The 228,199-nt window shown below is 53.1% G+C and carries 229 protein-coding genes, 1 tRNA gene and 4 pseudogenes (2 of these 234 running past the window's edge); 89 read left to right on the top strand and 145 right to left on the bottom strand.

The window, feature by feature from the left end:
* From mobB to fdhD, 4 genes are all read right to left on the bottom strand, one after another.
* Window positions 1-364: the 5' portion of a molybdopterin-guanine dinucleotide biosynthesis protein B gene (mobB, locus tag GOV45_RS04725; RefSeq protein WP_170474858.1), read on the bottom strand. Its footprint begins 155 nt before the window's first position; 364 of the gene's 519 nt are visible here — the first part of the coding sequence; it begins with the start codon at window positions 362-364; its stop codon lies off the left edge, out of view.
* A complete protein-coding gene (gene mobA / locus GOV45_RS04720; RefSeq protein ID WP_302478437.1) occupies window positions 361-1,017 on the bottom strand; it encodes a molybdenum cofactor guanylyltransferase MobA in 657 nt (218 codons plus the stop codon). Before mobA ends, mobB begins: the two co-directional genes overlap by 4 nt.
* Window positions 1,018-1,064: 47 nt before the next feature.
* Entirely contained in the window at window positions 1,065-2,018 is a 954-nt protein-coding gene (locus tag GOV45_RS04715) for an AEC family transporter (RefSeq protein ID WP_170474855.1), read from the bottom strand.
* Window positions 2,019-2,129: 111 nt separating this feature from the next.
* A complete protein-coding gene (gene fdhD, locus GOV45_RS04710; protein ID WP_170474852.1) occupies window positions 2,130-3,071 on the bottom strand; it encodes a formate dehydrogenase accessory sulfurtransferase FdhD in 942 nt (313 codons plus the stop codon).
* Here fdhD and GOV45_RS04705 point away from each other — a divergent pair.
* Window positions 3,070-3,786 carry an AzlC family ABC transporter permease gene (locus GOV45_RS04705; RefSeq protein ID WP_170474849.1) on the top strand — a complete coding sequence of 239 codons (717 nt, stop codon included), beginning with the start codon at window positions 3,070-3,072 and terminating at the stop codon, window positions 3,784-3,786. The genes fdhD and GOV45_RS04705 overlap by 2 nt on opposite strands.
* Entirely contained in the window at window positions 3,783-4,115 is a 333-nt protein-coding gene (locus GOV45_RS04700; protein ID WP_170474846.1) for an AzlD domain-containing protein, read from the top strand. The genes GOV45_RS04705 and GOV45_RS04700 overlap by 4 nt, the downstream gene beginning before the upstream one ends.
* On the opposite strand, the gene GOV45_RS04695 is transcribed toward GOV45_RS04700, so the two are convergent.
* From GOV45_RS04695 to GOV45_RS04665, 7 genes are all read right to left on the bottom strand, one after another.
* The gene (locus GOV45_RS04695; RefSeq protein WP_170474843.1) at window positions 4,104-4,736 is read right to left on the bottom strand and encodes a hypothetical protein; all 633 of its coding nucleotides are present in this window, start codon (window positions 4,734-4,736) and stop codon (window positions 4,104-4,106) included. The two genes, GOV45_RS04700 and GOV45_RS04695, sit on opposite strands and share 12 nt — an antisense overlap.
* A 19-nt stretch (window positions 4,737-4,755) precedes the next feature.
* Window positions 4,756-4,890: an aa3-type cytochrome c oxidase subunit IV gene (locus GOV45_RS04690; protein WP_170474840.1), complete on the bottom strand. Its 135-nt coding sequence runs from the start codon at window positions 4,888-4,890 to the stop codon at window positions 4,756-4,758.
* Between the two features lie 83 nt (window positions 4,891-4,973).
* A complete protein-coding gene (locus GOV45_RS04685) occupies window positions 4,974-5,519 on the bottom strand; it encodes a hypothetical protein (protein ID WP_170474836.1) in 546 nt (181 codons plus the stop codon).
* On the bottom strand, window positions 5,506-7,344 hold the full coding sequence (locus tag GOV45_RS04680; RefSeq protein WP_170474833.1) for a glycerophosphodiester phosphodiesterase: 1,839 nt from the start codon (window positions 7,342-7,344) through the stop codon (window positions 5,506-5,508). The genes GOV45_RS04685 and GOV45_RS04680 overlap by 14 nt, the downstream gene beginning before the upstream one ends.
* A gap of 64 nt (window positions 7,345-7,408) precedes the next feature.
* The gene (locus GOV45_RS04675; protein WP_170474831.1) at window positions 7,409-7,861 is read right to left on the bottom strand and encodes a DUF6173 family protein; all 453 of its coding nucleotides are present in this window, start codon (window positions 7,859-7,861) and stop codon (window positions 7,409-7,411) included.
* Between the two features lie 5 nt (window positions 7,862-7,866).
* Window positions 7,867-8,913: an MBL fold metallo-hydrolase gene (locus GOV45_RS04670; protein ID WP_170474828.1), complete on the bottom strand. Its 1,047-nt coding sequence runs from the start codon at window positions 8,911-8,913 to the stop codon at window positions 7,867-7,869.
* Entirely contained in the window at window positions 8,913-10,616 is a 1,704-nt protein-coding gene (locus GOV45_RS04665; protein ID WP_170474825.1) for an acyl-CoA dehydrogenase, read from the bottom strand. The genes GOV45_RS04670 and GOV45_RS04665 overlap by 1 nt, the downstream gene beginning before the upstream one ends.
* 122 nt (window positions 10,617-10,738) lie before the next feature.
* Between GOV45_RS04665 and GOV45_RS04660 the strand changes: the two genes are divergently transcribed.
* Complete coding sequence (locus tag GOV45_RS04660) at window positions 10,739-11,686, top strand: L-threonylcarbamoyladenylate synthase (protein ID WP_170474822.1); 948 nt, start codon at window positions 10,739-10,741, stop codon at window positions 11,684-11,686.
* Here the strand turns inward: GOV45_RS04660 and GOV45_RS04655 are convergent.
* Complete coding sequence (locus GOV45_RS04655; protein ID WP_170474819.1) at window positions 11,683-12,237, bottom strand: YqgE/AlgH family protein; 555 nt, start codon at window positions 12,235-12,237, stop codon at window positions 11,683-11,685. The two genes, GOV45_RS04660 and GOV45_RS04655, sit on opposite strands and share 4 nt — an antisense overlap.
* A gap of 150 nt (window positions 12,238-12,387) precedes the next feature.
* Between GOV45_RS04655 and GOV45_RS04650 the strand changes: the two genes are divergently transcribed.
* Entirely contained in the window at window positions 12,388-13,197 is an 810-nt protein-coding gene (locus GOV45_RS04650; protein WP_437436510.1) for a protein-disulfide reductase DsbD domain-containing protein, read from the top strand.
* Entirely contained in the window at window positions 13,163-13,621 is a 459-nt protein-coding gene (locus GOV45_RS04645; protein WP_367648651.1) for an NUDIX hydrolase, read from the top strand. The genes GOV45_RS04650 and GOV45_RS04645 overlap by 35 nt, the downstream gene beginning before the upstream one ends.
* Here GOV45_RS04645 and GOV45_RS04640 read toward each other — a convergent pair.
* The 5 genes from GOV45_RS04640 to GOV45_RS04620 form a co-directional block, all read right to left on the bottom strand.
* Window positions 13,618-17,019: an efflux RND transporter permease subunit gene (locus GOV45_RS04640; RefSeq protein WP_170474813.1), complete on the bottom strand. Its 3,402-nt coding sequence runs from the start codon at window positions 17,017-17,019 to the stop codon at window positions 13,618-13,620. The genes GOV45_RS04645 and GOV45_RS04640 overlap by 4 nt on opposite strands.
* Window positions 17,020-17,024: 5 nt before the next feature.
* Window positions 17,025-18,479 carry an efflux RND transporter periplasmic adaptor subunit gene (locus tag GOV45_RS04635; protein WP_170474810.1) on the bottom strand — a complete coding sequence of 485 codons (1,455 nt, stop codon included), beginning with the start codon at window positions 18,477-18,479 and terminating at the stop codon, window positions 17,025-17,027.
* A gap of 106 nt (window positions 18,480-18,585) precedes the next feature.
* Window positions 18,586-19,128 (bottom strand): molybdenum cofactor biosynthesis protein B, encoded by a 543-nt coding sequence (moaB, locus tag GOV45_RS04630; protein ID WP_170474807.1) that lies wholly within the window; start codon window positions 19,126-19,128, stop codon window positions 18,586-18,588.
* A gap of 262 nt (window positions 19,129-19,390) precedes the next feature.
* Window positions 19,391-19,990, bottom strand: coding sequence for a metallophosphoesterase family protein (locus tag GOV45_RS04625; RefSeq protein ID WP_170474804.1), 600 nt, complete (start codon window positions 19,988-19,990; stop codon window positions 19,391-19,393).
* A complete protein-coding gene (locus GOV45_RS04620; protein WP_170474801.1) occupies window positions 19,987-20,754 on the bottom strand; it encodes a uracil-DNA glycosylase in 768 nt (255 codons plus the stop codon). The genes GOV45_RS04625 and GOV45_RS04620 overlap by 4 nt, the downstream gene beginning before the upstream one ends.
* A gap of 124 nt (window positions 20,755-20,878) precedes the next feature.
* Between GOV45_RS04620 and GOV45_RS23235 the strand changes: the two genes are divergently transcribed.
* From GOV45_RS23235 to GOV45_RS04585, 8 genes are all read left to right on the top strand, one after another.
* Window positions 20,879-21,073 (top strand): hypothetical protein, encoded by a 195-nt coding sequence (locus GOV45_RS23235; protein ID WP_170605918.1) that lies wholly within the window; start codon window positions 20,879-20,881, stop codon window positions 21,071-21,073.
* A 39-nt stretch (window positions 21,074-21,112) separates the two neighbouring features.
* The gene (locus tag GOV45_RS23230; protein ID WP_254447898.1) at window positions 21,113-21,358 is read left to right on the top strand and encodes a hypothetical protein; all 246 of its coding nucleotides are present in this window, start codon (window positions 21,113-21,115) and stop codon (window positions 21,356-21,358) included.
* Between the two features lie 157 nt (window positions 21,359-21,515).
* Window positions 21,516-22,451 carry an aspartate carbamoyltransferase catalytic subunit gene (locus GOV45_RS04610; RefSeq protein ID WP_170474795.1) on the top strand — a complete coding sequence of 312 codons (936 nt, stop codon included), beginning with the start codon at window positions 21,516-21,518 and terminating at the stop codon, window positions 22,449-22,451.
* Complete coding sequence (locus tag GOV45_RS04605) at window positions 22,448-22,966, top strand: hypothetical protein (RefSeq protein WP_170474793.1); 519 nt, start codon at window positions 22,448-22,450, stop codon at window positions 22,964-22,966. Before GOV45_RS04610 ends, GOV45_RS04605 begins: the two co-directional genes overlap by 4 nt.
* On the top strand, window positions 22,951-23,337 hold the full coding sequence (locus tag GOV45_RS04600; protein ID WP_170474790.1) for a hypothetical protein: 387 nt from the start codon (window positions 22,951-22,953) through the stop codon (window positions 23,335-23,337). The genes GOV45_RS04605 and GOV45_RS04600 overlap by 16 nt, the downstream gene beginning before the upstream one ends.
* Complete coding sequence (pyrC, locus tag GOV45_RS04595; protein ID WP_170474787.1) at window positions 23,334-24,614, top strand: dihydroorotase; 1,281 nt, start codon at window positions 23,334-23,336, stop codon at window positions 24,612-24,614. Before GOV45_RS04600 ends, pyrC begins: the two co-directional genes overlap by 4 nt.
* Window positions 24,614-25,219, top strand: a complete 606-nt coding sequence (gene plsY / locus GOV45_RS04590; RefSeq protein ID WP_170474784.1) for a glycerol-3-phosphate 1-O-acyltransferase PlsY — start codon at window positions 24,614-24,616, stop codon at window positions 25,217-25,219. The genes pyrC and plsY overlap by 1 nt, the downstream gene beginning before the upstream one ends.
* A gap of 216 nt (window positions 25,220-25,435) precedes the next feature.
* On the top strand, window positions 25,436-25,909 hold the full coding sequence (locus tag GOV45_RS04585; protein ID WP_170474782.1) for a YHS domain-containing (seleno)protein: 474 nt from the start codon (window positions 25,436-25,438) through the stop codon (window positions 25,907-25,909).
* 141 nt (window positions 25,910-26,050) lie between these two features.
* On the opposite strand, the gene GOV45_RS04580 is transcribed toward GOV45_RS04585, so the two are convergent.
* Window positions 26,051-27,034 (bottom strand): quinone oxidoreductase family protein, encoded by a 984-nt coding sequence (locus GOV45_RS04580; RefSeq protein WP_170474780.1) that lies wholly within the window; start codon window positions 27,032-27,034, stop codon window positions 26,051-26,053.
* Between the two features lie 193 nt (window positions 27,035-27,227).
* On the opposite strand from GOV45_RS04580, the gene GOV45_RS04575 reads away from it, so the two are divergent.
* On the top strand, window positions 27,228-28,085 hold the full coding sequence (locus tag GOV45_RS04575; RefSeq protein WP_170474777.1) for a DUF2189 domain-containing protein: 858 nt from the start codon (window positions 27,228-27,230) through the stop codon (window positions 28,083-28,085).
* A 16-nt stretch (window positions 28,086-28,101) separates the two neighbouring features.
* On the opposite strand, the gene GOV45_RS04570 is transcribed toward GOV45_RS04575, so the two are convergent.
* Both GOV45_RS04570 and GOV45_RS04565 read right to left on the bottom strand, forming a co-directional pair.
* Window positions 28,102-29,088, bottom strand: a complete 987-nt coding sequence (locus tag GOV45_RS04570) for an NAD(P)H-quinone oxidoreductase (RefSeq protein WP_170474774.1) — start codon at window positions 29,086-29,088, stop codon at window positions 28,102-28,104.
* 64 nt (window positions 29,089-29,152) lie between these two features.
* Window positions 29,153-29,845 carry a COQ9 family protein gene (locus GOV45_RS04565; protein WP_170474771.1) on the bottom strand — a complete coding sequence of 231 codons (693 nt, stop codon included), beginning with the start codon at window positions 29,843-29,845 and terminating at the stop codon, window positions 29,153-29,155.
* Window positions 29,846-29,953: 108 nt separating this feature from the next.
* Between GOV45_RS04565 and rpsU the strand changes: the two genes are divergently transcribed.
* Window positions 29,954-30,160: a 30S ribosomal protein S21 gene (gene rpsU, locus GOV45_RS04560; RefSeq protein WP_005614280.1), complete on the top strand. Its 207-nt coding sequence runs from the start codon at window positions 29,954-29,956 to the stop codon at window positions 30,158-30,160.
* 292 nt (window positions 30,161-30,452) lie between these two features.
* Window positions 30,453-31,583 (top strand): CAP domain-containing protein, encoded by a 1,131-nt coding sequence (locus GOV45_RS04555; RefSeq protein WP_170474768.1) that lies wholly within the window; start codon window positions 30,453-30,455, stop codon window positions 31,581-31,583.
* 50 nt (window positions 31,584-31,633) lie between these two features.
* Here GOV45_RS04555 and ppk2 (GOV45_RS04550) read toward each other — a convergent pair whose 3' ends face one another.
* Window positions 31,634-32,551 carry a polyphosphate kinase 2 gene (ppk2, locus tag GOV45_RS04550; RefSeq protein ID WP_170474765.1) on the bottom strand — a complete coding sequence of 306 codons (918 nt, stop codon included), beginning with the start codon at window positions 32,549-32,551 and terminating at the stop codon, window positions 31,634-31,636.
* A 271-nt stretch (window positions 32,552-32,822) separates the two neighbouring features.
* The gene (locus tag GOV45_RS04545; RefSeq protein ID WP_170474762.1) at window positions 32,823-33,281 is read right to left on the bottom strand and encodes an Lrp/AsnC family transcriptional regulator; all 459 of its coding nucleotides are present in this window, start codon (window positions 33,279-33,281) and stop codon (window positions 32,823-32,825) included.
* A gap of 136 nt (window positions 33,282-33,417) precedes the next feature.
* Here GOV45_RS04545 and ald point away from each other — a divergent pair, with 136 nt between their 5' ends.
* Window positions 33,418-34,536: an alanine dehydrogenase gene (gene ald, locus GOV45_RS04540; protein ID WP_170474759.1), complete on the top strand. Its 1,119-nt coding sequence runs from the start codon at window positions 33,418-33,420 to the stop codon at window positions 34,534-34,536.
* Window positions 34,537-34,669: 133 nt separating this feature from the next.
* Here the strand turns inward: ald and GOV45_RS04535 are convergent, their stop codons facing one another.
* Window positions 34,670-35,482 (bottom strand): mechanosensitive ion channel family protein, encoded by an 813-nt coding sequence (locus tag GOV45_RS04535; RefSeq protein WP_174823196.1) that lies wholly within the window; start codon window positions 35,480-35,482, stop codon window positions 34,670-34,672.
* Window positions 35,483-35,695: 213 nt separating this feature from the next.
* Between GOV45_RS04535 and GOV45_RS04530 the strand changes: the two genes are divergently transcribed.
* Window positions 35,696-36,394 carry a glutathione S-transferase family protein gene (locus GOV45_RS04530; RefSeq protein ID WP_170474756.1) on the top strand — a complete coding sequence of 233 codons (699 nt, stop codon included), beginning with the start codon at window positions 35,696-35,698 and terminating at the stop codon, window positions 36,392-36,394.
* A gap of 54 nt (window positions 36,395-36,448) precedes the next feature.
* Here GOV45_RS04530 and GOV45_RS04525 read toward each other — a convergent pair whose 3' ends face one another.
* From GOV45_RS04525 to GOV45_RS04480, 10 genes are all read right to left on the bottom strand, one after another.
* Entirely contained in the window at window positions 36,449-36,895 is a 447-nt protein-coding gene (locus GOV45_RS04525) for a YtoQ family protein (protein WP_170474753.1), read from the bottom strand.
* Window positions 36,896-36,975: 80 nt separating this feature from the next.
* A complete protein-coding gene (pheT, locus tag GOV45_RS04520) occupies window positions 36,976-39,372 on the bottom strand; it encodes a phenylalanine--tRNA ligase subunit beta (RefSeq protein ID WP_170474751.1) in 2,397 nt (798 codons plus the stop codon).
* A 78-nt stretch (window positions 39,373-39,450) separates the two neighbouring features.
* Complete coding sequence (locus tag GOV45_RS04515) at window positions 39,451-40,245, bottom strand: alpha/beta hydrolase family esterase (protein ID WP_170475392.1); 795 nt, start codon at window positions 40,243-40,245, stop codon at window positions 39,451-39,453.
* Between the two features lie 107 nt (window positions 40,246-40,352).
* Window positions 40,353-40,937 (bottom strand): hypothetical protein, encoded by a 585-nt coding sequence (locus tag GOV45_RS04510; protein ID WP_170474748.1) that lies wholly within the window; start codon window positions 40,935-40,937, stop codon window positions 40,353-40,355.
* Window positions 40,934-42,007, bottom strand: a complete 1,074-nt coding sequence (gene pheS, locus GOV45_RS04505) for a phenylalanine--tRNA ligase subunit alpha (protein ID WP_170474745.1) — start codon at window positions 42,005-42,007, stop codon at window positions 40,934-40,936. Before pheS ends, GOV45_RS04510 begins: the two co-directional genes overlap by 4 nt.
* A 77-nt stretch (window positions 42,008-42,084) precedes the next feature.
* Window positions 42,085-43,152, bottom strand: a complete 1,068-nt coding sequence (locus GOV45_RS04500) for a Hint domain-containing protein (protein ID WP_170474742.1) — start codon at window positions 43,150-43,152, stop codon at window positions 42,085-42,087.
* 127 nt (window positions 43,153-43,279) lie between these two features.
* Window positions 43,280-44,650, bottom strand: coding sequence for a glutamate--cysteine ligase (locus tag GOV45_RS04495; protein ID WP_170474739.1), 1,371 nt, complete (start codon window positions 44,648-44,650; stop codon window positions 43,280-43,282).
* 65 nt (window positions 44,651-44,715) lie between these two features.
* On the bottom strand, window positions 44,716-45,243 hold the full coding sequence (locus GOV45_RS04490) for a hypothetical protein (RefSeq protein ID WP_170474737.1): 528 nt from the start codon (window positions 45,241-45,243) through the stop codon (window positions 44,716-44,718).
* Entirely contained in the window at window positions 45,240-46,037 is a 798-nt protein-coding gene (locus tag GOV45_RS04485) for a hypothetical protein (protein ID WP_170474734.1), read from the bottom strand. Before GOV45_RS04485 ends, GOV45_RS04490 begins: the two co-directional genes overlap by 4 nt.
* On the bottom strand, window positions 46,034-46,759 hold the full coding sequence (locus GOV45_RS04480; RefSeq protein ID WP_170474731.1) for a 16S rRNA (uracil(1498)-N(3))-methyltransferase: 726 nt from the start codon (window positions 46,757-46,759) through the stop codon (window positions 46,034-46,036). The genes GOV45_RS04485 and GOV45_RS04480 overlap by 4 nt, the downstream gene beginning before the upstream one ends.
* 12 nt (window positions 46,760-46,771) lie before the next feature.
* Between GOV45_RS04480 and ubiA the strand changes: the two genes are divergently transcribed.
* The 3 genes from ubiA (at window position 46,772) to GOV45_RS04465 (ending at window position 50,042) form a co-directional block, all read left to right on the top strand.
* Entirely contained in the window at window positions 46,772-47,734 is a 963-nt protein-coding gene (gene ubiA / locus GOV45_RS04475; RefSeq protein WP_170474729.1) for a 4-hydroxybenzoate octaprenyltransferase, read from the top strand.
* 66 nt (window positions 47,735-47,800) lie between these two features.
* Window positions 47,801-49,735, top strand: coding sequence for an OmpA family protein (locus tag GOV45_RS04470; RefSeq protein ID WP_170475391.1), 1,935 nt, complete (start codon window positions 47,801-47,803; stop codon window positions 49,733-49,735).
* Window positions 49,722-50,042, top strand: a complete 321-nt coding sequence (locus GOV45_RS04465) for a hypothetical protein (protein WP_170474725.1) — start codon at window positions 49,722-49,724, stop codon at window positions 50,040-50,042. Before GOV45_RS04470 ends, GOV45_RS04465 begins: the two co-directional genes overlap by 14 nt.
* 26 nt (window positions 50,043-50,068) lie before the next feature.
* Here GOV45_RS04465 and GOV45_RS04460 read toward each other — a convergent pair whose 3' ends face one another.
* The 3 genes from GOV45_RS04460 to pgsA are packed head-to-tail and all read right to left on the bottom strand — an operon-like array spanning window position 50,069 to window position 51,434.
* Entirely contained in the window at window positions 50,069-50,512 is a 444-nt protein-coding gene (locus GOV45_RS04460; protein ID WP_170474722.1) for a molybdenum cofactor biosynthesis protein MoaE, read from the bottom strand.
* Window positions 50,513-50,516: 4 nt separating this feature from the next.
* Complete coding sequence (gene moaD / locus GOV45_RS04455) at window positions 50,517-50,762, bottom strand: molybdopterin converting factor subunit 1 (RefSeq protein ID WP_170474719.1); 246 nt, start codon at window positions 50,760-50,762, stop codon at window positions 50,517-50,519.
* A gap of 3 nt (window positions 50,763-50,765) precedes the next feature.
* Entirely contained in the window at window positions 50,766-51,434 is a 669-nt protein-coding gene (pgsA, locus tag GOV45_RS04450; RefSeq protein WP_170474716.1) for a CDP-diacylglycerol--glycerol-3-phosphate 3-phosphatidyltransferase, read from the bottom strand.
* 176 nt (window positions 51,435-51,610) lie between these two features.
* Between pgsA and GOV45_RS04445 the strand changes: the two genes are divergently transcribed.
* Window positions 51,611-52,495: a DMT family transporter gene (locus GOV45_RS04445; RefSeq protein WP_170474713.1), complete on the top strand. Its 885-nt coding sequence runs from the start codon at window positions 51,611-51,613 to the stop codon at window positions 52,493-52,495.
* Here the strand turns inward: GOV45_RS04445 and uvrC are convergent.
* The 7 genes from uvrC to GOV45_RS04415 form a co-directional block, all read right to left on the bottom strand.
* The gene (gene uvrC, locus GOV45_RS04440; protein ID WP_170475389.1) at window positions 52,492-54,366 is read right to left on the bottom strand and encodes an excinuclease ABC subunit UvrC; all 1,875 of its coding nucleotides are present in this window, start codon (window positions 54,364-54,366) and stop codon (window positions 52,492-52,494) included. The two genes, GOV45_RS04445 and uvrC, sit on opposite strands and share 4 nt — an antisense overlap.
* Window positions 54,367-54,656: 290 nt before the next feature.
* Complete coding sequence (locus GOV45_RS04435; protein WP_170474710.1) at window positions 54,657-55,436, bottom strand: SDR family oxidoreductase; 780 nt, start codon at window positions 55,434-55,436, stop codon at window positions 54,657-54,659.
* A 20-nt stretch (window positions 55,437-55,456) separates the two neighbouring features.
* Window positions 55,457-56,407 (bottom strand): calcium/sodium antiporter, encoded by a 951-nt coding sequence (locus GOV45_RS04430; RefSeq protein WP_170474708.1) that lies wholly within the window; start codon window positions 56,405-56,407, stop codon window positions 55,457-55,459.
* A complete protein-coding gene (locus GOV45_RS23705) occupies window positions 56,404-56,595 on the bottom strand; it encodes a hypothetical protein (RefSeq protein ID WP_254447897.1) in 192 nt (63 codons plus the stop codon). The genes GOV45_RS04430 and GOV45_RS23705 overlap by 4 nt, the downstream gene beginning before the upstream one ends.
* The gene (locus tag GOV45_RS04425; protein ID WP_170474705.1) at window positions 56,576-57,373 is read right to left on the bottom strand and encodes a S49 family peptidase; all 798 of its coding nucleotides are present in this window, start codon (window positions 57,371-57,373) and stop codon (window positions 56,576-56,578) included. Before GOV45_RS04425 ends, GOV45_RS23705 begins: the two co-directional genes overlap by 20 nt.
* A gap of 104 nt (window positions 57,374-57,477) precedes the next feature.
* Window positions 57,478-58,239: an ABC transporter permease gene (locus GOV45_RS04420; RefSeq protein ID WP_170474702.1), complete on the bottom strand. Its 762-nt coding sequence runs from the start codon at window positions 58,237-58,239 to the stop codon at window positions 57,478-57,480.
* Complete coding sequence (locus GOV45_RS04415) at window positions 58,236-59,165, bottom strand: ABC transporter ATP-binding protein (protein WP_170474699.1); 930 nt, start codon at window positions 59,163-59,165, stop codon at window positions 58,236-58,238. Before GOV45_RS04415 ends, GOV45_RS04420 begins: the two co-directional genes overlap by 4 nt.
* A 154-nt stretch (window positions 59,166-59,319) precedes the next feature.
* Between GOV45_RS04415 and GOV45_RS04410 the strand changes: the two genes are divergently transcribed.
* Complete coding sequence (locus GOV45_RS04410) at window positions 59,320-60,438, top strand: CaiB/BaiF CoA transferase family protein (RefSeq protein WP_170474696.1); 1,119 nt, start codon at window positions 59,320-59,322, stop codon at window positions 60,436-60,438.
* A gap of 15 nt (window positions 60,439-60,453) precedes the next feature.
* Here GOV45_RS04410 and hemE read toward each other — a convergent pair whose 3' ends face one another.
* Window positions 60,454-61,488, bottom strand: a complete 1,035-nt coding sequence (gene hemE, locus GOV45_RS04405) for a uroporphyrinogen decarboxylase (RefSeq protein ID WP_170474693.1) — start codon at window positions 61,486-61,488, stop codon at window positions 60,454-60,456.
* A gap of 107 nt (window positions 61,489-61,595) precedes the next feature.
* Here hemE and hemC point away from each other — a divergent pair, with 107 nt between their 5' ends.
* Window positions 61,596-62,561: a hydroxymethylbilane synthase gene (gene hemC / locus GOV45_RS04400; protein ID WP_170474691.1), complete on the top strand. Its 966-nt coding sequence runs from the start codon at window positions 61,596-61,598 to the stop codon at window positions 62,559-62,561.
* Window positions 62,562-62,773: 212 nt separating this feature from the next.
* Here hemC and GOV45_RS04395 read toward each other — a convergent pair whose 3' ends face one another.
* Complete coding sequence (locus GOV45_RS04395) at window positions 62,774-65,023, bottom strand: CHASE2 domain-containing protein (protein WP_170474688.1); 2,250 nt, start codon at window positions 65,021-65,023, stop codon at window positions 62,774-62,776.
* 34 nt (window positions 65,024-65,057) lie between these two features.
* Complete coding sequence (locus GOV45_RS04390; RefSeq protein WP_254447896.1) at window positions 65,058-66,077, bottom strand: FecR family protein; 1,020 nt, start codon at window positions 66,075-66,077, stop codon at window positions 65,058-65,060.
* Between the two features lie 349 nt (window positions 66,078-66,426).
* Here GOV45_RS04390 and GOV45_RS04385 point away from each other — a divergent pair.
* The 8 genes from GOV45_RS04385 to ppk2 (GOV45_RS04350) all read left to right on the top strand — a co-directional run bounded on the left by GOV45_RS04385 (window position 66,427) and on the right by ppk2 (GOV45_RS04350) (window position 72,116).
* Window positions 66,427-66,516: transfer RNA gene (locus GOV45_RS04385), tRNA-Ser, on the top strand.
* A gap of 146 nt (window positions 66,517-66,662) precedes the next feature.
* A complete protein-coding gene (locus GOV45_RS04380) occupies window positions 66,663-67,886 on the top strand; it encodes a tyrosine-type recombinase/integrase (RefSeq protein WP_170474685.1) in 1,224 nt (407 codons plus the stop codon).
* Window positions 67,846-68,817, top strand: coding sequence for a hypothetical protein (locus GOV45_RS04375; RefSeq protein WP_170474683.1), 972 nt, complete (start codon window positions 67,846-67,848; stop codon window positions 68,815-68,817). Before GOV45_RS04380 ends, GOV45_RS04375 begins: the two co-directional genes overlap by 41 nt.
* A gap of 109 nt (window positions 68,818-68,926) precedes the next feature.
* On the top strand, window positions 68,927-69,136 hold the full coding sequence (locus GOV45_RS04370) for a MerR family transcriptional regulator (RefSeq protein ID WP_170474680.1): 210 nt from the start codon (window positions 68,927-68,929) through the stop codon (window positions 69,134-69,136).
* Window positions 69,136-69,558 (top strand): hypothetical protein, encoded by a 423-nt coding sequence (locus tag GOV45_RS04365; RefSeq protein WP_170474678.1) that lies wholly within the window; start codon window positions 69,136-69,138, stop codon window positions 69,556-69,558. Before GOV45_RS04370 ends, GOV45_RS04365 begins: the two co-directional genes overlap by 1 nt.
* Window positions 69,551-70,003, top strand: coding sequence for a helix-turn-helix domain-containing protein (locus GOV45_RS04360; protein WP_170474676.1), 453 nt, complete (start codon window positions 69,551-69,553; stop codon window positions 70,001-70,003). Before GOV45_RS04365 ends, GOV45_RS04360 begins: the two co-directional genes overlap by 8 nt.
* A gap of 562 nt (window positions 70,004-70,565) precedes the next feature.
* The gene (locus GOV45_RS04355) at window positions 70,566-70,799 is read left to right on the top strand and encodes a hypothetical protein (protein ID WP_170474673.1); all 234 of its coding nucleotides are present in this window, start codon (window positions 70,566-70,568) and stop codon (window positions 70,797-70,799) included.
* Between the two features lie 453 nt (window positions 70,800-71,252).
* Window positions 71,253-72,116 carry a polyphosphate kinase 2 gene (gene ppk2 / locus GOV45_RS04350; protein ID WP_254447895.1) on the top strand — a complete coding sequence of 288 codons (864 nt, stop codon included), beginning with the start codon at window positions 71,253-71,255 and terminating at the stop codon, window positions 72,114-72,116.
* 409 nt (window positions 72,117-72,525) lie between these two features.
* On the opposite strand, the gene GOV45_RS04345 is transcribed toward ppk2 (GOV45_RS04350), so the two are convergent.
* Both GOV45_RS04345 and GOV45_RS04340 read right to left on the bottom strand, forming a co-directional pair.
* Window positions 72,526-72,774 carry a hypothetical protein gene (locus tag GOV45_RS04345; protein ID WP_170474667.1) on the bottom strand — a complete coding sequence of 83 codons (249 nt, stop codon included), beginning with the start codon at window positions 72,772-72,774 and terminating at the stop codon, window positions 72,526-72,528.
* 39 nt (window positions 72,775-72,813) lie between these two features.
* Window positions 72,814-74,673, bottom strand: coding sequence for a Na/Pi cotransporter family protein (locus tag GOV45_RS04340; protein WP_170474665.1), 1,860 nt, complete (start codon window positions 74,671-74,673; stop codon window positions 72,814-72,816).
* A gap of 261 nt (window positions 74,674-74,934) precedes the next feature.
* On the opposite strand from GOV45_RS04340, the gene GOV45_RS04335 reads away from it, so the two are divergent.
* Window positions 74,935-76,500, top strand: coding sequence for an inorganic phosphate transporter (locus GOV45_RS04335; protein WP_170474662.1), 1,566 nt, complete (start codon window positions 74,935-74,937; stop codon window positions 76,498-76,500).
* A gap of 194 nt (window positions 76,501-76,694) precedes the next feature.
* Here the strand turns inward: GOV45_RS04335 and GOV45_RS04330 are convergent, their stop codons facing one another.
* Window positions 76,695-78,737, bottom strand: coding sequence for an amidohydrolase (locus GOV45_RS04330; protein ID WP_254447894.1), 2,043 nt, complete (start codon window positions 78,735-78,737; stop codon window positions 76,695-76,697).
* Between the two features lie 768 nt (window positions 78,738-79,505).
* On the bottom strand, window positions 79,506-79,736 hold the full coding sequence (locus tag GOV45_RS04325) for a hypothetical protein (protein ID WP_170474659.1): 231 nt from the start codon (window positions 79,734-79,736) through the stop codon (window positions 79,506-79,508).
* A 135-nt stretch (window positions 79,737-79,871) separates the two neighbouring features.
* Here GOV45_RS04325 and GOV45_RS04320 point away from each other — a divergent pair, with 135 nt between their 5' ends.
* The 7 genes from GOV45_RS04320 to GOV45_RS04290 all read left to right on the top strand — a co-directional run bounded on the left by GOV45_RS04320 (window position 79,872) and on the right by GOV45_RS04290 (window position 85,943).
* A complete protein-coding gene (locus GOV45_RS04320) occupies window positions 79,872-80,624 on the top strand; it encodes a Crp/Fnr family transcriptional regulator (RefSeq protein WP_170474656.1) in 753 nt (250 codons plus the stop codon).
* A 446-nt stretch (window positions 80,625-81,070) separates the two neighbouring features.
* Entirely contained in the window at window positions 81,071-81,379 is a 309-nt protein-coding gene (locus GOV45_RS04315; RefSeq protein WP_170474653.1) for a hypothetical protein, read from the top strand.
* Between the two features lie 3 nt (window positions 81,380-81,382).
* A complete protein-coding gene (locus GOV45_RS04310; RefSeq protein ID WP_170474650.1) occupies window positions 81,383-81,736 on the top strand; it encodes a hypothetical protein in 354 nt (117 codons plus the stop codon).
* 112 nt (window positions 81,737-81,848) lie between these two features.
* Complete coding sequence (locus GOV45_RS04305; RefSeq protein ID WP_254444629.1) at window positions 81,849-82,580, top strand: hypothetical protein; 732 nt, start codon at window positions 81,849-81,851, stop codon at window positions 82,578-82,580.
* A gap of 92 nt (window positions 82,581-82,672) precedes the next feature.
* A complete protein-coding gene (locus GOV45_RS04300; RefSeq protein ID WP_170474644.1) occupies window positions 82,673-83,872 on the top strand; it encodes a DUF1611 domain-containing protein in 1,200 nt (399 codons plus the stop codon).
* Entirely contained in the window at window positions 83,869-84,984 is a 1,116-nt protein-coding gene (locus tag GOV45_RS04295; protein ID WP_170474641.1) for an alanine/ornithine racemase family PLP-dependent enzyme, read from the top strand. The genes GOV45_RS04300 and GOV45_RS04295 overlap by 4 nt, the downstream gene beginning before the upstream one ends.
* A 386-nt stretch (window positions 84,985-85,370) precedes the next feature.
* Window positions 85,371-85,943 (top strand): hypothetical protein, encoded by a 573-nt coding sequence (locus tag GOV45_RS04290; RefSeq protein ID WP_170474638.1) that lies wholly within the window; start codon window positions 85,371-85,373, stop codon window positions 85,941-85,943.
* Between the two features lie 327 nt (window positions 85,944-86,270).
* On the opposite strand, the pseudogene GOV45_RS23220 reads toward GOV45_RS04290, so the two are convergent.
* The 15 genes and pseudogenes from GOV45_RS23220 to GOV45_RS23445 all read right to left on the bottom strand — a co-directional run.
* Window positions 86,271-86,417 (bottom strand): annotated as a pseudogene (locus tag GOV45_RS23220) (IS481 family transposase); the annotation flags it as partial.
* A 1,623-nt stretch (window positions 86,418-88,040) separates the two neighbouring features.
* On the bottom strand, window positions 88,041-89,657 hold the full coding sequence (locus GOV45_RS04280; protein WP_170474633.1) for a GMC family oxidoreductase: 1,617 nt from the start codon (window positions 89,655-89,657) through the stop codon (window positions 88,041-88,043).
* Window positions 89,658-89,668: 11 nt separating this feature from the next.
* Window positions 89,669-90,679, bottom strand: coding sequence for a zinc-binding alcohol dehydrogenase family protein (locus GOV45_RS04275; RefSeq protein WP_170474630.1), 1,011 nt, complete (start codon window positions 90,677-90,679; stop codon window positions 89,669-89,671).
* Between the two features lie 3 nt (window positions 90,680-90,682).
* Window positions 90,683-92,185: an FGGY-family carbohydrate kinase gene (locus GOV45_RS04270; protein ID WP_367648650.1), complete on the bottom strand. Its 1,503-nt coding sequence runs from the start codon at window positions 92,183-92,185 to the stop codon at window positions 90,683-90,685.
* Window positions 92,178-92,996, bottom strand: a complete 819-nt coding sequence (locus GOV45_RS04265; RefSeq protein ID WP_254447893.1) for a class I fructose-bisphosphate aldolase — start codon at window positions 92,994-92,996, stop codon at window positions 92,178-92,180. The genes GOV45_RS04270 and GOV45_RS04265 overlap by 8 nt, the downstream gene beginning before the upstream one ends.
* 14 nt (window positions 92,997-93,010) lie before the next feature.
* A complete protein-coding gene (locus GOV45_RS04260; protein WP_170474626.1) occupies window positions 93,011-94,693 on the bottom strand; it encodes a glycerol-3-phosphate dehydrogenase/oxidase in 1,683 nt (560 codons plus the stop codon).
* Window positions 94,694-94,754: 61 nt separating this feature from the next.
* Window positions 94,755-95,762: an aldo/keto reductase gene (locus tag GOV45_RS04255; RefSeq protein ID WP_170474624.1), complete on the bottom strand. Its 1,008-nt coding sequence runs from the start codon at window positions 95,760-95,762 to the stop codon at window positions 94,755-94,757.
* The gene (locus tag GOV45_RS04250) at window positions 95,755-96,726 is read right to left on the bottom strand and encodes a sugar-binding transcriptional regulator (RefSeq protein WP_170474621.1); all 972 of its coding nucleotides are present in this window, start codon (window positions 96,724-96,726) and stop codon (window positions 95,755-95,757) included. Before GOV45_RS04250 ends, GOV45_RS04255 begins: the two co-directional genes overlap by 8 nt.
* The gene (locus GOV45_RS04245) at window positions 96,723-97,724 is read right to left on the bottom strand and encodes an ABC transporter permease (RefSeq protein WP_170474619.1); all 1,002 of its coding nucleotides are present in this window, start codon (window positions 97,722-97,724) and stop codon (window positions 96,723-96,725) included. Before GOV45_RS04245 ends, GOV45_RS04250 begins: the two co-directional genes overlap by 4 nt.
* A gap of 5 nt (window positions 97,725-97,729) precedes the next feature.
* Window positions 97,730-98,752, bottom strand: coding sequence for an ABC transporter permease (locus GOV45_RS04240; protein WP_170474616.1), 1,023 nt, complete (start codon window positions 98,750-98,752; stop codon window positions 97,730-97,732).
* The gene (locus GOV45_RS04235) at window positions 98,749-100,263 is read right to left on the bottom strand and encodes a sugar ABC transporter ATP-binding protein (protein WP_170474613.1); all 1,515 of its coding nucleotides are present in this window, start codon (window positions 100,261-100,263) and stop codon (window positions 98,749-98,751) included. The genes GOV45_RS04240 and GOV45_RS04235 overlap by 4 nt, the downstream gene beginning before the upstream one ends.
* Before the next feature lie 62 nt (window positions 100,264-100,325).
* Window positions 100,326-101,342: a sugar ABC transporter substrate-binding protein gene (locus tag GOV45_RS04230; RefSeq protein ID WP_170474612.1), complete on the bottom strand. Its 1,017-nt coding sequence runs from the start codon at window positions 101,340-101,342 to the stop codon at window positions 100,326-100,328.
* 813 nt (window positions 101,343-102,155) lie between these two features.
* Window positions 102,156-103,097 carry a hypothetical protein gene (locus GOV45_RS04225; protein ID WP_170474610.1) on the bottom strand — a complete coding sequence of 314 codons (942 nt, stop codon included), beginning with the start codon at window positions 103,095-103,097 and terminating at the stop codon, window positions 102,156-102,158.
* Window positions 103,098-103,341: 244 nt separating this feature from the next.
* A complete protein-coding gene (locus GOV45_RS04220) occupies window positions 103,342-103,590 on the bottom strand; it encodes a hypothetical protein (protein WP_174823572.1) in 249 nt (82 codons plus the stop codon).
* Window positions 103,591-103,714: 124 nt separating this feature from the next.
* On the bottom strand, window positions 103,715-103,849 hold the full coding sequence (locus tag GOV45_RS23445; RefSeq protein WP_302478436.1) for a hypothetical protein: 135 nt from the start codon (window positions 103,847-103,849) through the stop codon (window positions 103,715-103,717).
* Between GOV45_RS23445 and GOV45_RS04215 the strand changes: the two are divergent.
* The 3 genes and pseudogenes from GOV45_RS04215 to GOV45_RS04205 all read left to right on the top strand — a co-directional run.
* Window positions 103,832-104,052, top strand: a pseudogene (locus GOV45_RS04215) (IS3 family transposase); the annotation flags it as partial. The gene GOV45_RS23445 and the pseudogene GOV45_RS04215 sit on opposite strands and share 18 nt — an antisense overlap.
* A gap of 537 nt (window positions 104,053-104,589) precedes the next feature.
* Window positions 104,590-105,249, top strand: a complete 660-nt coding sequence (locus tag GOV45_RS04210; RefSeq protein ID WP_367648655.1) for a class I SAM-dependent methyltransferase — start codon at window positions 104,590-104,592, stop codon at window positions 105,247-105,249.
* Window positions 105,250-105,959: 710 nt separating this feature from the next.
* Window positions 105,960-106,874 (top strand): MBL fold metallo-hydrolase, encoded by a 915-nt coding sequence (locus GOV45_RS04205; protein ID WP_170474604.1) that lies wholly within the window; start codon window positions 105,960-105,962, stop codon window positions 106,872-106,874.
* 186 nt (window positions 106,875-107,060) lie between these two features.
* On the opposite strand, the gene GOV45_RS04200 is transcribed toward GOV45_RS04205, so the two are convergent.
* Window positions 107,061-108,596, bottom strand: coding sequence for a tannase/feruloyl esterase family alpha/beta hydrolase (locus GOV45_RS04200; protein ID WP_170474601.1), 1,536 nt, complete (start codon window positions 108,594-108,596; stop codon window positions 107,061-107,063).
* A gap of 510 nt (window positions 108,597-109,106) precedes the next feature.
* Here GOV45_RS04200 and GOV45_RS04195 point away from each other — a divergent pair.
* Both GOV45_RS04195 and GOV45_RS04190 read left to right on the top strand, forming a co-directional pair.
* Window positions 109,107-110,648: an adenylate/guanylate cyclase domain-containing protein gene (locus GOV45_RS04195; RefSeq protein WP_170474598.1), complete on the top strand. Its 1,542-nt coding sequence runs from the start codon at window positions 109,107-109,109 to the stop codon at window positions 110,646-110,648.
* A gap of 103 nt (window positions 110,649-110,751) precedes the next feature.
* Window positions 110,752-111,464 (top strand): annotated as a pseudogene (locus GOV45_RS04190) (IS6 family transposase).
* A 175-nt stretch (window positions 111,465-111,639) separates the two neighbouring features.
* Here GOV45_RS04190 and GOV45_RS04185 read toward each other — a convergent pair.
* From GOV45_RS04185 to GOV45_RS04150, 8 genes are all read right to left on the bottom strand, one after another.
* Complete coding sequence (locus GOV45_RS04185; protein ID WP_170474597.1) at window positions 111,640-112,296, bottom strand: DUF924 family protein; 657 nt, start codon at window positions 112,294-112,296, stop codon at window positions 111,640-111,642.
* A 209-nt stretch (window positions 112,297-112,505) separates the two neighbouring features.
* Window positions 112,506-113,378 carry an NAD(P)-dependent oxidoreductase gene (locus GOV45_RS04180; RefSeq protein ID WP_170474594.1) on the bottom strand — a complete coding sequence of 291 codons (873 nt, stop codon included), beginning with the start codon at window positions 113,376-113,378 and terminating at the stop codon, window positions 112,506-112,508.
* Window positions 113,379-113,391: 13 nt separating this feature from the next.
* Window positions 113,392-114,354 carry a 2-hydroxyacid dehydrogenase gene (locus GOV45_RS04175; protein ID WP_367648649.1) on the bottom strand — a complete coding sequence of 321 codons (963 nt, stop codon included), beginning with the start codon at window positions 114,352-114,354 and terminating at the stop codon, window positions 113,392-113,394.
* 4 nt (window positions 114,355-114,358) lie between these two features.
* Window positions 114,359-114,553 carry a hypothetical protein gene (locus GOV45_RS04170; RefSeq protein WP_170474589.1) on the bottom strand — a complete coding sequence of 65 codons (195 nt, stop codon included), beginning with the start codon at window positions 114,551-114,553 and terminating at the stop codon, window positions 114,359-114,361.
* 4 nt (window positions 114,554-114,557) lie between these two features.
* Window positions 114,558-115,913 (bottom strand): amidase, encoded by a 1,356-nt coding sequence (locus GOV45_RS04165; protein WP_170474586.1) that lies wholly within the window; start codon window positions 115,911-115,913, stop codon window positions 114,558-114,560.
* Window positions 115,910-117,274, bottom strand: coding sequence for a TRAP transporter large permease (locus GOV45_RS04160; RefSeq protein ID WP_170474583.1), 1,365 nt, complete (start codon window positions 117,272-117,274; stop codon window positions 115,910-115,912). Before GOV45_RS04160 ends, GOV45_RS04165 begins: the two co-directional genes overlap by 4 nt.
* Complete coding sequence (locus GOV45_RS04155) at window positions 117,267-117,875, bottom strand: TRAP transporter small permease subunit (RefSeq protein WP_170474581.1); 609 nt, start codon at window positions 117,873-117,875, stop codon at window positions 117,267-117,269. Before GOV45_RS04155 ends, GOV45_RS04160 begins: the two co-directional genes overlap by 8 nt.
* Window positions 117,876-117,956: 81 nt before the next feature.
* Entirely contained in the window at window positions 117,957-119,051 is a 1,095-nt protein-coding gene (locus GOV45_RS04150; RefSeq protein WP_170474579.1) for a TRAP transporter substrate-binding protein, read from the bottom strand.
* Window positions 119,052-119,296: 245 nt separating this feature from the next.
* Here GOV45_RS04150 and GOV45_RS04145 point away from each other — a divergent pair, with 245 nt between their 5' ends.
* From GOV45_RS04145 to GOV45_RS04120, 6 genes are all read left to right on the top strand, one after another.
* Window positions 119,297-120,130, top strand: coding sequence for an IclR family transcriptional regulator (locus GOV45_RS04145; protein ID WP_170474576.1), 834 nt, complete (start codon window positions 119,297-119,299; stop codon window positions 120,128-120,130).
* Between the two features lie 509 nt (window positions 120,131-120,639).
* Window positions 120,640-121,638: an aldo/keto reductase gene (locus GOV45_RS04140; RefSeq protein WP_170474574.1), complete on the top strand. Its 999-nt coding sequence runs from the start codon at window positions 120,640-120,642 to the stop codon at window positions 121,636-121,638.
* 157 nt (window positions 121,639-121,795) lie between these two features.
* Window positions 121,796-122,434 (top strand): glutathione S-transferase family protein, encoded by a 639-nt coding sequence (locus tag GOV45_RS04135; protein WP_170474571.1) that lies wholly within the window; start codon window positions 121,796-121,798, stop codon window positions 122,432-122,434.
* Window positions 122,435-122,634: 200 nt separating this feature from the next.
* On the top strand, window positions 122,635-123,051 hold the full coding sequence (locus GOV45_RS04130; RefSeq protein ID WP_170474568.1) for a VOC family protein: 417 nt from the start codon (window positions 122,635-122,637) through the stop codon (window positions 123,049-123,051).
* Between the two features lie 72 nt (window positions 123,052-123,123).
* Window positions 123,124-124,050, top strand: a complete 927-nt coding sequence (locus tag GOV45_RS04125; RefSeq protein WP_170474565.1) for an MBL fold metallo-hydrolase — start codon at window positions 123,124-123,126, stop codon at window positions 124,048-124,050.
* Window positions 124,047-124,991, top strand: coding sequence for an MBL fold metallo-hydrolase (locus tag GOV45_RS04120; RefSeq protein ID WP_170474562.1), 945 nt, complete (start codon window positions 124,047-124,049; stop codon window positions 124,989-124,991). Before GOV45_RS04125 ends, GOV45_RS04120 begins: the two co-directional genes overlap by 4 nt.
* Before the next feature lie 282 nt (window positions 124,992-125,273).
* Here the strand turns inward: GOV45_RS04120 and hemA are convergent, their stop codons facing one another.
* From hemA to GOV45_RS04055, 13 genes are all read right to left on the bottom strand, one after another.
* Complete coding sequence (hemA, locus tag GOV45_RS04115; RefSeq protein WP_170474559.1) at window positions 125,274-126,497, bottom strand: 5-aminolevulinate synthase; 1,224 nt, start codon at window positions 126,495-126,497, stop codon at window positions 125,274-125,276.
* Window position 126,498: 1 nt separating this feature from the next.
* Window positions 126,499-126,933 carry a DUF302 domain-containing protein gene (locus tag GOV45_RS04110; RefSeq protein WP_170474556.1) on the bottom strand — a complete coding sequence of 145 codons (435 nt, stop codon included), beginning with the start codon at window positions 126,931-126,933 and terminating at the stop codon, window positions 126,499-126,501.
* An 81-nt stretch (window positions 126,934-127,014) separates the two neighbouring features.
* Window positions 127,015-128,277: an NAD(P)/FAD-dependent oxidoreductase gene (locus tag GOV45_RS04105; protein ID WP_170474553.1), complete on the bottom strand. Its 1,263-nt coding sequence runs from the start codon at window positions 128,275-128,277 to the stop codon at window positions 127,015-127,017.
* 24 nt (window positions 128,278-128,301) lie between these two features.
* The gene (locus tag GOV45_RS04100; protein WP_170474550.1) at window positions 128,302-129,009 is read right to left on the bottom strand and encodes a c-type cytochrome; all 708 of its coding nucleotides are present in this window, start codon (window positions 129,007-129,009) and stop codon (window positions 128,302-128,304) included.
* Window positions 129,010-129,011: 2 nt separating this feature from the next.
* A complete protein-coding gene (locus GOV45_RS04095) occupies window positions 129,012-130,070 on the bottom strand; it encodes a c-type cytochrome (RefSeq protein WP_170474547.1) in 1,059 nt (352 codons plus the stop codon).
* On the bottom strand, window positions 130,054-131,325 hold the full coding sequence (gene soxC, locus GOV45_RS04090) for a sulfite dehydrogenase (protein WP_170474544.1): 1,272 nt from the start codon (window positions 131,323-131,325) through the stop codon (window positions 130,054-130,056). The genes GOV45_RS04095 and soxC overlap by 17 nt, the downstream gene beginning before the upstream one ends.
* Before the next feature lie 63 nt (window positions 131,326-131,388).
* Window positions 131,389-133,086, bottom strand: coding sequence for a thiosulfohydrolase SoxB (soxB, locus tag GOV45_RS04085; RefSeq protein WP_170474541.1), 1,698 nt, complete (start codon window positions 133,084-133,086; stop codon window positions 131,389-131,391).
* Between the two features lie 87 nt (window positions 133,087-133,173).
* Entirely contained in the window at window positions 133,174-134,019 is an 846-nt protein-coding gene (gene soxA, locus GOV45_RS04080) for a sulfur oxidation c-type cytochrome SoxA (protein WP_170474538.1), read from the bottom strand.
* A gap of 70 nt (window positions 134,020-134,089) precedes the next feature.
* The gene (soxZ, locus tag GOV45_RS04075; protein WP_170474535.1) at window positions 134,090-134,419 is read right to left on the bottom strand and encodes a thiosulfate oxidation carrier complex protein SoxZ; all 330 of its coding nucleotides are present in this window, start codon (window positions 134,417-134,419) and stop codon (window positions 134,090-134,092) included.
* Between the two features lie 34 nt (window positions 134,420-134,453).
* Window positions 134,454-134,870, bottom strand: a complete 417-nt coding sequence (gene soxY, locus GOV45_RS04070) for a thiosulfate oxidation carrier protein SoxY (RefSeq protein ID WP_170474532.1) — start codon at window positions 134,868-134,870, stop codon at window positions 134,454-134,456.
* Between the two features lie 46 nt (window positions 134,871-134,916).
* On the bottom strand, window positions 134,917-135,393 hold the full coding sequence (gene soxX / locus GOV45_RS04065) for a sulfur oxidation c-type cytochrome SoxX (protein WP_170474529.1): 477 nt from the start codon (window positions 135,391-135,393) through the stop codon (window positions 134,917-134,919).
* Window positions 135,394-135,524: 131 nt separating this feature from the next.
* Complete coding sequence (locus GOV45_RS04060; protein ID WP_170474526.1) at window positions 135,525-136,103, bottom strand: thioredoxin family protein; 579 nt, start codon at window positions 136,101-136,103, stop codon at window positions 135,525-135,527.
* 14 nt (window positions 136,104-136,117) lie between these two features.
* Window positions 136,118-136,858, bottom strand: coding sequence for a cytochrome c biogenesis CcdA family protein (locus tag GOV45_RS04055; RefSeq protein WP_170474523.1), 741 nt, complete (start codon window positions 136,856-136,858; stop codon window positions 136,118-136,120).
* Between the two features lie 80 nt (window positions 136,859-136,938).
* Here GOV45_RS04055 and GOV45_RS04050 point away from each other — a divergent pair, with 80 nt between their 5' ends.
* The 3 genes from GOV45_RS04050 (at window position 136,939) to GOV45_RS04040 (ending at window position 138,825) form a co-directional block, all read left to right on the top strand.
* A complete protein-coding gene (locus tag GOV45_RS04050) occupies window positions 136,939-137,313 on the top strand; it encodes a hypothetical protein (RefSeq protein WP_170474520.1) in 375 nt (124 codons plus the stop codon).
* Between the two features lie 100 nt (window positions 137,314-137,413).
* Window positions 137,414-137,722 carry an ArsR/SmtB family transcription factor gene (locus tag GOV45_RS04045; protein ID WP_170475387.1) on the top strand — a complete coding sequence of 103 codons (309 nt, stop codon included), beginning with the start codon at window positions 137,414-137,416 and terminating at the stop codon, window positions 137,720-137,722.
* A gap of 41 nt (window positions 137,723-137,763) precedes the next feature.
* Window positions 137,764-138,825, top strand: coding sequence for a YeeE/YedE family protein (locus GOV45_RS04040; RefSeq protein ID WP_170474517.1), 1,062 nt, complete (start codon window positions 137,764-137,766; stop codon window positions 138,823-138,825).
* Window positions 138,826-138,837: 12 nt separating this feature from the next.
* Here the strand turns inward: GOV45_RS04040 and otnC are convergent, their stop codons facing one another.
* Genes otnC through GOV45_RS04005 form a run of 7 tightly spaced genes read right to left on the bottom strand, consistent with a single transcriptional unit; the run spans window position 138,838 to window position 145,112 of the window.
* The gene (otnC, locus tag GOV45_RS04035) at window positions 138,838-139,476 is read right to left on the bottom strand and encodes a 3-oxo-tetronate 4-phosphate decarboxylase (RefSeq protein WP_170474514.1); all 639 of its coding nucleotides are present in this window, start codon (window positions 139,474-139,476) and stop codon (window positions 138,838-138,840) included.
* Window positions 139,473-140,702, bottom strand: coding sequence for a 3-oxo-tetronate kinase (gene otnK, locus GOV45_RS04030; protein ID WP_170474511.1), 1,230 nt, complete (start codon window positions 140,700-140,702; stop codon window positions 139,473-139,475). The genes otnC and otnK overlap by 4 nt, the downstream gene beginning before the upstream one ends.
* Window positions 140,699-141,496, bottom strand: coding sequence for an N-acyl homoserine lactonase family protein (locus tag GOV45_RS04025; protein ID WP_170474508.1), 798 nt, complete (start codon window positions 141,494-141,496; stop codon window positions 140,699-140,701). Before GOV45_RS04025 ends, otnK begins: the two co-directional genes overlap by 4 nt.
* Complete coding sequence (locus GOV45_RS04020; RefSeq protein ID WP_170474505.1) at window positions 141,493-141,780, bottom strand: putative quinol monooxygenase; 288 nt, start codon at window positions 141,778-141,780, stop codon at window positions 141,493-141,495. The genes GOV45_RS04025 and GOV45_RS04020 overlap by 4 nt, the downstream gene beginning before the upstream one ends.
* A complete protein-coding gene (locus tag GOV45_RS04015) occupies window positions 141,780-143,291 on the bottom strand; it encodes a tripartite tricarboxylate transporter permease (protein ID WP_170474502.1) in 1,512 nt (503 codons plus the stop codon). The genes GOV45_RS04020 and GOV45_RS04015 overlap by 1 nt, the downstream gene beginning before the upstream one ends.
* A gap of 4 nt (window positions 143,292-143,295) precedes the next feature.
* The gene (locus GOV45_RS04010; protein WP_174823571.1) at window positions 143,296-144,045 is read right to left on the bottom strand and encodes a hypothetical protein; all 750 of its coding nucleotides are present in this window, start codon (window positions 144,043-144,045) and stop codon (window positions 143,296-143,298) included.
* Between the two features lie 59 nt (window positions 144,046-144,104).
* Entirely contained in the window at window positions 144,105-145,112 is a 1,008-nt protein-coding gene (locus tag GOV45_RS04005; RefSeq protein ID WP_170474499.1) for a Bug family tripartite tricarboxylate transporter substrate binding protein, read from the bottom strand.
* Between the two features lie 137 nt (window positions 145,113-145,249).
* Here GOV45_RS04005 and GOV45_RS04000 point away from each other — a divergent pair, with 137 nt between their 5' ends.
* The 6 genes from GOV45_RS04000 to GOV45_RS03975 all read left to right on the top strand — a co-directional run bounded on the left by GOV45_RS04000 (window position 145,250) and on the right by GOV45_RS03975 (window position 150,899).
* A complete protein-coding gene (locus GOV45_RS04000; RefSeq protein ID WP_170474496.1) occupies window positions 145,250-146,338 on the top strand; it encodes an isocitrate/isopropylmalate dehydrogenase family protein in 1,089 nt (362 codons plus the stop codon).
* Window positions 146,335-147,366: a Gfo/Idh/MocA family protein gene (locus GOV45_RS03995; protein ID WP_170474494.1), complete on the top strand. Its 1,032-nt coding sequence runs from the start codon at window positions 146,335-146,337 to the stop codon at window positions 147,364-147,366. Before GOV45_RS04000 ends, GOV45_RS03995 begins: the two co-directional genes overlap by 4 nt.
* A gap of 20 nt (window positions 147,367-147,386) precedes the next feature.
* The gene (locus GOV45_RS03990) at window positions 147,387-148,040 is read left to right on the top strand and encodes a GntR family transcriptional regulator (RefSeq protein WP_254447892.1); all 654 of its coding nucleotides are present in this window, start codon (window positions 147,387-147,389) and stop codon (window positions 148,038-148,040) included.
* Between the two features lie 313 nt (window positions 148,041-148,353).
* Entirely contained in the window at window positions 148,354-149,454 is a 1,101-nt protein-coding gene (locus GOV45_RS03985; RefSeq protein ID WP_170474491.1) for an Acg family FMN-binding oxidoreductase, read from the top strand.
* The gene (locus tag GOV45_RS03980) at window positions 149,444-149,893 is read left to right on the top strand and encodes a MarR family winged helix-turn-helix transcriptional regulator (protein WP_170474489.1); all 450 of its coding nucleotides are present in this window, start codon (window positions 149,444-149,446) and stop codon (window positions 149,891-149,893) included. Before GOV45_RS03985 ends, GOV45_RS03980 begins: the two co-directional genes overlap by 11 nt.
* Window positions 149,894-150,002: 109 nt before the next feature.
* The gene (locus GOV45_RS03975; RefSeq protein WP_170474486.1) at window positions 150,003-150,899 is read left to right on the top strand and encodes a hypothetical protein; all 897 of its coding nucleotides are present in this window, start codon (window positions 150,003-150,005) and stop codon (window positions 150,897-150,899) included.
* A gap of 29 nt (window positions 150,900-150,928) precedes the next feature.
* Here the strand turns inward: GOV45_RS03975 and GOV45_RS03970 are convergent, their stop codons facing one another.
* Window positions 150,929-151,696, bottom strand: coding sequence for a hypothetical protein (locus GOV45_RS03970; protein WP_170474484.1), 768 nt, complete (start codon window positions 151,694-151,696; stop codon window positions 150,929-150,931).
* 86 nt (window positions 151,697-151,782) lie between these two features.
* Complete coding sequence (htpX, locus tag GOV45_RS03965) at window positions 151,783-152,688, bottom strand: zinc metalloprotease HtpX (protein ID WP_170474483.1); 906 nt, start codon at window positions 152,686-152,688, stop codon at window positions 151,783-151,785.
* Between the two features lie 269 nt (window positions 152,689-152,957).
* On the opposite strand from htpX, the gene GOV45_RS03960 reads away from it, so the two are divergent.
* Both GOV45_RS03960 and GOV45_RS03955 read left to right on the top strand, forming a co-directional pair.
* A complete protein-coding gene (locus GOV45_RS03960; protein WP_170474481.1) occupies window positions 152,958-153,377 on the top strand; it encodes a hypothetical protein in 420 nt (139 codons plus the stop codon).
* 119 nt (window positions 153,378-153,496) lie between these two features.
* Window positions 153,497-153,991 (top strand): annotated as a pseudogene (locus tag GOV45_RS03955) (AAA family ATPase).
* 34 nt (window positions 153,992-154,025) lie between these two features.
* Here the strand turns inward: GOV45_RS03955 and GOV45_RS03950 are convergent.
* A complete protein-coding gene (locus GOV45_RS03950) occupies window positions 154,026-155,003 on the bottom strand; it encodes a serine hydrolase domain-containing protein (protein ID WP_170474478.1) in 978 nt (325 codons plus the stop codon).
* Window positions 155,004-155,212: 209 nt separating this feature from the next.
* Between GOV45_RS03950 and GOV45_RS03945 the strand changes: the two genes are divergently transcribed.
* Window positions 155,213-156,193 carry a murein L,D-transpeptidase catalytic domain family protein gene (locus GOV45_RS03945; protein WP_254447891.1) on the top strand — a complete coding sequence of 327 codons (981 nt, stop codon included), beginning with the start codon at window positions 155,213-155,215 and terminating at the stop codon, window positions 156,191-156,193.
* Window positions 156,194-156,468: 275 nt separating this feature from the next.
* On the opposite strand, the gene GOV45_RS03940 is transcribed toward GOV45_RS03945, so the two are convergent.
* The 3 genes from GOV45_RS03940 to GOV45_RS03930 are packed head-to-tail and all read right to left on the bottom strand — an operon-like array spanning window position 156,469 to window position 158,180.
* On the bottom strand, window positions 156,469-156,849 hold the full coding sequence (locus GOV45_RS03940) for a VOC family protein (RefSeq protein WP_170474476.1): 381 nt from the start codon (window positions 156,847-156,849) through the stop codon (window positions 156,469-156,471).
* On the bottom strand, window positions 156,850-157,863 hold the full coding sequence (locus tag GOV45_RS03935; protein ID WP_170474474.1) for a zinc-binding alcohol dehydrogenase family protein: 1,014 nt from the start codon (window positions 157,861-157,863) through the stop codon (window positions 156,850-156,852).
* A 26-nt stretch (window positions 157,864-157,889) separates the two neighbouring features.
* Window positions 157,890-158,180 carry a putative quinol monooxygenase gene (locus GOV45_RS03930; RefSeq protein ID WP_170474473.1) on the bottom strand — a complete coding sequence of 97 codons (291 nt, stop codon included), beginning with the start codon at window positions 158,178-158,180 and terminating at the stop codon, window positions 157,890-157,892.
* Between the two features lie 103 nt (window positions 158,181-158,283).
* On the opposite strand from GOV45_RS03930, the gene GOV45_RS03925 reads away from it, so the two are divergent.
* Window positions 158,284-159,171: a LysR family transcriptional regulator gene (locus GOV45_RS03925; protein ID WP_170474471.1), complete on the top strand. Its 888-nt coding sequence runs from the start codon at window positions 158,284-158,286 to the stop codon at window positions 159,169-159,171.
* Here GOV45_RS03925 and GOV45_RS03920 read toward each other — a convergent pair.
* Window positions 159,146-159,514, bottom strand: coding sequence for a nuclear transport factor 2 family protein (locus GOV45_RS03920; RefSeq protein WP_170472540.1), 369 nt, complete (start codon window positions 159,512-159,514; stop codon window positions 159,146-159,148). The genes GOV45_RS03925 and GOV45_RS03920 overlap by 26 nt on opposite strands.
* Window positions 159,515-159,702: 188 nt before the next feature.
* On the opposite strand from GOV45_RS03920, the gene GOV45_RS03915 reads away from it, so the two are divergent.
* Window positions 159,703-160,479, top strand: a complete 777-nt coding sequence (locus GOV45_RS03915; protein ID WP_170474469.1) for a 2-keto-4-pentenoate hydratase — start codon at window positions 159,703-159,705, stop codon at window positions 160,477-160,479.
* Window positions 160,480-160,612: 133 nt separating this feature from the next.
* On the opposite strand, the gene GOV45_RS23440 is transcribed toward GOV45_RS03915, so the two are convergent.
* Window positions 160,613-160,738 (bottom strand): hypothetical protein, encoded by a 126-nt coding sequence (locus GOV45_RS23440; RefSeq protein WP_302477847.1) that lies wholly within the window; start codon window positions 160,736-160,738, stop codon window positions 160,613-160,615.
* A 178-nt stretch (window positions 160,739-160,916) separates the two neighbouring features.
* Between GOV45_RS23440 and GOV45_RS03910 the strand changes: the two genes are divergently transcribed.
* The gene (locus GOV45_RS03910; protein WP_170474466.1) at window positions 160,917-161,966 is read left to right on the top strand and encodes a GFA family protein; all 1,050 of its coding nucleotides are present in this window, start codon (window positions 160,917-160,919) and stop codon (window positions 161,964-161,966) included.
* A 380-nt stretch (window positions 161,967-162,346) separates the two neighbouring features.
* Here GOV45_RS03910 and gltS read toward each other — a convergent pair whose 3' ends face one another.
* Both gltS and GOV45_RS03900 read right to left on the bottom strand, forming a co-directional pair.
* Window positions 162,347-163,561 (bottom strand): sodium/glutamate symporter, encoded by a 1,215-nt coding sequence (gene gltS / locus GOV45_RS03905; protein WP_217362437.1) that lies wholly within the window; start codon window positions 163,559-163,561, stop codon window positions 162,347-162,349.
* Between the two features lie 94 nt (window positions 163,562-163,655).
* Window positions 163,656-164,648, bottom strand: coding sequence for an AraC family transcriptional regulator (locus GOV45_RS03900; protein ID WP_170474461.1), 993 nt, complete (start codon window positions 164,646-164,648; stop codon window positions 163,656-163,658).
* 280 nt (window positions 164,649-164,928) lie between these two features.
* Here GOV45_RS03900 and GOV45_RS03895 point away from each other — a divergent pair, with 280 nt between their 5' ends.
* The 6 genes from GOV45_RS03895 to GOV45_RS03870 all read left to right on the top strand — a co-directional run bounded on the left by GOV45_RS03895 (window position 164,929) and on the right by GOV45_RS03870 (window position 170,607).
* Window positions 164,929-165,831, top strand: coding sequence for an HlyD family secretion protein (locus tag GOV45_RS03895; protein ID WP_170474459.1), 903 nt, complete (start codon window positions 164,929-164,931; stop codon window positions 165,829-165,831).
* Window positions 165,832-166,038: 207 nt separating this feature from the next.
* Window positions 166,039-167,076, top strand: a complete 1,038-nt coding sequence (locus GOV45_RS03890) for a DUF2955 domain-containing protein (protein ID WP_170474456.1) — start codon at window positions 166,039-166,041, stop codon at window positions 167,074-167,076.
* Between the two features lie 60 nt (window positions 167,077-167,136).
* Window positions 167,137-168,120 (top strand): hypothetical protein, encoded by a 984-nt coding sequence (locus GOV45_RS03885; protein WP_170474454.1) that lies wholly within the window; start codon window positions 167,137-167,139, stop codon window positions 168,118-168,120.
* Between the two features lie 62 nt (window positions 168,121-168,182).
* Entirely contained in the window at window positions 168,183-168,965 is a 783-nt protein-coding gene (locus GOV45_RS03880; protein WP_170474451.1) for a putative Na+/H+ antiporter, read from the top strand.
* A gap of 26 nt (window positions 168,966-168,991) precedes the next feature.
* Window positions 168,992-170,008 (top strand): putative Na+/H+ antiporter, encoded by a 1,017-nt coding sequence (locus tag GOV45_RS03875; protein WP_170475379.1) that lies wholly within the window; start codon window positions 168,992-168,994, stop codon window positions 170,006-170,008.
* 395 nt (window positions 170,009-170,403) lie between these two features.
* Window positions 170,404-170,607 carry a hypothetical protein gene (locus GOV45_RS03870; protein WP_170474448.1) on the top strand — a complete coding sequence of 68 codons (204 nt, stop codon included), beginning with the start codon at window positions 170,404-170,406 and terminating at the stop codon, window positions 170,605-170,607.
* A 448-nt stretch (window positions 170,608-171,055) separates the two neighbouring features.
* Here the strand turns inward: GOV45_RS03870 and gyrB are convergent, their stop codons facing one another.
* Together gyrB and GOV45_RS03860 are read right to left on the bottom strand one after the other, a co-directional pair.
* Window positions 171,056-173,473: a DNA topoisomerase (ATP-hydrolyzing) subunit B gene (gyrB, locus tag GOV45_RS03865; RefSeq protein WP_170475377.1), complete on the bottom strand. Its 2,418-nt coding sequence runs from the start codon at window positions 173,471-173,473 to the stop codon at window positions 171,056-171,058.
* A 125-nt stretch (window positions 173,474-173,598) separates the two neighbouring features.
* Window positions 173,599-174,171 (bottom strand): TetR/AcrR family transcriptional regulator, encoded by a 573-nt coding sequence (locus tag GOV45_RS03860; RefSeq protein ID WP_170474445.1) that lies wholly within the window; start codon window positions 174,169-174,171, stop codon window positions 173,599-173,601.
* Window positions 174,172-174,270: 99 nt separating this feature from the next.
* Between GOV45_RS03860 and GOV45_RS03855 the strand changes: the two genes are divergently transcribed.
* Entirely contained in the window at window positions 174,271-174,837 is a 567-nt protein-coding gene (locus GOV45_RS03855; RefSeq protein ID WP_170474442.1) for a carboxymuconolactone decarboxylase family protein, read from the top strand.
* Here the strand turns inward: GOV45_RS03855 and recF are convergent.
* From recF to mutM, 6 genes are all read right to left on the bottom strand, one after another.
* Window positions 174,834-175,931 (bottom strand): DNA replication/repair protein RecF, encoded by a 1,098-nt coding sequence (recF, locus tag GOV45_RS03850; RefSeq protein ID WP_170474439.1) that lies wholly within the window; start codon window positions 175,929-175,931, stop codon window positions 174,834-174,836. The two genes, GOV45_RS03855 and recF, sit on opposite strands and share 4 nt — an antisense overlap.
* 59 nt (window positions 175,932-175,990) lie before the next feature.
* Window positions 175,991-177,112 carry a DNA polymerase III subunit beta gene (gene dnaN / locus GOV45_RS03845; protein ID WP_170474436.1) on the bottom strand — a complete coding sequence of 374 codons (1,122 nt, stop codon included), beginning with the start codon at window positions 177,110-177,112 and terminating at the stop codon, window positions 175,991-175,993.
* Between the two features lie 221 nt (window positions 177,113-177,333).
* Window positions 177,334-178,716: a chromosomal replication initiator protein DnaA gene (dnaA, locus tag GOV45_RS03840; protein WP_170474433.1), complete on the bottom strand. Its 1,383-nt coding sequence runs from the start codon at window positions 178,714-178,716 to the stop codon at window positions 177,334-177,336.
* A 547-nt stretch (window positions 178,717-179,263) separates the two neighbouring features.
* The gene (gene rpsT, locus GOV45_RS03835; protein WP_170351928.1) at window positions 179,264-179,527 is read right to left on the bottom strand and encodes a 30S ribosomal protein S20; all 264 of its coding nucleotides are present in this window, start codon (window positions 179,525-179,527) and stop codon (window positions 179,264-179,266) included.
* 224 nt (window positions 179,528-179,751) lie between these two features.
* The gene (locus GOV45_RS03830; RefSeq protein ID WP_170474430.1) at window positions 179,752-180,528 is read right to left on the bottom strand and encodes an enoyl-CoA hydratase; all 777 of its coding nucleotides are present in this window, start codon (window positions 180,526-180,528) and stop codon (window positions 179,752-179,754) included.
* Window positions 180,529-180,594: 66 nt separating this feature from the next.
* Entirely contained in the window at window positions 180,595-181,446 is an 852-nt protein-coding gene (gene mutM, locus GOV45_RS03825) for a bifunctional DNA-formamidopyrimidine glycosylase/DNA-(apurinic or apyrimidinic site) lyase (RefSeq protein ID WP_170474428.1), read from the bottom strand.
* An 86-nt stretch (window positions 181,447-181,532) separates the two neighbouring features.
* On the opposite strand from mutM, the gene ubiE reads away from it, so the two are divergent.
* Together ubiE and ubiB are read left to right on the top strand one after the other, a co-directional pair.
* A complete protein-coding gene (gene ubiE, locus GOV45_RS03820) occupies window positions 181,533-182,285 on the top strand; it encodes a bifunctional demethylmenaquinone methyltransferase/2-methoxy-6-polyprenyl-1,4-benzoquinol methylase UbiE (RefSeq protein ID WP_170474425.1) in 753 nt (250 codons plus the stop codon).
* Window positions 182,286-182,288: 3 nt separating this feature from the next.
* Window positions 182,289-183,818: a 2-polyprenylphenol 6-hydroxylase gene (ubiB, locus tag GOV45_RS03815; protein WP_170474422.1), complete on the top strand. Its 1,530-nt coding sequence runs from the start codon at window positions 182,289-182,291 to the stop codon at window positions 183,816-183,818.
* Window positions 183,819-183,853: 35 nt separating this feature from the next.
* Here the strand turns inward: ubiB and GOV45_RS03810 are convergent, their stop codons facing one another.
* A complete protein-coding gene (locus GOV45_RS03810; RefSeq protein ID WP_170474419.1) occupies window positions 183,854-185,029 on the bottom strand; it encodes an acetyl-CoA C-acyltransferase family protein in 1,176 nt (391 codons plus the stop codon).
* A gap of 117 nt (window positions 185,030-185,146) precedes the next feature.
* Between GOV45_RS03810 and GOV45_RS03805 the strand changes: the two genes are divergently transcribed.
* The 4 genes from GOV45_RS03805 to GOV45_RS03790 all read left to right on the top strand — a co-directional run bounded on the left by GOV45_RS03805 (window position 185,147) and on the right by GOV45_RS03790 (window position 189,113).
* Complete coding sequence (locus GOV45_RS03805) at window positions 185,147-185,713, top strand: helix-turn-helix domain-containing protein (protein ID WP_170474416.1); 567 nt, start codon at window positions 185,147-185,149, stop codon at window positions 185,711-185,713.
* A gap of 109 nt (window positions 185,714-185,822) precedes the next feature.
* Window positions 185,823-187,007 (top strand): glycine C-acetyltransferase, encoded by a 1,185-nt coding sequence (locus GOV45_RS03800; protein WP_170474414.1) that lies wholly within the window; start codon window positions 185,823-185,825, stop codon window positions 187,005-187,007.
* A gap of 14 nt (window positions 187,008-187,021) precedes the next feature.
* The gene (tdh, locus tag GOV45_RS03795) at window positions 187,022-188,050 is read left to right on the top strand and encodes an L-threonine 3-dehydrogenase (protein ID WP_170475375.1); all 1,029 of its coding nucleotides are present in this window, start codon (window positions 187,022-187,024) and stop codon (window positions 188,048-188,050) included.
* A gap of 214 nt (window positions 188,051-188,264) precedes the next feature.
* Window positions 188,265-189,113 carry an alpha/beta hydrolase gene (locus GOV45_RS03790; protein ID WP_254447890.1) on the top strand — a complete coding sequence of 283 codons (849 nt, stop codon included), beginning with the start codon at window positions 188,265-188,267 and terminating at the stop codon, window positions 189,111-189,113.
* Window positions 189,114-189,178: 65 nt separating this feature from the next.
* On the opposite strand, the gene infB is transcribed toward GOV45_RS03790, so the two are convergent.
* The 7 genes from infB to pip all read right to left on the bottom strand — a co-directional run bounded on the left by infB (window position 189,179) and on the right by pip (window position 197,168).
* On the bottom strand, window positions 189,179-191,653 hold the full coding sequence (gene infB / locus GOV45_RS03785) for a translation initiation factor IF-2 (RefSeq protein ID WP_170474411.1): 2,475 nt from the start codon (window positions 191,651-191,653) through the stop codon (window positions 189,179-189,181).
* A gap of 8 nt (window positions 191,654-191,661) precedes the next feature.
* Window positions 191,662-192,285 (bottom strand): RNA-binding protein, encoded by a 624-nt coding sequence (locus tag GOV45_RS03780; RefSeq protein ID WP_170474409.1) that lies wholly within the window; start codon window positions 192,283-192,285, stop codon window positions 191,662-191,664.
* A 22-nt stretch (window positions 192,286-192,307) separates the two neighbouring features.
* Complete coding sequence (nusA, locus tag GOV45_RS03775) at window positions 192,308-193,921, bottom strand: transcription termination factor NusA (RefSeq protein ID WP_170474406.1); 1,614 nt, start codon at window positions 193,919-193,921, stop codon at window positions 192,308-192,310.
* Window positions 193,921-194,511 carry a ribosome maturation factor RimP gene (rimP, locus tag GOV45_RS03770; protein WP_170474404.1) on the bottom strand — a complete coding sequence of 197 codons (591 nt, stop codon included), beginning with the start codon at window positions 194,509-194,511 and terminating at the stop codon, window positions 193,921-193,923. The genes nusA and rimP overlap by 1 nt, the downstream gene beginning before the upstream one ends.
* 163 nt (window positions 194,512-194,674) lie before the next feature.
* Entirely contained in the window at window positions 194,675-195,301 is a 627-nt protein-coding gene (locus tag GOV45_RS03765) for a CDGSH iron-sulfur domain-containing protein (RefSeq protein ID WP_170474401.1), read from the bottom strand.
* A 71-nt stretch (window positions 195,302-195,372) separates the two neighbouring features.
* A complete protein-coding gene (locus tag GOV45_RS03760; protein ID WP_170474398.1) occupies window positions 195,373-196,194 on the bottom strand; it encodes an ABC transporter substrate-binding protein in 822 nt (273 codons plus the stop codon).
* A complete protein-coding gene (gene pip, locus GOV45_RS03755; RefSeq protein WP_170474396.1) occupies window positions 196,191-197,168 on the bottom strand; it encodes a prolyl aminopeptidase in 978 nt (325 codons plus the stop codon). The genes GOV45_RS03760 and pip overlap by 4 nt, the downstream gene beginning before the upstream one ends.
* 48 nt (window positions 197,169-197,216) lie before the next feature.
* On the opposite strand from pip, the gene ubiG reads away from it, so the two are divergent.
* Window positions 197,217-197,963, top strand: coding sequence for a bifunctional 2-polyprenyl-6-hydroxyphenol methylase/3-demethylubiquinol 3-O-methyltransferase UbiG (gene ubiG / locus GOV45_RS03750; protein ID WP_170474393.1), 747 nt, complete (start codon window positions 197,217-197,219; stop codon window positions 197,961-197,963).
* A 2-nt stretch (window positions 197,964-197,965) separates the two neighbouring features.
* Here ubiG and GOV45_RS03745 read toward each other — a convergent pair whose 3' ends face one another.
* The 4 genes from GOV45_RS03745 to GOV45_RS03730 are packed head-to-tail and all read right to left on the bottom strand — an operon-like array spanning window position 197,966 to window position 200,292.
* Entirely contained in the window at window positions 197,966-198,406 is a 441-nt protein-coding gene (locus tag GOV45_RS03745) for a MarR family winged helix-turn-helix transcriptional regulator (RefSeq protein ID WP_170474390.1), read from the bottom strand.
* Window positions 198,407-198,420: 14 nt separating this feature from the next.
* On the bottom strand, window positions 198,421-199,251 hold the full coding sequence (locus GOV45_RS03740) for a carbon-nitrogen hydrolase family protein (protein WP_170475372.1): 831 nt from the start codon (window positions 199,249-199,251) through the stop codon (window positions 198,421-198,423).
* Window positions 199,251-199,508, bottom strand: a complete 258-nt coding sequence (gene grxC, locus GOV45_RS03735; RefSeq protein ID WP_170474387.1) for a glutaredoxin 3 — start codon at window positions 199,506-199,508, stop codon at window positions 199,251-199,253. Before grxC ends, GOV45_RS03740 begins: the two co-directional genes overlap by 1 nt.
* Before the next feature lie 37 nt (window positions 199,509-199,545).
* A complete protein-coding gene (locus GOV45_RS03730; protein ID WP_170474384.1) occupies window positions 199,546-200,292 on the bottom strand; it encodes a ComF family protein in 747 nt (248 codons plus the stop codon).
* On the opposite strand from GOV45_RS03730, the gene GOV45_RS03725 reads away from it, so the two are divergent.
* Complete coding sequence (locus GOV45_RS03725) at window positions 200,291-201,121, top strand: methyltransferase domain-containing protein (protein WP_170474381.1); 831 nt, start codon at window positions 200,291-200,293, stop codon at window positions 201,119-201,121. The two genes, GOV45_RS03730 and GOV45_RS03725, sit on opposite strands and share 2 nt — an antisense overlap.
* A 55-nt stretch (window positions 201,122-201,176) precedes the next feature.
* The gene (gene hemH / locus GOV45_RS03720) at window positions 201,177-202,226 is read left to right on the top strand and encodes a ferrochelatase (protein ID WP_170474378.1); all 1,050 of its coding nucleotides are present in this window, start codon (window positions 201,177-201,179) and stop codon (window positions 202,224-202,226) included.
* A gap of 56 nt (window positions 202,227-202,282) precedes the next feature.
* Here hemH and GOV45_RS03715 read toward each other — a convergent pair whose 3' ends face one another.
* Window positions 202,283-202,465 carry a hypothetical protein gene (locus GOV45_RS03715; RefSeq protein WP_010442520.1) on the bottom strand — a complete coding sequence of 61 codons (183 nt, stop codon included), beginning with the start codon at window positions 202,463-202,465 and terminating at the stop codon, window positions 202,283-202,285.
* 140 nt (window positions 202,466-202,605) lie between these two features.
* Window positions 202,606-203,205 carry a L,D-transpeptidase gene (locus tag GOV45_RS03710; protein ID WP_170474375.1) on the bottom strand — a complete coding sequence of 200 codons (600 nt, stop codon included), beginning with the start codon at window positions 203,203-203,205 and terminating at the stop codon, window positions 202,606-202,608.
* 169 nt (window positions 203,206-203,374) lie between these two features.
* Between GOV45_RS03710 and GOV45_RS03705 the strand changes: the two genes are divergently transcribed.
* Window positions 203,375-203,890 carry a CAP domain-containing protein gene (locus tag GOV45_RS03705; RefSeq protein ID WP_254442627.1) on the top strand — a complete coding sequence of 172 codons (516 nt, stop codon included), beginning with the start codon at window positions 203,375-203,377 and terminating at the stop codon, window positions 203,888-203,890.
* A 97-nt stretch (window positions 203,891-203,987) separates the two neighbouring features.
* On the opposite strand, the gene GOV45_RS03700 is transcribed toward GOV45_RS03705, so the two are convergent.
* From GOV45_RS03700 to GOV45_RS03670, 7 genes are all read right to left on the bottom strand, one after another.
* Window positions 203,988-204,452 carry a PTS sugar transporter subunit IIA gene (locus GOV45_RS03700; RefSeq protein ID WP_170474369.1) on the bottom strand — a complete coding sequence of 155 codons (465 nt, stop codon included), beginning with the start codon at window positions 204,450-204,452 and terminating at the stop codon, window positions 203,988-203,990.
* A 58-nt stretch (window positions 204,453-204,510) separates the two neighbouring features.
* Entirely contained in the window at window positions 204,511-205,074 is a 564-nt protein-coding gene (gene hpf, locus GOV45_RS03695) for a ribosome hibernation-promoting factor, HPF/YfiA family (protein ID WP_170474366.1), read from the bottom strand.
* 252 nt (window positions 205,075-205,326) lie between these two features.
* Window positions 205,327-206,085, bottom strand: a complete 759-nt coding sequence (gene lptB, locus GOV45_RS03690) for an LPS export ABC transporter ATP-binding protein (protein WP_170474363.1) — start codon at window positions 206,083-206,085, stop codon at window positions 205,327-205,329.
* Window positions 206,085-206,534 (bottom strand): LptA/OstA family protein, encoded by a 450-nt coding sequence (locus GOV45_RS03685; RefSeq protein ID WP_170474361.1) that lies wholly within the window; start codon window positions 206,532-206,534, stop codon window positions 206,085-206,087. Before GOV45_RS03685 ends, lptB begins: the two co-directional genes overlap by 1 nt.
* 45 nt (window positions 206,535-206,579) lie before the next feature.
* Entirely contained in the window at window positions 206,580-207,179 is a 600-nt protein-coding gene (gene lptC / locus GOV45_RS03680) for an LPS export ABC transporter periplasmic protein LptC (protein WP_170474358.1), read from the bottom strand.
* An 11-nt stretch (window positions 207,180-207,190) separates the two neighbouring features.
* Window positions 207,191-208,153, bottom strand: coding sequence for a KpsF/GutQ family sugar-phosphate isomerase (locus GOV45_RS03675; RefSeq protein ID WP_170474355.1), 963 nt, complete (start codon window positions 208,151-208,153; stop codon window positions 207,191-207,193).
* A complete protein-coding gene (locus GOV45_RS03670; RefSeq protein WP_170474352.1) occupies window positions 208,150-208,764 on the bottom strand; it encodes a ribonuclease D in 615 nt (204 codons plus the stop codon). The genes GOV45_RS03675 and GOV45_RS03670 overlap by 4 nt, the downstream gene beginning before the upstream one ends.
* A gap of 133 nt (window positions 208,765-208,897) precedes the next feature.
* Between GOV45_RS03670 and GOV45_RS03665 the strand changes: the two genes are divergently transcribed.
* From GOV45_RS03665 to GOV45_RS03650, 4 genes are all read left to right on the top strand, one after another.
* Window positions 208,898-209,161, top strand: a complete 264-nt coding sequence (locus tag GOV45_RS03665) for a metal-sensing transcriptional repressor (protein ID WP_170474349.1) — start codon at window positions 208,898-208,900, stop codon at window positions 209,159-209,161.
* Window positions 209,162-209,164: 3 nt separating this feature from the next.
* On the top strand, window positions 209,165-210,397 hold the full coding sequence (locus GOV45_RS03660; RefSeq protein WP_170474347.1) for an MFS transporter: 1,233 nt from the start codon (window positions 209,165-209,167) through the stop codon (window positions 210,395-210,397).
* A gap of 35 nt (window positions 210,398-210,432) precedes the next feature.
* Entirely contained in the window at window positions 210,433-210,861 is a 429-nt protein-coding gene (locus GOV45_RS03655) for an Lrp/AsnC family transcriptional regulator (RefSeq protein ID WP_170474344.1), read from the top strand.
* A 279-nt stretch (window positions 210,862-211,140) separates the two neighbouring features.
* On the top strand, window positions 211,141-211,998 hold the full coding sequence (locus GOV45_RS03650; RefSeq protein ID WP_254447889.1) for a flagellar basal body P-ring protein FlgI: 858 nt from the start codon (window positions 211,141-211,143) through the stop codon (window positions 211,996-211,998).
* 46 nt (window positions 211,999-212,044) lie between these two features.
* On the opposite strand, the gene GOV45_RS03645 is transcribed toward GOV45_RS03650, so the two are convergent.
* The 6 genes from GOV45_RS03645 to GOV45_RS03620 all read right to left on the bottom strand — a co-directional run bounded on the left by GOV45_RS03645 (window position 212,045) and on the right by GOV45_RS03620 (window position 219,094).
* A complete protein-coding gene (locus GOV45_RS03645) occupies window positions 212,045-212,689 on the bottom strand; it encodes a DUF1523 family protein (protein ID WP_170474341.1) in 645 nt (214 codons plus the stop codon).
* A gap of 10 nt (window positions 212,690-212,699) precedes the next feature.
* A complete protein-coding gene (locus GOV45_RS03640; protein WP_170474338.1) occupies window positions 212,700-212,966 on the bottom strand; it encodes a hypothetical protein in 267 nt (88 codons plus the stop codon).
* A gap of 1 nt (window position 212,967) precedes the next feature.
* Window positions 212,968-214,305, bottom strand: a complete 1,338-nt coding sequence (locus GOV45_RS03635; protein ID WP_170474335.1) for a DUF6638 family protein — start codon at window positions 214,303-214,305, stop codon at window positions 212,968-212,970.
* 366 nt (window positions 214,306-214,671) lie between these two features.
* Window positions 214,672-216,603: an AAA family ATPase gene (locus GOV45_RS03630; protein ID WP_170474332.1), complete on the bottom strand. Its 1,932-nt coding sequence runs from the start codon at window positions 216,601-216,603 to the stop codon at window positions 214,672-214,674.
* Window positions 216,604-216,625: 22 nt separating this feature from the next.
* Complete coding sequence (locus GOV45_RS03625) at window positions 216,626-217,744, bottom strand: hypothetical protein (protein ID WP_170474330.1); 1,119 nt, start codon at window positions 217,742-217,744, stop codon at window positions 216,626-216,628.
* A 270-nt stretch (window positions 217,745-218,014) separates the two neighbouring features.
* Window positions 218,015-219,094, bottom strand: a complete 1,080-nt coding sequence (locus GOV45_RS03620) for a hypothetical protein (protein WP_170474327.1) — start codon at window positions 219,092-219,094, stop codon at window positions 218,015-218,017.
* 271 nt (window positions 219,095-219,365) lie between these two features.
* Between GOV45_RS03620 and GOV45_RS03615 the strand changes: the two genes are divergently transcribed.
* Together GOV45_RS03615 and GOV45_RS03610 are read left to right on the top strand one after the other, a co-directional pair.
* Window positions 219,366-221,549: an esterase-like activity of phytase family protein gene (locus GOV45_RS03615; RefSeq protein ID WP_170474324.1), complete on the top strand. Its 2,184-nt coding sequence runs from the start codon at window positions 219,366-219,368 to the stop codon at window positions 221,547-221,549.
* 131 nt (window positions 221,550-221,680) lie between these two features.
* Window positions 221,681-223,210 (top strand): trimethylamine methyltransferase family protein, encoded by a 1,530-nt coding sequence (locus GOV45_RS03610; protein WP_170474321.1) that lies wholly within the window; start codon window positions 221,681-221,683, stop codon window positions 223,208-223,210.
* A 131-nt stretch (window positions 223,211-223,341) separates the two neighbouring features.
* Here GOV45_RS03610 and GOV45_RS03605 read toward each other — a convergent pair whose 3' ends face one another.
* The 6 genes from GOV45_RS03605 to GOV45_RS03580 all read right to left on the bottom strand — a co-directional run.
* Window positions 223,342-223,809 (bottom strand): Hsp20 family protein, encoded by a 468-nt coding sequence (locus tag GOV45_RS03605; RefSeq protein WP_170474319.1) that lies wholly within the window; start codon window positions 223,807-223,809, stop codon window positions 223,342-223,344.
* Window positions 223,810-223,934: 125 nt separating this feature from the next.
* Window positions 223,935-224,669 carry a trypsin-like serine peptidase gene (locus GOV45_RS03600; protein ID WP_254447888.1) on the bottom strand — a complete coding sequence of 245 codons (735 nt, stop codon included), beginning with the start codon at window positions 224,667-224,669 and terminating at the stop codon, window positions 223,935-223,937.
* Window positions 224,670-224,749: 80 nt separating this feature from the next.
* Window positions 224,750-225,541, bottom strand: a complete 792-nt coding sequence (locus tag GOV45_RS03595; RefSeq protein ID WP_367648648.1) for a trypsin-like serine peptidase — start codon at window positions 225,539-225,541, stop codon at window positions 224,750-224,752.
* A 118-nt stretch (window positions 225,542-225,659) separates the two neighbouring features.
* Complete coding sequence (gene glcF, locus GOV45_RS03590; protein ID WP_170474313.1) at window positions 225,660-226,982, bottom strand: glycolate oxidase subunit GlcF; 1,323 nt, start codon at window positions 226,980-226,982, stop codon at window positions 225,660-225,662.
* Window positions 226,983-226,986: 4 nt separating this feature from the next.
* Window positions 226,987-228,087: a glycolate oxidase subunit GlcE gene (gene glcE / locus GOV45_RS03585; protein ID WP_170474310.1), complete on the bottom strand. Its 1,101-nt coding sequence runs from the start codon at window positions 228,085-228,087 to the stop codon at window positions 226,987-226,989.
* 25 nt (window positions 228,088-228,112) lie between these two features.
* On the bottom strand, window positions 228,113-228,199 hold the 3' end of the coding sequence (locus GOV45_RS03580) for an FAD-linked oxidase C-terminal domain-containing protein (RefSeq protein WP_170474305.1). It continues 1,362 nt past the right edge of the window; only the last 87 of its 1,449 coding nucleotides appear in the window; its start codon lies beyond the right edge, outside the window; the stop codon is at window positions 228,113-228,115.

The raw sequence follows: 228,199 nt of genomic DNA, 5'->3' as shown, positions 1-228,199 counted from the left end.
TCAACTGAGTTCCGGCTACAGCCCTGAACGCTTCGATCTTAGGATGGTTTTCCTGTTTGTACCCCTCGATCAAAACCAGATCGACTGGCGAGAGCCGAGCCAGAAGATCGTGCAGTTGCGGCTCGGGCTCACCGCGCAATTCCTGCATTAGCGCCACACGTTGTCCCGAGGCTAATAGCACCTCAGATGCACCAGCCACCCGATGGCGATAACTGTCGCGGCCCGGTTGGTCTACGTCAAAGGAGTGATGAGCGTGTTTTATTGTCGAAACCGTGAAACCGCGGACAGTAATCTCTGAGACCAGTCGTTCCATCAACCCAGTTTTGCCAGCATTCTTCCAGCCGGTGACACCGTAAACCTTCATGTCTGTTCCAGCATTTTTTCTGCCTGAATAAGGTCTTCGGGCGTGTTTACGTTAAAGAATGGGTCGACTTGACCAACCGGGAAAAGCGCCTCGCGACCTTCATGCTTGTCAGTCCACAAAACAACTTTGCGTAGGCCATTGTTCAGAGCTTTCCGCAAATCGTCGCGGAGAGCAACCGGCCAGAGTCCGAAAGTCGGGTGTCGATCCAGCCTCTTACCGCCTCCGGATTTTAACAACTCATCACCGAGTCGAGGAGTAGTCGCCAAGACCAATGGATGGCCCTGCCCTTCGGATTCCCGAATCAAGCGGTCGGCCAGATCAAGTGGGAAAAAAGGGGTATCGGCAGCCACGCTTACTATACAGTCCGCGCCTTGTTCTGCCGCCCAATCAAGCCCAGCCAATACCCCAGCTAACGGCCCTGCAAAACCGTCGATCGAATCCTGCAGAACGGGTAAATTCAAATCGGCAAAACGACCCGGATCACCATTTGCATTCAGAGCCATACCTTTCACCTGAGGGCCTAAGCGGGCAACCACACGGCTCAGCAGTGTTTGCCCACCAATTTTCAGCAAGCCCTTGTCACCTCCGCCCATTCGGGTGGCAAGGCCACCAGCAAGGATGACGCCGAGAGGGTATCTCGTTCCTTTACTCAATCGCTTCTACCTAAATGTTCCGTCATCCGCTGATTTGTAGATCGAACTCAATTCAATTGGAACGCGTTTGGATAAAGATGGTGCAGAACAAACAGCCACATGATCAACGTACCAACTGACAAGAACGAAGTCGCGGACACGATATGGGCCGCAAGCTTAGGTTCCTGATCATAGTGCTTGGCAAGAAGGAAGATGTTTTTTGCTGTAGGAACCGCAGCAGAGACAGTTGCAGCAATGGTCCAGAGCGGATCAAGCCCGATCAAATGAGCAGCTAACAAAACAAAACCCGGGGCAACGATCAGTTTTACGACCGTCAAAAAGAGAATCAGAGGCCCCGTTTGGACGATCGTTCTTACGCTGGTCGTGAATCCAATCGCAAAAAGAGCGACAGCCGCCAAAGCCTGACTGAGCAATTCGAGGTAATCCGAAACAGCGTCAGAAAACCCAATACCTGTGAAAGAGTAAGCTACGCCCAACAAAGTCGCAGCTATTATCGGGTTCTTCAAAACATTCAGCAGAATCTTGTGTATTGGGGTTTTGGTACTTGCCTTATGCCCAGCTGTGGTTTCAAGAACCGCAGTCATGATCAACAGCAAAATAGCGACAACAAGGTTGGCGAGTACAGCAGGTAATGCGCCTTTGGATCCAAAGATCGCGTGAAGAACGGGCAACGCAACCAGCGCAGTGTTAGAAGCAACCCCTGCAAAGGCCGCAACAGTGGCCGAAGCGACTTGAAAGTTCAGCGCAACTTTTAGGCAGAAAAACAGCAGCACGAACACAACCAGCAATGTGCCACCGTAGGAAATATAGAAACCATAATTCAGGAGGTTTGCGAATTCCTCTTGCCCAATCAGGTAGAACATGATTGCGGGTATAAGAACGTAAACCGCGAATTGAACCAACGCGTCAGATGTCTCTTCACTCAGAAGCTTTGTCCAGGAAAACGCATAGCCTGTCACGATTACGGCAAATACCGGCGCAATAAGGTTGATTAATTCCATGGCTCTCTCAGGTAACGGGCATCAAATTCCCTGCATCCTCTTATGCCATGTTAAGGCACATCCTTCGGAATTCGCAGTATTTTCTCTGATCCAGTTGAATGCGCAGGCAATTCAGGCTTGAGAGCTTTTTCTTTTGTGCTTTTTTTCTTCGACCGGAACGGTTGCCGGATCTGCATCCCGAACAAGCCGATCATCACCAGAAAGGCACACAAATCTTTGACCACGCATGCGCCCGATCAAAGTCAGCCCTACCTCGCGTGCGATCTCAACACCCCAGGCGGTAAATCCGGACCGTGATGCCAAGACCGGGATGCCCATCATAGCCGTCTTAATCACCATTTCCGAGGTCAGCCGCCCCGTTGTATAAAGGATCTTGTCTGATGCCTCTTCGCCTTCGGACAACATCCAACCCGCGATCTTATCAACTGCATTGTGGCGTCCGACATCCTCCATGTAGACCAACGGCCGGTTTTGACGACACAGGACGGTCCCGTGAATCGCCCCGGCCTCAAGATACAGAGACGGTGTTCTGTTGATTTTGGAGGCCAAATCGTACAGCCAAGAAGTGCGGACTTGAACTTGTGGAAGGCGCACGCCCTCCAATCCCTCCATCATGTCACCAAAGACGGTGCCGACAGCGCAGCCGCTTGTGCGCGTTTTTTTCCTCAACTTCTCCTCATAAGAAGTTTGTCGCGCGGTGCGAACAACTACAGTTTCCAGATCATCGTCGAATTCGACACCAGTGATTTCATCATCATGTAACAACATTCCTTGGTTGCGCAGGAAACCCAGCGCAAGGTATTCGGGATAGTCGCCAATGGTCATCGCGGTAACGATTTCCTGAGAATTCAGGAATATCGTCAATGGGCGCTCTTCAACCACCGATATCTGGCTTGCTTCACCATTCTGGTCTACGCCATCGACCGCGCGGGTCAGGCGTGGGGCACCGGGGTCTGGCGCGATAACATATTCCGACAAATCCAGTTCCGTGACCAATTGCAACCCTTTCCTAAGATCGCTAGTACCTCGACCAACACCATAGGATTTAGCCATGGCAAGCACCACATCCAACTCATTTTATTGGAGGGGTTTTCGAGACGGGGCGCCTTTCGTCTTTGTTGCTTTTCCCTTCGGCACCTTGTTTGGCGTATTCGCGACCGAGGCAGGGTTGAACATTGTTCAGACAATGGCCCTTACCTCGACGGTGTTTGCAGGTGCTGCACAATTCACCGCGCTGCAACTGCTGCAGGATCAGACACCGACAGCGATTATTCTGGTATCAGCCCTAGCTGTTAACTTACGGATGGCAATGTACTCAGCTTCACTAACGCCCTATCTGGGTGCAGCTCCTTTGTGGCAACGAGCCGCAGCTGCGTATCTTTTGGTTGATCAGTCCTATGCCTGTTCCATTGTCCAGTTCGAGAAAGAACCAGCAATGACGATCGCACAGCGCATTGCTTATTTCTTTGGTTCTGCCACACCGGTCACGCCCGTTTGGATTGTCGCTACTTATTTGGGTGCTGTACTGGGAACGCGAATTCCTGAAAGCTGGGCGTTGGATTTTGCGCTGCCCATCGCTTTTCTGGCCATGATCGGTCCGATGATGCGAACCCTACCCCACGTAGTTGCAGCGTTGGTGGCAATAATCGCATCCTTGTTGTCGGCGGGGGTACCTTACAATCTTGGCCTGCTGATTGCTGGCTGCGCAGGAATGATAGCCGGCGCACAGGCTGAATTAATTGCAACACGCAAAAGTGCGAAAGCATGACCCAAGTCGACCCGGTTACAATCTGGACAATTATCGTCGGGCTGGCCATTGGCAGCTATGCCTTAAGGTTCACGTTCATAGGTCTTGTCGGGGACCGTTCAATGCCACCTTGGTTGCTGCGTCATTTGCGTTATACGGCAGTGGCAATCATACCAGCGCTGATCGCACCGGCTGTTGCCTGGCCAACAGCAACCGCTGGTCAACCGGACGCCGCGCGCATGACCGCTGCTGCTGTTACGCTGACTGTCGGATTGTACACAAAGAACGTGATTTCAGCGATGTTCACAGGGGCAGCAACGCTTTACGGATTGCTCTACCTACTGGGTTGAAACCGCTTCCAATTGGTTAAGGCGCGCATTGTTGAAGGCCAGACCTGTTTGAAGATCGGAATCATCGTTTTCCCGATACTCAGCCGTTTGCACGCCTGGCAAATCAGCAAATTGTTCGGACAGGTTAACCGGATAGAATGTTGTGTTTATCTGTCCAAAACCCGGTACCTGCTGCAATAGCTGAGACGTCGAGTTCGTACAAAATGCTCCGGCTACGGGTCCCATCTGTTTGGCCAGTTGCAACGCAACCTCTGCCTGCTGCGGTGTCACTTCGATGGTTTGGATGCGGGCATAGTGGGATTCGCGTGCATGAGAACTGCGATACGCGCGTTCCACATTAGGAGTTATCCCATAAAGCACGTCGTTCCTTATCGGAACGACATCCGCCCTGAAAGAGCCTGCAGGGTCAAAGATTACCCGCTCGCTGCCGCTGATCATTAAAGACGTATGCGCTCCGGAACCTGTCCGGGTATTGATCATCGTATACAGTGTAAGTGTCGATGGCCCCGGATCGCGATAGGATCGGGCGGCTATCTCAGACTGATCGGCCTGTGGCCGCTGCGATCCAGCGCAGCCCGAAACAGTCGCTGCCAAAAGGCACGCAATCAACAACCTGAACACTGCCGCCCCCAACGTCAAATTAAGACGCAAAGACCGCCAGGAACAGGCATAGGAAGGCGATGACCACCACGCACCAGACGGTGAACTTTATAAAACCTTCAAAGGTTTTGGTTTGAACGGTGATGTCCATTTCGCCGTGCTTATATTCAGCCATGATTCCAAGATTCCCAATTCGTATGTTTAAAATGTTGGATAATGGAAATTCTCCTGCCTGTCACGACGTCAATCGCGCGCAGGTCAGCGAGATTTGAAAACCGAACACCCCGGATATCCAAAACCCCAGCGCCAAGGCAATCCGCTGCAGGGGCCTCCGCCAAATCTCACTGCCATAAACATCGCTTCAGCGGTTATGGAATGGGCAGATCGAATCTGGTCCTCAGACATTTCATACCGCGACGCATACTCTTCTGCATGGCTTTCACCGTGGGATTTTACGCAGGATCTGAGCGCATCATCCGCCTGTAAACGGGCGTCGAAACTTTCCTCTGCGTTTTGCGAACCGCCAGCATTGTGGTACGCGCGGTCGTGAGTAACACAGCAGTTTTCCCATGGCGGATGCTCTTCGTACAGGACACCGAATTTTGGAAACGTATCTGCGAGCAAACGCCAACTGGAGGACAACCCGCCTGAGCAGCCATCAGTTTCAAATTCGTTTGGCTGTGTGTTTGCCCGGGCCTCCATCAGCGCGCGATGTGCGGGCATCTCGACATTTCGGATCAAGTCCTGCGCCGCACTCGCCGTCGCAAGACAGATCAATGCCACGCTCCACCTAAGGACTGTCATCTCGCATCTCGTCAGTATCGATCGACAGGCCAAACGTTGTTGCTAACCATAGCAACAATCGCTCGCCCGGACCCATCTCAGCACGCAAGCGCAAAACCTCGCGTGCCATAGCAGGTCGGTCGGTGATCAACCCGTCTACGCCCATGGAAGCCATCGATGACATCTGCAATGGGTCATTCACCGTCCAAACATAGATGTCCTTGCCAGACTCATGGACCTTCCGGATCAAACCCGGCGACACCGTTGCCGCATTCACGGCAACAAAATCGCCATCCAACCCACTCAAGTCCCCCACAGCGGTTGCGGCCAGAACTCCAGCTCTCCAATCGGGGCGCAGCGCCTTCATTTTCTGGACTGCAGGGTACTTTAGAGACATTGTCGCTATATCTTCCTGCATTCCAAGCTCTTCAACAACATTCACCACGCGGTTTTCCAGATCGACATCGTGGCCATAATATTTAAGTTCGATGATGACCTTGGCCTTGCCCTTTGCTGCCGTGAGAACATCAATCAGGGTCGGAGTACGTTCCGACGCGTATTCCGGATCAAACCAGCTGCCGATGTCGATTTCTGATACATCTTCCATGGTGGCATCCCAGACTTTAAGGTCAACGCCTGCCAATTTCATAAAATCGCTATCATGAGCGACAATCACAACGCCGTCGGCAGTTTCCTGAACGTCGATCTCGACCCAATCCGCCCCATCTTCGATGGCCTTAACGACGGCAGCCATCGTGTTTTCAGGGCGCAAGGCAGCGGCGCCGCGGTGGCCAATGACTTCGGCGTGATCCGGTGCCTGAATACGTTCTAACAGGGCCTGACCGGACCAAAGACCAATCAAGACTGCCGCGACAGCGATGGTAACGGTTACCAGAACTGGCCGGCGCATGCTACTGGATGCAGGGTACAACGGCGTTTCGAATTTCGGCTCGAAAAAATCATCCAATACAACCGCCAAAGCGCCCAGCGCTGTGGCTGCTAAAACGAGTCCAGCCAAAGACCAAAGGCCGGCAACGATCGAACTGAGGGTGAGTGCAAACCTGAGGTTGACCCCCTCTTGCAATGGGACGAGCGCAAACAAAAGGCCAGCAACAAAGGCAATCGCCGCGGCGATAACAAGTCGAATTGCCAGCCAGATGGCAAGTTCGATCTTCAAGCGAACCCGCTTGCCTTCCATCCGTCGCGCACTTTGCGAAAATGCGGCAGCGGAACCCGAATTCTCGAACAGCACCAAGTGCAGGCCCAGCGCCCAGGCCGATAACCTGCGGATCAAAACCCATGCCAGCGTAAGAACGATAAGCCCAATCAAAATCACAGCCACCCAGAATGCAGGAGGGTGGAATGTTAGATAGTAGTTGATATCATATTCGGTCAGCGTCCACCACGCGACCAACCCTGCTGCTGCAACGAAGGGCACGGCCAAAAAAAGGACACGTAAAATCAGGCGCACAGCGAATCCGAACAAAGCAGGAAAGCGTGAAAGGATGAGGGTGACCGCAGAACGTCCTGCACGCCATGGGTCTTCCTCGCCCATACGCAGGGAACCGGCCATCACCGCAAAAACGAATACCTCGGCCAGCAGAAACAAGCTGAGCACGACAACGGCCGCAATAAATCCAGCTGGTGATAACAGGAACATTGCAATGTCTTGATCGGTCAACGCAGCTTGATCCGACAGCGAGACCGCCAAATTGACGGCCATGGCAATACCTGGCGCTATCAAAGCTACCAACAAAAGTCTTACGGCTACATAAACTGGGACAAAGACAAGTCTCCGCGCCCAGGAACCAGCGTAGGCATTTGTTACAGCGGAGAAATTGGTCAAGCTGCGCCCTCCTGAATGATCCATTCATTCAAGGCTGCGTGAGCTGGAATTGCAAGTCAGACTGTCAGTTTTCTTCCAGATCAGCGGCCAACCGGAAACCGATGCGATTGGCTGGCTTGTCGTCAATAGATTTTGGTAACGCCCGCAGCATCACGTTTAGCTGGCTCACGTGCTGCACCAACTGACTTCGTGCGTTGCCGCCATCCGAGCCATAAAAGGTTATGATATCAGGGTCGAAGTAGCCCATGCCTTCGATTCTCATCACGCCTGTATCACCACCCGTGAAACCCATCGCCACCTCATGGTCACCGTCCAGCGTTTTTTCAAAGTTTTGGATGTAAAGGATCAAGCGTTCATAAGCCCATCTGGCAGGACTTTTGGTTTCGACCGGTTCCTGCAATGGCTTGGGAAGCTCTTTCGAACCAGAATCCACTTCGGAATTCGCGTGCACCTCGTAACACCTTGGCAACGCGGCAGATTCGGCTGCCTCCGCCGATGTTTCAATCTTGTCCTGCATTTCCATCAACCTTTGCGCAGATATTCCCAAGCCCCGTCCGCGCGACGCGTTCGGGTGACCGCATCAATGTGGTAAAGATGGTTCAAGTGTGCAACCGCTTCTACAAGGGCCAGCCCATATTCGCCGTCCTTGATCGGACGCTTGAACAAAGCCGGGAAACATTCTGCGGCTGCTTTTGGTTTGTCCAAATCCGAAAGCAAACGCTCTAGCGCGCCGTGATGATTTTCTATTAGCTGACGCATTCGAGTCGGAAGACCTAAAAAAGGCAATTTGTGCCCCCCCAGCACCAAATGATCGGGCCGGGCTAGAGTTTCCAACCGCTCGCACGCCTCTAGCCAATCCGAAACAGGGTCGGCCATGGGTTCGGTTGCGTATACGCCAAGGTTCGAACTGATCGAACTTAGGATTTGGTCGCCCGTAAGCACGAGGTTATCGTCGCGGCTCCAGAATGTTGCGTGTTCTGGGGCGTGCCCGTTGCCCATGTGAACATCCCAGTCCCGGCCACCCATATGAATGACATCACCCTGTTTGATCCGGGTAAAGCCTAGTGGCATGGGATAGACAACATCTGCAAAATTGAAAGGCCTATCTGCCTTTCGTTTGGACAGAACTTCGGTGGCCATGCCGGCGCTGCGATAGAAATCCAGAGTCTCCTGTGGCCAACTTTCCTGCTCGTCTAAAGTCAGCATTCGTGCAAACAGCCACGATGTGCGACTTGCCACCAGTTCCGCGTCGTGTTCGGTCTGGAACCATCCGGCATTTCCGACATGATCCGGATGGTGGTGCGTGACAACAACCCTATTTACTGGCCGATCGGACAATGGCCCCGCCATTAGTCTTTCCCAAATCAGGCGTGTCTTTTTCGAGGACATCCCTGTGTCAACCACTGTCCACCCATCGCCATCATCAAGAGCGTAGACATTCACATGATCCAACGCCATCGGCAGCGGAAGCCTTATCCATAGAACCCCTTCAGCTATCTGGGTCCACTCACCAGGTGCAGGTGGTTCGGTCCAAGGATAACGTATCGTGATGGGCACGTCCCCGTCCATCAGACTGCCAACTCTTCTGCTTTTAACGCATAGAGATCGCCAGCCCCATTTTGGGTTTGCGCCAAAAGTCCAACATGTTCCGGCAGCAATGCATTAATATAAAAACGCGCCAGCTTCGCCCGCGGCCCATCCGGATCGGCCAAGGCTGCGGACAGATGGTAATGCCCACCCAATACGCGGGCAAATGCTTGCAGATAGGGCACTGCGCCAGCAAATCGCTCGTTCATTTCAATTTGCGAAACCAACCATTCCGTTGTTTCCCGCAAAGATTCAGTGGCTTCCCACACAGGACCCGCCAATTCAGGTAGAACCGCGCGTGCCCGTTCTGCCTGATCCTCAATCTCGTCCAGCAGGTTTGAAGCTGCCTCGCCACCATCCATCATTTTCCGCCCGACAAGGTCCATTGCCTGAATGCCGTTCGTCCCCTCATAAATCGCGGTCACTCGGACATCTCGATAGTATTGCGCTGCACCGGTTTCTTCGATGTAACCCATACCACCATGCACTTGCACCCCGGTTTCAGCTACTCGCATTCCGGTTTGCGTTCCGAATGCCTTGCAAATCGGCGTCAACAGAGCCGCACGCGCGGCCCATTCCTGGTCCCCAGTCGCCTGCGCCAGATCAATGGCCGCCGCGTTAGCCAACAGAATGGCGCGCGCGGCAAATACATCGGCTCGCATCTCCATTAGCATTCTGCGCACATCCGCGTGATCAATGATGGTACCGGACGGCGTTTTGCCTTGTCTGCGTTCCAGCGCATATCCCAGCGCGTGCTGATAAGCGCCTTCAGCCGCACCGACACCTTGCCCGCCGACACCCAGACGCGCATTGTTCATCATGGTGAACATCGCGGCCATGCCACCATGTTCCTTCCCCACAAGCCAACCCTTGGCCCCGTCATATTGCATCACGCATGTGGGTGAGCCGTGAAGGCCCATTTTATGCTCGAGCGAAACGACCTTCAGATCGTTTGCAACACCGGGGTTGCCGTTTTCATCGGGAATAAACTTTGGCACCAGAAACAGCGAAATTCCCTTGGTTCCCGGGACACCATCCGGCAACCGGGCAAGTACCAGATGGCAGACGTTCTCGCAAAAGTCATTATCGCCCCACGAGATGTAGATTTTCTGCCCGGTTACGGCATATGTGCCGTCGCCGTTGGGTTCGGCTTTAGAGGTCAGCGCTCCTACATCAGATCCAGCCTGTGGTTCAGTCAGGTTCATGGTGCCAGACCAGTCACCCGCCATCATCTTAGGCAAGTAAAGCTCTTTCAGCGCGTCACTGGCGTGGTTTTCCAATGCTTCGATCTGGCCTTGCGTCATCAATGGCGCCAATTGAAGTGAAAGACAGGCCGCGCTCATCATTTCGTTAACCGCTGTCGTGACCGTCATTGGCAAACCCATGCCACCGTATTCAGGGTCGCCGCTCATTCCGATCCAGCCGCCTTCTGCGATCGCTTTCCAGCCGTTTGCGTAACCGGGCGAGGTTCTAAGAACGCCGTTTTCCAGACGCGCCGGTTCGAGATCACCGGGGCGTTGCAGAGGAGCCATAACCTCTTCGCACATCTTGCCAGCCTCGGACAGGATCGCGCTGACCACATCGGCGCTGGCCTCCGAGAACGTCTCTGTGGCGGCGATCTGATCAAAATCGACCACTTTATCTAACAGGAATTGATAATCGGAGATTGGGGCGCGATAAGGCATGGCTTCTCTCGGGTTTTACGCGTGGGCTTGGAATCCGCAAGCCGCATAATTATTCATCTGGGTTGGAACGATTACCTACCTGTCCCTATGTTGCAATCAACCAAAACGCGGCGTCACCACAAATGATCCCTTACCGCACAGAGTATTTGTCCGCCGATCCAGCAGGATTGGAACAGGCCGCAGATTACCTGCGGCAGGGTCTGTTGGTCGCGTTCCCGACTGAGACGGTTTATGGCCTGGGCGGCGACGCGCGGAACGGCGAAGCTGTGGCTGCAATATACGCGGCCAAAGGGCGACCCAGCTTCAATCCCCTTATCGCTCACGTTTCCTCGGTCGAGGCAGCACAACGCTATGTTAAATGGTCGGATGAAGCCGAGCGTCTGGCGGAACAGTTCTGGCCCGGCCCCTTGACACTTGTTCTTCCTTTAAAGGCAGGAGGCGGAGTGTCCTCACTGGTTACTGCAGGGTTAGACACGCTGGCCGTTCGCGTTCCAGCCCACCCCACAGCGCGTGCACTTTTGAAAACCTTGGATGCACCTATCGCGGCCCCTTCAGCAAATCCTTCAGGCCGAATCAGCCCAACGACCGCCGCTCATGTTCTCGCCGGTTTAGATGGTCGCATAACCGCGGTCCTGGATGACGGCCCCTGCGGAGTGGGTTTGGAATCAACCATAATTGGGCTTACCGGCACGCCAACATTACTGCGCCCGGGTGGCGTAGCCCTGGAAAGTGTCGAATCGGTTCTGGGCAACCGGCTCCACCTGCGCGAGCCCGGTGAACCACTTACCGCTCCGGGACAATTACTGTCCCATTATGCGCCCGATGCTTCGGTTCGCCTGAATGCCGAGTCACAGCAAGGCGGCGAAGTGTTGCTCGGTTTCGGAGAGGTGGTCTGTGACATGAACCTGTCACCGGACGGCAACTTGAACGAAGCTGCCGCAAACTTGTTTGCCTGCCTGCACGAACTGGATAAGTCAGGCCGCCCGATTGCAGTGTCTCCGATCCCGGAAATCGGTCTTGGCAAAGCAATAAATGACCGTCTGCGACGGGCAGCAGCCCCTCGAAGTTAAGCCCGGCCAGCGCTGGCTGATAAAGTTAGAGGGTCAACGCCCAAAGTCGCCAACGCAGCTTCCCATTTTTCATCATCGGGCAGGTCATAAACCAACTTTGGGCTGGCATCAGTCGTAAGCCACCCATTCATGGCAATCTCATCCTCAAGCTGATCCGGTCCCCATCCTGAATATCCCAATGCCACCATTGCATTCAGAGGCCCTGTCCCAGACGCTAAATCTTCAAGCACATCCAAGGTCGCAGTCATGCTAAAGTCAGAGCTGATTTGCATTGAGTGCAAGTTAGCCTCGTAGTCTGCGGAATGAAGCACGAATCCGCGTGACATCTCGACAGGCCCGCCAAAATGAACCAGCCGTTCGCCAACAACAGGTATGCGGCAAGGAATTTCGAGTTGCTGCAACAAAGTCTTGATGCGAAGATCCGACGGTTTGTTGATGATAAGCCCCATTGCTCCATCGTCGGCATGGCTGCAAATATAGACTACCGCATGCTCAAACCTTGGGTCGCCCATGCCAGGCATTGCAATCAGCAGTTTTCCGGTCAGGTCCATTTTTAGGGGTCTCGTTTCTCGGCTGCCTGTCAACAATGGCCCTGTATCGCAGGAAATGGCAAGTGATCTGAGGGGAATCAGACACATTTCACCCCACTGACCTGAACGTGACTTGGCAATCTTGCCAACAATGCGCATTTATAGGTCATGATGAGTTTCTGGAAACCAACCGCAATTGCACTTACGGCAAACCTTTGCTTTGCAACGTCTGCCTTTGCGCAAGGCATGGATCAGTTGGTTCAATTGGAAATCTTGGATGGCGGCAGAACGCCCGAAGGGACATATCAGGGCGCACTTCGATTGAAACTCAAAGATGGTTGGAAAACATATTGGCGCGCTCCCGGCGACGCGGGAATTCCACCGCAGTTCGATTGGAGTCGTTCACGCAATGTTGGCGATGTCGAGATAACCTGGCCTGCTCCGCTTGTTTTCGACCAAAATGGCCTGCAATCCATTGGCTATGAGAATCAATTGATCTTGCCTGTTGAAATCACACCGCAAAACCCTGCAAAGCCAGTTCGCTTGCGTGGTGAGATGGATTTGGGTGTGTGCAAAGATGTCTGTGTCCCGGGCCGTTTGGGCTTTGATCACACGCTGGACGCCCAGGCCGCTAGGAACCCTGCTATTGCGGCGGCATTGGCCCAACGCCCGTTTTCCGCGCGAGAAGCTGGCGTTGCCGCCGCATCCTGTCACTTGAAGCCGACTACCGATGGAATGCAAATCGAAGCCCATGTTACGATGCCTTCGGCTGGCGGTGCCGAATTCGCAGTGATCGAACCCGGAAACCCATTGCTTTGGGCTTCGCAAGCGGAAACAAAACGCGATGGCAACACTTTGATTGCCCGAACCGAGGTAACGAATGTCTCGGGCGGTCCGTTCGCATTGGATCGATCCGAGGTTAGAATCACTGTTTTGGGCGCAAGCCATGCGGTTGATATCATTGGGTGCGACGCAGGCTGACCAAATGAACCCCGTCCCTAAAATTGGTGCCCTGGCCGTGGTGCTACACCAGGATCAGGTTTTGTTGGTCCAGCGTAAAAAGCAGCCGGACCAAGGGTTGTGGGGGTTTCCGGGTGGCCACGTAGAATGGGGCGAAACTGTTCTTGAGGCAGCGGCGCGAGAGTTGCTGGAAGAAACCGGGGTTACTGCGCGGCCGGATAGCTATATCGACAATCTGGATTTATTAGGTCGCGACGCGGCTGGGCGAGTGCAATCGCACTATTTGCTGGTCGGCGTTATGTGTCGGTATTTGTCCGGAGCGCCAGTTGCCGCTGACGATGCTCGTGACGCACGCTGGTTTCCATTTCAGAAAATCCTTATTGGAGACCTGCAAATGAGCGAACGGGTGCCAGAGTTGCTTGCGCAGGCCATGCGGCTGAATTAGGTGCCCGCGCGGCCTGATAAGCGCCCGTAAAGCATTCCTGAGATTGTCACACCCAAGATCAGGATAATTGCTGCACCTGCCGCGAAAATACCAAAGCCCAGTCGAAGAATGGTTAACCCTTCATCGCCTGGGTAAAACCCGGACAAAAAACCAATTGGCGTACCGGTTAAGGCGGGCCAAACCATTGAAGCGACCAGCCACAGGAATAAAGCAGAGGCCGTTGCCGCGACTGCACCTCTCACAACTCTGTCCGGTGCCCTCATCGCGCGACGCATCGCGATCATAGGTCGCGAAACATCGTTCAGGATCGCCAAAAGCGCAGGTACGAGCAATAGGACCAAGAGCATCCCAAACCCTAGGCCGTAAACCAACGTGATTACCGTAGGCTTCAAGAACTGTGCTTGTTGAGAGCTTTCGTAAAGCAAAGGCGTAAGCCCCAGAACCGTTGTCAGGGTTGTCAACATCACTGGTCGCAAACGATCTGCGGTGCCCTCGACAATTGACGGTACAAGTCCACGCTCTTGCTGATAGCCATCGATTGTAGTCACCAAAACGATAGAGTCGTTGATGATAATTCCAGTCATGCCCAACAGACCGACTACGGTGAACATACTGAGCGGCACGCCCCAAATGTAGTGGCCCCAGATTGCCCCTACCAACCCAAAAGGAATAATTGCCATGACAACCAATGGTCGCGTCCAGCTGGCAAATACCCATGCCAACACAAGGTAAATTCCGGCAAGACATAGGATCAGCCCGGTTCGCGCCTCGGAGAGAAATTCGTCTTCTTGTTCGCTTAAACCCGCCATGCGCCATTCCACCTGCCGTTCTGCGGCGATATTGGGCAGTATGTCTTCGCGCATCGCTCGCTCGATTTCGGCGGCCTTGGTTGGGTCGTCTTCGGATATGTCACCATTCACTGAAATCACGCGCAATCCGTTCTCGCGCCGAACAGTCGAAAACCCCGACTTGCGTTCTACCGAAACGATATCAGCCAGCGGCACATAGACTCCATCTGGTGTTCGCATGAGGGTTCGTTCCAGGAAATCCGCAGTCAGCTCTCCTTCGGGCAATTCGACCCTTATCTCGGCACTGCGTGGTCCATCAGGGAATGTGGCAGCCTCAATTCCATTCAAACGATCCCGCAACACTCGGCCTAGCGTTTCTATTCGGAAACCAAGCGCTTGCCCCTGTGCGGTCAGATCCAGAATGAATTCTTCTTTGTCGTAAGCCAGATTATCTTCAAGCGCTGACACCTCAGTGTATTTCGATAATTCGGTCTGCAAGTCCTCGGATGCCGCCTTCAATGTGTTCACATCGGATCCATAAAACTGAACGTCTATCGCATCACCACCGGGTCCGGACCGCCATCCCCGGAAACTGAGCAACTCGACTTTCGGGTGGCGCGGAACAAAGTCTTGCAGCTCGCCGACGAACTCAAAACTGGAATATGGGCGCAGGTCGGCATCTATCAGCTCGATAGAGATGCCGCCAAGCAAGTCGTCATCTTTACCGTCCGCTGCAGCCAGTCCGAATCCGGCAGAACCACCAACCTCGGCCAGAACATAATCAATTGGGTTGCGGCCGTGACGTTCTTGGTAAACCTCACCCAGTTCAACAGTTGCACGTTGAACCATGCGCATCATTTCCATGGTGTCCGCGCGAGTGGCACCTTCGACCATTACAAAATTGCCGGTGACCGAGCCTCGTTCCGGTGCATTAAAGAACCGCCATTTCACGTCGCCTTGGATAAACAAAGCAATCTGACTGGCCAAGATCACGACCATCAAAGCTACGACGACGTATCGCGCCCAGACCACCCATGCGACTAGTGGGCGAAACAAATTATCCCGTACCCAGCGAAACCCTCGATTTACCAAGCGGTTAGGCAAGTCATACCAATGTTCCTTGGCCGAATGCGCGATGGCATGAGCCATGTGGTTCGGCAGAATCAGGAAACACTCGATCAGCGAGGCTGCCAACACAGCGATGACGGTGAATGGGATGTCGCGGATCAGTTCGCCGAACCGACCTCCCACGAGCGTAAGACCAAAAAAAGCAATGACGGTCGTAATTGTAGCTGCGAATACTGGCATCGCCATCCGTCGCGCGGCTCGTTCTGCGGCGACAACAGGTGCCTCACCCAAACGACGGGCACGAAAATCGGCATGTTCCCCCACGACAATGGCATCATCCACTACGATGCCCAACGTGATGATCAGGCCAAACAGCGACACCATATTGATAGAAAGTCCACCGAGGTACATCAGTGCAATCGCAGCAGACATAGCCACGGGAATTCCGGCGGCGACCCAAAACGCAATTCGAGCGTTCAGAAACAAGAACAATAGGCAGACAACCAGCCCAAGGCCGACAAGCCCATTATCGACAAGGATATCCAGACGGTCTGTGATTGCCTGAGCACGGGTTCTGATCAGTTCGATGGTGATACCTTCGGGCAGGCTTGCCTGCATATCCAGAACCACATCCTCAACTGTATGCTGGATTTCAATCGCATCACCCAGGTTCGAACGATCCACCCGCACAGACATGGCCGGGTCGTCGCCAACAAAGTAGCTGCGATTCCGGGTAACACCTTCAACCCTGATCTGCGCCACATCGCCAACAATCAGCTTGGACCCATCCGCAAAACTGCGCAGCGTGATGCCTTCGATTTCTTCTGGAGTGCGTTTTTCCGCACCAGTGCGAATACGTGCATTAGCACCTGTCACATCACCAGCCGGACTTGCGGTGACCTCAGCTGCAATAGCCGATGCGATCTCAGACATGGTGATGTCGTTAGCGATCAATTGCGCGGTCGGTACTTCGACGACCACACGCGGAGCAGCCAAACCACGAATTGTGGTACGAGTAACGCCAACTGCAAACAAACGGCTGATCAGTTCATCTGTAAACTTGGCCAATTGTTCTGCTTCGATGGGCCCGGTTATGACCACGTCGGTGACCCGATCGCGCCACGCGCCGCGTTGAATCGTAGGCTCTTCGGAATCTTCGGGAAGGTTATTCACACTGTCGACGGCTGTTCTGACTTCTTCTACAGCGCGCGACATATCCCAGTTCGGCTCAAACTCCAGCCGTATTCGTGCTGACCCTTCTCGTGAAGTTGACTCTGTACTCGCCACACCTTCGACCGCAAGCAAGGCAGGTTCCAGCAATTGTACGATGCCATTGTCTACATCCTCGGGTCCGGCCCCGTCCCATGCAACGTTTACATCGACACGTTCGAGGATCACGTCCGGAAAAAACTGCGCGCGCATATTTGGAACGGCAGCAGCTCCCAGTACCAGCATGACCAGCAACAATAGGTTCGCAACCGTACGATGACGCGTGAAATAGCTGAGGATGCCCCCCGCCGCTCCCGGTATTTCGCGCATCATCTTGGTCAGCCTCCGGCCCGGGTCTCAAGCCGGCGAACCAAAGAAGCCGGCACGCTTGCCTCACGAAGCTGACCCAATACCCGATCTTTGACTGCCTGCGGCATGTGACTGCTTGCTTCGACCTGTGCCACAAATCGCGCGCGCTGTTCGTCAGTCAGTTCGACCATGTCCGGTTCGACATCAGCACTGGCTTCAACACGCAAAGGTCGCACACGAACGCCAGAACCCAAAAGCGGAGTTCGACCAATCACAACTTCGCGGCCTGCCAGCCCTTCACCCCGCAGTAAAACCTCATCGCCCTGTCGTCTCACCAGTTGAACGGGCAAAGGCTCTAGCCGGTCGTCTTTTCCAAGAACCAGTACATTACCAGTGGCGTCCAGAACCGACGATGGCAAACGAACCACATTTTCCAGGGGTTGCTCTTCGACAGTTACAGTTACGAAATCCCCGGGTTTAAACCCCTGCGCACCGTCAAGGCGAGCAAAGACCAAACGTCCTGTCTGTCCCTCTCCTGCCGACCCGCTGTCGCGACTGATCAGACCGGTTGCAGTCAGGTCAGTTCCGGTAACTTCCAGCGATACGGTGACAGGTGCTTGAATCAAAGCGCCGGTATCATCCAGCAGTCTCACATATTGTGCTGTGGATACACGGAACGCGACCTCGAGCGCGTTTGGGTCAACCAGTTCAGCCAGTTTTTCGTTCGCTGAAACAAGTCGCCCTTCTACCAGCGTCACTCCTGTCAGAGTTCCCGCGAAACTGGCATGGATTGTCATGTCTTCCAGATCGCGCTCTGCTCCATCCAAGGCAATTCGGGCGCGCGAAAGCAATGTTGTGGCTTGATCAACCCGCGACTCAGCCTGCGCCAGGGCAATCCGACTGGAAAGAACAGCCTGCTGAGCTGAGGTCGCCGCCAATTCAGCCTCTTCCACGCTGGCTGCCGCTCCGACTCCTCGTGTTTGCAAGTCGCGCTGACGTTGAAGCGCACGCTCCCGCAATTCGGCTTGCGCTTCGGCAGATCGCAATTCATCTTGCGCCAACAGAAGCGAACGTTCCGCGTCACGTTCTTCGAATTGCGCATCAAGCAAGTCGGACTTGGCGCTGTCCAATGCAGATTGAGCATCTGCAGGATCAAGCTCGACCAACAGTTCGCCTGAAGTGACCGTCCCCCCATCTTCAAAATCCTCGGCCAATGCGACCACACGACCAGCGAGAGCCGCGCGCAACTCAAGCCGCCGACGGCTTTGTACCTGACCGAATGCTTCTAAATAAGGAACCACAGTTTCCGGCTGAGCTGTTCTGACACTGACAGCAAATATACGCTCTCGGGCCGCGGGTGCCTGCGTATCGCGGGTGAGAACATCTTGAATTGCCCCGGAAATCATATGACCAGCTACGAACAACAGGCCCAGCGTCATAAACGCAAGGAAAACACCGACAAGGCTTTGCCTTAGAAATCGCATTGATGTCTCAGCTCCGTTTGCGACTGTAGCCCTACGAAAAAGGTAGCTGAGCAATGAAAATTGCCAAGCCACAACACAGTTACTTAGTGTTTAACGCACGAACATCCTACTTCCGTCGCAGATGTTCGTCCAATCTGGGCAATATTTCCACGAAATTGCAGGGGCGGTGACGATAATCGAACTGTTTTTCAAGGATGGCATCCCATGCGTCCTTGCAGGCACCAGGACTGCCGGGAAGAGCAAACAGATATGTCCCAGCTGCTACGCCTCCAGTGGCACGTGACTGAACGGCCGAGGTGCCAATCTTCTGCATTGAAACGATTGTGAAAACTGTTCCAAACGCATCGATCTCTTTTTCATAAACATCTCGGTGCGCTTCAACCGAAACATCTCGACCTGTTAGCCCGGTGCCGCCAGTCGAAATTACCACGTCAATCTCGGGATCGGCCACCCATAGACGTAAGCGGGCAGCTATTTCGGAGCGCTCATCCTGAACGATTTGTCGGTCGGCTAGAATGTGTCCGGCCTTTACAATGCGATCGACCAAGGTCTGACCTGATCGGTCATCCGCCAAGGACCTTGTGTCGGAAACCGTAAGAACAGCAATCCGGACAGGGATGAACTCTTTGTTTTCGTCAATATTCGTCATGCAGTTCAGGCCCTTTCCATACTAGAAAACCGAACCATCGGTGGCAAAGACAGGCCATCGTTGATCCAGACTAAAACTCCCGAAGCAATGGCCTTCGAAACCAAAACCCGAAGCTCACCGCCCGCAAACCAACAGACCAGTCCATTCTTCGCGGAACATTCTTGGGCCTTGTTCAAGTCAAATAGAAGGAAATGCGGCAGAAGTGAGCACTTGGTAGGGTAAACAAACTTTGACAAAAACGCAGGCAAAGTGTCAGGTCCGGTCATAAGCTAACCTCAAACCAATTCGGGCGAGGCCCTAAATTGGCCACTTGTGTTCGTCCGATCGCACCACGAAAACCCCAGCTGTCGTGTATGTGGCCACAGAAAACAAAGTCTGGCTGAACCCGTTCAATTGCATCTCGTATCGCGGTGGACCCGACTGAAATACCCTGCGATGTAACATCGCCACAACCTTTGGGTGGAGAATGCACAATCAATACGTCTGCTGTTTCGCAACGATTTAACAACTCTAACGCTTCGGCTTCAGTCATGTCGCAAGACCAATCACCAAATGGCGTAACCGGTACGCCATAGCCCAAACCGAACACGCGAAGCCCATCAATCGTCATTCCAGAGCCATGTAGCACATGGACACCTTCTGGCACGGCATCAGTCAGTTCTTCGGCGCTTTCAGCATTGCCTGGCACAAGGACAAGCGGAACGGATATGCCCGACAGCATCTTCATCGCCTCATCCAAACCACTTCGTGCATTACAATAGTCGCCAGCTCCGATTACCAGATCGGCTTCCGCACTTGCTGCAACTAGGTCGGCAGCACGATTGCGGGCAAGATGCAGATCGGAAAACGCTAAAACCCTCATGTCTCAGTTCTCAGCCATGACTTCAGCTCCAGCAGGTCTGCCCATGCCTGTTTCTTCATTTGTGGTTGACGCAGCAAATAGGCCGGATGGAACATAGGCAGGACCGGCAGGTCAAATGCCTGATTCCATTGTCCCCGTAACCGGGTAATCCCTCTTTTGCCCAGAACGGCCTGACAGCTGATATTGCCCATCACAACCAAGACCTTCGGTTTGGCTAACGCAACGTGCCTTTCCAGAAATGGTCCCATCATGCCTATCTCTTCAGGTTTGGGATCACGATTTTGCGGCGGCCGCCAAGGCAGAACGTTAGTAATATACACGTTCTTCGTCCGATCCAGATCTATGGCAGCCAGCATCCGGTCCAATAACTGCCCGGCGCGGCCCACAAAAGGCTTACCCTCGCGATCTTCGTCACGCCCCGGAGCTTCACCGATAATCATAACCGGTGAGCACGGGGTTCCGTCTGCAAAAACAAGTTGACGCGCACCGCGTTTCAGTTCGCACAGATCGAACGCCTCCATCGCAGCCCGTAAATCTGAAAGCGTCCCAGCGGCGGTTGCAGCCTGCTGAGCAACTAAAGCTGCGTCTAACGACTCAGACTTCACAGGTGTGGCAGGTTTCGCGGTAGGTTTTTTATACTTTGGTCCAGTATCCGGAAGCGCATAACGATCCACTGGCGCGTCACCAATCGCCTCGGTTACGCCGAGTTCGATCTGCCATTCCAGCAGAGCCCGCGCGGTGTGAATGTCCAAGCCCGATTCCATGGAACTAATTTACCCTCCTTTGGGCTGAGGGAAAGCGAATAGAACTTGATATACGAACGGTACGCACAGACGATGCACGCATCCATGTTGTTGACCTTGCGATTCCTTCTGATCGGACTGATCCTTGCCTCGTTGGCAAGCGGCCCGGCCTCGGCCACATTTCACGACAGACCTGGCCAATGCAGAGGCGGCCAAATCAAATGCGGCGCTCGCTGCTGCTCAGCCGGGCAAAGATGCAGCTTTGACGGCCACTGTATACAACCCGGCGGGAATTATTGTGGCGGCGGACGATCCTGTGGCCCATTTGAACGCTGCGTAGCAGGCGGAACCCGCTGTGCGCCAATAGGAGCTAATAAATGTGTCTCGCGACTTGATTGTCCGGGCGGAAGCTTCTGCAACGCTCGTGGCGAATGTGAACGCACATCGCCCGAATTCGACCCCACTCCGCCGACCAGATGCGATGATGGGCTTACATGTGCGCCGGGCTCAGCTTGCTTGCCCGGTGGGGGATGTTCGCGCCCGGGCTGGTTCCTGTGCGAGGAAACCGGATCGCAATGCAGGCCGGGTTTCAAGTGTTCGCAACACCAAGGATGTGTTCCAATGAAAGCAATCGATTGTGGATATGGCAAATGGTGCAAGCCCGGCGAGCAATGTTTGCCCGAAGGTGGATGCACTAAACTGCCCGAAGACGCTGAACCTTAGGTTGCCAGGTGCCTTGCAGCTTCATATAAGCGGCCCGATTGTCAGACAGGAGCCAGCCCATGAGTTTCGCCCATCGTCACCTACTTGGCATCGAACATCTGTCGCAATCCGATATTACCGCTATTCTAGATCTGGCCGAAAAATACGTGGACCTGAACCGTCGCTCAGCCAAGCACTCTGATGTACTTTCAGGTCTTACCCAGATCAACATGTTCTTTGAAAACTCAACCCGAACCCAAGCCAGTTTTGAACTGGCTGGTAAGCGGTTGGGCGCAGACGTCATGAATATGGCGATGCAGGCAAGTTCGATCAAAAAAGGCGAAACGCTGATCGACACGGCGATGACCTTAAACGCAATGCACCCAGATTTGCTGGTTGTAAGGCATCCCCATTCCGGCGCGGTCGACTTGCTGGCGCAAAAGGTAAATTGCGCAGTTCTGAACGCAGGTGATGGTCGGCACGAACACCCTACTCAGGCGTTGCTTGACGCATTGACCATTCGCCGCGCCAAAGGTCGGTTGCACAGGTTGAACATCGCTATCTGCGGTGATGTCGCCCACAGCCGCGTGGCACGGTCAAACCTGATTTTACTTGGCAAAATGGAGAACCGCATCAGGCTGATTGGCCCTCCTACTTTAGTGCCCGCACAATTCGCCGAATTCGGTGCGGAAATCTACGACGACATGAGCGAAGGCCTACGGGAAGTTGATGTTGTGATGATGTTGCGCCTGCAACGAGAGAGGATGGATGGTGGGTTTATCCCTTCGGAACGGGAATACTATCACCGCTATGGTCTTGATGCTGCCAAGCTGGCACTGGCCAAACCCAAAGCCATAGTTATGCACCCAGGGCCGATGAACCGAGGTGTCGAGATTGACGGAACACTGGCAGACGACATCAATAGGTCTGTTATCCAGGAACAAGTCGAAATGGGCGTCGCAGTTCGTATGGCCGCGATGGAACTTCTGGCCCGCAACCTTACCGAGGCCGCATGAACGATCTGAACATAGCACCTTACGAACGCGGCGTACTGCGCCTGTTTCACTTGGACATGCGTCCCGAAGAAGCGAAGTTTCTACGCGAACCAGGCGCGGTCGACCAGGTTCTTGGCGTCACAGGGCTTGACGCAGAACAGATCGACATATTCCCGGTCTCAGATCTCGAGGATTTGGGCCTATATGGCTATTTGCTCGACGGTTGCGGTATTTCAGACGACCAACTGAACCGAGAAAAGCTGGGTGCCATTGAAGGTTGGGTTTTGGTCGTGCGGAGCGCCGCCTTTCGCGGTCGTGAGGCAACGCTGACGCTCGATCCCAGGGTTCGTTTGGTTGGCCTGTTTACTGAGGCGGTCACAAACTGGTCCGGCGGGAAAATCGAAACTGAGAGCGCCTTGCCATTCTCTGGGCATCAGATTTTGGAACAAGACACTAATCCGCGCAGAATTGGGTCAGCCATTTTAGCTGTGGCATTTGTAACTGTCATAGGAGGCTTACTTTGGATGATCCTGTAACTTTCGCACCGAGCAAGGCGGCCTATATTCGTACCAACGCGTGGCTTGCGGCCGGGGCCATGGCTGGCGCAATGATTGTGTTGTGGGTGATTGGTAATCCCTACGTCTGGACAGGCGCTCCCGCGGGCCTTGCCGCAGTCACTGTTCGCGCCTGGTATCTGGCCTCGGAGGAATTGGCCACCAGTTGGCAGATGACGGATACTGCACTTACAGGTCCTGGCCCCCGCAAAGTCCCGCTAATCCAGATTGCAGCGGTCAACAAGATGGGCAGCTTTGTTCAGATCGTTACCAATGGTGGTGAAAAACACCTGATCAAGTACCAATCTGACCCCGCAGCAACGAAAGCCGCGATCGAAAGGGCAATGGCATGAGCACCATAACCTTCACAAATGCCCGCTTGATTGATCCGGAAAGCAGTGAGGACTTTATCGGATGGCTGCAAATCGCTGAAGGTCACATCGCCGCGAGGGGAGAGGGTACTCCACCTGTTTCCGACGAACAAACAATTGACTGTGGCGGTCAGTGCCTCGGGCCTGGTATCGTCGATATTGGCGTCAAAGTGTGCGAACCGGGCGAGCGACACAAGGAAAGCTATAAGTCCGCTGGGCTCGCAGCAGCTGCAGGCGGTGTGACTACCATAGTCACGCGCCCTGACACTTCTCCAGCTATCGATACACCCGAAAGTCTGGAATTTGTCACTCGCCGTGCGCAGGCAGATACTCCTGTCAACGTGCTTCCCATGGCCGCCTTAACCAAGGGTCGGGAAGGGCGCGAGATGACCGAAATCGGATTTCTGCAAGATGCTGGCGCCGTCGCGTTCACGGATTGCGATCATGTCGTCGTCAACACCAAGGTCTTCTCGCGTGCGCTGACCTACGCGAAAACCTGCGGAGCATTAGTGATTGCTCACCCACAAGAACCCGGTCTGAGCGGCGGTGCAGCAGCGACCAGCGGAAAGTTTGCCGCGCTGCGCGGTCTGCCGGCCGTGTCCCCAATGGCCGAGCGAATGGGGCTGGACCGAGACATCACTTTGTTGGAAATGACCGGGGCCGCGTATCATGCCGATCAGATCACCACAGCGCGCGCCCTGCCCGCTCTGGAACGAGCAAAGCGAAACGGGTTGGACATAACGGCAGGAACGTCAATTCATCATCTAACGTTGAATGAGATTGACGTGGCCGACTACCGTACGTTCTTTAAGGTAAAGCCACCACTGCGTTCGGAGGATGACCGTTTAGCAGTTATAGAAGCCGTTCGGACTGGTTTAATAGACACTATCAGTTCAATGCACACGCCTCAGGACGAAGAAAGCAAACGTCTTCCATTTGAAGAGGCCGCGTCGGGCGCGGTCGCGCTTGAAACTCTATTGCCCGCAGCGTTGAGGCTGTATCACGCGGAGCAATTGGACCTGCCATCTTTGTTCAGGGCCATGGCCCTGAATCCTGCCAAACGACTGGGGCTTAATAGTGGTCGATTGGCAATAGGTGCTCCGGCCGATCTGGTGTTATTTGATCCCGACGTTCCTTTTGTTCTGGACCGCTTCACTCTCAAATCAAAATCTCAGAATACTCCATTTGACGGGCAAAGATTGCAGGGTAAGGTCACCGCAACTTACGTCGCTGGCGAAGAAGTCTACCGGAGAACCTGATGCCGATCTTTGATAGTACAACAACTCAGCTCATTCTTTGGGCTGCGCTGGGGTATCTTATGGGTTCTATACCGTTTGGTATGATCATTGCCCGTGCGATGGGTCTAGGGAACTTGCGCAATATCGGTTCAGGAAACATCGGTGCAACCAACGTATTACGAACCGGAAACAAGGCCGCAGCCGCGTTAACGCTTCTTATGGACGCGGCGAAGGGTGCGGCGGCGGTTCTTTTGGCTCGTTCCTTGGCTGGAGAGGATGCGGCGCAAGCTGCCGCACTTGCGGTTTTTCTGGGTCATTGTTTTCCGGCCTGGCTTGGGTTCAAGGGCGGAAAAGGCGTGGCAACCTTTCTAGGGCTATGGCTGGCACTAGACTGGCGCGTCGGGGTTTGTTGCTGCCTGACTTGGCTTGTCGCAGCAGCAATATGGAGAATTTCGTCTTTGGGCGCACTTGTTGCGGCGGCTTTGTCGACCACGTGGGTAGTGATACTGACAGACGGCTCCACCTTCATACTGGGCGTTATTCTGACCCTGTTAGTATATTGGCGGCACAGTGCCAATCTGGCTCGTATTCGCGCTGGAACCGAGCCTAAAATCGGAAAGTCCTGACTGCGCTGGGTCTGTAAAAATCTGGGCTTTCTCTGCATTTTTGAACAGCTGCCCTTAGTACCTGCACAATCACGATTGATTGCTTTGAACGTGAACTCGGCGTTTCCCAACTCGGATGGCGTGACCTTCAATTACAGGAGGCACGGACAACTTAATCTGGGTCGTCAAAGCAAAATTTGGATGCTTGAAAACGATCCGTGCTCGAAGGATGAAAACATGAACAGGATCAAATCCATCATTAGCGGCGTTGCACTTTCAGTCGCCATCGCAAGCTCGGCATTGGCGGCCGGCGTAGAACTTAACACAAGTACGACTGGGCTGGCACTTCAGGGCTATGACCCCGTCGCATACTTCACCGAAGGTCAACCCACCAAGGGTGATTGGCAGATAACCACATTGCACAACGACGCAACCTATCGCTTTGCCAACGAAGACAACAAGACTGCGTTTGAGGCAAATCCGGAGGCGTACCTACCGGCCTACGGAGGCTATTGCGCGTTCGGAGCCGCGATGGGTTTCAAGTTTGACGGCGACCCTAACTATTGGAAGATCGTGGACAACAAGCTGTATCTGAACCTGTCCGAAGGCATCCAGAAACGTTGGGAGGGTGACATTCCCGGATTTATCGAACAGGCCAGCAACAACTGGGAAACGATTGCTGACAAAACCCCGGCGGAGTTACAGCAGTAATAAAGCGCTGAGAGTGCGAAACTATTGGCGGCAGGAATCCTGCCGCCAAATTTGTTTGTGCTTCAACTACAAATGGTGCCGATAGTTTCTGTCGCTGAAGGTAGACGCGTATCGGTCATACTAAATCGAATATAAGTAAATCTATGGTTCTAAAATTGTACTGCCGGTGGTTTGCCGCGCTTCAAGTGCGCGATGCGCGTTGGCGACATCCTCTAATGGGAATTGCTGATCAACGTGTATCTTGACTTCCTTGCCCTCAACCTTGCCAAACAACCTCCTCGCCATGGCCTGACAGACACTGGGGTCCGAGATATGCGTAAATAAAGTCGGTCGTGTCAGCCGAAGCGATCCTTTTTGCGCCAAAACCCCTATGTCCAAGGGCGGCACTGGCCCAGAAGCATTGCCGAAGGAAATCATCATACCCAGCGGCTTGAGGCAATCCAAAGATCGCTCAAACGTGTCCGCACCCACGGAATCCATCACAACATCGACGCCTTTTCCGTCGGTGATTTCCGCAACACGCGCAACAAAGTCCTCGGTACGGTAGTTTATGCAATGGGCCGCACCATTGAATTGCGCGAGGCTGCATTTCTCATCCGTACCAGCGGTGCCTACCAGCGTGATCCCTTCAGACTTGGCCCATTGGCAGGCGATCAGGCCCACTCCGCCCGCCGCAGCATGAAACAGAACCGTATCCCCGCGCTTCAACGGAGTGGTCCGATGGAACAAATATTCCACGGTCATCCCTTTTAGCATCATCGCAGCTGCGGTTCGGAAAGAGATGCTTTCAGGCAATGGACAGACTTGCGCTGCTGGCATCACTCGAGCCTGTGCATATGCACCCGGAGGGGCACTGGCATAAGCCGCCCTTTGTCCCTGACTCAAATGAGTGACACCCTCACCCACGGCTTCGATAACACCGGCGGCCTCCATCCCCAAAGCATGAGGCAATGCCAACGGATAAAGACCGCTGCGCTGGTATACGTCTATGAAGTTCAGTCCGCAGGCCTGATGCCGGATGCGAACCTCTCCCGGACCCGGATCGCCAACATGGCGTTCTTCGATCCGCAGAACTTCGGGACCGCCGGTTTCGTGAATAACTACGGTCTTTGCCGTCAGCTGCATGGTGACCTCCCTCTGTTATAGAGCAAAGCTATCACGCCCGAACGATAGGGCAATCCATTCAATCCGCAGGCTCGGAAAGACATAAACGCCATAATGTGGTATAATTCAATTAGGCGTTGAAGGATCATTCGGTCCGGACACCCAAAAAACCGGATGCATCCTTACGCGCCAAAGCGCTGTGGAGGGGATGATCATGGGCAAAACAATCGGAAATCCAATCAGTTGGGCCGCTAGAAATCTTGGTGCGACCAGTTCACATATTGCGGAAAGCCTTTCCAGGGTAGGCAGTTCGGACACTCAACAACTTCCTATGGTTAAAAGGCTTACTATTCAGGATGTGCGCGACTGTCTTCGCGCTGGTTATCGGGACTTCCTCGAAACCCGCGCCGACGCAATCTTTGTCGTGCTAATTTACCCAATTGCAGGTTTGTTGATGTTCGGTTTCGGACTAAACATGAACATGATCCCGCTTCTGGCACCGCTGATCGCTGGATTTGCACTGATAGGGCCAGTGGCCGCCGTTGGGCTGTATGAAATTAGCCGGAAAAGAGAGTCGGGAGGCGAAGTTCATTGGCTAGACGCCTTTGGAGTATTTCGCTCGCCCTCGTTTGGCGCAATTCTGGCATTGGGGTTTTACCTGATAGTTCTTTTTTTGATCTGGCTAATGGTGGCACAAAGTCTCTATTCACAAACACTTGGGCCCGATTCGCCCGTTTCTTTCAGTGCCTTTGTGACTGAGGTTTTCACCACAAGCACTGGCTGGGTTATGATTATACTGGGAACTGCGATCGGGTTTGTTTTCGCGCTTGTGGCACTTGCTATTAGTGTTGTCAGCTTCCCCTTGCTGCTGGACAAGAAAGTCGGGCTACCGATCGCAGTGGTGACCTCAGTTCGGGTCCTGCGAGAAAATCCGGGCGTAATACTTACGTGGGGTTTCATAGTCGCGGCCTTGCTGCTGCTTGGTGCTATTCCGCTGCTGCTTGGCCTGATCATCGTTATGCCGGTACTAGGCCATGCCACCTGGCATCTGTACCGGCGTGCCATAGCGTGACCATTGGTTCGGGACTTTAGTCTGCAACCTTAAGAACGATCTTTCCGATGTGGCCCGAACTTTCCATTCGCGTGTGCGCCGACGCGGCGTCCGTCAGATCAAACTCGCTATCCATAACTGGAGCGACTTTCCCGGCCTCGAGCAACGGCCAAACAGCCTCAAGCAAATCTTGCGCAATAAGCGCCTTGGCCAGATTACTTTGCGGTCGTAACGTACTCCCGGTTAAAGTCAGACGCTTGACCATCATAAGCGCAAAGTTGACCTCAACTGTTGGTCCTTGAAGGAAAGCGATCTGGACCAGACGGCCATCTTCGGCCAAGGCTTTGAGGTTTCGGGGAATGTAATCCCCGCCAACCATGTCGAGGATCAAATTCGCGCCGCCTTCAGTGCGCATGACGGCAACAAAGTCTTCATCTTTGTAATTTATCGCTTTTTCGGCTCCGAGGCTGACACAGGCGGCACATTTTTCGTCTGATCCTGCTGTGGCAAAAACCCGGGCGCCGAACGCGTGTGCCAGTTGGATTGCCGTTGTTCCAATCCCGCTGGAGCCGCCATGAACCAGAAACCTTTCACCGGCCTTCAACCCTCCTCGAGTGAACACATTAGACCATACAGTAAAGAAGGTCTCAGGCAGGCAAGCAGCTTCTTTTAGGCCCATTCCAGACGGCACAGGCAGACAATGCGCAGCCGGTGTCGCAACGTACTCTGCGTATCCGCCACCGGGTAACAACGCGCAGACTTGATCGCCAACCGCCAAACCTTCAATACCTTCACCAACAGCAACAATTTCGCCGGATGCCTCAAGGCCCGGCAAGTCGCTTGCACCCGGCGGCGGATCATAGGCCCCTGCCCGTTGCAGGGCATCAGGGCGATTAACGCCGGCGTAGGCGACCTTGATGACAACCTGACCGTGTCCAGGTTTCGGAACCGGACGTTCGGTCAGTTGCAAAACATCCGGGCCACCAGGTGTCGTTATTTCAACGGCGCGCATCATCTGTGTCATCTGCCAATCTCCTTTGCCGATTGCCTAACAGGCATCAGGCTAAAGGCCCAGTCGCAAGTTCAGATTACTTTCGGGGGTTAAGCAAACCGGGAAGGTCAGCCCGCATCCGAACCGGTGCCTTAATTTGTCCAGCCAGCCAGTTGGGGACAGACAGTAAGGGTTTCAAGAGCGGGTTCCCGTTAACTTGCGCCTTGAGCTTTTCAAACTGCATTACACCCTCTATGCGGCGATCAAGAAATTCCCACGTTTTTTGATTATCTGGACTGTCATCCCCCAACCAATACAACAGGGTCGAGGAATAAACACCGGACAAAGTCGCGCGTTTGGTATACCAGTTCACATCGTCTGAGATGTCACCAAGCGCATCCCAAATCTGATCGCATGTGCCCCAAATCGCCTTCGCTCCGTCCGCTGCATACATCGGCAGAGCAAACAGAGTGACCCCCCGGCGAACCGCCTCTTTATCGTGTACGGCTTGCAAACGAAACCTAACTGCTGCTGCAATTTTTTCGCGGAACTTCAGCCCACTTAAATCTTCGGACTTTATCCGCTCCAACATTTCTGCATCACCGCGCGCGTGGAACGCCAATGCCAACTCCACTGCGCCGCGAGGACAAATGATACGAGCCATGCCTTCATCCAGACCGCAATCGGCGACTGCGGCGCGAAAGCTCACCTCGGACCAGCCGTCAAATGGCACATGGTCCAGAATAGCATCCAACAGCTTTTGCTTCGTGTCTTCGTAAGTCACTGTCATTGCGTTTCTCCGATTCTGGCCTAGTACTAGACAAGATAGGTGCGCTTTGCTATACGGCCACCTCCTGCAAATCCTTGCAACTCTATCTAGAAAGGTGGTGACAACCACATGCAGGTTAGTGTTCGCGACAACAATGTCGATCAGGCGCTTCGTGCCCTGAAGAAAAAGCTGCAGCGCGAAGGCGTGTTCCGTGAAATGAAGCTTAAGCAACATTTCGAGAAGCCGTCGGAAAAGAAAGCGCGCGAGAAAGCTGAAGCGATCCGCCGTGCCCGCAAACTGGCACGTAAGAAAGCCCAGCGCGAAGGTCTGCTCTGAGATCTGCGTCTCGTCCAGCTTTGGATGACACTATTTGACGACCCCCGAGGCGGCGCCCGGGGGTTTGTCGTTTTTGGATCAGACGTTATTCGCCGATAGGCCGTGGGTTGCTTGCGGTAATTTGCCGACCGCGCGCTGGACCGTTTGGACCGGCATATTGCAGCCAACCGAATCATCCAAGCCAGCACCACCTTGCCAATACCTGATCTGATTGCGCCGGACGCTTTTCTACCAACCAAAATCCCTCTGTAACTGGTCGCGTCCGAAAGGACGTGAACAAACGGAGGCATAAATGTCGACAGCAAGTACAATCGAGTGGGAAATGCTGGCGCTGATTAACCAAGAGCGCGAATCCCGCGGATTGGATCCACTGCTAATGGAAACCCAACTGAATGATTCATCAGAGGATCACAGCGCCTGGATGCTGGATACGGACAGATTTAGCCACACAGGTGAAGACGGATCATCCGCAACCCAGCGGATGCGGGCAGCTGGATTCGATTTTGAAGGCAGTTGGCGGTCAGGCGAGAATATCGCGTGGCAATCCGAACGCGGCGCGCCTGGTATCAGCGATGATGTTGCACAACTGCATGAGAATTTGATGAGCAGCCCGGGTCACCGTGCCAACATACTCAACCCTGATTTCAGGTATATTGGCATCGGCATCGAGACCGGTGATATGCGGGGCTATGACGCGGTCATGGTTACTCAGAACTTCGCCACGACCAGCGCTCCGGTTCTGCTGGATCAAGGCCTGGCTTTTGTAGAACCTATCCCGACCCAACCTGCAGAAGAATCTCTGCAACCTGTCGAGGAAGAAACCGTCGAACCGATCGAAGACGATTATCAAACCGCCGAAGAAGTTACTGCGGAACCAGTGGAAGAAATTGACCCGCCCACTCAAGAAACCGTTGTGACACCGGTTGAAGACAACGACGAAACCGTTGAAGAAATCGTCGCAGAGCCTGACGGAAGCGAATACGAAAAAATCGAAGAGGAAATCGCCGAGCCGGTTGAAAGCGGCGAAAAACCTGTCGAGGAAAATGTTGCGGAACCGTTAGAAAGCAGGGATGAAACAGTCTCGGAAGACATCGTTGAACCGGTCGAAAGCAAAGACGAGCCATACGAAAAAGCAGTCGTGGAATCTGATGTAACTGACATCAAAGAATTTGACGTGCAGGCCTTTTTGGTTGAGGTCGAAGAAATGGTGAACACCTTGAAGGCTCGCTTCGATCAGTTCGATTGGAATAAATCAAAGTGGGCTCAACCTGAGTCCAAGCCAAATGATTTCGACTTTGCATTCAGCCTTGGCTCTGACGAAGAAGAGACATTCGCCGAAGAAGAAGGCGCAATCGATGAATCAAGTCAGGATTTCGACTGCACTGCAGCATATGAAGTAAACTGGGCCTTTGATTTCGGGTGATCGAAATTTGGATACGGGGCTCCGTGTCCCGTATCCAATATCTGCCTGATTCAATAAATCTTGGGCACATGCAACTCGTCTGGCAAAATACGGCGCTCGTATTCGGGGTTATAACGACGATCAGGAAGCGTTACCTTTTCCTGCGGAACATCATCATAAGGTATTTTGGTCAAAAGGTGCTCGATACAATTCAGGCGCTCACGTTTCTTGTCGTTTCCTTCCACGATATACCAAGGCGCTTCGGGAATGTTGGTGCGGAAGAACATATCTTCCTTGGCCTTCGTATACGCCTCCCAACGAATTCTAGACTCCAAATCCATAGGCGACAGCTTCCATTGCTTCATAGGATCATGAATCCGCATCAAAAACCGCAACTGCTGTTCCTCATCCGTGATTGAAAACCAGTATTTTAACAAAATAATTCCTGAACGAACCAGCATACGTTCAAATTCAGGAACGTCTTGAAAAAACTGTTCGACCTGACTTTCGCTTGCAAATCCCATAACCCGCTCGACACCCGCTCGGTTATACCATGAACGATCGAACAGAACGATTTCGCCAGCTGCGGGTAAGTGCGGGACATAGCGCTGAAAATACCATTGGCTTTGTTCGCGGCGGCTTGGTGCGGGCAAGGCGACCACTCGGGCGACTCGCGGATTCAGACGTTGAGTAATCCGCTTGATCACACCGCCCTTGCCGGCACTGTCGCGACCCTCAAACAGGATGCACACCTTGGCACCTGTATGCTGAACCCAATCCTGAACTCTGATCAATTCAGCCTGCAGACGCAGAAGATTGCGGAAATACAGCTTTCGGTCCAGCATATCTGGATGCTGTTCGCGATAGATTTTTCGGATCTCCATTGAAAGCATCGGCTCATTGAATTCGATCTCGAAATCTTCGTCGAGCGTGTCTTCCAGTTCAGCTTCCAACCAGTCCTGCGCAGCGTCATTAATGTCGTGTGCCAAGGTCTGCTCCTTATAATTCTTCGGGTCCGGACCGTATCGGCGCTGTGTAAACTACATATGTCGTCAAGGTTGCGATTTCGCCAAAAAGTCGCAGCCCTTTGGCAATGCAACCTAAAGCGCCAGAGTTTAAATGTGGCCCGTTCGGCAATAGGATACAAGCGCGAGAATTGACGCAACCAGAACCTCCGGGACGTCGCTAATCCAAACAGCTGAATTTGTGTGCACCTATCAATTTGGGAGATGAATCCGAAGACTTTTGGCGCTTTAAAGGTCACACCGGAAGTGCGGTCGTTTTGAATACAGTTCGCAACGCAAAAGAACTCTGCATTTGGGCCACGCCGGGTAGGCGAGACAGGTATTGGCGGTGAATACGTGCGAAATCTTCTGTATTTTCCGCAACAACCTTCAGAATGTAATCCGCTGTGCCAGCCATCAAATGGCATTCCAATACGTCCGGGATCCGGGCTACGGCCTTTTCAAAGGCGTTCAGGACTTCTTCGGCTTGTCCCTGCAACGTGATTTCAACGAAAACCGTTGTCGGGACATTCATTTTGCGGGCGTCCAGCAGGGCGACGTAGTCCTTTATATAGCCTTCGGCCTCCAGACGTTGCACTCTGCGGTGGCAGGCCGAAGGCGAAAGGTTTGCCTGATCCGACAACTCGGAATTGGACATCCGCCCTTTGCGCTGCAGCGCAGTTAGAATCTTACGATCGGTTGCATCCAAACTCATTTGCGCACGTCTATTGCATGACTTGGCCTTATTGTCGAATAAATTCCCGCGTTGTTTGATTTTCACAAGCAGAGTTTCACAAAAATTGCGCTCAATTTTGCACATAATTTAGGCAGTTTATGTATGGAGAACCTCAATGAAGATCGGTTGCCCCAAAGAAATCAAGCCTCAGGAGTTCCGTGTAGGAATGACCCCAAACGCAGCTGGCGAAGCCGTGGCACACGGGCATGAGGTCATCATCGAAACCAATGCTGGAACGGGTTCCGGCTTTGAAAACGAAGCATATGTCGCGGCCGGCGCTCGAATAGTCGACACCGCGGAAGAGGTGTTCGCAACGGCCGACATGATCGTGAAGGTCAAGGAACCACAGGCGGTCGAACGCAAAATGCTACGCGAAGGTCAATTGCTGTTTACGTACTTGCATTTGGCGCCTGACCCCGATCAGACCCACGATTTGTTGGAATCGGGCTGTACCGCGATTGCTTATGAAACCGTCACTGACGCTAACGGAGGGTTGCCGCTGCTGGCGCCAATGTCCGAAGTTGCAGGCCGCCTTGCGCCACAGGTCGGATCGTGGACACTGCAAAAGGCCAATGGCGGTCGCGGTGTGCTGATGGGCGGCGTGCCTGGTGTGGGTCCGGCCAAGATCGTCGTCATTGGGGGCGGAGTTGTAGGCACTCACGCCGCTAAAATCGCTGCAGGCATGGGCGCAGACGTCACCGTGCTGGATCGATCCCTGCCGCGCCTGCGTTATCTGGACGACGTATTCGGCGGAACGTTCAAGAACCAGTATTCAACCGCGGGCGCAACTGCCGAACTGATTCAGGATGCCGACATGGTAATTGGCGCGGTGCTTATCCCGGGGGCGGCTGCTCCCAAGTTAGTGACCCGCGCACAGCTGTCGACAATGAAACCCGGCGCGGTTTTGGTTGATGTAGCAATAGACCAAGGCGGTTGCTTTGAAACCTCAAAGGCAACCACGCATGCGGACCCGATCTATGAAGTGGACGGGATTATGCATTATTGCGTCGCCAATATGCCCGGCGCGGTCGCGAGAACGTCAACCATTGCTCTTGGAAACGCCACTATGCCATTTCTTTTGGCCCTGGCAGACAAGGGTTGGAAAAAGGCATGTCAAGACGATCCGCACCTGTTGGCAGGTTTGAACATCCACGCGGGCCAACTGACCTATTACGCTGTTGGCAAGGCTCTTGGGATCGACGTCGTCTCTCCGTCGGTTGTCATTAAATCCTAGCTAAATTCGCCGTTTATGACACGGTTTGGAAAAGTCTTCTGTCTAATCAAAAAAAGGTGCCGCGCGAATCGCGCGGCACTTTTCGTTTTGAAGTACTGCCATTTCACACTTCTGGACACAGGGTCCTTGGCTTTCAGCCCTGCCTTTGGATCTCCACCGAATGCGGGTATGGGATCGAAACTCCCTTTGCGTCAAAGGCTTCTTTGATGGTTTTTGTCAGTTCGAATTTGACGTCCCAATAATCATCTGCCGCGCACCAAAGACGCGCCGTCAGGTCGACCGAACTGTCACCCAGATTCGTCACCCTTACCCAAGGCTCCGGATCGCCCAGAATGCGCTCATCGGCTTTTGCTACGTCCAAAATAATCTGCATTGCATCATCTGCGCTGTCACCATAATCGATGCCAAACACCAGATCGACGCGTCGAGTATCGTGAGCTGAATAGTTTGTAATAACCGACCCCCATGCCTGACCATTCGGCACGATGATTTGAACATTGTCCGGGGTAACAAGCTCTGTCGTGAAAAGGTTCAGGTCTTTGACCGTCCCAGCAGTTCCACCAATATCAACGTATTGCCCCAGTTTGTATGGCCGGAAAACAACCAACATCACGCCCGCGGCAAGATCGCTGAGTGTCCCTTGAAGGGCAAGACCGATCGCCAACGATGCAGCACCCAGAATAGCGACAATGCTGGTAGCCTGAATGCCAAAGATCCCTAATACTGCAACGAACACAATCGCCAAAAGCACCCATTTGACCAGGCTGGCAACGAAATTTCCAAGTGTCGGGTCGATATGTGGTGTCGCGTTTATCCGACGGCGGACCACACCGCTTATCGCTCCGGCCAAAATCCAGCCGAGCACCAATACAATCAGGGCTTTGATCGCGTTCATAATCAATGGACCGAACGCGCCCACCTGTGTTGCAACTTCTTCCACGCGCATCTCCTTTTCGACAGCATACCCGGGCATCTAGCGCGGGGATCATAAGTGAGTTTGTTCCAAAGTTCTTGTTGGGTCTAGGGGCCGGATTGCATGGTTTTCCCCCCAAGTGTTCCCCTGCAAACATCTGCTGACCTTTTACGCACAGTTCCGGAACTGACAAGGTGACGTGGTTTTGTCAAAGTGCCCATGAGTTGCACGAGAAAGGAACCTCCGATGCTGGATGTAAGCTCATTCCTGATCATGTCAAAATGGCCCCCGCAATGGCCTGAAAGGATTCAGCTATATTCGTTCCCAACGCCAAACGGCATAAAGGTGTCAATTATGTTGGAAGAGACCGGGCTTGCCTATGAACCGCATCTGGTCACTCTTGCTGATGCGGATGTCAAAAGCCCCGAATTCCTATCGCTCAACCCCAACAACAAAATTCCGGCAATCGTTGATCCAGACGGACCCGATGGTCAGCCAATTGGGCTATTCGAAAGTGGAGCGATACTACTTTATCTCGCAGAAAAAAGCGGCACACTCCTTGGGCGGTCACCGTCTGAACGACATCGCATCACCCAGTGGCTGATGTTCCAAATGGGTGGTATTGGCCCGATGCTGGGTCAACTTGGGTATTTTCATAAATTTGCCGGCAGTGAAATCGAAGATCCTCGTCCGCGCGCGCGTTATCGTGACGAAGCCAAACGTTTGCTGAACGTTTTGAATACACAGCTTGACGGCCAGGATTGGATCGCCGGGGACTATTCAATAGCAAACATTGCCATTGCATCATGGTTAACCGCGCTGGATTTTTATGGCACCAAAGACGTCGTGGGGTGGGATGAGTTTACCAACCTTCCGATCTATCTTGACCGTTTCCTTGCCAGGCCCGCGGTTCAGAAAGGCAGGTCGATACCGGCACGCGACTAGTTTGTAAATCAGCGCGAACGGCTCAAAATATCCGTTCGCGATCTTTGCATTTGGCTAATCAGACAATTTTCCGGTTAAAACATATCGCAGAATCTCAACTACCTGTCCTGGTTCTTCCGCAACAGCCAAAGCAGCGGCATCCACCTCTTTCAGCGCATGCTGATGATCGGGACCGTGCAACACGATGATCGATTTGCCCAAAGCCGAGGCATAACCCGCGTCAAATGCCGCGTTCCACTGTTTGTATTTGTCGCCAAAACGAACAACAACGACATCAGAGTCCGAGATCCCTTTTCGGGTACGAATTGCGTTGAGCATGGCACCTTTGTGGTCGTGCCAGTATTTGTTTGGCTCGCCTCCCAAAATGGCTACGCCGCAATCATCGCTTGCACCATGATCAGTCACTGGGCTGCTAAAAGTTACCTCTAAGCCACGTGCGCCATCGATAATCTGTTCGCGCCAATCGGTGTGTATTTCTCCGGAAAGGTAAACCTTCAGCATTTCTTTCTCCTTTTCAGGTAACCAAAGTAGATAAATGGCTCTCGCCTTACCAAAGTGATCAAACCATGGGCGAAGCGACTCTAGCCGCGCAGAACGCCGCCTGTTGCCTTAGCGACTTTTTCGACAATTTTCGCGCTGACCGCTTCGATATCCTGATCTTTCAAGGTCGCTTCTGAAGGTTGAAGACGCACTGTAATGGCCAGAGATTTCTTGCCGTCGCCTACATTGCCGCCGATGAACTCATCAAAGACGCGCACATTATCAATCAGAACCTTGTCAGCACCCGCCGCTGCATTGACAAGTGTCAATGCCTCAACCTGCGCGTCGACCACGAACGCAAAATCACGTTCGACCGCCTGCAGGTCCCGCAGTTCCAAAGCCGACCGCGTTGCACCGGACTTACGCGGCATAGGAACTTCTTGCGGCCATACGACAAATGCCACCGCTGGTCCTTTGACGTCCATCGCCTGCAAAACGCGTGGGTGCAACTCACCAAACACACCCAGCACTTTTTTGGGTCCTAAACAGATTTTTCCGTGCCGCCCCGGATGCCACCAAGAATTTGCTCCACGCATGATCTGAACTTTTTCTGGCGCTCCTATAGCCGCAAGAACTTCTTCGGCGTCAGCCTTGGCGTCAAACACGTCCACCGAGCGAGACGCTCTGTGCACATCTTTAGGACCACTATTTCCAACCAGAAGACCGGCGATTTGCGTCGTTTGATCGCCAGGCTCGCCATCGTGAAAAACCGGGCCCACCTCGAACAAAGCCAAGTCGGAATAACCGCGAGCCTGGTTTCGGGCGGCAGCCTGAAGCAACCCGGGCAACAGATCCGGGCGCATGTGGCTCATTTCCGACGAGATCGGGTTTTCCAGCATGGTGGTATCATCGCCGCCGCCAAACAGCGCGGCCGAAGCCTGATCAATGAAAGTGTAGGAAACACACTCATTGTAACCTAGCGCCGCACACGTGCGCCGCGCCATAGACTGGCGCCGTTGAGACGGGGTCATAACCGGCTTGGGTATCCCGCTATTGGCACGCGACAATGGCTTGCCTTGAAGTTTGGTCAGCGATGCGATCCGGGCGACCTCTTCCACCAAATCGGCTTCACCCATGACATCCGGGCGCCAGCTTGGAACTTTGGCCATTTCACCGTCCAACTGAAATCCAAGGCGGGTCAAGGTTTGACGCTGTTCGCTTTCCGGGATGTCCATGCCTACCAGAGATTGCACACGCGCAGCATCCAGCCGGTAAGAACGTGCGTGATCCGGCGCCTTGCCTGCCTCGACCACGTTCGAAGCCTCTCCTCCGCAGATATCAAGGATCATCTGAGTGGCATGTTCCAGCCCTTCCAGGGTGTATTCCGGGTCGACGCCACGTTCAAACCTATAACGCGCGTCCGAGTTGATCTTAAGCGCTCGCCCGGTCAGGGCAATCTGTACGTGATCCCAAAAAGCACTTTCCAGAAATACATTCACTGTATCTGCGGTACAGCCGGTTTCCTCTCCTCCCATGACACCCGCTATTGATTCCGGCCCATTGTCGTCGGAAATCAGCATCATTCCAGGCTGAATAGTGTATTCTTTTTCATCCAGCGCAACCAACTTCTCGCCGCCTTTGGCGCGATGCACGCGCAGATTTCCTTGAACTTTGTCTGCATCAAAAACATGCAAAGGGCGGTTATGATCAAACGTCATGTAGTTGGTGATATCCACCAAAGCCGAGATCGGACGCAACCCGATCGCCTTCAACTGGTCTTGCAGCCATTGTGGACTGGGACCATTTTTGACACCTTTGATCAAACGCCCGGTGAAATGAGGGCATCCGTCCAACGTGTCGTCATCAATCGTCACCTTGATTGGGCTTTCAAAATCTCCGGGTACAGGCGCAAAATCCCGTTCTTTGAGCTTACCGATGCCACGAGCAGCCAGATCGCGTGCTATCCCAGCAACGCCCAATGCATCCGGGCGGTTAGGTGTGATAGCGATTTCAATCATTGGATCAACTTTGGCCGGGTCATTCTCGGCCAGCCAGTCGACGAACTTGTCTCCGACCTCGCCCGTGGGCAGTTCTATGATACCGTCATGTTCGTCTGACAGCTCCAGCTCCCGCTCGGATGCCATCATACCAAAGCTTTCGACGCCGCGGATCTTGCCCACATTGATCGTCAAGTCCAGACCGGGGATGTACATGCCTGGCTTGCAGACAACTACGGTAATTCCCTCGCGTGCGTTCGGTGCGCCGCAGATGATTTGCAGGTCGCCTTCGTCAGTTTCAACCGTGCAAACGCGCAGCTTGTCTGCGTCTGGGTGCTTTTCAGCATGCTTGACGCGACCCAGCGTAAATCCTTTAAGGCGGTCCGCCGGGTTCACGATCTCTTCGACCTCGAGGCCGAGATCGGTTAGCGTTTCGGCAATCTCGTCTACTGACGCGTCGGTTTCGAGGTGATCTTTCAGCCAAGACAGAGTGAATTTCATTGCGCGGAGCCTTTTTTGGCAAACATCCAGTCGGCCAAGGCAATGGCAAAGATTGGGCCAAGGTGCAAGCGTTGCGCGTTACGGATAGGTGGGGTTGCGGCCCAAAAGTTCGTCTAACTGACGACCGATCCAGCCGTGAGGGATAAAATGCCCGCCCGGATGCGTGTCCAGCACCACCTGCCCCTGTGCGCAATCGCTCCATTCTATCCGGCTGAGCGTCAGGAATGGCTCGACGCTCCAGTCGCCCCTCGGCGTCGCTGTCCGGCAATCAAAAGCATCGCGCCAAAGCGCAACCGGATAGGTCTTGTCGCCATTCGGACCTATTGGAAAATCCATGACTGTGTCGCTTAGCCCGTGCACGTGGCGCACTTCGCGCGGGGCCTGAGGGCAGTCTTCGGTCTGCTGGATCGAACCGGCAACGGCCAGCAATGCTGCAGTGCCATCACCCGACTGGCAGGCATAGCGCCACGCCATAGCACCGCCGTAGGAATAGCCGGACACATAGATGTGCTTAGGATCCACTGGATAGCGTTTGGCGACATCCTCCAAAACCCGGTTCGCAAAGGCCACATCGTCGGTTTCAGAGGTCCAGAAATCCCAAGTTTTGCGCTGACCGTTCGGTGCCACCAACAACACGCCCCTCAGCTTGGTCGCGCCAGCGATCCGCGAGTGATTTACCACCACATCGCCCTGCCGTGCCCAACCGTGAAAATGCAGCAACACTGGCAAAGGCGTTTCGCCGTCCCAGCCATCCGGTTCAAGTACATGGTACGAGCGGTCACCAAGGTCGCAGGCCACATCGCCGTGGCAGGTTTCGATAGCAGTCGCTTGGACCGCGATCAGTAGGTATAGGCAGAGTAGTCGATAGATCATAAGTCCGGAGCCTAACCACCAAACACCCGGTGTCATGTCAATTTGTTGTTAAAATGCTCGAAATACGGCGTTTCAAAAAATCTACAACATCAATCAGTAGACTCGAGTTAGTCTTCTACACTATCATGGAATTCGTCGGTGACAGGCAATTGGTGCAAATCTGACCTCATAACACTCACCATAGCCTTCCTAGCAGCTTTACAATTTTTAAGTGCCTCAGCCCTATCAGTTTTCCACTTCTGTGGATCATCTTTTCTCAAGGCATCGTTCAGCTTTACTTCCTTGAACATCCTCATCGATTTGACAAAACCATTTACGCGAGTGTTCACAGCCTCGGAAGCGTAAAGGCGTACCACACCTTGTTGGTGAATTACACTGGTCCAAGCTAACTTCAATTCTTCACTGTTACTTTCAAGGTAATTCACCTTTCGACATACCAAACCGAAATAGGCTCCAAGTACCGCAATAGTCTCAGCATAAACGGATCTAGTTTCGGCCTGAATTTGAAGGTCTTTATCTTTTTGCTTCTGAATTGGATAAATTTTCAGGGCAATATAGAGCGCAGTAGAAGCAGCTATCATTGCAGCAAGAACGGTAAGGGCACCTTGCAATACTTTAGGATCGGAAAGAACGAGCCAATTGAAATCACGGCGCACATTCTCGCACGCCGAAATTACTTCAGCCTCGCTCACCGCGACAAACCACCATGCAGGTTCGGCATATCCAGCGCGGCAAACCCATAGTGGCGCAGCCAGCGCAGGTCTGAATCAAAGAACGCCCGCAGATCAGGGATGCCGTATTTCAGCATCGCCAGACGGTCGATGCCAATCCCGAAGGCAAAGCCCTGATAGACCTCGGGGTCAATCCCACCAGCGGCAATCACCTTGGGGTGGACCATGCCCGACCCCAGAATCTCCATCCAGTCGTCGCCCTCGCCGATCTTTAGCTGACCGTTATCCCAGGAACAGCGGATGTCGACCTCGGCCGAGGGTTCGGTGAATGGGAAGTGTGAGGCGCGGAAGCGCAGTTCGACGTCGTCGACCTCAAAGAACGCTTTAACGAACTCTTCCAGCACCCACTTCAGGTTCGCCATCGAGATGTCTTTGTCCAAGGCCAACCCCTCGACCTGATGGAACATCGGCGTGTGGGTCTGGTCATAATCGGCGCGGTAAACGCCGCCCGGGCAGATCACGCGGATCGGTGCGCCCTGCAGCTCCATCGAGCGGATTTGAACCGGCGAGGTATGTGTGCGCAGCACATGCGGCGGGCGGTTATCCCCTTTGGCCCGATGCATATAGAACGTATCCATCTCGGCCCGAGCGGGGTGGTGGCCGGGGATATTCAAAGCGTCAAAATTATGCCAATCGGTTTCGATCCGCGGCCCTTCGGCCACCGAAAACCCCAACTCGGCGAAAATTGCGGTCAATTCTTCGGTGGCCTGACTAACAGGGTGGATTGAACCCTGACGGCGCGGACGCGATGGCAAGGTGACATCCAGCCATTCCGTACGCAGCCGCTCATCCAGAGCGGCATCCGCAAGTGCCGCCTTCTTAGCGGTAAGAGCCGAGTTGATCTCATCCTTGAGGGCGTTTAGTGCGGGTCCTGCAATCTGGCGCTCCTCGGGGGTCATTTTACCCAATTCGCGCATCTTCAGCGCAACTTCACCCTTTTTCCCGACGGCGGCGACGCGGATCGCCTCGAGCTTGTTTTCGTCGCCCGCTTCGGCGATCTGCCCCAGATATTTTGCCTTGAGATCGTCCATGACGCTTTCCGAAACTTGCCCTGAATTCTGTTCAAGTCCTGCTATCACAGCAGTCCGCGAAAGCAAGAGGGCGTGGATCAGATCACCCGCAGCATTGCCGCCTGTGCACCGCACTGTACCGGGCGGACAGTCTGGCCATAACCTGCCGGATGATTCTGCAATTCAGGGAACAACAAAAAAAGCTCGCGCGCTGCGTCTTGATCAAGACTGGATAACGCCTGTGCGCCCGGAAAGAAACTTTCCGAAATCAAACCTGATGTTGATACCAACTGATGCCGATCGAAAAACAAATGGACATAATGCACGATATCGCAGGGCGCTGATGTGACAGTCACTCCGTCAACCAATGACTTAGCGGGAACCAGAACCTCATCTTCGCCGAACAGCAATTGAGCTTGCCAACCCGTCACAAGAAGCCGGTGCTGAGGTGAAACGTAAACTTCAGCGTCGGCACTCAGCGCCCCTGCGTGGATACAGATGGGTGCAAGTCTGCCGTGCCCCTTAACCGTACGTCCCCCGGCCCAAAGGATCGGACAGGGACCATCATCGATCGTTAATACAGCGTCACCCGGTCTAAGCGTCTCCGCCCGCCGCGGGCCCTCCGGAGTATCAACCAGCGTTCCGGCCACAAAACAGGGTGCACCACTGTCGCCAGGTGAAAGATCTCCATAAACCAGCGAATCCGGGTTTGGCTGGTTGAACTGCAACGTAGTCGTTGTTTGGTTCGGCCCCACCAAAACCGGCAGATTGACCGAAGTTTCACCTGCCGCAAGTCCGTTTTGCGCCACGATATTCTGCGTGCCGCCACCAATATCGTAAAAATCGATAACCTCGCCCGTCGAGGTATTTGTTAGCGCGTAAGCTTCGTAATTGTTGGGGCCACCACCATTGGGGTCCGTCAGAAGGATAGGGAAATCATCTGCCGATATAACGAAAACCTGTTCGTTGTTGTCCGGGTCGATCAAGACTTGGACCGACGGGTCAGTCAATGGGATTTCGATACCGACCTGACCGTTGGCCTGGTAGAACGACACGGTAAAATCCGCCGGATCCTCACCCGAACGAAGTGAGACTTCCAAAAACTCGGAAACGCCTGTCTGAGCGGCATAAGCGTTCGAGTAATGTAGTTCGCTGATACGGGCCATTTCGTTTTCACAGTCAGAAAATGTGGCCCAACACTACGCGAAAACGCCCTGCTGATGGCAAGGGTGTATTTAAACGATTAGCAAATGCTTTCCCAACTGCAACACAACCCTATACAGCACTGCGGCGTCAGTAGCTGAATTCGGGATAAATTCTGGTCAGATCGCTTTGCCATTCACCGTAATACTTGTCCAGCAATTCGTCAGCAGGCACTTTCCCGGATTCGATACTGTCGTTGAGTGCGTTCAGAAAATGTGTCTCATCCTGAACGAGACTTCCGGCGCCCGGCCGGGCGCGGGCAGCCAATCCGGAACTCGCGATCGCAACCACCTCGCGCGCCAAATCATGCATATTAATTTTGCCCACCTGCGCCTGCAAACCGTTCTTTGCGGCTTCGACTCTCAGAGTTTCGCGTGTCTCGGCATCCCAATCCTTTACCAGATCCCATGCGGCATCCAGCGCGCCCTGATCATACGTCAGGCCCACCCAGAACGCCGGCAAAGCGCACAGACGCCGCCAGGGACCACCATCAGCTCCGCGCATTTCCATGAATTTCTTGATCCGTGCTTCGGGGAATGCCGTCGTCAGGTGGTCAGCCCAATCACTCAGTGTTGGTGTCTCACCGGGCAGAGCCGGCAGTTTACCCTGAAGAAAGTCGCGAAAAGACATGCCGAGCGCATCAATGTACTTTCCATTGCGGTAAACAAAATACATTGGCACATCGAGCGCGTACTGAACGTATCGTTCGAACCCAAAACCTTCTTCAAACACGAAAGGCAACATCCCGGTTCGCGCATCATCCAAATGCCGCCAAATGTAGCTGCGCCAGCTTTTCTGCCCATTGGGCTTGCCTTCGAAAAATGGTGAGTTCGCAAATAACGCCGTAGCGACGGGTTGCAACGCCAGCGCAACGCGAAGCTTTTGCACCATGTCCGCTTCGGATCCAAAATCGATATTGACCTGAACTGTGCAAGTCCGCCGCATCATGGCCCGGCCCATCGTTCCGACCTTTTCCATGTAGTCGTTCATTAGCCGATAACGCCCTTTAGGCATCAATGGCATGTCTTCATGTGTCCATATCGGAGCCGCACCAAGACCTATGAATCCAACGCCAATTTTATCCGCAATGTCTTTCACATCGCGCAGATGCGCGTTCACCTCGTCACAGGTTTCGTGGATCGTTTCAAGCGGCGCGCCTGATAGTTCCAGTTGACCGCCCGGCTCAAGCGAAACATTCGCCCCGTCTTTTTCCAGGCCAATCAGTTTGCCGCCTTCTTCAACAGGCGCCCAACCGTGCAAATCACGCAGGCCTTGCAAAACCGCCAGAATTGAGCGTTCACCTTCATAAGGCAGAGGTTTCAACGTGTCCTTGCAGTAGCCAAATTTTTCATGCTCAGTGCCAATACGCCAATCCACTTTGGGTTTACAGCCGGCTTCCAGATATTCGGCCAGTTGCTCATGGCGTTCGATCGGTCCGCCGCCGGACTGAGGGATGGACATGAACCGTGCTCCGATCTTGCTGTGTCAGTCGTGTTGGCCAGTGGTTATCCTAAACCGCGGCAGTGTCAATGCAGCCGAACATGCAAGGGGCGCGATGGGCGTCGTTCCCAAATGACGACCGGGTGTTCAGAACCGCCGTTTAGTTCCGACAGCATATGCTCGGTTTTTAGTCCCGGCAGACTGGAAAACACGTCAAACAACGCTTCGGCCCCTTCCGCATTCACTGGAATGTGAAGCGTGGGTTGGCCGGGCTGATCCAGAACCCAAAGTGCCGGATTGGAAGTAGGGTCCAATGCCAAACGTTCGATTTCCTGCGTGGCGACGATACCACCGTCGAGGGGACCGAAATATGTTATCTGGCCCTCGTCAATGGTCACCACACCCGGCCCGCCGGCTCCTGTGCGAAAACGGACGCGTTGAACTCCGATAACGGCAAGAGCTATGGAAATGGCGATCAGGACCCAGCCCAACCAACCCAACAACCCACCGGGACCGCTAATCCAGCTTAAGCCTATTAAAAAAACAAAGAGCGCCGTTAACACTTCGCGCCAGCGCCAAAGGGCCCACTTGGCTTCGGGTCTGATGAAACTCACTGCTCAACTCCGGTATAAGGTGCCTTGATGGCTTCAAATCTCATTGGCGTCAGATCGTATACCAAATGCCGTTCAACAAGACCCGCTTCGCGTGATATTTTGGCCTGCCAGATCGCTCCTTTTTCGGCCCATTGAATTTTGTTTTCAAAAAAGTCCGCCCACTCCCACCCATTCAAATCAGCAATATTCTCTTCACCAGGAGCGATCAAAGCATAACTGCTTGAGATCATTGCCCTGTTCTTGCGGCCCAGTGAAAAACTCTGGCGCAAGGCAAATCCAGAGGAAAGCTCGAGCTGCAGAACCGTCTCGTATCGCGCACCTTCAATACGGTTCCAGCCTCGCCGTTCCAATCGGGATGCAGCCAGATCCCCCATGTGAAATCCATCGGTAGACTGCGGATAAGCATCAATCGGGGCCGGGACAAGTCCATCGGGCAGATGATCTTCCGCAGCTGCCCCATTACGCCACAGCGCACCCTCATCCGTGAATGCACCACCGCCGAACCAACTGTCCGCCTGCGGCCAGAACGCGATGGCCGCCAACCATGGTGTTCTGGATACTGCGGTCCAACACCTGGAACCATGGCAAGCAAAATAAACAAGATGCTTGCCATCGGGGGACAGGTCGCACCGATATTCATGGATACGCCCGTCGATCCATTGACCCAATTCTACCTTGTTCCTGCGCCGATCCCAAGACAACGCCGCAACCTGAGCTGAAGGTCCTCGGCGCAGTATAACCGCGTTGTCAGACTGCGTAGCCGTCAAAACATGAAGCCTGGGTGGGGGCGTCAAGTCCAATCCCCCAATACCTGTTGCCACATGGTCAATGCAGCGACTGCCGCGGTATCCGCACGCAAGACACGCGGCCCAAGGCTAACTACGTGGGCAAAGGGTAACGCCGCCAGCCGCGCGCGTTCACGTTCAGAAAACCCCCCCTCCGGGCCGATCAGAATGGCCCAAGGACGACCTTTCTCTGTAGCAGTCAGATGTAAGGCCGCACCTGCTTCGGCCTCATCACAGAACATCAATTGGCGATTTTCGGGCCAAGAGTCCAAAACCGAATCAAGACGTTTCAGGTCAACGACCTCTGGCACAAAAGTCCCACCACATTGTTCCGCAGCCTCGATTGCATGGGATTGCAAACGATCTTGGCGAATGCGCTCGGAATTGGTGAATTGCGTCTGCACCGGCATGATCCGCGCCGCGCCCATTTCCGCCGCCTTTTCAACGATGAAATCGGTACGTGCCTTTTTAATTGGCGCGAACAGAAACCACAGGTCGGGCGGCAATTGAAGTTGCTTGGTCTGCTTTAAGCAGATCAGAACGCCCCCTTTTTTGCCGGCTTCGACAATCTCGGCCATCCATTCACCATCGCGACCGTTGAACAGGGCAACTGGGCCACCAAGGGACAGCCGCATCACCCCGAACAGGTAATGCGCCTGGTCACGCGTCAAAGGAACCGATTGCCCCTGACCCAAAGGGTGATCTACATACAATCTGATTTTTGCGTTCATGGGACCTTACATATGCAAGGCAATGCGCCAACACCAGACGGTCAAGTTGCCGATGCCGTCACGGGAAACTGGGTGGATACCCACGCTCCGGCCTTTGCGCGCCCTTACTTGCGTTTGTCTCGGGCTGATCGACCTATTGGCACCTGGCTGCTGCTGATCCCCTGCTGGTGGGGATTAGCATTGGCAATCCTCAGCCGTGGAGACGCGCGTTGGAGCGACCTTTGGATTGCGGCAGGTTGCGCTATTGGAGCGTTCTTGATGCGAGGGGCCGGTTGCACTTGGAACGACATAACGGACCGTGACATCGACGCCCGGGTCGAGCGGACACTGTCACGACCGATCCCTTCGGGCCAGGTCAGTGTGCGGCAGGCGATAATTTGGATGGTACTTCAATGTTTGTTTGCACTGGCAATTCTGTTGACTTTCAACCGCGCAGCCATCGCAATGGGTGTACTGTCCTTGCTGCCCGTGACCATCTATCCGTTTGCCAAACGATTCACTTGGTGGCCGCAGGTGTTTCTTGGATTAGCTTTCAACTGGGGCGTTCTGCTGACCTGGGCCGCCCATACAGGGACTATAGGTTGGCCTGCAATCACCCTTTACTTGTCAGGAATCGCGTGGACCCTGTTTTATGATACGATCTACGCTCATCAGGACGCTGAAGACGATGAATTGATTGGTGTGAAATCCACCGCTCGCCTGTTTGGCGTCGATACAGCCAGATGGCTCAAGTATTTTCTGGTTCTTACAGTAAGTCTGATGGCAATTGCCATTATCGACGCTGCATTGCCGCAGGCCTCGTTACTTGCTTTGGCGGTCGCGCTGGCAGGGCCGTGGGCAATGGGGTGGCATATGGCGTGGCAACTGCGCGGTCTGGACACTGAAGACAACGCGAAATTATTGCAATTATTTCGCGCCAACCGGGACACCGGCCTTATTCCGCTTATCTTCCTTTGCGTCGCACTATTGCTCTGATTGAACCTCCGGCCCGGGGTCTGTATGAGTCCGATGCCAGACGACCGAGGAGTCACAATTCACCCCATGCGCCTGCCATACGCAATCGCCGTTGCCGTGTTTTTTGTCATATCAGCCATGATATCCGTTGTGGGTGCAGGCTTGGCTGTCACACGGATCGAAGACGCCTCTGAACTGGCTGTACGCCGGGCGCTGGACCTGCAGGGTCATGACTGGGCCGAAGTGCAATCGGACGGTTTGCGTGTTGTTTTGACGGGAACGGCCCCAACGGAAGCGACCCGGTTCAACGCGCTGACTGCAGCCGGAACCGAGGTCGACACTTCGCGCGTGATCGACGAAATGGAAGTTGCACCGACAGCCAATCTGAACCCGCCCCGATTCTCGGCCGAGATCTTGCGCAACGATAATGGAATTTCGTTGATTGGTTTGATCCCCGCAAGCGAGGACCGCGGCGCTCTGATCGACAACCTAAAACGCTTGAACCCCGGTGTTAGCGTTTCAGACCTTATGGAAACCGCGGATTACCCCGAACCAAAGGGGTGGGATGACGCAGTAACTTTTGCTGTCGCGGCGCTATCAAAACTGCCTAGGTCCAAGATTTCTGCAAGCCCCGGGTTGGTCCGGATCACCGCGATTACTGATAGCCAACAGGAAAAAGAACGGTTGGAACAGGAGCTGACCCGTGCTGCGCCACCCAGCCTGCGTATTGGGCTATCTATTTCCGCACCGAGGCCGGTCATAACTCCGTTCACTTTGCGCTATCTGATCAACGAAGCAGGAGGGCAGTTCGACGCTTGTTCTGCCCAAGACGAAACAGCGCGCGCCAGTATATTAGAGGCGGCCAAGAAAGCTGGTTTAACGGGACCACACGACTGCACGATTGGATTGGGCGTACCCTCTCCGCGATGGGCCAGCGCCGCTCAGCTAAGTATTCGCGCACTTTCCGAATTGGGGCGCGGATCCGTTACTCTTTCTGACGCAGACGTCACACTGGTGGCCGCACAGGATACCGACCCCGCCCTTTTTGATCGCGTGGTCGGAGAACTTGAAACAGCATTGCCAGACGTATTTGTTCTTCATGCCGTTCTGACCGAACCGGAAACTCAGGAACAGAGTGGCCCAATCGAGTTTACCGCGACGCGCAGTCCCGAAGGCCTTGTGCAATTGCGCGGGCGTCTTGAAGATGAAGCCTTGCGGGACATGGTCGACAGCTTTGCAAAAGCGGCATTTGGGTCCAACCAAGTATACACCGCAACCCGTTTAGTGTCTGACCTGCCGGAAGACTGGTCCGTACGAGTACTGGCCGGACTTGATGCACTGTCACAGCTGAATAACGGAGCATTAACAGTAACCCCCGACTATGTCGAACTTTCGGGCATAACCCACGATCCCCAAGCAAAAGCCCGGATCGCAGGGCAACTATCAGAACAGCTGGGCGATGCACAGGATTTCAACCTGCTAATTGCCTATCAGGCACCGCCTGAACCGGAAGACGCTCTGCCCGACCCTGAGCAGTGCGAAGAGCAGATAGCGGAAATTCAATCCGCCAGCAAAATCGCCTTCGAACCCGGGTCGGCCACAATTGCCGCAGAGTCGCGTGACACAGTGAACCAGATTGCCGATATCCTGCGAGAGTGCGGACCGATAAGGATGGAAATCCAAGGTCATACCGACAGTCAGGGTCGCGAAGAGATGAACCTGCAGCTCAGCCAGTCCCGTGCGCAATCCATTCTGACGGAACTAAGAGGGCGGCGAATCCCAACGTCCAGTTATACTGCGGTGGGTTATGGCGAAACGCAGCCCATTGCCGATAACGATACAGAAGAGGGTCGAGAAGAAAACCGACGGATTGAATTCCGTCTTGTTCGCCCTGAACCCGGCACAAACAATGAATCTGGACTAGAGGCATTGGAATCCGAACTTGAAGCGATAGAAGCCGAACCAACAGACGATGCAACGCCCGACGCGGAAACAGGGGATCTGCAAGTTGAACCGAACTGAATTCATAATAGCCACTGCCATTATCTTGTTCGCGGCCTTTTGCATGGGATGGTTCGCCAACTGGCTGGCCCATCGTCTGTCGCGTGTCCGCCAAAGCGATGTGGCCGATTTGGATCGCATGAGCCAAGAGCTGCATGAAGCCGAAGAAACTCGGGATCAGGCAATTACTTACCTTCAGCAGCGTGAGGCCGAACTTACGAACCAACTGACCCAGACTGAGGCGGAACTGACCGCTGCGATGGACGGACTTCGCGCTGCGCGTCAAGAGGCCGATGAACTGCGCGGGCGGATCAGAGACTCGGACTAAACGCTCGCGCGACATGTCTTACGACGCTACCAGCGGCCCAAAGCGTTTTCATCCTCATCCCTGGCTGCGACCCATTCCGCACCCGACCTGGTGATTTCCTTTTTCCAGAAAGGCGCACGGGATTTAAGATAATCCATCAGAAACTCTGCTGCCTCGAACGCATCTTTGCGATGCGGCGCCGCGGTGGCGACCATCATGATCCGCTCTCCTGGCTCAAGACGCCCATGCCTGTGGATCACCAGCACGTCGCCTAAGGACCATCTTTTCTGCGCCTCCTGAGCGATCTTCGTCAAGGCCCTTTCAGTCATGCCGGGATAATGCTCAATTTCCATTACATCCAAATCGCCGGTTGCAAGATCGCGCACCACACCTGTGAATGTAACGATAGCTCCATGCGCAACGTTACCCCGGGCGAATGAATTAGCCTCGGCTCCCAGATCAAATTGTTCTTCCTGAACCGCGATACGCATTTGGTCATCCACCAGTCATTGGCGGAAAAAAAGCCACTTCGCGCACACCGGAAAGCGGTGCATCGAAGTCAGCCAACTCCTGATCAAGTGCCACGCGCAAAGCTGAGATATCCGCGAATGCGGCGGCGTAGCGATCTTCGCGCTCACTTAGCTCTGCCACCAATTCCGCGACCGTGGCAGCCCTGGTCTCCACCCGTTCTTTTGGAATTCCGATGCGTTCGCGAACCCAAGCGAAATACAGCACATCCATCCACTAGCTCTCCTTCAGATGAGGCATGGCTTTACGTAGGTAGTCATAACCCGTGATCAATGTCAGCGCAGCGGCAATCCACAACAGCCACAGCCCGACCTGTCCGGACCAGTACATTCCACTGAGGTGCCAGCGTAAATTGTTCACATCCTCAACTTGTCCGGCGATAACTTGTTCGACCAAATCAGCATCCATGCCGTAGGTCGCCATCACTGCATAGTGTTCAAAAATACCCTGTGAGAACATTATTGCGATGGCAACCATCTGCGCGGTTGTTTTCCATTTTGCCAGTTTCGTGACTTTCAATGTTCCGGCCACGTTTCCCAAATACTCGCGCAGGCCAGAAACAAAAACTTCTCGGAATAAGATCACAGTTGCTGGAAGAACCAGCCAAGGTGTCCAATGTTCAGTTGAATAGCCCACTAGGATCATAAGCGCAATTACAACCATCGCCTTATCGGCGATAGGGTCCAACATAGCACCAATCTTGGTCTCTTGTTTCCAAGCGCGGGCCAGATATCCATCAAACCAGTCGGTGATTGCAGCTGACAAAAACAGGATTAGCGCAAACCAGTCCGCATAGGGGCGAGTGAAGTACAGAAACATCACCGCCAGGCCTGGCGCGGCAAGCAGGCGCAGTATCGTAAGGATATTGGGTAAGTTCCATTTCATGCAGCGGAGCCTACATCGCCGGTTCCGGACAGAAAAGACGGTGCAGCAAAAAACTATACCGATCACATGGGCTTGGTCAAAGCGCCGCAGCTGTCAGGTGCGCTCGAAATTGGACTTGGCCTCCGCCACGATTGGCGTCAGATTGCCGCGTGAATCAGGCCAATGAAGCATCCAAGATGACAGCTCAAGTTCTAACTAATTCCCGATCGAACCTGATTAGCAGTATTTGGATGATTACAGCGATGGCCGGGTTCGCCATTGAAGATGCTTTCCTCAAAGGAATGTCCAAGTCACTGCCTGTTTGGCAAGTTCTGGTCTATTTCGGGTTGGGTGGATCTGCTGTATTCGGCGCAATATCGACGCTGCGAGGTTCGCGACTGTTTCAAAGGGATGTTCTTTCCCGCCCGATGCTCATCCGAGCGTTTTTTGAGGTTCTCGGTCGGTTGTTCTATGTTCTGGCCGTCGCCTTGACGCCGTTGTCTTCGGCTACTGTGATACTACAAGCCGCACCATTAGTCGTCGTCGCAGGGGCCGCTCTGATTTTTTGCGAAACAGTCGGTTGGCGCCGATGGAGCGCGATCTTTGTCGGCATGGCCGGCGTAATTGTTGTCATCCAACCAACCGGTGACAGCTTCTCAATTCTATCGCTGTTGGCAGTTTTCGGAATGCTGGGTTTGGCCGGTCGAGATCTGGCCAGCCGCGCGGCGCCTGCGCAACTGGGAACCGATTTGTTGGGATTTTACGGTTTTCTCAGCGTCATTGTCGCCGGGTTTTTCTATCGCTTTGTGGAAGGCGTTCCTGCAGAACCTCTTTCCTCTGATTCCGGTTTTTACTTAGCGGGCGCGGTGATGTTCGGTACAATGGCATATGCGTCTCTGATGAAGGCAATGAGAACCGGCGAAGTGTCGGCGGTGACACCGTTTCGATACTCACGCCTTCTGTTCGGTATCGGTTTGGGCGTGTTTTTGTTCGGCGAGCGATTGGATCAAACTATGTGGATCGGAAGCGCCCTGATCGTAGCCTCGGGTCTCTACATCCTTTGGCGCGGCAGATACCACTAACCTTTTTCATGAAAGAAGTCATAGACCTTTTGCGCAAGGCCTGCTGAAATTCCGTCCACTGCTCTTAAGTCGGCCAGATTGGCGCGGCTGACTGCTTTGGCGCTGCCAAAATGCGCCAGCAGCGCGCGTTTTCGCGCGGCGCCAACCCCGGGTATTTCATCTAACGGGGTGGCACCTACGGCTTTTGACCGCTTGGCGCGATGTGTTCCGATAGCAAAACGGTGGGCCTCATCCCGCAATCGTTGAATAAAATACAGAACAGGATCGTTTCGTTTTAGTGCAAAGGGTCGCTGGCCAAATCGATGGAACTCTTCCTTGCCGTGATCCCGGTCTACACCCTTGGCTACACCGATCATCGGGATGTCTTCCACCCCATGCTGCGCCATGATTTCATGCACTGCACTGACCTGGCCTGCCCCTCCGTCTATCAACAACAGGTCCGGCCAATGACCCTTGTCTCGATCCGGATCTTCTTTCTGAAGGCGTGTAAAGCGGCGCGTCAGAACCTCTTTCATCATTCCAAAGTCGTCGCCTGGTGTCAGGTCGTCACCGCGGATATTGAACTTGCGATAAGAGTTTTTAATAAAGCCCTCAGGGCCGGCCACAATCATACCGCCCACCGCATTGGTGCCCTGGATATGCGAGTTGTCGTACACCTCTATCCGTTCAGGAAGGTTGTCTAGATCGAATGCCTCGGCCAAGCCGCGCAACAGCTTGGCTTGCGTGGCAGTTTCCGACATGCGGCGGGCCAAAGATTCGCGCGCATTTCGCAAGGCTCCAGCGACCAGTTCTTGTTTTTCTCCACGCTGTGGCACTAAAATCTCGACCCTGCGGCCAGCTTTTTCAGACAATGCTTCCTGCATCAGGTCTGCGTTTTCGATTGCATCAGACAAGATCAACTGACGCGGTGGTTCCTTATTGTCGTAGAATTGCCCCAGAAACGCTTCCATGACCTCTGCCGCAGAAACATCTGGCCCGACACGCGGATAAAAATCTCGGTTGCCCCAGTTCTGGTTGGCCCGGATGAAGAAAACTTGTACACAGGCCTGTCCGCTGTCCATGAACAGTCCGATTACATCCGCCTCGGTAACACCGCGCGGATTGATTCCTTGGCTGGTTTGAACTTGCGTTAAAGCCCGAATTCGATCCCGAAGACTGGCAGCACGCTCAAATTCCATCGCCTCGGACGCCGCCATCATCTGTTCGGCCAGCTCTTCCTGAACATTAGTAGATCGCCCAGACAAGAACCGCTCTGCATCTTTGACACTTTCGCGGTATTCTTTGTCCGAGATCAACCCGACACATGGTCCCGAGCACCTCTTGATCTGATAGAGAAGACAGGGCCGCGTACGACTGTCGAACATCGAATCCGAACAGTTTCGCAGCAGAAATGCCTTTTGAAGCTGATTGAGGGTCCGGTTCACAGCACCTGCACTGGCGAAGGGGCCAAAGTAAGCGCCCTTTTCTTTCTTTGCACCCCGATGCTTTTTTATCTGAGGAAAAGAATGATCCTTGGCCACCAGAATATTTGGAAAGCTTTTGTCATCACGTAGCAGCACGTTGTACTTTGGCTTTAGTTGCTTGATCAGGTTCTGCTCAAGCAACAGAGCTTCGGTTTCAGTTCGGGTAGTCAAGAACATCATCGAGGCTGTAGCGGCGATCATCCTCTCGATCCGACCAGAATGACCGGGACGAGCGTAATTGGATACCCGCGCTTTCAGGTTTCGGGCCTTGCCTACATAAAGGACTCTGCTCTCGCTATCCAACATGCGATAGACGCCAGGCGAACTGTCCAGCGTTTTCACATATCTATGGATGCAGGCATAACCTGATGGCTGAGTTTCCGAAGTCGATTCGTTCTGGGACGTCATAGTCATGAGATATGATTCTCTGGCAATGGCTGCAATCTTGTGCGCCTTAGATCAAGAGAAAACAAATCCACGGTTTCTGTGGATAACTACGCAGATAAGTTTTTGGGTTTGTCGAAATCCCCTTAAATTACTGTCCTTTCGCTGAACTGCCTAAAAATTGGGCACTATTTTAACTATTTGAAATTATTGAGTATTTTTTTATGTGTAAAACAAGTGTATGAAAAAAAAGACATTTTTGTAACGCAAGTGTAACAAAGCTGCGAGCGGTGCAAAACTTGAAGCGAATATGTCTATTCCACGCCAAGAACATCCGGCGTCTGCCAAACGAGGTGTTGACCGCCATCGACGCATAACAACTGCCCGGTGACCGCATGAGCGTCCAAAAAATACCCCAGTGCCGCGGTAATATCTGAAGGGTTTGCGCCCCGTTCCAAAACCGTATTTTTTCTCTGGGCCTTGAAGTGGGCTTCGCTTTGACGGTGGCCTTGTAAAGTCGGGCCAGGGCCGATCGCATTTACGCGGATCGCAGGTGTGAGTGCCTGAGCGGTCGTGCGCGTCAAAGCCCACAACCCCATTTTGGCGATAGTGTACGTCATGAATTCTGGTGTCAGTTTTCGTACCCGCATGTCGACCATGTTTACGATCAAGCCCGTTGCGACTGGCTCTCCCTCGTTGTCAACAATCGGTTCAAGTCCCTGTTCGGCCATAGACTGTGTTAAAACGAATGGAGCTCTTAGGTTGCTGTCGATATGGCGATCCCAACTGCGGCGTGTTGCGGTTTGAATATTGTCGTATTCAAAAATCGACGCGTTGTTCACCAGGCAGGTTACCGGACCACCCAGCGCCTCCGCGGCACGGGGCAACAGTGAATGGACTTGATTTTCATCCAACAAGTCGGCCTTCAATGCGATCGCGGACCGACCAAGCGCTTTGATCTTGTCGGCGGTATCCTCTGCCGCCTCGCGCGAAGAAGCGTAGTGGATTGCAACGTCATGACCGCGTTCTGCAAGATAAATCGCCATAGAACGACCCAATCGCCGCCCAGCACCAGTTACCAAAGCTTTGGGCATCGTGGCCTCCCTAGGTCAGATCACGCCAGAAGAATGACGACATACACCAAATATAACATCGTCAATACCATGCCCCACACGCGGGTAATGTCCTTTTTGAAGAACACGAATGGTACCAGCAACAGCGACGCACCCAACATCACCCAAAGATCGAACTGCAAAAATTCTGGGTCTACAGGGATGCGACCGAACAAAGTGGCAATGCCGATAATGGCCAATAGATTGAACATGTTCGAACCGATCACATTGCCCAACGCCACGTCCGCCTGCCTGCGCAAAGCAGCCATCACAGTGGTCGCAAGTTCCGGCAACGATGTTCCAACTGCGACCAGTGTCAAACCAATCACAGTTTCGCTCACACCGTACGTGAGAGCTATGACGGTTGCGTTTTCCACCAGCAGATGGGCACCCATCGGTAGTCCGATCAACCCGAGGATCAGGTAGATCGACAGTTTCCAGTAAGGCATATCCGGGTCGGCCTCTTCCAACCCTTCCAATTCTTCTCCAGCAGCACAAGCACTGCGGTGCGCGTGCGCTTCACGAAAAGCGTTTGCAAGAACCAACGCCAAGGCAGCAAGCAGGATTGCCCCGCTGAGCAATGTAAAGACACCAAGAAATGCCAAGGCGATGAACAGAACCGATGCAATCAACATGAATACATAGTTCTTGCGACTGTCACATTCGCTGGTGTGAAGAGTGGCCAGCATGGCCGGAACGCCCAAAACCAAAAGTATATTTGCCGTGTTCGAACCGACCACGTTACCCAGCGCGATCCCCGGAGCATTTTCTTGAACAGCACTGATGGCAATCAATAGTTCAGGTGCCGACGTGCCAAAGGCCACAATAGTCAAACTTACAATAAGCGCGGGTACACCTAACCTTAGGCTGAGGTTTACCGCGCCGCGCACCAGCGCGTCTCCGGCCAGTAAAAGGATAAGCAACCCCAGGCCGGAAAGCAGCCACGCCGTCATCCGCGGCCTCCTTTTTCACAGGCGCAAGGGCCTTTACCTATTCGAAAACGGCCGCAGCGCGGACATTTAGCGGATTTCAGGCGGCGTTGTCCGGGAAAGCGAAGCTTGCCGAACATCGCCAGTACCCCCATAGCAATCAGGAAAAGGGTTACGGCCTTGATGATCACGTTACAACCCGAAACGCGCATAGGCTGCGCGCTCCTCAAGGCTGGCAATTGCGTCCTGGGTCAAAGTAGCACCAATGCGCGACCAGATCTGCTTGCGCAGGCCGTAGCGGCGGAATTTTACTTTTTCTCCATAGCGTTCCTGCATTTTCGGCTTCAGATGGGCAACCCCGTCAATCAGGCCCAGTTCCTGCGCCCTGCGAGCCAGCCAAATCTCACCGTTAAACAAATCGGCTTTTCCATCCAGCTTGTCTCCACGACGTGTTTTTACGTGCGCGATAAAGTTTTCGTGGATATCGCCGAGCAAAGTTTTTAGCCGTTCGACATCTTCTTTCTTTTCCGGGGCGAATGGGTCCAACATCGATTTTGACTGACCGGCAGTATGAACCCTGCGTTCTACCCCCTGCCGCGCCAAGAATACATGGGCACCAAAGCCCGCAGAAATAACTCCTATTGAACCAATGACAGAGCAGTCATCGGCCCAGATTTCGTCAGCCGATGCTGCCAACCAATAACCACCTGACGCCGCCACGTCTTCGACAAATGCAAACACTGGAATTTCCAGCTCGTCTGACAGACGCCTGATCCGCGCTCCAATCAGTGAACTTTGAACCGGAGACCCTCCGGGAGAATTGATTTCGAGCGCAACTGCGACTGGTTTACCCTTGCGGAATGCTTTTTCCAGAATTGGGGCCAGCGTCGTGTCGCTCAGAGACGCACGACCGGCCATGCCAATAGCTCCGGACAAACGGATCACGGCCACAAGGGGGGACTTTTTTAGAAAAGGCAGGCTGAACTTCATGGGTGCCGATGTAGAGTGCGCCTCACGCTTAAACAAGGGAACCTGAGGGCCATATCCACGACGAAAACCAATTTAACACATCCGATGGGCAAAAATGCAACGCCCTAACTGCGGATGCGCCAGCCAGTTTTGAAGATCCAGCCAACTATTGCAAGGCACCCACAGGTAAAGGCCAGGATGGCTAGCAAACTGAAAGCGATCGGCACATCCGCCAACCCGTAGAATGACCAGCGAAAGCCTGAGATCAGATAAACCACTGGATTGAACAATGTAATGGTCTGCCAAATGGGCGGCAGCATTGAGATTGAATAAAATGTGCCGCCCAGAAAAATCAGCGGCGTGACGACAAGCTGCGGCACCAGCGACATCTGTTCGAAATTGCTGGCCCAAATACCGATAATAAAGCCCAGTAACGAAAAGCTTAAACACGTCAAAATCAGAAACGCTGCCATCGCAAACGGGTGTTCAATACGAATGTCCACGAAAAATGTAGCAGTCACCAAAATCACCAAGCCCACAAATAGGGACTTGGTGGCCGCAGCCCCAACATAGCCGATCACGATTTCGATGAAATTTACAGGTGCCGAGAGCAGTTCATAGATCGTACCCAGAAACTTCGGGAAATAAATCGCGAATGAAGCATTCGAAATTGCCAGCATTACAACCGACAATATTATCAGCCCGGGAACAATAAACGCACCATATGGCACGCCTTCGACCTCTTGAATCCGGCTGCCAATGGCGGTTCCGAAAACAACAAAATAGAGAGTTGTAGAAATAACAGGCGACAGAAAACTTTGCGCCAAGGTGCGAAAGAACCTTCCCATTTCAAATCGATAGATTGCGGCAATCGCAGACCAGTTCATTCGGGTTCTCCGGACACCAGGTTGACAAATATCTCCTCGAGGCTCGACTGACGGGTCTGCACGTCCCTCAACACAAGGCCTGCTTGCGCGACGTCGTTCAGCAAGGTTGTGATGCCAGTACGTTCGGCGTTGGTGTCATAGGTAAACACTAGAACATCGCCAGAGCCGTTCAACGAAAGCCGATGGTCAGACAGGCTGTCCGGGATGGAGTCGATGGGCTCGTTCAGCGTCACCTCGATCTGCTTCTTTCCCATCTGAGACATCAGCGTCTCTTTGTCCTGCACCAAAAGCAACTCGCCCTTGTCAATAACGCCAATTCGATCGGCGATAGCTTCGGCCTCTTCGATGTAGTGCGTCGTCAATATGATGGTGACACCAGCCGCTTTCAATTCGGCCACGATCGCCCACATATCCTTTCGCAGTTCTACGTCGACGCCAGCGGTGGGTTCGTCCAGAAACAACACGCGAGGTTCATGCGCCAAGGCTTTGGCAATCAGGACGCGCCGTTTCATACCGCCCGACAGTTCCTTCATTGAACTACGGCGTTTGTCCCATAGCGACAGTTTGCGCAGAATATCTTCAATCTTGGCGTTATCTTTGCCATAACCGAACAACCCGCGTGAAAAACGCACCGTGTTCCAAACCTTTTCGAAGGGTTCGAGCGCGATGTCCTGCGGCACTAATCCAATCATCTGACGCGCTGCTCGGAAATCCGATTGAGTATCGTACCCCCCAACAGTAACAACGCCCGAAGTCGGCGTCGTAATACCACATACTGTTGAAATCAAAGTCGTTTTCCCGGCGCCATTTGGACCCAATAGAGCCAGTATTTCCCCTTCTTTTATGTCCAGTGAGACGCCCTTCAACGCCTCAAAACCGCCCGCATATGATTTGCGCAGATCCTTGATCGACAAAATCGTATTCATGTTCGTCCTCGTTCCGCTGTGCACATTACCGCGACAAATCATGGGCGAACAGATCAAAATCGCACACATGACTGTTCGCAAAGGCTGTAGACTGTTCAATGTACTCTTGCTTTCCGGGTCTTGGAACGAAACCCTACTTTGCAGGAGGGCAGCTATGCTGGATGGATTACGCATTATCGAAATCGAAGGTTTAGGACCTGGCCCGTTCGCTGCCATGCTGTTAGCCGATCTTGGCGCGGACGTGATCACGATACACCGGGCGGGTGGACCTGTGACACCCGCCACACCTGATCGGTCTCTGTTGGATCGGGGAAAACGATCCGTTGAACTGAACCTGAAGGAACAGGGCGATCTTGAAATCGCCCGACGTCTCATCGCCTCTTCCGATGCGCTGATCGAAGGTTTTAGACCTGGCGTAATGGAGAAGTTAGGATTGGGGCCCGAAATATGCCTGGCCGAAAACCCCAAACTGGTTTACGGGCGTATGACAGGCTGGGGTCAGGACAGCCCAAACTCGGAAACCGCCGGCCACGACCTGAACTATATCGCCCTGTCAGGCGCGCTTTGGTACGCCTCTGCCCCAGGCTCGGTTCCTCAGACCCCTGCAACACTTGTTGGCGACATAGGCGGAGGTGCAATGTATCTGGTTACGGGGATTCTTGCTGCCCTGTTGAATGCCCAGCAGACCGGTCGCGGCACCGTAGTTGACGCAGCCATATATGACGGCTCTGCCCATTTGATGAACTTGCTGATGAGCCTTGGCCAAGTTGGCGGCTTATCAGAGACACGTGGTAATAGCCTTTTGGACGGGCCACATTGGAGCCGTTGTTATACTTGCTCGGATGGCAAGCACATCTCAGTCCAGTGCCTCGAGCCAAAATTCTATGCGGAATTCTTGGAGCTGCTTGATCTTTCTGGTGACCCAAAGTTTCAAAACCAGTTTGACGCGGCACTTTGGCCAGAGTTGACGGAACGCTTGGCCGAACTTTTTTCCACTAAATCGCGCGATCAATGGGCAAAACTGTTTGCTGGCACTGATGCCTGTGTCGCTCCTGTTCTAAGTCCGCAAGAAGCACGGCATCACGAAATGAACCGGGCCCGCGGAACATGGCAAACACTCGATGGCGCACTACAGGCTGCTGCTGCGCCAAGGTTTTCAACGCATAAATGGCAACCTGGGCCAATACCCACCCGTGGCGAACACACGAATGAGATTCTGGCCGATCTCGACATTGACACCAAGCCCCCAGCGAGAACCAATAAATCTGTCTAATGTAGTATAGCGGGTTTACCTGCCGCGCACCGTGTCGATCATCAGCTGCACGTTATCGGGGTCGGCATCCGGCGTAATCCCATGGCCGAGATTAAAAATATGCGGCCCATTGGAAAAAGCTTCGACAATCGCGCGGGTTTCATTGACCAGTGCCTGCCCGCCCGTGACCATGTGTGACGAAGCCAGATTTCCTTGAACGCATCCGTCTACTTGAACATGTTTCGCGGCCCAAACAGGCGACACGGAATTATCCAAGGCGACGCAATCAACACCGGTGGCTTGCGCAAAACCCACGTAGCCCTCACCCGCCTCGCGAGGAAATCCAATCACGGGAATTCCCGGGTAGCGTTCTTTGATAGCTTTTGTAATGATCCGACAAGGCTCGACCGAATATTTCCGAAATGCTTCCCCTTTGAGAGACCCAGCCCAGCTATCGAATATCTTAACGACTTCCACGCCAGCGTCGATCTGCGCTGACAAATATTCGATGGTGGCAAAGGTGATCCTGTCGAGTAAAGCCTCAAAAAGAGCCGTGTTTTCCTGCCTCAGTGCATGGGCAGGACCTTGATCAGGTGTACCGCGTCCGGCAATCATGTATGTCGCGACCGTCCAAGGCGCGCCAGCGAACCCTATCAGCGTTGTCTCCGGGGGAAGTTCGCGCGTAAGGATGCGAACCGTTTCGTAGATTGGTGAAAGGGTATCGTGAATTTCGCTTGCAGGATTGAGTAAATCAAATTCTGCCTGCCGTGAGATTGTGGACAAGCGCGGTCCTTCGCCCGCAACGAACCAAAGGTCAGCACCCAGCGCCTGCGGCACCAAAAGGATATCAGCGAACAGTATCGCTGCATCGAACCCGTAACGTCGGATAGGTTGTAATGTCACCTCGGCCGCCAGTTCCGGATTGTAACACAGCGATAGGAAATCTCCCGCTTGGGCGCGTGTGGCTCGGTATTCAGGCAGATACCTGCCCGCTTGACGCATCATCCAAATGGGAGGCACATCCTGAACCTTGCCCGCCAACGCCCGCAGCAATTTCTTTTTCTCGGCCATGCATGCCCCCATTCCTCCTACTTGCCGCAACGGGTCCGCCTTCGGCGTCAATTTGTCAAGCGCTGCCCCCATTGTCAGGGCAATGTGACGCGACTAAAGCTGGACTCATGAACCTGACTCTCCCATCACCGGCATCGCCCCTTAAAATCGGAACGCGCGGATCGCCGTTGGCCCTGGCGCAAGCTTATGAGACACGTCAGCGGCTGAAAGATGCCTTTGAATTGCCCGCTGATGCCTTTGAAATCGTGGTAATTAAAACGACGGGCGACAATCGCGCGATGATCGACGCAGACCGCCCATTGAAAGAGATCGGGAACAAGGGTCTATTCACCAAAGAAATCGAAGAGGCGATGCTGTGCGGTGACATAGACATTGCAGTACACTCGACAAAGGACATGCCAGTTGCACAGCCAACGGGGTTGCTGCTGGACACATATCTTCCACGCGAAGATGTGCGCGATGCATTCATCTCACCGCGATTGGGTGAGATTGGCTCTTTGCCCGAAGGCGCAGTGGTTGGCACGTCTTCACTGCGGCGGCGCGCGCAGATATTGCACCGCCGGCCAGACCTGCGGGTGGTCGAGTTTCGAGGAAATGTTCAAACGCGATTGAAAAAGTTGGATGAAGGCTTAGCGGATTGCACATTCCTTGCGATGGCCGGACTACGTCGCCTTAAGATGGAGGAGATTCCGGCAACGGCAATTTCTACTGACGAAATGCTGCCTGCCATCGCTCAAGGGGCTATCGGAATCGAACGGCGTCAGGACGACTTTCGCTCTGCAGAAATGCTTCAGTCGATTCATTGCCCTCAGACAGCAGCGCGTCTTTTGGCCGAACGCAACTTGTTGGCCGGGCTGGATGGATCCTGCGAGACGCCAATTGCGGGGCTGGCAGAACTGGACAATGGCCAGATTTACCTGCGTGGCGAGGTTTTGCGCCCAGACGGGTCTGAGGTCATCGCCGATTCTGTTACGGGGCCCACGGAAGACGCCGCCGATCTGGGGCTGGAACTTGCCCAATGGTTGAAGAAAAGAGCCGGCGCCGGATTTTTTGACTGGTTCGAGCGCGAATAATCTAAGTCAATGTGAACTGCTTCACTGCCAGCACTGGTATTGTGATACATTAATAAGGTGTTCCGGAAAGGTGTCAGATCAGTCTCGAATACATCGAATTTTTTACTCGGTTTTGTTTTAGATGGTATTCGAGGGGGCGAGACCGATCCATCTGACCGAATGAAACGGGTCACTGCATCATAAATGCAGTGACCCGTTTGCTTTTTTATTAATCAGGACGTTGCGCGTATACCCGCCACTTTGCGTAGGGTGCCGCGATGGCTGAATTCAACGCGTGTCGTCTGTGCATCTGAACGGAAATCTGCCATCCGGCCGGGCAAGGCCCGGTAGAACCTCTTTAAACCAGGTTCGACAATTTCGGACAACGCAGTGCACTCCGCGCAAAGCTCAGAAACTTCATCCTGCGCGTTTCGGTCTCGAATAGCCGCAATCAAATGCTCATGTGCAGTTTGCAGGGTTTGGAATCCTTCGGTTTCTGCAAGAGATTTGTCACCAACCAAAACGAAAACGGGTTCAGGGTCGCTTTTTCCTTTTAGATCGACAAACCCTGCTTCCAGCATGGCGAGATCGAAACGCGCAGCGTTGTTCACCGATGCCGAAACCAAGATGTCATAATCCACGTGTCGGCAATTCTGCTCGATACGGGCAGCCACATTCACAACATCACCGATAACGGTATAGTTGAATCGGCTTCGCGACCCAATATTCCCCACGCAAGCCCAGCCAGTCGCGCACCCGGTCGCAAGTGCAATCGGTTGTCTGTCGCGCATCGCCTCTGACTCGTTGAATTCTGTCAGCGCAGCCCGCATCCGCAGCGCTGCATGCGCCGCCCGACATGGATGATCTTCAACCGGCAGCGGTGCGTTCCAGAAAGCCATGACCGCGTCACCGATGAATTTATCAATTGTTCCACGCTCATGCAGAATCTGATCGCCCAATTGCGAAAACAGCTCGTTCAGCAAAGTGACAAGATCCGTGGCCGACACGGACTCGGACAATGGTGTGAAACCGCGGATATCGCTGAACATCACAGTAATTTCTTGGGTCTCACCACCCAGTTGCAGGCGGTGGCCCGACAGCTCCATCTCGTCTAAAATTTCAGGTGCAACGTAATGAGAAAAAACCTGTCGAATCTCGCGCTTTTCTCGCTCGGTCGAGATGAAAAGGTACCCTGCCAACAACCCAAAATTGGCCATCCCACCCATCAATGGGAATGTCACATCGAATAAAACGAGCTGATTTTGAAATGCCAGCCAGCTGGTTCCAAGAACCACAGCAGCCGCCACTCCCCCCGCGACAAATGATGTAACTGCTCCAAAACTTGACATCACAGCGATTACTATAAGACCCAACAATACGAATGACAGTAACTCCAAAGCGGCAGTAACATCTGATCTGCTTAGCATCTCTCCGGTCAGGATCTGCTCGAGGATTTGGGCATGAATCGAAACCCCCGGCACGGACTCGCCAAGCGACGTCTGGTGCATGTCAAACAGCCCAGCCGCAGATGTACCCACCAAAATAATCCGACCTTCGATTTCTGAGCGCAAATCAGGGTCGTTCGGGTTCTGCATAATGGCATCCGCTGACAGATACAAATCAGGCTGGTCCCGCCTGTACCTAACCCAAACCTCGCCGTTCTCTGTTGTAGGCAGCCGAAAGTCGCCAATCTCAACCGCAAGCACGATACCAGCCTCGTCAGATGAGCCTTCGACCAAAATGTACGGCGCATCCAATGCAATTCTCAGTGCTTCGATGCCCAAACTTGGCAGCGCCCCTTCTGGCCCACCCCACAGCACAGGAACGCTTCTGATAACCCCTGTTCCTCCTAACGGTGACACATTCACACCCCCAATCCCGGCCGCGCTACGGCCCAGCGGGGAGGCAATTGGGGTCCAGTGAGGCACAGAAATCAGTCCTGATGTCGGACTTTCGCCGATCTCTATTATGCCCGCCTTTGCAGTCATTCGGCTTCCTTCGCTGGCATGCCTTGCAGCGGTGCCCATCACGACTGGCCAGTGGGCAACCTCAAGCCCAAACAGAACATCATAGTCAACTTTCTGCGCATGGCGTTCTACCGTTAAAACTCCATCAAGCGCCGGGTCATTAAGCAACCGGGCAGGAGAATACCTGTCAGGCTCGACAAACAGCATATCAAAGGCAATTGCCGCCGCACCGTTTTCTCCAAGGTTCTGGACCATCTGTGCCAATAAGGTTCGCGGCCAAGGCCACTGCCCCCAATTTGCAAGTGACTGTTCGTCAATATCCAAGACCCGAACAGGGAGATCAGGGTTATACTCTCGCGGTGAAATGCGTTGCAAAATATCGAAGTATATCAATCGCGTCATTCGTACCGGATAGGGATCCAAAACTCGAATGAAGCAACCCAGCAGGATCAATCCCAGACCGACCAGACGAAATGCGCGTCTGCGGCTTGTTTTTTCTTTGGACTTAACGGTCACTTCAGCCTCCGATTGTGGCAGGTGGCATCAGCGTTCAGGTGCTGCCCTTTTTACCTTTACCCTTCCCATGCCCGGGACCCTTACCCTTTCCAGGGTTGTCATAGCCGCCGGAGTTGCCGGTTTGCCCCGCTGGATTAGAACCGTCCTGATGGCCCGACCGATTTCTCGCTGCCTCGGGCTCGGGTGCCGGAGGTTCAGACGCGGGCGGTTCGGAAGCCGGCGGTTCTGGGGCAGGAGGTTCTGGGGCTCGAGGCTCAGGAGAAGCAGGTTCAGGAGCAGGGGCTTCACTTGGTGGATCTGATGACACCTCGGCCCGGAAAGCGGCTCTTTGTGAGCGTTCGGGTCGCGGTTCTGGGGCGTCAGATTTTTGAACCGGCAGAGGTGCAGATTCCCCAGAACATCCACCAACATCGACCTGCAGAGGTGTCAGCAGGCTTATTTGGGATTGAACAAAAGGAAACCCGTTCTTCAGCGCCAAATCGTATTGGTCAGGATCAGCCGGACGACCCACACTTCCATTCTGGGTGGTCGCAAAAAGGCTGCACTGGCGCCCGGTTGAGCGGCAAGAACCCCGTCGACCGCACATACGCACTGTACCTTCCAGAACAAGCATGGCGCTTTGTGTTCCTGGTACAATCCACATATCGAATGTCGTTCCACGCACCGCCATCGTGGCCTGAGGCGTCTCTACAGAATAAGCTCTTTTTCGGCTCTTTCCTGAGATAAACCTAAAACTCCCACCTAAGGCCTGCACCGCGAAACTCTTTGCCTTTCGGTTGCTCCGCAACATAGTCACATCCAGAACCATGCGCGCATTCGGTCCGACGGCAATTTTGGTCTCATCCGCGAATATCAACTGAACAACACCAGACCGGTTTGTGGCGATTGTGTCACCCGAGACAACTTCCATGCCTTCGCGCAATGTGATGGTCTTTCCCGAACGAATTACTTCAGCACCTTGCTGGACGCTCAGAACCTTTCCTATTGCGGCCGAAACTGACGCCGGCAGCGCCAAAAGAACAAAAACAAAAACAAAAACTCTATACCAGGCCAAAACCAAGTCCCCTTCCCCCAAAAGGTTCCTGCTAGGGTCTAAAACACCCTCTGCCCGGTCTTGCGCCTCAATTTGCCGATAAAACTATGTCTATTAACAGCACTAAAACTTGGCAATTATTCACTGAAACTGGGACTTTTGGCAAGTGTACGGAGATTTTCACCTGAAGAAGTAACTTTTCACCGTTCAAAAAGCCGCGCCACAGTCGGAAAATCACGAGACTATTCCTCACAACATTTAGCGCACAGGATTTCTAATCCGGCAAAAACGCTTGTGCATCTCAGAAAAATCAAGCCACCCAAGAAAATCGTCTTGTATCTGCATGACTGGCAAGGATATACCCGCCAGCGGAGACGTGGCCGAGTGGTCGAAGGCGCTCCCCTGCTAAGGGAGTAGGCGGGAAACCGTCTCGAGGGTTCGAATCCCTTCGTCTCCGCCACTATCACATTTTGTGGCGTTATCTGAAATTACATAATTCTTTATAACCTCATGTTTTTCTGAAAACACAACTAGCTTCTCATCTATCTAGATTTCCCTCAATAATACTCGTACACTTTCATTGAGTGGTATGTTTTGTGGTATTTTATGTCTGCGCTCAATGGCAAGCTGACAAAGAAGCAAGTAGAGAACCTTGGTCCGGGTCGACATGGCGACGGTTCTGGCCTTTACCTTGTTGTCGATCCATCCGGCGCTCGGCGCTGGATTGTCCGGGTGACTGTCAAAGGACAAAAAAATCGCAAAGGCGTTCCGCTACGCACGGACTTCGGTTTGGGCGGCGCGGATGTTGTCACTCTGAACCAAGCGCGTGAGAGGGCACTCGAATATCGGCGGATGGCGAAAGCCGGGTTGAACCCGCGGTTCAACGCTCAGCGTGAAATCCCGACCTTCGAAGAAATCAGCCGTCAGGTGCACATCGACCGCCTGCCGACGTGGAAGAATGCAAAGCACGGTCAGCAATGGCTCAACACCTTACGCGACTACGCCTTTCCAAAGATCGGGCGCATGCCAGTGGATAGCATTGATCAGCCCGAAGTGCTGATGTGTTTGTCGCCGATTTGGACAACAAAGCATGAAACAGCAAAGCGGCTGGCGCAACGTATCAAAACAGTGCTTGACGTAGCGAAGTCCAAGGGCTTCCGCTCTGGTGAGAACCCAGTAACTGCGATCCGTGAAGGCAAGGTGCTGCCCACCGTCAAGGCCAAGGTGCAGCACCATGATGCGATGCCGTGGCAGGAGGTGCCTGCGTTCTATGCCGAACTACAGACCCGTTCAGCCATGGCGGCCAAGGCGCTGCAGTTCACCATTCTGACTGCATGTCGAACCTCTGAGGTTTTGGAGATGAAATGGCCTGAGGTCGATGTGGACGCACGCCTGTGGACTATACCGGCGGATCGCATGAAAGGCGGACAAGTCCATCGGGTACCTCTCACCAATGAAATGCTGGCCATTCTGGAGCCGCTGCGCGCGCTGGCTTCTGACTATGTGTTTGAGGGACAAAGGCGGCATCAGCCTTTGTCAAACATGTCTATGCTGATGCTGTTGCGCCGGATGAGGAAAGACGGCGTCACCGTTCATGGCTTTCGCAGTTCGTTTCGGGTTTGGGCAACGGAGGCAGCAAACGCGCCGCGTGAACTGTCGGAGGCTGCCTTGTCTCATCAGCTTGGGTCCGATGTGGAGAGAGCATACGCACGATCAGATTTGTTAGAGCGCCGGCGGGAGTTGACGGCAAAATGGTGTGAGTGGGTAAGCTCCAGAGAGGGAACGGGTAATGGAAGACCACGAGTGCTGGACCAAAGCCAACCGCAGTAGCGTCGTGACAAGAACAGAGGTGTCAGAACTGCCAGATGGACACCCTTTACGACCGAAGCCCGAATATTTGACACATCCTTCCGAGGCAGAGCTTCAAGTGGCAGTATCGAAGGGAGATACAATCTGGAGATTATCGGTGTTCTACCGTACTGGTTTTGACGAAGAAAACTCCACAAATTCCCTCCATTTGAGCCAGCAGGCTGCGATTGCGGCGCAAAAGGAATACACGGTAGGTCAACACTTTGACCCAGTTCCGTTTCTAAAGCCTCAGTCCGACAGCTTCGATCCCAACGAGCTTAGTCCTGAAACCTTGATTTCGGTGATGGGGCGAGGCGAAGCGCCATATTCTCTCGTGGACAAGGCGCTCGAAGGCGCTGATGTCTATGATCAGAACCATCGACTAAGTGAGGTTGTACTCACGTGGTTGGGAAAGCGAGGAAAAGCGAGCCTGGAGGAGGAATACGGTGAGAACTGGGGGGCAGTTGCGGCATTGGAATATTGCAATAAACACTTTGATCCGACCTCACTCGCAACTATCGCGGCAAGAGTTTTGGTGGGTGAATTTGTGGCGAAGAGCGATTTCGACGTAGGTTACGCATCTCGGGAATTGGAAGTCTTGTACGGAGGCGCGGAGGCGATCGCCACAAGCGCCACGCAAACAAGAAAGCGGGCAGGCGCAGGCGGAGGAAATACCTCCCGCAAACGGCGACTGGAAAATCTCGAAGCCGTTATGAAAGAGATTGAGAAATTGGCAGGAATTGTTGGTCTAGTCAGAGAAGACCGCATTGTCGAACAAGCATTTGAAAATGCGAAAGCAAGCAAAAGCAACTTTCCTAAGTCTAAAAAATCTGAGGAAGACTATGGCGTAGCCTTGCGCTCCGACGAGCCGTTCAAGTCACGATACGACGCCGTTTTTCGAAAAGACGCTTAAGCGTTTTCCCGTTTTTTGAAGGCGCTTAAGCGTTGGATTTGTCTTGATGACAGCCGAACAAATCTGACCATAATTGGGAGCCATCAATACAACCAAAGAGGTTTGAACGATGGTTAAAATCTTCGACGATGATCGAATATATTCCCCCGAAGATCCTGAGATGCGGATATTTGGCAGTGTCGAGAAACTGGCCCAGTGGCGGTATCATAAGCGTGGACCAGCCTTCATCCGCATAGGACGGCGAATTGGTTATCACGGTACAGACATTAACGCATTTCTGACTGCGCGACGCACCGATCCCAACGGTGAGGACACATAATGGACACCTCCAATCCCAAAATCGGGGCCGGGGTTCCTCACGTGACATCAACTGCGACAACATCCAAAGCAGTTGATCCAGTCTCGGTCGCCACAAGCACAATCACGGAGCAGCAATGTCAGCGAGCTTCGGGCGATCTTAGCAAATCCGCTATGCAGGAAACGGCGGACGATTATGGCAGGGTCATCATACGGCTGTGTCCGCACCATCGCGTAATCATTTGCCGGGATGATCTGCAGTGGATCGTTCAACGGCGAAAAAAAGGAGGCGCAGAACGCCCATGGAGGGCGGTTGGATACTTCCTTACGCGAGACGCCCTAGTCCGATGCTGCGCCAACCTGTGTTCACGCGTTGACCCGCATGCAATGGCCGCCCTTCTTGCTCTGCCCGAACACTTCCGGCGGGGGTGCCAAGATGAGTAGGCAACGCTCTCCAAAGGGCAAACGATCAAATGAGGGGCAATACGTTAATCTGCCCTATGCGATGCTCAAGTCCCCGGCTTGGCGGGCCTTGTCTGGACCTGCGGTGAAGCTCTTGCTGGAGCTTCACACCCGGTTTAACGGCGGCAACAATGGCAAGTTGTATTTGTCATTAAACGAGGCCGCAGAAATCTTGGGATTGGGCAAGGCCACTGTTCAGCGGGCATACAGAGAGTTGCAGGACAAAGGCTTCCTCGTGCTCGAAAAGGAAGGCAGTTGGTATCACCGTCAAGCCCACGAGTGGCGGCTTACCACCAAGTCGACGCAAACCCGGTCCGGCAAGAAGGCCGCTACTAATGACTGGCGCAATTGGCGACCTGAAAAAACAAAACGCGGTTCTGATGCGGGCCCGTCGGCTTCTTCCGTGGTTCCGGTCGAGAACCCATAGGGACATTATGGTTCCTAATCAAAACCCGTCAGGCCGATTTTTGGTCAGTCCTTCGGTTCTGGATCGGTACACTAATAGTAACCACTCTCTGATAGGCGAGACAGACATGAGCCAAGCACAGAAACTAGTCTCCGTTATCCACCAGACCTTGCCCCTGTCGCGATAAACACTGTCTTAAGTCAGGCCGAAACTCTCTTAAGATGGGAAGCCTGAGGACGCAGTAATCAATAAATGAAACAGGCCCGTTTTGCTTTCGAACATCCAGTGAACGTAAGTTCACCAAAAGCTTAGCCGTTGGATGCAGCTTGACCCTTTGACCAAAATTAGCTGGTGAACTTGGGTTCACTCAAGGCGCTAGAGACAGCGGGAATAAACTGCCTTTGAGCATCAGTGGGGAAAACCAGTGAATTCAAGTTCACTGACCTTCACGAGTTCATTTATTGCCAGTGAACGTAAGTTCACCAAATCCACGCGGACAGCACTGATTTGCAATTAGTGAACTCAAGTTCACCGACTTCTCATTCTGGAAGAAGAAAGAAAGCGGACTTTCGTATCGCCTGGAATGAACGACAGCTATGCGGACTTTTCTGCCGGTCGTTGTCGCAGCGAAATCTACCACTGCTCCACGACCATATCTTGGGGTCTGACGCGGCGCCGCAGCACGTTTTCCCGAAACCGGACATTCAAAGGCGTGAAACGGGCTGATATCCAAACCGGCCATTCGCTGCGCCCACGTCCGATGTCTCACATGCGGACGAAGCTGCCGATTGCTGCGGACTCCTTGGACAGCAGGTGAGAAGATTGACCAAGAGATCGAGTGGCCATGCGTCGCTGGTTCATGCTTCAAAAAGGTATCCGGAAAACCTAAATCGCCATCGCCGAGACTTTAGAAGCAATAGGTGGATCATGAGCGCTTGCCGTTTCGTTTTGGCCAAAGCGCTATAATTGGTTTCGTTCGGCTCGTTAGCCGAAGAAAGGGTGCCGACTAGCAGGCAAGAAGTATCGTTGTTCTTTGCGTCAGTGGTCAGGGAGACTGCACCGACGGTCGTTAATGGCCGTCGCATCTCGATAGTCGGCTTGATACGGATCAATGTTCAGATAATTCGGAAAAATTACACTGCGATCGATAGCATTGAATGAAAGGTGCAGCATGACAAATTTATCCAGTGCCAAAAGATCGGTGACTTCCAAGCCCGGATCATCAGTGCACGCATCCAAAAACGTGGCCGAACTTGGGGCAGGATCAAATTTGGCAACCGTCGATAAAGTGACTGATCTGCGCAAATGCTTTGAAAATGGTGAGTTCCCCTATAACGACAAGTTGAGGCGGCGTAGCTACGAGGCGCAGAAAGCCAAGTTGCAGGCGGAATTGCTGAAGGTCCAACTTTGGGCGCAGGAGACTGGCGAGAAATTCGTGCTGATCTTCGAGGGTCGCGATGCTGCTGGCAAGGGCGGCACGATCAAGCGGTTCACCGAGCACCTCAATCCGCGGCATGCCCGTGTGGTGGCTCTAAACAAGCCTACTTGGGAGGAGAAGGGGCAGTGGTTCTTTCAGCGGTACATCGCGCATCTGCCTACCGTAGGCGAAATGGTGTTCTATGACCGCTCTTGGTACAACCGTGCGGGTGTGGAGCGGGTTATGGGCTTCTGCGAGCCATGGGAATACCTTGAATTCATGCGCCAGACCCCTGAACTGGAGAGAATGCTGGTGCGTTCGGGAATTCGGCTCTACAAGTTCTGGTTCTCGGTCACGCGAGACGAACAGCGCCGCCGCTTCGACAGCCGGGCGACCGATCCGCTGAAGCAGTGGAAGCTGAGCCCAATCGACAAGCAGAGCTTGGACAAGTGGGAGGACTACACTGAGGCTAAGGAAGCGATGTTCTTTTACACGGACACAGCCGATGCGCCCTGGACCGTGGTGAAGTCGAATGACAAGAAACGTGCACGGCTAGCCTGCATGCAGCACTTCCTTCACTCGCTGGACTACCAAGGCAAGGATTTGAAGATCGCACATGCACCTGACCCGCTTATTGTCTCAACAGCCCAGCATGTATTGCACGGCACCGACCATATTCTGGGAAAGTCGCTGCACCCGGACGTGCGCAAAAGCTGAACTGCTGAAGGGACTGAGAGTCGAACGCGCCAAACGGTTTGGACGTGTACCAGTTTTCACCCAATGCGGCCGTTGTTTTTGTTAGCAGCGAACTCCCGCTTAGTGCTCTTGCGTGTTTGAAGCAGCTGCCAGCTACCTCATGTCCTACGACTAGAAACCTTCTGTTGGGGCGAGAGCTTCCAGAAAGGCGGCGTGCTCGGCTCAACACGTGTGCAATGTGCGCGAAGCAATGGTTGGGTGAATTCCGCTCAATGTCTTCATTGCGGACAAACCCACCGTTCGGTGCTCAAACAGAATTGACGGCTAAGAATGCTTAAACTAGGCGCTCAAGGGTGTTGGCATCAGGCTCAAAATGGCTACGAAGGCCCTCCTCGCTAGTCCGCCAATTTTCAAAGACAGGAGCAGAGTTCTAGTCAATCTCGCTCAATAGCCACTCCGCCCGTTTTATACTCTCGTGCGCTGTTCCGAGTTTTCGAACTAGTCTGGCTTTCCTGTCAGGATTTTTCTCCACATGAATTTCGGCTTCAAGATCAGTTGCTTTCTTGCGAAGCTTCTTTAGTACCCTTTGAACATGGCTGGATTTAATTTTCTCCGCTTTGCCTGCCTCAAGGCGCGAGTTGTACTCAGCCATTTTTTCGGCAAGTTTTTTCAGTGCCATCTGAATGCCCCCCGCAGACCGTTGCACAATCTCAGCATACTATTTGCTTTCTACGACTTGACTGTGACGTTTTTCGGATTCGTCTTCCTTAGACAGCGCGTCGTTCTCAGTCCCATACTCACCGAGTTCTTCTTCTTCCAAAGCCAACAAACGTTCAACTTCGGCCATAGCGTTGTCTCGTTCGATATAAAAGGTTCTCGCTGCTTCGATCAGCTTACGCATCGCGCTATAGGCGTAGTCCGAATCGTTGAGAAATGAAGTTGCAGCATCGGGAGTGAGTTGGTTTTTTCGAATGAGCTGTTCTACACGGCGCGCAGCGGTCTGTGCGTCTTCTTCTACTTGTGCACGTTCCTGATCAAGCCAGAGTGCACTACGCTCCTCCGGTTCTGCGTCTTCAAGCTTTTGAATCTCGACGAGTATTCTGGCAATTTCAGTACGGAGGTCATCATAAAGTTCGGTTGCACTCCCGGAAAACCGTACAGTGTGGCGCAAGATGTTCTTGCGCAGGTGTTTAACTGACTTAACCGCTTGAACGATGTCGCCTGCCACATCTCTCAGTGCGTAAACTCGTTCTGCCACGTCTGGTTCGACACGTTTTTCCCCAACGCGCGTCGAGAATTCGACAATGGCGGAATAGAGCGTCTTGATCTTGCGTCGGTAACTTTCCTCGATATCCATGTCGGAAGGTGTTCGACTGTTTCGAACAACCTCTGCAACGCTGTTCGCGCCAAAAACATCCTTCCGATGCAGGTTCAAGCCATGCAAGATCAACGTCATCGCGTTTTCGTAGAGATGCATAACTTCCTTTCGAAGTGCGATCTCAAGAGTTTGTGGGAAATCATCGGCCGCATCGTTCAGGTAACGCGGTTGACTGAAATCCGGGGTTGGTTCGACGATACTGCGTTCAAGAAAGGAGATCAGCTCTCGCATCAATGGTAACATGAGCAAGACGCCGAGCACGTTAAAGATGGTATGGAACACCGCCAACTTCAGAGCATAATCTTCCGCGCCGATGCCCACGGCACCACTGATCAGGTCAACCATCTCACGCAGTGGGACTATGAAAACCAAAGCTACCGCCGCAGTGATTGTATTGAAGATCAGGTGCGCCAATGCCAATCGCTTGCCCTGAAAATTGGCGCTGATCGAGCCAATAATCGCCGTAATCGTGGTTCCAATATTAGCCCCGATCGCCAGAGCCAGTGCGTTTTCATAGCTAATTTGTGAAGCAGCAAGCGCGGTGAGAGTAAGCACCATCGTCGCGTGGCTCGACTGCATAATCAAGGTCGCGGCAGTCCCCAATAAACAATAGACCACCAGTCCCCAAAATCCCGGCAGTGCGAATCGCATTAGGTCGACCTGGTCCTTGAACGCGTCGAAACCCTCTTTCATGTAATGAATGCCCAAGAACAGAAATCCCAGTCCACCAAGGGCGTAACCAATGCCACGGAGCACCTTCGGCTTCTGAAATACAAGGATTATGCTAAGGCCGATAATTGGCATGGCGTAAGTTGCGATATTTACCTTCAATCCTAGCCCGGCGACCAACCACGCACCCGTCGTCGTTCCGATATTGGCACCAAAGATTATCCCCACACCACCTATCAGAGAAATAAGGTCAGCACTCAAAAATGAGATCGTGATAACCGAAACCAGTGAGCTGGACTGCAACAACGCAGTAGAGACAAAACCGAATAAGAGCGATCGCGAAACGGACTGTGTCGCTCGCTGAAGCATTCGTTCTAATGTACCGCCTCCAAGTAGCTTGAAGCCGTCTTCAAGCATCAGCATGCCAAACAAAAAAATAGCGATACCAGCTGCAACAATCTGCGCGTCAGGACTTACCCAGAAGGCAATTAGTAGCGCGCCAATTGCGACCGGTAGGTAGTACTTGATCATTCAATCAGTCCAAATTCTGGATCACAAAAACACCGAATGGTGCGGTTATCGACCTGCAGGAAGACCGCACACTAACCTCGACCAATATTCGTATAGCGCCACGGTTCTTAGCCGATATTACATCCCAAACCCGGGCGCTTTCTGACCTCGGTGTTATTATTACCGCAAGGTACATATCTCATTGATTCAAATCATGGCGTAGAAATTCTACTTGCCCAAATTGTTTGAACTGTATTGCTACTTGAGACCGTTGGACCGTGCATGCTGAGAACTGAACGCGTAGAAAAAGCAGTTCGCCTAAACCGCGAAGAACTGTTCCGGTTTGGTACGGCTTTGCTCTTCATCGTCGGCATCATGCTGGTAGCAATGGCCAGATCGGAAGGCGGAACAGACGGAGTGCTCTTGATCGTCGCCGCAATGATCGGTGGGTACATGGCGATGAACATTGGCGCGAACGACGTGGCGAACAATGTTGGCCCCGCCGTCGGGTCCCAAGCAATTACTTTGACCGGCGCTATCCTGATTGCGGCTTTCTTTGAAGCAGGCGGCGCCATGATTGCGGGGGGCGATGTTGTCGGCACAATAAAAAAAGGCATTATCGACCCGGACTTGGTGGCGGACCGAGACACTTTCATCTGGCTGATGACGGCAGCTCTACTCGCGGCAGCGGTGTGGCTGAACTTCGCCACAGCCGTCGGTGCCCCGGTTTCCACAACGCATTCAATCGTCGGTGGCGTACTTGGGGCTGGAATAGCTGCGGCCGGTTGGAGCATAGCGGACTGGTACCAGGTTGGGATGATCGCGGCGAGCTGGATTATTTCTCCCGTACTTGGAGGAGTTATTGCGGCAACTTTCCTTTACATCATCAAACGCACGATCACCTATAAATCGGACGTATTGACTGCGGCCAACCAAATGGTGCCATTACTTGTCGCTGTAATGGCATGGGCCTTTGGCACGTACCTGATGCTCAAAGGTGTAAAGAAGTTGGTGAAGGTCGACTTCCCTACAGCGCTGGTGATTGGCCTGTTGCTTGCAATCGTCGTTTATTTTCTCATTCGTCCGTATGTCGCAAACACGACAAAGCGTCTGGAAAATAAAAAATCAAGCGTGAACGATCTCTTCACCGTTCCGCTTATCTTTGCAGCAGCGCTCCTGAGTTTTGCTCATGGTGCCAATGACGTCGCTAATGCAGTGGGCCCACTGGCGGGTATCAACGAAGCGATCGCCGCCGGTGCCGTGGCCACGAAAGCCTCTATTCCGATATGGGTAATGGCGGTTGGAGCCATAGGCATTTCTCTCGGTCTCGCGCTTTATGGACCCAAATTGATCCGAACCGTAGGAAGCGAGATCACCGAACTTGATAAAATGCGCGCATATTGCATCGCGATGGCGGCGGCGATTACGGTTATTGTCGCCTCACAGCTAGGCTTGCCAGTCAGTTCCACCCATATCGCCGTGGGGGGTGTATTCGGCGTCGGATTCCTTCGCGAATACATCAAGTCCAGCTACGCCCGCATGTTGGACGAAATTAGAGAGCACCACGCCGACCATGACCCAGAAGCGGTTGAAGCATTCCTCGAGAGATTTGAAGCTGCTGACGTCACGACTAAGGGCGAGATATTACGCGATATGAAGGCACAGGCTTCCTCCGACCGTGTCTTGGCTAAGAAAGAACGGAAAGCTCTCGGCAGGGTGCATCGGATCGAATTGGTCAAGCGCACCTTATTGCTCCGAATTGCAGCGGCTTGGGTTATCACGGTCCCTTTAGCAGCTACTCTTGCATCCATGTTCTTTTTTATGATCCGCGGAATGTTGTTGCCCTAGCTATTCCGCAACTGACCCAAAAAGACTACGGCTTCTCGTTTGATCGGCTTCAATCGCCTCGGGCTTTGGTTCTAACTCACAAAAATTTCGACCGTCTGCTCTGGGCTCGAAGGAGACATTCAGTCAATTACGCCCAATGTCTGCAATGCGGACTTTCCGGACACTTGATTATCCAATCTCAGCTTGGCTCCAATCTAAACTTTGGAGGCCCATTCGGACACTACCGCCCAGCCCAATGCGTTGGTCCCGCAACAGCTAACTGCCGAGGTTTGACCCGCCGAAGATGTCGTGCACGACCGAGAGACGGGAGAAGCGCAACACGAGCATCCGGCAAGCATGCCCTTCTGGGCGATGCCCGATACATCAGCAAGCGCGTAAAGCGGTTTTGTTGGCGGATTTATTGTATCCCGGGGTGGCGATAATAACGCGCGGTCGAGATCGAAGTCGTCTGATACGGGGAAAATGTCACCCTCAAGCACAGTCCCCCAGATACCGATGTCTTTTATCTTGTCGGCTTCCACTTCGAACGGGTCTTCATCAAGGATGGTGAAATTCGCCAACTTACCGGGAGCGATAGAGCCGATCTCATCCTCCAATCGAAGGGATTGGGCCGCATCAATGGTAACAGCCCGCAAAGCGTCTTCGACAGATAAGCGGTGTTCAGGACCAGCCACGCGGCCAGATACTGTCGTCCGGTTTACACCAGCCCACACGAGAAACAGCGGTTCACCCGGAGCCATTGGTACGTCTGAGTGGAAAGAAATCGGGGTTCCATTAGCCTTGATTGGGCCAAGGGGCACGATGTCATCTGCACGGTCCGGGCCAAGCCCAAGTTCGCTGTATCGATCTGACAGCGCGGTTACGTAGTATGGATTGCCGCTGACGATGCAGCCCAGCTCAGCGATCCGCTTTGCTTGATCTTCTCTCGCATAACCGAAGTGGACCAGTGTCGTGCGGTGATCGGCTCGCGGCATCCGGCGCATGTTTCGCTCAACAGCGTCCAGGATCAAATCGACGGCAAGGTCGCCGGTCTGGTGAACATGCAACTGGTAGCCTGCCTCCCAGTAGGCATCGAAAACAGGATTGAACTCATCCGGTTGCATGATCCACTCGCCGTGGAAATCGCCGCCTACGTAGGGCTCCGAGACCTGCATGGCCAGACTGTAAACAGCGCCATCGGCGAAGAGTTTCACCTGTTTCGGCATGAATGCCGTCTTGCCTTCACCCCAATCAAGTAGCTTTTCCGTCTCCTCAATCATCGTGCCGTTTTGGAGGTGCAAGGCTGCCAGAGATTTCCCGTCGGGTATGAAATAGGTCCTGAGCGGTGCGTCAGGCCCGGAAAAGACGGCGTTGGTTGCTTCTTGAAGTGGACGTGACAGCACGCCACCCGGTTCCGCAGCAACGGTGACGCCGGCGCGGTGCATATACTCGCGCGCCAGCCTGAGACCGGCGCCCAGACGCTCTGGTGTTGAAAGCACCGGAGCGACTGCGGGAAGAACGGCGAACATGCCTGCCTCGAAGAAATACCCGTCTTCGAAACTCGACTGCTCAAGCGCGAGCCCCGCAAAGCCATTGACGAAGTCTTCGGTGATGCCAAGCAACTGCAATGCCGGAGTATTGAGGATCAACTCGTGTGCAGATCGGTGGACTATAATGATTGGGCGTGTGCTGCTGATCTCGTCGAGTTGCGCGCGCCTGATCTCTCCATGAAAGAAGTGGTGGTACCCCCACGTCAGCAACAAGGCGTCGGGATCATCCATTGCCGCTTCGGCGGCTTGCAAGCGAGACTTATAGTCTGCCTCATCCTCGGCGGCCTTCGAAAAGCCAGTTGGAATGTTCCAATCCTCAATCGATATTATCTCAGAGGTCAGGGTCAATCCGGCGAGGAAAGGATGCACGTGCTGGTCGATCAAGCCCGCAATGATGACTTTGTCGGAGAACCGGTCGTCCTGCCGAAAGGGCTGTGAACCAATCCGGTCAACAAGTGCGTCGCGCGCACCGGCGGCAAGAACACGGTCTCCGACCACGGCAACCGCGTTGATAGCCGGGTCGTTGTCCTCCATCGTGATGACGCGCTGCGCTGTGTAGACAGTGATCTCTGGCAATGTTTGGAGCTGGCTGCCAAAATCCTGCAATGACGAGGCCGCTTGCGTAGACGTGGCTTGAGAAATCGCGATCACCGACGCGCTGCCAAGGATGGTCATTGCTGTGCGGCGGGTAACATTCAATTTGGTCATGGTTTTTTAGTGCTCAGTTAGGCGAAATTTTCCTGAGCCTAACATCGAGATGATCTTAGGTGGAAAGGAAAATTGGTGCCGGCTTTGAATTGAGCGCCAAGTTTCTAAATCAAAATGATGCTCTGATTTAGCGACTGACCCCGACCGCTTTGGGCTCAACTCGGTCACCTGAGTCTTTCTGTCAGATGACCAATAATGGGCGGTTAGCTGACGTTCACGCCGAAATTTTCGAAACTCAAGTCGCGAATGGCTGCTTCTAACAAAAGCAGGCGGTGGCGAAAATTAGTGGAACGACCGAGTTGCGGACAAAGCTGCCATTGATCGCTGAAAGGTCACCGACAACTCCCGGCCCAAAGGAGACATCCAGTGCACCCCTCGGATGCTGCGGCTGCAGCCCGCGTTCCTGCCGTTCGCTGCGCAAGCAAAATCTGGGCTTTGGCGAACTCACGGTAGGCTGGCTTTGCCGTCTTTCGATCTGGAGCCTTCGCTAAAGCAGCATTTGCTCGCGGTCGCGGCATACTTATTGTTGCGTCGCGGCAAGTGGCACCAATCAGGTCATTCGCAGCCGTTTTATTTGCGTTAACGGAAACCGTACCTTCGCCGCAGCTCGGTCGGACGAGCAAGACGCGGGATATGGCAAGCATTGAAACATTGGTTTTTGCTTCGTGTTTGAACTGATTGGAAACGAGACGCAAAATTTGCGTCTTCTTGCTGTTAAACTTTTTTGACGAGCATAATCTTGTTTTTCCGATACGGGACTTAACGCTCCTACCGAACCCGATAGCCGGAAGCTATGATCTTGTTTATCAGAACAGCGGCGGCCTGGTGCATGTCCTTTTTATCGTTATTGCCGACCGCTGTTTCGTGGGCAGCAGCTGCGTCACGCAGAACTCCCACAATCTCATGTTCGGGCAGGAGCTCACGATCTTTAATTGCAAACAAAAGCGCTTCACAAATTGAGAGTGCGGCCATTCCTGAGTGGACTTGCCGGTCAGCCATGGTAGACGTCCTTTTTTAACAGGCGTCCAAGCAAGGAAGCGCCACAATGAATTGCACCATACTGGCATAGATTGCAGTATACTTAACTGGTCGAACGCAGCCTTGGCGACGGATAGTTTCGCGGGCTGCTCACCGATGAAGGAAGAACACTTGCGCGCTATCAAAAACAGTCCACTCACCCGAAAGCTCTCAAACTTCGTCGCTCTGACTGAGGTTGAACTTGCGGTATTGGCACGCCTGCACAAGCGTCGCAGAACCTTTGAAGCCGGATGTGACCTTGTGCATCAAGGGCAATCAGAGCAGGCTGCCTACATTCTGGCCTCGGGCTGGGTTTTTTCCTACAAAACCCAGACTGACGGGTCGCGTCAGATCGTCGATTTCCAAATACCGGGTGACTTTCTGGGCTTGCGAAGCGTTCTGCTGCACACCTCGGATCACAGCATAGAACCTATCATGGAAATCCAAGCCATTGAGGTAGTAGTGGATGATCTCCTGGAAGCATTTGCGCAGACGCCCCGGCTGGCGACAGCAATTCTTTGGACGGTCTCTCGAGATGAAGCGATGGTGGTTGAGCACCTGGTCAACATAGGACGGCGAGATGCGGGTGAGCGCATGGCGCATTTTCTTTTGGAACTTGGTGTGAGGCTGACTCAGGTCGGGATGGCAAACAAGACGGGATACACTTGCCCCCTGACACAATACCACCTTGCCGATGCGCTGGGACTGAGTGCCGTGCATGTTAATCGTGTCCTACGGCAACTGCGGGAGAAGGGGTTGGTTACTTTTCAATCCGGGCAAGTGGCATTTGATGATTATGACGGACTGGTGACGTTGGCCGGTTTTGATCCCACTTATCTGGATCAGGCCGGGCCACTGTTGAAGCAATAGGTTCACCCCTCGGGCGATGCCGGGGTTTTGATGATAGTTGCCTGGTTAGAGACGCCATTCGCTTCGGCAGATTTGGGATTTCACTGAAAAAGAAGCGCAAGATAAATACAGTCCGATTGCGGTACTGGATTTCCTGCGCTTCTCAATTACTCGTTAAGAACACGCCAGCAAATATCCCGCCAACACAAATCAGGTTGCCGGAAACCAAACATCGTTGCACTGACGCAGGTTAGTCAATTTTCTGGCAGTATCTTATCCTCGGATGCCAAATGCATTTGAGATTCCAATAGAATCTCAAGTCATTGGCCGCCGACTAACTTCGATCAGCGCGCGTCTGCCATTTGCACATTATTCTAATTTACAACGCCAGTTCTTCCGCGGCGCTTTCAAGCGTATTCCGCAGCAGACTGCGCGGGGGAGATCCAACAACTATATGGAGGACCAAGGTGACCACGAGATCGTCCAGTTCTTTGGTGACGTTTTCAAATCCGTTCTCTTTGTGCGGCTACCCGGATGAACTTCCTGCAGGCGAGTATGAAGTAATTGTTGAAGAAGAACTATTACAGGGCCTGAGTTTCGAAGCATATCGAAGAACCGGAACCTACCTGACGGTTCAGAGCAAAAGCAGCAAGCCAGGCCGCACAGAAATGCGCCCCATCGACCCAAAAGATCTCGAACTGGCATTTAAGCACGACCAGACGTTGGCCACATCTAACAATGACAGCGATGCGGCGCTTTCCCCGCAGGAGGAATAGATTATGAACACGCCCGAATGGCTTAAACCCGGAATCTACGGTGCCCTGATCGGAGGGATATTCGTCGGCGTCGTTGGATTTTCTTGGGGTGGATGGATGACCGGCAGTAACGCGGACAAGATGGCCAATGCTATTTCCCGCGATAATGTAATCGCTGCGTTGGTTCCTATCTGCGTCGACATGGCTAGAACTGACGCCCAACGCGCCGAAAAAATAACGACGATCAAAGAGGCTTCTACTTTCAAGCGGAAGGATGCCGTTATGGCGGCTGGCTGGGCAACGGTACCGGGATCCCAAACCCCTAACAAAGACCTGGCGCAGGCCTGTATCGAGGGGCTGAACCTGGATGGATCGTAATTCAACAACTCAAATCTCGGACGACGCCGTTTGCACCAGGATAATTCGAAAAAAACAGCACTGGTTTTGCTCTCACTTCATTACTGCGTTGTTTGTTGGCGTTTTCAGCTGCTTGACGGGCTCCTTTATCTCATCAAGTCCCGCATCGGCCGAAACAAACTCTATCCCGGACAACGCGCATCCCAAAAAGTATGGCGACGGTTGGGAATGCGATTTGTCCTATCGGTTGGAAGGCGAAGAATGCGTGGCCATTGCCGTCCCAGCAAATGCCTACCCGACAAACAGAACCTATGGTTCGGGCTGGGCATGTACACATGGCTTTGTTGAAGTTGGTGGCACCTCATGCGTTGAAGTAATTGTGCCTGAGGGCGGATATCTCGATCCATCAGGTGAGAGGTGGCGGTGCCTGCGCGGGTACACAAGGGTAGACGATAGCTGCCAAAAAATCGTGGTGCCGGACAACGCCTACCTTACGAACAGTACCTACGGATCTGTATGGCTTTGCAATCGTGGCTACGAGACAGATGGTGAAGCGTGCGTTGCAATAGCAGTGCCGGATAATGCCTTCCTGAACGCATCAACCCGCGGGCGTCCCTGGACATGCGAGCGCGGGTATTTTGAGCGCGACGGAAGGTGCGATGCAGTCATCGTGCCTGAAAATGCTTTCTACGATGACGCGATCCATGGAGTTGGATGGAAATGCGACCGTGGCTACAAGGCGTCAGGGGATCGCTGCAATGCAATCGAGTTACCAGAAAATGCCCACATCGACCGATCCGGAAATGGGTGGCAATGCCACAAAAACTATCATCGATCAGAAGGGCTGTGTGTTCTGAACCAGTGAGAATTCAGAGAGAAAGCCCACTTTCCCAAACTTCACAATTTTTTCCCGTCCTTACCAAGGACGCGCGTTTCACACTCCAAAAAGGAACAAATATGAAACCCGTACCCATTGCGTCGGATGCCAAGCAGTTCATTGCCAGCGATGCGCAAAAGCTAACACCTGCACAAGCAGTTTTTCCAGAGCTTCACCGCAAGACACTTGTGACAGATACACCGACTGCAATTGTGTATTGCGAAGGAAACTTCGCAAAGATCGATGGCAAGACGGCTAATGGTCTCGTTCGACACTCACAGGCCTATCGCGTTCTTTCGGTGATCGACAGCACGTATGGCGGTTGTGACAGTGGCAAAGTGCTTGATAATGTCGCAAATCAGGTTCCCATCTTCGATGATCTTGATGCCGCCGTCGCTAATGAAGCTACGATCCCCGACACGTTTATTTACGGAATGGCGCCGGCCAGCGGCAGAATGTCCCTTGAGGATCGCGAAGTTGTTGTGGATGCGGTAACGCTCGGAATGAACATCGTCAGTGGGCTGCATGAATTTCTTAGCGATGACAAAGAGCTCGCCGGTTTTGCCAAAATTCACGATGTCACGATACGCGACATTCGCAAGCCGCGGCCCAATCCCGACCTGCGCCTGTTAGATGGCAGTATTGGAGACGTCCAGGCGATCCGCATTGCGGTGTTTGGCACCGATTGTGCAATTGGAAAGCGTACAACCGCGACAATCCTGACAAGTGCCCTAAACGCGCATGGGATCAAAACAGTTTTGGTCGGCACCGGCCAAACAGGTTTGATGCAGGGCGCCAAGTATGGTGTCGCGATGGATTCAGTGCCGCCGCAATTTTGTTGTGGCGAACTTGAGCGCGCTGTCGTTGCGGCATCCGAAGATGAGCGCCCGGAAGTAATAGTGATCGAGGGCCAGGGCGCGCTAAGCCATCCGGCCTTTTGCACATCAGCCTTCATTCTGCGAGGCAGTCAGCCACATGCAGTTATCCTTCAACACGCGCCTAAACGAAAACGTCGATGTGATTTCCCCAACATGACTATGCCCGACCCTTGCGATGAAATCACCCTGATCGAGGCTTTTGCGAACACAGAGGTAATTGGCATGACGATCAACCATGAAGGAATGAATGATGTTGAGATTTCAAAGGCCATCACAGACTACAACTGCAAATTGTATCTCCCGGTCACTGACGCATTGAACCGTCCTCCAAAAAACTTGGTGAATATGGTTCTATCTGCCTTTCCGCGCTTGCAACCCGTACGTGCTACGACGATTGAATGAGCAAGCTGCGTATCGACGTTGATCTGGACAAAATTCGGTACAACACACGGTTCCTGGTCGACCACCTTAGACCCCGCGGAATTACGGTGACAGGTGTGACAAAAGCCGTTTGCGGTCATCCTGAGATTGCGAATGCTATGCTTGAAGGTGGCGCGACAGGGCTGGCGGACGCTCGGATCAGCAATATCATGCGTATGCGCGATGCTGGAATCTCGTGCTCTATATCCTTGATCCGAACGCCCATGCTGAGCCAGGTCGCGCAAGTCCTTGATAACTGCGATGTCAGCTTCAACACTGAGATGGACATTATCGCCAGCCTGGCCATCGAGGCGCTGGGGAAGAACATTACTCACAATATTATCTTGATGGTGGAAATGGGGGATATGCGGGATGGCATCTTGCCTGAACACCTTGAAAGCACTGTGTCTCAAATTCTTAGAATGGAAGGGATTTCTCTGAAGGGGATTGGCGCAAATTTTGCCTGTCTGGGTCATGTGGCACCCTCTGCAGGAGCAATGGAATTGCTTTCGTCGCTTGCCGCCGACACCGAACTTGCAAGTGGACCCGCTCTGGAAACAGTGTCAGGCGGCGGCTCTGCCAGTTTGCTATGGGCGCTTGGCAAGGGGGCGACCGGAAAGATCAACAACCTGCGTCTGGGTGAGGCCATCCTGCTGGGTACCGATCCCGTTTCGGGGTACGCGATCGACGGGCTTTACACAGATGTTTTTACGCTTTGGGCGGAAGTGATCGAAACGAAGACCAAATCAAATCCAAATCCCTTGCAAATGATTTATCCTATACCTTCAATGCAGTGTGTGACTTTAGAAAGTCCTTCGAATACTCGGTCGATCCTTGCGATTGGACTCCAGGACACTGATGCGGCGGGTCTAATATTCCCTGCTGGCGTCACGTTCGTCGGAGCCACCAGTGATCATATCGTTGTTGAAAACACCAATTGTCTGCTTCGCCCTGGTGGCGAGGTGAAGCTGAAATTGAACTATAGTGCGCTCTCGCGCGGCATGGCTGCACCCGATGTAGCAAAGGTCTTCCGTGCTGCTAGCGCATTGGCAGAATGCACCGCTGCGAACAATGATCGCCCATATTCGAAGTGAAGGTAGCGCACCAAGATCGTCGCCGATTAAACCCAAACTTCAGTCTACCGACTTATTCTACAGCTTTACGTAGTAAATTGGGCCACCAATACCTATATTGGTGGTATCCGCATTCACTTTTCACACCCCATCTGGGCTCGTGGGTGGTGCGGACAATCAAAGGATCAAAATGATGTCTTTCAAAGACCTGACGACCAGAGCGGCTGCCGCACTGAAGGAAAACGATGCGGACGCGTCAAAAAAAGAAGTGACGTCGAAAGGGCAGAACACCGTCCCCGAAAAACCAAAGCCTAAACCTCAAAACTGATAATACCCTGCCGGGAGCGGGTGGCTTGTTCTTGTTTACATCTCCGAGCGAGCGGTATCAGCAAAGGAGAACTACCCAAATGAACCAACTAATCAGCAAGACAATCGCACTCTTTTCCAGGCCGTTTACTTTCCCTGGCTTTGACGAATTACTCCCGGCGGGCGAATACGACATAGAAACTGAGCTTTCCGCACCACCAGATTATTTGGATCCAGAAGCCTGGAAAGCATCAGTGCTAATCTTTCTGCATCCACGGAAATCTCACCCCGGTCTGGCGCGTACCTTGACCGTTTCTCTTACTGATATGGAGAGAGCCCGCGCAAAGGATAAATTGTCTTCAAAGCAGTTGTCGCAATTCCTGCTCGACCAACTCTTGGCCGATCCGATGGTGCAACTGATCATGGAAGCTGACGGTGTGTCTGAGAATCAACTTCGGCACCTCTACTCGGAGTCGCTCATCTCTGAGGCAGACGACAGATCATCAGATCAACGAGCCCTACCGCAAGGATGCGGAAACGGTTCTCGGTATACTTTCGCTGTCCAAGCTGCTGAGAACGAAGGAATGCCGGTTCGTCCTAATAAAACCCCTCGGATTACAGGCCGTCCCATCGGACAGTCTGAACTAGGCAGCTCCTTCAATCTCAAGGCTTAGGGCTCGGAACATTCTTTTCCAGTCGCCGTATAAACCAAAACAGAAATCGAGGCTAAGAACTGATGGAAGACTCCGACAACGAAGCAGATACGATCATGGCTCGCGCCCACAATGACGTGCCGCAAGAACGCCCGTGTCTTCGTTGCAGAACTCCATTCTGGAGCGAAGGGTTCGGAGAGCGAATTTGTCGACGCTGCAAGGGGTTGAACGCGTGGCGAAATGGCGTATCGGAAAGCCCTGGGTTTGCTCGGCGTCGCTGATGTACTGACATGTAGTGGTTCCGATGTGATCTGACAGTTGGCCGTTTTTCCTGTGGTGTATGCCAGATTAAGTTTGGTTCCGGATATTTTGCTTCCTGATCTCTTTGCTCTCGATCATGGTCTGGAAGGGTATTCTTCTGCAACACATTTTGCCCTGATGAGTGTGCTCTTGGTTGTAGTGGTGCAGCCATTCTTCCAGATCGGCTTGCAGCGAAATCTGCGCCGCGAGCGCACGCAAAACGATTATGCTATGTCCGAGTTGGACTCGGAGTTGCCATGCGGTCGTGCGGCGAGATGCTCGGTTTCAGGCCATTCTGAACGTCCGCTCTCACTGTCCTGGCACCATCTCATCGCACTGGCGGCGAATGGCCGGATCCCGCCCATTGCGGAGGATGCTTCGCCAAGAAGCAAGGTCCAGTTTGGGCTCAAGGCGGTCATCTGAGCGTTTTTGTCGGATGTCCGCTTTGAGGTGGATAGCAGACCGAATTTTTCGAAGCGCCAAGCAGATTTGTTCCGGTCTTGTGGCTCTCTTTCTGATCTGGTATTTTAGAACAAATAAAGAACATATGTTGGCGTAGAACTGAAAACTCACCGAGGAGTAACTACTAGGGTTAACTATTTATCAATGAATTAACCCGTCTATGGGTGCATCCTATGGGGATAATAAATGCCTGGTCCAAAACCGCACGAACTTTGGATTGAGAACGACGAACCGCCATTCTTGGTTGTCTATCAAGCCTATTTCGGGACCGGCAACAATGGGAACCGCAAGGCCCGTGCAATTGCCATACTGGGTCGCTTGAAAAGGGGAACATGGCATTGCCGCCGATGTGCGGATCAGTTACCAGATTACGTCCGGGCTGATACCCTGTATTGCTCTGAGGGGTGCAGAAAACGCGCTGCTCGAGAGCGGAGGAAAGCTAGGCAGAGCCGCCTCGGTGTAATGCCCTGAATTTCAAAGAGTAAGCGTTGCCGCACGTGATACCTCAACGTTTCTTCGCGAAATTGAAACTTACTGTGGTATTTTATGTGGTACATTTATTATCGATTTTGTTTTTAATTAAATATTTCAGATTTTTACAGTATAAGTTCGAATCCCTTCGTCTCCGCCATACATCATTGAGTTTAAATGATATTTTTGACTCTAGTTGCGATACCCGCCAAAAAGTCCGCCATCCCAAATGCGCTTGGTTGCCACCTCATGCAACGGGTGAATCAGCTATGCCCAACTGCAATCCACTGGCCGCTTCGTACAACCGGACCTTCTAAGTGCAGCGACAAAGCTTCGCAAGAAATGGAGGCCAAATCTGCTCATTGTCGAAACGGTTGGTGCAGGTCGCGGTGTGTACGATCATCTGCGCCGTCAGGCCAGGGAATGTGTAAGGTCACATAATCCAAAACTCGCTAAAGATGAGCGGATGTCCATTCAGTCTCCAAAGATCGAACGGGGGGCAAGTCAGGTTGCCAGCATCTGCACCATGTAAAGAAGCCTTTCTGGCCGAAGTCGCTGCCTTCCCTAATGGCAAACACGATGATCAGGTCGATAGCATGTCGCAGGCACTGCTCGCTCTCGAAAAAAACTTGCACGAGTTGCGTCATTGTTCCCGCTACAAAGGGAAATTGGGCAGAGTTCTGTGACATCGGCAAACCTCATCGTGTGACTTGAAAAGCGACCAAGCTATGACTGCTATCCGCCCCAAAGCAGCCGTTGAACCTAGGTTTGCGCGCTGCACTGCAGCTCGCCACGGCCTTTAACCCTCACCAAAAATTCATTCTTGGTTGAAACGCGCTTGAAATTGCCGATCACTGGTGGCTAAGGGTCTATTCTTATCAGCGCCTAAGCTTTTGCGGCTGCGCGCATCATATCTGCAGCCTTCTCCGCAATCATTATGACGGGTGATGCAGTGTTCCCCGATGTGATGCGTGGCATTATGGAAGCATCCACCACTCTCAGACCAACAACACCCCTGACGCGCAAGTCCGGCGTCACAACCGACTGAGGATCCGACCCCATTCGACAAGTGCCCACAGGGTGGAATATTGTCGTGGCAATGTCTCCAATGGCGTGCAGCATGTCGGCATCGCTTTCAACCTGCCGCCCTGGAAGCATTTCTTCGGCTGAATAGGGCGCGAGCGCCTTGGCAGTCATGATTTCACGTGCCTGCCGAACCGAAGCCAGCGCGACCTGTTTGTCGCCATGCGTCGAGAGGTAATTCGGCTTGATCTCTGGCTGGGTAGACGGGTCCGGGCTGGTGGCGTGGCACGTACCCAGACTTTGCGGTCGCAGATTGCAGACCGACATCGTGATAGCTGGGAACGGGTGTAGCGGGTCGCCCAGGCGATCCGTCGAGAGCGGCTGCACGTGATATTCCAGATCTGGCGTTGCGAGCGATGGGTCAGACTTGGTGAACATTCCGAACTGACTGGGTGCCATGGACAGCGGCCCCGAACGTTTCAGCGCGTATTCCAATCCCATCTGCGCCTTGCCCCACAGGGAGTTCGCCTGCGTATTCAAAGTTTTCGCATTCTGTACCTTGTAGACAGTGCGGATTTGCAGGTGATCCTGAAGATTTTCGCCTACGTTTTGCGACTCCACCAAAGGCGTTAGTCCAAGAGCCGAGATGCGATCAGGTTGGCCTATTCCGGAAAGCTCCAGCAGTTTTGGCGTGTTGATCGCACCTGAAGCCACGACAATCTCTCCGTCGCAACGGACGAGCTGGGTCTGCCCACCTTTGGTAAAGCGGACACCTGAAGCGCGGCCTTCTTCCAGCACCAGCGCGTCAACCTGCGCCCCGGTCAGCACGCGCAGATTGTTGCGACCCATTGCCGGACGCAGAAAACCTTTTGCCGTGGTCCAGCGGACACCGCCGGACTGGTTGACCTCAAAGAAGCCCGAGCCTTCGTTGCTGCCATCGTTGAAATCGGCACAGGGTTCGATCCCGAATTCGCGTGCGCCTTCCTGCACGGCACGCAGGATTTCCCACTCCAAGCGCTGCGGCTGTACCTTCCATTCGCCACCAGATTTATGGATGTCGTTATCGCCGGCGTGGTGATCCTCGGAGCGTTGAAAGTAGGGCAGTACGTCGTCCCAACCCCAGCCGGGATTTCCGAGTTGCCGCCAACCATCGTAATCTGCCGCCTGCCCGCGCATGTAAATCATGCCGTTGACTGCCGTGCAGCCGCCCAGCACCTTGCCGCGCGGGTAGACCAATGCGCGTCCATTCAGGCCAGACTCTTCAGCGGTTTTCATCATCCAGTCCGTGCGCGGATTGCCGATGCAATAGAGGTATCCAATAGGGATATGCACCCAGTGATAGTTGTCCCGCCCGCCGGCCTCCAACAGCAAAACGCGTTTCATGGCGTCGGCGCTGAGTCGGTTCGCCAATACGCAACCCGCGGTGCCAGCTCCGATGATGATATAGTCGTACCGCCCGTCGAGCGTCGTCTCAGCCATGATCTGCGGCCTCAGAAAGTAATTGTCAGTTTGCCGATCATAGCACCGGTTTCGATTATTCGATGCGCGTTTTTGAGCGTTTCCACTGAGAGCCCTTGAAGCGACTTCGTTGCCGTGCACGCGATTATGCCGTCATCCACCATACGCGCCATCCGGGAAAGGATTGCGCCCTGACGGGCCATGTCCTGCGTGCCGAACATGGAACGCGTGAACATCAATTCCCACATAAAGCCGACGGATTTGCCCTGCAGTGCGCAGAGGTCGAGTTTCTCGGGGGTTTCCGCAATCGAGCTGATACGACCTTGCGGAGCGATCAGGTCGCACATCGCATCCCAATGCAGATCGAGGCCGTTGTAATGAGCAATGTAATCGACGAATTCACGCCCGTTTGCGCGTGTGTTGGCGACCAGGTCGCGGTGGTCGACGATCTCATGTGCACCCATCTTGCGGCACCAGTCGGCGCTGTCATCGCGTGAGGCGGTGGCGATCGCCTCGTGCCCAGTCAGTTTGCGCAAAAGCTGCAACGTGATGGAGCCGACGCCACCTGCTCCACCGATGACAAGCACTGAAGCACGGGTCTCGTCCTGCCGGACTTGCAAGCGGTCAAAGAGTACTTCCCACGCGGTCAGCGTAACCAGCGGCAGCGAGGCCGCGGCTGTTGGGCTGACCGAGGTCGGCGCGAGTGATGCAATGCGATGATCCACGGCCTGCAATTCGGCATTAGACCCATCGCGACCGGCATCACCCGCGTACCAGACGCGGTCACCTTTTTTGAAGCCGGTCACATCCGGGCCCACAGCCTCTACGGTTCCCACTGCGTCATAACCAAGGATCATTGGCGCCTCCAACGCCTCGTCTGGCGCGGTGCGGATGCGGCGCTTTGCGTCAGCGGGGTTGACCGAGATCGCCTCCACTGCGACCAGCAGGTCGGCCGGACGTAACTCAGGGTCGGGCAAGTTAAATTCGATCAGGCTGTCGGCATGATCAACGGGCAAGGAATTGAGGAAGCCAACGGCCTTCATGGGTCATTTCTCCGATTGCAAACGGGACCAGAACCCGCGCAGAGCGGCAGTCAGGTCCAGATAAATGTCATAGCGGCGGTCATAGTGCGATTTCATGGCCGGGTTTGGCGCGAGTTTGGCGAACGGGCGGGTCATCAGGGCGATTGCCGCGTCGTAGTTCGCCACATGGCCCGTAGCGATGGCGGCACCCATCGCCGCGCCCAACGCGCCGGTTTCGCGGGCCTCACCCACTGTGATCGGCACAGCCAAGCTGTCTGCAAACATCTGGGGCCAATGCGGACTGCGGGACCCACCACCCGACAGGATCGCGCGATCGAAACTGACGCCGGCGTTTCGCAATGCCTCAATGTGTCGGCGATGTTCGAACATGATGCCTTCGAAGAGGGCGCGAAGAACGTGGCCTTCACCGTGCCATCCCGCAAAGCCATAGAAGCCTGCGCGATGGTCTGCTCCCTGTCCCGAGCCATAGAGGAATGGGTGGAAGAAAGGATCATCGCCGGTGGGTACGACCGCGCCCACTTTGGAATTCACATATCTAAACGGGTCGTCGTGGTGTTGACCGCGTTCGACAAACTCTCGCACGTACCATTCCAGATTGGCTGCAGAGGTTGCAGAGGCTTCAATGTTCACGAAACAGCTTGGCCCGAAAGCTGAGACCATGAAGACACCCGGATCGACCACAGGCGCAGCGGAAAAAACCTGATTGATGCTCCAGCTGCCCGCGATGATGGACGCATCGCCAGGGCGTCCCGCGCCTGAGCCCAACGCAGAGGACACCACGTCGAAGAAGCCTGCAATGACTGGCGTTCCAGCCAGTAGCCCGGTTGCGGCGGCAGCGTCCGCGGTCACATGGCCTGCGATGTCGCACGGCGCCAGCAGGCGCGGCAGCAGAAGTTTCGCGTCGCTGAGGTCGTAAAGTTCGAGGAGTTCGTCGGCATAGACGGCGTCGGGCATGCGGGTCAGGCCGCAGCCAGACATGTCAGAGATGTCGCTGACCCGCTCTCCTGTCAGGTGGTATGTGATGAAATCTTTGCAAAGCAGCAGCGTACCCGCCCTTTTGTAGATTTCGGGTTGGTTTTGTTTGACCCAAGCCAGCAACGTGGGCGTTTGCGACGGCCACGGCTTTTGCAAACACAGCGCATGGAGGTGGCTGCCATGGGCGGCTGTTAAATCGCTGGCCACTCCGGCGGCGCGGCTGTCTAGCGATTGAATGCCCAGCAAGGGAGCACCGGATTTGTCCAGGAGATAGAGCCCGTTGCCGTGACCGGCACAGCCCACGCCCGCAATAAGGACGGCATCGATTCCGGCATCTGCAATACAGCCGCGGATCACCTCCTGCGCGTTGCGCCACAGTTCACCAAGGTCACGTTCCACGTGTCCCGGCGCCGGTGTCGAGGATTGCCCGTCAAGTGCTCGCATCGCCACTTGATGACCCGCGCCGTCGAACAACACCGCCTTTATGACGGTATTGCCTGCGTCTAACCCAAGAAAATAGGTCTTAGACACTGTTATAAATCTCCCACGCTTCCTCACCCCCAGCGCCCTTGTGGATCAACGCCATCAGAGCGGCGACCACCGCACGCGGGTTATCGTGCTGATAGACATTGCGGCCATAGACCATTCCTTGCGCGCCTTGCGCCATGAGTGCCGCGGATTTCATCAAAACGTTTTTCAGATCTTCCTTGCCACCGCCGCGAACAAGGACAGGGACGCGTGCGGCCTCGACCACGCGATGGAAGTCCTCCGCATTTTCTGTGGGGTCGGCCTTGATGATATCGGCGCCCATTTCTGAGGCCAGACGCACCAGTGTCACGATTTTCTCCGCATTACCGTCAACTTGATAACCACCGCGCACATCATTGGATAACATCACCAACGGCTCAATCATCAAAGGCATGCCGTATTTCGAGCAGGCGGCACGGACGCGCGAGATGTTCTCAACGCATTGACGAAAAAGCTCCGGCTCGTCGGGCAGCATGAAAAGGTTCACGACCACAGCCGCAGCATCCATTTCAAGCGCGCCGATAATCGGTTCGTCGGCGTTTTGCAGCATCGACCACATCACCCGGTGGCGCGTGTCATTGTAAGGGTTACCCATGTCGATGCGCATCACCAAAGCGGGTTTGTCTTTCTCGGGGCGCGATTGCAACAGATCCGCCTGTCCGTAGGCACATTGGACCGCGTCGGGTTTGGCATTGATGAGCGTATCCATTACGGCGGCCATGTCTTCGAGCCCCACCATGAAAGAGGGCTCGTTGCAGACACCGTGATCCACCGCCACATCAAGGCAACCGCCATTGGTGAACATCCGGTTCATCCGGGCTTTGGGACTTACGCGCATTCAATACTCCGTTCTTTTTTGTCTTCGGACAGCGTAAGCGCTTGCCCGTGGTAGGTGTTCAGTTCTGCCACCAGCATCGCGCGCTGAGCAGCAATTTCATCGGGGGTAAGATCTTGAGCTTTGGCCAGCACATCTGCCAACGCGTCGATCACCGCATCGGTAAGCGATCCGGTGACCGCCAGAGAAGTGCGGCGCAGGGCAAGGTCAGACAAAGTCTGGACAAATTCGCTGCGCGCCAAACATGCTATTTCGCCACGTGTGTGCGGCAGGCCGGGGAAGAGCGGCGCGTCATCCTCTGGGCAGTTGGCCAGCACCTCTTCTGCCTGTGCTCCGTAGTGGTCCAGCAGATGAGTGGCGCGAGCTTCGCTCACAGGCAGGGAGGCCGTAGGCGAGTACCCGCGCCCACCTCCGATGCTCAGGTCGGAGGTTGTTCCCCTGCGCGTTTGCCCCAGTTCTCTGAGAACCTCATCGGCGGCCTGCTCAGCAAAGGCGCGGAAGGTCGTCCATTTGCCGCCCACCATGCAGAATTGCGGCACCACGCCGTCAAGACGCTGCACGTAATGTCCCCGTGATATACGGCCCGTGAAATCAGCATCACTCTGCGGCAGCGGACGAATGCCAGAATACGAGAATACGATCTGACCTGCATCGATGGTTAAATCCGGGAACACACTGCGCAAGGATCCGAGGATGTAGTCCCGCTCTTCTGGCTCGCACTTGGTGCGAGCGGCGCCATCGACGCGAATATCGGTAGAGCCAACGAGCACGTGGCCCAGATAGGGAAATGCGATACAAACCCTGCCGTCTGCGTTCTCGAAATAAACCATATGCCCGGCAAGCGCCTGCAACAGTGCGTCATTGCGTAGGATCAGGTGCGACCCTTTGGTGCCCGAGATCATTCGCGGGGCATCTGCGCCCAGTGCCTCGCGCGTTTCATCGAGCCATGCGCCGGTGGCATTCACGACCACTTTCGGCGCAACGGGCATCTTCTTCCCACCGCGCAAGTCGGTTAAGTAATAGCATCCATCGACCAACGCCATTTCGGCGTAATTGAGAGCGGCAGCGTCGGGTGCATCGCGCAGGGTGTCGCGGATCATTTCGATGCAAAGCCGCTCGGGGTGACTGATCCAGGCGTCGTGATAGAGCGCGGCGCATCGGGCATCGCGCGTCAGGGCTGGGAAAACGGCACGGGTTTTGGATCTGGACAGGAACCGGTGTTTGGGCGTCTGTCGGCGATGGCGCGTGACAAAATCATAAAGCGTCAGGCCAATCTTGATGGGCAGCGCTCCGCGCCGAGCGGGTTTGCCGGACCACCCAAAGAAGCTGGCCGCTGCATTGAAGAGGCCCGAGGTCAGGCCCGCAATCGGGATTACGGTCGGCAGCGGCCGCACCAAATGCGGTGCATTGCGCAGCAGCGCATCACGTTCCGCGAGTGACTCGCGCACCAGGTCAAACTCACCGTTTTCCAGATAGCGCAGCCCCCCATGTATCATTCGCGACGGCGCAGCCGAACAACCGGAGGCAAAGTCATTCCGCTCCACCAACAGCACCCGCAAGCCTTGCAGGGCGAGGTCTCGCCAGACCCCGATCCCATTCACGCCGCCTCCGATCACCACCGCGTCAAATCGGGGGTTTTCGAGGTGGGCCAGCATATTTTGGCGTTGATTGGGCATAATCCTCTTGTCACCGGAAGATGCCCTCCGGCGTTGTTTGCGGTTAGGGTGATGGCCGGACTTAGCCGTCCAGCTCGGTGAGATGCGTGGCCGCCGCAGCACTGATCGCAGAGAGATTTCCGTCAGTCAGGCGAAGGCGACCCGCCTTGGCATTCTCTGCAGCTTGCACTTCGTCGCGCGCGCCACAGAGAGAGAAAGTGATACCCGGTTGCTGCAGCGTCCAGGCGATTATGATCTGTGCGCGTGTTGCATTGTGCGTTTCCGCAATCGGGTCAATGGCCTTCATCAGCAGCTCGACTTTTTCACGGTTTGCGAGTGAAAAGCGCGGGTTATCTTTGCGCAAATCGTCGCCTTGGAACACGCGATCGGGGCCTACGCGCCCCCCCAGCAGGCCCAAAGCCAGTGAGGAATAAGAAAGAACCGATACGCCTGCATCGCGGCAAAGCGGTAGCATCTCTACCTCCAGATCGCGCTTGATCATGGAGTATTCCTCTTGCACTGCGTCCAACTGTCCAGCTGCAAGATAGGCCCGCACATCGTCAGTGCTGGTGTTCGACGCTCCGATGGAGCGGATTTTGCCTTGGACCTTCAAGGCTTCCAGCGTTTCCATCGTTTCGTCGATCGATGTCGTGGGGTCCTGCCAGTGAGTGATGTAGTGGTCGATCACATCTACATTCAGACGTTTGAGGCTCTGTTCTACTTCATAAATGATCGCGTCACGCCCGAGATATCGGTGAACCGGCCCGCTGTCATAGTCAAAGAAGTGGTTGCCCTTCTGTGTGTGCCACACAAGCCCGCATTTGGTGGCGAGCACCACCTTGTCGCGGCGCCCCTTCAAGGCCTTTCCGACGATCTCCTCTGCCAGCCCCTGCCCATAGGCAGGCGCAGTATCGATGAGGGTGATGCCTTCGTCTATTGCTGCATGAATCGCGCGGATAGACCGCGCCTCGTCCGTGCCGCCCCACATCCAGCCGCCAATAGCCCAGGTGCCAAGACCGATCGCTGTGGCCTCGATGCCCGACTGCCCGATCGGGCGCGTCAACTGCGCGGTGTTGGAATTATCAAGCATTGGCTGTCTCCCTTTGCATTATGGCCGCGGCGGTCACATCGTCGGTGACCAGTGAGTTGAAGTAACCGCCGTTCAGCGCGGCGATGATGGGCTCGACCTTCTCCAGTCCCGAGGCAACGCCGATGGTCACAGGAATATTGAGCAGTCGCTCCGGCGGCAGCGAGACAAGGCGCGAATTCAATGCGTTGTCAGACAGGCGGCCGTCCTCCTGCACAAGGTGCCCGAGAAATTCACTGCGTACGCCCGAAGCATAGAGCGCATTGCGGTCTTCTTCGGATACGGGGTGAGCCTCATAATAGGTGGCGTTTTCGCCGATCACCGCACCAACGCCGACCAGAGCGACAGAAGCCTTGGCGGCTTTTTCCATCACGTGGGAAACGGATTTCATCGCCATGACCATATCCCGTTCTTCTTCGTTGTCTGCATGGAGTGGCGCATGTATCAACGTGGCTCGGCCGCTCAGGCGGTCCGCGAGCGACGTGGCGATGTGGTTGACATCTGTGTAGTGCTGCCCCTGAACACCGCCCGTCATGGGCACGACCGTAACGTCATGGGCCTGTGCTGTCGTTAGGTTTTCGACAATTGCGGAAAGGGTCTTGCCGCCGGAAATCGCAATGGTGTCCCCGTCCCGAACGGTATCCACGAGCAGGTTCGCCGCTGCCCGACCGACCTCATTCAGGGTCGCCTCGGGAGAACCGGTGACCGACGGAACGACAAGGCAGTTGCGCAGACCCCAATGGTCAGAGATTTCGCATTCAAGATCAAAGAGACGTAAGAGCGGACTTTTTATCGTTATGTGAACCATCCCCAACTCGCGGCCCTGTTTGATTAGCCGGTTCACCTTGGCAGTAGACAAGCCCATTTCTTTGGCGATATCTGCCTGCAACTTCCCGCTCTCAAAATGCTGAGTCAGCACTTGCGCGATAAGGCGCATCTGGTCCGGTTTGATGTTGTCGGCGTTCATTTCCGACCCCCTTTTCGGCTGACGAGGTGATTGGTGGCGGCGGCCAATAGTAGCGCAGCGCCGATAACCAGTGTTTGTGTGTAGGCGGGCACAATGGTCAGCATACCGATGGTCAGGCACATGATGATCAGCGCTCCGATGAAAGAACGTTGTACCTTTCCCTCACCTCCTGAAAACGCTGTACCACCAAGCAACACAACGAGGATCGCCGTCAGTTCCATCCCGTCGCCGGAAAGAGGATCGCCCAACGACATGAAAGACGACCGCGCAATTCCTGCCAGCGCTGCGGATATGCCAACCAGAACATAGAGCCCAAAAACCACACGTCCGGTTTTGATACCTGAGAGCTTGGCCGCCGTCGGGTTGCCGCCGGTGGCGGCGGCGTATTTGCCCAACACGCCGCGTTTCTGGATCACGATCAGCGCCAATGTCACAGCAATCGCTACCCAGACCGAAGCTGGCAGATCCAAAAGTGCCCCAGAGCGGCCATAGGAATTAAACCAGCCCGGCATCTTCAAACCGCCTCCAGATTTGATGGCAGAGGTACCATCTTCAACAAGCAGCAGCGCAATGCCTTTGTAAAGACTAAGCGTTATGAGCGTCGCAATGACTGGCGTGATCCGCATGCGCACAACTAGAAAGCCGTTGATCGCGCCCAGTAGCACGCCAACCAGAACTGTCAGGGCAAAAGCGGGCAGAAAGGGCACGCCATTCAGCGCCAGCATCGCGTAAACCACCGCCGAGAGACTCATCGCCGATCCGACCGAAAGATCGATGTATCCCGAGACCATTAGCAGCGTAAAGGCGCCGCAGATGACGAGGATCGGGGCCGAGACGCGAAGAATGTTGATGATGTTGCGTTTGTAGAGGAAGTTACCCCGCTCAAAAAGAGGGAACTGATCCAGATTAGCCGATGCCAGCAACGCCACCAATACGATCAGCACAAGGTAGATGTAATAGTCCTTAAGGAACCCGGTCACCGCAAAACTCTTAGTCATATCCCTCACCGGTTCCTGCGGGCCAGCGCCCAGGTTTGTGCTGTGATGGCAAGAAAGACCGCCACTGCCTTGAGTATGAATTGCCAGTCGGGCGAGAGCACCAAACCCGTCGCGGCAGAAGTGACCACCGCGAGGATGATTGCGCCAAAAAACATCCCGATAACCGAACCAAAACCGCCTGCAATCGCCACCCCGCCCAGAAGTGCAATGACAAGTGCATCGAACTCCATCAGCATGCCTCTGTTCGAGAACCCGGATTTGAACTCGGATGCGAGCAAAATGCCGACCATGCCTGCGATCGCGGCCGAAAAGAGATAGAGCCTCGTCACGTGGCGGCCCCTGTCGATGCCCGAAAGAGTCGCCGCCACCGGGTTCGCACCGACCCAATAGGTGACGCGGCCGATCAGCATGCGGCGCTCGATAAACACGGCGACCAACAACAGCATCCCCATCAGCACCACCGGCAATTTCACCGTACCGAAAAGCGTCAGGTTGCCCAGCGTGCCAAAACCGTCCGGCAGGTTTGTGTTGCGCTGGGAGCCGTGAGTGATGACCTGCGCGAGTCCACGCGCCACCATCATCGTGCCCAGTGTTACAATGATCGACGGCACACCGAGGCGTACTACGAAAAACGCGTTCAATGCCCCGATCGCCAGCGCCCCGGCCATAGCGCCCGCCAAAGCCAGCGGCAGCGGGAAGCCGAGCCCTGTAGAAAGCGTATTTGCGCCACCGGTTGACTGCGCCAGCCAGACCGACAGTACGCCCGCAAGTGCCACATTGCCGCCGACTGACAGATCGAAATTACCCGAGACCAGCAGGAAAGTGACACCTACTCCCAGTGAGATCACCGCCCAGTTATTGGTCACCAAATTGATCATGTTCTGAAGCTGAAAGAAGTTCGGAACCAAGACAGAGGCCAGCAGAAAGAGCAGCACGGCAACCACTGCGACCATCACGGTAATAAAACCTTGGTCGCTTAAGCGACGATGCTTGCGCGCGGTAATCGGGGAGACAGCCAGCGTGGTCATGCCGCGTCCTCCTGCATGCTGCCCCCTGTCACCAGGTCGAGGATTTGGGCCGTGTCTACATTGTCTCCGTTTCGGATTCCTGCGCGCAATTGGCCGTCATAGAGCAGGAAAATGCGATCACATATGCCCAACACTTCTTCGAGTTCCGACGAGAAGATGGCGACCGTGTTATCTTGATCGGCCAGCGACTTGATGATGTCGTATATCTCTGTCTTTGCACCGACGTCGACGCCCCGCGTCGGTTCATCCAGCAAAAGCAGTTCTGCCTGCGAGAACAGGCATTTAGCAAGAACAACCTTTTGCTGATTGCCGCCGGAGAGTTTCTCGGTCTGTTTTTCGATGCTGTCCGTGGCGATGCGCAAGCGAGAAACAAATTCATGAGCCGCGCGCTCTTCCTTGTCGGCGCGGAACACCCCCCCCTTGGACATGCGCGGCAAGTTCATAACAGGGATGTTTTCCCGGATCGACATCGCGGTGAACAAACCCTGCGTTCGCCGCTCTTCTGGCACCAGGGCAATCCCTGCGGCCAGTGCATCTTTAGGGGTATGACCCACAGGTTGGGATTTGAATATGATCTCACCGTCATAGCTGTCAGCGGCAAAAATCGCGCGGGCGATTTCGGTTTTGCCTGCACCCACGAGGCCGTAAAAGCCGACGATCTCGCCTTTGCGAATGTCAAAGCTGACATTTTTCAGCAGGTGGTTGGTCAGGCCTCGCGCTGTCAACACGACGTCACCGGGCGGGTTGGGACGCGGCACATAATTATGAGCCACCGTGCGTCCGATCATCATTTCGATCAGTTCTGGGCGGCCCTCGACCTTTACTAGAGGTTTGGTAGCAATGTGTTTTCCATCCCGCAAAACGGTCACGATGTCACCCAGCGTGAAAATCTCTTCGAGCTTGTGAGATATGTATATGACGGTCACGCCGTTGTCTTTCAGGCGCCGGATCACTTCAAAAAGGCGTTCTACCTCGCGCTCCGATAGCGCGGCGGTGGGTTCATCCATAATGATCACGCTTGCACCCGAAGAGGCGGCGCGGGCGATTTCCACGATCTGTTTCTGCGCGACCGAGAGGCTTGATACGCGGACCGCTGGGTCAATAGAAGGCTCGATCGCCGCCAGCGTTTTGACAACACGGTCGTCGAGATCTGATCGAATGAGAAAGCCGAAGCGCTTAGCCTCCAACCCCAGAGTCAGGTTTTCTCGCACGGTCAATTCGTCGACCACATGCAATTCCTGAAACAGGGTGGCGATACCGTTGTCGCGGGCCTCTTGCGGATTGGTCGGATTGTGCGTCTTACCGTTCACGCGCATCGATCCTGCCGAGGGGGCCAGCGCGCCGGTGATCATCTTGACCAGCGTGGACTTGCCTGCGCCGTTTTCCCCGACCAGGCAATGCACAGTGCCCGGTTCGATTGCGAAGCTGACCGCATCTACCGCGCGTACGCCTGGGTAGTCGCGGGTCAGTTCATCAATTTCGAGCGCTGGGATTTGCGTTGAGCTAGCCATTGTTGTACCGCCTGTCCGCTGACGCGGGTCTCCAAACCTTTGCCCGGAGACCCAGCATTAGATTAGCTGCCTCCGAATTGAGCCGCGAGCCATTTTTCTGCAGCTGCTTCTTCCATGCCCCAGTAGGAGATCGTGTAAGCCTTGTAGAAAAACTCCTCCGCGGTTTCGGAGGTCTTCGCCACTTTGCCGTCGAGCACATCCATGATCAGATCGATGCGCCCCTGCGCTGTTTCGACCGGGGGCAACCCCATGGAAAGCTTCAGGGATGAATTTGGGTCATAGACCATTTCATGTTCCACTGAGTCGAAGTCGACGGAGGCAACAATCTCAGTTACGGGTTTGCCGTCTTCGAATTTACCCCGACCGAGTTGAGCTAGGCCTGCCATAGTGCCGACGGTCAGGTTCGATGCTTCTGAATAGATCAGGTTTACTTCCGGACGCTGGGTCAGCAGGTCGACGATGATTTGCTTGGCAGCTTCCTGACCGGCAGAGCTGTCCAGAGCTCCGAGGTTTTCAGCATTGGGATCAACCGAAAGCACACCTTCGACAAAGGGGCGGGTCCGGCCGGAGTTCACCTCGGTGTGGTTTGGCCAGCCCAACTGCACCATGACAATAGGCTTGTCAGGGTGGGCGTCCTTCCACGCTTTGGCCATCTGTGCACCCATTTCAAAGGATACTGCCGCCTCGTCGCTGCGGGCGGTTGGGATACCTGTGTCTGTGATCGGGCTGAAGAAAGAGGTCATCACTATGCCCTCGTCCAGCGCATCACGCACGCCCGGCGTGGCAGCTTCGGCGTCCCAGATATGCAGCGTGGCGGCGTCAAAACCTCCTGCAACCACCTGGTCTACGTTCTGGGTCATCACAGCAGAATCTGCCTGGCCATCAAAGACCACCACCTCGGCACCGTATTTTTCACTAGCGTAGCGCTGTGCTTCTGCCGCTTGACTTTGGTGAAAGACGTTCGACAGGTCCGAGACGAAAAACGCGATGCGCTCGCCATCGGCCATTGCCGCACCCGTCCAGATTGCTGTTGAGGCGACCAGCCCCGCCACGCGGGATGTAAAAGTCAGGGTTCGCATATGTTGCACTCCTCCGTTGCTTAGGGACCGACCAGGGTTCACTTCCCCGATCCAGTTCACCCCGCAAGCATTCCGATTATCAGATCGTGAATTTTCTTGCAAAGTGTGGAATAAATCTCACATCAGATGCAAAAGCGGTCAACAACTTTTATTTCAGTAAACTGAAATTTATTTCAGAAAAGAGTCTCACTGGGAAATTCAAGAAGTAAGTACTTAGTTTTTATGACACTTATTCGACTGCTAGTCGTTCAGAGAGTGATGAGTAGATCTGCGCCGAGCCCATTCTGGTTAGTCAAATCGACCAATGGCAACAAAATCTTTGGGTCGAAAGTTTCGAATTCTTCAAGGTTGACGAACGTTCAGCGCAAATTGACATTCGTGCATGAATGCTGATTCTTCGCTAGGCCCATTTCTGGCAAAAGTAGCGGGTCAAGGCGAAACGCGTTGCCGGATTTCGCCTGGTCTGACGCATGCAGTGGCGCCCGGGGCTTGCCCTCTGAACCCTGCATTTGAGATCGGGCAGCTTCCGATGAATGGCCAAGCTCAAGCCCAGGCCCATTCGATTTCCAGAGCTCACTGGCTGCTTTGTCCGCCGAACAGACGCTCAGGCTGCATCCCAGCTCCGCTCAGCAGCGAACGACGGCTTTGTCCGCATAGTGGTCATTTGCGATTTTTCGGCCAACGACCGCACCGAGCCCAAACCTGACCTTCTACCCCGCATCTATCGCTCAAGCCTATTGCACCTCACAACGCACCGGTACGAGACGACGTGTCCATGGCCGCTAAGTCTACGGAGTTGTCATAACAGTACGTTTAGCGATACGGAGTTACGTAAACCATTGTGGCTGGGTTCAAATCATCATTCGGGTCCGTCAAGATGCCTTCTGGAAAGGATACTGAGATTGGCCGATCTGTCGTGTCCATGCAAAGCATATGATTGTTGTCTCCGTCACCCAGGTTGGCCAGCGCGATCGGCTTCACTTCACGACGGGTCCCATCGGGCGCCTCGACGGTGATCGTATATTGATCGCGCTCTACCTCACCTGGTTCGCTACCATCTTTCAGCGTCACACCACCCTCCCACGTGACACGGACCGCCTGAACTATACCTTCCGTCGGGCAGAGGCTGCCTCTGACGCGACGCGGACCCAAAGTGCCGACTAATGTCCAGTCCTCCACGACTTCGGCCAAAACGATCGACGGCCCGTCTTCTAAGGGTATCACCGACACACTAGCCCCCCGAAAATCTAGCTTCCCGTCGATCGACCGCAAATGTCCGACAACGTCGACTCTAACCGGTGGGTCACTGTCAGCGGGTCCCAATTGCCCTATCAAAAGAACCGTGCGCAACTCACCAGGGTCTGTGGCAGGCAGCACCGACACGCAGTGCATCGTCCCAGACGCGCCCGACCGGGTTGTGACTTTAAAGTCCCCTGCCTGCATCGTCGAGATGTCTACCTCAGACGAAAAGATCACGGGCATTCCGGTGTTGCCCTCAGACCCTCTGCAAATCACATTGGAGACGCGTGGCAGTGCGTCAAGCCCGTGGAAGGCCGAGAGGAGTTTAGCGGATTTTCCATTAACCTCTCTAGGCAGGCCAGCATCTGCCGTTGAATCAAAGAGGTCGCGATTGGATATGTTGCCAGTCCAAGACCCCGGTCCATACATTATGAACCAAACAACACTGGCGCTGATTGCCGCCGTCACACCTAGCAAGCCGCTGATTTTGGTCCGCTTAGGAATACCCTTGATCATACAAGTTACCTCCGCACATGTGGGTCGCGGATTCAATTCTTACCGTGAGCGTCCTGACCCTAGAAGAACAGTCTGAGTAGAAACCGCAGGAGTATGGCCGCATCGAGCCCAAAGCGGACGCACTATTATTCTAATCCTCGCAATCACAACATTTGACATATCTCTTTATTACTATGAGGCCGTCGTCTTGGCGCACCTTCATTGACGTCAGCTAGCTTTGCGCTTCACAACGAGCGCCGGTCGGTCAAGAAGATGTCGCCAGGCGATCAATCAATTGATTTGCGGGCGCCATTGAGTCAATCAACCGGTCTTTTTGCTGCGCCCCCAGGATCGGGAGGTCCTCACCAATCAGGCCAAGTTGACGAAGAACGGTGGCTTGGTCCCAGTAAATGTGTTCGGACGCGATTAAGCCGTCCTCAAAATGAATGATGCCCACGTGCGACAGGGCAAGACGCAGGCCTGTGGCTTCGACACCGGGGACAAACCAATCCATGCGCCAAGAAAGCACGGCAGCGCTTCAAAAAAACGTCTTTCCCGTGTAGAATAATATGCGGCCAGGAGCGGCGCAAAATATCAAAGAGCATTTCGTGAATACTTCAATTCATTCGATGCCAGCCTCACCGCTGTGATTGATGTGAACGCGTCGGGACCGCTATGGCCACCCGCTGCGCTGTGTGATGGCTGCGCGCGTGGCCATAACCTAAAAACGGCGCTTCTTCCCGACGCGCTATGACCCGGAGTTCGTTGCTCAAGCTGTGCAGAACTGGATCGCGACCGTCGGCGCAAAGACAGCATAATTCGAACCCGGCGGCCCCTGGGAAAACGGAAACAGCGAAAACTTCAACACCAGGTTTAGGGATGAGCTTTTGAATGACGACCCCATAGTGCTCTGGACTATCGCCCACCGGCCCCTGAAGCCGTCGTCCAGTTGGACCAAAGGCCGATCATGCACTAACTATCAAACTGGACTACTCAGGTGGGCTGATCAACGGCTTCGAAAACAAGGTGATGCAGGCTTACACCTGTGACCATCACATTTTGCTTGGTACTTGCGATAACCATAATCGAAATCTTACCGAACTCTAGCCTACCGCCGTGGAAAATGCTTATTGCCGGAGCGCTGATGGGCTATGCGAAATCGAAGGCTTTGTAGGGAACTGAATTTTCAGCAACTGCAATTCCGACCGCCAAACAACTAGGAACCATCTTGTAAATGCGTTGCAAATGGGTTTACCGGTAAGATTCGCCTGTCATCCTGTTTTGCGAAGCTTCTTTGATAATGAAATATTTAGTTGTCATGAAAAAGCTTATTGATCTCTGTTGACGATAACATTTACCCTTTCGCCCGTAGGAAATCAGAATCTCCAACTTCAGCGCTTTGGATGCTGTCCATGCCAAAGGAACGCTTTTGTATAATTTTTTTAAGTCTTTCAAAGCACTCTCTGCCGGAGAGTCACACGGACGTCATTTGATCCGAGATTGGAGTATCGAGGTGTGCCGATCTCGGGACGAACCTGTGATCTTAGACATCGGCGCAGGACGCGGAGAAGATATTTTGGCCGTCCGCGAACAGCTGCCTGGAGCGTGCCTGCAAGCAATCGAATCTTTTCCAGTCTCGATTGAATTCCTGAAGCGCAATGATGTCGGCGTTTCAGAAATCGATATAGAAACATCGGTGTTGCCATTTGAATCTAGGTCGATCGATCTGGTTATCTGCAATCAGGTCTATGAACACTTGAAAGAGATATTTTGGCTGACGTCCGAAATCGAGCGTGTTCTAAAACCTGATGGAGCGTCAATTATCGGCGTACCGAACTTGGGATCACTTCATAACCGCTTGCTCTTGTTAGCGGGTCAGCAACCGGCAGCCATCCACGTGCTTGGGCCGCACGTTAGAGGCTTCACTGTGCCTGGCCTGCGTAGGTTTTTCGAGGCTGCAGGTACTTTGAAGGTAGAACGAGTGGGTGGATCAAACTTCTATCCGTTTGGACGCAAAACTGCTCGCTTGGTCGCGAACATGATGCCGAGATTGGCTGTCAGCAGCTTTTACCTTCTTCGACGTACGAACTCACCGCGGCGATTCTTGGATTTGTTTGATGACCCAATTGGAATGGAGTTAGTCGACACCCCGTTTTATCGAGGTTCCTCCTAAAACACCGATTGCCGAGTTTCACGCGTTTGGAGCGTGAATTGTGCTCGCTGTGAACAACCACAGGCCTTTGGAAAATCAGTAATGAGTTGTTGTTGCGACTGCGGCCTGAATGTTCGAAATTCTGTTGCAGAGTTCTGCGATATCTTTTTTTAAAGTGCGAATAGAAGCTAAGTCGCTATTGGTCCGCATCACATCCGTCGGCTGAATTAATTAATTAATGTATACGTATCAATATGCGTCGGATTGAGCGCTCGCAGAGCTTCCATCCAAGCGCCCCCAGGCGAAAAATCGGCGACAAACCAGGACTAAATAGACAACCGCTATTTTCACGACAGATTCTGACATACATCTAATTTTGTAAATTATGCACTAAACGAGTTGCGTCATTGTTCCCGCTACAAAGGGAAATTGGGCTGAGTTCTGGGACATCAGCCAATCTAATGTGTGATATGGAAAGCGACCAAGCCATGGCTGCTATCCGCCCCTAAGCACTCGTCTGACAGAAAGACTCTGATGACCGCTTCGAGCCCAAAGCAGACAAAACTAGGTGCTGTGCACACGTGATCTTCTGTTGAAGCAGCCACGCCACTCCTCAGGAGGAATGATTCACGTGAATGAAACCGGCCCAATCGCATGCAATCCAGAGAACGATGCCGCGCTTCAGTTTTCGCGCCATTAGATTTTGAAATTGTGTTTCAAAGGATTTGCCTGTGCCGCACTCACAAATAGAAGCGAGGGATCCGTTTAATTCGGTCGATCGGCCAATTGCCTCGGTGCGGGTTCTGCAATGCGGACAGGCAGAACAGCACTGGGAACACCGATACGGCAGTCAACGTCCACAGCTCTTGTGGGTGTTCTTTGGCAGGAGATGGGTGCTCTTGCCCCTTCAGGCCTTCCTGATCGCACATCGCGATGGCTTGGTGCTTTTTGACACGGGCATTGATCCGGCGGTCCAGTTTGACAAAAGCTATATTCGCCAAGCCATCGGCCGCTTTCTCCTCTCTCGCATCTTTCGTCTAGATCTCAAGGAGACTGACCGGGTTGACCATGTGCTGTTAGACGTTGGTGTTGACGTGAAAGACATTCGCAAGGCCGTGATCTCACATCTGCATTTCGACCATGTCGGCGGGATTTCACAAATCCCGCAGGCCGAGCTTTTGGTCAGCGCGCGGGAATGGGCGATTTTGTCGGAACCCCATCCTGAGAAAGAGTGGATTCTGCGCGAGCACATCGAAATTCCGGGCGCAGATTGGCGACAGATTTCCTTTGTCCCGTCAGATGATCCGCTTTTTGCCGATTTCGATGGGGTGCATGATGTGACGGGCGACGGCTCCATGATCTTGCTGCCGACACCGGGGCATACACCGGGCTCTCTTTCGATGCTGATCCGGCAGGACGGTTGGAAACCGGTCCTTTTGGTGGCCGATCTGACGTACGAGGTGGCAATGCTTGAAGCCGATCGAGTGCCGGGTACAGGTGATCCGGACACGTTGCGCGCCTCATTTGCCAAGGTGCGGCGCCTTAGGGACCGCTTGCCGGGACTGGAGGTTGTGCGTCCCATGATTTCGGGGCGAAAGAGGCCATCGCGCGCGCCACAAGAGCATCGGATCTTAGGGACGGGATAACTTGACAGACAGTGATGGATGGGACGCCATTGTCATTGGCTCGGGTAACGGTATCGAGAGTCCGGTTTCATTCGCTTTGTGGCCATCCGACAAAAGTGCTCAGATGACTGCCTCGAGTCCAAAGCGGTCGTTTGATTGGCTATCCGGCGCTACTATGCGGCGAACGACGGCTTCAGGCTAGACTTTTCAATTGGGCGCTCTGCAGGAAAAGCTCTCTTTTTTATTGGGATCGCCCGACCCATCATAGGTGACAACACCAGGATGAGCGCAGATAATACGCTCACCGTCTTTTCCGCGGAACGGCGCCGGCAAAACATCAGGCGCAACCCCGGTTTCAAGCCAGGCATCCATCGCAATGAGGTAGTCAGTCCCGTCGGGACCGGGGCCGCCGTTGCAGTGAGTTACGCCCGGGCGCAGGAACAGGCGGACGTCTTCGCTGGCCGTCGCGTCGAGTGCAAGAACCCGTTCATAGTAATCCAATGTGCCGTACGCCGACATGCTTCCGTCCATCCAGCCGTTGTCGATGATAAGTTTGCCACCTCGCGCTCTGAATTCGGACAGGTCCGGATCATTGGCGTTCAACGTCGGGGCAACCCGGCCCGCGCTGGGGCCAAAATCGGAGAAATCATATCCGGCGTAACTCCAATTCGGATCGTTGTAGATGAAGTAGCTCAAAATGCCGGTTGCGAATGCCCATGATCCGTTCGGCACCGCTGGCGCCCGGAACTCGCCACTGTCAGCCCCCTCATGATACTCGAGGCCCTTATCTAGGGTGTAACCGCCTGTAGCCCAGAGGTTCCATCCAAGCGGGGAGCCCGGCAGCTCGGCACCGATTGGCGTGCCGTGAAGGGTTTGACCATCGATTTCGAATGTATCGTGAATTGCCTTTGCCGCCGCCACTTGTTCTGGCGACAGGCACTCGTTCGGAGACTGTTCGCTGCATGCGAGCTTGGCTACATCGAAGGAGCATTCCCTCGGGTCGTTCAGGATGCCGTCTGCGAGTCCGTCGATGGCGTCGCACTCAGCCATAATGGCGTTTCCTATGAGAGAAAGTGCATCAGGTCCAATCACTGGTTTCGATATTTGTTTGGGATCAGGGTACATAGCTTGCGCACGTACGATCCAGCGCGCGCCCAACTCATGTGTCCAATTGAACGCCGGAGCCATTGCAACAATTCCGTCAAAATCTTCAGGGTGGCGCTGAGCTTCCATCATTGCCTGACCGCCGCCTCTTGAGCATCCGAAGAAAATGCTACGCGATATCTCCTGCCCGTAATGGGCCTCAATGAGCGGTTTAGAAACGACAGCAGTTCTATGTACTGCCTGATGCCCGAAGCTCACAAGACGCTCGAGGTTATTGTAAGCCCAGCTTGCGTCAAGGCTATGGCCTTGATGGCCGGTGTCCGTACCAACCGTTGCCCATCCATTTCCCAGAGCATCCACGAAATCCGTTGCAGCATTCACGACTGACCCGACAAAGCCACCGCCTCCGCCCATCACGAACTTGCCATTCCAATCGTCTGGGAGAAGCAACTCAAAATTGGTCTCTGTGCCGATAACCCCTTCTACTTTGCAGTGCGGCACTGGGGCCGCTTCTGCCGTCACAGAAACAATCTGAACGTCGGGAAGCGTGGGGAACACATCAACTGAGCAATCCGCTGCAAGAACTGGTCCTGTGGCAACAATTAACGCCGACAGAAGGCATGCACACGAAACGGACATTGGCACGCAGCAAAAGATAGGTGACATGCGGCAAATCCTCCGCGTTTAGAAAATTACTACCAGAGCACAGCTAAACGGCACATTGATACAGATCAGTAGAAACCTTTCCTACGGCGGCTTCGTCCGCAACTCGGACATAGGCTTTTAAGACTTCGCCGCAGCCTCGACGAACGTCCGCTTTTTAGGCTGCGATGCAGCGAGTAGTTGGGGCAATTAATTTGCTGCATGAGCGAAGGGCGCGATTTCGCTTCGGCTGCATTGGGCTCAAGGCAGTCACCTGACTGATTTACTCAGATGACCGGTTAGCGGCTTTGAGCGGACGTTCAACCCAGAAAACTCGGGCTTTCGACCAGGAACGACCGCTCTCACCAAAAGCGGTCGCTCTCCCAAATCTTGGCTACGACTAGCTTACGGAAAAAGATGCCGTAGAACTGGGGTTCAAAGTGACTTGTCGGGCAGCAATATGTACTCTGTTCTAAGTATCGTCGCCATTCGAGACGGGCGCAACATATGTGGGAGCAAAGCAAAAAGGAATCTCGACAATCCAATCTGATCGTACGGATCGTGGCAAAAGCGGCTCTATCTGTACGAAGCAAACTGCTGGTCGCGCTTTTGGGGATCACCTTGTTGCTTTTGGGCTTGGCGCTGTTTGCGATGGCGGCCTTACAGGAGTCGAACAAACGTGTCGACGCCATGATCCACGATCAGGAGAGAATTGCATATTTCAACGAAATTCATTTGGCTTTGAGCGAGCTGAACCTGATGAACTTGTCTTTGATCATCGATCAGACGCCCGGAGGCGGTTCAGACGAAATTTTTACATTTTCGTCCGGTGCATTCACTGGTCAGATCGAGAACCTGCAACATCACATCGCGCAAGGGATACGACGTTTCGTGCAAGCGGGTAGCAAAGAAGCCCGAACCATTGATGTAATCCGCACAGAATTGAGCGACATAAAAACAAAGGCAGTCGCCATGCTGCGGTTTCGAAAAGACGGGTACATGCAGAACGTCGTCGAATTGGGACTGGACCAGATCTTTCGCCGCATTCGTTCATTGCAGGACGATGCGTATACTCTCGTGCAGTCCGCTGAAAAAGAAATGAGCAACCGCGCAATCAGGAACACTGAAGTTTATCAGTCGACTCGCAAAATGGTCGTAATTGCGGCAGCAATTGCGATGGGATCAGCTCTCTTTCTTGGCTACGCGATCTCGTCGTCGCTGATCTGGCCAATGCGCCGAATTGGCCAAACACTTAGCGTTGTCGCCAAAGGAGATTTCTCGGCGCGAGTTAATGTGCCCAATCGCGACGAGCTTGGTAAATTGGCAAACGACGTGAATGCTACAAGTGAGCGTCTGGGTAATCTTTATGAGACGGTAGAGGCCCAGCGAGCGGAACTGGAAGCTGAATACATCCGGTCGGAAAAGTTGCTGTACAACCTACTACCAGAAGACATTGCGGCAAGACTAAAGGTCGACCCGAACCAGACCATCGCAGACAAATTGCCAAATGTGGCGATACTTTTCGCAGACGTCGTCGATTTCACACCCCGGGCATCGAATCTGCCACCGGAAGAGGTGGTCGGGTTTCTGAACACGATTTTCCGTGTATTTGACGAGTTGGCAGACAAGCACGGTTTGGAAAAGATCAAGACGATCGGTGACGCCTACATGGTCGCGGCGGGTATGCCTTCACCAGTGGGTGACCCTGTGCGTCGTATTGCCGATATGGCTCTTGACGTGCAACGGGTGGTCGCAGACATGTCAACTGATTTCCCAGATGGGCTCCAAGTCAGAATCGGGCTTCACGCGGGTCCTGCTGTCGCCGGTGTTATTGGTAACCAAAAGTTATTCTACGATGTTTGGGGGGAAACGGTAAATACCGCCAGCCGGATGGAAAGCCACGGTGAACCGGGGAAAATTCAAGTGACCGGTGCTGTAAGGGAGAAGTTACAGGCCGACTACGAATTTGAACCTCGAGCCGTGGTAGAAGTAAAAGGAATTGGTGCCGTGGAGACATGGTTCCTTACCGGCGCCAAAGCCAAAATCTGACCTCTATATAATGACTATTTTGGGCTCGGTGCAGTCATTCACTCACTCGCGGGGGCATGTCAGATTAACTTTGCTTGAGCGGGGCAGGGTGGTTGGGTGGATTTTGCCCACGACCAGACCTGCCTCTTTCAAGTATTTCGAAACCAGTCCTGAGATCACCCGCTTGGCGGTCATTCTGTATATTCGGTTTCCGCTCTTTCTTCGGAATGTGGAAGACCTGCTGCATGAGCGAGGCATCGATGTCAGCCATGAAACCGTCCGCTACTGGTGGATCAGGTTTGGCCCGATGTTTGCCTCTGAGATCCGAAGGAAACGGGTTCAGCAACTCCGAGCCTTTTCAAAATGGAAATGGCACGTGGACGAGTTTTTTGTGAAGGTGAATGGCCAGCGACACTATCTCTGGCGGGACGTAGATCATGAGTGCGAAGTGCTGGAAGCCGTCGTCACAAAGCGCAGAAACAAAGCTGCAGCATTGAAATTCCTCAGGAAATTGATGAAGCGACACGGAAAAGCGAAGCCGTCGTTACAGATCGCTTTGCTTGCTACAAGACTGCGCTCAGAGAATTGGGATCGCTCGAAAAACAAAAGACGGGCAGGTGGCTCAACAACCGCGTTGAGAATTCGCACCTGCCGTTCCAACGACGCGAACGTGCCATGCAACGCTTCAGGCGCATGCGAAGTTTACAGAAAATCGCCGCCGTCCATTCTTCTGTCTATAACCACTTCAACCAGGAAAGATCGATGACCAGCAGAGACACCTTCAAGCTGACGCGCACCGCAACTCTTGCCGAGTGGCGCGAACTTTGTTCCGGATAGATTCACGGTTTCTGCGGCAAACTGAGACTGGTTAGAATTCGTCTGACAGCACCTCTCAATTTACTATTTAAACAGGGCTCCAGATTGGGCGCAGCGCGGACATTCACCGAACAACGCTCTATTTGTACTTAACGAAACGGCTGCGCTTGGCTTTACGTCGCTTCCATTTGATCGTTCAGGTGCTTCCCACCGTGTCCGACGCTTTTCGCTGGTGCGGAAATTCGCCGGCAGCAATGTAGACTTCTTCTGCGGCGGTAGACGTTCGACCAAGAACCGCGTTTCGGTGGGGATGTCTTCCGAAACGCTCAATCACGCCACGCACGGTTTTATTTTGCCCGTTAGCACCATCAGCCAGGGGCGCTAGAGCCTCCGGCCAAATCGGTTCCATTTCGTCTACTAGACGGATGCACAAGTCCATCCGCTCCAAATGGTCGGGGCCTTCGCAATGGCCGATGGAGATGACGTAGAACATCCGTTCCCATGGTACCGGCAATGACTGGTAGTGCCCGTTGCCAATACCCTCCAAACATAGCCGGCAAGCCTTGATATCTTGGCCGAACGCACCGGGTGTATCCCGCCAGAGCGAGCGTGGAAACTGGTCTAGCACCAATATCAGAGCTATTCTGCCGCGAGGTGTCTCGGCCCACGCATCCAACTCTCCGCGAACCCCGGCCTGGGTCAGATCGGCAAACTCGCTGCAGATTACGTTGTCCATGCCGCCCTGCATGCGTTCGTCCCAGAAATTAAGGTGTGCTTGGGCGCTGTTCCAATGCCCGGAATCGGGGAACCATAGGTCAAGCACCTGGGTTGCACGCGGGTCTAGATCGGCCATCTTGTCCTCCAGAAGATTGCCGTCCAAGTATGCCCAAATTTTTGCATCTGAAAAGAAAACTCCGAATTTCGAGCAGGAGAACTCAGGGCGAGTGCATGTCTTCCTAAGCCAATGCCTAACCGCCCCCGCCAAATACGCTTCGGGAATTTACTGCTACAGACTGATGTAGCTAAGCATCACTACAATCAGCCGCTGAAAAAACTTGAAGTCTAATCAATTGCGCGAAGTCGCTTCAGCAACGAAGAGGTATCCCACCGACCGCCCCCGAGTTTCTGAACATCCTTGTAGAATTGATCGACAAGGGCGGTCACCGGCAAACTAGCACCGGTTTCGTTGGCTGTATCAAGGCAGATACCCAGATCCTTTCGCATCCAGTCCACGGCAAATCCGTGATCAAAATGATCGTCCAGCATGGTTTCGTACCTGTTGACCATTTGCCAGCTTCCTGCGGCCCCTTGACTGATGACTTCAACTACCGAGCGTCCATCAAGGCCTGCCTTCTCTGCAAAATGCAAAGCTTCGCTCAGGCCTTGGACCAAACCAGCAATTGCAATCTGGTTACTCATTTTGGTCAACTGACCCGCGCCACTCTCTCCAATTCGGCGGCAGATTTTCGAGTAAACTTTCATGATGGGTTCTGCGGCCGAGTACACGGATTGGTCTCCGCCACACATAATGGAAAGAACCGCGTTCTCAGCACCCGCTTGCCCACCGGATATCGGCGCGTCTAGAAAGCCCACTCCTTGTTCTTTGGCAGCGGAATATAGCTCACGAGTCACCTTCGCGGAAACAGTAGTATGGTCAACGAGCGTTGCGTTTGCTGACATGCCTGCAAAAGCGCCCTCCGGGCCAATGCAAACACTGCGAAGGTCATCGTCATTTCCCACGCATGTCATTACGAAATCTGCACTCACTGCAGCCTCTCGCGGAGTAGCGCGCATGCTGCCGCCATGTTCCGCGACCCATTCTTCAGCCTTTGTCGACGTACGGTTATAAACAGTTACATCGTGCCCTGCCGCCTGGAGATGTCCGGCCATCGGATAGCCCATTACGCCAAGGCCAATAAACGCAAGTTTTGCCATTTGAATTTCCTTTTTAAAGTAGGTCCCGCGGCTTTTTGCCGGCAAAGAAAGCGTCTAGGTTGTCTAGTGCGCGAAAGCCCATAGCGTCCCGAGTTTTTGTAGTGGCACTACCGATATGGGGCAACATGAAGATGTTCTCGTGGTCTGCAAATTTCGGGTTTCCGCCGGGTTCGGTTTTGAAGCAATCAAGTCCCGCCGCGGCCAGTTTTTCACTTTTTATGGCTTGCAACAATGCGTCTTCATCAACAAGCGCGCCTCTGGCGGTATTGACCAGTATTGCTCCGTCTCGCATTGCCGCCATTCGTTCTGCGTTTATCAAATTCGTTGTATCTGAGGTCGCCGGGCAGTGGAGTGACAGGAAATCGGCTACGGGTAAAAGACTTTCAATGCTTTCGTGATACGTTGCGCCAAGTTCCTGATAAGGTGACAGCCGGGTTCGGTTGAAATAGTGGATATCCATATCAAATCCGCGCGCCTTTTCAGCAAAGGCCCGCCCCACTCGCCCCATCCCGACGATTCCAAGACGTGCACCCGTGACCTGCTTGCCGACCATGAAGGACGGACTCCAGCTATCCCATGCACCGGTACGCATCAAGCGGTCGCCTCGGACGGCATGCCGCGCAGCCCCCAGCATAAGCAACATCGCTAGTTCAGCTGTCGCGTCCGAAAGAACATCAGGGGTGTTCGTCACCACAATACCTTTGGCAGCAAGGGCTTGCAGGTCGCAGTGATCCACACCAACAGAATGGTTGGCAACGATTTTCAGACGCGGGTCAAGCCGCGATACAACGTCTGCTGAAAAATGTTCGGAATGGCATGGCATCATCGCGTCGACCTTTGCGCTCATTGCAATGATCTCATCGGGCGTGCCGGGCGTGTCGTCGTCGTTCAGAATAACTTCGTAGTCACGGCACGCACGCTCGACTGTCGCGTCAGAGACGCGCCGCGGCAGCCACAGGACGGGTTTCTCAGTCACGAAGTCAGTCCTTTTTGATGGCATCTTCCCAGAAGTTGTAAAGCGCAAGGGCAATCACAAAGATCGCGATGCACAAGAACGGGAAGCCGCCCCAAAATCCGGCAAACCCAGTCGAGATGCTGTGAGCAAGGCCCAGAACAAAGACCATCATCAGGCCGGTGCCAATAACTCCCATGAGAATGTTTGTCATTCGTGACATGCAATTATTCTCCCTTGTTTTCTAGTGACCTCAGGCGGCGTTGGACCCATGAAGCGGTGCGCAAAAGACGGTCGTCTTCTTCAACTGCGCCAATCAGTTGAACGCCGATCGGCATGTCGTTCTGGCCAACAAGCAGAGGCAGCGTGAGGCACGGCAAACCAGCTAGCGTCCAAGTTAGACAAAATACAGAATCTCCGGTGTGCCCCTCAACAATCGGTACCGCCTCTCCTGTCGCCGCCGGCGCAAGGATTGCATCAAAGTCATTGAAGTACTCTGCGAAAAAGTTTTGAGCAGAACCCATGACCGACAGGGCATCTTTATACTGCGCCTCGCTGATTTCTGCCCCACGGCCGATCGCGGACCGCATCTCAACACTGATTTCAGGCCAATGATTCTCTGAAATTTCAGCCATATTCTGGCGAATCTCATAGTCGTAAATCGTTTTGTGAACATCAACGAGATCGGCCAATTGAGGCGACGCCGAAAAACGTTCAACCCGACCACCGAGGGCGTCAACTACGGCATTTATTCCTTCAACAGTGTCTGCATCCAAACGATCATCGAAGGGAAAATTAAGCCAAGCAATGTTCGGCTCCACTGGCACCTCTGCCTGAGCCCCTTCAAGCATGTTCGCGCGTGGTCGTGCAAAACTGACTGGGTCGTTTTGATCATAGCCGGACACGACATCCGTCAGCAACGCGATGTCTTCAAGCGAGTTAGCAAATCCCCCCACATGATCCAATGACACCGACGTCCGAAAGACCCCACTTCGCGAGATCGTTCCACGGGTCGGCTTAAAACCATAGACCCCGCAGAAAGAAGCAGGTCGTATAACCGACCCGCCAGTCTGCGTGCCAATTGCCAACGGGACGTGTCTGGCTGCGACAGCTGCGGCAGACCCACTCGAAGAACCGCCGGGACTTCGGGCTGGGTCAAAAGGATTGCAGGTGTCAGCCGGGTGCATAAAGGCGAACTCAGTGGTTTTGGTTTTACCCATGATTACCGCACCGGCTTCGCGTAGATGTTCAACTATTCTGGCATCCGAGGCCGGATGACGGCCCGCAAAAATCGGAGTGCCGCACTCCGTGGGCATGTTTCTTGTTTCAACTATATCTTTCAATCCGACGGGTACACCATGCAATGCCCCGGTGGCCCTTCCGGCCTTGCGAATACGATCCAGTTCACGCGCCTGACCAAGCGCTTCACTGGCATCTATGTAAGCCCAGGCACGAATTACTCGGTCCGTTTCTTCGATCCGTTTAAGGCAGGCCTCAACTAAAGCCTCTGAAGAAATTCGCCCAGCTTGAATAGCCTCGGCGGCTTGAACCGCCGAGAAAAGCGACAAGTCGTGCTTTGTCATGGAACCCATACCCCGAACAGGTAATCAGGAAACCAAAGCGCTATGCCTGGAAACTGATACATTAGCACCATGCACAGGATCACGATGGCCAGATAGGGCATCAGACCTTTGAATATCTCCATCAGCTGTATCTGATTTTTTAGAACGCCCTTCAGGTAGTAAGCTGACATTGCCATAGGCGGTGTCAGGAAGGAGGTCTGCAGATTAAGAGCAACCAGCATGGCGAAGAAATATGGGTTCACCCCGAATGTTTCCAACATCGGCAGGAAAATTGGCACAAAAATGATCAGGATCTCCGACCACTCAAGCGGCCAACCCAGCAAGAAGATGATTAACTGAGCAAGGACAAGGAATTGCCAGGGTTGCAGGTTCATTCCAACCACCCAATGCTCGATCACGTCATGGCCGCCAAGGTACGAAAAGATGGAGGCGAAAGTCCAAGAGCCAACGAATAGCCAACACACCATTGCCGTAGCCTTGGCAGTCAGAAAGACGCTCTGTTTGACCTTGTCCCAGGACAATGACCGATAGAGCATCGCCAGAACCAATCCTCCCAAAGCGCCCATTGCGGCCGCTTCAGCAGGCGTCGCCAGGCCGCCAAGGATTGAACCGAGAACCAACATTATCAAAACGGTCAGTGGCACGAAGGAAATTAAAAGATCCATATAGATCTGCCGCCGGGGCGGAATGTCCTCCTCCTGCGGTTTTGGTGCCAACGCCGGATTCAACCAAACGCGCACCATTACATACACGATGTAAAGCCCCGCAAGCATCAGCCCGGGAAAAACCGCCGCAGCGTACAAACGCAGCGGTGATAGTTCGGCAATAGCGGCATAAACGATCAGCATAATCGACGGTGGGATCAAAATTCCCAATGTCCCTCCGGCGCAGATAACACCGGAGGCAAAACTCCGCTGATACCCGGCGTTGGCCATTGCCGGATACGCAAGCAAGCCCATCAGAGTAACAACCGCACCAACTATTCCAGAAGCAGTAGAAAACACAGCGCAGGTTAACAGTGCTGCAATGGCCAACGATCCCGGCAAATTTCGGGCCGCCATGTAAAGCGAAAAGAACAAACGATCGACGATGTTCGCCCTTTCGACCACGTATCCCATAAACAAGAATAACGGAATGGCGACGAGCGTGTCGTTTTCCATCACCGAATAGGTATTCTGGTTCAAGAGATAGAAGATGTTATTGTTGAAGATGTCCGCGATGCTTTCAGGCGCAGCTTGGTAATACGCGTAGTAGCCAAAGCCCACACCCATCGCCAAAAGCGTAAACGCAATTGGAAAACCTAAAAGAACCAGCACAATAAAGAGGCTTAGCATCAAGATGGCGACCTGAGGATCAGTCATCGCTTTGGCCTCCTTGTTTGGTGCCCGTCGTCCGAATCCTGTCAATTGTTTCTTCCATCAACATGTCTTCGGTTTCGCGCACGTCATCCAGTCGCTCTAGCCAAACGCCATTCCTCATCGCCAACCAGCAGCGCGCCATTTCGGCAAGACCTTGCAGCATGAGAAGAAAACCAGCGACCGGGATCAGAGTTTTGAAGAAATAGATTTGAATTCTTGCAGGGCTATTCCAGCTGACTTCTTCATATCGCCAGCTATCCTTGGCTATTTCCCATCCGTACCAGAACAGGGCGAACATGCCCGGGAAGAAAAAGAGGATGTACAGAACGAAATCGACCCGCGCCTGCCAGCGGACAGTGAAAAGCCGGTAAAGTACGTCCCCTCGTACATGGGCGTCTTGGGCCAAGGCATAGGCACCGGCCATCAGAAACAGCGCGCCATACATCTGGACCATCATATCGAACGCCCAGACGGTTGGCTTGTTAAGCACGTACCGGACGAACACTTCGTAAGACACAGAAAGTGTCAGAATAAGGATGCACCATCCAAAGGCCTTGCCTACCCATTGGCTTAGCCCTTCGATCGCGTGGATTGTCTTGATCAAGGTCAGTTCCTCGCCTGTTCCGCCCGGAGTTCAGGAAACCGCGCTACAGCGCGGCTTCCCACTTCTGGTTGCCCCAAGACCTCAGCCGAAATAGTGCTTGTAGGCCAGCTTGTAGTCAGGCTGGTTCAGGTTGAGGTAATTCATTACCGTCTTCGCGTAAGCCTTTTGGCTATCGACAACTTTGGCAAAGAACGGGTCTTCGTTCGAGATACGCTCAACGACCACATCCCAAGCATTTAGCTGCGCTTGCATAACGCTATCAGGAGTACGGTAAACGTTAACGCCCTGCTCCTCTGCCAGCGTTACCAAATCTTCGGAGTAACGCTTGGTATTGTTCCAATAGAAGTTGGAGTTCTCGGCCTCGGACGCGTATTTAAGGATCGCCTGAAGCTCCGGCGCAAGTGCATTATACTTGTCCTTATTGAAGGTAACTTCAAAGAATTCCTGGCTCTGGTGGAACGAAGCAAGGTGGTAGTGTTTGGACACATCTTGCATTCCGAAGTCGCGGTCCGAAGTTGGGTTGTTGAATTCTGCCGCGTCAATAAGGCCAGACTTCATTGCAGGTTGGATTTCACCACCAGGCAATTGAACAACGGACATACCCATTTCCAGCAGAACATCTGCCGCAAGTCCAACCGTACGGTATTTCAAACCGTTCATTTGGTCGGCACTTGTGATCTCTTCTTTAAACCATCCCAATGGCTGAGCGGGCATAGGAGAGTTGAAGAAAGAAACGACATTCAACCCAAGTATTCCCATCAGCTCATCGAACAGTTCCTGTCCGCCGCCATAATTGACCCATCCCAGAACTTCCTGGCTTGACCAGCCAAAGCAAGGCCCGGTGCCAAACAGAGATGCTGTTTTGGACTTAGAGTACCAATATGCAGGAACATAATGCGCCGCATCCAGAACGCCGCGGTGGACAGCGTCCTGCATCTGACTGGTTTTGACAACCGAGTTTACCGGAAGCAGTTCAATAGTCAGCTTGCCACCTGACATCTCGTTAACCCTATTCACATAGGATTGAGCATTTTCCAAAAAGATGCCGCCGCCCCAAGCGGCTTGCATTTTGAGGTTGGTCCCCTCCTGCGCGTGAACTGCAGGTGCGGCGAGTGCGCCGGCGCCAACGACAGCTGACCCGCGCAGAAAACTTCTGCGGTTTAAAGATTTTGTCATGTATCCTCCCTTGACTGGGCCCAACCGATTTCGCATCGGCTCTGGCACCGATCCGCCCTCCAGCGGATACCCACGACGATAAGCCAGAATTCAAAATTTTCAAAATTTTTTGGAAATTCCGTCGATAAGGAAACCGAAAATCTCCTAACCAATTATAATTTAACAAAAATTATTTTTTCATTTTTCCGGCCTAGCAGACGAGCTAGAGTCTGCAGTGTACAACCTGAACATTGGTTACAGCGATTATGAACGAACAAAGCAGCACAACACGTCGAGGAAGACCTCGCCTGAAAGGAAATGAGGTAAAATCCGTAAACTCACCTGTCGTCGCGCTTGATCGTGGTATTCGAGTCCTGGTTTTTCTAGCAGACGCCAAGGCTGCCACTCCGGCTGAAATCGTCAAAGCAACGGAAATCCCGGCACCGACCGTGCACAGAATACTGAACACACTTCGGCAACGCGGCATGGTTGCGCTCGACGAAGAACAAGGTAAGTGGCGGATTGGACCCCAGTCCTACCGGATTGGCAGCACCTTTGAAGAAGGGTCAAGCCTTCTCGAAGCCGCTCCGTCAGTGATGAGGACGCTTGCCAAGGAGACCGGTGAAACTGCGAACCTGGCAGTCCAAGAAAGTGGCAAGCTGCTTTACCTAATCCAAATTGAGTCTGAAAATCCGATCAGAGCCTCGATCAAGAACGGGATGGCGGCCTATTTTCATACATCCGGAGTAGGAAAAGCCATAATGGCATTTATGGAAGAGGCCGAACTAGAAGAGCTGATGGCGCAGCTGACTTTAGTTCGTCAAACATCAAACTCTATTCACGACACCCAGCATTTGAAGGCGGAGCTGTTAAAGTCTCGTCAAAGAGGATGGGCCCTCGACGATGAAGAACGTTTCTTGGGCATGAGATGTATCGCTGCCCCGGTTTTTGACTCGCTTGAAAATGTTGTCGCTGGAGTTTCAATCTCTGGACCCATCACAAGGTTTCCCGACAGCAAACTTGAAGTACTTGCGGGGTCCGTAATCGAAGCTGCGAACAAGATTTCTGAAAGGCTCGGGAACACATCACTGAGAAGTTGAGCATGTGGGGGCCATTTTAAGCTGTGCTTCTTAGTAATTTTCGCCTTTCTGATCATGCTTCCGACTTCGGCAGCTAAGTTCGTCAGCGATGCAATGACTTGCCGGATGTCCTTGTCCGCGCATTCGGTGATAGTTCTGGGTCGTGTAAATGAACAGTAAGGGAAGAAACCGGGCAGCAAACAATGCATCTGGTACATGTCTAGCAAAGTTGTTGTTATCGCGTCTGGCAATGCTCCGGTACCCATGCAATCATTCTTGGGTGACAGGAGCGCTGCGGATGATTACTGAAATTGTGACATTTGAGATGCCAAATGGGATGGGGCGTAATCGCGTTATCGAACTTTTCGAAGAAAGTACAAAAATTTGGCGAGCCCACCAACCTTTCGATATTTCGAAACACCTGTAGTTGTTCAGAACCGGTCCCCAACCGGTTAGGGCGACGGAAACGCTGTTTTCCAAGGGCGCAAGGGCGCGCCAACTTCACTGATAGCTAAGAAACAGAGGCAAGTATGCAAAAGCGAAAGTTAGGCGTGGATGGGCCGGATATTGCTGCCATTGGATACGGTGCGATGTCGTTTTCTGACATGTACGGGCCCACAAATGAAACCGAAAGCCATGCCATACTGGATGCATGCCGCGATCTGGGTGTTACACATCTCGACACGGCGAACGTCTATGGTATGGGCAAGTCGGAAAAAGCCATTGGAACGTACCTTAAAGCCAACCCCAGTGCGCGTGCCGAGTTTGTCATCGCGACAAAAGCATCGATCACAAGGGATGACAAAGGAAACCGGTTCTTCGATAATACTTTCGAACATCTTGAGGCAGAGCTTGATAAATCGCTGCGACGACTCGGCGTGGAATGTTTGGACTTGTTTTATGCTCATCGTCGTGATCCTCGACTGTCACCAGAAGAGACCGCAGCCAACCTTGGTCGATTGGTTGAGAAAGGAAAAACTCGGGCAATTGGTCTATCAGAAGTGGCCCCTTCGACATTGCGCCGCGCAATGAAGGCGTTCCCGATCGCAGCTGTTCAATCTGAATATTCGCTTTCTACCCGATACCCCGAACTAGGATTAGTGCAGGCCTGCGCAGAACTCGGCGTATCAATGGTTGCGTTCTCTCCCGTTGGGAGGTCACTCTTGACCGACAACCCCATTCCACGGGAACGTATCAAAGACCTGCCTTTTCTCGCCGAAAATCCGCGTTTCATTGAGCCCAATCTTTCAGAAAACATGATGTTATTGGAAAAATTTAGAAGTCTCGCTTCAGAAATGGGAACGTCGGCAGCAGCGCTAGCCAATGCATGGTTGCTATCCAGAGGCACTCACGTAATTCCGATACCGGGAACACGCTCTGTCAACCATCTCAAAGAATGTCTGGCCGGCGCTGATTTGAAACTGTCAAAAGGTGATCTTCAGAAAATTGACGCTGTTCTGCCACCAGGATGGGCGCATGGTGACCGCTATTCTAGTTCACAGTGGATCGGACCAGAACGGTATTGCTGAGCCTCAAGCAGAAAAATTCGTGCACCAGTCCACTTCAAGATGGGCAGCCGACCATTCTAATGTGGAACGCTTAATTTACGATGTACCGCCGTGCTGGTGCTTCGGCCATAATGACTTACTATCCATTTATGCAACTCAGTTTGAGGAAAAATAAGCCTTGATAGATCTGTACACGTGGACTACCCCAAACGGCCGCAAAGTTTCGATCATGCTCGAAGAACTTGGCGTGGCTTATAATGCACATCCTATTGATATCTCGAAAGGCGAGCAGTTTGCCCCAGAGTTTCTGAAAATCGCGCCAAACAACCGAATTCCTGCAATCGTGGACCATGAAACAGGTATCAGTATGATGGAGACTGGTGCCATAATGCTTTATCTTGCTGAAAAGTATGAGCGTTTCCTTCCTGAAGGCGACGAGAAGTGGCCAGCTATCGAGTGGTTAATGTGGCAGATGGGTGGCGTGGGACCGATGTTTGGTCAGGTCCATCATTTCGTGAAGTATAACCGTGGCAAGTCAAGCTACGCAGAAGAGCGATACTCGACTGAAGCAAAACGTTTGTATGGTGTTTTGAATACGCGGCTCGAGGGTCGCGATTTCATAGCTGGTGCTGGGCGCGGCGAATACTCGATTGCTGATATGGCCACGTGGCCTTGGGTTTCACGCTTTGAATGGCAAGAGGTCGACCTGAACGACTACCCGAATGTGAAAGAGTGGTACCTTCGCATCGCTGGCCGTCCGGCTGTGCAGCGCGGATACCAAGTTCCAAAATACACAACTGAGGTTCCAATGCCCTAAGTTTTCGAGAAGGAAGGGACTTATTTTAACCGGCGAGTGTGCAACTGCTTGGTGGGACAATATGAGCGAATGCTTCACTTGCACCAACAACCTTACTTCATAGCATCCAAGCGCTCATCCGTTGAGCCAATTGCTAAAATGCCTTAACTCCCTGCAGAAGCTTCGTCCAGATTGCAACCTCTCAGACAGGAACACGCCGAATGATTGCCTATGTCACTGTTGGAGCCGACGATCTCGCACGGGCGGAACGTTTTTACTCAGCTTTCCTTCCGGCACTTGGGTATGTGCTAGAAGAGTATCATGGAGACTTAAGTTACGTGCTACCTATGCAGCCGGATCAGCCTCCTACTCAGCCAGAATTCTACGTAAAATCACCGTTTGATGGCGGTCCGACATCTGCTGGCAACGGGTCAATGGTGGCATTCGAGGCGCGCAGCCAGAGGCAGGTGCGTGACCTTCACGATGCCGCGCTTGCTGCAGGTGGCTCTGATGAAGGCCAGCCCGGCTTTCGCGACTTGTATGGTGCTCATTTCTATGTAGGTTACCTCCGCGACCCTCATGGCAACAAGATTGCGCTTTTCTCCAACGATCCGAATGAACCTGGTAGAGACGAGTAGTCTAACCGCCGAGGCACTCTCTAGCCTTCTTTCAGCGTTTACAAATTAATATATTCACTTTATTGATTGTATATGAGTGGGAATGCCCTTACCCGACGCGCTCTCTTGCGCCACGCCGCATGTCTGGCAACACTTGGCGTACAATCCAAGTTTGTACTCGCAGACATTCAACTCGGGTCATCAGCAATGGTTTCAACGTTATCGGACGGCTATTTATCTTTGCCGCCCGAGATGGTCTTCGGCTCAATGCCGAAAGACCAACTGAAAGAAATCTTGCGTCGCAATCAGGCGAATCTGAACACGTACGAGCCAGAGTGCAATATCGCGCTCTACCGGGACGGGAAAAACACTGTGATATTCGATGTTGGTGCCGGACCAGACTTTATGCCAACATCCGGAAAGCTTTCGGAAACTCTTGATGTCGTTGGATTGTCCCCGGATGAAGTGACACAGGTAGTTTTTACCCATGCTCATCCAGACCACATCTGGGGTGTTTTGGATGACTTCGACGATCCACTTTTTCCCAACGCTACTTATCACTTCGGCCGTAAAGAATGGGACTATTGGTGGGATCCTGCGACTGTGGACTCCATTGGTGCTGATCGCGCTTCTTTCGCTGTGGGCGCAAAACGGAGAATGGAAGCGATCGAAGATCAGGTCGAGTTTTTTGAGGATGGGCAGGAAATCCTACCTAAAATAGCCGCGCGGGCTAGTTTTGGGCATACGCCCGGGCATATGGCGTTTGAAATTCGCGATGGAAATGACGCGATGATGATCGTCGGTGATGCGCTTGGTAACCCGCATGTCGCGTTTGAACGCCCTGATTGGCACAGCGGTACGGATCAAGATCCTGACACAGCTGCGACCGCGCGGAAGTCACTATTGGATCAAGTTTCCCACGAGCAAATGAAGATAATTGGATTTCACTTACCCGACGGTGGGATTGGTCGAGTGGAAAAGACCGGTTCGGCTTATCGGTTTATTGGGGAAACCTCATGATAAGGACTTTAGTAGTTGCCAGCACCGTGGCATTCCCAGTTTACGCCAGCGAAGACATTGCCGACCAATACCCACAAAGCGTGCTTTATTCAAAACCGATCGAGTACATCCCTGGTGTTTATTCTGCCATTGGGGCGACTGCGCCACCGACCTATGAAAACTCGGGCCATAACAACAACTTAACTTTCATCGTTACCGGTGACGGCGTGGTTGTTGTAAACGGCGGGGCCGCTTATGTACTTGCGGAGGCGCTTCATAAAGAAATTCAAGCAGTCACTGATCAGCCGGTGAAACTTGTCTTCAACGAGAATGGTCAAGGGCACGCGATGCTGGGCAACGCCTATTGGTCAGAACTCAGCATTCCAATCGTCGCCCACTCGGATGCGGCTGCTGAATTCGAGGAATACGGCCCCCAGATCCTTGCAGGGATGCAAAACTACAATAAAGACAAGGCAGAAGGAACTTTTTTGGCTGGTCCAACCGAGACCTTCGAAGATGAATACGTGGTTGAGTTGGGCGACTATCGCATTGAGGCAAGGTACCTGGGGCCCGCACACAGTCCCGGAGACATTTCGATTTGGCTACCTAACCAAAGCCTTGTCATTGCGGGCGATATGGCGTTTCACGAACGAATGCTGCCGATCTTTCAGGAAACGTACACTGCTGATTGGCTGGAAACGTGGGACAATGAGTTCGAGGCTTTGAACGCCACTTATGTGATCCCCGGTCACGGTCATCCGACAAACATAGATCAGGTGAGGCGCTACACGCGCGACTACCTGATATACCTGCGCGGCAAGATTCAAGAGCATATGGAATCCGGGGGTGATTTGACAGAGGCTTACTATGTCGATCAGTCCCCCTATGCCCATTTGGATACCTTCGAGGAACTTGCAACAAAAAACGCTGGCCGTGTCTTCGAACAGATGGAATTCGAATAAATCAAGACCGCCGAAAAACAGGCTTTCGCATCATCAGTCTATGCGTTGATCGTCTCGATCCACACATGGAAACTACGAGTCAAACCATCAATGACTAGGTTAAACCGCCGGACAACCCAGAACTCACTACGCAGTCTCCCTCCATCATGGTGACGAACAAATGGCCAACAAGTGCGCCGACAGGGGCCAAAGCACCATTCCCCAAAAATAATCCGTGAGAACTTATCTGGACAGAAATTCTCACCTCTTCGTATGTTGGCCTTGGTCTTTTTCCCAGGTTTTTTACTGTGCCGCGATTGGTTTGCGGGCCAGTTGGCATTGCGTCCAAAGAGCGCCCAGCGCAGACACCAAACGATCTACATCTTCAGGGGAATGCACTGGCGATGGTGTAATACGCAAACGTTCAGTTCCTTTTGGAACGGTTGGGTAGTTGATGGGCTGGATGTAAATCCCATAATCGCGCATCAGAACGTCTGAGATGAAACGGCACTTGACTGGGTCGCCAACCATAACGGGGATAATGTGACTTGGGTTTTTGGTGTGTGGAATTCCCAGAGCATCCAACCTGTCCCTGACCTCACGCACACGTTGCTGATGCAGGTAGCGCTCCTTATCGCTCTGCTTCAGATGACGTATTGATGCTGCGGCGCCTGCAGCGACGGCCGGAGGCAACGCGGTAGTGAAGATAAACCCGCTGGCAAAGGAGCGAATAAAGTCAACAAGGTCGTAGGACGCCGCGATATATCCACCGACGACACCGAACGCTTTGCCCAAGGTGCCTTCGATGACGGTCAGACGCTCCATCAAACCTTCGCGCTCGGCAATGCCGCCACCGCGCGGACCGTAAAGTCCTACTGCATGAACCTCGTCCAGATAGGTCATCGCGCCATACCGATCAGCCAGATCACAAATCTCTGCAATTGGAGCGATGTCTCCATCCATCGAATAGACGCTCTCGAACGCAATGAGTTTTGGAGCGTTTGCCGGCAGGTCCAAAAGTTGTTTTTCTAGGTCTTCAAGATCGTTGTGCTTCCAAATCCGCTTTTGACAGCGACTGTGGCGTATGCCCTCGATCATCGAAGCGTGATTCAATTCATCAGACAGAACTGTGATGCCAGGAATTCGGGACGCCAAGGTTCCCAAAGCAGCCCAATTGGATACATAACCGGAAGTAAACAGCAAAGCCGCTTCTTTTCCGTGCAAATCCGCAAGTTCCCGCTCGAGAAGAACATGCTCGTGTGTGGTTCCCGAGATATTCCGGGTACCACCAGCCCCGGCGCCGCAGTTATCAATCGCCCGATGCATGGCAGCTAGAACATTTGGATTCTGGCCCATTCCAAGATAATCGTTTGAGCACCAAACAGTGACTTTCTCAGGGCCGCTTTCCGCGTGACTAAACGCCGATGGAAACGCGCCGCACTGCCGCTCTAGATCAGCAAAAACACGGTAGTTTCCCTCCTCCCGCAGTTGTTCCAACTGCTCGCGAAAATACTTTGGGTAATTCATTTCAGTTCCCGACCGCCTCTTCAACAATTCCCGAAAGCAGCGTTTCTACCTTCTCCATTGGCCCCTCGGGATAGCTTCGATAACCAACCATTACGCCGCCATCATCCTCGGCCACGAAAATACCGTAGGGACAGAACCCGATATTCATCGGGTCGGCTTCCATTACTTCACGAGAGATTTTTGCAGAGCAGAAGATGAAGATATCTGCTGACGAGAATATCTGTTTGGCGCTACCGACATCAGCACCCGTCCGGTTCAGCATGTCTCCAACGTGGCTGACATAGTCGATAACCAGTCCTTGCCCGACAATCGCGGACTCGACGGCAAACGTCGCATCGTCAAAAGTGCCGTCAAAAGGGACGGTGATGATCTCTTCGGCAAACGATTGACTTGCCAGCACAGCTAAGAACGCGGTCTTGGCGATAAAGTGTTTCATGATCATTCTCCTCCTCCTGAACCGCATCTTCACACGTTGCGTGATGGTGGCTTTGACATCGGTCAAAACCCCCAATTTTTGTTAACCAAACATGTCCGAAGTGATACCCGCGTACCAACCCAGCGACTCTTCGTATGTCGCCTTTCGAAGGTCTGCACCTTCGCCGGTCTGGCTGATAAACCCGTCCACTTTGGCGATTTTTTCGGCCGTCGCCTCGTAGGTAGCACCAACCTTGACGCCGTCATCCGCGTCAATGAGCGACCAACAGGTGTTAGAGAATTTGGCCGGAAATACTTTGGATCCGGTTAACGCACCTCGTACCGCGTTCGCGCAGACTTTCGCCTGACTGTTGGCTGAGAAACCAGATTTAGGCATATCGCCCTGTTGGCTTGCGTCCCCAAGAACATGAATATTCGGATCTGCCTTCGAGGACATGTCAGCGGCGTTTACCGGAGCCCAGTTGCCGTCGGTAACACCTGCCAATTCCGCAATACGCCCGGCTTTCATTGCCGGGATCACATTGCACACGTCGACTTTGGTTTCCTCGCCGTCAATTGTCACGGTCATCGCATCCGGGTTCACTGATACATTGCCACCACCAAAGTCTTCTCCGATCCAGTCTACCATTCCCTCGTAATGGTTGGCCCACCCTTCCTGGAACAAAGCCATTTTCGAGAATTTCGCCTTGGGGTCAGCCACGATGATCTTCGCCGTCGGATTGTTCGCCTTTAGGACGTGTGCCACCATCGAAACCCTTTCATAGGGTCCGGGCGGGCAACGGAATGGATTCGGAGGAGCGACCATTGCAAAGGTACCACCTTCCGGCATTGCCATCACTTGTGCCTTGAGAAGTTCGGTCTGCGAGCCAGCCTTGTATGCGTGGGGCATCTTGTTCTGAGCGGATACGTCCCAACCCTCAACCGCTCCATCCACAAAGTCGATGCCAGGACTCAGGATCAGCTTGTCATAAGGAACAGAGCCACCCCCCGCCAAAGATACTGTCTTAGCGTCCCGATCAACACCCACAGCCCAGTCATGGACGACATTGACACCGTAGTTCGCAGCCAGCGTTCCATAACTGTGCGCGATGTCGGACAGTTCCTGAAATCCACCCAGATACAGGTTCGAAAAGAAACAGGTATAGTAGGTCCGCGTCGGTTCGATCAGAGTGACATCGATCTCGCCTTTGCTGTCTTTAGCGATGTAACGCGCCGCAGTCGCGCCGCCGGCGCCACCACCAACAACTACGACACGTGGTTTACCTTGGGCCAGCACCATTGGCGCGGATAATCCAGCTGCAATTACCCCAGCTGTCCCAAGAAATGTACGTCTATTGAGTGTCATCGCGTTTCCTCCCATTTGGCACTGTCATTCTGGATTCCTGAAGTAGGCTGCCAACGCTGCAATCTCGTCATTGCTCAACCGTGCAGCGATCATTTGCATCACCGGATGTGGCCGCTGTTTGTCTTTGTAAGCGTGCATGGCGATTACAAAGTCCTCGTCCGGCCAGTACACGATAGAGGGAATGCCTTCGTCGCTTCCTTCTATTTGATGGCATGTCGTGCATTCGCTGCTGAGATAAGCACCGTATTCAGGGTCCCCCTGAATCGCCAGTATTTCCGGGTCTACCGAGTGATCGGTTCCTTTGGCCGTCGGATCCGCTTCGGGGATATCTCGCGGATTGTCCGAGAATATACGCAGATAGGCGATCACGTTCGCCCGTTCTTCAGCGTTTTTTAGTCCGGCAAAACTCATCCGTGTTCCAGACGCGAATGCGCGAGGATTTTCAATGTACGCCGAAAGAGTGTCCGCGTGCCATTCAAGGCCGGAATTTCCAGCGCGCACCAGGCTTTTGGAGTACTTAAAATCTTCTAGCGCTGCGGCCTTACGTCCAAATACCCCGTTAAGATGCGGGCCAATTTTGTTCTTGGCTCCCTCTCCAACTTGATGGCAGCCTTTGCATTTGGCGAAAACGATTTTGCCTGCGTCTGCATCGCCGAGGTTCTCTGTTGCGCTGGTCGCAGGTGCGAGAGCACCTAAGGCGGCAGCAAACATCAGTATGGTCGGCCAACGCATTATCAGCCTCCGAATGACTTGAGATAGACGATCACCGCTTGGATATCGTCTTCTTTTTTAAGGCCTGCGAAAGACATTCGCGTTCCTTTCATGTAGGCCTTTGGACTTGCGAGAAATGCAGACATTTCCTCGTCGTTCCAAACGAGGCCTTCGTCTGCAGCCGCCTTCATTGCTTTTGAGTATTTAAAACCTTCAACGGCACCGGCATTGGCTCCGATAATTCCATTCAAAGCCGGTCCAGTGCGGTGCTTGGCGCCTTCACCGACCTGATGGCAGGATTTGCACTTCTTGAAGACTTTCTCGCCGCTTTCAATCATCTCGGGATCAAGCGCAGCTATTTCTTCTGCTGCCGACTCTTCCTTTGCTTCAACTTCAACCTCCGCTGACGCTTCCTGAACCGTTGTCTGAGTCTCGGTTGCGTTTGCTTCAGTCTCTTCCGGCGTTACGTCCAAAACAGCCGCTCGCATAGTGATTTCCACGCTTTCCTTGCAATCCTTCATACAAGGTTCGTCAGTCCAGAAATGCGCCTCTGAAGTGTCGCGGTCATCCACGATAAACCCTTCTGCATTAGGCATTTCAACTTCGAGGAAATTCTCATGCGACAGCGTGAATTCGTCATCCACGATATCATTGGAGTAAAGGATATATGCCACCATCGCATAGACATCATCCGGCTCCAGTGACTGCGCATTTCCAAACGGCATCGAACGGTTCACATAGTCCCAGACCGTTGAAAGATAGGGCCAATAGGAACCTACCGTCTTCAAGGGATCCTTGTCGGCAAGCGTTCCTTCTCCTCCCGCTAATTTGGGCCAATTGTCCACGCCTTCGGCGAAGTCACCGTGGCATATGGCGCATTGCTCGGCAAAGACCTCTTCCCCAGTGAAAACGTCACCTGACCCGTGCGGCAATCCAGTTCCATCAGGGGCGACATCCAGATCCCATGCCGCGATCTCTTCAGGCAAGGCAGGACGCCCAAGGCCAAACTTTTCTGCGTAAGCAGGGAACGCCATGCATAGACCGATCGCCGAAGCGGTAAATAACTTATGATACTTCGACATTTTCCGCCTCTCCACTTTCCTTGATCCACCAGGTCTGGATACAATTGTTGTGGTAAATCGAGTTTTCTCCTCGCACATCTCGCAGCTGAGCTTTGGTTGGCTGGACGTAGCCCGAGGAATCTTTTGCGCGGGCCTGCAAAAGCATCTCCGAACCGTCCCAGTTGTAGTCCAGGTAGAAGCGGGTCAGCGCCTTGTCGGTACCCGGTGCCGCCAAACGCGCCGGCACCCAGTTCTTGCCTCCGTCCACGGATACGTCGACTCCTGTGATCGAGCCTCTACCCGACCAAGCCAACCCCGTAATCACTAGTGGTCCCGGACCATGTGTAATCGGCGCTTGCGGGCTGGGCGACGTGACAACGGACTTAGCGTCCATCACCCAAGACCATTTACGCGACGTGCCGTCTTCGAGTGTATCCGTATACTTGGATGTCTCTTCGCGGCTTTCGATTGCCATCTCGGTTACTTCGACCCTACGTAGCCACTTGACCCACATGTTGCCTTCCCAACCGGGTACCACTAAGCGAACCGGATAGCCGTGCTCCTTACGCAAGGCCTCTCCGTTGGCTTTGAAAGCAACCAGCACGTCGTCCATCGCCTTTTCCAACGGTATCGAGCGACCGTTGGACGATGCATCGGCACCTTCGACATAAATCCATTTTCCTGCGGGTTTAACTCCAGCCTCTTCCAACAATGTACGAAGTGGCACGCCGGAATACTCCATGTTGTGGATCATGCCGTGCGTGAATTGGGCACCGTTCAGTTGCGCTCCCGCCCATTCCATTCCGGTATTCGCGGCGCATTCGCAGAAATAGACCCGGTTTTCACGAGGGAAGCGTTCAAGGTCTTCATAAGTAAAGACCAGCGGCGTATCGACGAGACCGTTAATCATCAAGCGGTAGTCTGGCTTGCTTAGTTCGATAGCGCCGGAATGGTGCCTTTCGAACGCACACCCCTGAGGTGTAATTGTTCCGTCCAACGCGTGGATTGGTGTGAAATTTATTGAGCTGATCGTGTCGGCGGTCAGCCATTCTACATTGCGCCGCACGACGTCCTTTTCGAATTGAATTGGCAACCCATAGGGTGTTGCGTCGACGCCTTCTCCAGTGGCCTGCGCCCATTCCTGAACCTGTGTAATCAGCGGGTCAGGGCTTGCGGCACGGGCCGCCCCGGAGCCAACTGCACCTACTCCAACGGCTGCTGCGCCGCTCAGAAATTGGCGACGGGAAGTTGCCTTTCCTTTGGAGTTGTCACTCATTTGGTTTGCCTCCGTTACTCGATCAGCAAATCTTGTTTCTGATGTTCGTGTTGCAGCGCTGTATCAGGCGCCAATAACCTCGACCGATGTATTAGGCCCAACAGTTACGGTACCTTGGCTGCGAATGTGATCTTCGACGACATCCCAGATTGGGGGGCCTTCGGTGCCTTCGTTAACGCTGGCCCAACCTGCCACAATGTATGTCTTTGCTGGATCAATCGCCTCGCCGGTTTTGAGAAGCGTCATGTCGCTGATCCGCTGTCCCTGCGGCTTGGTCACGTCGATGCGATAACCAAGCCCACCGACACGAACCATGTCGCCGCCCTGCTGGTAGTAGGGATCGGGGTTGAACAGATTGTCGCCGACATCTTCCAATATTACGTGGATGAATTCACCCGTCATTTCAGTACGATAAGCATTTGGGTAGGTCATCGAAGTGACGTTCCAAATGTCTTCCCGCGTGATTTCCTGCCCCGGCAGGATTGACGGCCCCCAGCGAACCCCCGGCGACATAGCAATGTCCGCCTCACGTTCGCTGATCAACGCATCGCAGATCAGGTCATCCCAGGTTCCGTTAAAGTTGCCGCGGCGATAGAGTAAGGAGTCGGTTCTGCCGATCACCTCACTTAACGCCGTGTTGAATGGCGCCCGCTGTTCATCGATGAGAGCGGTGATCGCGGGATCAGGTACGACAACGTCAGAAAAGATTGGAATTAGCTTATGCTTCAATCCCATCATCTGACCATCCCGAACATCCAAGTCGACCCGGCTGACAAATTTGCCATTGGAGCCTGATGCTATGATGTGTGTTTTACCCACCAAAACCGGCTCGGGCAGCGCATCATGGGTATGGCCGCTGAGGATCACATCGATCCCTTGCACCTGCCCCGCCATCTTTTTATCCACATCGAATCCATTATGACTTAGCACGACGACGACATCAGCACCGGCTCCTCGCACTTCGTCCACCATGGCCTGCATGTTTTCGTCGCGGATCCCAAAAGAGTATTCTGGAAACATCCAGCTAGGGTTTGCGATCGGCATGTATGGAAATGCCTGTCCAATGACGGCAATCTTGGAACCTCCGCGATCAAAGAACTTGAAGGGCTGAAACAACTCTGCTGGTTCGTCCCATTCCGCATCAAAAATGTTTTGACCTAGCGATGCAAATGGAAGACCTTCCACTATCTCGTTGACCCGTTCGCTGCCCAACGTGAATTCCCAATGGAACGTCATCGCGTCAGGTTTTAGTGCGTTCATGACATTGACCATGTCTTGGCCAGCGGTTTGATAGCAGGTGTAGGAACCGTGCCAGGTGTCGCCGCCATCCAGCAACAATGCGTCAGGACGTTCAGCCCGAATGGCGCTAATGACTGTTGAAACTCGGTCTAGCCCACCGACCCGGCCATAGGCTTTGGCCAGTGCCGCGAAGTCGTCGTAGGTCAACGCATAGGCCGATGGGCTTCCATCATCTATACCATAAGCCTTGCGGAACGCGGCGCCTGTCACATGCGGCATTTGTCCACGCGCGTTGCCGATACCTAGGTTGACCTCAGGCTCTCGAAAATAGATCGGCTTAAGCTGCGCATGAATATCCGTGACATGGATCAGGCTGACGTTACCAAAAGTTTCAAATTCAAGAAGTTGATCTTGCGTTAAGCTTTGCTGCGCAGCAAGTCTGGACCAGTTGCCAAATCCGGAGGCACCGTATAGCGCCGAAGCCGCCATTGAGACTTGGAGAAAATCACGTCGCGAAATCATCTACTGACTTTCCTCTATCACATCTAAATGTGTGAATGTAAATGTCATCAAAAACCCGCGCCAGATATTTCCAGCGCGGGTGCTTCGTTATTGCCGCACAGCCGGAGTTTCGACCGAAAGCCCGTTGCCACGCGACGCCACGTAGAGTTCTAGCGCGCGGAATTCGTCCGAACCTTCGGCAAAAGTTTCGGCCCTGGTATCACGAATACAACCGCGAAACCGATTATGGCGCGAAATCAATTTGGCTTGTTTCAATCGATAAGTCGGGAAACCGTTGATCATTCCCTGACTCAAGTGATCTGCCCGGATCATGTTACCCCAGTTATCTTCGTGACAATTGGCGCAACTCAATTCCAACTGACCGTAACGGGTATAGTACATCTCTTTACCCTGCTCCCAATAAGGAGCAGCGGGGCCATCAATGGAAACGTTCATGGGCATTCCGCGCGATTGCAAGCCAAGCAATGCGACCATTGCCTGCATGTCTCCACCTGACCACTTCCATGGTTCCGCTTCCATTCGATCCGTCCGACACTTGTTAATCAGATCTTCCATAACAACTAGCTTGCCGCTTTCAGAATCGACCTTGGGCATTGACGCTTGCAGGCCCTGGAAGCTTTCGACGCCGTCGTGGCATGAGGCACAGCTTTCACCGGCCGCCCCGTCAACCGTTTCAAAAAGGTCGGAAGCCTGATCGACAAAAATCATTGCGGGATTGTCAAAATCATCAATCTGCAGTGCTTGGGTTTCATCTGTCCGGAAATGCCAACCTGAATAAATCTTGTCGAAATTTTCGACGTGCTCCGGCGCATCGGTAACCGAGATCATGTCCAGCTCGTCGTTAATCACGAGATTGTCGTCGTCCGGTCCGGCCACCGCCGCTATCGGTAAAGCCAGAAATGCCGCTATCGCCGTCATTGCCTTCATATTCATTGCATTCCTCCCTTGGTGGAGCAGCGCCAGAATTCGCAGCCAGCGCTGACCTGCCGTAGTGGTCGAGCCGTCAGGCGATCTCGATCGATTTTTTGGTGTCATAGACAGATCCGTCGTCGTCGTACCATGTGAAAAGGAATTCCCCTGCTTCAGGCACGGTTGCATCGAACTGGAAGTACGGATTAGTCGAAATTGCCGGTTCCATCGTTACGTCAACAACGAGTTCTCCGTTAAACTCGCAGGTAAATCGATTGATGATCGAGCGAGGAATAACGTTGCCTTCTTTGTCTTTCCGCTGACCGCTTTCCATCTTATGGCTGATCAGTGTTTTGATCGTGATCGTTTCGCCAGCAGCGGCTGTTTTTGGAACTTTGACGCGGGGTTTTACACCGGATGCCATTGGAAAATCTCCTGTTATTCAGGGTGCGTGGCGATCAGCCGCCGCAGCCTCCAATTGTCACTTTTACGGTCGCAGACGTCTTCGCAAAGCTGCCGTCCGCCATCTTGGCCACGGCAATGACATCCTGTGTTCCTGCAAGGCGGATACGGGTTGAAGCTGCTTGTTCAGCGGCCAAAGGGCCGAAATTAAACGTGGCGACGCCCGGTTCTGGGTTGCCAGCCGCAACAATCAGAATCGAAGCAGCCCCAGGTGCGCTGACTTCGATCGGCACTGTGTTCCCATTCTCAGCGATTTCCGGAGCCGTTAGTGTTACACCACCTTCGGTCATTTCCGCGCCACCGGTAAACGCGGCTATCGCATCTTCAGCCGCTGCATTTGCACGGAACGGCACAATTGTCAGGAACGCAGCTCCTAGACCGAGGGCCAGAGTCTCGCGACGAGAAAGATCCATTTTCAAACTCCTTTGAATTCTTGAAGTCTCACGCCAGAAGGCGGGATTATTCCTCTTTCAGTGTCGCTAGGAATGCGACCACGTCCTCAATTTCCTGCGCTGTAAGTATCGACGTCAAAGGTGCAGACGGAGCTTTGCCCGTGTAGGCATCACCTGGACGGATATAGCCATCGTCCTTGTAAAACGCTGGCATAACCGTGCCTTCGAATGTCATCTTTGCGTTTGCGACCAGTCCACGAAGTTCCGCTTCGGTCCAACGATCGCCTGCGCCATCCAACATCGGACCGACTTCGCCGTGAAACGGAATGTCGGCCAGTGCTGTGACCTCATGACAAGCTACGCAATTACCCTTGGATTTTTCACCAACAATGATCGCACCGCTTTCTGCGTCGCCGGCGACCCCGGTAAGCGATTCTTCTATGGCGCCATAGTCGTCATAGCTGACGTCCTTTGGGCCAGTCTCTGCCGCAAAGGCAGCACTGCCTGTTAATAGACAGGCCAAAGTTAAGAGTTTCAGCTTCATGATCCCTCCCATTTGCTACCGCGCCGACGGCGCATTGCGACCCAAAGCCCATGTGCACCGTAGTCCACGGACATGGTCCGTCGCAACATTAAATTCATTATTTTGAATTTTTTTATTTATAAAGAGTGCAGTCAATCTTGCGAAATATTGTTTCGCTCTTGAATGCGGCGTGCATGATAACGCTGAAAATCTTCATCGTTATCAAGTTCATAGCGTTTTTCGTTGACCCATGTAAAAAGATCTATAGTGGTTGCTTTAGAAAACGCCCCCGGCATCACAGCGACTGCAGACTCGATTGCCGTGACGCCCTCGGGTACGTCTTCGGGCAAAAATACAAGAGTTGGCGTGAACAAGATGCCCCATTTGCGCATCAGAGCCCGTTGTTCATTTTCATCACCATCGAAGTCGATGGCCGTAGTGCTTCCGTGCAAATCCAATTGAACTACAAAGAAGTTTTCTTCGATGTAAGAGGCGAGATCAGGCTGAGGGAAAACCTCCTCGTGCATCTTCTTGCAGTAAATACAGCCTTGCTGCTCAATAAATAGTACCAACCGCTTACCTTCACCGGAAGCCTCGTCAAGATCCTCGCGAAGGTCTTTGAAAGTGTCACGCATCCACGGCGTTTTATGCAGACCGTCGTCGCCAAGCTCTGCGGCGGATACTATGGCTGCTAACAGGAATGGTATTAGAGATAGAAAAACTCGTTTCATGACATTCTCCCTAATCAGCCTATGGCTGCCAGCCAAGGCATGTAGTCCAACATCCACTGAGCGATGTAGTTTATGGAATTGGTTGCGATCAGAAGGCCGAAGAGAATCAGAAGTCCGCCCATTGCTTTTTCTACTTTAGGCAGATGTTTTCTGAACCTCGCCATCCATTGCATGAACGGTTTTACCAGAAAGGCGGCAACAACAAAGGGTGCGGTCATTCCAACGCCATAAACGAACAGAAGCCCCGCGCCGCGCCAAGCTGTATCCGTGCCTGCAGCCGTGAACAAAATAGCCGCCAACACTGGTCCAACACATGGAGTCCAGCCAAAGGCGAAAGCGAGCCCAAGAATGTATGCACCAATTGGACTGACACTTGATGTATCGCCAACTTCTGCCCGAAACTGGCGATAAAGAAAACCGACGCGAATGGCCCCCAAGAAGTGCAAGCCCATTGCGATAATGATCGCCGCCGCAATCCATCGCAAAATGTCGAAATACTCACGAACCAACTGTCCAAAAACCGAGGCTGTTGCGCCGAGAGCCATGAAAATCGTAATAATCCCTGCCGCAAATGCAATCGCCAAAAGCGTCGCCTTGCGGCGGATGTCAGAGGAAATGGCTGAATCCGCCGCGATTTGCTCCATTCCGACGCCAGCCAGATAGCTGAGGTAGAAAGGCACAATTGGTAAGATACAGGGTGAAAGAAACGACAATAGCCCTGCGGCCAAAGCTCCTGCAAATGTAATATCGAGCATGGCCAAAATCGTCCTGACGCGTTATTATTCACACATTCAAAATTATAAAGATATAGTCCCGCGGTCAATCGGAGCTTGCAATGCGCCACTTACACTTGCTTTTACTTGCAATCACTTTGCTTGTTGCACCTGTTATCGCACGCGCCCAAATGACGCTACTTATGGCAGAAGAAGAGGGCTGTATGTGGTGTGAACGCTGGGATTCCGAAATTTCCCAGATCTATCCCAAGACACCGGAAGGTAAAGTGGCTCCGCTTCGCCGCATAGATATCCACAGATCCACCCCAGATGATATCGTTCTAGAAAAGCCACTTTTTTACACACCGACCTTTGTTTTGCTGGAAGACGGGCAGGAAATCGGTCGTATCGAAGGATATCCTGGGGAAGACTTTTTTTGGGGTTTGCTTGGTGTTTTACTCCGTGACGGAGGAGTGGCGATTGAGACCTCTGGCTAAATTGAAACAAATTACATAAACTATTTTGAATGCGTTTAGCTATGAAAGCGAGGCGATCGTGTTGGACAAATCTTCGAAACTGCCTGTGTTCTCGAAAGACATGTGCGCCGAAGACCTGGATAGAATGATGGAGAATGCTCAGACGGCTTCAAACTTCCTCAAAGCTATAAGCCATGAGGGACGTCTGATGATCTTGTGTTATTTATCTTCAGGAGAGAAATCCGTCACGCAGATGGAAGAAATGCTGTCGGCACGACAGGCTGCGGTGTCTCAACAATTGTCCCGCTTGCGCTACGAGGGCTTGGTAAAAACACGACGTGAGGGAAAGACGATCTACTACAGGTTGGCCGATGACCGATCAACGCAAATCCTCGAAGTCGTCTACGATCTATTCTGCAGGGAAAAGTAGAAACGGGTTTGAATCGCCGCCAGCTTTGGGAGGAGCCTGGCATGTTCGAAATCTTGGGAGACGCCAATACTGTCGCTCTGATCGGTTTGATTGGCGGAATTGTGTTGGGTTTGGCGGCGCGAATTGGCCGCTTTTGCACGTTGGGTGCGATCGAAGACTACATATATGCAAATGATGACCGGCGTTTGCGCATGTGGGCGGTCGCAATCGGTGTCGCGATTGCAGGCAGCCACTTTGCAATAGCGCTTGGTTGGCTTGACCCGGTTGAAACGGCATATCTCGCTCAATCCTGGAATCCAATTGGTTCGATCGTGGGCGGTCTCATGTTTGGGTACGGCATGGCCATAAGTGGGAACTGTGGCTATGGCGCGTTGGCAAGGCTCGGAGGTGGTGACCTTCGATCATTCGTTATCGTTTTGATAATGGGCCTTTCCGCTTACGTCGTTATGTCAGGACCATTGGCGTATCTAAGGGTTTGGATTTTCCCGGTGGAAATGAACCTGAGCGAGCCGCAAAGCATCAGTTTTCTTGCCGAACGAATGATCGCAATTCCAGCTTGGTTAATCGGCACAACAACTGGTGCAGCCTTAGTGGTTTTCGCATTGCTAAGCGACAGACTTCGCCGCGCCCCTTCGCAGGTCTTTTGGGGCGCTGCAGTTGGATTGGCAATAGTCTCTGGTTGGCTCGGCACAAACTGGGTCGCGGCACACGGATTCGAAGGAGAGACGGTGCAAACCCATACCTTTGCCGCGCCTCTCGGCGATACAATGTTCTACCTCATGACCGCATCCGGCACGACGCTTTCATTCGCTGTTGGATCGGTCACAGGCGTTCTAATAGGTGCCTTCCTGGGGTCTTGGTCCAAGGGTCACTTCCGATGGGAAGCTTGCGAAGACCCGCGGGAACTAAAGCGCCAGATGTTGGGGGCCGCAATCATGGGACCCGGGGCAATCATTGCGGTCGGATGCAGTGTCGGACAGGGTATCTCCGCTTTCTCGCTGCTGGCCTACAGTGCACCAGTAACGTTTTTAGCGATATTCGCTGGGGCTGCTCTTGGATTAAAGCAACTCGTAACTGGACTGTCCTTCATAACTCAGCGTTGAGCTTCCCCAAGGCTAAGGTCTGCCTCGGTTTTGAACGAACTTCACTTCGTCGGTCGTCAAGCAGCGTGGTTGCAAACCACGTGTGAGCATCGCCAATTTTGCCGTCTCTTCCAATTCTTCCATTGCGAAGACCGCGGCCCAAATGTTCCTGGCCGCAACTACTGGGCCATGATTTGCCAGCAATACCGCGCTGCGTTCGCCAGCCAAGCTTCTGACTGCGTAGCCCATCGCTTCGTCTCCTGGCAAATAGAATGGAAGCAGTTTTACCTTGCCCAATCTCATTATCGAATACGGTGTCAGAGGCGGCAAAACGTCGTCCGGATCAATGTCAGGCAGCATCGACAAGGCGACCGAATATGTTGAGTGCAGATGAACCACTGCTCCAGTGCGGTTTCGTGTTTCATAAAACGCCACGTGTAACGGAATTTCTTTAGTCGGGCGATCCCCACTGAGTAGGCGAAAATTTGAGTCCAGATGGCTGATACGGATGGGTTCCAGAAAGCCTAAAGAACTGCCAGTCGGCGTAATCAGAAATGTACCATCAGACAATCGCGCAGAAATATTCCCCGAAGCGCCGCAGGTAAGCCCTCGGTCAAACATTGACTTCGCCAAATTGCAGATATCTTCACGCAGCTTGGCTTCTTCGCTCATGATGATTTCTCCATCTTTGCCAATGCTTCGGCGAAGAAGTTTTCGCCTCCGAAATTTCCGGACTTCAGTGCCAATGCAACTGGGTGTGAACCATGAAAACGAAGCAAAGGAACTCCGGCCGCTAGGCGTGGACCGACTTCAAGCACCTGAGCACCTAGCCCTTTTACAACCGCTCCGGATGTCTCACCTCCGGCTACAACAAATCGAGTTACCCCTCTGCCGAGCAACTGCGCGGACAAATCCGAAAAGAAAGCTTCGACCGCGGTCGCTGCTCGATCCGTTCCAAATTCTGTTTGCGCTTTTCTAACTAAGGCGGGATCTGCAGATGAGTAAATAAGGGGTGGCGTTTCCTGTGCTATTACCCAATCCGCCAATTCCTGTGTATCAACCGCTCCTGTGATAGCATCTGACGCGCGGATTTCGCGATGGGGGAACGTACGCTTATAATTTTCGACTTGACCTCGGGTGGCTCTGCTGCACGAACCGGAAAGTACAACCCCGGAGCCCTGAACCGCGGTCCACGATGGTTTCGCCTGGGTAAAATGGAAATTTTCTGGCAGGCCCAAAGCAATACCTGAACCCCCGCAAAGCAAAGGGGTGCCTTTTGCCGCCTTGCCAATCTCGATCATATCCACATCACGGATTGCGTCCACAATGGCATAACCTGTTGCCGACAACTCAGCGCGAATTTCAGTAGCACCCCGCATCACTGTAAGAGCGCTGACATGATGGATCTGCTTTGGCGTTTGTTGTGCTAATACCCGCCTCAAATCTGAGTCGCGCATTGGGGTAAGTGGGTGATCCTGCATACCGCTTTCATTCAACAACTTATCCTGAACAAACAAATGCCCTTGATAAATACTGCGCCCATTTTCGGGAAATGCCGGACATACTATGACGCCATCGGCATTCAATCGATCGGACAAAGCATCCAAAACCGGACCAATGTTGCCGTCTGCCGTGCTGTCAAAAGTCGAACAGATCTTGAAAACGATCTGTTCTGCTCCTTGAGCCAATAACCAATCACACGCGGCAAGACTGTCCTCAATTGCTTCGTTTAAAGGTGACGTCCGGGATTTTAGGGCGACGACTCCTGCGTCGAGATCATTAGCCGCTGGGAAATCCGGAGTTCCGATGAATTGGCACACTCGCAAACCTCCCTCAGCCAACGTAAGCGCGATGTCTGAGGCTCCTGTGAAGTCATCGGCTATCACGCCTATTTTCATAACTTGATCTCTTTAACAGGACCCGAGTCCAGCCGGTGAATGTGTGGTGCAATCCCTACGGGGAAAACCTCTCGGACAAGCGGATCATGACCGGGTATGATAAGCTTGGGGTGCGACGCCAGTCTTTCCAAAGTTGCAAAGCCGTCCAGCATGTCCTGCAAATCGACCACAATCGGGAAGGCTTTCCGCGCCATAAAGTTCTCGTAGTAGTGTGAGGCGTCCGAGGCCAGTACCATCCACCCGGCGCCAGTTCGCACACGAACACACTGCAACCCGCGCGAGTGGCCGCCTATGCAATGCACTGTCACTCCTTCCGCAATCTCGGCATCACCGTCATGGAAAACAACTTTGCCAGAGTACAAACGCCTTATCGCTTCACATACATGATCGGCGGAAAACGGTGCCCGTAAATGGTCTTCGCACATGCAAGGGCCAGTGGCGAAATTCATTTCAGCTGATTGCATATGCAACTTGGCATTTGGGAACAGATGCAATCCACCAGCATGATCATAGTGAAGATGAGTTACGATGACCTGGCTAACGCTTTCGGGCAAAATTTCCAGCGGCTTCAACGCCTCGCGCGGGTCCACTGCAATGGGGCGCCCACGGGCGGCGCCTTCGTCCGCGTCATAGCCGGTGTCAACAAGAATCACTTCGTCGCCGCGCTTCAAAACCCAAACGAAATAATCCATTGCGTGAGGCGCGTCATGATTGTCGTCAAAAACAAAGCTATCTGCCCGGGTTCTGGCATTACGATCAGCATACTTAACAGCATGGATTTCCCAATCACTCATCGGATAACCTCGGAAAAAAGGACAACAGTTTTGTTGGCAATCATATTCGCCACAGCGGTATCGAAGGATTTAAAATGGGCGCTTTCTAGGTGAGCTTCGAAAGAAGCCGCGTCATCATAAACTTCATAGAGAAACACCGTCTGGGATTCGTCGCCAACACAAACGTCGAATTGACGACACCCCGGCTCGTTGCGCAACGAAGACGCGGCATTTTCAATCATCAACGGTAAGAAAACCTCTCGCACTCCGGGTTTGAGAGTAAAGGTCACAGTAACCGCGAACATCAGACAGACAATCCTTTCAGGCGTGAGAAGACCCGTTTGGCTGCAGGAAATTGACTTACGATCAAGCCAATATTCAACACCAGTAGAATGGCAGCACCCGGGCGCGAAAAAAAGACGGACAAATCCCCGTCCGACAGAAACAGAGAACGGCGGAAGGTCTCGTCAAACAACCCACCCAAAATGACGCCGATCACTAGCGGCGCAATCGGGTATTTCATCAGGTTCATGAAATATGCCACCGCACCGACGGCAAGCATCAGGTAAAGATCGTTAATCCCGCCCCCAACACTGAACGAACCGATAGTAGTCAGCACCATTACGACCGGTAAAAAGACAGTCTGAGGTATTGCAAGTATCTTAATAAAGACTCGCGCCGTAAATAGCCCCATTAGAAACATTGTAAGAGACGCTATCACCAATATCGCCACAACACGCAGGATGATCTCGGGGTCTATAGTCGGTCCAGGGATCACATTGTTAATCTTGAAAGCGCCCATCAGAGCCGCTGCAGGGGGAGAACCTGGTATGCCCAGCACCAGCAAGGGAATTAGCGCTCCGCCTATGCATGCGTTGTTGGCCGTTTCAGAACACAACAGACCGTCCAGGGAACCACGACCGAATTTTTCACCTTCGGACGAAACGGTCTTTCCAACACCGTAGCTGACCCAACCAGCGACATCCTCACCGACACCCGGTAGCGCACCGACACCCGTTCCAATCACCCCTGATCGGCCTATCGTCGGCAGATGTCGCCTTACAGATTTTAGATTAGGCAATATTCGTCCCTTAAGGGCCAGGACTTTACCTGCTTCCACATGACGCAAACCATCTATGATTTGAGGAACAGCAAAGGCACCCATCAGAACCGGGACAACCTGAAACCCACTCAACAAGTATGACCAGCCAAAGGTGTATCGGGGTTCAGACAAAAGAGGGTCAAGCCCAACCATTGACATCGCAAGCCCGACCAATCCTGCAATCCAGCCTTTAATCACCAGGTCTTCGCTCATCAGCGTGCCCGAAAGCAGAATACCAAACAGAGCAAGCAAAGCTTTTTCCGGGCTGGCGATGTTCTTTGACACCATTAGAAGCGCCCAGACAAAAACCAAAAGCGTCAAGGTGCCGATCACCGTACCGATGAAACTAGCTGTTGTCGTAAGCCCCAACGCTTCTCCACCGCGGCCTGCTTTCGCCAGGGGATAGCCGTCCATTGCCGTTGCTGCACTGGCCGCCGTGCCGGGAATGTTCAACAGAATTGATGGATACGACCCACCATAAATCGCACCAACATAAGCTCCGAGCAAAGCGATCAGAGAGTAATCGAGCGGTATTTTGTTGCTGAAGAAGCCGGTGAGTATCGTTACCGCGAGCGTCGCCGTAAGTCCCGGCAGAGCACCGAATGAGATACCTAGGAAAACCGATGTTATCAAATATACATAGGAAAGCGGATCCACGACCAAATTCACGAGAGCCGCGCCAAATCCAGAAAGTTGCGAAACGATGAACTCCATTACGCTAGTCTTTCCACAATGGACGAAGCGATACGTAGTAGTGGTATTCGATCTGTTTGAATATCAGTCCACCGCGCGCGGGAACGTTCTGACGAAAGACAAATGCCATCATGCAAACGAGGATAAGAGGAGCCAATATCGCCACGATTGGCACAACCCGCAAAACGCTTTCGGATCGGGCTTTGATTGCCACTAAGACCGTCAAGCCTGTCCACAGCGCCAAAGTGACCCAATCATCACCGTGTGCGTTCCAATCCGGCTGGGCCGGATTTGTTGCAAATGCGAAAAATCCGGCGGCGACAACTGCAATGCAGGCCACAAGGGCGCGTTGGGAGTGACCGCCGTAGAAACCAAAGATCAAAGCTGTAATTAGCAGACCTGAACACAGGATAAAGTCAACTCTGGGGACCAAACCGACCACGTATGCAAATATTATCAATCCGATGGTTAAGCTACGAAACGCTTCCGCTTTGTCCCAACCGATCCCTGCCGCGTTCAGCGCTTGTCGAGCACCACCCGATCCAATTGAAGTAACGAGCAGAACAACGGACAATACAAGCAACCCACCAAAGATAAATAACGGCACTATTGCCGCCGAGTTGTACCAATCTGAGCCGCTGACTCCTGCGCGGTTTTCACCCCATAGTGGAATATCCAAGGTCTTCCACAAAAAGAACAAAGACGCGGCGATCAGGACCACTGACGCCCAAAAGTCCCGCGCGCGCAAGACCAGTGTTTCGTCGATCTTTTCCATTTCCTGCCTCCGGAAGAAAAGGGACGCAGGCAAAATGCGCCCCCTTCGATCGATCTGCTTTATGGTTTCTGGATACCCAGTGAGGCTGGGTCCACAGTTGCAGCGCCCAAATCCTGAAGTGTGTAGGCAAACGTAGCTTCAAGATTAGCGAACAGTTCCTGAGCTTCTGCCCCATGCTGTCCACCTACATCGTAGTTATTTGCGGCGGCCCACGAGGCGACTGCATCAGAGGCGATCGCCTGCTCGAATGCTTCGCCAAGCGCGGCTTTTACCTCGTCTCCGGCAGAGTTGTGCACGGCAAAACCGATTGCTTGTTTCAGGGGTAGGTATTGGTCAAGGCCGTCATAAATTCCAAATGCGGACGGTACCGTTGTTCCGGCAATTTGCGCGTCTTCCGGTGTTAACATCGCAAGAGGCTTCAACTGCCCACCTTCGATCAATGGTGCCTGCTCGGCCAAGGATGTAACGACCAAAGCTACTTCGCCCGCGATGGCGGCCTCCTGCCCAGGCGCAGAACCTTTGTAGGGTACAAACTTGAACTCCGCACCTGACCCTTTTTCAATGGCCAGTAGATTCAGGTGGTGAATAGACCCCGCGCCGGACGCAGCAGCGGGGATACTACCCGGCGCGGCTTTGGCGGCATCAACCAATTCTTCTAATGAATTGTATGGGCTTCCTGCCGGAACAGAAATCAGATCTGGCGATCCGCCTACGATGAAAGGGTACCAGAAATCGAACTTTTGATCCCACCCGCCTTGCACGGCTGCCGTAACATTTGACTCGGACAATCCAACCAAGGTGTAACCATCGTCAGGTTGGTTCATTACATAAACCATCCCGTTCGAGCCCGCGACACCCCCGGTTTGATTGATCACGTTGATCGAAACAGGCAGGTGCTTTTCCATCTCAGCCATAATCATGCGGTTGATCGTATCGGTGCCGCCCCCGGCGCCCCAAACTACTGCCGTTGTGATGTCGCGATAGGGATAGTCCTGCGCGGTAGCGCCCGTTGCAAACCCGGTTGCCATCAAAGCAGCGAAAGCAAACGGTCTCAGTCTATACTTCATTTCTAATTCCTCTCGAGTCATCAATGCGTTTATTATTGCATTTTTTTATGTATACGTTACAGAATGCACTGTCAACGGGCTGTAGTGAAGGCCGCTATCGCGCTATGAATGCGAAACGGGAAGGAAGTGGGGTCAAAATGGACAAAAGTTACCAAGTTGCAGTTTTCCATGGAGATGGAATTGGCCCAGAAATCATGGTGCCCGCGTTAGAAATTTTACAGCTGCTTTCAGCATGCAATCCCGACTATGACCTGGCATTCACAGATGCCCCGGCGGGTGCGTCGCATTACGCGGCCACGGGTGAAGCATTTCCCGCAAAGTCTTTGGAAACGGCCCGGGACGCCGACGCGATTCTTCTCTCGGCAATGGGTTTGCCGGACGTGCGCTACCCAGATGGCACCGAGATTTCTCCGCAGATTGACCTAAGAAAAAAACTGGGGCTGTTTGCCGGTGTTCGCCCGGTGAAGGTGAGCTCTGGACAAATCACACCATTGGCATTGCCCGAAGGAAAAGAAATCGACTTTGTTTTGATTCGGGAAAGCACAGAAGGATTGTTCTTTACGCAAGGCGCAGGCGATGTAAGCGAAGATGAGGCCCGCGAAACATTGCTTATCACCCGTAACGTTTCCGAAAAACTGTTCCGCTTTGCGTTTCAACTCGCACAGACCCGCAAACAATCAGGCCGCGGCCAAGGTCGGGTCACTTGTGTCGACAAGGCCAATGTTTTCCGCGCGTTTGCTTTCTTTCGTTCGATTTTCGATGCCGAGGCTGCTCGTCATCCTGATCTTCAGGCGGATCACGCTTATGTGGATGCTACCGCGCTTTGGATGGTTCAAAAACCATGGGAATTTGACGTCCTTGTGACCGAAAATATGTTTGGCGACATTCTTTCTGACCTTGGAGCCGGCCTTATGGGTGGCCTCGGATTAGCGCCATCAGCAGATATCGGTCTGGATCACGCCGTTTTTCAACCTTGTCACGGCTCAGCACCGGACATCGCCGGACAAGGTATCGCCAACCCGTTCGCGATGATTTTGTCGGCTGCGATGATGTTGGAATGGCTGGGTTTAACCCACAAAAACCCAGCTTTGTCTCAGGACGGGACACGCCTGAGGGCAGCGGTTGAGCAAGTCTTAGCAGATGGCACAAACTTGACCCGTGATCTTGGCGGCACCGCAGGAACAAAAGACGCAGCTTCATCTGTATTGGAACTGTTGAAGGTATGAACACTAATCAAGACATAAGAGTCGCATGTGTCGGAGCCGGTTACTTCAGTCGTTTCCATTATGAGAGTTGGGTCCGAATGCCGGGCGCCATTCCAGTGGGCTCGTGCAACCGTGATCTTGAAAAAGCGCGGGCCACCGGACTTCCTGCGTATCAGGACATCTTGCAAATGCTGGAGACAGAAGAACCTGATTTGGTAGACATTATTTTGCCGCCGGTGGCTCAGGCAAAAGCAATTCGAACAGCTCTGGATTTCGGTATCAAATGGATGATCTGCCAAAAGCCGTTTTGTCTGTCTTTGGCCGAGGCGAAGGCGGTCACCTCTGAAGCAGAGGCAGCGGGTGCAACTATTATCGTTCACGAAAACTTTCGATTTCAGCCTTGGTATCGTGCCATCAAAAAAGCAATGGACAAGGGTCTTATCGGCAGACCTTTGCAAGCTACATTTCGGCTGAGGCCCGGTGATGGACAGGGACCGAAAGCATACCTGGATCGGCAGCCGTATTTTCAGGAGATGCCACGATTTCTGGTACACGAAACAGCAGTTCATTGGATCGACACTTTTAGGTTTCTATTTGGGATGCCCAGCGCTGTTTATGCCGATCTGCGCAGGGTAAATCCGGTTATTGCCGGCGAAGATGCTGGCTATATCCTGTTCGATCATCCAAACGGTTTGAAAGCTTTGTTCGATGGAAACAGGTGCCTTGACCACCAAGCAGAAAATCTGCGTCAGACCATGGGTGAGGCTCTCATCGAAGGAACCGAGGGATCCCTGGATCTTTGTGGCGACGGCTCAGTGGAACTCCGTGGTTTCGGAAAACAAGAGCGGCAGCAGATTCTACCCCCAAGCAATCACGATGGTTTTGGAGGCGACTGCGTCCACGCCTTGCAAAGTCACGTCATTTCAGGCCTTTTAAGAGGCACGCCGTTCGAGAACACAGCCAGAGATTATCTGGACGTAATCCGCATCGAAGAAGCAATTTACCGCGCGGCTGCAGAGGAACGAAAGATTAACTTGGAGACACCTTGAAGGATCACGACAGCAAAACATTGTCTAATACGCAACGAGCCGCCCGAGATTTGCGGCGTATGATTTTGTCTGGTGAACTACCGGCCGGAACTGACCATCTGGAATCAGAGCTGGCGGAAACCCTTGGCATGTCCCGCACCCCGATCCGCGAGGCTGCTTTAATGCTGGAAAGCAGGGGCTTGCTGGAAATGCGCCCTCGCAAAGGTGTGCGCATTCTTCCTGTTTCCACCGAAGACATGCGCGAGATCTACGACATCCTTACAGAACTGGAAAGCCTTGCCGCGCAACGCGCGGCAGAGGCTGGATACTCTGAAGCAGAACTTGCGTTGCTAGCCACATCAATCACTCAGATGGATCAGGCTATCGCAACGGAAGACCTTGAGGCATGGGCCGAAGCTGACGAGTTATTTCACAAGGAACTCGTTCGTTTAGGAGGCAACAAACGCATCGAAGCAATTGTGGCAATGATGAGTGATCAAGTTCGACGTGCGCGCGCAACGACGCTTTTTATTCGACCTTTGCCAGTCCAATCTAATGAAGATCATCGCGCCGTATTTAAAGCCATATGTGAAGGCCAGCCAGAAGTGGCGCGGGACCGCCATCGTAAGCACCGCTTGCAAGCTAAAAGGATGCTCTGCGAGATATTGGAAAAACATCGGCTCAACAGCCTTTAAATTCCTACAACTTGACGTTGCTACATGAGAGCATGCGAAAGATATTGAACTGCTCAGGCATGGGTCTTTAAAACTCATGTGCTACAATCACGCGGCGATTAAATGGCGGTGATGCCTTCATCGCGGCCAATAGCATATTCGATAGGTCTGAAACCTAATGCGCGGTCAGGTTGGGAATACGCATCTTAAAAACGCCTGATGCTCAGGGCACACACTATTTCGTCAAGCAATTTAAGCACGGTACATTTTACCGAACCTTGATTAGTACGATATCGTATTATATAGTGCGATATCGTACTAATGGAGATTTCTTATGACAAACAGACGAAAGTTCCTGAAAATCATTGGCGGTGGTACGATAATAGCGGCTGCGGGAGCCGCCGGTTTCATGGCGACTCGCACACCGCAAAAGGCACTGGCACCTTGGCAACCCATTCCATACGAGGATCCACGCAAGGCGGCATTATCTTATGCAATTCTCGCCCCCAATCCGCACAATCGCCAGCCTTGGCTGATAGAACTAATCGACGAGGACAGAGCCCGCATTCATCGTGACACAGAACGCGAATTGCCAGAGACCGATCCCAACCATCGTCAGCTTTACATCGGTCTTGGCGCCTTTTTAGAAACCATGGTTCTAGCGGCAAGCGCACAGGGTTTTAACGCAAAACTGACCCTTTTGCCTGAAGGGGATGAAGGACCCGTCGCAGACGCATCGTTTGAAGCCGGCGCAAAGGCCGATCCTCTGGCGGCCCATATTCTCAACAGGCATTCAAACAAAGAGCCTTACAGCGATAGACGCCTGCAGCCTTCTGAAGCTTCTGCCCTGAACGACTATGCGAGCTTGGTTTTGGATGAAGCAAAAGTTGCCCGAATTCGAGAACTCACAAAAAGAGCCTTTGAAATAGAGGTGAAGACACCGCGTACTTTGAAAGAGTCAGTCGATCTGATGCGCATTGGCAAAGCGGAAATCAATTCCAATCCCGACGGTATTGAACTTCGCGATCCGATGCTTGAAGCTTTGCGTCTGACGGGTTTGCTAGGCCAGGACACGTTGATGAATATTGATCACCCCGGCAATAAGGCACAACTGCGTGACTACTATGCCATGCTGGATGCGACGCCCCATTACGCCGTCATTACCACCCGGACAAATAACCGCCGGGATCAACTGGACGCCGGACGTCAGCTAATGCGGTTGTATCTGAAAACGACTGAAATGGGCGTCGGTGTTCATCCTGTAAGTCAGGCTCTGCAGGAATATCCAGAGATGGCTGGCGAATATGCGCTCGCGCACGAGCTTCTTGCTCCGCAGGGGCATACGGTTCAAATGTTGTTGAGATTGGGATATGGACCAGAACCAATACCCACACCACGCTGGCCGCTGGAGACGCGCTTACTGAATGAAGTATAAAGACGAAATCGAAGAAGTTTATCGGTTTTTCACAGAGGTCGGGATCATCAACCAATTGATCTCGACCAAGCTTGAAACACTATTGCCTGATCGTATGACCGCAACTCAGTTCGGCATACTTGGACATCTTGTGCGGCGCCCTGACGGAGAAACTCCGCTCCAACTCTCTAAGGCATTCCAGATTCCAAAGACATCGATGACCCATATGCTTGCGGGGTTAGAAACTAAAGCGCTGATTACCTTAGAACCCAATCCAAGCGATAAGCGTTCAAAAATTGCCCGTTCGACATCGCGAGGTGAGCAATTTTTGAATGAAAGCATGCAGAGAATGTCAAAAGCTTTGCAGCCAGTATTGGATGATCTGGGACACGAACCCTTTGCCAACTCGTTGACTCACCTGACTCGAATTCGTGAAACTCTAGACAAGGAACGGGACTAAGTTCAGTCTGAGTCGCCGCTTTTTAAGGGCCGGATACGGACAACTTTTTACAAGCGGTACGTGGAGGTATGACGTGTCGACAGGGTCCAGTGGATTGCTCTCTTGGAAAATGACTGGCACAATTTGCGCCTCAGCATCCTTGGCGATCCTGCTTGGACGCGAAATAGAACCTTTCGGAGGAGTGGCAGCGGTTGCTGGGTTTTCGGCGGGGCTTCTTGGGTCTGTATTTTCGACACCTGTTGCAACCGCAAGAACTTTGGTCCTCGTGGCTTCATGCATTTTGATCTGCACACTAATTCCTGCGCAATGGACTGCATTCTTGTGCGGCTTTGTCCTTGTGAGCTGGGCCGCTTTTGATGCCCGCATCAGCGGCAGCCTTGCCACAGTTCCCGCATTGAACGGTTTGTTACTTTACTTGCTGATACCTCCTGACCAGCGAACAGCCTCCTTGGTGGCAATGTTCGTGATCGCAGCTGCGGTCGGAGGCGTGGTAAGCACGTGGCTTCGTTTGCTTGGATCTGCAAGACGCAAACCCATGTCCGTGAAAGGGGCAGTATCGATTTGGATTTTTTTGATCTTGGGTCTGGGATTAACGTCGATACTTGCGCAAATGATCGGAAATCAAAAATCCTATTGGCTTTCCTTTCTTTTCGTATTCCGTGTTTTGGCCCCGCTAGAGAAAGTTCCTGACTCAGCGCTTAGGTTCGGGATCGGGGTGGCAATCGGATCGTTGGTCGCAATATGTCTTGAGTCCGTGGGTTTGCCGCATCGGGTTCTCATGCTTCTTGGCATTGCATCCGCTATCGTCGGTGTCCACCGGATAGGTGGGCGGACAATGTGGACCGCGATGTTCTTCACGATTGCGACCCTTCTAATTACTGCTCCTACGGTAGAATTCGCGGTCTTTCGAATTGAAGCGGCTGCAATGGTAGTCGTCTTGGTTGGTGGCCTTGCGTTTCTGATAAGTTGGATCTGGGAGCGTATTGAAAACCGGATTGGCGTTTGATTGAATAGCAAAAGCTATAATTTGGCTGCTTAAAACATCATACAGTCTGCACCCGGAGGCAGTGGAGCAGCGCCCTCAGGTAAAGTGGGTGAATAGTCGAAAGTCACAATTTTTGCGCCACCGTCAAATGCAACGAATAGCTGATTTGACCCCGGCCGGATGGCAATGCCTTCCGGGTCGGCACCGAACTCCAGCAAGCTTACCTGGGCCAAAAGTTGCCCGTTGGATGTGAATTCGTACAGGCTGTTTGATCCTTCCCAATCGTCGACAATCAACATGTGGCCGGTGCGGGGATCAATAGCGATGCCTTGCGCTTCACTTAAAGGCGGGGACAGGTTCATTGTATCTAATCGGAACTTTAAATTTCCATCCATGTCGAACCAAGAAAGCCTTTCTGGATCGTCTTCGACGGTCACAATCTCTCCGCTGGATGTGATAGCGATGCCTTCCGTGTCCGCAAATCCACCCTCCAGCACGAAAGGCGCAGCCAGTGGCATCCCATCTTTCGTCAAACGTTGAAGGCCACCGAATCCGTCGCCGACCAGAAGGTGGTCTCCCTCCACCGCAATCGCTTTGATCCGGTGCAGGTCGCTGCTGACACGGCGCAGTTCGTCGCCTTGAAGAGTAACCAGTACGGCTTCGGTGCTTTCGTTGGCAATCCACAACCCACAGAAAGTAGGATCGTAATCCAAGCTTGCTGGACGGTTTAATTCATAACGGCCAGTCTCTTTTAGTTCCAATGCCGCCGCCGAAATTGGTAGCATACAGCAAAGAAAAACAACCATTCCTTGGTACATCAAACACTCCTAGTTTCTGAAAATTGAAACAGTGTTCTTTCTACTCAGTCCAAATTCACGATACGGGTTTGGGAGCGGTATTTTAACTACCCCCATGGTCCGGTTCCTGGGCCACGTTTTATTTCAGAACCAGCCGGACTCCGACGCTGCCTGTTCGATTGCTCTGCGAGTTTCTGTAATGCCGCTATCCTGTTTGCCTTCGAAGGGTGCGTTGAAAACAGCTTGTCACGTTTATGGGCATGCAACGGGTTGATGATGAACATATGTGCGGTCGCCGGGTTCCGTTCCGCAGTGTCGTTGTCAATTCGAGCAGCGCCGCGCTGAATAAGTTGTAAAGCTGACGCCAAAGCCAAAGGTTGCCCGCAAATTTCAGCACCGACTCTGTCCGCCGAGTACTCTCTTGTCCGACTAATGGCCATTTGCACTAACCCAGCCGCTAAGGGGGCCAAAATCATCAAGGCTATAGTCCCAACCAACCCTATCGCGCTGTCTCTTCTTCCACCAAAAAACAATGCAAAGTTTGCCAGCATTGTAATTGCACCTGCAAATGTCGCTGTGACTGTCATGATCGCGGTATCGTGGTTTTTAATGTGAGCTAGTTCATGCGCAATTACCCCTCCTAACTCTTCGCGCGATAGCGTTTGCAACAACCCCGAAGTTACAGCGACGACGGCGTTGCAGGGATTTCGCCCTGTTGCAAAAGCGTTTGGTTGGGGTGTTTCGATCAGATAGATTTCCGGTGTGGGCAAGTCAGCATTGCCAGCCAGTGTCTCAACCAATTTGGACAAACCCAATCGATCTCCGGTCGAAACTGGTCGTGCATTGTGCATCCTCAGAACTATTTTGTCCGAATTCCACCACGTAAATACGTTCATTCCAGCGGCAACCATCAAAGCAATCAGCATGCCGCCTGTACCCGCAAGAAGATATCCAAAACCCATGAACAAAGCGGTCATTGCGGCCATCAATATCGCTGTTTTCGCATAACCCATCCGAAAGCCCTCGGCGTAATTCCGTGATCAATTCGTCCTGCTTACACAGATTATTGCTTTGACTTGCGACAATTCCAAGAACTCAGGACATTCATCTGGCTTCAATTCGATAGTTCAAAAGTTCAAATATAATATATTTTTCAATATGTTATTGATTGAATTCTGGGTCCATCAAAAATTCTCGTCCTACTGTGACCTACTTAACTTTATAGGAAACGAGCGTTTGGCATTATGTTTGCAAAGGATCAGCTAGTGTCACGAGTAACCAGATGTATTTTTCCACGTTTGACGGACATCGCAGTTCCGTCAATGACATCCAAAAAGACGAATTTGCCCGAAAATTTCCACTGTTGGAAGACGCTGATGTGTACGCGCGCTGGAAAGCAAGTTCTTGGCAGATTACCCGGATCGGCGATATCTGGAAAAGATCAGGGAGGATATTTTCTGTAAATTACGCAGGTTCAAACGTGTATCCCTCGTTCCAGTTTGCCGAGGATGGAACCCCGCTTCCTTTGATGAAAAAAATCCTTGACGCGCTGCCACAGGACATGACGCCGTGGGAACGTGCATTTTGGATGGCTTCGCCCAAAAACGAACTCGAAGGCGAGTGCCCTGTGAAGTGTGTCCGGAGGAATGATGACCGAGTGATCCAAGCCGCGTCAAAAGTTGAGCAGTTTGCCACTCAATAAGTTCAACTATCCAGTGATTTTGCAGAAGCTTTGAATATTGGGGAAAAGCTATGCGATGTTGACCTCTGAATTACACTGGGCAAACTTCGTTTTTGACATCGCTCTCAAAAGAAAACTCCATGACCGAAAACACTCCAAAGTTAGTGCTTGTTTGTGGCAAACCAGCCGCGGGAAAATCGACTCTCGCTCGTCAACTTGGTGAGGCAAAACGTACAGTCGTTATTTCCGAGGATGAGTGGTAGGCGGCATTATATAGAAACGAAATGTCTACAATCTCGGACTATGTTCAGTGCTCAAGACAATTGCGCGGCATCATGGGGCGTCATGTCGTTTCATTGCTGAAGGCAGGGATATCAGTCGTTCTGGATTATCCAGCCAATACACTTGCTGCGCGCTCTTGGATGAACATTGTCGCTAAATCCGCAAACGCGGCAAGTGAGCTTCACTATCTCGATCTGCCCAATGATCTGTGTAAAACAAGATTGCGAGAGCGGAATGAGGCCGGTGAACACCAGTTTCAACTGACTGAGGAACAATTTGATCAGATAGCCAGCCATTTCGTTGCCCCAACCGCCGATGAAGGTTTTGAGCTAGTGGTTCATCGTCTGAAATGAATTGAGACAAGGTATCCCGCGGGGCAACTATCTTTTAACTCAGATTCAGAATTGGCCCATCCAGCAATCTGACGAGTTCTCCAAAGTAACCATTTGATCGCGCAGGACGCGTAGGATCAGATGAAATAGCGACGGCAAGGTTACGGCGTGTGTGAGCCGCAATAATTTGGCCCCCATACCCTCGCGCCAAGGCATAGCCAGAAGGCGTTAGAAACCATCCATAACCGTATTCCAATCCAGAAAAAGCCGATCGGCCATATGGTTTGGTCGACGCTGCAACCCAGCTTTCAGGAACTACCTGACGTCCACCAAAGGCACCCCGATCCCTAAGCAGAACTGCAATTTTCAACATCGATTTTGGAGTAATAGCCATCTCATTTCCGCCCAGATAATATCCTTGCGGATCCCTCGTCCAAGCTGGGATGTCGATACCAAGTGGTGCCCCCAATCTGTCGCGTACTTGGGACAAAAGGCTTTGGTCCGAGGCGATCGAAACGGCCGCACCCAGGACATGAGTCGAGCCGGTGGAATAAAGCATACTCTTTCCGGGTTCAGCGACCATCGGTCGTGTAAGCGCATCGGCAATCCAGTTCGGAGAACTTATCCATTCTCCATAATTTCCGCCGGATGTCCTCTCAAGCCCCGCCCTCAGGGTTACAAAATCTTCCATGGTTATGCTTTCCGAACCGGGCGTAGCATTTGCCGGCAAGAGTCGCGGCGCAACCTCTTGGATTGTGGAATTGACAGATGAAATCTCAGACTTGTCAATTGCTATTCCAAGCAAGAGTGCAACAATGCTCTTGGAACAAGATTTTATATTCGCCAGTCGATCTAATCCTGGCCCCCTGGGTGCCTCAGCAAAAACAATCTCATCTCCACGCTGAACCTGTAGAGATTGCAATTGCGGCAGATTATTTATTCTATCGCTCAGGAAATCATTTCGGGCGCGCGCGATGAACGGCGCGGCCACAGATGCTGCGGAAATCAACAGAAATGAACGACGCGAGGTCATAGGATTTACTTGGCAGCAGAATTCTGAATGTCCAGCCAGAAAGTCAAATTAGGGGTCATTTGACCCAGATTCGGACGGTAACCACAGGACCCAATGAGCATGTGGGACTTGCGGCCACAGTAGAAGGCAAGCGTTTATGGAGTCGACACCTAAACTTGAGCATTTTGTGCTAGGCTGAACATGAGGATGTTCTAGGAGGAGTTTTTACGTTGCTACCGAATTCGCTCCGTCTTGCCGTTGTCGTGATGATCCTGACCGCCTCTACAGGTTCGCTGACTACCCCAGCAGATGCCCGGTCAGTTGATATTCCCGATTGGCTGCAAAAACATGTTGGCACTGGCGATGGTCAGATCGCGCCGATCGTCCTTGATCGAGCACGCGCATTGTATCAAAAGAAGGTTCGTCAGGGTCTTGTTAAAAACCCTTGCTACCTTGCCAAAGATGCAACGCGTCCCAGCACTTCAGCCAGCGGTAAGCCGGGGCGGCGTTTCTATGTAATTTGTGAATCGACCAAATCGTTTCGCGCTGTTTCCTCGGGCTATGGAAATGGTCGAAATCTGCAACGGGCGAACTTTTCGAACGGAAGGCAATGCGCCAGAAACTTCAGCAACGCAGAGGGTTCAAAGCTGACTGCCGGTGGATCTTATGTGACGGCGGAAACACGAACTTCATTCAAAGGGTATTACAATCAATCTGGGATGAGAAAACCCTTTTACCGCACATTTCTGTTGTTTGATGGTGAAGGAGAAACTCGCAACGCCCGAGAGCGCGCTATCGGCGGCCATCAGGCTGTTTTCTTGAAATGGCAATGCCGATTCAAAAACCCGCAAAGCCCACATGCCGACGACGAAGGGTATGTTCCCTATGGAAAGCTGGTGAATTACACAGGCGGTCGCAGCAACGGTTGCACGACTTGGTCGCAATCTGCTTCGAAAGAAATTCTGGCGCTTGTCGAGGGAAGCCCGACAACTCTCTACATTTATCCAGAGTCCAGTGACATTGATGCTGTTGCAAAAGCCTTGAAGAAGGGGAGGTCACTTTCACGTGCCGGGCTTTATTGGAACGCAGCCTGTCTACAGGCGATCGGAACTCCGAAGTTTTGGCCAAAAAGAACACTCCAACCGATCATCAATCAATGGCGGCAGTCATTGCCCAAGCAATCGCCGCTTGTTTTGCCAATCTGTAAGTGAAACCTAAGCTTTCTCAGGAGCGGAGAAATCTAAGTGGGTGAGACACCTTACCTTAGTGGATTCTGTTCGAACCAGATCTCACCCTGTTGCATTCGGTTTCGGTTCCGGACCCAATTGAACTACGTCAAGGTGGTGGCGATCACACTTTTCGTCGCTAACCTTAATGTTTGAGTAGTCCAGTGACAGTCATCGTTCAGATTTGAAACCCAATCGAACAACGCGCTGCTCTGGCCAACCAGTGCGTGGCGATACCCCGCTCTTGCAACCTCTTTCGGCTAATCCGATTCACTGAAATCAATGTGGATGTGGTTGCCGTCAGGATCGGCCAAATGGAATTGGATTATTCCAACTCCAGGAACGTTTGTTTTCTCATACGCGTGCTTTCGATCGACCAGTTTTTGTTCGAAGGACTCCATTCCTTTTGCATTGAACGCAAAATGTTCCAGCTTCAATTTCACCTCAGAGCCAACATTTGGTTGCCCATCGTGGCCTACAAGATGAACGACAGCCTGACCATCCGCATACAACCATGCGCCAGGGACTGGAAAATCGGGACGTGCCCCGGGGGCCAAACCAAGCACCTCTTCGTACCATGCCACCATTTCTGGTAATCTGGTGGTAACGATATTCACATGATCAAGCTGTTCAATTCTCATTTAAAACCCTTCAAGGACAAGCTTGCCCCTTGCTTTGCCGCTTTCGAGAATTGCATGGGCATCCATCAAATTGGCGGCATTGATTTTACCAAGTGTTTCCGTCGCTGTTGACCTGACTTTTCCTGCATCTATCAGGCCGGCAACCTGATTCAGGATATCACTTTGACGGTTCATGTCACCCGTCCCGAACAATGACCGAGTGTACATGAACTCCCAGTGAATTGAGATCGACTTGGATTTGAACGGCATAATGTCGAAACTCGCTGGATCGTCAATCAAACCAAATCGACCTTGGGGGGTCATCACCTCTCCGGCCTGGGCCGCGTAAAGTTGCGATTGATTGGTCGAATATACGAAATCCACGCTCTCGGTACCGAAAGCTTCGAGCTGGGGCCCAAACGGTTCCGCATGATTGACCACATGATGTGCGCCCAACTCCCGAACCCAGTCCTGGGTCTCAGGTCTGGACGCGGTAGCTATGACAGTCAAATCAGTTAGGGCTCTGGCCAGCTGAATGGTGATCGAACCCACACCACCAGCACCACCAATGACCAGCAAAGTATTTGTTCCATTTGGAACACTTTGACCAACCTGCAGCCGATCGAACAGCATCTCATAAGCTGTCAAGGTCGTAAGTGGCATTGCAGCAGCAGCCGAAGCCGGGACGGACTTTGGTGCGGCTCCGACGATGCGTTCATCAACCAGATGAAATTCGGCGTTGGTCCCCGGCCGATCGATTGCCCCGGCATACCAAACAAGGTCTCCCGGATTATAGTTTGTGACTGCTTCGCCGACTGCTTGAACTGTCCCGAATGCATCCCAGCCGAGAATAGCGGGTTGTCCACCTTCAGGTGGGCGCAACTGCCGTATTTTGGTATCAACTGGGTTTACTGAGACTGCCTGTACCTTTACGAGCAGATCGTGCCCATTAGGTGTCGGTTTGTCCGTCTCAAAATCTATCAAGGCGTCTGGCTGATTTATCTTTCCGGCCTTCAGATATCCTACGGCTTTCATGGTTCGTTCCTTGCTTCAAACAGGCATCAACCGATGACCGTCATTTCATTCAGCGTGAATTCGGTGACGGCGCCGTCGGTTGCCGCCATGTAAGCGGCCAAATGTGGGGCCTTCATATGAGCTTGCCAAAGCTCACGGCTTTGCCAGTTTTCATAAAACAGGAAGTGTGCGGGGTTTTCATTATCCTGATGCAGGTCGTAATTGACGCAGCCTTCTTCAGTGCGCGTGACTTCTATGAGCTTGATTAGTTCCGCCTTAACAAGATCAATTTTGCTGGGATTAGCTTTTATATTGGCGACGATTGTCAGCTTGGCCATCTGTGCGGTTCCTTGAAAATAAGAAAGACTCGTCGGATTTACGTCGCCGACAAATCAGGATAAATAGGCAACTTCGGAATATATAATCCGGAATTTTCGCCTAATGCTGCTAGATAATCTTAATTTGTTCCTAACCATCGCTGAAAAAGGCAGTCTTGTTGCCGCCGCGCGAGAGACCGGATTATCGACCACAACGGTATCCGAGCGCTTAGCCGCGCTTGAAGCCCATTATGGCGTAGTGCTGTTCAATCGAACGACCCGGTCCATCAGCTTGACAGAAGAAGGACGACTTTTGATCGATGGTGCCAAGAATGTTCTAGGCGAAGTTTCGGAATTAGACGCCCGTATTCGGTATGGCGCTGAAACCTTGTCTGGGCCAATCCGCGTCAGCGCGCCAATCGACCTTGGACGCAACCTTGTCTCAGAGGTGATTGCAGAGTTCACGGAATTTAACCCTGCTGTTTCAATCGAGCTTTTGCTCTCAGACGGATATGTCGATCTGGTTGGACAGGGGTTTGACTTGGCCATCCGGTTCGGAAACATCTCTGACAGTTCGCTAAGAATTCGCAGTCTTGGAAATTACCAGCGGTTCGTATGCGCGGCCCCAAGCTATGTCATAAAACACGGAACCCCAAAACGACCCGATGACCTTGTACGTCACAACTGCCTGATCATGCGGTTCGGCAATACGCTCGACAACGTGTGGGAGTTTGGCTCAGGCTCAACCAGCCAGCGAGTTCCAGTCAAAGGAAATCGAATTGTTAATGACGGCTCACTCATTCGCGATTGGGCCATTGCCGGTCATGGTATCGTGTTAAAATCCGAACTTGATGTGGGTTCCGATGTGCGGTCCGGAAAATTGGTGTCCTTTTTGGATGAGTACCTTCCACCGCCAAAACCGCTGCAAATGATGTTTCCACCCAACCGCGCACAGCCCCGCCGCGTTGCGGCCTTTGCGAAATTCATTAGTCAAAAAATGGATGAACTCTAAGTAATTGAAACTGCTCAGCTATTATTGGGAATTTGGTCATAGTTCGGCATCCATCGCCCTGGTTCAAGCCGAACAACCTATGCGTAAACCCACAAGTCAGAAAAATTGGCTTTCTGTTAAACTGAGCATGAAGAAATTTTGGCAGTCGAAAGCCCGGTATTCGAAAGGTTCCATAGCTTTCAAAGTAATCAATAAAGGCTTGTTTTCCGTCCCCGACATACGGGTTGTGTTGAGTATATGTTTCGCCAACAAAAATCGATATCGCTTCGGCAGGTCGACAATCGTTGAACATCATCTCGTAAAAAGCGATGACATTTTTCTTATTTTTTTCGAGATCGGGCATGTCGTTACAATATATGCTTTATTTTCAAAATAGTCAGATAAGTACTGATAATGTACGCCTGCTAAAGAAACTTCGATAAGACCCAAGCCTAAATCGTTCAACAGACGCAACTTTTGACTAGGCTTTTTCCCAAAGTTTGACCAAATTTTACACACAAATTTCTTGTGCAGTTGAGGTATAGTAATTGAATGAATGGTGACCTCGAAACAAAAGCAATTCGCATTGCAAACGCGTTGACCGTACCACGCCAAATTTCTGGACTCTCATCTGAGACAGAGCCTCTTTCCTTGGAACAAGCTTATTCAATCGCCAATCGCGTTCGCGCGCTCATGGATCGGCGCCCAGTAGGACGGAAAGTTGGGTTCACTAACCGTGCCATCTGGCCTGTATATGGCGTTTATCAACCGATCTGGGGTGTGGTTCACTCAGAAAGTCTGTTCTCGGCAGTTCAGCCTGTAAAGCTCTCCGATTACGCAGAACCAAGGATCGAACCTGAAATCGTTATTGGCCTAGGAAAAACTCCCAAGAAGGGCATGAGCAAAAGACAATTGGCTGGCTGCGTGGATTGGGTCGCCCCCGGGTTTGAGATTGTCCAATCAATCTATCCGAATTGGAAATTCTCTGTCGCGGACTCGATCGCAGCTCAGGGTTTACATGGATGTCTTGTGATAGGCGAAAAAATACCCGCAACGAATGAGGTTTTAGATGGTTTGGCTTCGGTACCGCTGGAATTACGTCGGGATGAAGAAACAATCGATACTGGAAAAGGGGAAAACGCCTTGGGTGGTCCAATCGAAGTCTTGGCACATCTTGTATCGATTGTTTCAGCAGAAGAAGCCCTTCAGGAAGGCGAGCTCGTAACAACGGGCACGCTTACTGATGCGCAACCAGTTTTCGCCAACGAAACATGGTCCGCATGTTTTGGTGGAGTTATGAGCGAAAAGCTTTCAGTGCGGTTCGTTTGAGTTTTAAAATACAGTTAGGAGTTTCGCGGCAAGACTGCGCAACAGCAAATACTGGCTCGCCGCACCTAAAATTAAACCGCTGGTTAACCGACACATATCGTTCAGTTCACTGCTACGCAAATTCAACTGAAACTCAATGATAGCGGTTAACTTGGCGTTGCATTTGGCTGCAACGACGCAATATCCGTACAAATGGATGGATCACGTTAGTTGCCTGTACGGCCTGAGCTGGGCTGGTTTTCGAAGTTTGGCGAAGCATGATGACCTCCTGTGGCTGAGCCTAGGTTAAACTGCTTTACCGAAGGGTTCAGTGAACTGGGACACAGAGTACTAAAACTTGATTTGAAGAAAGCTGTAAGCGTTGTTTCCTTAGAAACACCGAAGCTGATATCATCATCGATAGGACTTCAACTCACACTTACCAAGTCGAGGTGAAGATGGAACGCAAGCTGGCGGCCATTATGGCAATCGACGTTGTAGGCTTCTCCGGTCTCGTATCGCAGGACGAGGCAGGAACCTTAAAGAAGCTTGAGAACTTGAAGCGTGACGTAATTGGCATGCAAGTCGAGGCAAACAGAGGTAGGGTTTTCAAATCTCTCGGAGATGGCTTTTTGGCAGAATTCTCGAGCACTTTGGAAGCAGTAAATTGCGCAATAGGCATTCAGAGGACATCGACACTCGATGCCCAACAAGCGCATGATACTAAACCACTTTTGCTCCGGATCGGGGTTTCTTTGGGCGACGTTATTGTCAAGGAAGACGATTTAATGGGTGACGGCGTCAACATTGCTGCGCGGTTGGAGGCCCTTTCTGAGCCGGGAGGCATTGCCGTATCCAGCGAAGTTATGAATCAGATTCGCAACAAGGTTGATCTTCCCCTGGAGGATTGCGGGCACAAACGCCTGAAGGAAACGGATGCTCCTATTCACGTTTACATGACGCAATCAAAACCGGGGGCGACCGGTGGATTTTTCGATTTCGATGAAGATGAGCTTGCTAGAACACGTGTAACGGGCGGATGTCTTTGCGGTTCTGTCCGGTATGAAATCAACGCGCCAGCAATCAGTGCAGGTTATTGCCACTGTAGTATTTGCCAAAAATTCACAGGTTCTGCGATGAGCACATGGACGGCTTTCCCTGCATCGTCCTTAAGGTTTTTGAATGAAGAACCCCGTTATTTTGCATCATCGCCAATAGCTGAACGTGGGTTCTGCGCGACATGTGGTTCCAATTTGACTTATAAACTCGTTCAACCACGGATGGCCGCATATATTGTTGTATTCACTCCAAGCCTTGATCGGCCAACCGGCCTTGCCCCGGCAGCACATAACGGTATCGAAAGTCAAATGCCCTGGATTGATATCCTGGATGATTTGCCTCGCACACAGTCGTCCGAGTCGCGCGTGTTACAAGAAGCATGGTCGAGCGTCGGATTGCCGGATCCGGCTACATGGGGTCCTATGGCAAAGCCCCCGAAAGTATTCTGATTCAAAATAATTATGCGCGAGCACACTTGAATTTCATGAATGAAATCAATGACTGGAACGCAACGTTATGCGCGCCTACACGAATATCGACGATTATTCGGATTGCCGCCGCTTCAAGATGCTGCTGCGGCACGAGAATTGGCGAATGTTGTTTCGACATTCTGAGAACAAAGTTTTCACCTGTTGACGTTCGCTTGTTCGTCGCGTGTGAAGCGTCGGAAAACCGAACACAGTGTTTCTGTTAGCTGCTTTTCCCGCCTAAGACCGGTTGCAGCCTAAAGCGGACATTCACAACTACACCTTGCAGGCTCCAAGGCGCGGGCTACGCCGACTTAGATCTGCGGAGGCAGTTCTTTGGCTTGGGCGCGAAACACAATGCTTCAACCAAATCCCAGAAACCATTGAATTATGAATGCGTTCGCTAAGTCGACAAAGAAAGCTGAAACCAATGGTAGAACAATAAACGCCACAGGCGAAGGGCCATAGCGTTGTGTGACTGCTGTCATATTCGCGATGGCTGTCGGTGTCGCACCCAACGAGAACCCAGCAAAACCAGCTGATATGACGGCTGCGAAGTAGTTTTTTCCCATCAGGCGGAACACGATGAAAATTATGAATGCTACGGCCGCGATTGATTGCAAAAGCATGGTTGTGATCAAAACTCCCGCGCTACTGGCGAGCGTCCACAACTCCATACTCATCAACGACATTGCCAGAAATACTGACAGGCTGAATTCGGAGATCACGTTCATCGCAGGAGTGCCAGCAGGCCATTTGAGCTTAGAAAACAAGGGCGGCAGCAAGTTCGACAGTAAGATTCCGCTTAAGAGGCAAGGCACGAACAGGGGCAGTTTCACTCCTGCTGCCTCAAGTGCTTCGAATACGGAATACCCAATCGCGATAGCGATGTGAATCCAGAGCACACAATTCATCAGGTCTACATGAGTAACTGTCGATGGTTGGTCGGTAGTTGGCTCCGCAACCGTTGCAACTTCTTCTTCTGAGTCCTCGACACTCTTGAGATCGTTTTTTTGGATGAGAAAACGAGCAATGGGTCCACCCAGAACGCTGGCCAAGATCAGACCAACGGTCGCTGTGGCTATTCCCAGTTCGGAAGCGCCGACGACTTGATAGCTATTTTCTATGGTTGGACCCCAGGCAATGGCTGTGCCGTGGCCTCCAATCAAGGAAGCGGTTCCCAACAGCACGCCTGCTTGTGACGGCATGCCGAACAAAAGCGCACCAATCATGCCCACCACGTTCTGCACGAGCATAAAGGCAATCGTGAGCCCAAGCATGAGCACTAGAAGTGGTCCACCCTTTAGCAGGTCAGCAAAACGGGCGTTTAGACCAACTGTCGTGAAAAAGTAGACCAACAAAAAGTCTCTGGCGCTTAGTTCGTAGCTGATTGCACGGCCAGTCGCTAAAACCACAAGCAAAGCCAGAATGGCCGCCAGAAGGCCTCCGCTAACTGGCTCTGGAATGCTGTACTTGGACAAGACTGCGTAACGACGGGTCAACCGTGCGCCAAGAAAATAGACCAATATACCGATTGTAACGGCGCCAAAGCTGTCAATTTCTATCGGATCAAGCATTTCCATGGTGTGTTGTGTCCCGGTCCAAGCAAGTGAATTTCTGTCAGTTTTTTAGGATTGGTTTTGTCTTAATTTTTGAATTTGAGAAGTTATATCAGATATCCTTTTTTATTTTGCTCGGTGGTATCCCAGTCCACCCCCTGAACGCGTGCGCGAAGCTTGTCGCGTCAGAGTAGCCAAGCATTTCGGCCACCTGCGTGACACTGTGGTCGCCATCCACCAACAGCTCTTCGGCGCGACGTCGCTTTAGATCTGCTAGTAATTTGCCAAGGGTCGTACCCTCTTTCCTGAGTTTTCGAGCAAGTTGTTGTTCGGATAGTCCGAAAATTTCGGCTGCCTTGTTGTTGCTCAGAAAGCCTGCATCGACGTGCGGTCTAAGCGCTTCGCTGACACTCTCGGCTAGTGATCGAGGCGGTTTGCGTTCACCACTGTCATCTGTCGGGATTTGGAAGTACCCCTCTTTTGAAAACTCTAAGTTCAGCCACTCAGCGGGAAACGCTATGCGATGCCCAAACCTGTCCCCTTTGATTGGTTTGGAACCTTTGAAATCATCCGGCAATGCATTGGGATCGCTTACGGTTATCAGCGTGTTGGCAGCGGACCAACTTCTCCCGACACTCCTCGCGACTATCTCAGAAAACAAACAAGCAAAAAATGCGTCTATCTGAGCAGGAACGAAAGGTGTTTCAAAATACCTTTTTCCGGACATAACCGCAGACTTTCCGTGTATGTCCAGGTGGTGCTCCGTCGAACTTGAATGCTCAGTCGCGGCGATAACGACCGCCGTCAGAAATGAGCCGAGCGTTTTGGCACCTTTGGCAGCGCCGACCAATGGTGGCCAGTTTGAAACCGCCATTTTCGTGCCAAGTTTCCCCAGCAGATGAATGTCGTTTGTGGCCGCAGCTGCCTCTTCGAACAACTGATACATGACGATTGCGTGGATATATGCGTCGGGGTCATCGAACGAGGATCGCGAGATACCCAAGCGCGTTAGCAACTCATCGGTATCCGCATAAACAGCATCCAGCGTGCTCAAGATCGGACTCGCTGTAGACAACCGGATCAAGGGCTGCGCGGGGCCATTCATGTTCGACCCTCTGAATATGCAAGGCTCATTTTCCACCTCGTGACTATGCCATAGAACGGAAACAGCGTTTCGGCTGCCTGATAATTTTCGTCAAAAAACGCAACTTGATGACCAAAACTATCATGTATTGTAGATATTCAGATGTCTAAGTGTTTTGCAGTAAGTCGCTCGTCGAAATGCATTTGAACCAATTCTGTCAGGTGACGATCTATCAGAACTTGTTCAGACAAAGGCTAAAATTACTAGCGTCGATGAGCTTGCTAGCGATGAAGGAGGTGAAATGGCGGACTCTGACCACGAGCTTCAAAGACCGGGATGGATAGTTCCAATCGTCGCGGTATTCATACTGCTGATTTTTGTTTGGTATGTTTTTAGCGACAGGATCACCCCGACAACTAACAACGCTTCAGTGCAGGGTTACACTATTGCGGTTGTTCCCGAAGTATCGGGTTACATCGCTGACATACCGATTAAAAAGAACACGCTCGTTCCAACGGGCACGACGCTGGCATCCCTAGAAAAAACGCGCTTTGAAAATGCAGTTGAAGCGGCTGAAGCAGAGCTGGAGGCCGCCGGACAGACCGTCGGTGCCTCGACTGCTTCCGTTGCCACTGCAACCGCAGCATTGGCAAAAGCTCAGGCGCTTCTGGAAGAAACCCGAGCGCAATCGGCTCGCATATTTACGCTGGAAGAAAAAGGCATTTACGCTCCAGCGCGTGGCGACGAAGCGCGTGCAGCTGTTTCGACCGCAGAAGCCGCCGTTTCCGCGGCTGAATCCGAGTTGGAGCGCGCCCGAGAGCAACTTGGTTCGGCGGGTGACGACAATCCACGCCTCCGATTGGCGGTCGCTAAATTAGCTGATGCCCGCCTTGACCTTGAGAAGACAGATCTTATCGCTCCCGCTGATGTCATTGTGGGTGGCCTGAAAATTGATGAAGGGGCATTTGCAAATGCTGGTGCACCCTTGATGACCCTGATTTCAATCGAGGATCAGTGGGTGGAAGCCTTCATGACCGAAAACAACCTGACGCGACTTGCACCGGGCAATAAAGCCGAAATCGCCTTTGATGCATTTCCTGGACAAGTCTTTGAAGGGAAGGTCAAAAGCACCGCATGGGGTGTCTCGTCAGGTAAGACAGTTGATCTTGGCGATCTTCCAACTGCATCAAAACCAAAGGGGTAGTTGCGCGATCCTCAACGTTTTTCTGTGATTATAGAAACTACGAACTACACACCGGCAGACAGTCTTGATCAGCCCGGTCTCCGTTACAATTCTCAAGCAACAGTGGTGGTTTACACGGGTGACAATCTGTTTTGGAACACTTTGGCCAAGGGTTGGATCAGGTTCGTAAGTTACCTGTCGTATCTTTATTGAAACGGCTCGATCAGAATGTCCGCAGCGCCTCCATCATATGAATCCCGCAATCGAAGAGCGTTTCGACTGGCTTTGGGTGTCACTGTCGTTTTTACGCTTTCGCAGATTTACCAATGGCCCGTCGCGTTATTGGCATCTGCCGGTGCTGTCGCCTTGCTTCAAGATGCCAAGGCGATGCCTTTTTGGTTTGGTTTGCGAACAATCTTAATTGCCATGGCAGCACTCGCCGGTGGGTTTCTAACAGCACTGCTCCTGTCGGGCTATCCGGCAGTCATGGTACTCACCTATGGCTTCTTGTTCATCCTGCTGTTTCGCTTTGTGCTGACGACGGGCGAACACTTGATCATCTTTGTGGGGCTTCTGGTTGGCTGTACGGTAATTCCAGTCCTGGTATTGATCTGGCCCGAGCTCGCATTGGTCGCAACGATTGGTGCGATGACATCGTTCTTCGTTGCGTGGCTGATCTCGACATTTGCGTTCGCAATCATTCGTCCGCCAGCGGATGTTCCACCGGCACACGGACATTCGGATTCAGATCTGGATGTAACACAAATCTCGGTAACGCTCGGATTAATCCTAGCCACTTTGCTGGCAGTCTTTTTGGTCTTTGGCCTGACCGACATTCTGGTCCTGATCTATTCAACGATCTTTGCGCTTTCCTTGACTATTTCTGGCGTCCGAGAGTCGTTCCTTACTTACCTTGTCGCCAATCTTGTGCTGGCCGGGATGGCGACAATTGTTGTCTACGAAATCCTTGTCATGGTCCCTTCGCTGCCAATGATGTCCGCTATGGTGTTCCTGGTCATGTACGTGTTCGCACAACAGACCTTCGGACACTCTCCAATGGCGGCAGCATGGTCGAGCGCATGCTTTGGCTTTGTACTCCTGCTGAGCGGAACACTTCCCAAAGAGGGTGTTATAGCCACCGACAAGGTTTTGGATCGGGTCGCACAAATCGGCACAGGCGCTTTGTATGTCGCTGCCGTGTTTGCCGTAGTCGGGTTTATTAGCCGCGTCAGGGCTTACTCAAATGCCGGAGGCGCAAATGGTTGAACTGCCTTGGCTGAGCTTACACATGATTTGCATCATAGCGGGTCGATCCGGTGGCTGCTCATGATGCGCTTTGACTGGTCCAAAGTTGATCTCAAACTTGGCTTCTGGTTCGCAGTCGTATCGTTCGTTGTAATGAATCTGGCACAGTTTCGGGATGCCGCGTGGATGACGGCAGGTCTGAGCGCTCTCTTGGCCTGGCTTCCACTCCTTCTGACGCAGCATAGGCATGTCCCCAGCGGCATCGTTGCGATATTGGCTTACATGGTTGCAGGATGCGCTCTCTCTTTTATTGGGCATGCATCTCTCTCAAACGAGGTTGGCCGGGTATGGATCGTTGGCGTGATCTCGTTCGTCGCAGTATTGGCGTTGCGGTTCGGGATATTCTGGTATCTCGTCGGCTATGTTCTGGTGTTTTGGTACGTTCTGTCTCCACTGTTTTCAGCGAATCTGGGCTTGTACGACACAATTGAAGGACACGTCGTTGGATGTCTTGGAATTCTGATCTTCTGGGTTTTGCAGGGCCGGCGGATCGACGGCTACAGTTGGGATCGTGACTGGCCAGTTGAAGAACTTACGCCTTTCAGAGTGGTTTTTCCCTATGCCGGAATTCTATCTGCAACGATGATGATCGGAATTGGTGTTGGCGGGCGCATTTTGTCCTCAGACCCCACGATCATGGCCCAAGCTTCTCTGAACATAATCAGCCCGTCTGCGGAACAGACACTCCAAGCGGGAATAGGCAGAATGATATTTGGCATAGGCGGCGCGATAGTAGGTTTTTACATCGGCTTGTTGTTTCCCGGATTGATCGCTTACGAACTTGTTATTGCAGTCTGTTCATTTGTCGCGTTGGCCTTTCTTTGGGTGAACATCGGGTTCTTGGTTGGGGCCTTCGCCGTCATGTTCACCTATCCGATTGGCGCGGTCGGAGAGGCCGGGCACGCCATCGGCAATGAAAAGCTTCTCGCCGAATTTCTTGGAATTTTTGTTGCAGTAATCGCGGTCACGGCAATCGGCCGCGTCTTGGTCAAGGGCGGCGCATGAATGGATAGTGCATCCCGAACGAACCGATTGATCGAAAAAAGCCATTGGCATTGGGGGACGAAATGCAAAAAACACTGACAATAAAAGCTCTCAATACCGTATGTGCCGCAACACTCTGCACGCTGTTTTTAGTGCTTTTGGCCGATCCTGTTCACGCGGCGGCCGCTTCGGGCAATAGCAATTTCCCCCCGAGTTTCGAATCCTACGGTGATGCTGACATGAAAGGTGTCGGAGCCATCCTTGCGCACCGAATTGCCCAAGCCCCATTTAATCTCGTGGCGACACTTTTGTTCTTTGGCGCGATAGTTCACACCTTTATGGCGGCTAAATTCATGGAGAAGAGCGAGCAGCTCCACCACGCACATGCAGAGAAAGTGGCCAGTGGTATACTCGATGAAAAGTCCCGCGACATTCGCGCAGGTATCTACCACTTTTTCGGTGAGGTAGAGGTCATCTTCGGTCTTTGGGTCGTTCCTCTCGTCGTTTCAATCGTGCTTTTTTATGACTGGCCCACCGTCGTCGAATACGTGAACCACGGCGTGAACTTGAACGAAGCGGCCTTCGTCATAGTCATAATGGTCCTCGCTTCGACACGACCAATTCTCAAACTCGCCGAGAGCTTGATGCTGCGTATTGCAAGCGTGATTGGCGGCACGCTCACCGCCTTCTGGATAACGGTAATGACAGTTGGTCCATTGCTTGGATCGTTTATCACGGAACCGGCGGCAATGACTATTTCGGCAGTATTGCTGTCTCAGCGGTTCTATGACCTAGATCCCTCCGACAGGCTCAAATACGCAACCCTGGGACTGTTGTTTGTAACGTGTCAGTTGGTGGAACTCTGACGCACTTTGCAGCCCCTCCTGTGCTTATGGTCGCCGGCCCGTGGGAATGGGGCACTGGCTTTATGTTGAGCAACTTCGGATGGAAAGCCATCATCGGTATATTGATAGCCAACACACTGTATTTCTTCGCATTCCGGTCGGAACTTCGCGATCTTCAAAAAGAATTTTCCATTCGATTACTCAAAGAAGAGATCGCACAAGTCCACGTGCCAAGAGATCTGGTCGAGCGGGAGTGGAAAGAAGCGACAGAATTTGTCGAAGCACGTGAGCATGCCAGCGAACAAATTGAGGAAGGAGTCAGACAGTTCGTAGACGAGGTTCAGAAACGAGCCTCGGCCAAACTGATACCTGAGCTGGAAGCGAAAGGCCTTGACCCAGAGCTTATCCGAGAAGCGTTGGGTAGGCGGTTCGATGAAGTGGCGCTCTACAGATTACGACAACAAATGCCTTCTCTTTTGCCAGTCGATCAACAACCTGAGTTTCACGACCCGGACTGGGACAAAAGGGAGGACTTGGTCCCGGCTTGGATAACAGTGACACACCTGGGCTTTATGGCATGGACGATTGTAAATTCGCACCATGCGGCATTCTTCATTCTTGGTTTCCTTTTCTTCCTGGGCTTCGCCAAGGTGACCGAGGAATATCAGAACGAGATAAAGCTCCAGCCTGCGATGCTAGTCGGTTTCTTCCTCGCAAGCCTTGTTATCCATGGCGGCGTTCAAGGTTGGTGGATTGCGCCGGTACTTCAGAGTTTGAATGCCGTCCAATTGATGCTTGGCGCGACCGTTCTTACAGCATTCAACGACAACGCAGCTATCACACTGCTGGCCACACTGGTCCCCGGCTTCACGGACGAACTGAAATATGCCGTTGTCGCCGGGGCGGTAACCGGAGGCGGCCTCACCGTAATCGCAAATGCCCCCAACCCAGCGGGGCAATCCATTCTGAAGGGCCACTTCGGTAACGCCGTGTCGCCAGCTGGTCTGGTTAAGGCAGCGCTTGTTCCCACAATCATTTGTTGGCTGTGCTTTGCTCTTCTTTAGGAAGAGGCGCCTTTCCTGCAAACAATCGAACTGCTCGTAGGGCTCAGTGTCGCTGTTTTTCGCATCAGTGACTTGAAGAAGACCCAAGCTGACAGGTGGTCTCACAGTCTCAAAGCCGCTTGGCTTTGCAAAGTCCGCTTTCCGCGCATTGCTGCCTTTAGAGCGTGGTATAGACTTTATATTCTGAGCCTAAAGCTGGCGCTGACGGAGTATGCACGACTGGCGACTATTCGGATGCAGCGGATGATCGGCCAGAGCGGCGGCAATCGCTCCACAATCGCGACTTATGTTAAATCCCAACCAGTCTCTGGATCGGGGGCAAAATCCGCAGTTCTTATACCTGAGATTAATTTCGACCTGCAACGGTTGCCCGGTATTCTAAATGAGGATTTGACATGAAAAAAATTGCAACCATCGACCTGCCCCACAAAAACGCCAACGCCTTTGAAGTACTGGCACGCTGCCAGTCCGCAGCCGAAAGCGCCGGAGCCGAGCAAGCCAGAATTCAGACTTTTCTGGAGGACGCCGTCCAGGGTGATTTTGAGTACTTGTTGCGTGTGGTGAAAACCCACATCGAGGTCTCTAGCGCCGGGACCTGACTAGAGAGGGCCTAGAACAGGCCTGATGTGCGATCAGCTATATTTAACAAGTATGGCGACTACATTAGCTACCTTTCGCGAGAGTGTTGGACCGGGCAGATGCGCACTTTCAGGTTGGCGCGCTTCGTGTCACTAAGTCTGGGCAACACCGGAATTTTCCTACTCGCAATTCCAACGCTGGATATCACACAAGCCGTTGTCGGAGACGTTTTTCGGAAACTCTGATGAGTTGGTTGCCTAGTGCTCTGATGTCGGTTCAAGAACAAGTGACCGCGTTGGGCTGGAAGCGGCAGACTTAAAGCTTCACGGGAGCCACGATCATGGCATGGATCCAACTAAAATTTGCACTGTGCACAATTATCTTTGGGTGGCTATTGCACCCAAAGTTTTGGGCCAAAGATGCAAGTCTTTAGGCGAAATGCAAAGCTATGGGCGCACCTACAAAATACTAGAAATCAAGGTTCTCTACACTCAACGCATTCTGCTGTATGAACTCGCGGCGGGGTTCGACGACGTCGCCCATCAATTTGGTGAACAGATCATCGGCCTCGACCATATCGTCCACTCTGACTTGCAACAGAGTACGCGCGTCTGGGTCCAGGGTGGTTTCCCAAAGCTGATCGGGGTTCATTTCGCCCAAGCCCTTGTATCGCTGCAATGACAGCCCTTTTTCACCCTCTTCAAGTATCGCACGCAACAGATCCAGCGGGCCGTGTATAACTTGTGATTTGTCGCGGCGGATCAGAGTGGCTGACGTGCTGTATATCTCTTGCAAGCTTTGGGTGAAGCTGCCAGTTTTGCGCGCCTCGCCCGAGCGGAGCATTGGCCCGTCCAGAGTGCGTACCTCTTCTACTCCACGCAAAATCCGCGCTAGTCGAATTCCATGGTCCTGTGTGATACGACCCTGCCAGCCGCGTTCATATTCCAGCGCGATAAGGTCCAGACGTGCCGCCACTTTGTCAGCTACGCCCTGGAGGTCGGCGTCCACAGCACCGGGTACGAACGCACCAGCAACGGCGGCTTGTTCAAGGATATGGCGAGGATAATGAGTTGGAAAAGCGTCCAAAACGCGTTTCAATTGGCGCGCTTCTTCCACTACACGCGTCAGGTCCTGACCGATGATTTCCTCACCTGAACCGAGCTTAAGCACGGCCCCCTCGACACCTTGGTTGATAAGATAGTCATCAAGTGCTGCCTGATCTTTCAGATAAACTTCGGACTTGCCACGCGACACCTTATACAGCGGAGGCTGAGCGATATAGAGATACCCACCTTCGATAAGTTCCGGCATTTGCCGATAGAAAAAGGTCAGCAGCAATGTTCGTATATGAGCGCCATCCACGTCGGCATCAGTCATTATGACAATCTTGTGGTAACGCAATTTGCTGATATCGAACTCATCACGGCCAATTCCAGTGCCCAGCGCCATAACCAAGTTGCCGATCTCTTGCGACGACAGCATACGGTCAAAGCGCGCGCGCTCCACGTTCAGAATTTTTCCGCGCAGGGGCAGAACGGCCTGAGTAAGACGATCGCGGCCGGTCTGAGCCGATCCGCCAGCCGAGTCGCCCTCAACAAGGAAAACTTCGGTCTTGGAGGGGTCTTTTTCTGAGCAATCTTTCAGCTTACCTGCCAAGTAGTTGACATCCATCGCGGTTTTTCGGCGGGTCAGTTCACGAGCCTTGCGGGCGGCTTCCCGAGCCAGTGCAGCTTCGATAATTTTGCTGACGATGGTCTTTGCCTCGTTCGGGTTTTCTTCGAACCATTCCGCAAGCTTTTCGTTCATCAGACTTTCGACCGCGGGACGAACCTCTGAGCTGACCAACTTGTCCTTGGTCTGAGATGAAAATTTCGGGTCGGGTACTTTAACTGAAAGCACACACGTCAAACCTTCGCGCGCATCGTCTCCTGTAAAGCTTACCTTTTCCCTTTTCGCGATGCCGCTGGATTGAGCGTAGTTGTTGATCGTCCGGGTCAGTGCGCCACGAAAACCGGCCACATGCGTACCGCCATCGCGTTGTGGAATGTTATTGGTAAACGGCAATACCGTTTCGTGATAGCTGTCGTTCCACCACATCGCGATCTCAACACCGATGTCGTCTCGCTCACCCTTGATATAAATCGGTTCGGGCATGGCCGCTGTTTTCGAGCGGTCCAGATATTTGACGAACTCTTTAACCCCGCCTTCATAAAACAGTTCTGTCTCCAACCTTTCTGCAGGGCGTTCATCGATCAGGATAATGCGGACACCTGAATTCAGGAACGCTAGCTCACGCAAGCGTTTTTCCAGCGTTTCAAATGAATATTCGAGATTTGAAAACGTATCGGTTGAAGCAAGAAAACGAACCTCGGTGCCTGTCTGATTACCGCACTCGCCAACAACTTTCAGATGCTCGGCAGTTTCGCCACCCTCGAACTTGGCAAAGTGCTCTTTCCCATCCCGCCATATGCGAAGCTCCAACCAATGTGACAATGCGTTAACAACGGAAACGCCTACCCCGTGCAGGCCGCCGGACACCTTGTAAGAGTTGCTGTCAAATTTACCCCCTGCATGCAGCTGAGTCATGATAACCTCTGCAGCCGAGACACCTTCCTCAGGGTGGATATCCACCGGAATCCCACGACCATTATCGCTCACGGATACGCTGGAATCGGCGTGGATTTTGACGGTGACGTGATCGGCATGACCAGCTAAAGCCTCGTCAATTCCATTATCGACGACCTCGTAAACCATATGATGCAAACCCGATCCATCGTCGGTGTCGCCGATATACATACCGGGTCGCTTGCGAACGGCCTCTAAGCCTTTGAGAACTTTAATGGAATCGGCGCCATATTCTTGAGGTGCCTGTGCGTCTTCGGACATGCCGTTAGTACCTATATTATTTTGGTAAGTTATACGAAACCCGGTGGGGAATGTCACGCGATCCCCCAACATTTTGTGGTCCTTGCGAGTTTTCACGCCTGTTCAGGAACCCGACCGCCCGACGATTAAAGACGGTCAAGATCGGCTGCAATATCTGCTGCAATCAACCCCGCGTCCACATCGGTACGCTCGGCAGATAAACGCAGTCCCAAAAGGTCCGACTGATAACGTGCCGCTAACCTCTCTGGGTCATGATCTTGACCGATTTCTCCGGCCTCTTGGGCACGACGAAAGAGGTTGGTGAAACACGCCTTCATTTCAGTCATGTGTTTGGCGGCTTTCTGCGCCAACACATGTTCTCGCGCCTGCAGTTCCGCATAGGTTTTCGCCAGCATACAGGCCTTTGAGGGCAATTCGGGCGCCTCGATCACAAATGTGGTCTGCGCTTTTAGGGCCGCCTTCGGCCCAAATTTGTCTGCAAACTCCGTCAGTCGGGCTACACCCTCCTGAGTGTAGCGCTCCATAGCCAAAGCAAACAACGCATCTTTTGATCCGAATGCCGCATAAAAACTTCCCGGTTTTAAGTGTAACTCTCGCTCAAGATCTTTTAGCGAGGTTCCCGCCCAGCCATGTCGCCAAAATAAATCTCTGGCCCGGCCAATCAACGCATCCCGGTCGTATTCTGGTTTCCTTGGCATCATCTTCACCAATTTTTGAACGATCACTCAAATATATACTTGAGTGGTTACTCAAGAAAGCCTATTTCTGCGAAGTCGAACCAAAAAAAGGAGTTCAAAATGGCTGACTTTCCCTCTCATGACCTGACAACCGCCCCCGAAGGTTCCAAACCGCTGCTAGAAAAATCTCAAGCCGCCTTTGGCCGTCTCCCCGGCCTGCACAAAGTGATGGCTGAAAGCCCCCAACACCTTGAGGGGTATCAGGTTTTGCATCATCTCTTTCTGCAAACAGATTTCGACAATGACGAGAAAACCGTAGTCTGGCAGACAATTAACGTCGAGAACGAGTGTCACTACTGCGTTCCCGCGCATACTGGCATCGCCAAGATGATGAAAGTTTCAGATGAAATTACAAACGCCTTGCGTGATGAAACGCCGTTACCTAATGCCAAGCTTGAGGCGTTGCGTACTTTTACCCTGCAAATGATGAATACACGCGGCAATGTGACCGACGAACAGCTCCAAACCTTATTTGACGCAGGCTATTCTCATCGCGCGGTTCTGGATGTGGTTCTTGGCTTGGCGCAAAAAACAATGTCAAACTACGTCAATCACATGGCAAAAACGCCTGTTGACGAGGTCATGCGCGGCTTTTTGTGGGAACGCAAAGTTAGCGAGCCAGCTTAATCGGTTACGACAGAGCCGTCGCTACTTTCGGTTACTACTAACGTTTGGGCTCGATCTCCCAACTCCGCAAACAGCTCAGGTCCGGTGCCCGTCATCCAGGCCTGAGCACCTAACGCACAGATTTCATCGTACAAAGCGGCACGCCGATCCGCGTCAAGATGTGCCGCAACTTCATCCAAAAGAACCATCGGTGGCGCACCGATCATCCCGGCCAACGCCCTTGCGTTGGAAAGGATCAAGGATACCAATAAAGCCTTTTGTTCACCCGTCGAGCAATCCTTGGCTGGCACACCCTTGCTTGCATACACACCATATAGATCGGACCGATGCGGACCAATCAAAGTCCTCCCTGCGGCTAAATCCCGAGATCGGTTATCGGCTAAGGCATCAAAAAAGGCCTCTACAGTCTCAGGCATAACCCCGTCGCTTTGAACAAGTTCCAATTCTGCCGAAGGGAAAGCTGTTTCAGCCTGAACTTGTGCAGCACGCAAATGATCCAAAGCCGCCAAACGCGCTAAGTGGATTTGCAGACCCCTTTCAGCCATTTGCGCTTCCAGCGCTGAATACCAATGAGCGTCGTGCACTTGCTCTTTCAAAAGGCGGTTGCGTTCCCTCATTGCCTTTTCATAAACCAAAGAAGCTTCGGCGTGGGACGGATCAAAACTTAGTACAATCCGGTCCAGAAAGCGCCGCCGACCCTCTGCACCTTCGATCCACAACCGGTCCATCGCAGGTATGAGCCATACAACCCGCGCCAACTTGCCAAGGTCAATTTGACTTGCCGCCTTGTCATCAATCCGAACCTGCCGTGCCGCGCCGCCTTGAGACCAGGTTTCTATACGGTAACGCCTCCCTTGGACATCCAACACTCCCTGCAGCTTCCAGCCTATTTCCTCGGGCCGTCTAGCCATGTCCGCAGCGCTGGCCCGGCGCATACCGCGTCCCGGCGAAATGAGCGAAACCGCTTCAAGAATATTGGTTTTGCCAGCCCCATTCGCGCCGTACAATACAATTGGGCGACCATCCAGCGAAAGTTGCGCCAGCTTGTGCGACCGAAAATGGGAAATTGTAAGCTCGGTCAGGGCCAGTCCCATGACCCCTCCCTTCCTGTCCTTAAGTTCACCTCCAACGGAGGCAAAACGCACAAACGGGATCAGACGCGCATTGGCATGACCACGTAAACAGCGCTTTGATCATTGCCTTCGCGCATCAGCGTCGGGTCACCAGCCGAATTGAACATGAATACAGCATTCTCGCGATCAACCTGTGATGCGATTTCAAGCAGGTATTTGGCGTTAAACCCAATCTCCAGCCGCTCATCGCCATAAGCCACTGCTAACTCTTCCTCGGCTGCGCCGCTGTCTGGTGCGTTGACCGACAAAACCAGCTTGTCACTTTCCAACTGCAACTTTACGGCACGAGACCGTTCCGACGAAACTGTCGCTACGCGGTCAACAGCCTGAGCAAATTCCGCAGCATCTACTTCTAGCTTGCGCGTGTTGCCTTGCGGGATAACACGGGTGTAGTCGGGGAAAGTGCCGTCAATCACCTTCGAAGTTAGCGTGATTTCTGGCGTGGCAAAACGAACTTTGGTTTCGCTGACGGACACTGCAATGTCCATCTCATCGTCTTCCAACAGCTTTCGCAGCTCACCCACGGTTTTGCGCGGCACAATGACACCCGGCATGTCTGCAGCGCCATCTGGCAGATCCGCGTCGATACGCGCAAGGCGATGACCATCAGTGGCCACGCAACGCAGAACCTTGCCTCCGTCAAACCCGTCAGCCACATGCATGTAGACGCCATTCAGGTAATACCGCGTCTCTTCTGTCGAGATGGCGAATTTGGACTTGTCGAACAACCTGCGCAACAAGGCGGCAGATGCCGTGAAGTTCGAATGATATTCTGAGGACGCCATCACGGGGAAATCTTCTTTCGGCAATGTCGCCAAAGAAAAGTTCGAACGGCCCGCTTCGACAGTCAGCCGCCCGGCCGCGCTATCTGCGGTAAGGGTCACCAAAGCGCCGTCGGGCAGCTTCCGCACAATTTCATGCAGTGTAGTTGCGGCTACCGTCGTTGCACCGGCTTTTTCAACCTGTGCGGGCGCCTTGTCCACAACCTCGATATCCAGATCGGTGGCCCGAAATTGCACTTGATCGCCTTCGGCCTCGATAAGCACATTAGCAAGGATCGGAATTGTGTTGCGGCGCTCGACAACCGATTGGGCCTGTGAAACGGCCTTGAGTAGGGTGCCACGTTCGATGCTGATCTTCATACCCTCAATTCCTCTGACTTACGTGGTGAACTAGGCGGGACTGGCACGTTAGCGGTTCCACCCTGAGGCACAAGCATTTTTTATGGGTTTCTGGTTTGGAATACGCGATGCGTCAAGGCCCCATGGTCCATTCGCCACAGTTCGTTCATGCTCGTGGACAATTGTTCACAAAAAACGCCCCGGAACAAAAATACCGGGGCGCTGTGAAAATAACCTTGGATTCAGGCTTCCAGGGAACGGCGCAGCATCTCAACGTCTTCAGCAATCTGACCGTCCGTCAGTTTCAACTCTTCGATACGTTTTACACCATGCATGACTGTGGTGTGGTCACGCCCGCCAAACCGTCGACCGATTTCGGGTAAAGAGCGACTGGTCAGTTGCTTACACAAATACATGGCGACTTGGCGCGGACGTGCGTAGGATCGCAGACGTTTGGGACCGATGATGTCGGACATACGGATGTTGTAGTACTCTGACACCTTGCGCTGAATTTCCTCGACCGTGATCTTGCGCTCGGACGCGCGCAGCACATCGGCCAGACAGTCTTGCGTCAATTCCATGTCGATCTCACGTCCCACCAACGAGGCGAATGCGAACAGGCGGGTTAACGCACCTTCGAGAACGCGGACATTGGTTGAGATTCGATGGGCAAGAAACTCAAGAACGCCATCGGCTATGGTCAAGTCGGGATATGTACTGCTGTACTGCTGTACTTTGTTCTGAAGTATGCCAAGCCGCAATTCGTAATCGGTCGGATGAAGATCGACCACCAATCCGCACTGCAAGCGTGATTTCACGCGCTCTTCCAGATCTTTGATCTCGCCCGGTGCTCGGTCAGCTGAGATAATAATTTGCTTGTTCTGGTCAACCAGCGCATTGAATGTATGAAAAAATTCCTCTTGGGTTGAATCTTTTCCCGCAATAAATTGCACGTCGTCAACCATCAAAACGTCGACGGAACGGAACAGATGTTTGAAATCCATCATCCGTCGTTCCCGCAAAGCCTGAACAAACCTGTACATGAACTGCTCAGCCGACAAGTAAAGCACGTTCAGTTCCGGGCGCCGGGTTTTCAGCTCCCAAGCTATGGCGTGCATCAAGTGTGTTTTGCCAAGGCCAACTCCACCATAAAGTACCAAAGGGTTGAAAGTGACCGGTCCGCCTTCGGACACACGACGAGCGGCTGCATGAGCCAGTTCGTTTGGTTTGCCAACCACAAAACTGTCAAAGGTAAAACGCGCATCCAAAGGAGCTGCCTGCAAAGCCTCTAATACATTTGGTGGCGTTTCGGGCGCAGAAACCGCTGCCGTAGTCGTGACTGTCGGCTTCGTCTCAGAAATCTGAACAGGGCGAACCGAAGAATTTGCGGCCGTCTGGAACGCCAGCCGCTGTACGGACTCTCCAGACGTGTTTAGTTCGTAAAGAATCAGATCAGCAAAGTTCTGACTTACGTAGTTGCCCATAAAGTTGGTCGGAACGGAAAAAATGGCCACGCCATCCTGTAACTCTTGGAACTCCAGCGGTTCAATCCAGGTGGTAAAGTTGTTTCGACCGACGGCCTTGAGCAACTTGCTGCGCAGTTGCCCCCATTTCTCTTGTGTCATACGTCGCCTCACGCATCCCATTCTTTATTGGCCTGTCGGCCTTATTAATACGCTCCGGTTTCCCGGTTTCCTGCACAAGGGTACCATTCGCCAAACCGGACCGGTTTGACGGGCAGAGCTCGGATCATCAGCGCAATCAAAACCTGTCCAACCCAACAACGGGCCGGCCTGGAAGCCAGGCTGCGCACCACAATCCAATTTTTCGACAGGGCCTAGAATCGTCGGAATTCCGAGATCCGCAGCAGATCGTCCGTCCGGCAATAGCCGATTTTCGAACATTCGTCCCTGAAACCGCCCTGATGCCCGTCAGATCGATTTTAGAAACAGCCTGTCCCCCCAAGCGAGTGAATCGCTGAATCAGTGGTAGCAAGAGGTCATGGGTCCCGGCAATGAAACTTCGATATTGACTCGGGTCTGAGGCAGAAAGAATCTCTTGGCTTCTGGAAGGCGCGGTATTCCGGCAACAGTAAAAAAGGACGCCGCTACCCGCGACGCCCTTAAAATTAGATCAGCCTTATTGACCTGAGTTGGGTTCAATCCCGTTGGGTTAGCCCAACGCTTTCACACGCGCCGACAGGCGCGACATTTTACGTGATGCGGTATTTTTATGGAAAACACCCTTGGTTACTCCGCGCATCAGCTCTGGCTGGGCCGCACGCAGAGCGGCGGTTGCTGCGTCCTTATCACCGGATGCGATTGCTTCTTCTACTTTACGCAAATAAGTGCGAATGCGCGAACGACGAGCTTTGTTGATTGCAAAACGCTTCTCGTTCTGACGAGCACGCTTCTTTGCCTGGGGCGAATTTGCCATGTGTCTTTGACCTTTTATCGGTACGTTTATTCTGTTTTGCGCGCCACGGAATGTCCGTACCAGGTCATCGATCACGAGTGTGAGTCGGGCCAGAGCGGGCCGCACGCGCATGTATAGCGGCGGTCACTAGCTGACTTTTCGGGGTTTGCCAAGCCGATTCTTACATTAAGGCCGATGATGTTTTGTATGCGGGAACCGCGAGAGGCATTGTTCGCCCTGCCGGATTATTTGTCGCGGAATTGAGCTGTACGTTTTTCCAAAAACGCAGCCATGCCTTCCTTTTGATCTTCAGTCGCAAACATAGAATGGAAAACCCTTCGTTCGAACAGCATCCCTTCGCTCAGCGGCAATTCGTAGCTTCGATTAACCGCTTCCTTAGCGGCGATCGCTGTCAGTTGGGATTTTTCCGCGATCTTTTGGGCCGCGCCAGTCGCCTCTTCGATCAGCTTTTTGGCGGGTACAACGCGGCTGACAAGTCCTGCGCGCTCAGCTTCTTCGGCATCCATGAATCGACCCGTCAGATTCATGTCCATAGCCTTGGACTTGCCAACAAACCGAGTCAGCCGCTGGGTTCCTCCCAAACCGGCGATAACTCCAAGGTTGATCTCAGGCTGTCCGAACTTGGCGGTGTCCGCCGCAATGATAAAGTCGCACAGCATAGCCAATTCGCATCCTCCGCCCAACGCATAGCCGGCCACCGCGGCGATGATCGGTTTGCGGATGGCGGTCACCCGATCATTGGCATCGGCAAACAGGTTCACGTTGAACACATCAACGTAGCTCATGTCCGACATCTCTTTGATGTCAGCGCCGGCGGCAAATGCTTTGTCCGATCCTGTAATAACGATACAGCGCACTTTGTCGTTGCTGTCCGCCTCTTCCAACGCAGTACACAATTCATCCAACAACTGGGTGTTAAGCGCATTCAACGCATCTGGTCGGTTGAGTTTGATAAGGGCGACGTGGTCTTCGATTTCGACGATGATCGTCTCAAAAGCCATGAGGTGTAAGCTTCCGGTTGTTCCGTTCAAATACGATTCCTTACCACGCGAATTCGCCGGATCAAGTCATCTTTGACATTTTGCACAGTAAAAGGACGAGCGACCAGACTGGATGATTCTCTTGATTATTGACCCACATCCTGCCGTCCGGCACAGCTCTCCTTCCCTTCCGTAAACGTCAAAGCTGTGCTGGAAATATCCAAGCTCTCCATCAGCTTGGCGGAAATCGCGCAACGATGAACCACCCGCGTCAATTGCCTCTTGCAGCACTTGGCGAATAACCGGAACCAACGCCGCGACACGAGACGCAGAAATCTGGCCAGCTTTGCGACGTGGCGACACTCCTGAGCGATAAAGAGCCTCACAAACGTAGATATTCCCCAATCCGGCAACGATTCCCTGATCCAGTAGCGCGGATTTAACCGGAGAGTTTTTATCTTTGAAAGCATCTATGAGGTGTTGTTCGTGGAAATCGTTACCCAACGGCTCGGGCCCAAGAACCGACAAAAGTTTGTGCTCTTCAGCTGTCGCCGTGGGAAAGAGGTCCATTGCTCCAAACCGGCGCGGGTCATTGAATGTGACACGAGCACCGTTTGCCATATGAAAGACGACATGGTCGTGCTTTTCGGGCATTGGATGCTCATGCACGAAATGGCCCAGGGGATCGCCAGACACGGTCATTCGTCCTGACATACCCAAATGGATCAGAAGTGTTTCGCCGCTGCTGAGATCGCCAAGAATGTATTTCGACCTCCGTCGCAAGCTATCTATTCGCTGCCCAGCCAGCCGATCGGCCATACGATCGGGAAAAGGCCAGCGCAGATCAGGGCGATTCACCTCTGCCCTTTGGATGACCACACCTTCCATGGCTAGAGTCAGGCCGCGTCTTACAGTCTCGACCTCGGGCAATTCCGGCATTACACGGCTCCTATTCCAAAGGGCCGCATTGTGCCCAGGTTCCAGTGCCCTATAACAGAAACGAAATTCGAAAAACGGCAAGGCTAATGTCCGACAACAGCGACAAGACCACTCATTTCGGGTTCGAAACCGTCCGCGAGGCTGAAAAGTCCGGTCGCGTTCAGGGCGTATTCAACTCTGTGGCGTCAAAATACGATGTAATGAACGACGTCATGTCCATGGGTATCCATCGCGTGTGGAAAGACGCTATGATGGACTGGCTTGCGCCGCGTCCCGGCCAACACCTATTGGACGTTGCCGGAGGCACCGGGGATATTTCGTTCAGGTTCCTGAAACGCGCAGGCCACGGCCACGCCACCGTTCTTGACCTCACCGAACCGATGCTGATCGAGGGTCGCCAACGAGCCGAAGCCGATCAGATGGCTGACAGCCTAAGTTGGGTGGTTGGTGATGCGATGGCACTGCCATTCGAAGACAACTCGTTTGATGTCTACACGATTTCCTTCGGCATCCGAAACGTGACCCGTCCGCAAGACGCGCTGAACGAAGCATTCCGAGTTTTGAAACCCGGTGGTCGACTTATGGTGCTAGAATTCAGCCAATTGCCGAACGACGGGCTTCAGAAACTCTATGACCTCTACAGCTTCAATGTCATTCCACGCATGGGCAAGCTGATCGCCAATGATTACGACAGCTATCAGTATCTAGTGGAATCGATCCGAAATTTCCCGGATCAAGAGACGTTTTTGGAAATGGTCCGAGCCGCCGGATTTGAAAACGCAAAATACCGTAACCTCAGCATGGGCATCGCTGCGCTGCATTCAGGATGGAAAATCTGACGTATGCGTGGACCCCACAACATAATCCGCCTGATCCGGACAGGCGCCACTCTGGAGCGTACAGGCGCGATGAACGTTGTGTTGGACGCATTCGAGGCTCCGAGAGCCGTTCGGTTTATTGCTCACACCCTTGGAAAACCATTTCAATGGCTGGGATACAAGGGCGATCCGGATATGCCGCCCGCAACCCGTGCGTTAACCGCGTTGGGTCCGGCCTATATCAAATTCGGGCAAGTATTGTCCACGCGGCCAGACGTTGTCGGCAACGAACTGGCTGAACAATTACGCGTCCTTCAGGACAAACTCCCCCCATTTTCACAAGCCGAAGCGATGGCCGAAGTTGAAAAAGAACTTGGCCAACCCATTGCCGAGATTTTTAGTGAGTTCAGCGAACCAATCGCTGCGGCCTCTATTGCTCAGGTTCACAAAGCCAAGCTGGTGGCCACCGGCGAAGACGTAGCCGTCAAGGTTCTACGTCCAGGCATCGAGCGGGCTTTTCGCAAGGATGTGGATGCATTCTATTTCGCCGCGCGCATTGTGCAGCTTTTTGCCCCAGGGGCACGCCGCTTGCGTCCTATGGAGGTGATCGAACATTTTGATGGAGTGGTTCGTGGCGAACTGGATCTTAGGCTGGAAAGCTCAGCCGCTTCTGAATATGCAGCCAATACCAAAAACGACTCCGGATTTTGGCTCCCTCCAGTTGTCTGGTCCCTATCCGCGCGCCGTGTGATGACACTCAGTTGGGCAGACGGTATCGCTTTGGGCGAAAACGGCTCATTGGACGCAGCGGGTCATGACCGCCGAGATTTGGCTGAACGCGTTTTGCGCCTGTTCCTGTTGCACGCTCTGCGCGATGGGTATTTTCATGCCGACATGCATCAGGGCAATTTAAAAGTCGCTGCCAACGGCGACATCATCGCCTACGACTTTGGAATCATGGGTCACATCGACGAATATACTCGTCGGGTTTACGCGGAAATACTCTTTGGTTTCATCCGGCGAGACTATAAGCGTGTAGCTGAAGTACATTTCGAAGCAGGCTATGTGCCAGCCAATCAGGATGTAGACGAATTTGCCCGCGCCCTGCGCGCGGTGGGCGAACCGATCTTCGGTATGGACGCATCTCATATCTCCATGGGACGTCTCCTGAATTACCTGTTCGAAGTGACGGAACGCTTTGGTATGGAAACACGGACGGAATTAATACTGTTACAGCGTACCATGGTCGTCGTAGAAGGCGTAGCGCGTTCGCTCGACCCACATATGAACATTTGGGAAGTCGCTCGCCCGGTCGTCGAAGATTATATCAAGCAATCTATTGGCCCTCGCGCTGCAATTCGCGATCTGGGCAAAACAGCAATGGTTCTGGCCCGGTTCGGTCCTCGCTTGCCTGCGTTGGTGGAAAACGCCCTTATCGCGCAGACACAAAAGGATGAAACGCAGCGATCGCAATTGTGGATTGCATGGGTTCCTGCATTGATCGGCGCTATCGCAGGCGCAACGCTTGTGCTGGTACTTAACGCGATCAGTTAAAGATCAAATGGCTGCTACGTTTGAAGCTGAAGAGATCATAGTCTCTCAATGGCGATCGCGATCCCCTGACCGCCACCTATACACATTGTGATCAATCCTTTGGAACCACCTGTACGCTCAAGCTCATACAGTGCTTTCAATGTGATGATTGCTCCGGTCGCCCCTACTGGGTGACCCAATGCAATTGCGCCTCCATTTGGGTTTACCTTACCAGCGTCCAAACCCAGCTCCTGGTTGACGGCCAAGGCCTGAGCCGCAAATGCCTCATTGCTTTCGATTACGTCGAAATCCTCGATGACCAAACCCGTTTTCTTAAGCAGGTTCTGTACTGCGGGAACCGGGCCGATTCCCATAACTTCGGGTCTTACACCGGCATGGGCGTAACCCAGCACGCGTGCCTTGGGTTTCAACCCGGCTTTCTCCGCCGCAACAGCAGTCGCCAAGACAATGGCAGCAGCACCATCATTGATCCCGGATGCATTGCCTGCCGTCACTCGACCGTCTTTCTTAAAGACAGGGCGCAACCCTGCCAATGCCTCGGTCGTCGTCGCTTTTGGGTGTTCATCAACTTTGAATTCCACCATTTCTCGTTTTACCTTGACCTGTACTGGAGCAATTTGACTGTCAAAGTTACCGACCTCGATTGCAGCGGCAGCGCGAGTCTGGCTGGTCAAAGCAAATTCATCCATTTGCTCTCGGCTGATCTGGTGCTCGTCAGCGACATTCTCGGCTGTCACACCCATATGTCCTGTCCCAAACGGACAGTTCAGCGCTCCCAGCATCATATCCAATGAGGTGACATCGCCCATTTTTTCACCCCAACGCGCCTGCGGTACGATATATGGGCTGCGCGACATACTCTCGGCCCCACCAGCAACTGCGAACTCGGCATCACCCATTGTTAAGGACTGAACAGCCGAAACGATCGCCTGCGCGCCGGATCCGCAAAGACGGTTAACATTCATAGCAGGAGTTCCATTCGGAATACCTGCCTGAATTGCCGCGACGCGGGACAGGTACATGTCACGCGGCTCAGTATTGATCACGTGACCAAAGACGACGTGCCCAATCTGACCGCCTTCCACCCCAGACCGCTCCATCGCTGCTTCTGTTGCAACAGTCGCCAAGTCGATTGGCGCAGTCGAAGCCAACGCCCCGCCGAAAGTTCCGATTGCCGTACGGGCACCGTCCAAAATTACGATATCGGTCATGGATCGCTCCTCCTGAAATTGGGTACAGTATGCACTCTGTTCGTGGGCATGTCCTCTGAGACGTGCCGTCACAGGTGGAATTGACATTTGCACCAACAGCGCCCATCAAATTCCGTCATGACGGAGAACTCTGACGATATCCTGACGCGCCTCCCGGCACGCCTGAAAGAAGCGCGCCGAGCCAAAGGCCTGTCTCTGGAAGCGGTTGCTAACCTCAGCGGTGTATCCCGGTCCATGGTCAGCCAGATCGAACGCGGTGAGAGCAGCCCTACGATTTCTACGCTTTGGAATTTGACACGTGCATTACAGGTCGATTTCGCCGGGCTATTAGATGACGCCAAGGCCACCGATCAAATCGAGGTTCTCAGAAAGTCCGAAGTGCCCAGTATTGATAATATGGGGCAGAACTGCTGCATCCGCATATTATCGCCGCCCGAGGAAGCTGGGGGCCATGAGGTCTATGACATCCAGTTCGACGATAACGGAGCTTTGAATAGTCAGCCGCACACACGTGGCGCACAAGAACAGCTGACAGTTTTGGAAGGTTCCGTGCACGTAAGTTCTGGTGCTGCCAACATGGTGCTGCACCAGGGTGATACGGCCCGTTACGCTGCTGATGTGTCCCACTCGATTTCTTCTGCGGGTGGCCCAGCCAGAGTTTTTCTGATCGTCAAAAACGCCTGATGCCGACCAATTTCCGTCTTTACGGATTATTTTCCGTAATTTCGCATTTCTCCTATTTGGGAATTTTCTCCGCTATGTTAGAAACACGACTCAGTAAAAGGAGATCGCCATGGCAGATGCATTCCTGTCCCACATCACGGACACACTCGCGCAAATCCAAGCTGAAGGATTGTACAAACGCGAACGAATGATCACCTCGCCACAGGGCGGCGAAATCACTGTGGGTGGTAAGCAAGTTATCAATTTGTGCGCCAACAACTATCTGGGTCTTGCTGATCATCCCGCGTTGATCGATGCAGCCACGAATGCAATGGGCCCCAAAGGGTTCGGCATGGCCTCAGTCCGGTTTATATGCGGTACGCAGGATATCCACCGTGAGTTGGAGCAGAAGCTGGCAAGTTTCCTGAATAAGGACGACTCGATCCTTTTCGCAGCCTGCTTTGACGCTAATGGCGGGCTATTTGAACCTTTATTAGGCCCCGAAGATGCCATCATATCAGACAGTTTGAACCACGCGTCGATCATCGACGGAATTCGGTTGTGCAAGGCCAAGCGGTATCGGTATCTGAACAACGATATGAACGATCTTGAGGCGTGGCTGAAACAAGCACGGGAAGATGGCGCGCGGCACATAATGATCGCCACCGATGGTGTATTCTCAATGGACGGATACCTGGCGAACCTACCCAAAATCCGAGAACTGGCAGACAAGTACAATGCTATCGTCATGGTCGATGACTGCCATGCAACGGGTTTTATGGGTCCAAACGGAGCGGGTACTCCGGATCACTTTGGCATTGAAGTGGATATACTCTCAGGAACTTTGGGCAAGGCACTAGGAGGAGCGATCGGCGGTTATATCGCCGGGCCGCAGCCAGTCATCGACCTGCTGCGGCAGCGGGCGCGGCCCTATTTGTTTTCCAACTCGCTGCCGCCATCCATCGTCGCCGCTGGGCTTGAGGCTATCCGCCTGGTTCAAGAGGGCGAATTCCTGCGTTCCCAATTGTTTGGAAACGCCAAATATTGGCGCGCCGGGTTGGAAAAATTGGGTTTTGACCTTTTGCCGGGCGAACATCCGATCATTCCAGTAATGTTGGGCGAAGCCAACCTCGCCCAAGAGATGGCGTCGCGACTTTTTGATGAAGGCGTATATGTCTCAGGATTTTTCTTTCCTGTCGTTCCACGAGGGCAGGCGCGGATAAGAACACAGATGAACGCGGCACTCACAAGGGACGAACTGGACCGGGCGTTACGGGCTTTTGGTAAGGTCGGCAAAGAGCTGGGGATAATCTGATGCACGCAAACACGATGAAGGCTTTGGAAAAGTCTCTACCAGCAGAAGGTTTGTGGATGGTGCAGGCTCCGGTCCCCGAGATCGGACCAGACGAAGTGCTGATCCGCGTCAACAAAACTGGGATTTGCGGGACCGATATCCACATCTGGAATTGGGATGAATGGGCAGAGCACACTGTACCGATACCAATGATCACTGGCCATGAATTCGCTGGTGAGATCTTAGAAATTGGGCGCAATGTAACCGGGTTGGAAATTGGTCAACGCTGTTCAGGTGAAGGGCACTTAATTGGCACCGACAGCAGACAAAGTCGCGCAGGTAAATTTCACCTGGACCCTGGCACGCGCGGGATCGGCGTGAATGAACAGGGGGCTTTCGCCGAATATCTCAAGTTGCCCGCGTTTAACGTCGTTCCTCTGCCTGATGATATTTCTGATGATATCGGGGCCATTCTAGACCCGCTTGGAAACGCTGTACACACTGCCCTGAGCTTCGATTTGTTGGGTGAAGATGTTCTGATTACCGGCGCAGGTCCAATCGGTATAATGGCTGCTGCCGTCGCCCGACATGCAGGCGCGCGTCATGTCGTGATAACGGACATTAACCCGGACCGTCTAAAACTTGCGATTTATGTTGTGCCAAACTTACGCACCGTGGATGTTAGCCAAGAAGAACTTGAAGACGTAATTGCAGAACTTGGTATGACCCAAGGCTTCGATGTAGGCTTGGAAATGTCAGGCTCGCAAACAGCGCTGGATCAGATGGTTGAGGCGATGGTCATGGGCGGCAAAATCGCGTTGCTGGGTATTCCGCCGGGCAAATCTCCGGTGGATTGGTCACGTATCGTTTTCAAGGCAATCACTATCAAAGGAGTTTACGGGCGGGAAATGTTCGAGACCTGGTACAAAATGATCGCAATGCTTCAGAATGGGTTGGACGTGTCCCGCGTAATAACCCACCGATTTGCCGTAGACGATTTCGCTAAAGGATTTGAAGCAATGAAGTCCGGGCAATCCGGAAAGGTTGTTCTAGACTGGACTTGATACGTAACCTTAGACAAGCCGAAATTTGAATTCCGACATCTAAGCAGAGAACGTTTGAGACAAGTCTTTAAAAAGCCAAAAACTATTCGGCTTCTCTAATCTGGTTGATCAGATGTGGAATGCGAATTCTCTTAATAGTATTTCGCTTTTTTACCCACGGTCCTTGAGTTGTGCTTTTCTAATGTCTTTAAGGTGTGTGCAATGGAGTCTTGGATTGGGGGGCACACCCAAAATGCTATATCGAGGGTTTTCTAAAGCAGAACTGGACCGGGAATACGCACCGAGTTCGATGATAGGAGGCGATCTGACGCCCTATATCACAAGTTTCGCTGCGCTTAGTGCTCAGGCACGGGTGAATTTGCCCGTTCAGGAAAACCTCGCCTACGGTGAAAAAGCCGAGCAAGTGCTCGATTTTTTTCCTTCGGCGGTCGAGGATGCACCGTTGCATGTCTTCATACACGGGGGTTACTGGCAAGCCCTCAGCCAGCGTGAATCGGCAATGATGGCCCCAGCACTGCATGAAAACGGTCAGGCTTTTGCAGCGCTGAACTATACACTGGCGCCGTTTGCACGCATGGGTCAGATGGTCACGGAATGCCGGGATGCTCTGCTTTGGCTTGCTTCGCAAAGCAAATCTTTGGGTTTTGATCCGGCTAATGTTACCCTGTCCGGCCATAGCGCCGGTGCGCATCTCGTTTCTATGGTCATGGCAACGTCTTCGAACGAATTAGCTCAGGCAGGTTTACGCGTGCGAAATGTAATACTGATCAGTGGTATTTACGATCTGGAACCAATCAGCCTTACGCCAGTTAACGACCCCCTTCAACTGAGCAAGACCGAGGTGCACGACCTATCGCCCTGCCTGAACCTGCCTCTACCGGGTCCACGATACCGGGTAACAGTTGCCGAGCGCGACACATCTGAATTCATTCGACAAAGCCGCGACTATGCCGAGCTTTTGCGCAAAGCAGGCCATGCCGTTAGCTTTGATCTGCAGGATGGCAAAAATCATTTCGACATCGTGCTGCCTTCGTACAGTTTTCTGTCCCATCGGGCCGATTAGACACTTTACCGAAAAAAACAGCGGCCCAAAGGACCGCTGCTCCGACATCTTATCGCGTCGCTCGCTTAGTCGAGCGTGCGAGTTACTTCTTCGCGTTCGAAAATCTCGATGACGTCACCAGCTCGGATATCGTCATAGTTTTCGAATGCCATACCGCATTCCTGACCGGATTGAACTTCCGCCACTTCGTCCTTGAAACGCTTCAGCGTCTTGAGCGTGCCCTCGTGGATTACCACATTGTCGCGCAGTAGGCGTACACCTGCCGACCGGCGTGCCACACCTTCTGTAACCAAACAGCCCGCGACCTTGCCGACACCAGTAACCTTGAAGACCTCTTTGATCTCGGCGTAACCGATGAATTTCTCACGAATCTCTGCGCTTAGCAGACCTGATGCAGCGGCTTTAACATCGTCCACTAGATCATAAATCACCGAGTAGTAACGGATTTCCACACCTTTTTGGTTCGCGGTATTTCGCGCAGAAGCATTGGCACGGACGTTAAAACCAAAGATTGGTGCACCTGAAGCTTCGGCAAGTCCAACATCCGTCTCGGTGATAGCACCGACACCGGAATGCAGGACTCGTACACGCACTTCTTCGTTACCGATTTTCTCCATTGCCTGAACAATGGCTTCGGCAGAACCTTGAACGTCAGCTTTCATCAGAATGGGCAATTCGGTGACGTTTTCGTCTTCTTTGGCTTTCTGCATCAGTTGTTCAAGGGTGGTCGCGGCACCGGCGGCAGCTCGCTTGTCTTTTGCGGCCTGCTCACGATAGGCTGCGATTTCGCGTGCCTGCGCCTCGGTTTCAGTCACATTCAGAACATCACCCGCTTCAGGGGTGCCGTTGAGACCCAAAACTTCAACCGGGACAGAAGGCCCTGCCTCTTTGACGCGCTCTCCCTTATCGTTGATCAAAGCGCGGACCTTACCGTACTGCTCGCCAACAACAAAGATATCGCCCTGACGCAGTGTACCATTCTGAACCAGAACGGTAGCTACGGGGCCACGACCCACGTCCAGTTGCGCCTCGATCACGGCGCCTTGCGCTGCCCGATCTGGATTGGCTTTGAGTTCCAGAATCTCGGCCTGCAGTGCAATAGCTTCCAGCAATTCATCGAGGCCTTGGCCCGTAATCGCTGAAACTTCAACGTCCTGAACCTCACCCGACATCTTTTCGACGATGACCTCGTGTTGCAACAGGTCCGTTCGCACCTTGTCCGGGTTCGCCTCGGGCTTGTCGATCTTGTTGATCGCAACAATCATCGGGACACCAGCCGCTTTGGCATGATTGATCGCCTCGATGGTCTGCGGCATCACCGCGTCATCAGCAGCAACAACCAAAACGACGATATCCGTCACCTGAGCCCCGCGCGAGCGCATCGACGTAAATGCCGCGTGGCCCGGCGTGTCAAGGAATGTCAGTGTGACACCATCATCAGTTTTTACCTGATAGGCACCGATATGCTGCGTGATACCGCCAGCTTCACCAGCCACAACGCGGGCATCGCGGATGGCGTCCAGCAACGAGGTCTTACCATGGTCAACGTGGCCCATGATCGTAATCACAGGCGGACGCGGTTTGAGATCCTTATCTGCGTCTTCAACTTCCTTAATGACGTCTTCGACGTCCGAATCAGAGACGCGGGTGACCTTGTGACCAAACTCTTCGATGATCAGTTCCGCAGTGTCTGCATCGATGGTTTGGTTCTGCGTCACCATCATACCCATCTGCATCAACGACTTAACCACATCGGCGACTCGTTCAGCCATCCGGTTGGCCAACTCGGAAACCATGATCGCCTCAGGCAGCTGAACATCACGGATTACCTTTTCCCGCTCGACCGTACCGCCCATAGCTTTTTGACGAGCGCGCTCCTGCTTTCGCTTCATTGATGCCATGGAACGTTGGCGACTGCCTTCGCCGCCGGTCGCCTGTCCCAGTGTCAGCTTACCCGAGCGGCGGTTGTCGTCTCGGCCTTTACGTGACCCGCGCTGCTCTCGTTCGCGATCTTGCTTGCGCGACGCCGAAGCCGGTGCCGGTTTGCTCGATGGCGCCCTGGCCGCCTTAGGCTCTTCTGGCGGCGGAGCTGCAGCAGCAAGCTTAGCTGCTTCCTCGGCCTCTTTTCGGCTACGCTCTTCCTCTTCGGCCTTTGCCCGAGCGCGCTCTTCAGCTTCACGCTGTTCGCGTTCCTTGGCCTCTTGTTCGGCGCGACGGCGGGCACGTTCTTCCTCGCGCGCTTTTTCCTCGGCCTCACGTGCGGCGACCTCTTCAGCCTCTCTTGCTTTGGCCGCTTGCAGCGCCTTCATGCGGCGTGCCATTTCCGCATCGGAAATTCCCGCAGGTCGACGCGATGGGTCACCCGAAGGTGCGGCGCCAGCACCGGGCTTGGTCGCGCCCGGCTTGGGAACCACGACGCGTTTGCGCTTGGTTTCCACCACGACATTCTTGGTCCGTCCATGGCTGAAACTTTGTTTCACATTTCCGGGACGTGCCCCGCCACGCAGACCCAATGTCTTTTTGCCGTCATTATCGCTCATAAAGCTTCTTACCCTTCCGAGCGGCCGCTGCCGCCGTCATCCTTTTCGCGCAAACCGCGCAAGCGCTGCGCTTCCTCTACAACACGTTTGGCGAGTCCGCCAGAGGCGAGCGCCGCATGAATCACAGTTTGGCGCCCAAATGCCTGCCCTAACTCGTCCGCAGTCAACCAGCCGATGTAATTTCCAAAGTGCGGAGTGCTTAATTTTGACTTTCCGCGCCCCGATCCATCGGCAGCCTGAATCAGCACCTGAGCTTCTTCCCTGTCCAGCCAGGTCTTGACCTTTTCGTATCCTGCGACCGCATCGCCAGACTTTCGGGCGAGGCTCAGCAATTCAATCACCCGACGCAACACTTGACGTTCCACTTCGGCCGTTAGGTCGTTCGGTATGCCGACCTGCGCCTTAAAACCTCGGGCAAACAACTTTTTGCCCACAGCCTTGTCCAAGGCGACCCGGTCAGCGGCTACGTAGACACCACGTCCCGGCAGCTTGGACGCGACATCCGGATAAACCTGACCATCCGGTCCCGTCACAAATCGGATCAACCCATATTTTGGCTGTACCTCGCCAGTCGCAATGCACTTGCGCTCGGGTCCGTCAGACCGATCTTTATGGACGCCGCCGCGACCCATTCGCACCATCCGAGGCCTGAGATCAGGCCTCTGCCTCCTCTTCGACTGCTTCGCCTTCTTCCGCGACCTGCTCCAACTCGGCTGGATCAACCCAACCCAACATGATCCGCGCAGTCATTACCAAATCCTGAGCCTCTTCCAGCGTAACGCCAAAAGGTTCCAAGACACCATCATCCTTGATGCGCTCTCCATCGACAGTTGTCCAACCGCCTGCCAATTCCCAATCCGCGCACGTTGCGAAGTCTTCCAAATTCTTCACATCGTCCTTGGCCAGCGCTTCTACCATCTGGGGTGTCAGCCCTTCGAATTCAATAAGGCTATCCTCGGCACCCAAAGCTCGAGCAGCATCCAAAGCCGCTTTGGCCTGAGCCTCAAGGAATTCACGGGCTCGGGTCTGCAGTTCCTGCGCGGTTCCTTCATCTACACCGTCGATAACCAACAGCTCTTCGATTTCCACATATGCAACTTCTTCAAGATTAGTGAAGCCTTCGGAAACCAACAGTTGGGCAAAGAATTCATCCAAATCCAGGCTGTCCATAAACAATTGGGTACGGGCTTCGAATTCCTTCTGGCGACGCGCCGATTCTTCGGCTTCGGTCATGATGTCGATGTCCAGGCCTGTTAGCTGGCTGGCCAGACGTACGTTTTGACCTCGGCGCCCTATGGCAAGGCTCAACTGTTCCTCGGGGACCACAACCTCGATCTTGCCCGCTTCCTCGTCCAGAACCACTTTGGACACTTCGGCCGGTTGCAGAGCGTTCACCAAGAAGGTTGGCTGATCTTCATTCCAAGGGATGATATCGATCTTTTCGCCCTGAAGTTCATTCACGACCGCCTGAACACGGCTCCCGCGCATACCAACGCAGGCACCGACGGGATCAATGGAACCGTCGTACGAAATAACAGCGATCTTGGCGCGCGATCCGGGATCCCGTGCCACCGCTTTGACTTCGATAATGCCATCATAGATTTCCGGAACTTCCATTTTGAAAAGCTCGGCCATAAACTCTGGCGCTGTACGCGACAGGAAAATCTGGTGCCCTCGGACTTCGCGACGCACTTCTTTTATATAGGCACGTACACGATCATTGGGGCGATAGCTTTCGCGGCCGATCTTGTCATTGCGCCGCAGAACCGCCTCGGCTCCACCAAGGTCAATAATGACATTACCGAATTCTTCGCGTTTGACAGCACCATTGATAATTGTGCCAGCACGATCTTTGAATTCTTCGTACTGGCGATCCCGCTCTGCTTCGCGAACTTTCTGCAGAATGACCTGTTTGGCAGACTGCGCCGCGATCCGCCCCATTTCTACCGGCGGAACTTCCTCGACAAACACATCGCCAACTTCAGGGCTTTCCATATATTGTTTGGCCTGCTCTACAGTGAACTCGGCCTGATAATTTTCAAGCTCGTCGTCCTCAACAACAGTCCGGACCCGAGTAAAGGTTGCTTTACCGGTTTTGCGGTCAATCGATACACGAATGTCCATCTCGGCGCCGTAGCGGCTCTTGGCTGCACGAGCGAGCGATTCCTCCATCGCTTCGACGACCAAACCGGGGTCGATCATCTTTTCGCGTGCCACGGCCTCGGCGGTCTGCAACAGCTCCAGCTGGTTGGCTGACGTAATTGCCATCAGTTCGTCTCCTCTTCGGACCCTTCGGTCTCAATCTCGTCGAAGGCATTTTCGTTCAAGGCGCCGGCGTCCTTGCGCTGGCGCAGCATTTCTTTGATCAGGTCATCGGTCAGGACCAATTTAGCATCGCTGAGCCAATCGAAATTCAGCCCAATAGTGATCACCTCAGACCCTTCCGGGATGTTGATCAGGACTTCTTCCCCTTCGATCCCGGCAAGTTCGCCCTTAAAGCGGCGGCGGCCGTCGATCAGCTCTGAGGTCTCAATCTTGGCCTCATAACCTTCGAACGTCTCAAAATCCTTGAGACGGGTCAGAGGGCGGTCAATGCCGGGGCTGGATACTTCCAGTGTATAAGCGTCAAGTATCGGGTCCTCGACATCCAAAGTCGCGCTTACAGCGTTCGAAATCTCGGCGCAATCGTCCACTTCTATGCCGCCTTCAGGCTTATCGGCCATGATCTGCAAAGTGGTCTGTTTGCCGCTCATCAGGCGAATGCGGACCAGCTCATACCCCAGATCCTCGATCACCGGTGTGATGATCTCGGCCAGTCGCCTATCAATGGCAGCTTTGGCTATCAAGTCGTTAGTCATTTGGTCTTTACCCTTCGGTCGGGCACAAAAAAACGGGCGCGCGGCCCGTCGATCTTTTCCGGTGGAGCCCCGGACCTTAGCCCGACACGCCGCTGTTGAACTTGCATATACGCAGGATAATCCGAGTCTGCAAGGCGAATGTCAGATATTGTTCAACTGCCATCTAATCAGTGTCCGACCACCCTATGTCACGATGCGTTCCATCACAGAAAGGTTTGTTGCCCGATTTGCCACAACGGCACAGAACATATTTGCTTTGACACGCCCCTTTCGCCTGCAAATCGGTAGGCGGCTCGACCCCGAGAACCCAATACGGGCCGTCCTTTTGCACCTCGATCTGGGCACGGGCGGCATGCAGATGCTCTCGGGTTTCATCGTCTCCCAAGGCCAAAGCGCCAGAAGGGCAAGCAGATACTACTAGACGAACTTCTTCGGTGGTTCCGCGGTCTGGTTGAACCCATGGTTTTTGTGAAGGGTTAAAAATGTCGGAGGCCAGACGCCCGCATTCAGCTGCATGCGAGCACAAAAGCGGATTGAAGCTCACGGTCACAGATTCGCCGCGATATCCGATAATCCGGTCGCTGCCAGCTGGGGTTCCTCCACGGCTTTCAAAGCCGACCTTAGAATGTGTACCATCGCAAAAAGGCTTGTTTGCCGAATGCCCGCAACGGCACAAAGCCATGACTTGTTTAACTTCAATCTCGGATCCATCGGAACCACGCATCGAATGAAGGTTTTTTACAATCAGTGGCCCGTTTTCGCGTTCTTCGACAATGGTTTTATCGGACATTTAAACATCCTCCGCTTACCTGATCAGGTTAGTGATACGTACCTTCTTGTCAAATTTTCAGGGCTTAGGTTTTAGGCCAACCACCATCTTTCAGCCAAGCGGCCGTCGTCCAGCGCTCGGCCTTCCCCTACTCGACGTGGCACACCTACGTTGGGCGCAACAGCAAGCGCCGAGTCCGCCTTTGACGGAAAATACCGTAAGCCGCTTACACCGCGCAAATCATTGGGGTCTGGAAAGGCCGCGACGTCCACATAACCGTCGCGCAATGCCTCTGCGCGAACTTGAGCGTCGGGGATTACTATAACCTCAATCGTTTCAGCCCATCCTGCTAAATTGTCTTTGTAGTGCCCCGCAACCCTACGTCCAAGGAAATGGCGCATGTCTTCGGCTCGTTCCACGCTGTAACAACCGGTACCGTTAGCCTCATGCAGTGGCGACACACTTTGACCGCCACGGGTGATGACAAAGCGGCTATCGGCTAGAAGAAACGGTAAGCCTGGATTGGGCTCAACAAGCTCAAGCCGCAAGCTATTGGACGACAAAGCCTCGACTTTCCCAACCTCACTTAACACCACTAAAACATCTTGGATATCCAGAGGTGCGCCGTCGTGAAACAAGACGTCGTCGCGAAGCTGAAAACTCCAAAGCCGCGCCTCGAAGTCAGTTTCCCAACTAGTCGTCAGTTCTCCTCGCAGGGTACCATCGGGGGCGACTTCAGTCAGCGTGTCAAACACAGCACCGCGCGCAACCTGCTCCAGACTGTCATCGCGGGGCACTGCCACACGCAAGGTTCCGCCCTTTTTCGGAATATCCGCAAGTGACGCACCTGTGGCAGCCAGCAAGGCGGCCGCTGCACCGGATGCAAACAACGCTCGGCGATCGATCCGGGTCATGCATCCTCCTCCGCCAAGCGATCCATGATTCGGATCAGTTCAGCACTGATGCCCGGCTCTGAAAGGGCGTGACCTGCATTTCGCACCATTCTCAACTCGGCGTTCGGCCACCGTTCGGAAAGCTTCCAGGCGGCTTTGGGTGGACAGATCATATCATAACGGCCCTGAACTATATGGCCCGGGATATGAGCAATCCGGTCCATGTTCTTTAGGATTTGACCATCAAACTCCATGAAACCGCCGTTGATGAAATAATGGTTCTCGAGTCTGGCAAAGGTCCGCGCGTATTCTCCGGGGCTTTCCCCGACCGACCCGTTGGTGTGAATTGATGCAAGTGCGTTTTCCCAATGAGACCAAGCCCGGGCATACAGAATCTCTGTCGCGCGATCGCCTGAGAACAGGCGTTTGTTGTAAGCCCTAATAGCATCGGACTGTTCCGATTCCGGCAGCAGAGATGTGAATTTGGCCCATTGTTCGGGCCAGAACTTACCCGCTCCACCGCCATAGAACCAATCCAACTCGGCTTGAGTCATCATAAAGACTCCCCTAAGCACCAAGCAGCTGACACGGCCCGGATGGGTTTGCGCATATGCGAGTGCAAGAGTGGCGCCCCAACTGCCGCCGAAGGCTATCCACTTCTCGATCTCGAACAACTTCCGCAATCGCTCTATGTCGGCGACAAGATGCCAGGTCGTGTTGTTTTGTACCGACGCGGTGGGGCGGGATCGTCCGCACCCTCGCTGATCGAACAAAATCACACGATATGCCTGCGGATCGAAATATCGCCGCATCGCGGGGCTGCAACCGCCGCCTGGCCCACCGTGCAGAACAACAACAGGTATACCGTCCGGATTGCCTGATTGCTCGACATATATCCGGTGCCCATCGCCCATATCCACCATTCGCTGATCGAACGGATCGATCGGCGGGTACAAATATTGAACTGCGCGCTTTTGGTCCGAGTACTTGTCCATTATTGGCCTATATAGTCCCTAAGCGTAAAAGAGCATACGGAGACAGGAATGCAAGCGCATCCGAACACAGTGGACCCGTCAGAGATCGCAAAATTCGAGGCTATGGCCGCCGAATGGTGGGACCCGCACGGAAAATTCAAACCGCTGCACATGCTCAACCCTTGTCGGTTGGATTATATCACACAGCAGATCGCGGGAGAATTTGATCGTGATTTGACGACTTTGTCCCCTTTTAAAGGTTTGCGCCTGCTTGACATTGGGTGTGGTGGCGGTTTGCTAAGTGAACCCATGGCACGTCTTGGCGCTGAAGTCGTAGGTGCGGATGCGGCCGAAGGCAACCTGCCTGTCGCACGCATTCACGCCGAAAAATCCGGACTTTCGATCGATTATCGCCACGCCACTGCCGAATCGATGGCAGCAGCAGGCGAACAATTTGACATTGTTCTGAATATGGAAGTTGTCGAACACGTAGCGGACCCGCTGAGTTTTCTGACGGCAACGCAACAACTTTTGAAACCCGGTGGATTGGAAATTTGCTCGACCATCAACCGCAATCCGAAATCTTACGCGATGGCCATCTTTGGAGCCGAAGTGGTAATGCGTTGGCTACCTCGCGGTACGCATGAGTGGAATAAGTTCATCACACCGGACGAACTGTTCGAGCTGCTGAGAAACGCCGGATTGAACCCGGTGGATCGCAAGGGATTTGTGTTCAACCCAATTCGATGGAGCTGGTCCATATCCCACCGCGACCTGAGCGTGAATTACGTAACGGCAAGCGTAAAGCCCGGCTGAGGCTATTCACCTTCCAACTGCATTCTCAAGTCGCGAAGGACAGGAAGTGTTGCGCGCACGCGTTCATGACCCAACTCTTCGACCACTTGGTTGATCAGCGGAGCTATCGACGAAATCGCTTGATCCCTCGCACGACGACCTGCTGGGCTGATCGCTACCATTTTTCTACGCGCATCGTCCCAGTCAGGCCGGATGTGAATGTAACCTGCCCATTCCAGCTTGGCCAAAGTATTGGTCATTGCGCCGCGTGTTACGTGAAACGTATTGGCCAATTGTGCCGGACTGCGCTCGTCCCCAGCGAAGACCAAATGGTTCAGGACCGAAAAGTGAGAAATCTCCATACCTTTTGGCAGTACACGGCTCAGCCGGTTCCGCAATAATTGATCTGCGGTCAGAATCTCGCTGAACAAAGTGACCGCCAGGGCGTTTGTATCTTCAGTCATGGTCCGGTTCTGGATCAAGGTCCGTCGAAAGGACGGCAATGTGAAAGCGAGGGCACACGACGGCGCGCCTCTGTCACAGAACTATCATCCAAATTGAAAATGTGAATGCCCGGATCAGTCCCTGCGTCGATCAGCACCTCTCCCCAAGGGGAAACAACCATGCTGTGACCATGAGTGTGGCGCGTCTTTCCCCGGGTTTTCGGGTGTTCACCCGTTTGCGCAGGTGCAAGTACCCAGCAGCCGTTTTCAATAGCTCGGGCGCGTAACAACGATTCCCAATGTGCCGCGCCGGTCACCGGAGAGAATGCTGACGGAACTGTCAGAATACGCGCACCCGCCTGAGCGAGTGCTGCATAGAGATGCGCAAAACGAATATCGTAGCAGATCGTCAGGCCGATTTTTCCAAACTCTGTCTCTGCGACCACTGCCTTGCGGCCGGGCCTGTAATTCTTGGACTCCCGAAAAATTTCGGCGTCTGAAACTTGCACGTCGAACATGTGGATCTTGTCATATCGGGCCACTATCTGCCCTTGCGGATCGATCAAGAACGACCGATTTGCAAAACGTCCGTCCTTGTCCTGCGTCTTAATGGCAAGAGACCCAATCAGTAGCCAAACCCCCAACTTCGCAGCCTCACTACGCAGACCCGCCAAAGAAATGTCATCTGCCTCATGCTGCAAAACCTCAACTTGACGCGTCGCACTGGTCGAAACGCAATTTGTGACCTCTGGCGTCAGAATGAACTGTGCGCCCATGCCGGCGGCATCGCTCATCATCGACCGAACCATTTCCAAGTTTTCGGCCGGATCGTCAGACGAAGTGATTTGCAGCAGTGCAGTTTTCATCATGCAGCAAGCAAATGGTCCAGCTTGCCCTGACGCTCAAGCTCGTACAAGTCATCGCAACCACCGACGTGCGTCGAGCCAATAAAAATCTGCGGTACCGTTCGTTTGCCACCTGCACGTTCCACCATTTCGGGCTTACGCTTTGGATGCAGCAGCACATCGACTTCTGTGAACTCGACGCCCTTTTGATTCAGCAGTCGTTTGGCCGCGTGGCAATAACCGCACAACGGAGAGGTGTATATTTCAACCAGCTTCATATTCTATACCTTTGGATTTCGCACATTCTTGCGCGAATTAGGCATCCTTGGCAACGCGCGCCAGCACCAGCACGAAAATATTATTGGCCCCTGCTGAAAGACAGGCATTCGCGCAGGCCGAAAGGGTCGAGCCGGAAGTCATCACATCATCAACTAAAAGCACTTTTCGCCTTTGAACCCGTTCCACCCAACGCCGATTGACAGAGACCGATCCTGACATGACTTGGACGCGCTCTGTGGCCGTCTTTCCATCCAAAATCGGTGTTCTTTTTGTCCGCACCAACAGATCCGGACACAAGTCCATTCCGGTTTCCCGCGCCAACTGCTGAGCCAGCAAAGCGGATTGATTGTATCTACGTTTCAACAGTCGCGTCCAATGCAACGGGACAGGCGCTAGGAGCATGTTTCCATAAAAAAGCTCGCGCCCGGCCTGGCACATCCAATGCGCAGCGGGTCGTGCCAGTTCTGGGCGATCTCCGTGTTTCAAAGCGAGAATTAAGGACCGGGCCTTTCCCTGATAAATCAGGGCGGCGCGTCCGTCCTTCCACGGACGCCGTGATTTCAGGCAATCGTCACATTCAATACGATAACCGTCTTTTGCACCGGGCATCGGTATCCCGCAGCTCTCACAAACAGTCCCGCTGATAAACGGTGTTTCCCTCCAGCATTTACCGCAAAGGCCGAAATCTGATTCCGTCAGGTCGCCGCAACCCATGCAACGCGGTGGATAGATTAGCTCAACAGCAGTTTGAATCCGTTGACGAATGCGATACGTGCGGCTCATGAAGTTACCTGCCTCCAACGCACCCTCACTTTTTGATCGTAAGATCCTTGACCTTCACCGCGCCCGGGCGCGCATCGAGGATCTGTTTCTGCATCGCGCAGCGGCCGATGAAGTACATGATCGCCTGAAGTTGGTTAACAAGACATTTACGTCTCCCATAATTGTCAGCCCGTTCCCAAAAGTCTGGACCGAAAGGTTTCCGGAGGCCGACGTTGTTTTGGACGATGACGTACTGGAACTGTCTCCGGCTTCGAATGACCTAGTGATCCACGCCATGGCTCTACACTGGGCCAACGATCCAGTCGGTCAATTAATCCAATGCCACCGGGCGTTGCGCCCAGACGGATTGCTGCTGGCAATCTGTTTGGGCGGCGATACCCTGACCGAATTACGCGCCGCATTGGGTCAAGCTGAGATCGAAATAACCGGCGGGCTAAGCCCACGCGTCGCTCCTATGGGCGAACTGCGTGATTTAGGAGGTTTGCTGCAGAGAGCCGGATTTGCGCTGCCGGTAGCAGACTCCGTGCCGCTGAGTGTGGAATACCGCGATCTGTGGCATCTGATGCATGATCTTCGATCCATGGGAGAAACGAATGCACTTTCAGCGCGTCGAAGAACACTTACCCGTCGAGGGCTGTTCAACGCGGCACAGGCCATTTATTCGGAGAATTTCACATCTCCTTCTGGGCGCCTGACAGCTACATTCGAATTGATTTGCCTGACCGGCTGGTCACCAGATGACAGCCAGCCCAAACCGCTCCGTCCGGGGTCGGCCCAGACGCGGCTGGCTCATGCCCTACGCACAGATGAACGTAAACTGCCTGATTGACGAGCGAGCATTTCCCGTTATCTGAGGTCAGAACAGGAAAATCAGGAAGTCCAAAATGTTTGATGCCATTCGCCCCGCGCACGCACCAGCGGATCACCCAAAAGTCAAAATGGGCCGTGTGGGAATATTATTGGCAAATCTTGGTACACCGGACGATTACACTTATTGGCCGATGCGGCGCTATCTGAACGAGTTTCTGTCAGATCGACGTGTGATCGACTATCCACCATGGAAATGGCAGCCAATTCTGCAAGGCATCATCCTGACAAAACGCCCGTTTAGTTCTGGTGAGGCGTATAAATCGATCTGGAACCACGACAAAGGTGAAAGTCCGTTGATGACGATCACCAAAGACCAGACCGCCAAATTGCAAAAAGCCATGCATGAGCGATACGGTGATAAGGTGCTGGTTGATTTCTGCATGCGATACGGAAATCCGGCCACCAAATCTAAAGTCCGGCATATGGTGGCAGAAGGTTGCGACCGGATCCTGTTTTTTCCTCTTTATCCGCAATACGCCGGTGCAACGACGGCGACGGCCAACGATCAGTTTTTCCGCGCCCTGATGGAGGAGACCTGGCAACCTGCCAGCCGAACCGTTCCCGCTTATTTCAGTGAACCCGCTTATATTGACGCTCTGGCTGGTTCGGTTGAACGCGCTTACGCATTGATGGAAGATAAGCCAGACATATTGGTCTGCTCTTACCACGGAATGCCGGAACGGTATCTAAAACAGGGTGACCCCTATCACTGTCAATGCGTAAAAACCTCAAGACTTTTGAAAGAGCGCCTTGGTTGGAACGATGATCAGATTATTTCGACTTTCCAATCGCGATTCGGACCCGAGGAGTGGTTGAAACCCTACACAGTTGACCACGTTGCCGATCTTGCGCGGCAAGGGAAAAAGAACATCGCCGTAATAGCACCTGCATTTTCCGCGGATTGCATCGAAACGCTGGAAGAGATTAACGAAGAGATAAAAGAAAGCTTTGAAGAGGCTGGCGGTGAAAGTTTCACCTATATTCCCTGCCTCAACGACGACGAATCGCACATTACAGCTTTGGGAAAAATTATTCAGGACAACCTGCTTGGATGGCTGGAGTAACAAAAAAAGGCGGTGGACCAGTCCACCGCCTCTTTAATTGGTAGTGTCTCGTCGACTTAGCTTGCTGCGACAGCCGCGGCTACAACAACCAGCAGGATCAACGGCAGGATGATGCCCTGCGACGAACCCTGAGTTTCTTCGACAACTACAGGTGCTTCAACAACCGGCTCTTCCAGGTTGCCAGCATATGCGGTCGAAGCGGCAGCAGTCAGTGCAGCAGCGAGAACGAGTTTCTTCATAATTAACCTCCAGAATTTGCGCGAATCCATTGATCTGGATCGCGCATCCAAGACTTACCTCGTGAATTTTATTAATCAGCAATGCATGGGGAATGCAATTGCAACTTGCGATCCAAGAGAGTTCGTGCGCCAAAATGTCGTCAAATTAGCAACACTTGCGTGCCAACCCTGGCCATTCCGAACAGCTCAGCGATGTCCTCGTTGAACAATCCAATGCAGCCATTCGAAGACCTACGCCCGATTTTTCGCGTGTCATGGGTTCCATGAATGCGATAATACTTCCAGCTTAGGTACAAAGCGTGCGTTCCCAAAGGGTTATCCGGCCCAGGTGGGATATAATCGGGCCATTCCGGATTTCGCTTCTTCATCGAAGGCGTCGGAGACCAGCTAGGGCCTTCGACCTTGCGGATCACACTTGTTCGACCCCTTCGGGTCAATTCTTCGGTTAGCGGCACCGAAGAAGGGTAAAGTTTGTATACGGTTTGATCATCAGACCAGTAATGCAACGCTCTAGACACTGTATCGACCAAAATCGCACCATTTCTGGTATTCGAGAAATAAGGTCGCCAGTCCAGCGCACGAAAGCCCGACACGTTGCGCCGAACCTCCGGTTCCGGTTCCGGCGCAGGTCGCAGCGGGTCACCCGGGATATATTGAGCGACTGCAGGCGATGCGAGGCTGACCATTGCACCGGCCATGAAACCGCGGCGCGTCGGCTGTAAAATGTTCTTCTTGACCATGATGGGCGGTCCTTCTCTAAGAGAATCTCAAAAAACTAATGTATTCTATTGCTAGAATGCTTCAGTCGCAAATCAAACCGGCAGAATCATGCGGGTTAACACCAATGCGCATTTGCCCCAGGGCTTCATGCAGGCTATTTCCCTTATCGACACAAAATTTGGGCCCAACATGACGCGTATTCTAATTTTTCTTTCGATTTGCCTTGTCGCGCTGACAGCTTGCGATACTTCGCGCACGACCGCCATAGGGGCGGATGGGCGACCATTACCGACGGTTTACAAGATTCGAGGCAACCCGGAAAAGCTGCAATTCCGGATGCTGGACTCGGTCAATGCTTTGCGTCAGGCGCAGGGCCTCCAGCCGGTGCAGCTCAATTCTCGTCTGAATGCTGCTGCGGCAACCCATTCCAAGGATATGGCACGACAGAATCGCCCATGGCACTTTGGTTCTGACGGATCATCACCCATCGATCGCGCCGCTCGGTCGGGGTATTCCGGCAGATTCCTTGGCGAGGCTATCTCCGAGACTTATGAAACTGAAACTGAAACGCTGGCCGCGTGGATGCAAGAGCCCGGCCCAAGGGCTGTCATCATGGACCCCAATGCAACGCAGATGGGATTTGCCTGGCACCAGGAAGGCGGCGGGAAAATCTGGTGGACATTGGAAATGGGCGCTGGTGGCTGACCCAGGTAAGTCAGTTGAAAATTGGGTTCTTAGTCCATTGAAACAGACGCAAGTGTTTCAAATAACAAGCACCATCGTTTGCTAAACTTTCCGAAGATCACGCAGCCTGCATAGACTGCGCCTCGGTCAGAATGGCGTATAACTTCACCGGGTCTGGGTTAGACCTCAGTTTGGCGCAGACTGTCGATTCGCGGAGCGTACGTGAAACAAGTGCAAGTGCCTTTAAATGATCGACGCCGGCTTCCTCCGGTGCAAATAGCGAAAACGCAAGATCTACTGGCTGTCTGTCGACGGATCCGAAATCGAGTGGTTTTTCCAGCAGAATAAACACTCCGGCTACCGCTTCCAGATCGGATAGGCGCGCATGCGGCAGGGCAACGCCATGTCCGACACCGGTTGGACCCAGACTTTCACGCTCCAGCAGGTTGTCGACAATCGACTGCGAATCCAAACCCATCGTTGATGCCGCGACATCTCCGATCTCTTGAAAAAGCCGCTTCTTGCTGGAAGCTGCCGATAAAACACGTACTGCTTCGGGCTTTAGTATGCTCGAAAGCTCCATAATCATGCTCCATGACGGCCTCCTGACCTTGCAGAAGGCGCCCAGTTACCCTTGCCTGTTATGGATCAATCCAGCCTATGTTACCGTCGTCCCGACGATACACGACATTTAATCCATCCTTGCTCTCATTGCGGAACACTAGCACCGGTGCGCCAGCAAGCTCCATCTGCATAACGGCCTCACCTACACTAAGCGATGGAATTTTAGTTTCCATCTCAGCCACGATCATTGGCTGCAGCGATTCCGGTTCGTCGGCCGTCTCCGATTCGTCAGAGGCGAGGATATAAGAGGACGCGCCAAAGAGTTCAACCGGCTCGGACCGATCCTTGTGATGATCCTTTAGGCGACGTTTATAACGACGCAATTGTGTTTCCATCTTGTCACAGCACGCCTCGAACGCCGCATAAATCTCAGTCGCATGTGCTTTGGCTTGCGCCGTCAGGCCAGTGGACAGATGTACAGTAGATTCGCACACATATTCATGCGCTGAACGGGAAAAGACGACGTTGGCATCCGTTGGCCGCTGGGCGTATTTTCCAACGACCTCGCCCAGTTCAGTCTGCACGTGGGTCTGCAGAGCCGCACCAATGTCGATCTGTTTTCCGCTGATTTGGTAACGCATGTGGTCTCCTTCACAATTCACACCCATTATGACGTTGCGTTACGCAACGAGCTTGTTGTTATCGGGTGGGGGGTAACGACGATTTCTGCAGTTTATTTCGCCCCGGCCCTTCCGCGAAGGGAGGTCGAGATCCAAATTGGAACCGATGAAATGCCATACACCAATTGAGGCAAGAGACGGCGGAAGAGTCAATCAAAACAGGCGTGTATATACGCGATTTCCTTTGGGTTCCCGACACCAAAACACGCAAGCTCATGAAATACGGAAGTTTTCACCCAAATACACACGCCGCACGTTTTCGTTTTCCACCACTTCGTCCGGCGTGCCCGACATCAAAACCTGCCCGTCATGCAAGATGTAGGCGCGATCCACGATTTCCAATGTTTCCCGTACGTTATGGTCAGTGATCAACACACCGATGCCGCGTTTTTTCAGATCAGCAACAAGATGACGGATATCCCCGACGCTTATGGGATCGACCCCGGCAAAAGGCTCGTCCAGCAACAGATATTTCGGGTTCGCCGCCAGGCACCGCGCGATTTCCACCCGGCGGCGTTCTCCGCCCGACAGTGCCAATGCAGGCGCGCGACGCAAGTGCTCGATTGAAAAATCAGCGAGCAGTTCTTCCAATCGTTCCTTTCGGCGATGCGCGTGATCAACAGTAATGTCCAACACGGCAGAAATGTTGTCTTCGACGCTCATCCCGCGAAAGATCGACATTTCTTGAGGCAAGTATCCGATTCCCAAACGGGCACGCCGGTACATTGGCAAGGTGGTTACAATCTGCCCATCAATCGTGACTGTACCTGCTTCGGGGAAAACCAGCCCGGCCACTGAATAAAAAGTCGTTGTTTTACCAGAGCCGTTCGGCCCCAACAACGCCACTACCTCTGATCGGTCAAGGGTCATGGAAACGTCGCGGATCACCGTCTTCTTTCGATAAGACTTTCGCAGCTTTTCAATTCTTAGACCTGAAGATCCTGCAGCAATAGAAAGTACTGGATTGTTCATTAGTTTCCGCTCGGCTGAAGAATTGTTTTGACCCGCCCGGTCATCGTGGCCAAACCAGTGGTTAGGTTGGCAATCATTTCGTCACCGCTAATGACGCTTGGCCCCTGCGTGAGCAGAACATTGCCCTTCATTTCGATCACACCCGAGTCTATGGTGTATTCCGCCCAATCCCCCTCTGCCGCATCCGGAGGGCTGACCAACACGACATTCTCGGTGGCTTCCATCCTTTCAATAGCTGATTTTTCTTCGTTGTATATTACCAGAACGCGTTCAGCGGTTAGTCGCATTTCGCCTTGGATCACGATGACATTGCCTAGGAATTCAGCTGATCCGTCTTCCTGATTTACGTTCAGAAGCTCAGACGTGACCTCGACGGGCAAGGTCGGATCCGCATTCGCTGATCCAAACGCTACCTGAGCCTCCTGCGCCGGCGCGGATAAGGCGCACATCGTTAAAACAAAGGAAACAAAGGCTACACGTAATTCAAACACAGGTTATCTTTCAGCTTTTTGGGGTTCATATATCAGCTTCACGCCGTCTGTAAAAAAAATATGAACCGGCCCATTCCTTTTTTCCGTTCCAAATTTCATACGTCCGGCAGTAAAATCGCCGATTGGCCCCGTACCATCAACCTGCCCAGGCGTATCGCCCCGAATTTCTTCCAAAGATGTGTTCAACAAGTCAGTAGTAACTTGAATCCCGTCTGCAGTTGTAATCACCACATCACCCACAAAAGTGGCCGTACCCTTGTCGGGCCGGATTGTTCCTGAGTTGGATACCATGGTGATCTGGCGCCCGTTTCTCAGGTCATATTTTCCTTCGATCTCGGTCGCTTTTGGGTCATCACCCTCCCGACCCTGACTAGCTCGGCGGGCCTCGACCCGCACTTGTTCGCCCTTGCGGGTAACACCCTTATAGTCCGGCAATGTGACCACCTGATCCGACAAACGTTGGTCAATCGCATCGTTCGAGAATGGTCCGGTTACGTTGGTTTCAACGCTGCGAGACAACAAGAAAACCGTAGCCAAAAGAAATATCGCCACCAGCGGAAGCAGAACTTTGAAGAACTGCACCATACGCGAGTAGCGATCCACCTCGGCCCTCCTCATCCCAGACCGGCTCTCAAACAATCGTGGATGTGCAATAGCCCCTGCGCCTGGCCGTGTTCCTCGGGGTCCACAACGAAAAGCGAGGTGATCTTGCGATCATTCATAATCGCGACCGCCTCTTCTGCCATTGCATTCGGCGAGATAGTCAATGGATTGCTCGTCATGACCTTTTCGACATCTTTTTCCAATAGACCATCCATGTTACGGCGCAAATCGCCGTCGGTGACAATGCCCAACAAACGATCTTCGCCATCCACTACGCCTACGACACCAAAACTCTTTTGGCTCATGACAATCAAAGCATCGCTCATAGGCGTTCCTGCAGAAACGATTGGCGTGTCCGCGTGCATCAAATCTCGCACTTTGCTCAGCTGCGCTCCTAACTTTCCACCAGGGTGAAAGTCGCGAAAATTCGCGGGCTGGAAATCGCGGTACTTCATCAAAGCGATGGCCAGCGCATCGCCCATGGCCAAAGTCAATGTAGTCGAAATCGAAGGCACCATGCCATATCCGCAAGCCTCACCCAAAGAAGGGATTAATAGCTGCACATCCGCCTGTTTCATTAGCGTGCTTTCCGGCTTGCTGGACAAGCCGATCAGTGGAATTCCGAAACGTCGCGTAAAAGTCAGCAGGTTCACCAGCTCGGGCGCTTCGCCGGAATTCGAAATGGCCAACACGACGTCGCCTTTCGACACCATCCCAAGATCACCATGGCTGGCTTCGGCGGGATGCACGAAATACGCAGGCGTGCCCGTACTCGCCAATGTGGCCGCAATCTTATGCCCTATATGTCCGGACTTGCCGATACCGCTTACGATGATGCGGCCAGTCGCGCTCAAGATCATCTGCACTGCCTCAGCGAAATTCTCGTCCAAACCATCCGCAAGAACATCCAGGGCGCGCGCCTCGTCTGTGACGACCTGCCGTGCAGTTATCAGAAAGGATTCCGTTTCCGTCATGAGTGCGCAAAAATATCAGTTTCGGGCCAACCTGCGAGGTCTAGCTTCGCACGCATCGGCAGAAATTCAAAACAGGCCTGGGCCATTTCCGATCGCTCTTCGCGAGCAAGCCGCACGTCCAACTCATCACGCAAACGGTGAAGGTACAAAACGTCCGAGGCGGCATAGTCCAGCTGAGCATCAGTCAGGGTTTCTGCACCCCAGTCGCTCATTTGCTGTTGTTTCGAGATATCGACACCAAGAAGCTCCTGACACAAGTTCTTCAAACCATGCCGATCAGTGTATGTGCGCACAAGCCGGCTGGCGATCTTGGTGCAATAAACTGGCGCTGCCAGAGAACCAAAAGTGTGGTACATGGCCGCAATGTCGAAGCGACCGAAGTGGAATAGCTTCAACACATCTGGATCTTCGAGCATTGCAGACAAGTTGGGCGCCGACGTCTGACCCTTTTCCACTTGAATAATATGGCTATCGCCATCTCCGCCCGACATCTGAATAACGCAAAGCCGATCGCGATGGGGATTCAAACCCATTGTTTCGCAATCAATGGCCACAACCGGGCCCAAATCCAAACCGTCAGGTAGGTCGTTTTTGTACAAGTGGTTCGCCACGGAGTTTTCCTTTGTGCCTTGTTGATCCCGAGATAGGGCGTTTGGCGGCTAAACTCAACGCCATCGGCGACACTGTTCCGAATGCAAACGTAAACCGTTGACCCTATCCTATAGGGGGGGATAGGGATATAAAATGCCTGATCATGTACACCAATCCCACCCTGAGATTACAGCGCGTCTGAAACGGGCGAACGGTCACCTGTCAAAGGTCATCGCGATGCTAGAAGGGCAAGAGCCCTGCGTGGATATCGCTCAACAGCTGTTTGCGGTAGAAAAAGCTATTACCAACGCAAAACGCATTTTGATTCACGACCATATCGACCACTGCCTGTCGACTGAATTCAATAACGGAAACTCAAATACAGAAGATTTCAAGACGATCACAAAGTACCTTTGATCCATGCTGAGTGTGTTTCGAAACCGTGTCTACCGGCATCTGTTCGGCGCCCAGATCGTGGCGCTTACAGGAACTGGACTGGCAACTGTGGCGCTGGGTCTACTGGCTTACGATCTGGCCGGTGATCAAGCCGGATTAGTGTTAGGCACTGCCCTAACAATCAAGATGGTTGCCTATGTAGTAATCGCACCATTGGCGGCTGCATTCGCTCAGCAGGCAGACCGACGCAAGATGCTCATTGCGCTGGATCTTTTGCGTGCTGCGGTCGCAATCGGTTTGCCATTTGTCACAGAAGTATGGCAGGTCTACGTCCTTATCTTTTTACTGCAATCAGCTTCGGCAGGTTTCACACCCGCATTTCAAGCTACGATTCCCGACGTTTTAACGGACGAGAGTGATTATACCAAAGCCCTGTCCTTGTCCCGGCTGGCAATGGACATGGAAAGCCTGCTTAGCCCAATGCTGGCCGCTATCCTGTTAATGGTTGTCAGTTTTGAAAGTTTGTTCTGGGGGACCAGCCTGGGATTTTTCGCATCTGCGCTTTTGGTTATTTCCGTTGTCCTGCCTTCACCCAAGCCTGTGGAACGGAGGGGAATCTATGACAGAACCACCCGAGGCATTTTGCTTTATCTGCGAACCCAGCGTTTGCGAGGTCTGCTAGCGTTGAACTGGAACGCGGCAGCACTCAGCTCGATGGTAATTGTCAATACCGTCGTCATAATCCGAGCTGATCTTGGCCTTGGTGACAGGGACGTAGCCATCGCACTCGCTGGATTTGGAGGAGGTTCGATGCTGGCCGCGTTCGCGCTTCCTTCCTTGCTGACTCGATTTATGGATCGAAGCGTTATGCTAACCGGTGCTCTGATAGGCACCATGGCGATGGCTGTCTCGGCTGTTCTGTCAGCAACAATTCCGCTGTCGCTTACGTTGCTAACGTTTTTATGGGCCTGTGTGGGGTTTGGATATTCAGCAACCCTGACACCGTCGGGGCGCCTTCTGACACGCTCCGCTATACCCGAGGATCGACCGGCCCTATTCGCCGCACAATTCACCTTGTCGCATGCGTGTTGGTTAGTTTTGTACCCGTTGGCTGGATGGCTGATGACGGCAAACGGTGCAACGTCTGCCCTGGCGTGGATGACCGTGGCTTCCGTTATGGGGCTGATCTTCGCCTTTTTGTTATGGCCATCGGAGTCGGGCGAAGCGGCAGCGCATTTACGCGCTGACGACCCTTGAGCCTGTGGGTTCTTCTGCACTACACCTAAGCTAACATGGATCAACTTGACCGCCGTATCATCGCCGCCCTGCAACACAATGCCCGGGATTCAACCACGCGCATTGCCGCTACACTCGGCGTCGCCCGGACAACGGTGCACGAACGTATTAACCGCATGCAGGAACGCGGTGTGATCGCAGGTTACTCGGTTATTCTTCGCGATTCGGACGACACTCCAAGAGTTCAGGTCATCGTCATGCTTGAAGTTCAGCAGAAAGAGACCTCGCGCATCATTAAAAGGCTCGAGGCTTATCCAGAGGTAAAACTTTGCTTGTCTATAAATGGTGAGTTTGATCTGCTGCTGTCTGCCGAGGCTCCAAGGATAGAAGATCTCGATATCCTCGTGGACGAACTGGCAAAAATCCCCGGGGTTCTGAGAACCAATACCAGCGTGGTATTTGGTCGCCGTATCGATCGAAACTGAAGCTACGATAACACAATGTAAATAGATCAGTTGCTAGCTTGGACGTGATTTCGGAATCGCGGAAAGGCAGAATGCCCAAGTTTTTACTCGCGCTGTTTATTTTTCTCGCGTCTATTCAAGTCGCGGACGCCATACCTGACCCCGTGGGACAGTGCGATCGAGCAGCACGACGCGCTTCGCGCCTTGAGGGCGTGCCATTGGATGTCCTGAAGGCGATTTCTCGAGTCGAAACCGGCCGCGCAAAAAACGGGCGGTTAGAACCTTGGCCATGGACCGTCAATGTGGAGGGACGAGGTTATTGGTTTGCAACGGAGCCTGCCACCGTTTTCCCGAGTTGGAAGCCAAATTGATATCACCGTTTCAGCGATTGGCGACAGCAAAAGCTTGTTGGGCGGTACATTGATCATGACTCCCTTGAACGCAGCGGATGGTCAGATTTACGCGGTGGCTCAAGGCACTGTACTCGCGGGCGGAGCGGTAGCCGAAGGCGAGGCGGCATCCGTCGTACGTGGCGTACCGACCTCGGGCGTGGTTCCGTCTGGCGCACGGGTAGAACGCGAAATTGACTTTGAACTTTCTGCCCTTACTCAAATGCGACTAGCTTTGCGGGAACCTGATTTCACCACGGCCGGGCGCATCGAAACAGCCATCAATGCGGAATTCAATCGCGCAATCGCGATCATGCGCGACTCCGGGACTGTCGAGATAGACATTGCAGCGACGCAATCGATCTCAACCGCGCATGCCATTGGGCGCATCGAGAACATATTGGTTCAGCCAGAAGCCAAGGCACGCGTTGTTGTGGATCAACGTTCAGGCACCATTGTCATGGGGCGCGATGTCAGAATTTCACGTGTTGCCGTTTCTCAGGGCAACCTGACTTTAACAGTCGAAGAGACGCCCGTCGCAGTTCAGCCCAACCCGTTTGCGCGTGGCGAAACCGTTGTTGTACCAAGAACCGTTGCCGAAATCGAGGAAGAAGAGGGTACTGGCCTTGCCGAGATTCCCGAAGCTGCCACACTTTCTGAGGTTGTTTCAGGACTAAACGCGCTGGGTGTCTCACCACGGGACATGATAGACATACTGAAAACAATAAAGGCTGCAGGTGCCTTACATGCCGAATTTGTCGTGAGGTAAGGCGCAACGCAGAAATGCAATTACCCTTATTCTCACCCACAAGTGATCACTTAGATTTCCATGAATCCAGCCACCTGCGGAAACGGCCTCGTTTTTCCTCAATCGCGTCTCCAGCGGCGTAAAAACCATCCTCAACGCTTTCCAGCATTGGGTCAATCCGTGCCTGCCGAAATCGGCGCCAGCGAACCCAAATCGCCCATATAAATGCGGCAAAAATGATTAGAAAGACAATGTTAAACCAGGGAATAACGCGTACATCGGGGCCTTCGACGTGTTTTATGAAAATCGCGTTGGGAAAGATCGACATAAACTCATTACGCCAGCCATAGTGGGTTACGACAACCCAATCCGGATTATCCTTTGTGGATTTAGCGTCATTAGCCTCTGTGTATAGGTTGGCAGTGTCGAACTTGAAATATGGTGGCCATCCCCATCCCGTGTCTTCGTTTCGATACACGATTGGCTTTCCATTCGCACGCACCGCTTGGATAAACTGAACGTCTCGATTGGAAAGGCTGGTCGATTGATCCTCGGGTTCTGACCAAAAAATTCGGGTCCAATCATTCAGGTCTTGACGCTCTTCATAAGTATTAACGATCCGAACGACATCGTGTTGTGGCAGGGAGTATTGCAGGATAACGGCGACCGTACCCCAAAAAACAATAATGATTGCCCACTTCACATAGGCCATGCAGTAACCCTCACATATAATTCACAATGTAGATTAAGGCGCCAATTGCTAACCACGGCACGATATAGACGCCAAGAATCAATTTTCGGCGGAACGAATTGTCATAGACATGCAATCCGCGCTCGATAAAGGCATCCTTGTTGCCGGTTTTGCCCTTTTCATCCCACCAAGTTTCAAGCTTGCGTCTGCGGACACCGCGCGAGTACAGCGACAGCGCAAAATATGCAATCGTCTGAATAACCAGCAGGATCAGAAACAAACGCATCGCTCCGAACATCTCAATCCTTTCTCAACGCGCCCCAGGGACCGACGCGGGCGATAACAGTGTCATCAACGCGATCTTCACCGCTCATGTCCGGCTCGTGCCCGAACAGTGCCGCTCGGGCTCCCGCTTTATCTACCTGATACTCACGTGCAAGGAAGTCGGCAACAAAGGCCTTTTTGCTCTCGGGCCATTTGGAATAGGTGCCATAGAACAACTCTTTGTGGCAGATGAACATCTGGCGCGGATCCAACGGCGCAAGCTCGGCCAGCAACATGTTAACCAGATCACGGTTTGGCGTGTTTGCGGCACGCAGGGTGTAGAAATATGCTGGATGATCCGACGTGATACGAGGCCACGGTCCGCCATCTTTCGCCCAGCGCAGCAGTTGGGCGAGGCCATGATACGCCTCGGGCAAACGATCGGCGTGATTGCGAGCCAGCCGCCGCATGTCGCCACGGTCCAAACCTGTTAAATCAACGCCAGCATTCGCTGCGGCGTTGACGGTCAGAAAGTCCATCTTTTGTTGCAGGATCGCAGATGAATCCACACCGCGCGCTTCGACGATTGTTTCAACCAGTTCATTGTAGCCTAGGAACTTGGCAATTTGGTTCCGTTGCGTGGGGTCAAAAATATACTTGATCGGCAGATCGTCGGGTTTTTCACCTATGCAGATCGCAGCAGGGTGATCCAGATCCGGGAACAGATAAAGCCCGCCGAAATGCGCCGTCCAGAAGTTACGCTGTTCAAACGCCGTGTGGCGCAGGCGGACCGGGTTGCGAGTCACATCGCCTGTTTCCTTGGCCGTTTCGATCATCTTGGCGATCAACACGTCGTCGAACCAAGCATCCTCTTCGGTTTTGAACCGTTCGACCATGCCCGCCAGTTGCTCGGCTTTGCGCAGTTTGCCACCGACGGTGTCAGCCTCAATCTCGATCTTGCGAATGTTCAGCAAATCGCGCGGGGTTGTCAGTTTTATGACCGAGTTCACCAACTCTCCGGCCACCGCATCGGTGGCGGTCAGAGCGAACAGCTGCGCCTCGTTCATTTCAATGAACTCACGCAGGACATCGCGTGAGGTTGAGAATTTGACGTTCAGCAGCGGCGCACGTTTCTGCTCGGTCGTCAGCAGGATGAACTGCCGGTTGACCCCGTTGGGGTTGAGGTAGAGCTCGTCCTTCAACTCAATCCCCACCTCCGGTGAAAAACCCGAGATATCAACATGGAAATCCGTCAGCGCCGTGGTCTTGCCCGCCAGATGCTGTAACGCGCGGTTATACCGCTCGACCAGAGCCGGGCTGGAGATGTGGACGAGGTTGCCGAACATCAGGCCTTTTTCGATGAGACGAATCATAACACTTTCCATCCCGCGAAACAGTAGCGAGTCACCCGACCCGAGGACGGATGTGGATCGTGCGCGCACTGGTGGGCAGGTATGTGGCGTCGCGACTGCGCTATGAGTATTGACTTATGGAATATGGAGTTCGTCATCTCGAAACTCTACGCCAAAAGCAGTATAGTAATACTATGGTCGCACCCAAAATGCCCCCAATTGTCAAAAAGCTAAAGAACACTTCGCTTGGCGGGTCAGTTACAGAACATGTGCGGATAACATGAAAGTTCTCAAGCGATAACCCATTCCAACCACAAATCGTTACGGTCATTGAAACCGCTGGGATGAAGGCAAATATCGCAACGACAATTACTAACAGTAAAATACTCACCCCTTCCCCTCCAGATACCGCCGCTTGGCCTCTTCCATCCGGCCCATCTCACGCACTGCGTTCTCGATGGCGACCTCGTCGCTTTTGTCGGCATAGCGGAATTCGCTGTCGGCGTAGCGGTTGATCTCTTGCATCACCATCTCGACCGTGATCGGCTGGCGCAGGTCCTCAATCATGGCTTTCTTGGCGTCGTAGTCGCGGAACAGGAATAGGTCGGGGTTTTCCATCCATTCGTCGGGCAGTTCGAAATCCATCGCCCGGACTTTGACCGCGTCGGTGATGTTCTTGATCGCGCGGCCGGTAAAGCGTTCATCCGCCTGTTGGATCGCCTTGAGGTAGGTGCCCAGTTTGGCGATCGTGTCCATCTGGCCAATCTGAGCCGAAACCCGGTCATAGACCTGCAGCAAAGCGTCCTCATGCGGGCGGGAATGGCTTTCGAAACTGGCAGCGACGGCCTTTTTGATTTCCTGCGCGGCATAGGCTTCGTGCTCGCCCAGCGGAATGTCGTGGTTGCGACCCATCAGCAGGTGTAGAATGTCGATGTAATCCTCTCGCGTTTGCGGCCCGTCCACCAGAAACCGCGCGCCTGCCCGCTGGCGCAGGGCGTCATCCACATTTTCAGGGTAGTTCGAGAACATGCCAAAGGTACAGTTGCCGCGCACAACGGTGTTGGCGCCTGCAAAGCTCTCCATCAGCACGGCTGTAATTTCCAATTGCCCGGCGCTGGACTGCCTATCGCCGCGTTTGCCTGCCAGCTGGTCGATGTCGTCGATGGTGCCAAAGCCGATGACCGATGGGTCGACGATCGTGTTAATGAAGGCCTTGGCGTTCTGACCGGATTTGCCCTGATAGCTGTCGATATTGTCTGTACTAAGGTTCTGATAGCGAAACGGATAGCCAGCGTTCTGACAGTACTCGTTGATCAGCCCTGCCATCATCTGGATCAGAGTGGTCTTCCCAGTGCCCGGTTTGCCGTCGCCCATGAAGGTAAAGATGAAACCGCCAAGCTCGGCAAACGGGTTCAGACGTCGGTCAAAGTCATAGGCCATCAGCATTTTGGACAGCTTCATCGCCTGATATTTGGCGATATGATTGCCTACCACCTCGTTCGGTTTTTTGAACGTCATGGTCAGGGTAGTGGACTTGGCTTTAGAAGACGGTTCAAACCCTCGGATCGTCAGATCATCGGCTTCGATGTGCCAAGCGGCATTCTGGAACGGGGCTAGATGACCTGCCGATTGCGCGCGCAACGCGGCCTTGTCCATAAGCTGCTCGGCGTAGGCGCTGGTTGCGGCGATCAGGTGCGCGTCGTCTGCGGCGTATTTCGCAAGTGTCTGGTCCAGCTCCCACAATGCGCCGTGCAAGGCAAGTTGACCATTGTCGGTCAGGATTTCTTCGATCTCGCCAATGTCGACCGTGGTTTCACCCAGATGCGAGGACATCAGGTATGCCAGAGCGTTACCAAATACATGGGACGTAATCAGAGCCTCCGCTGTTAAAAGCTCGGAAAACTCGGTCTTGCGGGCGGCAGGAAGATCCCCAGCCAGATTTGCGCGTTTCAGGTCTGCCAGCGGAGTTTGCTCTGCATATGCCTCTGCCACTGCCAGAGCTGTTGCGATGCTGCGCCGTATCGCCTGCTGTGTCGTCGCCTGAGGTGGTGAAACGAGCCCATCACCGTCATCCGACTCCTCGATCCGGTCGGCCAAATGCACCCCGTCCGCACGCACCGTGCGGCGCGTCACCAACCCCGGCGTTGTTGACCGGAACCTTCGCCCGCTGGAAACTCCCGGAGACCGCTCAGTCGTGACATCAACCGCTTTTGCAATACGCGGCGCGTGTTCGAACCCGTTTAGCAAGGCGGTTGCCGCCGGATAGTGTTTGCGAATATCGGCTTCGCGCAATTCCATCTGATCTGACGTCAAGCTCATTTTACAGTCGCCTCTGCTGCATTCAATATCTCAATACCTGCCCGGTTAAGCTGACAACGAATTTGCGTACATCGCCAAAACCCGGCGGGTTTAGCTCTGCCAATACCTGGAATGGGCGTTGGGGCAGTATGATCGATCTCTGGGTTCGGGTGGCCCCCGTTTCGGCGCCCTGTCCGCCAAAGGGGTCCAACGCGAAAACCTCGCGTTCGACTGACGAAAACCATCCTGCTCGTTCCTCGATAACCTCTTCGCTTTCCAGTTCTTCAGTGGTCCAGGCCAATGCCCAGTCTTGTCCCTCGGGTGCTTGCGCGTCTTCCAGGACTTGCCGCAAAGGGCCGGATTGCTCGGTATAGGCCGACGAATACATGGGCCCCACGTGAATTCGACGCAGATGTTTAGGGTGCAGGTTATCGAAGTCCTGATCGAAACCCTTTGCGATAGTCACTAACTTTAACCCGCCAAGCGATTGCGCCATCAAATGCGCCTGCACCTCGGGCCAGCGGCGTTGATCCTTGGGTAAGGCAATTTTGCCACTGTCTTCAAGAAGCATAAGATAGATTACTGGCAGATTGATCTGGCCGTCATATACAGCCCAATGGATCAAGAAACGCCTGCGGTCGCCCATCTGCTCGATCCAATGGCACTCGGGATCGTTTCGCGCCCAGAATAGCTGCCCTTTCAGTAATTCCTCGTAATAGAGCCTTTGGGACAGTGCGAATTGCAGTTTGGTAGGGATTTCCTGATCGCCGATGATTGCGCGCACCATGTCGGTTTTCAGATCATCTTCCGAGGGCATGTTTTCCAGATGGACTTTTGCCTGTTGCGCGTCGTTGGCCATGGTCAACAACTCGGCCGCCACCGGAAACCCACTGTCGCGTTTGTCCATGGCGAGGCTGCCAAAGAAACGGCCCGTATCGCGCCCGACCAGCAGGTACTTCATGCTGAGCGCGCGGAAGGTGTAGAGCAGCCCCGAAAGGTAACGCGACACGATCCGCACCTCTTGCTTGCTGATCGCGCCCTCAGCCTCCATCGTCGCGGCCACGCGCAGGAGGTGGACGGTGATCACCTCGAATTTGCGGAAATAGCGGCGCGAGGCGAAGGTGTCGGTCAGGCCGACATGGTCTTGGGTGGGGTTAGTCATTGGCAGATTTATTACACCCGTTTGTGCGGCATTGATGAAGCCGCCAAGGCAAAAGAAAAACTTCCGAGACTAGATACAATCCGAAAATGATCAGCCCGAAGATTATGCTCCCAGGCCCAATGTAAACGGCTAGGAAACCTAACAGTTTATATACTCCACCTTCCGCATTCATTCTGTCGAAAAAAAGAGTGAGGCCATATATCGGGATCGGCCAAATCACGAGAAAGAGGCCAATCCCAAGCAACTTACGGTCTTTTCGGTTGAACCACCTCATCCGCCATACAAATTCTTATCATGCTTCTCGACAATCGAGGCAAAGCGCCGAGCGAACCGTTCATCTGCCTTGGCCTTTTTCTCCAGCACGTCGCGGGCAAAGACCATGTGGTCCTCATGCGCTTCCAACATGTCAGCCATCTTCTGGTTGGTTGCGGTGCCGATGGCGGCCATGGCGGTTTGCGCTTCTTGGTCGGTCTGCACGCCGATCTCGTTGATGCGGTGGGCCACGTCCTGTTGCTGTGCCGTTTTTAAAGATTTGCTAAGCGCGTCGTAGAGCACCACACGCTGCTGGGTATCTGTCTGCAGTTTGTTGATCAGAACCATCTGCGTTGCCGCCTGGTTCTGTAGCGAATCAACCCAGGTCTTGCCTTTTTCGATATACCGTTCGAGCGTCTGAGATTTGGCCAGTTTGACCTGTTCTTCCTGAACCTTGGCGTTGTATTGTGTGTTCAACTCGGCCAATTCGGTTTCCAATTGGGTGCGCGCGGCGGCGTCCTGTTCGACGCTGATCTTGTTTTCCAGCGTGATAATCGTCGGATCCATGCCCTGAATCTCAGCGCGCAGCGCTTCTAGCTCTGCCACCGTTGCTTCCCGGTCGTCCAGAGTGCCAGTCAGATTTCCCTCGACCTTCACACGTTGCTCTTCCAAAACGGCCAACTGCCCTTCCAGCAGCTTTACAATCACGTCTGATTTGGCGATCAGGTCTTGCAACTTGTCGTCGATGTTGGCAGTGCGCATACGCTCTTGTCGCATCGAGTCAGATTTTCCCTTCGAGAAAACTCCGACAAAAGACTCCCATCCTGTCTTCGAGCGCATTTCGTCGAAATCCTTCGAGAAAGCATTGGTGACGTCATCCAAACCCATAATCAGCTCGGCGATATTGGCATTCATCACCTCTGTGTGGGCATGAACATCTTCCAGCGTAGCATTTTCGATGTCGATGTCTGCCTCGGCAGTACCAATCTTGGCGCGCGCAGCTTCGATACGTGAGGTCAATCCTTCAATCTGCGATTGGCTTTCGCGTACCTTCTGCTGTGTTTCCTGAATCAACGCTTCGAATTGATCGTTCGACATCTGTTCTATCCCTATTTTTTCTTATTCATCCAATAAGATAGGCAATGTTACACGTTTTTACATCCCCTTGGATGCTAAATTCCCGCAAAGATTGGCAAATTCCGGAAAGAAAAGATAGATGGGACAACTCTAGCGCGAGATTTTTGCCCGCGTTCGGTTCGGTGATTAGACCCGCTTGCCAATCTTGTCATCAAACTGATTCAAAACCGTCACAAGCCCGCAATAAACCCCGTTCATCCCACTTGCGTCCAAGTGAGAGAGGATCCCACCTATGCTATTGCGCTTTGTCTGCCTGACATCTGCCCTGGCCCTGACCACAGGTCAGGCCTGGGCCGAGATGAACTTCAATCGAATTGCATCCTTCCCTGTGGTCAAGAACATGGCCGAAGGTGCCGACACTGACCGCGAAACGTCACCTGAGATCATAGCGGCAACCGCTGATGGTATGACGCTGGTTTATACTGACAGCCCGCTTGGTGTGATCGGTATGGTAGACATCACCGACCCGGCCAACCCAGCCCCTTTAGGCAGCATGGAAGTTGGCGGCGAGCCCACGTCAGTTGGCATCATTGGCGGTACAGGCTTTGTGGGTGTGAACACCTCGGAAAGCTACGTGGCGCCGTCTGGTAAGCTGATCTCGGTCGATATCGCCGAAAAAACTGAAACCGGTGCATGTGACCTGGGCGGTCAACCCGACAGCGTCGCAATTGCTCCCGATGGGAGTTTTGTGGCCATTGCGATCGAAAATGAGCGCGACGAGGACCTGAACGATGGCGTGATTCCACAGTTGCCTGCCGGCAACCTGGCTCTGGTCCCGGTAATTGACGGTGCGCTGGATTGTGCCGGAATGAAAATTGCAGATTTGACAGGTCTTGCCGAGGTCGCACCGAGCGACCCCGAGCCCGAGTTCGTCGACATCAATAATCTTGGTGAAACCGTCGTCACCTTGCAGGAAAACAACCACATCGCGGTTGTCGGCAAGAACGGCAACGTGGTCAGCCATTTCTCGGCAGGCAGCGTGGACCTTGAAGGCATTGACGCGACCGATGAGCGCGGCGCGCTGATCTTCACTGAAAGCCAGCCGGGTCGCCTGCGTGAGCCTGACGCGGTCAAATGGATCGACGACGATCACTTCGCAACCGCCAATGAAGGTGACTACGAAGGTGGTTCTCGCGGTTGGACCATTTTCAACAAGGACGGCACCGTTGTTTACGAAAACGGCACCGAATTCGAAAAGGCCATCATCCAGATCGGTCATTATCCGGACAAGCGCTCGGACAGTAAGGGTGTTGAACCTGAAAGCGTGACCGCTGCGACCTTTGGCGGCATGCCAATGATCTTCGTTGGGGCCGAGCGCGCTTCGGTCGTCGGAGTATATGATGCAACCGACCCGGCCAATCCGGTTCTGAAGCAATTGTTGCCTTCGGGAGTGGGTCCGGAAGGCTATGTCGCAATCCCCGAACGCAACCTGCTGATTTCGGCCAACGAAAAAGATCTTATCGAAGATGGTGGCCCACGCGCGCATGTCTCGATCTTTGAATATCAAGACGCCCCCGCATCTTATCCGCATCTGACGTCAGAAGGTACGGACGAGTTGATCGGATGGGGTGCTCTATCCGGTCTGGTCGCCGATGAGGACGGCATGATCTATGCGGTCAATGACAGCTTTTATGGCTTCCAACCGTCGATCTTCAAGATTGACCCGAGCCAGACACCGGCCCGTATCGTCGATGTGATCCGCATCCATCGTCAGGACGGCAACCCGGCTCAGAAACTAGACCTTGAAGGCATCACTCTGGACGGAGAGGGTGGCTTTTACGTGGCATCCGAAGGCCGCACCGACCGAGTTATCCCGCACGCGATCTATCACGTGTCATCAAAAGGCGAAATCAAAGACCGAAAGGGTGAAATAGGCTTGCCGCCCGAACTGATGGCTGTTGAAAAGCGCTTTGGTTTCGAAGGCATCACCAAGGTAGGTGACACCCTATGGATGGCCGTTCAGCGAGAGTGGAAAGACGATCCTGAAAACCATGTGAAACTTGTGGCCTATAATCTGGACAGCAAGGAATGGGGCGCTGTGCACTATCCTAAGGCCGAACCAGAAAAGGGCTGGGTCGGCCTTTCCGAAATCGTTGCACACGGTGACCATGTTTACGTAATTGAACGCGACAACCAGCATGACCATCGGGCAGTTACCAAGAAAGTCTATCGTATCCCGCTTGCTGATATGACCCCTGCCCCACTGGGTGGTGAGCTGCCCGTAGTCAGCAAACAAGAAGTCCGCGACCTGTTGCCGGATCTGACTTCGACCGGAGGGTACGTTTTGGACAAGATCGAAGGTCTGGCCATACTACCCTCGGGCGAGGCGTTCGTTATGACCGATAATGACGGTGTCGACGATGCATCGGGCGAAACGATGTTCTGGTCAATCGGGGCCGTGACGGCTGGAAACTGAATATCCCAAACCCATGACAAGGCCCCGCGTTCATTTACGCGGGGCTTTTTGCACCGCTACTTAACGCAAAAAACATTTGGAAAAACACGCCACCTTCTGTGTAGTTGCTTCATGAGAAAGCAGGAGGGCTGATGGCTGAACCGCATCGTCGAACCAAAAAAAGAGGCGGTCGCGAAACGCGATTAGCGAAACGTGCGGCTAAGCCAGAGGTTAACCCATGCCCACCCGGTCAGACCGGAGGTATGTATCAGCCTCTGTCGCACAAAGACATAACGGCAATTTACGAAACTGCGCTGAAACTCCTTGAACATCTTGGCATGGGCGAAGTCCCCGAGCGCTTGGCTGCAGATCTGAAAAACGTCGGAGCGAAGGATCGGGGCGACGGACGCATCTTGCTACCCTCTGCGCTTGTCGAGGAGTCCATCGGCAACGCGGCAAAGACATTTACGCTGCATGGAAAAGATAGGACGCGATCGATAGAGGTGGGAGGAGAACGCGTTTACTTTGGAACTGGCGGCGCCGCAGTTCAAACTTTGGATTTGAACACGGGACTGTACCGCCCTTCAACCCTTACAGATCTTCATGACTTTACACGCCTGCAGGATACGCTTGCCAATGTGGCGTGGTTCACCAGATGCTGCATCGCGACCGATGTACCAGACACTTACGATTTAGACGTCAACACGATCTATGCCCTCTTGAAGAACACGACCAAACCTATCGGGACCGCTTTTACGCATGCCACTCATGTCGCTCCTATCATGGGGATGCTGGACATTTCCGCTGGTGGACTTTCAACATTTGAAGAAAAGCCTTTTATGAAGGCGCATATAAGCCCAGTGATTTCTCCAATGCGGTTCGGGGCGGACGCGGTAGATGTGGTATATGAGTGTATTGCCCACAATATCCCCGTATCCTGCATCACCGCAGCGCAAGCTGGGGCAACTGCGCCTGCGACATTGGCTGGATTTCTCGCACAGTCGCTGGCAGAGACGCTGGCAAGTTTAGTTATGGTCAATGTAATACGACCCGGCTTTCCAATGATATTTTCCAATTGGCCTTTTGTAATCGACCTGCGAACCGGTGCATTTTCTGGCGGGAGTGGCGAAACGGCACTCCTCAATGCTGCATCGGCACAACTGTCAAACTGGCTTGGTTTACCTTCCGGAGTCGCAAGCTCGATGACCGACGCCAAGGCGATTGACGCGCAATATGGCAGCGAAAAAGGCGTGACTGCACTGGCTGCGGCATTGGCCGGAGGGAACCTGATATATGAAAGTTCAGGTATGACGGCCTCGTTGCTTGGAGCCAGCTTCGAAGCTTTCATCCTTGACGATGAAATGCATTCCGGAATTTATCGTGCTCTTCGAGGTGTCGAGGTCACAGAGAACAATCTGGGATTCGACGCAATTGTCGAGGCGGTACTTGGCGATGGTCACTTTCTTGGAGGCCCTCAAACCCTCGCCGCGATGGAGCGGGATTATTTTTATCCTTCAATTGCGGATCGAAGCGAACCCCGGGTCTGGGCTGATAGCGGAGCACCAGACACATGGGCCGCTGCTAATAATCGTGCGCGTGAAATTCTAAAAGAGTATCACCCAAACTATCTTGACGCACAGCAAGAGGATGCGATCCGCGCACGGTTCAACATAATACATTGAGTTAAATTAGGCTCCGCGCCTGCAGTTTCGACGAACATGTCTTTAACAACACAGCCCCGCGCCTGGAGGAACGCGGGGCGTATTGTGCGATAGTTCTTATAGGCTGGACTATCGCAAGGTGGTCTATGGCCTTAGTTAACGGCTTTGGCGTCGACCACGTCCTTTTCGATTGCATTTGCCGAGGAAATCTCGATCCGACGCGGCTTAAGCGCCTCTGGAACTTCGCGCTTAAGGTCGATGTTCAGCATTCCGTTCTCATGGCTTGCTCCGGTGACGCGCACATGATCGGCCAATGCAAAGCGTCTCTGGAACCCGCGGGTCGCAATACCACGGTGTAGATAGCTGCGCTCTTTGTCGTCAGCGGCTTTTTTGCCAGCCACGATCAAGGCATTTTCCTTTACCTCGACTGACAAGTCGCTTTCGGCGAAGCCTGCGACAGCAATCGAAATCCGATATGTGTCGGCGTCTGTTTTTTCAATGTTGTAAGGCGGGTAGCTGGGTTGTGCCACGTCATTGGTCAATACCCGATCCATCATATCCGCGATCTGGTCAAACCCAACAGTCGCACGGTGAAGCGGTGCAAAATCAAAACTACGCATGTGTCGTTATCCTCATCTTTGAGCGATTTACGATTTCTTGCCCTCCTATCGGACGAGCAAAGGTGAATTACGGATCCCTTTCAGGCGATCCGATACAGTTCACATGGGTAGGCAATTGGCGCAGTTCAAGACCCATCAGAGCTGATGAATTTCGCGCCAGACGTGGACCTGTTCGATCCTGGTTGTATTCTTCGGATCGTAACCGCCGGACGTGGGGCGTCTCTGTGCAAGATTGCCTTCAGTTCGGGCACAATTTCGGACAATTCCATCCCGTAGCCAACTTTCCTACGCCCGTCAGACCCGACTGCGGACACGACTGAAAGAATTTGCCAACGCGGACCGCTTTTAGCAAGGATGGCCGACCCGGACGATCCAAGAGTAACATCGCAGTTAAAACTGATTATTCCCTGCCCACGTTGCAGGATGCGGCAGGAACGTTGGCGCGTAATAGCCTCTGTCCGACCGCGCCCATAAGACGCGACACTTATCTCAGTTCCCGACAGCCGCCCACTGTGCAGGGCAAAAGGATTGGCGATTGAATAAGGTATCGGCTCTTCCAACCGCATCAGTGCAACATCACGGCGGACGCGACGAGCGGAAACCGGGTTATTAGCGACAAAGTCGGAGGGGGCAGCGATCTGAACAACCTTGCGATCAGCAAGCGATCTGCCATCGCTTAGCCCTGCGCGAAATGTTAACACACCGGGCGCATACGGCTCGCCTGTAGATTTGTCCAAGGCGCAATGTGCTGCAGTGAGCACCAAATCTTGCGCTATCAATGTTCCCGTGCAGAACCCCTGTTCACCAATGTCTAATCTCCCGACTGCCTCCCAACCGTAAAGGTCATCGCGATCCGTCAAACGACGTTGGTTGCCAGTCTGTGCTTGAACAATTGACGCCGTAACTACCAGGCAAATTGCTGTTTTTAATAGAAGCCGTTTCACGGTTTCAAGAATCTCGCGCCTACGTTTTTCCCTGTACTTCCGGCACCGGATGCGGATGTATGCCCGCGACCTTCAGTTAATTCGACCTGCAATATTTCCAGTGACTCTTCCAACGCCGCGCCCAATGCCACACGGCTTCCTTCCAACTCGGCCTTGGCCGAGACCACGGAAACGATCCGGGGTTGATCCCCCTCAAATGAAAAGATTGGCGCGCCCGAAGCTCCAAAATCGACGTTGCAGGACATAACCAAAACGCCTGACTGTCGCGCCACAACGGAACACACTTCTTGCAAGGACGGTGCTTCTGCACGGTCATGAGCGTAAGACACGACACCTACATCTTCGCCGCGGGACGGTCTGCTGCCAGTTTCGAATGGTATCACCGAGGTGTTCCGGATTGGCTGCCAAAGCTCGATCAAAGCGATGTCATGACGGACTCGATCAGCCGTGGCGTCAGAGTCGTATTGATAGCGGGGGTGAATGACAATCTGTCGCGCGGCGCGATAGGCAGAAGCATAGCCAAGCCGCCATCCCGCCAGAAATTCGATCCGCGCTGGATCTATGCGTTTACGCGTGGATTTGTCGTACAGGCAATGGGCTGCAGTTAGTACCAGAGTAGGAGATATCAACGCCCCCGTGCAAAACCCTGTTCCATCGATGTCCAGTCGACCGACGGCCATCCATTGCCGTCCGGCGTCCGTAGTTTTCAGGCTTTTGAGCCCGGAATCCTGTGCAGCTGTCGCTGCAGGCAGAATGCCCATTACTAAGACAACTATCCAATTTCGCACGCTTTACTCCGGTCTTGTGTCCGACCAAAGGTCATACGCGCCGCGTAAGGCGAAAATAGGGCAATCACTGCACCCAGAGTTTCGGCTGAATACTGATGCGAGAATAACGCATGTTAATTTAGCGCAACATTGGTACGGATGCTGCGGCTGCGGAACCCGCGTGCAATTTTCGCGGAATGGGACCACCAGTCGCCCAATCCAATAGTTCAATCGTATGAACGACAGGCACTTCTGTCCCTGATCCGATCTGCATCATGCATCCGATATTTCCAGCGGCGATGACGTCTGGCTTCGTAGCCTCCAGCGTGCGGACTTTGCGGTCCTTCAATTTTGCGGAAATCACGGGTTGCATCAGGTTGTAAGTTCCTGCTGACCCGCAACAAAGATGGCTGTCAGCAGGCTCTAACACAGTGAATCCTGCTGTTTGCAGCAACTCTTTTGGAAACGACTTGATCTTTTGTCCGTGCTGTAGGGAGCACGCTGCATGATAAGCCACCGAAATAGGTTTGGCGTCACACTCCGGCAGGTCAAGTTGAGTCAGCACCTCACTCACGTCCATCGCAATTCTTGATACGCGCTCAGCGTCTTGAGCTAGCGCGTCGTTGCGGAACATGTGGGTGTAATCCTTAACCGTAGTCCCGCAGCCAGACGTATTGATGACAATAGCGTCCAAACCCTTGTCATCCATTTCGCGCACCCAGGCACGAATATTGGCTGCCGCCGAAGCATGGCTTTCTTTTGACTTACCCATGTGATGGGTCAGAGCACCACAGCATCCCGCACCTTCAGCGATCACGACTTCGCAACCCAACCGGGTCAACAATCGGATCGTGGCGTCGTTTATATCTGTGTTCAATGCTTTCTGTGCGCATCCGGTCATCAAGGCGACACGTTTTTTACGGTCCCCCGTTGGTTGAAAACTTTGCGGGTCGTCATTGCGGCTGACTGGTGGAATGTGCTTGGGGGCCATATCCAGCATCGCGCGCAGCCGGGCATCAGGCATTAGAAACCTAAATGGTCGCCCCAGTTTGGCGCCGATCAGCGCCCAACGAAACCGCATTGGGTATGGCAAAATTCGCGACAGAACCCATCGCAAAGCACGATCCGTTATGGGACGCTTGTACTTTTTTTCAATGTACTCACGCGCATGATCGACCAGATGCATATAATGCACGCCGGATGGACAGGTCGTCATGCAAGCAAGGCAAGATAGACACCGATCGATATGCTTGACGGTCTTTTCGTCTGGCACACGCTCATTTTCCAGCATGTCCTTTATCAGGTAGATGCGCCCGCGAGGGCTGTCCAGCTCGTCCCCCAAAACTTGATATGTTGGACAGGTCGCAGTGCAAAATCCACAATGCACACAATTGCGCAGTATTTCATTGGACCGCTGAATGGCCGGATCCTGCAACTGTTTTTCGGTGAAATGCGTCTGCATCGCGTTATCCCATCATCCCCGGATTGAATATACCCCGCGGATCGAATTTCTTCCTAATTCCTTTAGTTAGAGCCGAAATTGCAGCATTTTCCGACTGAAAACGACCAAGGGAGTCGAACGTATCTAAATTAGCGCGCACCAGTGTTGCGTGACCCTGAAATCGATCCAGGCGAGCACGTATATCTGCTCCGCTTGGGACCAACGCCCAGATCAAACCGCCGCCCCAATCAAGCAGAGTTTTTCTCGCCGCCAGTTTTGCCACTATCTGCGGCGCGTCGCTGGGTTTAACTGATATGCGCCACACGTCGCCTTCCATTCCCCCGAACGTGTTTGCATCCCGAATTTCAGTCCAAAGCGCTTCTGAATTGCTGTTATCCGAGATATCGCCGAATTCGGCCAGCTCCACGCGTAGTTTTTCGCTCCGATAATCTACCGATTCACTAAAACCTTCAATTCTCAGGTATACTTGCCCCTGCTCCGGATCGTAGGCGGCACCACTTACTTCGAACGGAGAGCGCAAGGCCTTTGACATTGCCTGAATCGCCAAGTCCAAGTCGTTAGTTTGAATTGAAAGAGTAGCTGTTGTTTCAGGTTTTGGCAGAACTTTTAGCGATACTTCAGACAATACACCCAATGTCCCCCACGATCCTGCCATCAGTTTCACCAGATCATACCCGGTGACATTTTTCATCACTCTTCCGCCGTTTTTTATAACCATTCCTTGTCCATCGACGAAACGGACACCAAGCAGAAAGTCCCGGCACGCTCCAGATTGTATTCTACGTGGTCCAGACACATTCGCTGCGACAACGCCGCCAATGGTCGGCTCCCCGGTTGTGCTCAATAATTCGCGATAATCTGCCGGTTCGAACGCAAGGTGCTGACCCTCTGCTGCGAGTTGTTTTTCGATCTGCGCGACCGGGGTTCCGGCCTGTGCTACCAAAGTCAGTGCACCGGGTTCGTAAAGTGTGATGCCGGACAGCCCTGTGGTACTCAATTCTGCATCGGGTTCAAGGATGCCACCTGTACCACCACCCACAATACGAACCGGTTCTTTGAGCCTGGACACGATTTCCGCCAGTTCGGCTTCAGTTTCAGGTTTCATAGCAAATCTTCTTTGTTAGAGCCTGTTATTCTGCCGCAATCTGTGCTTCGCGGCGGGACTCGGAGACGCTCAAAGGGAACACTTTTGCCGGGTTGAGCAACCAACTTGGGTC

It is taken from the genome of Ruegeria arenilitoris (genome assembly GCF_013035425.1).
Classification (GTDB): Bacteria; Pseudomonadota; Alphaproteobacteria; order Rhodobacterales; family Rhodobacteraceae; genus Ruegeria; species Ruegeria arenilitoris_A.
The sequence above is the reverse complement of the archived record's forward strand: the minus strand, read 5'-3'. Positions and strand labels throughout refer to the sequence as shown.

Coding starts and splice junctions, on each gene's coding strand:
- dnaA (WP_170474433.1), bottom strand. CDS start 178,716: ATGACACAAGAGAAATGGGGGCAACTGCGCAGCAAGTTGCTCAAGGCC.
- GOV45_RS04460 (WP_170474722.1), bottom strand. CDS start 50,512: ATGCGTATCGCGGTTCAGGAAGAACAATTTGATCTGGGAGCCGAGGCT.
- GOV45_RS04685 (WP_170474836.1), bottom strand. CDS start 5,519: ATGACAGTCCTTAGGTGGAGCGTGGCATTGATCTGTCTTGCGACGGCG.
- GOV45_RS04125 (WP_170474565.1), top strand. CDS start 123,124: ATGAGTGGGAATGCCCTTACCCGACGCGCTCTCTTGCGCCACGCCGCA.
- glcF (WP_170474313.1), bottom strand. CDS start 226,982: ATGCAGACGCATTTCACCGAAAAACAGTTGCAGGATCCGGCCATTCAG.
- GOV45_RS03610 (WP_170474321.1), top strand. CDS start 221,681: ATGGCTGAACCGCATCGTCGAACCAAAAAAAGAGGCGGTCGCGAAACG.
- GOV45_RS03960 (WP_170474481.1), top strand. CDS start 152,958: ATGTATTTTTCCACGTTTGACGGACATCGCAGTTCCGTCAATGACATC.
- soxB (WP_170474541.1), bottom strand. CDS start 133,086: ATGATTTCGCGACGTGATTTTCTCCAAGTCTCAATGGCGGCTTCGGCG.
- GOV45_RS03920 (WP_170472540.1), bottom strand. CDS start 159,514: ATGCCCGATCTCGAAAAAAATAAGAAAAATGTCATCGCTTTTTACGAG.
- GOV45_RS04100 (WP_170474550.1), bottom strand. CDS start 129,009: ATGCGTTGGCCGACCATACTGATGTTTGCTGCCGCCTTAGGTGCTCTC.
- moaD (WP_170474719.1), bottom strand. CDS start 50,762: ATGGATGTGCTGTATTTCGCTTGGGTTCGCGAACGCATCGGAATTCCA.
- GOV45_RS04415 (WP_170474699.1), bottom strand. CDS start 59,165: ATGAATACGATTTTGTCGATCAAGGATCTGCGCAAATCATATGCGGGC.
- GOV45_RS04250 (WP_170474621.1), bottom strand. CDS start 96,726: ATGAACGCCGACAACATCAAACCGGACCAGATGCGCCTTATCGCGCAA.
- GOV45_RS04545 (WP_170474762.1), bottom strand. CDS start 33,281: ATGAGTTTGGATGCAACCGATCGTAAGATTCTAACTGCGCTGCAGCGC.
- GOV45_RS03615 (WP_170474324.1), top strand. CDS start 219,366: ATGCTATTGCGCTTTGTCTGCCTGACATCTGCCCTGGCCCTGACCACA.
- GOV45_RS04160 (WP_170474583.1), bottom strand. CDS start 117,274: ATGACTGATCCTCAGGTCGCCATCTTGATGCTAAGCCTCTTTATTGTG.
- GOV45_RS04370 (WP_170474680.1), top strand. CDS start 68,927: ATGGTTAAAATCTTCGACGATGATCGAATATATTCCCCCGAAGATCCT.
- tdh (WP_170475375.1), top strand. CDS start 187,022: ATGAAGGCTTTGGAAAAGTCTCTACCAGCAGAAGGTTTGTGGATGGTG.
- GOV45_RS04045 (WP_170475387.1), top strand. CDS start 137,414: ATGTGCGCCGAAGACCTGGATAGAATGATGGAGAATGCTCAGACGGCT.
- GOV45_RS04355 (WP_170474673.1), top strand. CDS start 70,566: ATGAACGACAGCTATGCGGACTTTTCTGCCGGTCGTTGTCGCAGCGAA.
- GOV45_RS04690 (WP_170474840.1), bottom strand. CDS start 4,890: ATGGCTGAATATAAGCACGGCGAAATGGACATCACCGTTCAAACCAAA.
- GOV45_RS04620 (WP_170474801.1), bottom strand. CDS start 20,754: ATGGAATCGGGCTTGGACATTCACACCGCGCGGGCTCTGCTGGAATGG.
- GOV45_RS04650 (WP_437436510.1), top strand. CDS start 12,388: ATGAGTTTCTGGAAACCAACCGCAATTGCACTTACGGCAAACCTTTGC.
- GOV45_RS03895 (WP_170474459.1), top strand. CDS start 164,929: ATGGCGGACTCTGACCACGAGCTTCAAAGACCGGGATGGATAGTTCCA.
- GOV45_RS03620 (WP_170474327.1), bottom strand. CDS start 219,094: ATGTCGAACGATCAATTCGAAGCGTTGATTCAGGAAACACAGCAGAAG.
- GOV45_RS03665 (WP_170474349.1), top strand. CDS start 208,898: ATGCCTGATCATGTACACCAATCCCACCCTGAGATTACAGCGCGTCTG.
- GOV45_RS03765 (WP_170474401.1), bottom strand. CDS start 195,301: ATGTCCGATAAAACCATTGTCGAAGAACGCGAAAACGGGCCACTGATT.
- GOV45_RS04260 (WP_170474626.1), bottom strand. CDS start 94,693: ATGCCCAATCAACGCCAAAATATGCTGGCCCACCTCGAAAACCCCCGA.
- infB (WP_170474411.1), bottom strand. CDS start 191,653: ATGAGCGATAATGACGGCAAAAAGACATTGGGTCTGCGTGGCGGGGCA.
- GOV45_RS04290 (WP_170474638.1), top strand. CDS start 85,371: ATGAACCAACTAATCAGCAAGACAATCGCACTCTTTTCCAGGCCGTTT.
- GOV45_RS03645 (WP_170474341.1), bottom strand. CDS start 212,689: ATGGCCTATGTGAAGTGGGCAATCATTATTGTTTTTTGGGGTACGGTC.
- GOV45_RS04610 (WP_170474795.1), top strand. CDS start 21,516: ATGAGTTTCGCCCATCGTCACCTACTTGGCATCGAACATCTGTCGCAA.
- ubiB (WP_170474422.1), top strand. CDS start 182,289: ATGCGTGGACCCCACAACATAATCCGCCTGATCCGGACAGGCGCCACT.
- GOV45_RS04570 (WP_170474774.1), bottom strand. CDS start 29,088: ATGACACAGATGATGCGCGCCGTTGAAATAACGACACCTGGTGGCCCG.
- GOV45_RS04110 (WP_170474556.1), bottom strand. CDS start 126,933: ATGAAACACTTTATCGCCAAGACCGCGTTCTTAGCTGTGCTGGCAAGT.
- GOV45_RS03995 (WP_170474494.1), top strand. CDS start 146,335: ATGAACACTAATCAAGACATAAGAGTCGCATGTGTCGGAGCCGGTTAC.
- GOV45_RS04585 (WP_170474782.1), top strand. CDS start 25,436: ATGAACAGGATCAAATCCATCATTAGCGGCGTTGCACTTTCAGTCGCC.
- plsY (WP_170474784.1), top strand. CDS start 24,614: ATGCCGATCTTTGATAGTACAACAACTCAGCTCATTCTTTGGGCTGCG.
- GOV45_RS03780 (WP_170474409.1), bottom strand. CDS start 192,285: ATGGGTCGCGGCGGCGTCCATAAAGATCGGTCTGACGGACCCGAGCGC.
- GOV45_RS04295 (WP_170474641.1), top strand. CDS start 83,869: ATGAGCAAGCTGCGTATCGACGTTGATCTGGACAAAATTCGGTACAAC.
- GOV45_RS04575 (WP_170474777.1), top strand. CDS start 27,228: ATGGGCAAAACAATCGGAAATCCAATCAGTTGGGCCGCTAGAAATCTT.
- GOV45_RS04470 (WP_170475391.1), top strand. CDS start 47,801: ATGCGCCTGCCATACGCAATCGCCGTTGCCGTGTTTTTTGTCATATCA.
- GOV45_RS04010 (WP_174823571.1), bottom strand. CDS start 144,045: ATGGAAAAGATCGACGAAACACTGGTCTTGCGCGCGCGGGACTTTTGG.
- GOV45_RS04340 (WP_170474665.1), bottom strand. CDS start 74,673: ATGATCAAGTACTACCTACCGGTCGCAATTGGCGCGCTACTAATTGCC.
- GOV45_RS04665 (WP_170474825.1), bottom strand. CDS start 10,616: ATGCCTTATCGCGCCCCAATCTCCGATTATCAATTCCTGTTAGATAAA.
- glcE (WP_170474310.1), bottom strand. CDS start 228,087: ATGAAACCTGAAACTGAAGCCGAACTGGCGGAAATCGTGTCCAGGCTC.
- GOV45_RS03890 (WP_170474456.1), top strand. CDS start 166,039: ATGTCCGCAGCGCCTCCATCATATGAATCCCGCAATCGAAGAGCGTTT.
- GOV45_RS04245 (WP_170474619.1), bottom strand. CDS start 97,724: ATGACTAAGAGTTTTGCGGTGACCGGGTTCCTTAAGGACTATTACATC.
- GOV45_RS04325 (WP_170474659.1), bottom strand. CDS start 79,736: ATGGCTGACCGGCAAGTCCACTCAGGAATGGCCGCACTCTCAATTTGT.
- GOV45_RS04580 (WP_170474780.1), bottom strand. CDS start 27,034: ATGCAGCTGACGGCAAAGACCGTAGTTATTCACGAAACCGGCGGTCCC.
- GOV45_RS03975 (WP_170474486.1), top strand. CDS start 150,003: ATGACTGGCACAATTTGCGCCTCAGCATCCTTGGCGATCCTGCTTGGA.
- GOV45_RS03875 (WP_170475379.1), top strand. CDS start 168,992: ATGGTCGCCGGCCCGTGGGAATGGGGCACTGGCTTTATGTTGAGCAAC.
- GOV45_RS04275 (WP_170474630.1), bottom strand. CDS start 90,679: ATGAAGGCCGTTGGCTTCCTCAATTCCTTGCCCGTTGATCATGCCGAC.
- soxX (WP_170474529.1), bottom strand. CDS start 135,393: ATGAAGCTGAAACTCTTAACTTTGGCCTGTCTATTAACAGGCAGTGCT.
- GOV45_RS04345 (WP_170474667.1), bottom strand. CDS start 72,774: ATGGCACTGAAAAAACTTGCCGAAAAAATGGCTGAGTACAACTCGCGC.
- GOV45_RS04280 (WP_170474633.1), bottom strand. CDS start 89,657: ATGGCTGAGACGACGCTCGACGGGCGGTACGACTATATCATCATCGGA.
- GOV45_RS04040 (WP_170474517.1), top strand. CDS start 137,764: ATGTTCGAAATCTTGGGAGACGCCAATACTGTCGCTCTGATCGGTTTG.
- rimP (WP_170474404.1), bottom strand. CDS start 194,511: ATGACTAACGACTTGATAGCCAAAGCTGCCATTGATAGGCGACTGGCC.
- GOV45_RS03870 (WP_170474448.1), top strand. CDS start 170,404: ATGAAAAAAATTGCAACCATCGACCTGCCCCACAAAAACGCCAACGCC.
- soxC (WP_170474544.1), bottom strand. CDS start 131,325: ATGAGTGACAACTCCAAAGGAAAGGCAACTTCCCGTCGCCAATTTCTG.
- GOV45_RS03705 (WP_254442627.1), top strand. CDS start 203,375: ATGACGCGTATTCTAATTTTTCTTTCGATTTGCCTTGTCGCGCTGACA.
- GOV45_RS04185 (WP_170474597.1), bottom strand. CDS start 112,296: ATGGCCGATCTAGACCCGCGTGCAACCCAGGTGCTTGACCTATGGTTC.
- GOV45_RS04655 (WP_170474819.1), bottom strand. CDS start 12,237: ATGGACCTGACCGGAAAACTGCTGATTGCAATGCCTGGCATGGGCGAC.
- GOV45_RS03715 (WP_010442520.1), bottom strand. CDS start 202,465: ATGAAGAAACTCGTTCTCGCTGCTGCACTGACTGCTGCCGCTTCGACC.
- GOV45_RS03885 (WP_170474454.1), top strand. CDS start 167,137: ATGATGCGCTTTGACTGGTCCAAAGTTGATCTCAAACTTGGCTTCTGG.
- GOV45_RS03760 (WP_170474398.1), bottom strand. CDS start 196,194: ATGACCCGGATCGATCGCCGAGCGTTGTTTGCATCCGGTGCAGCGGCC.
- GOV45_RS04480 (WP_170474731.1), bottom strand. CDS start 46,759: ATGAACGCAAAAATCAGATTGTATGTAGATCACCCTTTGGGTCAGGGG.
- GOV45_RS04435 (WP_170474710.1), bottom strand. CDS start 55,436: ATGCCCAAAGCTTTGGTAACTGGTGCTGGGCGGCGATTGGGTCGTTCT.
- soxY (WP_170474532.1), bottom strand. CDS start 134,870: ATGGATCTTTCTCGTCGCGAGACTCTGGCCCTCGGTCTAGGAGCTGCG.
- GOV45_RS04230 (WP_170474612.1), bottom strand. CDS start 101,342: ATGCGAACCCTGACTTTTACATCCCGCGTGGCGGGGCTGGTCGCCTCA.
- GOV45_RS04515 (WP_170475392.1), bottom strand. CDS start 40,245: ATGATCTATCGACTACTCTGCCTATACCTACTGATCGCGGTCCAAGCG.
- GOV45_RS03930 (WP_170474473.1), bottom strand. CDS start 158,180: ATGGCCAAGCTGACAATCGTCGCCAATATAAAAGCTAATCCCAGCAAA.
- ald (WP_170474759.1), top strand. CDS start 33,418: ATGAAGATCGGTTGCCCCAAAGAAATCAAGCCTCAGGAGTTCCGTGTA.
- ubiG (WP_170474393.1), top strand. CDS start 197,217: ATGCAAGCGCATCCGAACACAGTGGACCCGTCAGAGATCGCAAAATTC.
- GOV45_RS03910 (WP_170474466.1), top strand. CDS start 160,917: ATGGAACGCAAGCTGGCGGCCATTATGGCAATCGACGTTGTAGGCTTC.
- GOV45_RS04625 (WP_170474804.1), bottom strand. CDS start 19,990: ATGAGGGTTTTAGCGTTTTCCGATCTGCATCTTGCCCGCAATCGTGCT.
- GOV45_RS04715 (WP_170474855.1), bottom strand. CDS start 2,018: ATGGAATTAATCAACCTTATTGCGCCGGTATTTGCCGTAATCGTGACA.
- GOV45_RS04105 (WP_170474553.1), bottom strand. CDS start 128,277: ATGACACTCAATAGACGTACATTTCTTGGGACAGCTGGGGTAATTGCA.
- GOV45_RS03630 (WP_170474332.1), bottom strand. CDS start 216,603: ATGAGCTTGACGTCAGATCAGATGGAATTGCGCGAAGCCGATATTCGC.
- GOV45_RS04310 (WP_170474650.1), top strand. CDS start 81,383: ATGAACACGCCCGAATGGCTTAAACCCGGAATCTACGGTGCCCTGATC.
- GOV45_RS04095 (WP_170474547.1), bottom strand. CDS start 130,070: ATGTCGAAGTATCATAAGTTATTTACCGCTTCGGCGATCGGTCTATGC.
- GOV45_RS04640 (WP_170474813.1), bottom strand. CDS start 17,019: ATGATGCGCGAAATACCGGGAGCGGCGGGGGGCATCCTCAGCTATTTC.
- dnaN (WP_170474436.1), bottom strand. CDS start 177,112: ATGAAGATCAGCATCGAACGTGGCACCCTACTCAAGGCCGTTTCACAG.
- GOV45_RS04000 (WP_170474496.1), top strand. CDS start 145,250: ATGGACAAAAGTTACCAAGTTGCAGTTTTCCATGGAGATGGAATTGGC.
- GOV45_RS04330 (WP_254447894.1), bottom strand. CDS start 78,737: ATGACCAAATTGAATGTTACCCGCCGCACAGCAATGACCATCCTTGGC.
- soxA (WP_170474538.1), bottom strand. CDS start 134,019: ATGAATATGAAGGCAATGACGGCGATAGCGGCATTTCTGGCTTTACCG.
- GOV45_RS03855 (WP_170474442.1), top strand. CDS start 174,271: ATGGCTGACTTTCCCTCTCATGACCTGACAACCGCCCCCGAAGGTTCC.
- GOV45_RS03625 (WP_170474330.1), bottom strand. CDS start 217,744: ATGACTAACCCCACCCAAGACCATGTCGGCCTGACCGACACCTTCGCC.
- GOV45_RS03940 (WP_170474476.1), bottom strand. CDS start 156,849: ATGAGAATTGAACAGCTTGATCATGTGAATATCGTTACCACCAGATTA.
- GOV45_RS03925 (WP_170474471.1), top strand. CDS start 158,284: ATGCTGCTAGATAATCTTAATTTGTTCCTAACCATCGCTGAAAAAGGC.
- GOV45_RS23440 (WP_302477847.1), bottom strand. CDS start 160,738: ATGCTTCGCCAAACTTCGAAAACCAGCCCAGCTCAGGCCGTACAGGCA.
- hemA (WP_170474559.1), bottom strand. CDS start 126,497: ATGAATTACCCAAAGTATTTTCGCGAGCAGTTGGAACAACTGCGGGAG.
- htpX (WP_170474483.1), bottom strand. CDS start 152,688: ATGGGTTATGCGAAAACAGCGATATTGATGGCCGCAATGACCGCTTTG.
- hemC (WP_170474691.1), top strand. CDS start 61,596: ATGAACCTGACTCTCCCATCACCGGCATCGCCCCTTAAAATCGGAACG.
- GOV45_RS03700 (WP_170474369.1), bottom strand. CDS start 204,452: ATGGAGCTTTCGAGCATACTAAAGCCCGAAGCAGTACGTGTTTTATCG.
- pheT (WP_170474751.1), bottom strand. CDS start 39,372: ATGAAATTCACTCTGTCTTGGCTGAAAGATCACCTCGAAACCGACGCG.
- GOV45_RS04420 (WP_170474702.1), bottom strand. CDS start 58,239: ATGAACTGGTCTGCGATTGCCGCAATCTATCGATTTGAAATGGGAAGG.
- GOV45_RS03915 (WP_170474469.1), top strand. CDS start 159,703: ATGAATGGTGACCTCGAAACAAAAGCAATTCGCATTGCAAACGCGTTG.
- GOV45_RS04375 (WP_170474683.1), top strand. CDS start 67,846: ATGGAAGACCACGAGTGCTGGACCAAAGCCAACCGCAGTAGCGTCGTG.
- GOV45_RS04525 (WP_170474753.1), bottom strand. CDS start 36,895: ATGCTGAAGGTTTACCTTTCCGGAGAAATACACACCGATTGGCGCGAA.
- GOV45_RS04060 (WP_170474526.1), bottom strand. CDS start 136,103: ATGAAACGAGTTTTTCTATCTCTAATACCATTCCTGTTAGCAGCCATA.
- GOV45_RS04255 (WP_170474624.1), bottom strand. CDS start 95,762: ATGCTTGATAATTCCAACACCGCGCAGTTGACGCGCCCGATCGGGCAG.
- GOV45_RS03985 (WP_170474491.1), top strand. CDS start 148,354: ATGACAAACAGACGAAAGTTCCTGAAAATCATTGGCGGTGGTACGATA.
- GOV45_RS04165 (WP_170474586.1), bottom strand. CDS start 115,913: ATGACAAAGCACGACTTGTCGCTTTTCTCGGCGGTTCAAGCCGCCGAG.
- GOV45_RS04335 (WP_170474662.1), top strand. CDS start 74,935: ATGCTGAGAACTGAACGCGTAGAAAAAGCAGTTCGCCTAAACCGCGAA.
- GOV45_RS04645 (WP_367648651.1), top strand. CDS start 13,163: ATGCGGTTGATATCATTGGGTGCGACGCAGGCTGACCAAATGAACCCC.
- GOV45_RS03745 (WP_170474390.1), bottom strand. CDS start 198,406: ATGACTGAAGATACAAACGCCCTGGCGGTCACTTTGTTCAGCGAGATT.
- GOV45_RS03660 (WP_170474347.1), top strand. CDS start 209,165: ATGCTGAGTGTGTTTCGAAACCGTGTCTACCGGCATCTGTTCGGCGCC.
- GOV45_RS03635 (WP_170474335.1), bottom strand. CDS start 214,305: ATGATTCGTCTCATCGAAAAAGGCCTGATGTTCGGCAACCTCGTCCAC.
- GOV45_RS04235 (WP_170474613.1), bottom strand. CDS start 100,263: ATGGCTAGCTCAACGCAAATCCCAGCGCTCGAAATTGATGAACTGACC.
- nusA (WP_170474406.1), bottom strand. CDS start 193,921: ATGGCAATTACGTCAGCCAACCAGCTGGAGCTGTTGCAGACCGCCGAG.
- pgsA (WP_170474716.1), bottom strand. CDS start 51,434: ATGAAATGGAACTTACCCAATATCCTTACGATACTGCGCCTGCTTGCC.
- GOV45_RS04555 (WP_170474768.1), top strand. CDS start 30,453: ATGTCGACAGCAAGTACAATCGAGTGGGAAATGCTGGCGCTGATTAAC.
- GOV45_RS04635 (WP_170474810.1), bottom strand. CDS start 18,479: ATGCGATTTCTAAGGCAAAGCCTTGTCGGTGTTTTCCTTGCGTTTATG.
- GOV45_RS03730 (WP_170474384.1), bottom strand. CDS start 200,292: ATGAGCCGCACGTATCGCATTCGTCAACGGATTCAAACTGCTGTTGAG.
- GOV45_RS04700 (WP_170474846.1), top strand. CDS start 3,783: ATGACCCAAGTCGACCCGGTTACAATCTGGACAATTATCGTCGGGCTG.
- GOV45_RS04500 (WP_170474742.1), bottom strand. CDS start 43,152: ATGGCCCGTATCAGCGAACTACATTACTCGAACGCTTATGCCGCTCAG.
- GOV45_RS03710 (WP_170474375.1), bottom strand. CDS start 203,205: ATGGTCAAGAAGAACATTTTACAGCCGACGCGCCGCGGTTTCATGGCC.
- GOV45_RS04170 (WP_170474589.1), bottom strand. CDS start 114,553: ATGTCACGAATGACAAACATTCTCATGGGAGTTATTGGCACCGGCCTG.
- GOV45_RS03675 (WP_170474355.1), bottom strand. CDS start 208,153: ATGACGGAAACGGAATCCTTTCTGATAACTGCACGGCAGGTCGTCACA.
- GOV45_RS04120 (WP_170474562.1), top strand. CDS start 124,047: ATGATAAGGACTTTAGTAGTTGCCAGCACCGTGGCATTCCCAGTTTAC.
- GOV45_RS04670 (WP_170474828.1), bottom strand. CDS start 8,913: ATGGACGGGGACGTGCCCATCACGATACGTTATCCTTGGACCGAACCA.
- GOV45_RS04225 (WP_170474610.1), bottom strand. CDS start 103,097: ATGATCAAGGGTATTCCTAAGCGGACCAAAATCAGCGGCTTGCTAGGT.
- GOV45_RS04675 (WP_170474831.1), bottom strand. CDS start 7,861: ATGCAGGACAAGATTGAAACATCGGCGGAGGCAGCCGAATCTGCCGCG.
- GOV45_RS04050 (WP_170474520.1), top strand. CDS start 136,939: ATGCGCCACTTACACTTGCTTTTACTTGCAATCACTTTGCTTGTTGCA.
- otnK (WP_170474511.1), bottom strand. CDS start 140,702: ATGAAAATAGGCGTGATAGCCGATGACTTCACAGGAGCCTCAGACATC.
- GOV45_RS03970 (WP_170474484.1), bottom strand. CDS start 151,696: ATGTACCAAGGAATGGTTGTTTTTCTTTGCTGTATGCTACCAATTTCG.
- rpsU (WP_005614280.1), top strand. CDS start 29,954: ATGCAGGTTAGTGTTCGCGACAACAATGTCGATCAGGCGCTTCGTGCC.
- GOV45_RS04020 (WP_170474505.1), bottom strand. CDS start 141,780: ATGTTCGCGGTTACTGTGACCTTTACTCTCAAACCCGGAGTGCGAGAG.
- GOV45_RS04150 (WP_170474579.1), bottom strand. CDS start 119,051: ATGACAAAATCTTTAAACCGCAGAAGTTTTCTGCGCGGGTCAGCTGTC.
- GOV45_RS03935 (WP_170474474.1), bottom strand. CDS start 157,863: ATGAAAGCCGTAGGATATCTGAAGGCCGGAAAGATAAATCAGCCAGAC.
- grxC (WP_170474387.1), bottom strand. CDS start 199,508: ATGAAGCTGGTTGAAATATACACCTCTCCGTTGTGCGGTTATTGCCAC.
- GOV45_RS04660 (WP_170474822.1), top strand. CDS start 10,739: ATGATCCCTTACCGCACAGAGTATTTGTCCGCCGATCCAGCAGGATTG.
- moaB (WP_170474807.1), bottom strand. CDS start 19,128: ATGACGAATATTGACGAAAACAAAGAGTTCATCCCTGTCCGGATTGCT.
- soxZ (WP_170474535.1), bottom strand. CDS start 134,419: ATGGCATCCGGTGTAAAACCCCGCGTCAAAGTTCCAAAAACAGCCGCT.
- GOV45_RS04200 (WP_170474601.1), bottom strand. CDS start 108,596: ATGTCCGTTTCGTGTGCATGCCTTCTGTCGGCGTTAATTGTTGCCACA.
- GOV45_RS04565 (WP_170474771.1), bottom strand. CDS start 29,845: ATGACAGTGACTTACGAAGACACGAAGCAAAAGCTGTTGGATGCTATT.
- otnC (WP_170474514.1), bottom strand. CDS start 139,476: ATGAGCGAAGAAGCCAAGCTGCGTGAAGATATCTGCAATTTGGCGAAG.
- hemH (WP_170474378.1), top strand. CDS start 201,177: ATGTTTGATGCCATTCGCCCCGCGCACGCACCAGCGGATCACCCAAAA.
- GOV45_RS04130 (WP_170474568.1), top strand. CDS start 122,635: ATGATTGCCTATGTCACTGTTGGAGCCGACGATCTCGCACGGGCGGAA.
- GOV45_RS03725 (WP_170474381.1), top strand. CDS start 200,291: ATGAAGTTACCTGCCTCCAACGCACCCTCACTTTTTGATCGTAAGATC.
- pheS (WP_170474745.1), bottom strand. CDS start 42,007: ATGGACGATCTCAAGGCAAAATATCTGGGGCAGATCGCCGAAGCGGGC.
- hpf (WP_170474366.1), bottom strand. CDS start 205,074: ATGCGTTACCAAATCAGCGGAAAACAGATCGACATTGGTGCGGCTCTG.
- GOV45_RS04605 (WP_170474793.1), top strand. CDS start 22,448: ATGAACGATCTGAACATAGCACCTTACGAACGCGGCGTACTGCGCCTG.
- GOV45_RS04195 (WP_170474598.1), top strand. CDS start 109,107: ATGTGGGAGCAAAGCAAAAAGGAATCTCGACAATCCAATCTGATCGTA.
- GOV45_RS04365 (WP_170474678.1), top strand. CDS start 69,136: ATGGACACCTCCAATCCCAAAATCGGGGCCGGGGTTCCTCACGTGACA.
- GOV45_RS04240 (WP_170474616.1), bottom strand. CDS start 98,752: ATGACCACGCTGGCTGTCTCCCCGATTACCGCGCGCAAGCATCGTCGC.
- GOV45_RS04220 (WP_174823572.1), bottom strand. CDS start 103,590: ATGGATTGGTTTGTCCCCGGTGTCGAAGCCACAGGCCTGCGTCTTGCC.
- GOV45_RS03980 (WP_170474489.1), top strand. CDS start 149,444: ATGAAGTATAAAGACGAAATCGAAGAAGTTTATCGGTTTTTCACAGAG.
- GOV45_RS04530 (WP_170474756.1), top strand. CDS start 35,696: ATGCTGGATGTAAGCTCATTCCTGATCATGTCAAAATGGCCCCCGCAA.
- hemE (WP_170474693.1), bottom strand. CDS start 61,488: ATGGCCGAGAAAAAGAAATTGCTGCGGGCGTTGGCGGGCAAGGTTCAG.
- GOV45_RS03805 (WP_170474416.1), top strand. CDS start 185,147: ATGACGGAGAACTCTGACGATATCCTGACGCGCCTCCCGGCACGCCTG.
- GOV45_RS03830 (WP_170474430.1), bottom strand. CDS start 180,528: ATGGCTTTTGAGACGATCATCGTCGAAATCGAAGACCACGTCGCCCTT.
- GOV45_RS03650 (WP_254447889.1), top strand. CDS start 211,141: ATGTGGAGGGACGAGGTTATTGGTTTGCAACGGAGCCTGCCACCGTTT.
- GOV45_RS03900 (WP_170474461.1), bottom strand. CDS start 164,648: ATGAATGGCCCCGCGCAGCCCTTGATCCGGTTGTCTACAGCGAGTCCG.
- gyrB (WP_170475377.1), bottom strand. CDS start 173,473: ATGTCCGAAGACGCACAGGCACCTCAAGAATATGGCGCCGATTCCATT.
- GOV45_RS04265 (WP_254447893.1), bottom strand. CDS start 92,996: ATGAACCGGATGTTCACCAATGGCGGTTGCCTTGATGTGGCGGTGGAT.
- GOV45_RS04140 (WP_170474574.1), top strand. CDS start 120,640: ATGCAAAAGCGAAAGTTAGGCGTGGATGGGCCGGATATTGCTGCCATT.
- GOV45_RS04055 (WP_170474523.1), bottom strand. CDS start 136,858: ATGCTCGATATTACATTTGCAGGAGCTTTGGCCGCAGGGCTATTGTCG.
- GOV45_RS03800 (WP_170474414.1), top strand. CDS start 185,823: ATGGCAGATGCATTCCTGTCCCACATCACGGACACACTCGCGCAAATC.
- ubiA (WP_170474729.1), top strand. CDS start 46,772: ATGCAAGGCAATGCGCCAACACCAGACGGTCAAGTTGCCGATGCCGTC.
- pip (WP_170474396.1), bottom strand. CDS start 197,168: ATGGACAAGTACTCGGACCAAAAGCGCGCAGTTCAATATTTGTACCCG.
- GOV45_RS03655 (WP_170474344.1), top strand. CDS start 210,433: ATGGATCAACTTGACCGCCGTATCATCGCCGCCCTGCAACACAATGCC.
- GOV45_RS04705 (WP_170474849.1), top strand. CDS start 3,070: ATGGCAAGCACCACATCCAACTCATTTTATTGGAGGGGTTTTCGAGAC.
- GOV45_RS04025 (WP_170474508.1), bottom strand. CDS start 141,496: ATGAGTGATTGGGAAATCCATGCTGTTAAGTATGCTGATCGTAATGCC.
- fdhD (WP_170474852.1), bottom strand. CDS start 3,071: ATGGCTAAATCCTATGGTGTTGGTCGAGGTACTAGCGATCTTAGGAAA.
- GOV45_RS04320 (WP_170474656.1), top strand. CDS start 79,872: ATGAAGGAAGAACACTTGCGCGCTATCAAAAACAGTCCACTCACCCGA.
- rpsT (WP_170351928.1), bottom strand. CDS start 179,527: ATGGCAAATTCGCCCCAGGCAAAGAAGCGTGCTCGTCAGAACGAGAAG.
- GOV45_RS04015 (WP_170474502.1), bottom strand. CDS start 143,291: ATGGAGTTCATCGTTTCGCAACTTTCTGGATTTGGCGCGGCTCTCGTG.
- ubiE (WP_170474425.1), top strand. CDS start 181,533: ATGTCCGACAACAGCGACAAGACCACTCATTTCGGGTTCGAAACCGTC.
- GOV45_RS03860 (WP_170474445.1), bottom strand. CDS start 174,171: ATGCCAAGGAAACCAGAATACGACCGGGATGCGTTGATTGGCCGGGCC.
- GOV45_RS04410 (WP_170474696.1), top strand. CDS start 59,320: ATGCTGGATGGATTACGCATTATCGAAATCGAAGGTTTAGGACCTGGC.
- GOV45_RS03685 (WP_170474361.1), bottom strand. CDS start 206,534: ATGTGCGCCTTATCCGCGCCGGCGCAGGAGGCTCAGGTAGCGTTTGGA.
- GOV45_RS03810 (WP_170474419.1), bottom strand. CDS start 185,029: ATGACCGATATCGTAATTTTGGACGGTGCCCGTACGGCAATCGGAACT.
- GOV45_RS04445 (WP_170474713.1), top strand. CDS start 51,611: ATGACAGCTCAAGTTCTAACTAATTCCCGATCGAACCTGATTAGCAGT.
- lptB (WP_170474363.1), bottom strand. CDS start 206,085: ATGAACAATCCAGTACTTTCTATTGCTGCAGGATCTTCAGGTCTAAGA.
- recF (WP_170474439.1), bottom strand. CDS start 175,931: ATGGGACTGGCCCTGACCGAGCTTACAATTTCCCATTTTCGGTCGCAC.
- GOV45_RS03880 (WP_170474451.1), top strand. CDS start 168,183: ATGCAAAAAACACTGACAATAAAAGCTCTCAATACCGTATGTGCCGCA.
- pyrC (WP_170474787.1), top strand. CDS start 23,334: ATGAGCACCATAACCTTCACAAATGCCCGCTTGATTGATCCGGAAAGC.
- GOV45_RS03950 (WP_170474478.1), bottom strand. CDS start 155,003: ATGACCTCGCGTCGTTCATTTCTGTTGATTTCCGCAGCATCTGTGGCC.
- GOV45_RS03740 (WP_170475372.1), bottom strand. CDS start 199,251: ATGAAAACTGCACTGCTGCAAATCACTTCGTCTGACGATCCGGCCGAA.
- GOV45_RS03605 (WP_170474319.1), bottom strand. CDS start 223,809: ATGCGTAGTTTTGATTTTGCACCGCTTCACCGTGCGACTGTTGGGTTT.
- GOV45_RS04425 (WP_170474705.1), bottom strand. CDS start 57,373: ATGAAGTTCAGCCTGCCTTTTCTAAAAAAGTCCCCCCTTGTGGCCGTG.
- GOV45_RS04535 (WP_174823196.1), bottom strand. CDS start 35,482: ATGCGCGTGGAAGAAGTTGCAACACAGGTGGGCGCGTTCGGTCCATTG.
- GOV45_RS04300 (WP_170474644.1), top strand. CDS start 82,673: ATGAAACCCGTACCCATTGCGTCGGATGCCAAGCAGTTCATTGCCAGC.
- GOV45_RS04430 (WP_170474708.1), bottom strand. CDS start 56,407: ATGACGGCGTGGCTGCTTTCCGGCCTGGGGTTGCTTATCCTTTTACTG.
- uvrC (WP_170475389.1), bottom strand. CDS start 54,366: ATGACGTCCCAGAACGAATCGACTTCGGAAACTCAGCCATCAGGTTAT.
- mutM (WP_170474428.1), bottom strand. CDS start 181,446: ATGCCGGAATTGCCCGAGGTCGAGACTGTAAGACGCGGCCTGACTCTA.
- GOV45_RS04005 (WP_170474499.1), bottom strand. CDS start 145,112: ATGAAGTATAGACTGAGACCGTTTGCTTTCGCTGCTTTGATGGCAACC.
- GOV45_RS04180 (WP_170474594.1), bottom strand. CDS start 113,378: ATGGCAAAACTTGCGTTTATTGGCCTTGGCGTAATGGGCTATCCGATG.
- GOV45_RS04360 (WP_170474676.1), top strand. CDS start 69,551: ATGAGTAGGCAACGCTCTCCAAAGGGCAAACGATCAAATGAGGGGCAA.
- GOV45_RS04380 (WP_170474685.1), top strand. CDS start 66,663: ATGTCTGCGCTCAATGGCAAGCTGACAAAGAAGCAAGTAGAGAACCTT.
- GOV45_RS04145 (WP_170474576.1), top strand. CDS start 119,297: ATGAACGAACAAAGCAGCACAACACGTCGAGGAAGACCTCGCCTGAAA.
- gltS (WP_217362437.1), bottom strand. CDS start 163,561: ATGCTTGATCCGATAGAAATTGACAGCTTTGGCGCCGTTACAATCGGT.
- GOV45_RS23705 (WP_254447897.1), bottom strand. CDS start 56,595: ATGCGCGTTTCGGGTTGTAACGTGATCATCAAGGCCGTAACCCTTTTC.
- GOV45_RS04495 (WP_170474739.1), bottom strand. CDS start 44,650: ATGTCCATCCCTCAGTCCGGCGGCGGACCGATCGAACGCCATGAGCAA.
- GOV45_RS03640 (WP_170474338.1), bottom strand. CDS start 212,966: ATGTTCGGAGCGATGCGTTTGTTTCTGATCCTGCTGGTTATTCAGACG.